Source organism: Pseudomonas sp. FP453, from assembly GCF_030687495.1.
Classification (GTDB): Bacteria; Pseudomonadota; Gammaproteobacteria; order Pseudomonadales; family Pseudomonadaceae; genus Aquipseudomonas.
The window spans coordinates 919,546-1,150,231 of the sequence record NZ_CP117435.1 but is presented as its reverse complement, the minus strand read 5'-3'; the positions used below and the strand labels follow the sequence as shown (position 1 = coordinate 1,150,231).

At 61.2% G+C, this 230,686-nt stretch carries 192 protein-coding genes, 5 tRNA genes, 1 other RNA gene, 17 pseudogenes and 1 riboswitch (2 of these 216 running past the window's edge); of the genes and pseudogenes, 93 read left to right on the top strand and 122 right to left on the bottom strand.

Going from position 1 to position 230,686, the window contains the following annotated elements; translation table 11 throughout:
* From PSH87_RS05145 to PSH87_RS05130, 4 genes are all read right to left on the bottom strand, one after another.
* Positions 1-674 carry the 5' portion of an amino acid ABC transporter ATP-binding protein gene (locus PSH87_RS05145; RefSeq protein ID WP_003171943.1) on the bottom strand. Its footprint begins 91 nt before the window's first position, so only the first 674 of its 765 coding nucleotides appear in the window; its start codon is at positions 672-674; its stop codon lies off the left edge, out of view.
* An 11-nt stretch (positions 675-685) separates the two neighbouring features.
* Positions 686-1,783, bottom strand: a complete 1,098-nt coding sequence (locus PSH87_RS05140) for an amino acid ABC transporter permease (RefSeq protein ID WP_207039986.1) — start codon at positions 1,781-1,783, stop codon at positions 686-688.
* Between the two features lie 10 nt (positions 1,784-1,793).
* Entirely contained in the window at positions 1,794-2,975 is a 1,182-nt protein-coding gene (locus PSH87_RS05135; RefSeq protein WP_305432794.1) for an amino acid ABC transporter permease, read from the bottom strand.
* Positions 2,976-3,047: 72 nt separating this feature from the next.
* Positions 3,048-4,079 (bottom strand): amino acid ABC transporter substrate-binding protein, encoded by a 1,032-nt coding sequence (locus PSH87_RS05130; RefSeq protein WP_017736735.1) that lies wholly within the window; start codon positions 4,077-4,079, stop codon positions 3,048-3,050.
* A 345-nt stretch (positions 4,080-4,424) separates the two neighbouring features.
* On the opposite strand from PSH87_RS05130, the gene PSH87_RS05125 reads away from it, so the two are divergent.
* Together PSH87_RS05125 and rhlB are read left to right on the top strand one after the other, a co-directional pair.
* Positions 4,425-5,081, top strand: a complete 657-nt coding sequence (locus PSH87_RS05125; protein WP_017736736.1) for an alpha/beta hydrolase — start codon at positions 4,425-4,427, stop codon at positions 5,079-5,081.
* Positions 5,082-5,183: 102 nt separating this feature from the next.
* Positions 5,184-6,632, top strand: coding sequence for an ATP-dependent RNA helicase RhlB (rhlB, locus tag PSH87_RS05120; protein WP_305432793.1), 1,449 nt, complete (start codon positions 5,184-5,186; stop codon positions 6,630-6,632).
* 160 nt (positions 6,633-6,792) lie between these two features.
* On the opposite strand, the gene moaE is transcribed toward rhlB, so the two are convergent.
* The 5 genes from moaE to PSH87_RS05095 form a co-directional block, all read right to left on the bottom strand.
* Entirely contained in the window at positions 6,793-7,242 is a 450-nt protein-coding gene (moaE, locus tag PSH87_RS05115; protein ID WP_017736738.1) for a molybdopterin synthase catalytic subunit MoaE, read from the bottom strand.
* A gap of 2 nt (positions 7,243-7,244) precedes the next feature.
* The gene (gene moaD / locus PSH87_RS05110; protein ID WP_017736739.1) at positions 7,245-7,487 is read right to left on the bottom strand and encodes a molybdopterin converting factor subunit 1; all 243 of its coding nucleotides are present in this window, start codon (positions 7,485-7,487) and stop codon (positions 7,245-7,247) included.
* Complete coding sequence (moaC, locus tag PSH87_RS05105; RefSeq protein WP_017736740.1) at positions 7,484-7,957, bottom strand: cyclic pyranopterin monophosphate synthase MoaC; 474 nt, start codon at positions 7,955-7,957, stop codon at positions 7,484-7,486. Before moaC ends, moaD begins: the two co-directional genes overlap by 4 nt.
* Positions 7,958-8,147: 190 nt before the next feature.
* On the bottom strand, positions 8,148-9,542 hold the full coding sequence (locus PSH87_RS05100) for a PhoH family protein (RefSeq protein WP_017734523.1): 1,395 nt from the start codon (positions 9,540-9,542) through the stop codon (positions 8,148-8,150).
* Positions 9,543-9,881: 339 nt separating this feature from the next.
* Entirely contained in the window at positions 9,882-11,006 is a 1,125-nt protein-coding gene (locus tag PSH87_RS05095) for a polysaccharide deacetylase family protein (RefSeq protein ID WP_305432792.1), read from the bottom strand.
* Between the two features lie 119 nt (positions 11,007-11,125).
* Here PSH87_RS05095 and yaaA point away from each other — a divergent pair, with 119 nt between their 5' ends.
* The 17 genes and pseudogenes from yaaA to PSH87_RS05010 all read left to right on the top strand — a co-directional run bounded on the left by yaaA (position 11,126) and on the right by PSH87_RS05010 (position 32,193).
* Positions 11,126-11,905, top strand: coding sequence for a peroxide stress protein YaaA (yaaA, locus tag PSH87_RS05090; RefSeq protein ID WP_017734521.1), 780 nt, complete (start codon positions 11,126-11,128; stop codon positions 11,903-11,905).
* A gap of 875 nt (positions 11,906-12,780) precedes the next feature.
* A complete protein-coding gene (locus tag PSH87_RS05085; protein ID WP_017738654.1) occupies positions 12,781-14,097 on the top strand; it encodes a nucleotide sugar dehydrogenase in 1,317 nt (438 codons plus the stop codon).
* Positions 14,098-14,180: 83 nt separating this feature from the next.
* Positions 14,181-15,662 carry a mannuronan synthase gene (gene alg8, locus PSH87_RS05080; RefSeq protein ID WP_017738655.1) on the top strand — a complete coding sequence of 494 codons (1,482 nt, stop codon included), beginning with the start codon at positions 14,181-14,183 and terminating at the stop codon, positions 15,660-15,662.
* A gap of 36 nt (positions 15,663-15,698) precedes the next feature.
* Complete coding sequence (locus PSH87_RS05075; RefSeq protein ID WP_257783050.1) at positions 15,699-16,865, top strand: alginate biosynthesis protein Alg44; 1,167 nt, start codon at positions 15,699-15,701, stop codon at positions 16,863-16,865.
* A gap of 96 nt (positions 16,866-16,961) precedes the next feature.
* Positions 16,962-18,383 carry an alginate biosynthesis TPR repeat lipoprotein AlgK gene (gene algK / locus PSH87_RS05070; protein WP_305434258.1) on the top strand — a complete coding sequence of 474 codons (1,422 nt, stop codon included), beginning with the start codon at positions 16,962-16,964 and terminating at the stop codon, positions 18,381-18,383.
* A pseudogene (locus PSH87_RS05065) lies at positions 18,380-19,863 on the top strand (alginate export family protein). The gene algK and the pseudogene PSH87_RS05065 overlap by 4 nt, the downstream one beginning before the upstream one ends.
* Positions 19,863-21,437, top strand: a complete 1,575-nt coding sequence (gene algG, locus PSH87_RS05060) for a mannuronan 5-epimerase AlgG (protein WP_305432791.1) — start codon at positions 19,863-19,865, stop codon at positions 21,435-21,437. Before PSH87_RS05065 ends, algG begins: the two are co-directional and overlap by 1 nt.
* 11 nt (positions 21,438-21,448) lie before the next feature.
* A complete protein-coding gene (locus PSH87_RS05055; protein ID WP_305434256.1) occupies positions 21,449-22,891 on the top strand; it encodes an alginate O-acetyltransferase in 1,443 nt (480 codons plus the stop codon).
* Positions 22,892-22,899: 8 nt separating this feature from the next.
* Complete coding sequence (locus PSH87_RS05050; RefSeq protein ID WP_017738661.1) at positions 22,900-24,009, top strand: mannuronate-specific alginate lyase; 1,110 nt, start codon at positions 22,900-22,902, stop codon at positions 24,007-24,009.
* A 205-nt stretch (positions 24,010-24,214) separates the two neighbouring features.
* The gene (locus tag PSH87_RS05045; RefSeq protein ID WP_017738662.1) at positions 24,215-25,639 is read left to right on the top strand and encodes an MBOAT family protein; all 1,425 of its coding nucleotides are present in this window, start codon (positions 24,215-24,217) and stop codon (positions 25,637-25,639) included.
* Positions 25,640-25,649: 10 nt separating this feature from the next.
* The gene (locus PSH87_RS05040) at positions 25,650-26,819 is read left to right on the top strand and encodes an alginate O-acetyltransferase (protein WP_305432790.1); all 1,170 of its coding nucleotides are present in this window, start codon (positions 25,650-25,652) and stop codon (positions 26,817-26,819) included.
* 16 nt (positions 26,820-26,835) lie between these two features.
* A complete protein-coding gene (locus PSH87_RS05035; RefSeq protein WP_305432789.1) occupies positions 26,836-27,489 on the top strand; it encodes an alginate O-acetyltransferase AlgF in 654 nt (217 codons plus the stop codon).
* 132 nt (positions 27,490-27,621) lie between these two features.
* Positions 27,622-29,073, top strand: a complete 1,452-nt coding sequence (locus tag PSH87_RS05030) for a mannose-1-phosphate guanylyltransferase/mannose-6-phosphate isomerase (RefSeq protein ID WP_017738665.1) — start codon at positions 27,622-27,624, stop codon at positions 29,071-29,073.
* 274 nt (positions 29,074-29,347) lie between these two features.
* Positions 29,348-29,812, top strand: a complete 465-nt coding sequence (locus tag PSH87_RS05025; protein WP_017738666.1) for a hypothetical protein — start codon at positions 29,348-29,350, stop codon at positions 29,810-29,812.
* Between the two features lie 14 nt (positions 29,813-29,826).
* Complete coding sequence (locus tag PSH87_RS05020; protein ID WP_305432788.1) at positions 29,827-30,639, top strand: SDR family oxidoreductase; 813 nt, start codon at positions 29,827-29,829, stop codon at positions 30,637-30,639.
* On the top strand, positions 30,639-31,040 hold the full coding sequence (locus tag PSH87_RS05015; protein ID WP_305432787.1) for a DUF4440 domain-containing protein: 402 nt from the start codon (positions 30,639-30,641) through the stop codon (positions 31,038-31,040). The genes PSH87_RS05020 and PSH87_RS05015 overlap by 1 nt, the downstream gene beginning before the upstream one ends.
* Before the next feature lie 220 nt (positions 31,041-31,260).
* Entirely contained in the window at positions 31,261-32,193 is a 933-nt protein-coding gene (locus PSH87_RS05010; RefSeq protein ID WP_017738670.1) for a hypothetical protein, read from the top strand.
* A 572-nt stretch (positions 32,194-32,765) separates the two neighbouring features.
* Here the strand turns inward: PSH87_RS05010 and PSH87_RS05005 are convergent.
* From PSH87_RS05005 to PSH87_RS04990, 4 genes and pseudogenes are all read right to left on the bottom strand, one after another.
* Positions 32,766-33,627, bottom strand: a pseudogene (locus tag PSH87_RS05005) (efflux RND transporter periplasmic adaptor subunit).
* A gap of 10 nt (positions 33,628-33,637) precedes the next feature.
* Positions 33,638-33,838 (bottom strand): DUF1656 domain-containing protein, encoded by a 201-nt coding sequence (locus tag PSH87_RS05000; protein ID WP_017738673.1) that lies wholly within the window; start codon positions 33,836-33,838, stop codon positions 33,638-33,640.
* Positions 33,828-36,005 (bottom strand): FUSC family protein, encoded by a 2,178-nt coding sequence (locus tag PSH87_RS04995; protein WP_305432786.1) that lies wholly within the window; start codon positions 36,003-36,005, stop codon positions 33,828-33,830. The genes PSH87_RS05000 and PSH87_RS04995 overlap by 11 nt, the downstream gene beginning before the upstream one ends.
* Before the next feature lie 10 nt (positions 36,006-36,015).
* Positions 36,016-37,527, bottom strand: coding sequence for an efflux transporter outer membrane subunit (locus PSH87_RS04990; RefSeq protein WP_305432785.1), 1,512 nt, complete (start codon positions 37,525-37,527; stop codon positions 36,016-36,018).
* A gap of 182 nt (positions 37,528-37,709) precedes the next feature.
* Between PSH87_RS04990 and PSH87_RS04985 the strand changes: the two genes are divergently transcribed.
* From PSH87_RS04985 to PSH87_RS04965, 5 genes and pseudogenes are all read left to right on the top strand, one after another.
* Positions 37,710-38,678: a LysR family transcriptional regulator gene (locus tag PSH87_RS04985; RefSeq protein WP_017738676.1), complete on the top strand. Its 969-nt coding sequence runs from the start codon at positions 37,710-37,712 to the stop codon at positions 38,676-38,678.
* 195 nt (positions 38,679-38,873) lie between these two features.
* The gene (locus PSH87_RS04980) at positions 38,874-39,848 is read left to right on the top strand and encodes a D-glycerate dehydrogenase (protein ID WP_305432784.1); all 975 of its coding nucleotides are present in this window, start codon (positions 38,874-38,876) and stop codon (positions 39,846-39,848) included.
* A 208-nt stretch (positions 39,849-40,056) separates the two neighbouring features.
* Positions 40,057-40,959: a chemotaxis protein CheV gene (locus PSH87_RS04975; RefSeq protein ID WP_017738678.1), complete on the top strand. Its 903-nt coding sequence runs from the start codon at positions 40,057-40,059 to the stop codon at positions 40,957-40,959.
* Positions 40,956-41,438, top strand: a pseudogene (locus PSH87_RS04970) (GNAT family N-acetyltransferase). The gene PSH87_RS04975 and the pseudogene PSH87_RS04970 overlap by 4 nt, the downstream one beginning before the upstream one ends.
* A gap of 108 nt (positions 41,439-41,546) precedes the next feature.
* A complete protein-coding gene (locus PSH87_RS04965) occupies positions 41,547-42,290 on the top strand; it encodes a YkgJ family cysteine cluster protein (protein WP_305432783.1) in 744 nt (247 codons plus the stop codon).
* Positions 42,291-42,398: 108 nt separating this feature from the next.
* Here PSH87_RS04965 and PSH87_RS04960 read toward each other — a convergent pair whose 3' ends face one another.
* The 3 genes from PSH87_RS04960 to PSH87_RS04950 all read right to left on the bottom strand — a co-directional run bounded on the left by PSH87_RS04960 (position 42,399) and on the right by PSH87_RS04950 (position 45,276).
* A complete protein-coding gene (locus tag PSH87_RS04960) occupies positions 42,399-43,973 on the bottom strand; it encodes a PAS domain-containing methyl-accepting chemotaxis protein (protein WP_305432782.1) in 1,575 nt (524 codons plus the stop codon).
* A gap of 108 nt (positions 43,974-44,081) precedes the next feature.
* The gene (locus PSH87_RS04955; protein WP_305432781.1) at positions 44,082-44,873 is read right to left on the bottom strand and encodes a transporter substrate-binding domain-containing protein; all 792 of its coding nucleotides are present in this window, start codon (positions 44,871-44,873) and stop codon (positions 44,082-44,084) included.
* Positions 44,874-45,042: 169 nt separating this feature from the next.
* The gene (locus PSH87_RS04950; RefSeq protein WP_305432780.1) at positions 45,043-45,276 is read right to left on the bottom strand and encodes a hypothetical protein; all 234 of its coding nucleotides are present in this window, start codon (positions 45,274-45,276) and stop codon (positions 45,043-45,045) included.
* A gap of 214 nt (positions 45,277-45,490) precedes the next feature.
* On the opposite strand from PSH87_RS04950, the gene PSH87_RS04945 reads away from it, so the two are divergent.
* The 6 genes from PSH87_RS04945 (at position 45,491) to PSH87_RS04920 (ending at position 55,120) form a co-directional block, all read left to right on the top strand.
* A complete protein-coding gene (locus PSH87_RS04945) occupies positions 45,491-46,660 on the top strand; it encodes an efflux RND transporter periplasmic adaptor subunit (protein ID WP_032865169.1) in 1,170 nt (389 codons plus the stop codon).
* Positions 46,657-49,752 (top strand): multidrug efflux RND transporter permease subunit, encoded by a 3,096-nt coding sequence (locus tag PSH87_RS04940; protein WP_017738685.1) that lies wholly within the window; start codon positions 46,657-46,659, stop codon positions 49,750-49,752. Before PSH87_RS04945 ends, PSH87_RS04940 begins: the two co-directional genes overlap by 4 nt.
* A 30-nt stretch (positions 49,753-49,782) precedes the next feature.
* Positions 49,783-50,460: a heavy metal response regulator transcription factor gene (locus PSH87_RS04935; RefSeq protein ID WP_017738686.1), complete on the top strand. Its 678-nt coding sequence runs from the start codon at positions 49,783-49,785 to the stop codon at positions 50,458-50,460.
* Positions 50,450-51,814, top strand: a complete 1,365-nt coding sequence (locus tag PSH87_RS04930) for a heavy metal sensor histidine kinase (RefSeq protein ID WP_305432779.1) — start codon at positions 50,450-50,452, stop codon at positions 51,812-51,814. Before PSH87_RS04935 ends, PSH87_RS04930 begins: the two co-directional genes overlap by 11 nt.
* 394 nt (positions 51,815-52,208) lie before the next feature.
* Positions 52,209-53,531 carry an OprD family porin gene (locus tag PSH87_RS04925; protein ID WP_305432778.1) on the top strand — a complete coding sequence of 441 codons (1,323 nt, stop codon included), beginning with the start codon at positions 52,209-52,211 and terminating at the stop codon, positions 53,529-53,531.
* An 86-nt stretch (positions 53,532-53,617) separates the two neighbouring features.
* Complete coding sequence (locus PSH87_RS04920; protein WP_305432777.1) at positions 53,618-55,120, top strand: sensor domain-containing diguanylate cyclase; 1,503 nt, start codon at positions 53,618-53,620, stop codon at positions 55,118-55,120.
* 187 nt (positions 55,121-55,307) lie between these two features.
* Here the strand turns inward: PSH87_RS04920 and lpxC are convergent.
* The 18 genes and pseudogenes from lpxC to rsmI form a co-directional block, all read right to left on the bottom strand.
* Positions 55,308-56,218: pseudogene (lpxC, locus tag PSH87_RS04915) on the bottom strand (UDP-3-O-acyl-N-acetylglucosamine deacetylase).
* Positions 56,219-56,332: 114 nt separating this feature from the next.
* A pseudogene (gene ftsZ, locus PSH87_RS04910) lies at positions 56,333-57,530 on the bottom strand (cell division protein FtsZ).
* Between the two features lie 66 nt (positions 57,531-57,596).
* Positions 57,597-58,859 carry a cell division protein FtsA gene (ftsA, locus tag PSH87_RS04905; RefSeq protein WP_017738691.1) on the bottom strand — a complete coding sequence of 421 codons (1,263 nt, stop codon included), beginning with the start codon at positions 58,857-58,859 and terminating at the stop codon, positions 57,597-57,599.
* Positions 58,860-58,874: 15 nt separating this feature from the next.
* Positions 58,875-59,746 (bottom strand): annotated as a pseudogene (locus tag PSH87_RS04900) (cell division protein FtsQ/DivIB).
* 5 nt (positions 59,747-59,751) lie between these two features.
* Positions 59,752-60,709 (bottom strand): annotated as a pseudogene (locus PSH87_RS04895) (D-alanine--D-alanine ligase).
* A complete protein-coding gene (murC, locus tag PSH87_RS04890) occupies positions 60,706-62,154 on the bottom strand; it encodes a UDP-N-acetylmuramate--L-alanine ligase (RefSeq protein WP_305432776.1) in 1,449 nt (482 codons plus the stop codon). The pseudogene PSH87_RS04895 and the gene murC overlap by 4 nt, the downstream one beginning before the upstream one ends.
* Complete coding sequence (gene murG, locus PSH87_RS04885) at positions 62,147-63,217, bottom strand: undecaprenyldiphospho-muramoylpentapeptide beta-N-acetylglucosaminyltransferase (protein ID WP_305432775.1); 1,071 nt, start codon at positions 63,215-63,217, stop codon at positions 62,147-62,149. Before murG ends, murC begins: the two co-directional genes overlap by 8 nt.
* A pseudogene (gene ftsW, locus PSH87_RS04880) lies at positions 63,207-64,432 on the bottom strand (putative lipid II flippase FtsW). Before ftsW ends, murG begins: the two are co-directional and overlap by 11 nt.
* On the bottom strand, positions 64,429-65,775 hold the full coding sequence (gene murD, locus PSH87_RS04875) for a UDP-N-acetylmuramoyl-L-alanine--D-glutamate ligase (protein ID WP_017738697.1): 1,347 nt from the start codon (positions 65,773-65,775) through the stop codon (positions 64,429-64,431). Before murD ends, ftsW begins: the two are co-directional and overlap by 4 nt.
* Positions 65,776-65,781: 6 nt before the next feature.
* Positions 65,782-66,864 carry a phospho-N-acetylmuramoyl-pentapeptide-transferase gene (mraY, locus tag PSH87_RS04870; protein ID WP_017738698.1) on the bottom strand — a complete coding sequence of 361 codons (1,083 nt, stop codon included), beginning with the start codon at positions 66,862-66,864 and terminating at the stop codon, positions 65,782-65,784.
* On the bottom strand, positions 66,864-68,234 hold the full coding sequence (gene murF, locus PSH87_RS04865) for a UDP-N-acetylmuramoyl-tripeptide--D-alanyl-D-alanine ligase (RefSeq protein ID WP_305432774.1): 1,371 nt from the start codon (positions 68,232-68,234) through the stop codon (positions 66,864-66,866). The genes mraY and murF overlap by 1 nt, the downstream gene beginning before the upstream one ends.
* Positions 68,227-69,690: a UDP-N-acetylmuramoyl-L-alanyl-D-glutamate--2,6-diaminopimelate ligase gene (locus PSH87_RS04860; protein ID WP_305432772.1), complete on the bottom strand. Its 1,464-nt coding sequence runs from the start codon at positions 69,688-69,690 to the stop codon at positions 68,227-68,229. Before PSH87_RS04860 ends, murF begins: the two co-directional genes overlap by 8 nt.
* A pseudogene (locus tag PSH87_RS04855) lies at positions 69,690-71,440 on the bottom strand (peptidoglycan D,D-transpeptidase FtsI family protein). Before PSH87_RS04855 ends, PSH87_RS04860 begins: the two are co-directional and overlap by 1 nt.
* Positions 71,440-71,733, bottom strand: a complete 294-nt coding sequence (gene ftsL / locus PSH87_RS04850) for a cell division protein FtsL (protein WP_305432771.1) — start codon at positions 71,731-71,733, stop codon at positions 71,440-71,442. The pseudogene PSH87_RS04855 and the gene ftsL overlap by 1 nt, the downstream one beginning before the upstream one ends.
* Positions 71,730-72,677: a 16S rRNA (cytosine(1402)-N(4))-methyltransferase RsmH gene (rsmH, locus tag PSH87_RS04845; protein ID WP_026137039.1), complete on the bottom strand. Its 948-nt coding sequence runs from the start codon at positions 72,675-72,677 to the stop codon at positions 71,730-71,732. The genes ftsL and rsmH overlap by 4 nt, the downstream gene beginning before the upstream one ends.
* Positions 72,674-73,129, bottom strand: a complete 456-nt coding sequence (mraZ, locus tag PSH87_RS04840; protein WP_003171868.1) for a division/cell wall cluster transcriptional repressor MraZ — start codon at positions 73,127-73,129, stop codon at positions 72,674-72,676. The genes rsmH and mraZ overlap by 4 nt, the downstream gene beginning before the upstream one ends.
* Before the next feature lie 355 nt (positions 73,130-73,484).
* Positions 73,485-73,838: RNase P RNA component class A (rnpB, locus tag PSH87_RS04835), an RNA gene on the bottom strand.
* A 96-nt stretch (positions 73,839-73,934) separates the two neighbouring features.
* Positions 73,935-74,841: pseudogene (rsmI, locus tag PSH87_RS04830) on the bottom strand (16S rRNA (cytidine(1402)-2'-O)-methyltransferase).
* A gap of 165 nt (positions 74,842-75,006) precedes the next feature.
* On the opposite strand from rsmI, the pseudogene PSH87_RS04825 reads away from it, so the two are divergent.
* The 4 genes and pseudogenes from PSH87_RS04825 to PSH87_RS04810 all read left to right on the top strand — a co-directional run bounded on the left by PSH87_RS04825 (position 75,007) and on the right by PSH87_RS04810 (position 78,452).
* A pseudogene (locus PSH87_RS04825) lies at positions 75,007-76,817 on the top strand (penicillin-binding protein activator).
* Positions 76,817-77,188, top strand: a complete 372-nt coding sequence (locus tag PSH87_RS04820) for a YraN family protein (protein WP_305432770.1) — start codon at positions 76,817-76,819, stop codon at positions 77,186-77,188. The pseudogene PSH87_RS04825 and the gene PSH87_RS04820 overlap by 1 nt, the downstream one beginning before the upstream one ends.
* Positions 77,189-77,280: 92 nt before the next feature.
* Positions 77,281-77,874, top strand: a complete 594-nt coding sequence (locus PSH87_RS04815) for a phosphoheptose isomerase (RefSeq protein ID WP_017738708.1) — start codon at positions 77,281-77,283, stop codon at positions 77,872-77,874.
* Positions 77,871-78,452: a BON domain-containing protein gene (locus PSH87_RS04810; RefSeq protein ID WP_124527438.1), complete on the top strand. Its 582-nt coding sequence runs from the start codon at positions 77,871-77,873 to the stop codon at positions 78,450-78,452. Before PSH87_RS04815 ends, PSH87_RS04810 begins: the two co-directional genes overlap by 4 nt.
* A gap of 68 nt (positions 78,453-78,520) precedes the next feature.
* On the opposite strand, the gene PSH87_RS04805 is transcribed toward PSH87_RS04810, so the two are convergent.
* The 7 genes from PSH87_RS04805 to PSH87_RS04775 all read right to left on the bottom strand — a co-directional run bounded on the left by PSH87_RS04805 (position 78,521) and on the right by PSH87_RS04775 (position 89,517).
* On the bottom strand, positions 78,521-79,288 hold the full coding sequence (locus PSH87_RS04805) for an OmpA family lipoprotein (RefSeq protein WP_026137042.1): 768 nt from the start codon (positions 79,286-79,288) through the stop codon (positions 78,521-78,523).
* Between the two features lie 231 nt (positions 79,289-79,519).
* Positions 79,520-80,164 carry an MBL fold metallo-hydrolase gene (locus PSH87_RS04800; protein ID WP_305432767.1) on the bottom strand — a complete coding sequence of 215 codons (645 nt, stop codon included), beginning with the start codon at positions 80,162-80,164 and terminating at the stop codon, positions 79,520-79,522.
* Positions 80,165-80,251: 87 nt separating this feature from the next.
* Positions 80,252-82,981, bottom strand: coding sequence for a LuxR C-terminal-related transcriptional regulator (locus tag PSH87_RS04795; protein WP_305432766.1), 2,730 nt, complete (start codon positions 82,979-82,981; stop codon positions 80,252-80,254).
* Between the two features lie 254 nt (positions 82,982-83,235).
* Entirely contained in the window at positions 83,236-84,600 is a 1,365-nt protein-coding gene (locus tag PSH87_RS04790; RefSeq protein ID WP_305432764.1) for a DUF1329 domain-containing protein, read from the bottom strand.
* A gap of 28 nt (positions 84,601-84,628) precedes the next feature.
* Positions 84,629-86,569, bottom strand: a complete 1,941-nt coding sequence (locus PSH87_RS04785; RefSeq protein WP_305432762.1) for a DUF1302 domain-containing protein — start codon at positions 86,567-86,569, stop codon at positions 84,629-84,631.
* A gap of 332 nt (positions 86,570-86,901) precedes the next feature.
* Entirely contained in the window at positions 86,902-88,584 is a 1,683-nt protein-coding gene (locus PSH87_RS04780; protein WP_305432761.1) for a fatty acid--CoA ligase, read from the bottom strand.
* A gap of 300 nt (positions 88,585-88,884) precedes the next feature.
* Positions 88,885-89,517, bottom strand: a complete 633-nt coding sequence (locus PSH87_RS04775; RefSeq protein ID WP_124527445.1) for a LysE family translocator — start codon at positions 89,515-89,517, stop codon at positions 88,885-88,887.
* Between the two features lie 86 nt (positions 89,518-89,603).
* Here PSH87_RS04775 and PSH87_RS04770 point away from each other — a divergent pair, with 86 nt between their 5' ends.
* From PSH87_RS04770 to PSH87_RS04760, 3 genes are all read left to right on the top strand, one after another.
* Positions 89,604-90,569, top strand: a complete 966-nt coding sequence (locus PSH87_RS04770; RefSeq protein WP_305432759.1) for a 2-hydroxyacid dehydrogenase — start codon at positions 89,604-89,606, stop codon at positions 90,567-90,569.
* 30 nt (positions 90,570-90,599) lie between these two features.
* Positions 90,600-91,598, top strand: coding sequence for a class I SAM-dependent methyltransferase (locus PSH87_RS04765; protein WP_305432758.1), 999 nt, complete (start codon positions 90,600-90,602; stop codon positions 91,596-91,598).
* A gap of 51 nt (positions 91,599-91,649) precedes the next feature.
* Positions 91,650-91,769: riboswitch (yybP-ykoY riboswitch) on the top strand.
* Between the two features lie 89 nt (positions 91,770-91,858).
* Entirely contained in the window at positions 91,859-92,443 is a 585-nt protein-coding gene (locus tag PSH87_RS04760) for a TMEM165/GDT1 family protein (RefSeq protein ID WP_016974259.1), read from the top strand.
* 134 nt (positions 92,444-92,577) lie between these two features.
* Here the strand turns inward: PSH87_RS04760 and PSH87_RS04755 are convergent, their stop codons facing one another.
* From PSH87_RS04755 to PSH87_RS04740, 4 genes are all read right to left on the bottom strand, one after another.
* The gene (locus PSH87_RS04755) at positions 92,578-93,396 is read right to left on the bottom strand and encodes a M48 family metallopeptidase (protein WP_305432757.1); all 819 of its coding nucleotides are present in this window, start codon (positions 93,394-93,396) and stop codon (positions 92,578-92,580) included.
* Between the two features lie 106 nt (positions 93,397-93,502).
* Entirely contained in the window at positions 93,503-94,123 is a 621-nt protein-coding gene (locus tag PSH87_RS04750) for an SOS response-associated peptidase (protein ID WP_305432756.1), read from the bottom strand.
* Positions 94,124-94,159: 36 nt separating this feature from the next.
* The gene (locus PSH87_RS04745) at positions 94,160-94,420 is read right to left on the bottom strand and encodes a putative signal transducing protein (protein WP_124527451.1); all 261 of its coding nucleotides are present in this window, start codon (positions 94,418-94,420) and stop codon (positions 94,160-94,162) included.
* 11 nt (positions 94,421-94,431) lie between these two features.
* On the bottom strand, positions 94,432-94,614 hold the full coding sequence (locus PSH87_RS04740; RefSeq protein WP_305432755.1) for a CPXCG motif-containing cysteine-rich protein: 183 nt from the start codon (positions 94,612-94,614) through the stop codon (positions 94,432-94,434).
* A gap of 132 nt (positions 94,615-94,746) precedes the next feature.
* On the opposite strand from PSH87_RS04740, the gene PSH87_RS04735 reads away from it, so the two are divergent.
* On the top strand, positions 94,747-95,910 hold the full coding sequence (locus PSH87_RS04735; RefSeq protein ID WP_305432754.1) for a 1-acyl-sn-glycerol-3-phosphate acyltransferase: 1,164 nt from the start codon (positions 94,747-94,749) through the stop codon (positions 95,908-95,910).
* A gap of 126 nt (positions 95,911-96,036) precedes the next feature.
* Here PSH87_RS04735 and PSH87_RS04730 read toward each other — a convergent pair whose 3' ends face one another.
* Positions 96,037-96,294 (bottom strand): hypothetical protein, encoded by a 258-nt coding sequence (locus tag PSH87_RS04730; protein ID WP_305432752.1) that lies wholly within the window; start codon positions 96,292-96,294, stop codon positions 96,037-96,039.
* 183 nt (positions 96,295-96,477) lie between these two features.
* Here PSH87_RS04730 and PSH87_RS04725 point away from each other — a divergent pair, with 183 nt between their 5' ends.
* Positions 96,478-96,687, top strand: a complete 210-nt coding sequence (locus tag PSH87_RS04725; RefSeq protein WP_017738736.1) for a hypothetical protein — start codon at positions 96,478-96,480, stop codon at positions 96,685-96,687.
* Positions 96,688-96,744: 57 nt separating this feature from the next.
* On the opposite strand, the gene PSH87_RS04720 is transcribed toward PSH87_RS04725, so the two are convergent.
* Complete coding sequence (locus PSH87_RS04720; protein ID WP_124527454.1) at positions 96,745-97,332, bottom strand: YajG family lipoprotein; 588 nt, start codon at positions 97,330-97,332, stop codon at positions 96,745-96,747.
* Between the two features lie 193 nt (positions 97,333-97,525).
* Here PSH87_RS04720 and PSH87_RS04715 point away from each other — a divergent pair.
* Positions 97,526-97,760: pseudogene (locus PSH87_RS04715) on the top strand (hypothetical protein).
* A gap of 727 nt (positions 97,761-98,487) precedes the next feature.
* Complete coding sequence (mqo, locus tag PSH87_RS04710) at positions 98,488-99,996, top strand: malate dehydrogenase (quinone) (protein WP_305432750.1); 1,509 nt, start codon at positions 98,488-98,490, stop codon at positions 99,994-99,996.
* Between the two features lie 102 nt (positions 99,997-100,098).
* On the opposite strand, the gene PSH87_RS04705 is transcribed toward mqo, so the two are convergent.
* The 3 genes from PSH87_RS04705 to PSH87_RS04695 all read right to left on the bottom strand — a co-directional run bounded on the left by PSH87_RS04705 (position 100,099) and on the right by PSH87_RS04695 (position 101,695).
* Positions 100,099-100,386: a PA4642 family protein gene (locus tag PSH87_RS04705; protein ID WP_017738740.1), complete on the bottom strand. Its 288-nt coding sequence runs from the start codon at positions 100,384-100,386 to the stop codon at positions 100,099-100,101.
* Between the two features lie 208 nt (positions 100,387-100,594).
* A complete protein-coding gene (locus PSH87_RS04700; protein WP_017738741.1) occupies positions 100,595-101,074 on the bottom strand; it encodes a hypothetical protein in 480 nt (159 codons plus the stop codon).
* Positions 101,075-101,137: 63 nt separating this feature from the next.
* Complete coding sequence (locus PSH87_RS04695; RefSeq protein WP_017738742.1) at positions 101,138-101,695, bottom strand: hypoxanthine-guanine phosphoribosyltransferase; 558 nt, start codon at positions 101,693-101,695, stop codon at positions 101,138-101,140.
* A gap of 164 nt (positions 101,696-101,859) precedes the next feature.
* Between PSH87_RS04695 and upp the strand changes: the two genes are divergently transcribed.
* Both upp and PSH87_RS04685 read left to right on the top strand, forming a co-directional pair.
* Positions 101,860-102,498, top strand: coding sequence for a uracil phosphoribosyltransferase (gene upp / locus PSH87_RS04690; RefSeq protein WP_017738743.1), 639 nt, complete (start codon positions 101,860-101,862; stop codon positions 102,496-102,498).
* A gap of 2 nt (positions 102,499-102,500) precedes the next feature.
* The gene (locus PSH87_RS04685; RefSeq protein ID WP_017738744.1) at positions 102,501-103,775 is read left to right on the top strand and encodes a uracil-xanthine permease family protein; all 1,275 of its coding nucleotides are present in this window, start codon (positions 102,501-102,503) and stop codon (positions 103,773-103,775) included.
* Between the two features lie 113 nt (positions 103,776-103,888).
* Here PSH87_RS04685 and hisC read toward each other — a convergent pair whose 3' ends face one another.
* The 10 genes from hisC to PSH87_RS04635 form a co-directional block, all read right to left on the bottom strand.
* Positions 103,889-104,941, bottom strand: a complete 1,053-nt coding sequence (hisC, locus tag PSH87_RS04680) for a histidinol-phosphate transaminase (RefSeq protein WP_305432748.1) — start codon at positions 104,939-104,941, stop codon at positions 103,889-103,891.
* Between the two features lie 3 nt (positions 104,942-104,944).
* Positions 104,945-106,261, bottom strand: a complete 1,317-nt coding sequence (hisD, locus tag PSH87_RS04675) for a histidinol dehydrogenase (RefSeq protein WP_305432747.1) — start codon at positions 106,259-106,261, stop codon at positions 104,945-104,947.
* A 128-nt stretch (positions 106,262-106,389) separates the two neighbouring features.
* Positions 106,390-107,025 (bottom strand): ATP phosphoribosyltransferase, encoded by a 636-nt coding sequence (gene hisG, locus PSH87_RS04670; RefSeq protein ID WP_010213102.1) that lies wholly within the window; start codon positions 107,023-107,025, stop codon positions 106,390-106,392.
* A gap of 142 nt (positions 107,026-107,167) precedes the next feature.
* Positions 107,168-108,433 carry a UDP-N-acetylglucosamine 1-carboxyvinyltransferase gene (gene murA, locus PSH87_RS04665; RefSeq protein WP_305432746.1) on the bottom strand — a complete coding sequence of 422 codons (1,266 nt, stop codon included), beginning with the start codon at positions 108,431-108,433 and terminating at the stop codon, positions 107,168-107,170.
* 23 nt (positions 108,434-108,456) lie between these two features.
* Positions 108,457-108,696: a BolA family protein gene (locus PSH87_RS04660; protein ID WP_003188597.1), complete on the bottom strand. Its 240-nt coding sequence runs from the start codon at positions 108,694-108,696 to the stop codon at positions 108,457-108,459.
* 114 nt (positions 108,697-108,810) lie between these two features.
* The gene (locus PSH87_RS04655; protein WP_017738748.1) at positions 108,811-109,116 is read right to left on the bottom strand and encodes a lipid asymmetry maintenance protein MlaB; all 306 of its coding nucleotides are present in this window, start codon (positions 109,114-109,116) and stop codon (positions 108,811-108,813) included.
* Positions 109,113-109,763, bottom strand: coding sequence for a phospholipid-binding protein MlaC (locus tag PSH87_RS04650; protein ID WP_017738749.1), 651 nt, complete (start codon positions 109,761-109,763; stop codon positions 109,113-109,115). Before PSH87_RS04650 ends, PSH87_RS04655 begins: the two co-directional genes overlap by 4 nt.
* An 11-nt stretch (positions 109,764-109,774) precedes the next feature.
* Positions 109,775-110,242: an outer membrane lipid asymmetry maintenance protein MlaD gene (gene mlaD, locus PSH87_RS04645; RefSeq protein WP_003171814.1), complete on the bottom strand. Its 468-nt coding sequence runs from the start codon at positions 110,240-110,242 to the stop codon at positions 109,775-109,777.
* Positions 110,242-111,039 (bottom strand): lipid asymmetry maintenance ABC transporter permease subunit MlaE, encoded by a 798-nt coding sequence (mlaE, locus tag PSH87_RS04640; protein ID WP_017738750.1) that lies wholly within the window; start codon positions 111,037-111,039, stop codon positions 110,242-110,244. The genes mlaD and mlaE overlap by 1 nt, the downstream gene beginning before the upstream one ends.
* Complete coding sequence (locus PSH87_RS04635) at positions 111,039-111,848, bottom strand: ATP-binding cassette domain-containing protein (protein WP_017738751.1); 810 nt, start codon at positions 111,846-111,848, stop codon at positions 111,039-111,041. Before PSH87_RS04635 ends, mlaE begins: the two co-directional genes overlap by 1 nt.
* 298 nt (positions 111,849-112,146) lie before the next feature.
* Here PSH87_RS04635 and PSH87_RS04630 point away from each other — a divergent pair, with 298 nt between their 5' ends.
* The 10 genes from PSH87_RS04630 (at position 112,147) to PSH87_RS04585 (ending at position 119,158) form a co-directional block, all read left to right on the top strand.
* Complete coding sequence (locus PSH87_RS04630; protein WP_305432745.1) at positions 112,147-113,121, top strand: KpsF/GutQ family sugar-phosphate isomerase; 975 nt, start codon at positions 112,147-112,149, stop codon at positions 113,119-113,121.
* Complete coding sequence (locus PSH87_RS04625; protein ID WP_034118123.1) at positions 113,122-113,646, top strand: HAD family hydrolase; 525 nt, start codon at positions 113,122-113,124, stop codon at positions 113,644-113,646. It begins immediately after the preceding gene.
* Between the two features lie 8 nt (positions 113,647-113,654).
* A complete protein-coding gene (gene lptC, locus PSH87_RS04620) occupies positions 113,655-114,227 on the top strand; it encodes an LPS export ABC transporter periplasmic protein LptC (protein ID WP_305432744.1) in 573 nt (190 codons plus the stop codon).
* The gene (gene lptA, locus PSH87_RS04615; protein WP_305432743.1) at positions 114,214-114,747 is read left to right on the top strand and encodes a lipopolysaccharide transport periplasmic protein LptA; all 534 of its coding nucleotides are present in this window, start codon (positions 114,214-114,216) and stop codon (positions 114,745-114,747) included. The genes lptC and lptA overlap by 14 nt, the downstream gene beginning before the upstream one ends.
* On the top strand, positions 114,747-115,472 hold the full coding sequence (lptB, locus tag PSH87_RS04610; RefSeq protein ID WP_004372092.1) for an LPS export ABC transporter ATP-binding protein: 726 nt from the start codon (positions 114,747-114,749) through the stop codon (positions 115,470-115,472). Before lptA ends, lptB begins: the two co-directional genes overlap by 1 nt.
* Positions 115,473-115,657: 185 nt before the next feature.
* Positions 115,658-117,151: an RNA polymerase factor sigma-54 gene (locus tag PSH87_RS04605; protein ID WP_026137049.1), complete on the top strand. Its 1,494-nt coding sequence runs from the start codon at positions 115,658-115,660 to the stop codon at positions 117,149-117,151.
* Positions 117,152-117,226: 75 nt separating this feature from the next.
* A complete protein-coding gene (gene hpf, locus PSH87_RS04600) occupies positions 117,227-117,532 on the top strand; it encodes a ribosome hibernation-promoting factor, HPF/YfiA family (RefSeq protein ID WP_010170586.1) in 306 nt (101 codons plus the stop codon).
* 12 nt (positions 117,533-117,544) lie between these two features.
* On the top strand, positions 117,545-118,009 hold the full coding sequence (ptsN, locus tag PSH87_RS04595; RefSeq protein WP_017738757.1) for a PTS IIA-like nitrogen regulatory protein PtsN: 465 nt from the start codon (positions 117,545-117,547) through the stop codon (positions 118,007-118,009).
* A 2-nt stretch (positions 118,010-118,011) separates the two neighbouring features.
* Positions 118,012-118,869 carry an RNase adapter RapZ gene (gene rapZ / locus PSH87_RS04590; protein ID WP_017738758.1) on the top strand — a complete coding sequence of 286 codons (858 nt, stop codon included), beginning with the start codon at positions 118,012-118,014 and terminating at the stop codon, positions 118,867-118,869.
* 16 nt (positions 118,870-118,885) lie between these two features.
* Positions 118,886-119,158: an HPr family phosphocarrier protein gene (locus PSH87_RS04585; protein ID WP_017738759.1), complete on the top strand. Its 273-nt coding sequence runs from the start codon at positions 118,886-118,888 to the stop codon at positions 119,156-119,158.
* Positions 119,159-119,195: 37 nt separating this feature from the next.
* Here the strand turns inward: PSH87_RS04585 and PSH87_RS04580 are convergent, their stop codons facing one another.
* The 6 genes and pseudogenes from PSH87_RS04580 to pmbA all read right to left on the bottom strand — a co-directional run bounded on the left by PSH87_RS04580 (position 119,196) and on the right by pmbA (position 124,469).
* Positions 119,196-120,089, bottom strand: coding sequence for a ZIP family metal transporter (locus PSH87_RS04580; protein ID WP_207040059.1), 894 nt, complete (start codon positions 120,087-120,089; stop codon positions 119,196-119,198).
* A gap of 33 nt (positions 120,090-120,122) precedes the next feature.
* Positions 120,123-120,734, bottom strand: a complete 612-nt coding sequence (locus tag PSH87_RS04575; RefSeq protein ID WP_017738761.1) for a superoxide dismutase — start codon at positions 120,732-120,734, stop codon at positions 120,123-120,125.
* Between the two features lies 1 nt (position 120,735).
* Entirely contained in the window at positions 120,736-121,179 is a 444-nt protein-coding gene (locus PSH87_RS04570; RefSeq protein ID WP_017738762.1) for a hypothetical protein, read from the bottom strand.
* A gap of 27 nt (positions 121,180-121,206) precedes the next feature.
* Positions 121,207-122,583 (bottom strand): aspartate ammonia-lyase, encoded by a 1,377-nt coding sequence (locus tag PSH87_RS04565; RefSeq protein ID WP_017738763.1) that lies wholly within the window; start codon positions 122,581-122,583, stop codon positions 121,207-121,209.
* The gene (locus PSH87_RS04560; RefSeq protein WP_017738764.1) at positions 122,576-122,971 is read right to left on the bottom strand and encodes a hypothetical protein; all 396 of its coding nucleotides are present in this window, start codon (positions 122,969-122,971) and stop codon (positions 122,576-122,578) included. The genes PSH87_RS04565 and PSH87_RS04560 overlap by 8 nt, the downstream gene beginning before the upstream one ends.
* A 150-nt stretch (positions 122,972-123,121) precedes the next feature.
* Positions 123,122-124,469 (bottom strand): annotated as a pseudogene (gene pmbA / locus PSH87_RS04555) (metalloprotease PmbA).
* Between the two features lie 108 nt (positions 124,470-124,577).
* On the opposite strand from pmbA, the gene yjgA reads away from it, so the two are divergent.
* Positions 124,578-125,099 carry a ribosome biogenesis factor YjgA gene (yjgA, locus tag PSH87_RS04550; RefSeq protein ID WP_017738766.1) on the top strand — a complete coding sequence of 174 codons (522 nt, stop codon included), beginning with the start codon at positions 124,578-124,580 and terminating at the stop codon, positions 125,097-125,099.
* Positions 125,100-125,146: 47 nt separating this feature from the next.
* Here the strand turns inward: yjgA and tldD are convergent, their stop codons facing one another.
* The 8 genes from tldD to mreB form a co-directional block, all read right to left on the bottom strand.
* The gene (gene tldD / locus PSH87_RS04545) at positions 125,147-126,589 is read right to left on the bottom strand and encodes a metalloprotease TldD (protein WP_257781298.1); all 1,443 of its coding nucleotides are present in this window, start codon (positions 126,587-126,589) and stop codon (positions 125,147-125,149) included.
* Positions 126,590-126,605: 16 nt separating this feature from the next.
* Positions 126,606-127,454, bottom strand: a complete 849-nt coding sequence (locus PSH87_RS04540) for a carbon-nitrogen hydrolase family protein (protein ID WP_017738768.1) — start codon at positions 127,452-127,454, stop codon at positions 126,606-126,608.
* Between the two features lie 48 nt (positions 127,455-127,502).
* A complete protein-coding gene (locus PSH87_RS04535; protein ID WP_305432735.1) occupies positions 127,503-131,318 on the bottom strand; it encodes a YhdP family protein in 3,816 nt (1,271 codons plus the stop codon).
* A gap of 42 nt (positions 131,319-131,360) precedes the next feature.
* Complete coding sequence (rng, locus tag PSH87_RS04530) at positions 131,361-132,818, bottom strand: ribonuclease G (RefSeq protein ID WP_017738770.1); 1,458 nt, start codon at positions 132,816-132,818, stop codon at positions 131,361-131,363.
* A gap of 70 nt (positions 132,819-132,888) precedes the next feature.
* The gene (locus tag PSH87_RS04525; protein WP_305432733.1) at positions 132,889-133,485 is read right to left on the bottom strand and encodes a nucleoside triphosphate pyrophosphatase; all 597 of its coding nucleotides are present in this window, start codon (positions 133,483-133,485) and stop codon (positions 132,889-132,891) included.
* Between the two features lie 50 nt (positions 133,486-133,535).
* Entirely contained in the window at positions 133,536-134,024 is a 489-nt protein-coding gene (gene mreD / locus PSH87_RS04520) for a rod shape-determining protein MreD (RefSeq protein ID WP_017738772.1), read from the bottom strand.
* Positions 134,024-135,124, bottom strand: coding sequence for a rod shape-determining protein MreC (gene mreC, locus PSH87_RS04515; protein ID WP_017738773.1), 1,101 nt, complete (start codon positions 135,122-135,124; stop codon positions 134,024-134,026). Before mreC ends, mreD begins: the two co-directional genes overlap by 1 nt.
* A 169-nt stretch (positions 135,125-135,293) precedes the next feature.
* A complete protein-coding gene (gene mreB / locus PSH87_RS04510) occupies positions 135,294-136,331 on the bottom strand; it encodes a rod shape-determining protein MreB (protein ID WP_002555108.1) in 1,038 nt (345 codons plus the stop codon).
* Positions 136,332-136,541: 210 nt separating this feature from the next.
* Here mreB and gatC point away from each other — a divergent pair, with 210 nt between their 5' ends.
* The 6 genes from gatC (at position 136,542) to PSH87_RS04480 (ending at position 141,740) form a co-directional block, all read left to right on the top strand.
* Complete coding sequence (gatC, locus tag PSH87_RS04505) at positions 136,542-136,829, top strand: Asp-tRNA(Asn)/Glu-tRNA(Gln) amidotransferase subunit GatC (RefSeq protein WP_017738774.1); 288 nt, start codon at positions 136,542-136,544, stop codon at positions 136,827-136,829.
* 16 nt (positions 136,830-136,845) lie between these two features.
* Positions 136,846-138,297 carry an Asp-tRNA(Asn)/Glu-tRNA(Gln) amidotransferase subunit GatA gene (gatA, locus tag PSH87_RS04500; RefSeq protein ID WP_257781294.1) on the top strand — a complete coding sequence of 484 codons (1,452 nt, stop codon included), beginning with the start codon at positions 136,846-136,848 and terminating at the stop codon, positions 138,295-138,297.
* A 10-nt stretch (positions 138,298-138,307) separates the two neighbouring features.
* Positions 138,308-139,753 carry an Asp-tRNA(Asn)/Glu-tRNA(Gln) amidotransferase subunit GatB gene (gene gatB / locus PSH87_RS04495; protein ID WP_305432731.1) on the top strand — a complete coding sequence of 482 codons (1,446 nt, stop codon included), beginning with the start codon at positions 138,308-138,310 and terminating at the stop codon, positions 139,751-139,753.
* A gap of 131 nt (positions 139,754-139,884) precedes the next feature.
* Positions 139,885-140,256, top strand: coding sequence for a septal ring lytic transglycosylase RlpA family protein (locus PSH87_RS04490; RefSeq protein WP_305432730.1), 372 nt, complete (start codon positions 139,885-139,887; stop codon positions 140,254-140,256).
* Positions 140,257-140,313: 57 nt separating this feature from the next.
* Entirely contained in the window at positions 140,314-141,360 is a 1,047-nt protein-coding gene (locus PSH87_RS04485) for a calcium/sodium antiporter (RefSeq protein WP_305434254.1), read from the top strand.
* Entirely contained in the window at positions 141,357-141,740 is a 384-nt protein-coding gene (locus PSH87_RS04480) for a carboxymuconolactone decarboxylase family protein (protein ID WP_017738779.1), read from the top strand. The genes PSH87_RS04485 and PSH87_RS04480 overlap by 4 nt, the downstream gene beginning before the upstream one ends.
* 109 nt (positions 141,741-141,849) lie before the next feature.
* On the opposite strand, the gene PSH87_RS04475 is transcribed toward PSH87_RS04480, so the two are convergent.
* From PSH87_RS04475 to kdgD, 5 genes and pseudogenes are all read right to left on the bottom strand, one after another.
* Positions 141,850-142,791, bottom strand: coding sequence for an AEC family transporter (locus tag PSH87_RS04475; RefSeq protein WP_305432728.1), 942 nt, complete (start codon positions 142,789-142,791; stop codon positions 141,850-141,852).
* A 169-nt stretch (positions 142,792-142,960) separates the two neighbouring features.
* Positions 142,961-144,515: pseudogene (gene garD, locus PSH87_RS04470) on the bottom strand (galactarate dehydratase).
* A gap of 11 nt (positions 144,516-144,526) precedes the next feature.
* A pseudogene (locus PSH87_RS04465) lies at positions 144,527-145,892 on the bottom strand (MFS transporter).
* Positions 145,893-146,058: 166 nt separating this feature from the next.
* On the bottom strand, positions 146,059-147,504 hold the full coding sequence (locus PSH87_RS04460) for an aldehyde dehydrogenase family protein (RefSeq protein ID WP_017738783.1): 1,446 nt from the start codon (positions 147,502-147,504) through the stop codon (positions 146,059-146,061).
* Positions 147,505-147,558: 54 nt separating this feature from the next.
* Positions 147,559-148,470 (bottom strand): 5-dehydro-4-deoxyglucarate dehydratase, encoded by a 912-nt coding sequence (gene kdgD / locus PSH87_RS04455; RefSeq protein WP_017738784.1) that lies wholly within the window; start codon positions 148,468-148,470, stop codon positions 147,559-147,561.
* A 235-nt stretch (positions 148,471-148,705) separates the two neighbouring features.
* On the opposite strand from kdgD, the gene PSH87_RS04450 reads away from it, so the two are divergent.
* Both PSH87_RS04450 and PSH87_RS04445 read left to right on the top strand, forming a co-directional pair.
* Positions 148,706-149,860, top strand: a complete 1,155-nt coding sequence (locus PSH87_RS04450; RefSeq protein ID WP_305432726.1) for a phospholipase — start codon at positions 148,706-148,708, stop codon at positions 149,858-149,860.
* Between the two features lie 291 nt (positions 149,861-150,151).
* Positions 150,152-150,355, top strand: a complete 204-nt coding sequence (locus PSH87_RS04445; RefSeq protein ID WP_305432725.1) for a hypothetical protein — start codon at positions 150,152-150,154, stop codon at positions 150,353-150,355.
* Between the two features lie 13 nt (positions 150,356-150,368).
* Here the strand turns inward: PSH87_RS04445 and PSH87_RS04440 are convergent, their stop codons facing one another.
* The 8 genes from PSH87_RS04440 to rplM form a co-directional block, all read right to left on the bottom strand.
* Complete coding sequence (locus tag PSH87_RS04440; protein ID WP_305432724.1) at positions 150,369-151,115, bottom strand: FadR/GntR family transcriptional regulator; 747 nt, start codon at positions 151,113-151,115, stop codon at positions 150,369-150,371.
* A gap of 158 nt (positions 151,116-151,273) precedes the next feature.
* Complete coding sequence (locus PSH87_RS04435; RefSeq protein ID WP_305432722.1) at positions 151,274-151,690, bottom strand: ClpXP protease specificity-enhancing factor; 417 nt, start codon at positions 151,688-151,690, stop codon at positions 151,274-151,276.
* A gap of 17 nt (positions 151,691-151,707) precedes the next feature.
* Entirely contained in the window at positions 151,708-152,325 is a 618-nt protein-coding gene (locus tag PSH87_RS04430; RefSeq protein ID WP_017734513.1) for a glutathione S-transferase N-terminal domain-containing protein, read from the bottom strand.
* A 149-nt stretch (positions 152,326-152,474) separates the two neighbouring features.
* Positions 152,475-153,257 carry a cytochrome c1 gene (locus PSH87_RS04425; RefSeq protein ID WP_017734512.1) on the bottom strand — a complete coding sequence of 261 codons (783 nt, stop codon included), beginning with the start codon at positions 153,255-153,257 and terminating at the stop codon, positions 152,475-152,477.
* The gene (locus tag PSH87_RS04420) at positions 153,257-154,468 is read right to left on the bottom strand and encodes a cytochrome bc complex cytochrome b subunit (protein ID WP_017734511.1); all 1,212 of its coding nucleotides are present in this window, start codon (positions 154,466-154,468) and stop codon (positions 153,257-153,259) included. Before PSH87_RS04420 ends, PSH87_RS04425 begins: the two co-directional genes overlap by 1 nt.
* Positions 154,468-155,061, bottom strand: coding sequence for a ubiquinol-cytochrome c reductase iron-sulfur subunit (petA, locus tag PSH87_RS04415; protein WP_026136492.1), 594 nt, complete (start codon positions 155,059-155,061; stop codon positions 154,468-154,470). The genes PSH87_RS04420 and petA overlap by 1 nt, the downstream gene beginning before the upstream one ends.
* A gap of 266 nt (positions 155,062-155,327) precedes the next feature.
* Positions 155,328-155,720, bottom strand: a complete 393-nt coding sequence (gene rpsI, locus PSH87_RS04410) for a 30S ribosomal protein S9 (protein ID WP_003216038.1) — start codon at positions 155,718-155,720, stop codon at positions 155,328-155,330.
* A gap of 14 nt (positions 155,721-155,734) precedes the next feature.
* Positions 155,735-156,163 (bottom strand): 50S ribosomal protein L13, encoded by a 429-nt coding sequence (gene rplM, locus PSH87_RS04405; protein WP_003171742.1) that lies wholly within the window; start codon positions 156,161-156,163, stop codon positions 155,735-155,737.
* Positions 156,164-156,411: 248 nt separating this feature from the next.
* Here rplM and PSH87_RS04400 point away from each other — a divergent pair, with 248 nt between their 5' ends.
* Positions 156,412-157,452, top strand: coding sequence for an NADP(H)-dependent aldo-keto reductase (locus PSH87_RS04400; RefSeq protein ID WP_017734509.1), 1,041 nt, complete (start codon positions 156,412-156,414; stop codon positions 157,450-157,452).
* Positions 157,453-157,565: 113 nt separating this feature from the next.
* Here the strand turns inward: PSH87_RS04400 and PSH87_RS04395 are convergent, their stop codons facing one another.
* A complete protein-coding gene (locus PSH87_RS04395) occupies positions 157,566-158,702 on the bottom strand; it encodes an acyl-CoA dehydrogenase family protein (RefSeq protein ID WP_305432717.1) in 1,137 nt (378 codons plus the stop codon).
* 221 nt (positions 158,703-158,923) lie between these two features.
* Between PSH87_RS04395 and PSH87_RS04390 the strand changes: the two genes are divergently transcribed.
* A complete protein-coding gene (locus tag PSH87_RS04390) occupies positions 158,924-159,844 on the top strand; it encodes a GlxA family transcriptional regulator (RefSeq protein WP_177325302.1) in 921 nt (306 codons plus the stop codon).
* A 130-nt stretch (positions 159,845-159,974) separates the two neighbouring features.
* Here PSH87_RS04390 and zapE read toward each other — a convergent pair.
* From zapE to PSH87_RS04375, 3 genes and pseudogenes are all read right to left on the bottom strand, one after another.
* Positions 159,975-161,070: pseudogene (zapE, locus tag PSH87_RS04385) on the bottom strand (cell division protein ZapE).
* Positions 161,071-161,149: 79 nt separating this feature from the next.
* Positions 161,150-162,508 carry a tryptophan--tRNA ligase gene (locus PSH87_RS04380; RefSeq protein WP_207040080.1) on the bottom strand — a complete coding sequence of 453 codons (1,359 nt, stop codon included), beginning with the start codon at positions 162,506-162,508 and terminating at the stop codon, positions 161,150-161,152.
* Positions 162,509-162,532: 24 nt separating this feature from the next.
* Positions 162,533-163,162, bottom strand: coding sequence for an alpha/beta hydrolase (locus PSH87_RS04375; RefSeq protein ID WP_257783907.1), 630 nt, complete (start codon positions 163,160-163,162; stop codon positions 162,533-162,535).
* A gap of 147 nt (positions 163,163-163,309) precedes the next feature.
* Between PSH87_RS04375 and PSH87_RS04370 the strand changes: the two genes are divergently transcribed.
* Positions 163,310-163,747 carry a YhcB family protein gene (locus PSH87_RS04370; protein ID WP_017138275.1) on the top strand — a complete coding sequence of 146 codons (438 nt, stop codon included), beginning with the start codon at positions 163,310-163,312 and terminating at the stop codon, positions 163,745-163,747.
* A gap of 208 nt (positions 163,748-163,955) precedes the next feature.
* Here PSH87_RS04370 and PSH87_RS04365 read toward each other — a convergent pair whose 3' ends face one another.
* The 3 genes from PSH87_RS04365 to PSH87_RS04355 all read right to left on the bottom strand — a co-directional run bounded on the left by PSH87_RS04365 (position 163,956) and on the right by PSH87_RS04355 (position 167,596).
* A complete protein-coding gene (locus PSH87_RS04365) occupies positions 163,956-165,680 on the bottom strand; it encodes an ABC transporter ATP-binding protein/permease (protein WP_305432714.1) in 1,725 nt (574 codons plus the stop codon).
* Between the two features lie 100 nt (positions 165,681-165,780).
* Entirely contained in the window at positions 165,781-166,341 is a 561-nt protein-coding gene (locus tag PSH87_RS04360) for a response regulator transcription factor (protein WP_003171731.1), read from the bottom strand.
* Positions 166,334-167,596 carry an ATP-binding protein gene (locus PSH87_RS04355; protein WP_017739479.1) on the bottom strand — a complete coding sequence of 421 codons (1,263 nt, stop codon included), beginning with the start codon at positions 167,594-167,596 and terminating at the stop codon, positions 166,334-166,336. Before PSH87_RS04355 ends, PSH87_RS04360 begins: the two co-directional genes overlap by 8 nt.
* A 205-nt stretch (positions 167,597-167,801) precedes the next feature.
* Here PSH87_RS04355 and PSH87_RS04350 point away from each other — a divergent pair, with 205 nt between their 5' ends.
* The 11 genes from PSH87_RS04350 (at position 167,802) to PSH87_RS04300 (ending at position 184,464) form a co-directional block, all read left to right on the top strand.
* The gene (locus PSH87_RS04350; RefSeq protein WP_017739478.1) at positions 167,802-168,512 is read left to right on the top strand and encodes an SIMPL domain-containing protein; all 711 of its coding nucleotides are present in this window, start codon (positions 167,802-167,804) and stop codon (positions 168,510-168,512) included.
* Positions 168,513-169,001: 489 nt separating this feature from the next.
* Positions 169,002-171,743, top strand: coding sequence for a hypothetical protein (locus tag PSH87_RS04345; RefSeq protein WP_305432712.1), 2,742 nt, complete (start codon positions 169,002-169,004; stop codon positions 171,741-171,743).
* Positions 171,744-171,841: 98 nt separating this feature from the next.
* Positions 171,842-173,443, top strand: a complete 1,602-nt coding sequence (locus PSH87_RS04340; protein ID WP_305432710.1) for an ABC transporter substrate-binding protein — start codon at positions 171,842-171,844, stop codon at positions 173,441-173,443.
* A 258-nt stretch (positions 173,444-173,701) separates the two neighbouring features.
* On the top strand, positions 173,702-175,330 hold the full coding sequence (locus PSH87_RS04335; protein ID WP_026137149.1) for an ABC transporter substrate-binding protein: 1,629 nt from the start codon (positions 173,702-173,704) through the stop codon (positions 175,328-175,330).
* Positions 175,331-175,633: 303 nt separating this feature from the next.
* The gene (locus PSH87_RS04330; RefSeq protein WP_305432707.1) at positions 175,634-177,238 is read left to right on the top strand and encodes an ABC transporter substrate-binding protein; all 1,605 of its coding nucleotides are present in this window, start codon (positions 175,634-175,636) and stop codon (positions 177,236-177,238) included.
* A gap of 171 nt (positions 177,239-177,409) precedes the next feature.
* On the top strand, positions 177,410-178,825 hold the full coding sequence (locus PSH87_RS04325; protein ID WP_305432706.1) for an OprD family outer membrane porin: 1,416 nt from the start codon (positions 177,410-177,412) through the stop codon (positions 178,823-178,825).
* A gap of 81 nt (positions 178,826-178,906) precedes the next feature.
* Positions 178,907-180,505: an ABC transporter substrate-binding protein gene (locus PSH87_RS04320; RefSeq protein WP_305432705.1), complete on the top strand. Its 1,599-nt coding sequence runs from the start codon at positions 178,907-178,909 to the stop codon at positions 180,503-180,505.
* 76 nt (positions 180,506-180,581) lie between these two features.
* Positions 180,582-181,592 (top strand): ABC transporter permease subunit, encoded by a 1,011-nt coding sequence (locus PSH87_RS04315; RefSeq protein WP_017739471.1) that lies wholly within the window; start codon positions 180,582-180,584, stop codon positions 181,590-181,592.
* A gap of 10 nt (positions 181,593-181,602) precedes the next feature.
* The gene (locus tag PSH87_RS04310) at positions 181,603-182,514 is read left to right on the top strand and encodes an ABC transporter permease subunit (protein ID WP_026137147.1); all 912 of its coding nucleotides are present in this window, start codon (positions 181,603-181,605) and stop codon (positions 182,512-182,514) included.
* A 10-nt stretch (positions 182,515-182,524) separates the two neighbouring features.
* Positions 182,525-183,493: an ABC transporter ATP-binding protein gene (locus PSH87_RS04305; RefSeq protein ID WP_017739469.1), complete on the top strand. Its 969-nt coding sequence runs from the start codon at positions 182,525-182,527 to the stop codon at positions 183,491-183,493.
* Positions 183,493-184,464 (top strand): peptide ABC transporter ATP-binding protein, encoded by a 972-nt coding sequence (locus tag PSH87_RS04300; RefSeq protein WP_017138288.1) that lies wholly within the window; start codon positions 183,493-183,495, stop codon positions 184,462-184,464. The genes PSH87_RS04305 and PSH87_RS04300 overlap by 1 nt, the downstream gene beginning before the upstream one ends.
* A gap of 112 nt (positions 184,465-184,576) precedes the next feature.
* Here PSH87_RS04300 and PSH87_RS04295 read toward each other — a convergent pair whose 3' ends face one another.
* The 3 genes from PSH87_RS04295 to PSH87_RS04285 all read right to left on the bottom strand — a co-directional run bounded on the left by PSH87_RS04295 (position 184,577) and on the right by PSH87_RS04285 (position 186,995).
* Entirely contained in the window at positions 184,577-184,825 is a 249-nt protein-coding gene (locus tag PSH87_RS04295) for a hypothetical protein (RefSeq protein ID WP_305432704.1), read from the bottom strand.
* Positions 184,826-184,922: 97 nt separating this feature from the next.
* Positions 184,923-185,168, bottom strand: coding sequence for a hypothetical protein (locus PSH87_RS04290; RefSeq protein WP_017739467.1), 246 nt, complete (start codon positions 185,166-185,168; stop codon positions 184,923-184,925).
* 243 nt (positions 185,169-185,411) lie between these two features.
* Positions 185,412-186,995, bottom strand: a complete 1,584-nt coding sequence (locus PSH87_RS04285; protein WP_017737735.1) for a peptide chain release factor 3 — start codon at positions 186,993-186,995, stop codon at positions 185,412-185,414.
* A 331-nt stretch (positions 186,996-187,326) separates the two neighbouring features.
* On the opposite strand from PSH87_RS04285, the gene PSH87_RS04280 reads away from it, so the two are divergent.
* The 5 genes from PSH87_RS04280 (at position 187,327) to PSH87_RS04260 (ending at position 192,388) form a co-directional block, all read left to right on the top strand.
* Positions 187,327-188,043, top strand: coding sequence for an ABC transporter permease (locus PSH87_RS04280; protein WP_017737736.1), 717 nt, complete (start codon positions 187,327-187,329; stop codon positions 188,041-188,043).
* Positions 188,044-188,063: 20 nt separating this feature from the next.
* A complete protein-coding gene (locus PSH87_RS04275) occupies positions 188,064-188,960 on the top strand; it encodes a glycine betaine ABC transporter substrate-binding protein (protein WP_305432701.1) in 897 nt (298 codons plus the stop codon).
* An 11-nt stretch (positions 188,961-188,971) separates the two neighbouring features.
* Positions 188,972-189,625, top strand: coding sequence for an ABC transporter permease (locus PSH87_RS04270; RefSeq protein WP_017737738.1), 654 nt, complete (start codon positions 188,972-188,974; stop codon positions 189,623-189,625).
* Positions 189,622-190,779 carry a betaine/proline/choline family ABC transporter ATP-binding protein gene (locus tag PSH87_RS04265; RefSeq protein WP_017737739.1) on the top strand — a complete coding sequence of 386 codons (1,158 nt, stop codon included), beginning with the start codon at positions 189,622-189,624 and terminating at the stop codon, positions 190,777-190,779. Before PSH87_RS04270 ends, PSH87_RS04265 begins: the two co-directional genes overlap by 4 nt.
* Before the next feature lie 445 nt (positions 190,780-191,224).
* Positions 191,225-192,388 (top strand): type III PLP-dependent enzyme, encoded by a 1,164-nt coding sequence (locus tag PSH87_RS04260; RefSeq protein WP_010213203.1) that lies wholly within the window; start codon positions 191,225-191,227, stop codon positions 192,386-192,388.
* Between the two features lie 115 nt (positions 192,389-192,503).
* Here PSH87_RS04260 and PSH87_RS04255 read toward each other — a convergent pair whose 3' ends face one another.
* Both PSH87_RS04255 and PSH87_RS04250 read right to left on the bottom strand, forming a co-directional pair.
* Positions 192,504-193,256, bottom strand: a complete 753-nt coding sequence (locus PSH87_RS04255; RefSeq protein ID WP_305432700.1) for a tetratricopeptide repeat protein — start codon at positions 193,254-193,256, stop codon at positions 192,504-192,506.
* Between the two features lies 1 nt (position 193,257).
* The gene (locus PSH87_RS04250) at positions 193,258-193,938 is read right to left on the bottom strand and encodes a Fe2+-dependent dioxygenase (protein WP_305432698.1); all 681 of its coding nucleotides are present in this window, start codon (positions 193,936-193,938) and stop codon (positions 193,258-193,260) included.
* 205 nt (positions 193,939-194,143) lie between these two features.
* Here PSH87_RS04250 and PSH87_RS04245 point away from each other — a divergent pair, with 205 nt between their 5' ends.
* Both PSH87_RS04245 and PSH87_RS04240 read left to right on the top strand, forming a co-directional pair.
* Complete coding sequence (locus tag PSH87_RS04245; RefSeq protein ID WP_305432697.1) at positions 194,144-196,432, top strand: TonB-dependent siderophore receptor; 2,289 nt, start codon at positions 194,144-194,146, stop codon at positions 196,430-196,432.
* Positions 196,433-196,565: 133 nt separating this feature from the next.
* Positions 196,566-199,096: pseudogene (locus tag PSH87_RS04240) on the top strand (PepSY domain-containing protein).
* A 134-nt stretch (positions 199,097-199,230) separates the two neighbouring features.
* Here the strand turns inward: PSH87_RS04240 and PSH87_RS04235 are convergent.
* The 4 genes from PSH87_RS04235 to ptsP all read right to left on the bottom strand — a co-directional run bounded on the left by PSH87_RS04235 (position 199,231) and on the right by ptsP (position 206,467).
* The gene (locus PSH87_RS04235) at positions 199,231-200,772 is read right to left on the bottom strand and encodes an alkaline phosphatase (RefSeq protein ID WP_305432696.1); all 1,542 of its coding nucleotides are present in this window, start codon (positions 200,770-200,772) and stop codon (positions 199,231-199,233) included.
* Positions 200,773-200,963: 191 nt separating this feature from the next.
* Positions 200,964-202,676, bottom strand: a complete 1,713-nt coding sequence (locus tag PSH87_RS04230) for a PTS fructose-like transporter subunit IIB (RefSeq protein ID WP_026136940.1) — start codon at positions 202,674-202,676, stop codon at positions 200,964-200,966.
* 11 nt (positions 202,677-202,687) lie between these two features.
* A complete protein-coding gene (pfkB, locus tag PSH87_RS04225; RefSeq protein ID WP_017737942.1) occupies positions 202,688-203,608 on the bottom strand; it encodes a 1-phosphofructokinase in 921 nt (306 codons plus the stop codon).
* The gene (ptsP, locus tag PSH87_RS04220; protein ID WP_305432692.1) at positions 203,609-206,467 is read right to left on the bottom strand and encodes a phosphoenolpyruvate--protein phosphotransferase; all 2,859 of its coding nucleotides are present in this window, start codon (positions 206,465-206,467) and stop codon (positions 203,609-203,611) included.
* A 293-nt stretch (positions 206,468-206,760) separates the two neighbouring features.
* Between ptsP and cra the strand changes: the two genes are divergently transcribed.
* Complete coding sequence (gene cra / locus PSH87_RS04215; RefSeq protein ID WP_017737940.1) at positions 206,761-207,756, top strand: catabolite repressor/activator; 996 nt, start codon at positions 206,761-206,763, stop codon at positions 207,754-207,756.
* 2 nt (positions 207,757-207,758) lie between these two features.
* Positions 207,759-208,535: a TatD family hydrolase gene (locus PSH87_RS04210; RefSeq protein WP_017737939.1), complete on the top strand. Its 777-nt coding sequence runs from the start codon at positions 207,759-207,761 to the stop codon at positions 208,533-208,535.
* Here PSH87_RS04210 and PSH87_RS04205 read toward each other — a convergent pair.
* From PSH87_RS04205 to PSH87_RS04185, 5 genes are all read right to left on the bottom strand, one after another.
* Positions 208,482-208,910: a hypothetical protein gene (locus PSH87_RS04205; protein WP_026136939.1), complete on the bottom strand. Its 429-nt coding sequence runs from the start codon at positions 208,908-208,910 to the stop codon at positions 208,482-208,484. The two genes, PSH87_RS04210 and PSH87_RS04205, sit on opposite strands and share 54 nt — an antisense overlap.
* 126 nt (positions 208,911-209,036) lie before the next feature.
* Positions 209,037-209,741 (bottom strand): methyl-accepting chemotaxis protein, encoded by a 705-nt coding sequence (locus PSH87_RS28765; protein ID WP_370695313.1) that lies wholly within the window; start codon positions 209,739-209,741, stop codon positions 209,037-209,039.
* Between the two features lie 1,474 nt (positions 209,742-211,215).
* Positions 211,216-212,052 carry a regulatory signaling modulator protein AmpE gene (gene ampE, locus PSH87_RS04195; protein ID WP_305432685.1) on the bottom strand — a complete coding sequence of 279 codons (837 nt, stop codon included), beginning with the start codon at positions 212,050-212,052 and terminating at the stop codon, positions 211,216-211,218.
* Complete coding sequence (gene ampD / locus PSH87_RS04190) at positions 212,049-212,612, bottom strand: 1,6-anhydro-N-acetylmuramyl-L-alanine amidase AmpD (protein ID WP_305432683.1); 564 nt, start codon at positions 212,610-212,612, stop codon at positions 212,049-212,051. Before ampD ends, ampE begins: the two co-directional genes overlap by 4 nt.
* A 43-nt stretch (positions 212,613-212,655) precedes the next feature.
* Positions 212,656-214,824, bottom strand: coding sequence for a DUF1631 domain-containing protein (locus PSH87_RS04185; RefSeq protein ID WP_305432681.1), 2,169 nt, complete (start codon positions 214,822-214,824; stop codon positions 212,656-212,658).
* A 234-nt stretch (positions 214,825-215,058) separates the two neighbouring features.
* Between PSH87_RS04185 and nadC the strand changes: the two genes are divergently transcribed.
* Positions 215,059-215,907, top strand: coding sequence for a carboxylating nicotinate-nucleotide diphosphorylase (nadC, locus tag PSH87_RS04180; RefSeq protein ID WP_017737934.1), 849 nt, complete (start codon positions 215,059-215,061; stop codon positions 215,905-215,907).
* A 73-nt stretch (positions 215,908-215,980) separates the two neighbouring features.
* Here nadC and PSH87_RS04175 read toward each other — a convergent pair whose 3' ends face one another.
* The 4 genes from PSH87_RS04175 to PSH87_RS04160 all read right to left on the bottom strand — a co-directional run bounded on the left by PSH87_RS04175 (position 215,981) and on the right by PSH87_RS04160 (position 218,390).
* The gene (locus tag PSH87_RS04175; protein WP_017737933.1) at positions 215,981-216,286 is read right to left on the bottom strand and encodes a DUF6388 family protein; all 306 of its coding nucleotides are present in this window, start codon (positions 216,284-216,286) and stop codon (positions 215,981-215,983) included.
* A 136-nt stretch (positions 216,287-216,422) separates the two neighbouring features.
* Positions 216,423-216,495 (bottom strand) — tRNA-Thr (locus PSH87_RS04170).
* A gap of 39 nt (positions 216,496-216,534) precedes the next feature.
* Positions 216,535-217,941, bottom strand: a complete 1,407-nt coding sequence (locus PSH87_RS04165) for an O-antigen ligase (protein ID WP_305432680.1) — start codon at positions 217,939-217,941, stop codon at positions 216,535-216,537.
* A 35-nt stretch (positions 217,942-217,976) separates the two neighbouring features.
* Positions 217,977-218,390, bottom strand: a complete 414-nt coding sequence (locus PSH87_RS04160) for a pilin (RefSeq protein WP_026136938.1) — start codon at positions 218,388-218,390, stop codon at positions 217,977-217,979.
* Between the two features lie 202 nt (positions 218,391-218,592).
* Here PSH87_RS04160 and PSH87_RS04155 point away from each other — a divergent pair, with 202 nt between their 5' ends.
* Genes PSH87_RS04155 through yacG form a run of 4 tightly spaced genes read left to right on the top strand, consistent with a single transcriptional unit; the run spans position 218,593 to position 221,481 of the window.
* A complete protein-coding gene (locus PSH87_RS04155; protein WP_305432678.1) occupies positions 218,593-219,801 on the top strand; it encodes a type II secretion system F family protein in 1,209 nt (402 codons plus the stop codon).
* Complete coding sequence (locus tag PSH87_RS04150; protein WP_305432676.1) at positions 219,798-220,664, top strand: A24 family peptidase; 867 nt, start codon at positions 219,798-219,800, stop codon at positions 220,662-220,664. Before PSH87_RS04155 ends, PSH87_RS04150 begins: the two co-directional genes overlap by 4 nt.
* Positions 220,661-221,284, top strand: coding sequence for a dephospho-CoA kinase (gene coaE, locus PSH87_RS04145; RefSeq protein ID WP_305432674.1), 624 nt, complete (start codon positions 220,661-220,663; stop codon positions 221,282-221,284). Before PSH87_RS04150 ends, coaE begins: the two co-directional genes overlap by 4 nt.
* Positions 221,281-221,481: a DNA gyrase inhibitor YacG gene (gene yacG, locus PSH87_RS04140; RefSeq protein WP_017737928.1), complete on the top strand. Its 201-nt coding sequence runs from the start codon at positions 221,281-221,283 to the stop codon at positions 221,479-221,481. The genes coaE and yacG overlap by 4 nt, the downstream gene beginning before the upstream one ends.
* Here yacG and PSH87_RS04135 read toward each other — a convergent pair.
* Both PSH87_RS04135 and PSH87_RS04130 read right to left on the bottom strand, forming a co-directional pair.
* A complete protein-coding gene (locus PSH87_RS04135; protein ID WP_003171680.1) occupies positions 221,478-221,693 on the bottom strand; it encodes a hypothetical protein in 216 nt (71 codons plus the stop codon). The two genes, yacG and PSH87_RS04135, sit on opposite strands and share 4 nt — an antisense overlap.
* Before the next feature lie 65 nt (positions 221,694-221,758).
* Entirely contained in the window at positions 221,759-222,448 is a 690-nt protein-coding gene (locus PSH87_RS04130; RefSeq protein WP_305432673.1) for an energy-coupling factor ABC transporter permease, read from the bottom strand.
* 98 nt (positions 222,449-222,546) lie between these two features.
* Between PSH87_RS04130 and PSH87_RS04125 the strand changes: the two genes are divergently transcribed.
* The 3 genes from PSH87_RS04125 to PSH87_RS04115 are packed head-to-tail and all read left to right on the top strand — an operon-like array spanning position 222,547 to position 224,763.
* Positions 222,547-223,176, top strand: a complete 630-nt coding sequence (locus tag PSH87_RS04125) for a DUF1780 domain-containing protein (RefSeq protein WP_016971624.1) — start codon at positions 222,547-222,549, stop codon at positions 223,174-223,176.
* A 54-nt stretch (positions 223,177-223,230) separates the two neighbouring features.
* A complete protein-coding gene (locus PSH87_RS04120) occupies positions 223,231-223,404 on the top strand; it encodes a DUF3094 family protein (protein WP_016976295.1) in 174 nt (57 codons plus the stop codon).
* A 60-nt stretch (positions 223,405-223,464) separates the two neighbouring features.
* Positions 223,465-224,763 carry an NAD(P)/FAD-dependent oxidoreductase gene (locus tag PSH87_RS04115; RefSeq protein ID WP_017737925.1) on the top strand — a complete coding sequence of 433 codons (1,299 nt, stop codon included), beginning with the start codon at positions 223,465-223,467 and terminating at the stop codon, positions 224,761-224,763.
* A gap of 51 nt (positions 224,764-224,814) precedes the next feature.
* On the opposite strand, the gene PSH87_RS04110 is transcribed toward PSH87_RS04115, so the two are convergent.
* From PSH87_RS04110 to pgeF, 8 genes are all read right to left on the bottom strand, one after another.
* Positions 224,815-225,702, bottom strand: coding sequence for a LysR family transcriptional regulator (locus tag PSH87_RS04110; RefSeq protein ID WP_305432670.1), 888 nt, complete (start codon positions 225,700-225,702; stop codon positions 224,815-224,817).
* Positions 225,703-225,733: 31 nt separating this feature from the next.
* Positions 225,734-226,477, bottom strand: a complete 744-nt coding sequence (locus tag PSH87_RS04105; protein WP_370695291.1) for a cysteine hydrolase family protein — start codon at positions 226,475-226,477, stop codon at positions 225,734-225,736.
* A 167-nt stretch (positions 226,478-226,644) separates the two neighbouring features.
* Positions 226,645-226,721 (bottom strand) — tRNA-Pro (locus PSH87_RS04100).
* A 94-nt stretch (positions 226,722-226,815) separates the two neighbouring features.
* Positions 226,816-226,891, bottom strand: a tRNA-Lys gene (locus tag PSH87_RS04095).
* A 5-nt stretch (positions 226,892-226,896) separates the two neighbouring features.
* A tRNA-Pro gene (locus PSH87_RS04090) sits at positions 226,897-226,973 on the bottom strand.
* 9 nt (positions 226,974-226,982) lie between these two features.
* A tRNA-Asn gene (locus PSH87_RS04085) sits at positions 226,983-227,058 on the bottom strand.
* Between the two features lie 302 nt (positions 227,059-227,360).
* Complete coding sequence (gene clpB / locus PSH87_RS04080; RefSeq protein WP_017737922.1) at positions 227,361-229,925, bottom strand: ATP-dependent chaperone ClpB; 2,565 nt, start codon at positions 229,923-229,925, stop codon at positions 227,361-227,363.
* A 130-nt stretch (positions 229,926-230,055) separates the two neighbouring features.
* Positions 230,056-230,686: the 3' portion of a peptidoglycan editing factor PgeF gene (gene pgeF, locus PSH87_RS04075; RefSeq protein ID WP_305432668.1), read on the bottom strand. It continues 95 nt past the right edge of the window; 631 of the gene's 726 nt are visible here — the last part of the coding sequence; the start codon falls outside the window, past its right edge; it ends in the stop codon at positions 230,056-230,058.

Sequence of the window (230,686 nt, the reverse complement as noted above, 5' to 3'; positions counted from 1 at the left end):
CCCTTGTCCATGAAGATCACGCGGTTGGCCACGGTACGCGCAAAGCCCATTTCGTGGGTCACGCACAACATGGTCATACCGTCTTCGGCCAGGCCGATCATGGTGTCCAAAACCTCTTTCACCATCTCCGGGTCGAGTGCCGAGGTCGGTTCGTCGAACAGCATGATTTTCGGCTTCATGCACAACGCACGGGCAATCGCCACACGCTGTTGCTGGCCGCCGGACAGTTGCCCCGGAAACTTGTGCGCCTGCTCCGGGATACGCACGCGCTCCAGGTAGTGCATGGCGATTTCCTCGGCCTTGCGCTTGGGCATCTTGCGTACCCACATCGGCGCCAGCGTGCAGTTCTGCAGGATGGTCAGGTGCGGGAACAGGTTGAAGTGCTGGAACACCATGCCGACTTCACGGCGGATCGCTTCGATCTGCTTGAGGTCGTTGGTCAGTTCCACGCCGTCCACTACGATGCGGCCCTGCTGGTGTTCTTCCAGGCGGTTGAGGCAACGGATGGTGGTGGACTTGCCCGAACCCGACGGGCCGCACAGCACGATACGCTCGCCCTGCTTGACGTTGAGGTTGATGTCTTTCAACACGTGGAACTGGCCGTACCACTTGTTGACGCCCTGCATCTGGATAATGCCTTCAGGGCTCACAGGCTGTTTGATCGCTTCGCTCATAACAACAACTCCTAACGCTTGTGGCCTGTGTCGAGCTTATGTTCCAAATGAATGGAATAGCGCGACATACCAAAACAGAAAATCCAGAACACCAGGGCGGCGAACACGTAGCCTTCAGTGGCCATGCCCAGCCATTTCGGGTCGGCGGCGGCTTGCTTGACGCTGTTGAGCAGGTCGAACAGGCCGATGATGATCACAAGGCTGGTGTCCTTGAACAACGCGATAAACGTGTTGACGATGCCCGGGATCACCATCTTCAGGGCTTGCGGCAGGATCACCAGGCCCATCGAACGCCAGTAGCCCAAGCCCATCGCGGCAGCGGCTTCGTACTGCCCCTTGGGAATCGCCTGCAAGCCACCGCGCACCACTTCGGCCACGTAGGCCGACTGGAACAGGATCACGCCGATCAACGCCCGCAGTAATTTGTCGATGCCCATGCCTTCGGGCAGGAACAACGGCAGCATCACCGAGGACATGAACAGCACGGTAATCAACGGCACGCCGCGCCAGAATTCGATGAAGGTCACGCAGACCACACGAATCGCCGGCATGTTCGAACGCCGCCCCAGTGCCAGCACAATGCCCAACGGCAAGGCGCCAGCGATGCCGACAGTGGCGATCACCAGGGTCAGCATCAGGCCGCCCCATTGGCTGGTGGCCACGTTGCTCAGGCCGAAGATGCCACCGTGCAACAGGAAGAACGCGATGATCGGGTACAACACCAGGAAGCCCAGGCCGTAGATCGCCTTGCGCGGGAAGCGCGAGATGAACAGCGGCGCCACGCCGACAATGGCCAGCCACACGGTCAGGTCCACGCGCCAGCGCAGGTCGCCGGGGTAGTAGCCGTACATGAACTGCCCGAAGCGCTGTTGGATAAACACCCAGCAGGCGCCCTCCTTGGTGCAATCGGCGCGCGTGGTGCCGACCCAGTTGGCGTCCAGAATGGCCCAATGCAGGATCGGCGGCACCACCAGGTAGACCAGGTAGAACGCCAGCAATGTCAGCAAGGTGTTGAGCCAACTGGAAAACAGGTTGGCGCGCATCCATGCCACCGGGCCGAAGACTTTGCTCGGCGGCGGCATATCAGGTTTGAAAGTATGCGTACTCATGCAGGTTTCCTCACCGCTCGATCAGCGCAATGCGCTTGTTGTACCAGTTCATCAGCAGCGAAATGCTGATGCTGATCGCCAGGTACACGCTCATGGTGATGGCAATGACTTCGATGGCCTGGCCGGTCTGGTTGAGCACCGTGCCGGCAAACAGCGAAACCATTTCCGGGTAACCGATACCGGCGGCCAGCGACGAGTTCTTCGCCAGGTTCAGGTATTGGCTGGTCAGCGGCGGAATAATCACCCGCAGGGCCTGGGGGATGATGACCTTGCGCAACGTCGGCCCGGGGCGCAGGCCCAGGGAGCGCGCGGCTTCGGTCTGGCCGTGGCTGACGGACTTGATGCCCGACCGCACGATCTCGGCGATAAACGCAGCCGTGTAGACAGTCAGTGCCAGGGTCAACGCCAGCAGTTCGGGGATCAATACCCAGCCGCCGACAAAGTTGAAGCCCTGCAACTTGGGGCTTTCCCAATGCAGCGGCGCGCCGAAGATCAGGGCGCACAACGCCGGGATCACGATGAGCAACGCTAGCCCGGCCCAGAATTTGTGGAACGGTACACCGGTCGCTTCAAAGCGTTTGTTGGCCCAACGCGCCATCAGCACCACGGCGATGATCGCCACGACGATGCTGGCCACGAACGGCCAGAACCCATCCGCCGCCAGCGCTGCAGGCATGTTCAGGCCACGGCTGCTGACAAAGAAGGTATCGCCGAAGTTATGGCTGTTACGCGGCCCCGGCATGGTGAGGAACACCGCGAAATACCAGAACAGGATTTGCAGCAGCGGCGGAATGTTGCGGAACACTTCCACATACACCGTCGCCAGCTTGTTTATCATCCAGTTCGGCGACAGCCGTGCCACGCCGATGATGAAACCCAGCAGGGTCGCCAGGATCACGCCGATCACGGTGACGAGCAAGGTGTTGAGCAGACCGATCACAAAGACGCGGGCATAACTGTCCGATTCGGTGTAGTCGATCAAATGCTGCGCGATGCCGAAGCCGGCACTGCGTTCAAGAAAGTCGAAACCCGAGGTAATGCCCCGGTGCTGAAGGTTGGTCTGGGTATTGTTGAAGAGGTACCAGCCCAGCGAGACCACCGCCACAATCGTGATGATCTGGAAGAGCCACGCACGCACTTTGGGATCGCTGAAGCTGAGCTTCTGCTTTGGTGCGCCGATTTGATTTTGCATGAAGTGCCCCGGAAATAATGGAACAGAACATCACCCGGCGGTTGGCCCACCGGGTGATAGAACCATCAGCGATCAGCGCACAGGTGGTGCGTATTGAATGCCGCCGGCGTTCCACAGCGCGTTCAGGCCACGGTCGATTTCCAACGGGGTGCTCTTGCCGAGGTTGCGCTCGAACACTTCGCCGTAGTTACCGACTTGCTTGACGATCTGTACCACCCAGTCTTTCTTCACTTTCAGGTCTTTGCCGTATTCGCCGTCGGCACCGAGCAGACGTGCAACGTCCGGGTTCTTGGTGGACTTGGCTTCAGCTTCTACGTTTTTCGAAGTGATACCGGCTTCTTCCGCGTTGAGCATGGCGTAGCCAACCCAGCGCACGATGGCCAGCCACTCGTCGTCGCCGTTACGCACGACCGGGCCCAGCGGCTCCTTGGAGATGGTTTCCGGCAGAACCACGTAGTCCTTCGGCGACGCCAGCTTGCTGCGCTGGGCGAAGAGTTGGGACTTGTCGGAGGTCAGCACGTCGCAACGCCCGGATTCCAGCGACTTGGCGCTTTCATCGGAGGTGTCGAAGGTGATCGGGGTGTATTTCAGGTTGTTGCCACGGAAGTAGTCGGAAACGTTCAGCTCGGTGGTAGTACCGGCCTGGATGCAGATGGTTGCACCGTCCAGTTCCTTGGCACTTTTCACGCCCAGCTTGTTGTTGACCAGGAAACCGATACCGTCGTAGTAGGTAATGAAGCCTGGGAATTTCAGACCCATGCCGGCATCGCGGGAGCTGGTCATGGTGGTGTTGCGGGAGAGGATGTCGACTTCGCCGGACTGAAGCGCGGTGAAACGCTCCTTGGCGTTCAACTGGCTGAACTTGACCTTGGTCGCGTCGCCGAACACGGCAGCGGCAACAGCACGGCACACGTCAGCGTCGATCCCGAGGATCTTGCCGCTGGCATCCGGCACCGAGAAACCCGGCAGGCCGTCACTCACGCCACATTGCACAAAGCCTTTCTTCTGCACGGCATCCAGGGTGGCGCCGGCTTGGGCGAAACCGCTGACACCCAATACAGCCGCCGCAGTCACGATGGCCAGGGTGGATTTCAATACCTTCATTCAAACCTCCAGTTGCTCTTGTTGTGTCGGAGCTCGAACCCCACCGCACCCTTATGAGGCGACATCGACCCGTGTTGGCTTTTTTTAGGGTCAAACGGCTAGAGGCTGTCGCTGTAAGTCCAGTTGCTATCCCAGAGGCGGCTGTCACTGATAGTGTTACCGCCAGGAGAGAGACCTGACATCGGTTTCTCCATAGCAAGCGCCGTACCAGACTGAGCGCTGAGTCGTTTCAGCCCACGGTCAATAGAAAAAGATTCAACCTTGCGACATTCTCTTAACAGATCACCCTGTCGCGCACCGTTCCGACGCACCCAATCGGAGCGCGCGCACATATATGGAGCAGACATGACCGACCCCTTGATTCTTCAGCCCGCCAAGCCCGCAGACGCCTGCGTAATCTGGTTGCATGGCCTGGGTGCCGATCGCTACGACTTCCTGCCGGTGGCCGAAGCGCTACAAGAAAGCCTGCTGAGTACCCGTTTCGTTTTGCCCCAGGCGCCGACCCGTCCGGTGACGATCAATGGTGGCTACGAGATGCCCAGTTGGTACGACATCAAGGCCATGAGCCCGGCCCGTTCCATCAGCCTGGAAGAGTTGGAAGAATCGGCCAAAATGGTTACCGACTTGATCAAGGAACAAAAAAGCAGCGGGATAGACGCTTCGCGGATTTTTCTCGCCGGTTTTTCCCAGGGTGGCGCGGTGGTTTTCCACACGGCATTTACTAAATGGCAGGGAGCCTTGGGTGGGGTGATTGCACTCTCCACCTATGCACCGACCTTCAGCGATGAGCTGGAGTTATCCGCCAGCCAGCAGCGAATTCCGACCCTGTGCCTGCACGGCCAGTACGATGACGTGGTGCAAAACGCCATGGGCCGCAGCGCCTATGAGCACTTGAAGAGCCGTGGTGTCACCGTGACATGGCAGGAATACCCAATGGGCCACGAAGTGTTACCCGAGGAAATCCGCGACATCGGCACCTGGTTAAGCACTCGCCTGGGCTGAAACCCCGGGTTTATGTAGCCGTATGACAGACGCACTACGCCGCGCCCGTTTCTTGCATTACACTGGCCGGCGTACATTCCTTAACCAATTAATGAGATCACCGTGCTCGAAGCACTCAAGAAGATGTTCGGCAAAAGCGAGGCCGAGCCGCTCGCGCCTGTTCCCAGTGCTCCTGTCCCGCCTGCCGGCAGCCGCAATGACGGCCAACAGCCTGCTCGGACTGCGCCTGTCGCCCAGCCGACGACGCCTACGGTGACCGCGCCTGAACCGGCAAAAGACGCTGCACCGGCCCCGAAACCGCGCCGTGAACGCGCGCCAAAACCGCCGGTGATTCCATGGAAACTCGAAGACTTCGTCGTCGAGCCCCAGGAAGGCAAGACCCGCTTCCACGATTTCAAACTGGCCCCGGAACTGATGCACGCCATCCAGGACCTGGGTTTCCCGTACTGCACGCCGATCCAGGCGCAGGTGCTGGGTTTCACCCTGGCCGGCAAAGACGCCATCGGCCGCGCCCAGACCGGCACCGGCAAGACCGCCGCGTTCCTGATCTCGATCATCACCCAGCTGCTGCAAACGCCGCCGCCGAAAGAGCGCTACATGGGTGAGCCGCGCGCACTGATCATCGCCCCGACCCGCGAGCTGGTGGTGCAGATCGCCAAGGACGCCGCCGACCTGACCAAGTACACCGGCCTCAACGTCATGACCTTTGTTGGCGGCATGGATTTCGACAAGCAGCTCAAGCACCTCGAAGCCCGCCACTGCGACATCCTGGTCGCCACGCCGGGCCGCCTGCTGGACTTCAACCAGCGCGGCGACGTGCACCTGGACATGGTCGAAGTGATGGTGCTGGACGAAGCCGACCGCATGCTCGACATGGGTTTCATCCCGCAAGTACGCCAGATCATTCGCCAGACTCCACCGAAATCCGAGCGTCAGACCCTGCTGTTCTCCGCGACCTTCACTGAAGACGTGATGAACCTCGCCAAGCAGTGGACCACCGACCCGTCCATCGTCGAGATCGAAGCGGAAAACGTCGCCAGCGAAAACGTCGAGCAACACATCTACGCCGTGGCCGGTGCCGACAAGTACAAACTGCTCTACAACCTGGTCAACGACAACGGTTGGGAACGGGTGATGGTGTTCGCCAACCGCAAGGACGAAGTGCGCCGCATCGAAGAGCGCCTGGTGCGGGATGGTGTGAACGCAGCGCAGTTGTCGGGTGATGTGCCGCAGCACAAGCGCATCAAGACGTTGGAAGGCTTCCGCGAAGGCAAGATCCGCGTGTTGGTGGCCACTGACGTGGCGGGCCGTGGCATTCACATTGATGGCATCAGCCATGTGATCAACTTCACCCTGCCGGAAGTGCCGGATGACTACGTGCACCGTATTGGCCGTACTGGCCGTGCGGGCGCGGCGGGTGTGTCGATCAGTTTTGCCGGGGAAGATGATTCGTATCAGTTGCCGTCGATCGAGACGTTGCTGGGGCGCAAGATCAGTTGTGAGACGCCGCCGACGCACCTGTTGCGCGCCGTGGAACGCAAACGCCCTTAACGCTGAAATGCGCTAAAAATGTGGGAGCTGGCTTTTGTGGGAGCTGGCTTGCCTGCGATGGCATCACCTCGGTTCAACTGACAAACCGAGGCGCCTGCATCGCGGGCAAGCCCGGCTCCCACAAAAGCCAGCTCCCACATTGGGTTCTGTGTTTAGCCTGTTACTTCCAGCGGTCAGCGGCGGCATGGTCGCTGCTACGCCCTTCCACCCAACGCGGGCCTTCACTGGTGTGCTCTTTCTTCCAGAACGGCGCCCGCGTCTTCAAGTAGTCCATCACAAAGGCACAGGCGTCAAACGCCGCCTGGCGATGGGCACTGGCGGCTCCGACAAACACTATCGGCTCACCCGGTTCCAGCGCGCCGATGCGATGCAGCACTTCCAGCTTGAGCAATGGCCAGCGCTGCTCAGCTTCCACGGCGATCTTGGCCAGGGCTTTTTCGGTCATGCCCGGATAGTGCTCCAGGAACATCCCCGCCACGTCCAGGCCATCGTTGAAGTCGCGCACGTAGCCGACAAAACTTACTACCGCGCCCACGCCTACATTGGCCGCGTGCATCGCGTTGACTTCAGCACCGGGATCAAACGCCTGGACCTGAACACGAATGGCCATGATCAGCCCCCAGTCACGGGTGGAAAGAACGCCACTTCGTCACCCGCCTGCACCGGTTCATCGAGGCTGCACAACTCTTCGTTGCGCGCGCACATCAGGCTGGTCTCGTTGAGCACCGCAAACTCCGGGTCACTGGCCAGCGCGAGGCGTACCGCATCGACGGTGGCGAAATCACCTTCCATCTCCAGCGAGTCAAAGCCCACCGCTTCCGCGTAACGCGCAAAAAACAATACGTTGATGCTCATGCCTGGTCCGCCTTGAAGTGTCCGCTCTTGCCGCCCAGCTTTTCCAGCAGGCGGATGCTTTCGATGGTCATGCCGCGGTCCACGGCCTTGCACATGTCGTAGATGGTCAATGCCGCGACGCTGGCGGCGGTGAGCGCTTCCATCTCCACGCCGGTCTGGCCGGAGAGTTTGCAGCGCGCCAGGATGTGCACCGAGTCTGCGCCATCGGCGCTCAGTTCGACCTTGACGCCCGTCAACATCAGCGGGTGGCACAGCGGGATCAGATCACTGGTTTTTTTCGCCGCCTGGATCCCGGCGATGCGGGCCACGGCAAACACGTCGCCCTTGGGGTGGGCGCCGTCGACAATCATTTGCAGGGTCTCGGGCAACATGCGCACCCGGGCTTCGGCCACCGCTTCACGGAACGTCACGGACTTGTCGGTGACGTCGACCATATGGGCGCGACCTTGGGAATCGAGATGAGTCAGCACAGGGATACTCCTGATCAGGAGCAGCGATTGTAAACCCGGCGGTCAGATTTGCGCATGCCTTTGTGGGAGCTGGCTTGTGTGGGAGCTGGCTTGCCTGCGATGCAGGCACCGCGGTGTATCAGCTACACCGCGGTGATGCTATCGCAGGCAAGCCAGCTCCCACAAAAAGCCAGCTCCCTATCGACCATGGTTAGAGGTGGGACTCGGCGTATTCAGCCAGAATCGAACGAGGCACACCCTGCAGCGCAATATGCACGCCGTTCGGGAAGTCCTTGAAGCGTTCCGTCAGGTAAGTCAGCCCGGAGCTGGTCGCGGACAGGTAAGGGGTGTCGATCTGTGCCAGGTTGCCCAGGCACACCACTTTGGAACCGGCGCCGGCACGGGTGATGATGGTTTTCATCTGGTGCGGCGTGAGGTTCTGGCATTCATCGATCAAGATCAGGCTTTGCTGGAAGCTGCGACCCCGGATGTAGTTGAGGGATTTGAACTGCAACGGCACTTTGCTGAGGATGTAGTCGACGCTGCCATGGGTGTTTTCGTCATCCATGTGCAAGGCTTCGAGGTTGTCGGTGATCGCCCCCAGCCACGGCTCCATTTTTTCCGCCTCGGTGCCGGGCAGGAAGCCGATTTCCTGGTCCAGGCCCTGCACGCTGCGGGTGGCGATGATGCGGCGATAGCGTTTGGTGACCATGGTCTGCTCGATCGCGGCAGCCAGGGCGAGGATGGTTTTGCCGGAACCGGCGGCGCCCGTCAGGTTGACCAGGTGGATGTCCGGGTCGAGCAGCGCGTACAGCGCCAGGCTCTGGTAGATGTCTCGCGGTTTCAGGCCCCAGGCTTCCTGATGCAACAGGGGTTCCTGATGCAGGTCGAGGATCAGCAGCTTGTCGACCTGGATCTCTTTGATCCAGCCCACGAAGCCCTGTTCATCGACGATGAATTCATTGATATGCACAGCCGGCAGGTTTTCGATCAGCTGCACCTGGTGCCAGGTGCGGCCATGGTCCTGGCGGGTTTCAACCTTGCTGACACGGTCCCAGAACGAGCCGGTAATCATGTGATAGCCACGGGACAGCATCGACACGTCATCGACCAGTTGGTCGGTGCTGTAGTCCTCGGCCGCGATCCCACACGCACGGGCCTTGAGGCGCATATTGATGTCTTTGGTCACCAGCACCACGCGCAGGTCCTTGTCACGCGCGTGCAGGTCGATCAACTGGTTGATGATCTTGTTGTCGTTGAGGTTTTCCGGCAGCACGCTGTTGGGCTCGCTGCGCTTGCTCATCAGGATCGACAGCAAGCCCTTGGGCCCGCTTTTGCCGCGCTGGATCGGTACGCCCACCTCGACGTCTTCCGGCGACGCTTCGCCCAGCGTCTTGTCGATCAGGCGGATCGCCTGGCGGCATTCGGCGGCCACGCTGTGGTGCCCGCTTTTGAGTTTGTCGAGTTCCTCAAGCACGATCATCGGGATGGCGACGTGGTGTTCTTCGAAGTTGAGCAGTGCGTTTGGATCGTGGATCAATACGTTGGTATCAAGCACATAAAGGATTGGCTGGTCGGAAGAAGGGGTGCGTCCATGATCATCCATACTCGGTCACCTTTTGTGGGAGCCAGTCGACGCAATACCTGGGCGGTGCTGCGCCTCGATTCGACCACCGAATGCACCTGAGGGACGTCAAGTGCATGCCCACATGAGGAGTCTGGAAAGACGCCACCTGTGTTGCAGGTTTCGGCGATCTGACTTCGTAATACCGCAAAACGTGTGACAGGAAAAAGCACTTTGACGCTTTTTTGAAGTTTATTTTTCAGGATGACGAATAGCACTAGCCGAGTGCCATGCACCCCGTTAAAGTCGGAAGTCCGCCTGCATCGATTTGTCGCACAAAATCACCCCAAAAAGGCCCCGCACCCAACAGGGCCGGGCACTTCAGCGAAACGCCTCACGGCAGTCCTGCCAACCCAATCCACTCTGTGCCGTCGCCTGCAGCAACTGCGGCAAAGCGACCCGCGCCTTGTCCTGGGTGTCGTGAAACACAATCACCCCTTTGCGCCACAGCAACATCAGCGTCAGCACCCGCTGCGCCGACTCATCGGCCTTGAGCTTGCCCGGTTCGTCCTGGGAATCGATGTCCCACAACGCCACCTGCAGGCCCTGGGACTGGAAGAAACCCTGGCTGTCGGCGCGCCGCTGGCCGTACGGCGGGCGGAACAGCGGCACATAGTTTTCCGGCATCAGGTTCTGCGCCAGCGAGGCGCTGCGGGTAATCGAACTTTGCCAATCGACCCAGTGGCTGTGGGAGCGGTACTGCCAGCCCTGGGTTCCCACGCACTGGCCTTGGTACAACGCCTGCACATCGGCGGCGGAACTGCGCTCCACCCGCGTTTGCAAGCTGCTGCCGAGAACAAAGAAGGTGGCGTTCATCTTTTGCTTGCGCAGGTAGTCGGCGAGCCAATCGGTGTTGCCACTGACGGGCGCGGGGCCACCGTCAAACGTCAGCAGGAACAGGCGGTCGTTGAATTCATCGCCATTGCGCTCATGGTCGCCGAAACGCGCGATTTCGCTGCTGATCTGCGGGAACAGCGCGGCCTTGCGCAGCAGTTCATCCAGATAACGTTCGTGAAACGCATGGCTGGGGGCCGCCCACCCTATATAGAAAGAATTTTCGCTGACCTCGAACTTGCCGGCCTGCTCGCGCAAGTCGTCCATGTTCTCCACCAGGTAGCAGAACGAGGCGTCCTCCTCGCAGCTCTGCTGGGCGAAGGTGTAGTTCTCCAGCAGGCGCTGCCAGAGCTGCCGGCGAAGGTCGTCGATGGCGGCCAGGTTGACGATCTTCAACCCCAGGCGCTGTTTGAGGGCTGCTTCATCCTGGGCTTCGCTGGCCAGCAGGCTGTGGGCGAACATGAGGATTTCTGCGCGCGAGGCCACGTCGAACAGCGCCGGGCTGCTGAGTTTTTCGGGCCAGGTGCCACGGTCCAGGCTGGCCACATCTGCCGGCGCCGCATGGACGTTCAGGCACAGCAGGCATGCCGACAATAAAAGCGCTATTCGCACGCAAGGTCTTCCTTTCCAGAGTTACCGCCCATCATAGCGGATCGTGCCTATCGCCATCATAGGTGGAGTCAAACCGCCCAAGCCCCTAGAATCCCCGCACGATTTAAGGAGACGACTTCATGCTGACGGTGATTTCCCCCGCCAAGACCCTCGATTTCGAGACCGCGCCTGCCACCGAGCGCTTTACCCAGCCGCAGTACCTGGACCATTCCCAGGTACTGATCGAGCAACTGCGCGAACTCAGCCCGGCGCAGATCAGCGAGCTGATGCATGTCTCCGACAAGATCGGCGGCCTCAACGCCGCCCGCTTCGGCAGCTGGACCCCAGCGTTCACCCCGGCCAACGCCAAGCAGGCGCTGCTGGCGTTCAAGGGTGACGTGTACACCGGCCTGAATGCCCAGACTTTCAGCGACGCCGACTTCAGCTACGCCCAGGACCACCTGCGCATGCTCTCCGGCCTCTACGGCCTGCTGCGCCCCCTGGACCTGATGATGCCGTACCGCCTGGAAATGGGCACCAAGCTGGCCAACGCCCGTGGCAAGGACCTCTACGCCTTCTGGGGCACCCGAATCAGCGAATGGCTGAACGAAGCCCTGGCCGAGCAAGGTGACGATGTGCTGCTGAACCTGGCGTCCAACGAGTACTTCTCGGCGGTCAAGCGCACGGCCCTGAACGCGCGGATCATCAACACCGAGTTCAAGGACTTGAAGAACGGCCAGTACAAGATCATCAGCTTCTACGCCAAGAAAGCCCGGGGCATGATGAGCCGCTTTGTGATTGAAGAACGTATCAGCGACCCGGCCAGGCTCAAGGAATTCGATGTGCAGGGTTATCGCTTCAATGCGGAGCAGTCCAAGCCGGACAAACTGGTGTTTTTGCGCGATCACGCACCGGAATAAAGCTCTCCAGAACACAGATGTTCAATTGTGGGAGCTGGCTTGCCTGCGATAGCGGTGTATCAGTAGTAGAAGTGCTGACTGACCCACCGCTATCGCAGGCAAGCCAGCTCCCACATTTTTTATTGCATTCCACTGCCAGAATCGCCATTTATTTGACGTCAAAAAACATTTTGACGTACTCCTAACAATTCTTTCACTCGACATTCGTCATTTTTTTTCGTAGTGGCACCACTTTTTTAAATCAGTAGTGGCACAAAACTATCCCCTCGCACCAACTCCCTGTAACTACTGGCCAAAATAGCAAGTGCTATCAATATAGTACCAGTGCCATCTTTTCTAATATTTCAGGAAATTTCTGGAAACAGGATGAGCGGGCTGGAACTTCGTCAAAATGGGCGGCTCATACCACCGGTAACGAAATTCTCTGTTTCTGTAGGAGATAACTTACACAGCGATCCAAGGAAGTAGCAAAGTTGCCCAACAACTTTGACTCATGGGTCACATCATCAACTGATAGTGAGTTGAGGGCAGCGATAAGGATCAATTGCTAACCCCTATAGGCCAAGGCAGCGCTTACCCAAATGTGTCGGTGATGACACCCAAGGCATTGATATTAAAGGGCTTAACGCCTCTATCAAGACCCTGCGGCACTGGCGCCGGGCCCTTCCCCCAGGAAGACCGGCTGCATTTGAGGGCAAGCCCCAATAACAAGGCCAAGTTGCGCACAACTTGAGTGCAATAGTTAGTCACTCGTTATTCAACATGCCTGTACACGGTAAGTCGGCGTCTATTCGCCCAACTTTCGTGGCATCAGTGACGCTTGCAAACATGAACTCCGGCCAATTATTGGCATGAATATTAAAGAGGTAAATGCGATGCGCATCAGCATATTTGGTCTCGGTTACGTTGGCGCAGTCTGTGCCGGTTGCCTGTCTGCCCGTGGCCACGAAGTGGTCGGCGTAGACATCTCCAAGGACAAGATCGACCTGATCAATGCAGGCAAATCGCCGATCGTTGAACCAGGTCTGGGTGAACTGTTGAGCCAGGGTATTGCAACCGGCCGACTGCGTGGCACCACCAACTTCGCCGACGCCATTCGCGACACCGACCTGTCGATGATCTGCGTCGGTACGCCGAGCAAGAAAAACGGCGACCTGGAACTCGACTACATCGAGGCCGTGTGCCGCGAGATCGGTTTTGTCCTGCGTGACAAGGCCACCCGCCACACCGTCGTGGTGCGCAGCACCGTGCTGCCCGGCACCGTGGCCAACGTGGTGATCCCGATCCTCGAAGACTGCTCCGGCAAGAAAGCCGGCGTCGACTTTGGCGTCGCGGTCAACCCGGAATTCCTGCGTGAATCCACCGCCATCGCCGACTACGACCTGCCACCGATGACCGTCATCGGCGAATTCGACAAAGCCTCCGGCGATGTCCTGCAGTCGCTGTACGAAGAACTCGACGCGCCGATCATCCGCAAGGACATCGCCGTCGCCGAAATGATCAAGTACACCTGCAACGTGTGGCACGCCACCAAGGTCACCTTCGCCAACGAAATCGGCAACATCGCCAAGGCCGTCGGCGTCGATGGCCGTGAAGTGATGGAAGTGGTGTGCCAGGACAAGACCCTCAACCTGTCCCAGTACTACATGCGCCCAGGCTTCGCCTTTGGCGGTTCGTGCCTGCCCAAAGACGTGCGCGCCCTCACCTACCGCGCCAGCTCCCTGGACGTGGAAGCGCCGCTGCTCAACTCGCTGATGCGCAGCAACGAGTCCCAGGTGCAAAACGCCTTTGACATCGTCAACAGCCACGACAAGCGCAAAGTCGCCCTGCTGGGCCTGAGCTTCAAGGCCGGCACCGATGACCTGCGCGAAAGCCCGCTGGTGGAACTGGCCGAAATGCTGATCGGCAAGGGCTTCGACCTGAGCATCTACGACAGCAACGTCGAGTACGCCCGTGTCCACGGCGCGAACAAGGACTACATCGAAGGCAAGATCCCTCACGTGTCGTCCCTGCTCAACTCGGACTTCGATGATGTGATCAACAACTCCGACGTGATCATCCTCGGCAACCGTGACGAGAAATTCCGCGCCCTGGCGCAGAACGCCCCGCACGGCAAGCAAGTGATCGACCTGGTGGGCTTCATGTCCAAGGCCACCTGCACCACCGGCCGTACCGAAGGCATTTGCTGGTAACAGCAACGGCAAGTTCCCGGCGGCGCGCGTTTCCATCCCCAGCGCGCGCCGCCTGGAGCCTTCATCACCTTCGGATGACGCTTATGTCCAAGTTAAAACACGTACTACTGCAATCTGCCGGTTGGCTGTTCTTTCTCAGCCTGCTGATGGGACTCGCCCTGCTCTTGCCGGCGAGTACGTTCGACTCGGAGTCGAAGAATTTTATTTTCCTGATTGGCGCCGTCGGCATCTGGCGCTACTCGATGGGTGCTACGCATTTCTTTCGCGGCATGCTGTTCCTGTACGTGGTCTACCCGCACCTGCGCCGCAAAGTGCGCAAGCTGGGCAAGGCCGCCGACCCGTCCCACGTGTTCCTGATGGTCACCAGTTTCCGTATCGATGCGCTGACCACCGCACAGGTCTACAGCTCGGTGATCCGCGAAGCCATCGAATGCGGCTTCCCCACCACCGTGGTCTGCTCGCTGGTGGAAATGTCCGATGAGCTGCTGGTGAAAAGCCTCTGGGAACGCATGAACCCGCCCGAGCACGTCAAGCTCGACTTCGTGCGCATCGCCGGTACCGGCAAGCGCGACGGCCTGGCCTTCGGCTTCCGTGCGATCTCCCGCCACTTGCCGGATGACCGCGCCGTGGTCGCCGTGATCGATGGCGACACCGTGCTCGCCGAAGGCGTCGTGCGCAAGACCGTGCCGTGGTTCCAGCTGTTCGGCAATGTCGGCGGCCTGACCACCAACGAATTCTGCGAAGTGCGCGGCGGCTACATCATGAGCGAGTGGCACAAGCTGCGCTTCGCCCAACGCCACATCAACATGTGCTCCATGGCCCTGTCCAAGCGCGTGCTGACCATGACCGGGCGCATGTCGGTGTTCCGCGCCAGTGTGGTGACCAACCCGGACTTCATCGCCGACGTCGAAAGCGACTCGCTGCAACACTGGCGCCTGGGCCGCTTCAAGTTCCTCACCGGCGACGACAAATCCAGCTGGTTCAGCCTGATGCGCCTCGGTTACGACACCTTCTACGTGCCCGACGCCGCGATCAACACCGTGGAACACCCGCCGGAAAAGAGCTTTATCAAGGCCAGCCGCAAGCTGATGTTCCGCTGGTACGGCAACAACCTGCGCCAGAACTCCCGCGCCCTCGGCCTGGGTGTGCGTCGCCTGGGCCTGTTCACCAGCGTGGTCTTGTTCGACCAGCGCGTATCGATGTGGACCTCCCTGCTTGGCCTGACCGTGGCAATCATCGCCACCTTCAAATACGGCGGCGCCTTCATCCTCGCGTACCTGCTGTGGATCGGCATCACCCGCCTGATCCTCACCCTGTTGCTGTCGTGCTCCGGCCACACCATCGGCCCGGCGTACCCGGTGATTCTCTATTACAACCAGATCATGGGCGCGCTGGTGAAGATCTACGTGTTCTTCCGCCTTGATCAACAGTCCTGGACCCGCCAGGACACCAAACTGACCCGCGATTTGGCCAGCTTTCAACGTTGGTTCAACACCTGGTCGTCTCGGACCATGACCTTCTCCGCCGGCAGCATTTTCGTCGCCGTGTTGCTGATGATGGTCTGACCCAGCCAAGCCTGAATTAACTAGGAACTACACACCATGAATAGCCAAGCAAACGTCAACGTTGTCCACGAATCCGAAGCCCAGCGCCAACATGCGCGGGTCAAAATCCCGGCCAAGCTGCGCTTCTTCGGCAATGACGGCAAACCCACCGAAGCGCGGGTAATCGACCTGTCTGCCGGCGGCCTGGCGTTCACCGCCACCCAGCCGCTGAACGTCGGTGAAGTGCACAAGGGCCGCCTGCAATTCGTGATCGATAACCTTGGCCTGGCGATGGACGTGGAGCTGCAGATCCGCTCCCACGACCGCCAGAGCGGCCGCACCGGTTGCCAGTTCCAGAACCTGGAGCAGCAGGATATTTCCACCCTGCGCCACCTGATCACTTCGCACCTGTCCGGTGACATCGTGTCGATGGGCGAAGTGTTGGCGACCCTGCAACGGGACAACTTCACCAAGGCGCGCAAGGTCAAGGACAGCGGCAGCGGCATGACCGCCTTCGGTCGCCTGCGGGCCGTGGTGTTCAGCGCGGGCATCTTCATCGTCGGCCTCGCCGCATTCGGCTTCGTCTTCAAGTCGGTGTACGGCATGTACTTCGTCAGCCATGCCCAGGCCGGTCTGGTCAGCGTGCCCGGCATGAACGTGACCATGCCCCGCGACGGCACCGTACAAAGCCTGCTCAAAGGTGACGGGATTGCGGCCAAAGGCGCGCCGCTGGCGACCTTCAGCACCAGCATGCTGGATGTGCTCAAGGGCCACCTGGACGAAGACCAACTGCAACCGGCCAAGGTTGAAGAGCTGTTCGGCAAGCAAATGACCGGCACCCTGACCTCGCCGTGCGACTGCGTAGTCGCCCAGCAAATGGTCGCCGATGGCCAATACGCCAACAAAGGCGACGTGATCTTCCAACTGGTGCCACGTGGCAGCCAGGCCAATGTGGAAGCGCGCTTCACCTATCGCCAGTTCGCCGACGTGCGTCCAGGCACCCAGGTGAGCTTCCAGGTCGCCGACGAAGAACAGACCCGCACCGGCACCATCGTCAGCAGCACCAGCCTGAACAGCGCCGACCTGTCCTCCGACATCCGCGTACAGATCAAGCCTGACGCGCCGCTGGACAGCACCTACGCCGGCCGCCCGGTGGAAGTGACCAGCGACCGTGGTCCGTCGCTGAACTGGCTGATCGACAAAGCCATGGCCAACGGTCTGTAAGCAGAGGACATGCCTGTGAACCCTATTTCAACAACAACACCGGCCAATGTGGGAGCCGGGCTTGCCCGCGATGGCGGTGGTGAATTCGACACCGCCATCGCAGGCAAGCCAGCTCCCACACAGAGCAGATCGCACTTCGCTTCGGCCTCTTGCGCGCTGGCGCTAGCCATCTCTTTAGCCGGCTGCGCCGGCCTGCCCGACCAACGCCTGGCCAACGAAGCCCTGAAACGCGGCGACACCGTCACCGCCCAGCAGAACTACCAGCAACTGGCCGACCTGGGTTACAGCGAGGCCCAAGTCGGCCTCGCCGATATCCAGGTGGGCACCCGCGACCCGGCGCAGATCAAACAGGCCGAAGCCACCTACCGCGCAGCCGCCGATACCTCGCCGCGCGCCCAGGCCCGTCTCGGTCGCCTGCTCGTGGCCAAGCCCGGCAGCACCGAAGCCGAACACCACGAAGCCGAAGGCCTGTTGAAAAAAGCCTTTGCCAATGGCGAAGGCAACACCCTGATTCCGCTGGCGATGCTCTATCTGCAATACCCGCATAGTTTCCCGAACGTAAACGCCCAGCAGCAGATCAGTAAATGGCAAGCCTCGGGTTACCCGGAAGCCGGTCTGGCCCAGGTGCTGCTGTATCGCACCCAAGGCACCTACGACCAGCATCTGGACGATGTTGAGCGCATCTGCAAAGCCGCGCTGAACACCACCGACATCTGCTACGTCGAGCTGGCCACGGTCTACCAGAAACAAGCCGCGCCCGAGAAACAGGCCGAGCTGCTCAAGCAGATGGAAGCCGGCTACAGCCGTGGCACCGTCACCGCCCAGCGTGTCGACAGTGTCGCCCGCGTACTCGGCGATGCCAGCCTCGGCACCCCGGACGAAAAAACCGCCCAGGCCCTGCTGGAAAAAATCGCCCCCGGCTACCCGGCGTCGTGGGTCAGCCTGGCGCAACTGCTCTACGACTTCCCCGAACTGGGCGACGTGGACCAGATGATGAAGTACCTGGACAACGGCCGCGCCGCCGACCAGCCGCGCGCCGAGCTGTTGCTGGGCAAGCTCTACTACGAAGGCAAGTGGGTGCCGGCCGACGCCAAGGCTGCCGAAGCGCACTTCCAGAAAGCCCAGGGCAAGGAAGTCGCCGCCGATTACTACCTCGGCCAGATCTACCGCCGTGGCTACCTCGGCCAGGTCTACTCGCAAAAGGCCCTGGACCACCTGCTGACCGCTGCGCGCAACGGCCAGAACAGCGCCGACTTCGCCATCGCCCAATTGTTTTCCCAAGGCAAGGGCACCAAGCCCGACCCATTGAACGCCTATGTCTTCAGCCAGTTGGCCAAAGCCCAGGACACGCCGGAAGCCAACGACCTGGCCACGCAACTTGAAGCGCCGCTGACAGCGGAGCAACGCGCCCAGGGCCAACGCCTGGTGCAACAAGAGCTGGCCACCCGCGGCACCCTGGCCCAGAGCACGTTGCAACTGCACGCCCTGGAAGAAGACGACGGCGAGGAATCCCTATGAAGCTCAACCCATTCGTCAAGGCCGGTATTGGCCTGACCTTCGCCCTGCTGTGGTCGTGTCCGACCCTGGCGGCGCTGACCGAAGCCAAGAACTTCGGCCTGGAAGTCAAAGCGACCGCCCAATCCGAAGACGACCGCGACCTGGGCACGCAAAAAGGCGGCGACGTCAACGGCATCGGCCTGGATGTGCGCCCATGGATCTACGGTGAAAGCGGCGCGTGGAGCGCCTATGCAATGGGGCAGGCGGTGGTGTCCAGCGACATCATCGAAACCGACACCCTGCAAGCGTCCGCCGATGATCAAAACCAGCAGACCACCAACAACGATCGCAAGGCCAAGAAAAACTACCTGGCCATGCGCGAGTTCTGGGTCGGCTACAGCGGCTTCACGCCCTACCCTGGCGAGATCCTCAAGCTCGGTCGCCAACGCCTGCGCAATGACGACGGCCAATGGCGCGACACCAATATCGAAGCGCTGAACTGGACGTTCGACACCACCCTGCTCAAAGCCAATGTGGGCGTCGCCGAACGCTTCAGCGAATACCGCACCGACCTCAAGGAACTGTCCCCGGTCGACAAAGACCGCCAGCACCTCTACGCCGACGCCGCCTACCAGTGGACGCCCGGCCAGTGGATCGGCCTGCGCGGCCACCACACCCATGACAACGGCAAGCTCGACTACCCAGAACCCGGTGTGGCCACCGACTCGCTGGACAAGCGCGAGAACGGCGACCTGACCTGGCTCGGCATCGAAGCCAACAGTGACGCCTATAACTGGCGCAACACCAACACTGTCAACTACTGGGCCAGCATCACCGGCATGCGCGGCGACCGTGACAAGGTCAACGCCCTGACCGCCGACGGTGAACGTCCGGCGCAAGCCAAGAACAGCGACGACCTCAGTGGCTGGGCCACCGACATCGGCGTGCGCCTGCGCCTCGACCCGCAGTGGCAAGTGGGTGCGGCCTATGCCCGCGCCAGCGCCGACTACGAGCAGAACGGCCTGCAAAGCAACCGCTCGAACTGGACCGGCACCCAGTCCCGCGTACACCGCTTCGGCGAAGCGTTTCGCGGCGAGATGAACAACATGCAGTCCATGAGCCTGTTCGGTTCGTGGCAGCTGCGCGAGGACTGACGCCAGCCTGGTGTACCACAAGTTCTGGCGCGTAGACGGCAACAAGCCGGTCAGCAGCAGCGGTATCGCGGTGCTGGACAACACCACCAACGCTGCTGGCGACATCGTATCGAGCACCTCGCTGCCACTGGCCGATGGCAAGAAAAGACCTGGGCCAGGAAATGGACCTGGTGGTCACCAAGTACTTCAAGAAAGGCTTGCTGCCAGCAGCCCTGAGCCAGTCCATTGACGAGCCTTCGGCCCTGGTGCGCTTCCGTGCCGGCGTGTTCAAGCCGGGCGACGCCTACGGCAGCAAGGTCGACTCGTACATGCACCGTGCGTTTGTCGACGTTGTGTGGAAATTCTGATGGGAGCCTGCGCGATGAAACCTCATACGTTGCTGGTCGCCGCGATGCTGATGGCCAACGCCACAGCCTTCGCCGACACCTCGCAGCCGGTCAAGGCGCCGACCATCGCCAAAGGGCTGCAACAGGCCAAGACCTACACCATTTCCAGCCCGCCGACGGCGCCGCTGGAAATGGCCAAGCCGGCCTTGCCTGACCTGTCGGGCTACACCGCGGCGGCGATGGAAAAGAAGATCGTGCGCAGCAAACAGGGCAAGGCCAGCATCCGCCGCATGATGCAGGAAGACGCCCTCAAGGACTTTATCGGCGGTGACAACAAGATGGCCGAATGGGTGGTGCGCCAACACGGCATTCCCCAGGCGATCTTTGTCGACGACGGCTACATGAACCTCAAGGACTTGCTGGGCAAGGTGCCCAAGCAGTACTTCAGCGAGACGTCGCCGGGTGTGTTCCTCGCCAAGCTGCCGATTGTGGTGGGGCGCAAGGGCATCCTCGACATCGACGGTAAGACCCAGGAGTTGCGCCTGTCCCAGGAAGCCGGTTCGTTCCTGATCAACGACGGCCAACTGTTTGTGCGTGATACGAAAGTCACCGGCTGGAGCGAAAAAGCCAACGGCCCGGCGCTGTTCAAGTCGCCCAAGGAGTTCCGCCCGTTCCTGCTGGCCTGGGGCGGCACCGAGACCTATATCTCCAAGACAGAGATGGCCAGCTTTGGCTACGCCAACAGCAAGTCCTACGGCGTGAGTATTTCCCAGTACACGCCGAACATGGCCAAGGTGCTCAAGCGTTCCGAGCCGACCGGCTGGATCATCGACTCCGAGTTCTCGGACATGTGGTACGGCTTCTACTGCTACGAGACCGAAGGCTTTGTCATCAAGGGCAACACCTACAAAGACAACATCGTCTACGGTATCGACCCCCACGACCGTTCCCACGGCCTGATAATCGCCGACAACACGGTCTACGGGACGAAGAAGAAGCACGGCATCATCATTTCCCGGGAAGTGAACGACAGCTTTATCTTCAACAACCGCAGCTACGACAACAAGCTCTCGGGCCTGGTGCTGGACCGTAACAGCGTCAACAACTTCGTGGCCGACAACGAGTTCTACCGCAACCACACCGACGGCATCACCCTCTATGAGAGCGGCGACAACCTGCTGTGGGGCAACAAGGTGATCGCCAACCGTCGCCACGGCATCCGCGTGCGCAACAGCGTGAACATCAAGCTGTACGAAAACACCTCGATGGCCAACGGCCTGACCGGCCTCTACGGCCATATCAAGGACTTGACCGACACCGACCGCGACATCGCCCTCGACCCGTTTGACGCGAAAGTCTCGCTGATCGTGGTCGGCGGCGAACTCGCGGGCAACGGTAGCGGGCCGCTGTCCATCGACTCGCCGTTGAGCGTGGAGCTGTACCGCGTGTCGATGCTGGCGCCGACCAAATCCAGCGGCATCAGCTTCAACGGTGTGCTGGGTGATCGCCAGGAAGAGATTCTCGACCTGCTGGTGCGCCAGCAGAAAGCCGTGCTGATCGACCCTGTCGAACGCCAGACCGAAATGCAGGACTGAGGATGACCCTTATGCACCCACACATGATCAAACTGCTGAGCCTCTCGGGTCTGACCCTCGGCCTGCTCGCGGCCAGCCAAGGCGTGCGCGCCGATGAAGTGCAGGCGCCGAGCTTCACTGCCGAACCGTGCTGCAGCCTGTGCCCGGCGGCCCATGACGCGAAGAACTACAACACGCGCTACCAGCAGAACTTCACCACCCTGGTGCAAGCCCAGGGCGACTGGCTGTTCCGTACCCAGGAAGACCTGCGTACCGAATTCGACACCACCCCGGCCGGCTACAAGCGCATGCAGCAACTGCACGATGCGTTCAAGGCCAAGGGCGTGGAACTGGTGGTGGTCTACCAGCCGACCCGTGGCCTGGTGAACCGCAACAAGCTCAACCCCGAAGAGAAAGCCAAGTTCGACTTCGACAAGGCCCTGGGTAACTACAAGACCATGCTCGGCCGTTTCGCCAAGATGGGCTACGTGGTGCCAGACCTGTCGCCGTTGACCAATGAGCAACTGCCGGATGAGTTGCCCGCCCACGATTTCTACTTCCGTGGCGACCAACACTGGACGCCATACGGCGCCCAGCGCACGGCAAAAATCGTCGGCGCCAAAGTGCGCGCCATGCCCGAGTTCGCCGATATTCCCAAGCGCGAATTCGAAACCACCCGCTCCGGGCGCATGGGCAAGACCGGCACCCTGCACAACATGGCCGGGCAACTGTGCGGCACCAGCTACGCGATCCAGTACATGGACCAGTTCACCACCGAGCCCAAGGGCGAAGCGGGCGACGGCGACCTGTTCGGCGATTCGGGCAACCCGCAGATCACCCTCGTCGGCACCAGCCACAGCGGCAAGAACTACAACTTTGCCGGCTTCCTCGAACAGGAAATCGGTGCCGACATCCTCAACGTCGCCTTCCCCGGCGGTGGCCTGGAAGGCTCGATGATCCAGTACCTGGGCAGCGATGAATTCCAGAAGAGCCCGCCGAAAATCCTTATCTGGGAATTCTCGCCGCTGTACCGCCTGGACCAGGAGACCATCTACCGCCAGATGATGTCGCTGCTGGACAACGGCTGCGAAGGCAAGCCGGCACAGATGAGCGCCAGCACGTCGTTGAAACCCGGCAAGAACGAATTGATGGTCAACAGTTCGAACAAAGACCTGCGTAACGCCAATCACCAGGTTGATATCCGCTTCGCCGACCCGTCGGTGAAAACCCTGCAAGCCACCCTCTGGTACATGAACGGGCGCCACGAGGACATCAAGATCGAAAAACCCGAGACATCCGACACAGACGGGCGTTTCGCCTTCGAACTGCGCACCGATGAAGACTGGGCCGCGCAGAACCTGCTGGCCGTGGAGGTGCAGGGTCCAGAAAAGGGCGCGCAGAAGGTTGAAGCGAAAATTTGCACACGCAACGTATTCCCTGCCGGTGGTCAACAGACCGCCTCAGCCGGGCAATGAGGTTACCTATGCAGAAGTTATTGATCCCCACGTTGCTGGGCCTGGCGATCTTCGCCGGCTCAGTCAACGCCGCCGCGCCACTGCGTCCGCCCCAAGGTTATTTCGCCCCGGTGGAAGCGTTCAAGACCGGCGACTTCAAGAATGACTGCGACGCCATGCCGGCGCCGTACACCGGCTCGCTGCAATTTCGCAGCAAGTACGAAGGCTCGGACAAGGCCCGTTCCACGCTGAACGTGCAATCGGAAAAAGCCTTCCGCGACAGCACCGCCGATATCACCAAGCTGGAAAAAGACACCAGCAAACGCGTGATGCAGTTCATGCGCGACGGGCGTCCGGAGCAGCTGGAATGCACCTTGAACTGGCTCACCAGCTGGGCCAAGGCCGATGCGTTGATGTCCAAGGACTTCAACCACACCGGCAAGTCCATGCGCAAATGGGCGCTGGGCAGCATGGCCTCGGCCTATGTGCGCTTGAAGTTTTCCGACTCGCACCCGCTGGCCAACCACCAGCAGGAATCGCAGTTGATCGAGGCGTGGTTCAACAAACTCGCCGACCAAGTGGTCAGCGACTGGGACAACCTGCCGCTGGAAAAAACCAACAATCATTCCTACTGGGCCGCGTGGTCGGTGATGGCAACGTCCATCGCCACCAACCGTCGCGACCTGTTTGATTGGGCGGTGAAGGAATACAAGGTCGGCGTGAACCAGGTCGATGACCAGGGCTTTTTGCCGAATGAATTGAAGCGCCAGCAACGCGCCTTGTCGTACCACAACTACGCCCTGCCGCCGCTGTCGATGATCGCCAGTTTCGCGCTGGTCAACGGTGTGGACCTGCGCCAGGAAAACAACAGCGCGCTCAAGCGCCTGGGTGAAAAAGTGCTGGCCGGGGTGAAAGACCCGGACATCTTCGAGCAGAAGAACGGCAAGGAACAGGACATGAAGGACCTCAAGGAAGACATGAAATATGCCTGGCTTGAACCCTTCTGCAACCTCTACACCTGTGCCCCGGATGTGCTCGAGCGCAAGCACGGCATGCAGCCGTTCAAGACCTTCCGCCTGGGGGGTGACCTGACCAAGGTCTACGACCCGGCGCATGAAAAAGGCAACAAAGGCAGCTGATTACACAGCTCCCGATTGGACTCGGTCCAATGTGGGAGCTGGCTTGCCTGCGATAGCGGTCTGACATTCAGCATTGATGTCGACTGACACACCGTCATCGCAGGCAAGCCAGCTCCCACACTGAATGCGTACACCCCTCCAGATTCGCCGGGGGGGTTTGGGGGGGCTCTGCCCTTGACTGTTGGTTAAACATGGAGAGATCGGGATGGTTTTCTCGTCCAATGTGTTCCTGTTTCTGTTCTTGCCGATCTTCCTCGGCTTGTACTACTTGAGCGGGCAACGCTATCGCAACCTGCTGCTGCTGATTGCCAGCTATGTGTTCTACGCCTGGTGGCGAGTGGACTTCCTGGCGCTGTTCGCCGCCGTCACGCTGTGGAACTACTGGATCGGCCTCAAAGTCGGTGCAGCGGGTGTGCGCACCAAGCCGGCCCAGCGCTGGCTGTTGCTCGGCGTGGCCGTCGACCTGTGCATCCTCGGCTACTTCAAGTACGCCAACTTCGGCGTCGACAGCATCAACCTGATGATGAAGTCGGCGGGCCTGGAGCCGTTTATCCTCACACACGTGCTGTTGCCGATCGGGATCTCGTTCTACATCTTCGAGTCCATCAGCTACATCATCGACGTGTATCGCGGCGACACCCCGGCCACCCGCAATCTCATCGACTTTGCAGCGTTCGTGGCGATCTTCCCGCACCTGATTGCCGGCCCGGTCCTGCGTTTTCGCGACCTGGCCGACCAGTTCAACAACCGCACCCACACCCTCGACAAGTTCTCCGAGGGCTGCACGCGATTCATGCAGGGTTTTATCAAGAAGGTCTTCATTGCCGACACCCTCGCGGTGGTGGCCGACCATTGCTTCGCCCTGCAAAACCCGACCACGGGCGATGCCTGGCTCGGCGCGCTGGCCTACACCGCACAGCTGTACTTCGACTTCTCCGGCTACAGCGACATGGCCATCGGTTTGGGCCTGATGATGGGTTTCCGCTTCATGGAAAACTTCAAGCAGCCGTACATCAGCCAGTCGATCACCGAGTTCTGGCGGCGCTGGCACATCAGCCTGTCCACCTGGCTGCGTGACTACCTGTACATCACGTTGGGCGGCAACCGTAAAGGCACGCTGACCACCTACCGCAACCTGTTCCTGACCATGCTCCTCGGTGGCCTGTGGCACGGCGCGAACATCACCTACATCCTCTGGGGTGCCTGGCACGGCATGTGGCTGGCGATTGAAAAAGCCATCGGCCTGAACACCTCGCCGCGCAGCTTCAACCCGGTGCGTTGGGCGTTCACCTTCCTGCTGGTGGTGGTCGGCTGGGTGATCTTCCGTGCCGAGAACCTGCACGTCGCCGGCCGCATGTATGGCGCGATGTTCAGCTTCAACGAGTGGTCGCTGTCGGAACTCAACCGCGCCAGCCTCACCGGCCTGCAAGTGGCGACCCTGGTGGTGGCGTACGCAACCCTGGCGTTCTTCGGCCTGCGGGACTTCTACCGCGACCATCCGGCCACGCCGAACCCGGCGCGCACCGTTCCGGGCTACGCCATGCGGGCCTGTGTGCTGCTGCTGTTCGCGGCGTCGATCCTGAAACTGTCGGCGCAGAGTTTCTCGCCGTTCCTTTACTTCCAATTCTGAGGGAGCCGACATGACCCGTTCATTCCGCGTGCTCTATATCGCCCTGTTCCTGGCCATGCTGTTGCTGCTGGGGCTGTGGTCGACCCGCAGTTTCCTGGGCTTCAGCACCAACGCCGACGCGACGGTGCTTAACGGTCGCTGGACCAAGGCCGTCGAGACCCACTACGACGACGAGTTCCCGATCAAGCGCATCGGCACCAACCTCTGGGCGGCGCTGGACTACAAGCTGTTCAACGAAGGCCGCCCCGGCGTGGTGCTGGGCCGCGATCACTGGTTGTACAGCGACGAAGAGTTCAACCCCATCGTCAACGAAGACCAGAACCTGCAAGGCAACTACGCGCTGGTCGAAGGCGTGCGCCAGAAGCTCAAGGCCCAAGGCATCCAGTTGGTCATGGCGATTGTGCCGGCCAAGGTGCGCCTGTACCCGGAGCATGTCGGTGACGTGAAACCGGCGAGCATCCACGCCAACCTGTACCAGGACTTCCACGCCCGCGTCGCCGCCGACAAGATCCCGGCCCCCGACCTGCTCGGCCCGCTGCAACAGGCCAAGCTGGCTGGCAAGCAAGTGTTCCTGCGCACCGACACCCACTGGACGCCGGACGGTGCCGAGATCGCGGCCAAGCAGTTGGCCAAGGGCATTGCCGAGAAAACCCCGCTGAGCGGCGAGCCACAGCGCTTTGTCACCGAGGCCGAAACCACCGCACCGCATAAAGGCGACCTGCGTCTGTTCCTGCCCCTGGACCCGCTGTTCGAAAACCTGATGCCCCCCAAAGAACCGCTGGAAAAACGCGTCACCCACCTGGCCGAAACCGGTGGCGACGACGCGCTGTTCAGCAACAGCGAAACCCCGGTGGCGCTGGTGGGCACCAGCTACAGCGCCAACCCCAACTGGAACTTCGTCGGCGCGCTCAAGCAAGCCCTGCACAGCGACGTCATCAACTATTCGGAAGACGGCCACGGCCCGATCCTGCCGATGCTCAGCTACCTGAAAAGCGACGACTTCAAGAACAACCCACCGCAAGTGCTGATCTGGGAATTTCCTGAACGTTATCTGCCTGTGAACAACGAAATCGGTGATGCCGACCCGACGTGGGTTGCGCAACTTAAACAAGCCGGTTCGCGCCAACAGAACATGGCTTTGAACACTAAATCCGAGACGCCCGACCGGGCGCAAAACTGAAAGAGAGGTAACTCACATGACTTTCACTACAACTCCTCGTCGTCTCGCTAAAACCCTGGCGCTCGCCGCCGGCCTGAGCGTGGTTTCCCTGTCGGCCTTTGCCGGTGATGCGGCCTTGTACGGTCCTGTTGCACCGAAAGGTTCCAGCTTCGTGCGGGTCTACAACGCCTCGAACCAGGAAGTCAGCGCGACGGTTGGCAGCACCAACCTGAGCGAAGTCGCGCCGCTGGCCAGCAGCGACTTCAGCTTTATGCCGGGCGGTGACTACAGCGCCAAGATCGGCAGCCAGACCGTGCCGGTCAAACTCGCGTCCGACCACTACTACACCCTGGTCAACAGCGGCAGCGGCCAGCCACAACTGATCGAAGAACCGCCGTTCAAGAACAAGCAGAAATCCCTGGTGCGTGTGCAAAACCTGAGTGACAAGGCCCTGACCTTGAAGACCGCCGATGGCAAGACCGATGTGGTCAAGTCGGTGGCCGCCAAGGGCCGTGGCGAGCGTGAAATCAACCCGGTGAAAGTGAGCCTGGCGTTGTATGACGGTGACAAGAAAGTCGGTGATGTGAAGCCGGTTGCACTTGAGCGCGGAGAAGCAGCAGTGCTTTACGTCACCGGTTCTGGGTCGAGCATCTCGCCAGTCTGGGTGAAACGCCCGGTATCGACCCGCTAATCAATTTTTCGAACTGACCTCAAGCCCGGCTCCCACAGGGACCGAGCAGGTCAGTTAGGACCGAGACAAAAACAAGAGTGAAACGACAAACCTTCGTAGCTCTGACCCAAATCGATTCAAGGAGAAACACCCATGATCCCAGTAATCCTTTCCGGTGGTAGCGGCTCACGTCTTTGGCCGCTTTCCCGCAAACAGTTTCCCAAACAGTTCCTGGCCCTGACCGGCGAGCACACGCTGTTCCAGCAAACCCTGGAGCGCCTGGTGTTCGAGGGCATGGACTCGCCGATTGTGGTCTGCAACAAGGACCACCGTTTCATCGTCAACGAACAACTGAGCAACCGCAAACTCGACTGCCAGCGCATCCTGATGGAACCGTTCGGCCGCAACACCGCGCCGGCCGTGGCCCTGACCGCGATGATGCTGGTCAACGAAGGCCGCGATGAGCTGATGCTGGTGCTGCCCGCCGACCACGTGATCGACGACCAGAAAGCCCTGCAACGTGCGCTGGCCCTGGCCACCGTGGCCGCCGAGCGCGGTGAGATGGTGCTGTTCGGCGTGCCGGCGACCCGCCCGGAAACCGGTTACGGCTATATCAAGTCGACCGCCGACTCGCTGCTGCCCGAGGGCGTGAGCCGCGTCGAGCAGTTCGTCGAAAAACCCAATGAAAAACGTGCGGTCGAGTTCGTCAAAAGCGGCGGTTATTTCTGGAACAGCGGCATGTTCCTGTTCCGCGCCAGCCGCTTCCTCGAAGAGCTGAAAAAGCACGACCCGGACATCTACGACACTTGCCTGCTGACCCTTGAGCGCAGCGAGCAGGACGCCGACACCGTGTCCTTCGACGAAGCCACCTTCGCCTGCTGCCCGGACAACTCCATCGACTACGCCGTAATGGAAAAAACCCAGCGCGCCTGCGTGGTACCGCTGAGCGCCGGTTGGAGCGACGTGGGTTGCTGGGCCTCGCTGTGGGCGGTCAACGATAAAGACGCCAACGGCAACGTGACCAAGGGCGACGTGGTGATCCAGGACAGCAAGAACTGCATGATCCACGGCAACGGCAAGCTGGTGTCGGTGATCGGCCTGGAAAACATCGTGGTGGTGGAAACCAAGGATGCGATGATGATTGCCCACAAGGACAAGGTCCAGGGCGTCAAGCAGATGGTCAACACCCTCAACGAACAGGGGCGCAGCGAGACCCAGAACCACTGCGAAGTCTATCGTCCGTGGGGCTCCTACGACTCGGTGGACATGGGCGGGCGGTTCCAGGTCAAGCACATCTCGGTCAAGCCGGGCGCGTGCCTGTCGCTGCAAATGCACCACCACCGGGCCGAGCACTGGATCGTGGTCAGCGGCACGGCCGAAGTGACCTGCGACGAGAACGTGTTCCTGCTGTGCGAGAACCAGTCGACCTACATCCCGATTGCCTCGGTGCACCGCCTGCGCAACCCGGGCAAGATCCCGTTGGAGATCATCGAAGTGCAATCGGGCAGCTACCTGGGCGAGGACGATATCGAGCGCTTTGAGGATATCTACGGGCGTTCGACGCCGGTGGAGCGTGGCGTGTCGGTGAAAACCATCGCGCAGTAATACCGCCGTACAAAAAGCCCTCGCCCAGCCCATTGCGTCCCCTATCCGCAGTGGGTTGGGTGGGGGCTTTTTCTTTGGGCGTTGTGGTGATGCCAAAGGCCTCATCGCAGGCAAGCCAGCTCCCACAGTCAACCGCGTACATCCTTTGGAATGCAGTCGAATGTGGGAGCTGGCTTGCCTGCGATGGCGCCCGCCCAAGCAACACTTGTCTCAAGCCACCCAATCCCACCTACGCTTAAGTTAGGATGCTCGTTCCCTATTCGAGGTGGTCTCCATGTTCTTCGGCGTTCTCCTGATCATCACCTGGCTGATCCTGCTGCTGCGCTACCCCGCCAAGGCCTTGCCGGTGTCCCTCGCCGCGGCTGTCGGCCTGGGTTTCGTCGCCATCTGGGTCGTCTGGCTGGACAACCGCGAAGCCTCGCAACTGGCACGCCTGGAACTGCGCATCACCTACGCGCCCGAGGAATGCCCGGCCGACCGCCCACTGAAACTGATCCTCAACAACGGCAACGACGTGCCCCTCACCGAACTGCGCTGGCGCGTCGCCGCCTATGCGCCAGGCGACACCGTCAACCTGGCCGACAACGTCTACGCCGCCCCGCGCTACCGCGGCCCCGGCGAGTTGCAGGCCGGCGCGACCTGGGACGATTGCCTGCCCGCCCCACCGCTGCGCCCCGGTTATCGCCCGCAAACCCTGGAATTTCGTGCCGAGCACCTGCAAGGCAGTTTCTCGGACTGACAAAGGACTGATCCATGCCCAACGTACTTATCACCGGCTGCTCCAGCGGCATCGGCCGCGCCCTGGCTGACGCCTTCAAGGCCGCCGGCTACAGCGTGTGGGCCAGCGCCCGCCGCCCGGAGGATGTCGCCGCCCTTGCCGCTGCGGGCTTCAATGCGGTCGAGCTGGACGTCAACGACAGCGCCGCCCTGCAGCACCTGGCTGAACAGCTGGGCGAGCTGGATGTGCTGGTCAACAACGCCGGTTACGGCGCCATGGGCCCGTTGCTCGATGGCGGCACCGAGGCCATGCAGCGCCAGTTCGAGACCAATGTGTTTTCCATCGTCGGCGTGACCCAGGCGCTGTTCCCGGCCCTGCGCCGCAGCAAGGGCCTGGTGGTGAACATCGGCAGTGTTTCTGGCGTATTGGTCACGCCATTTGCCGGTGCCTACTGCGCGTCGAAAGCCGCCGTGCATGCCCTGAGCGATGCCCTGCGCATGGAACTGGCACCGTTTGGCATTCGCGTGATGGAAGTACAGCCGGGGGCCATCGACACAAGCTTCGCGAAAAACGCCGGCGCCCAGGCCGAGCTGTTGATCAACGAACAATCCCCCTGGTGGCCGCTGCGCGAAGGCATCCGCGCGCGCTCCCAGGCTTCACAAAACAACCCGACGCCGGCCAGCCGGTTTGCCGCGCAGGTGCTCAAGGGCGTGCAACAACCCGCGCCACCGCGCCTACTGCGTGCAGGGAATGGCAGCCGCGCGTTGCCGATGATGGCGGCGCTGCTGCCCAAAGGTTTATTGGAGAGCGTCTTGAAGAAGCGCTTTGGCTTGGAACGGAGTTTGTAATGATCGACTACAGCGATTTTTTTGAAGAAGTGATCCAGACCCACGTCGAGATCGAACAATGGTTCGCCGGCGTCGCGCCGGAAGGCACCTTGCACAGCCTGCTCGCGCGCTTCTCCCCGGAGTTCAGCATGGTTGCCCCGGCCACCGGCACGCGCGTCAATGCGGCCGGGGTCAACGCGTTGTTCACGCGCCTGGGCGGGATGCGGCCGGGGTTGAAGATCACCTTGAGTGAAATGGCCGGGATTGACCGGCATGCACGCGGGGCAACGGTGACTTACCGTGAGCATCAGGTCGATGACAGCGGCACCCAGACCGATCGCCGCGCCACCGTCGTGTTCGAGAAACAGGCCAGCGGCGCGCTGCTGTGGCGCCATCTGCACGAGACCTTCATCAAGGCCTGATGCGGTTAAACATGTGGGAGCTGGCTTGCCTGCGATAGCGGTGGGTCAGCTGCTAATGCTTCGACTGATAGTCCGCTATCGCAGGCAAGCCAGCTCCCACAGGTTAGTTTTGTGTTTGGTCCATAGGGCCAGGTACTACAAGAAACAGCGAACGGCCTGACATCATTTCAAGGAACCAATCCTCAGGCTCTTTCACCTCTGTCTACCCACAGGTGAAAGGATGCCAAGGGATTTCCTGCAAAGCGGCGTGCCAACCGCGCACACCACCACGCGCCAGCGCCTGACCAGTCTGCTGGACCTGCCAAAACTCTATCAAACCATAGACGCCGACCCGGCCATCGTCGGGGCTGGGGTGGTGCATATCGGCAGTGATTATCAGGTGACGGTGCTGAGGGAGTTTGTACCGCTGTGCAGTGTCAGGCCCAAGCGCGTGATTTTGCGGGAAACAGTAGAGCAGGCAGTTACTACTGAAGACTATGCACAGCAGGTGGCAAGTTCACCTCGTGAGTCTCAGCTGTGGCGTGAGGCATCGGGAATGGCCCTTTCCTGCGGCGGGGCAGTGATTAGTTTCGTTGTCGCAAAGGCAGGCATAGCCGCAGCGCCGTTTAGTGGCGGCGCAAGCCTCGCCTTGACCTATGTGTCATACGCAGGCCTGGCCGCCAGCGGCGCACAGTGCTTTAACGGTGTATGGAGGACCCGTAACGAGTTAACTGACCCTGCCAAGAACGATTACTACGACACCCTGGCTTGGTATCAAGCAATGACCGTTGCTCTGGATGGTATTTCATTGGTCGGCGCAGGGGCCTCCACCGTTGCAACGGTCAGAACCGTGATGGCTATCAAACGTTCGACCGGGCGCGAGATGACGGACATATTGAGACCCATGAGCCGTCAAGAACGCGCCAAATTAACGGACGAAGTTCTTCGGCTGAGCAATCCCCGCCATCCCCGCGAAATAATTCGCCTGAAGCAGTTGGCTGGACAATTGCCCAGACGCTACAGCAACCCCGAGTTACGACTGCGCATAATCACGCAAATAAGGGATCAAGTTAGCGCGACTTTAGCTATCACAGGCAGCGTACTTTTCGGAAATATCAACGCGTTAGTTATCGCACTGTACGAGGAGTTCGACGACCATGAATTTCGGTATTGATCCCGTTCGGGAATATCTAATTTGGCGTCGTTATGCCTACCGTTTTTTACCCTCATTTGGAGGGGCGATGCTGCTTAGCCTAAGCAGTATCGCAATCAAACACGTCGACAAGTCTTTCGTATTACGCACAAATTTTAGGCCTGCCGGATGAAACCGCTTTCGGAACCGGAATGGTGCTGTGCCTGATTTATAACGTAGGCCAAATTGGTCTATGTGAAGGATTCCGGCATGCGCCTCGAATACTCATCCTCGTAGCAATCGCAAACCTCCTGCTCTCGGTAGCCTATCTTGGCAATTACTCTCCGACGCTGCTCAACTTGTCTGCGTTGCTGACATCCCTGCTCTACATCTTGGTTCTAAACTCCAAAAACCACCGTCGCTACACCAGCATGCTGAGGGTCAAGCGTCGACGAAAAACCAGAGCCGCCGAGTCGCTCATTCACTGAAATGACTGACTCATTATGGCGAGGGAGCTTGCTCCCGCTGGGGTGCGAAGCGCCCCAAAACCCGAAAGCCGGCGACTGCTGCGCAGCCGGCCGGGAGCAAGCTCCCTCGCCACACAAGCGCCACAGTTAGTACTGTGTTTGGTTCACGATAACGGTGCAGGTAAATACCGGCAGCCAACAGCACCCCTTCCGGCACTTCATCAATATGAATCCGCACCGGCACCCGCTGCGCCAACCGCACCCAGTTGAACGTCGGGTTCACATCCGCGACCAACTCGCGGCTCTCGGGGTTGTCGCGGTCGTAGATGCCCCGCGAGATGCTTTCCACATGGCCCTTCAAGGTTTCGCCGCTCATGAGCTGCATGTCGGCTTTATCGCCCACCTTCACATGGGGCAGCTTGGTTTCTTCAAAGAAGCCGTAGACCCAGAAGGAATTCATATCCACCACGGCCATCTTCGCCTCGCCGATGCGCGCATAGTCGCCGCGATGCACATTGAGGTTGGTGACGTAACCGTCCACCGCCGCCAGCACCTGGGTGCGCTTGAGGTTCAGTTCAGCCGCTTCCAGTTGCGCCAGCGCGTGCTGGTAATCGGCCAGGGCCGAGTCGGCGATGTTGCTGGCGTCGTCGCGGTTTTCCTTGGAGATCACCAGGGCGTCGAGGTCGGCGCGGCGGTGGGCGTTGACCTTGCGCATTTCCCAGGTGGCTTTGCGTGACGCCACCAGCGACTGCGCCTGTTTGACGGCGATGCGGTAGTGCTCGGGGTCGATCTGCATCAGCAGGTCGCCCTTCTTCACCAACTGGTTGTCGCGCACCGGCACGTCCACCACTTCGCCGGTGACGTCGGCGGCGACGTTGATGATGTCGGCGCGCACGCGGCCGTCGCGGGTCCACGGGGTTTGCATGTAGTGCACCCACAACGTGCGGCCAATCCACATCGCCAAGGCCAGTACCAGCAAGGTCGCAAGCAGGCTGAAAAACTTTTTCATCAGGGCATTCTCAACGGTAGACGGTCAGCGCCAGGGCGCCGAACAGGCAAACGAACAGGCTCAGGCGCAGCAACGCCGGGTGCCAGAAAAAACGGTACAGGTCGAACCCGGCCAGGAAGCGGTCCAGGGCCCAGGCCAGGACGGCCGCGATCAGGAACATCAGGGTCATGGTCGGCATGTAGATACCGTGGAACGCGATTTCACGCGGCATGCGCGGCTCCTTTCAAGGCAGCGAGGGGCGATTGCGGGTCCAGCAGCGAGGTGCGGATAAAGTGCAGGTAGCTTTTCACCCGGCGCAGGGCCGAGGTGTCGAAGTGCGGGGCGAAGGGTTCGTCGGTGGCCTGCACGCGGCTGATCGCATGGTCCACGGCGATCAGGTTGCGCTCCAGGTTGCTCGCGCTCGGTTGCAAAAACAGGCGCACCAGCGAGCGGCCCATCACGCGGATCGCCTGGCGCCATGGCTGTGATTCGGCGTAGGCCGGGTGCACCGGCAAAATCGCCTGTTCCTTGCGCAACTCGATGATCGCGTGGCCGACTTCCAGCACCACGAACATCCAGCGCAGCAGGTCGCGCTGCACTTGCGGCTGGCCGACGGCGAGGCCGTAGGCCTGGTGCAGCAGGTCACGGGTGCGGCTTTCGAAACTCGACGCCAGGCCCTTGAGCTTGCCGCTGATGGCATACACCACTTGCTCGCGCAGGTCCTGCTCCAGGCGGCGCCACAGCCAGCGGCTGTTGGGCGGCAGGATGATCGCCCCCGCCGCCGCGCAGACGAGCATGCCGATGATCATCGCGATGTAGTCGTTGATAAAGGTGTAGGGGTTGTAGACCGTGAGGTTGTCCGGCACCGAGCCGGTGCTGAAGAAGATCAGCAGGCCGACGCCCACCCCGGCGTATTGCGGACGTGAGGCGAGGAAGGCGCCAAGGATGATCACCGGTGCGAGCATCACGCACAGCAGCGGGAAGCCGTCGATCCAGGGGAACACGAAGAACATTTCGACAAAGCCCACCAGCGCACCGATCAAGGTGCCGCAGGCCATCTGGAACGCCATGCGCTTGGGGTTGGGCGTGGCGGCGGACAGGCCGACCGTGGCCGCAGCGATCAGGGTCATGGTCGCGCCGCTCGGCCAGGCGGTGGCCACCCAGTAGCTGCCGAGCACGACCAGGATGAACGACGCGCGAATCCCCGAGGCGGCGCAGGCCAGCCAGTTGGTTTTTGGCGTGAACGCTTCGTGCCAATCTTCCCGTTCATGACTGTGGTCGGCCAGGGACGCGTGGGTCAGCGCGTAGTTGTGCAGGTCGTCGACGAAGCGGTAAAGCAGCTCGTAGGCCGTATGGAAATCCAGCTGCTCGGCCTCGGTGGGCTCGCCTTCCTGGAATGCCGCCCGCAGGCTGCGCACCTTGGCGGGCAAGTCGTCCTTGTAGGCGGCGAGTTGCGCCACCAACCGAGCCGCATCCGGGCTGGTGAGGGCGCGGCCGGAGAAACCGTCGAGCACTTCGGCAAGGTCGTGCAGGCCCGGCTTGATCGCCGCGACCACGTGATCGGCCGCATCCGTGCGCAGCCGTTCGAGCAACTGGTGCAAGGCGTTGAAGCGCGTGGTGATGCTCATGAATTCGCTGTTGAGGCGACTGAGCCGACCGTTGCGCCGACGCATGTGCGGGTCTTCAAACACGGTGAGGCTGCGCAGCCCTTCCAGGCCCACGGCTTCGGCGATAAAGCGCACGTTGCTGGCCTCGAACCCGTCCCGCTGGCTGCGCCCACGCAAACCATCGGTGACAAACAGCGCGAACACGCCGAAGCGCTGGTACAAGGCGTTGCGCATGGCGGCGCTGGAGGTCTGCGGCAGGATCGCGGCGCTGACCAAGGTGGAGCACAGAATCCCCAGGGAGATTTCCAGCACCCGCCACACCGCCGCCATGAAGGCGCCGTCCGGGTGTGCCAGCGCGGGTAATCCCACCATCGCCGCGGTGTAGCCGGCCAACACAAAACCATAGGCGCGAAAGTTGCGGTTGCGGGTCGCGCCCGCCGTGCAGACGCCCACCCAGATCGCCAAGGCGCCGAGGAACAACTCGGTGTTCTGCGCAAACAAGGCGATCAACAACACCATCACCGCCGACCCTGCCAGGGTGCCGAGGAAGCGATAGAAGCTCTTGGCAAACACCTGGCCGCTCTGTGGTTGCATCACGATAAACACGGTGATCATCGCGGTGCGCGGTTGCGGCAGTTCCAGGCGCATGGCCAGCCACAGCGTGAGGAACGCGGCGATCAGCACCTTGAAGATATACACCCAGGTCACGCCGTCGCTGCGTGCCCAGTCGAAGAAACCGCGGCGCCACTCAAGGGCGTGCAACCAGCGCAGCGGTGCAGGCAAGGGAGTCATTCAATCCTACTCAGTGATCAAACACGGCGAGGGCCGCCGGGGTCTTGCTCGGGAGGGTCTTGGCATCCTCGGGCACATCGTCGCCGGCACCGAGGCCGCCACCCAAGGCAGTGACCAGTTCGGCATGGGCCGTCAGGCGCGCGGCCTGGACTTGTTGCGCGATCTGCTGCTGGTGAAACAGCAAGGTCTGCGCGTTGAGCACATTGAGGTAATCGGTAAGGCCGCGCTGGTAGGCGATCATCGCGATGTCGTAGGTTTTCTGCGCCGAGGCCACCGATTGCGCGGCGAAGCCTTGTTGCTTGTCCATGGACTCGCGGCGGATCAATTGGTCGCTGATGCCCTTGAGTGCATTGACCAGGGTCTGGTTGTACCGGGCCACGGCGATGTCGTAGCCCGCGCTGGCTTCGCCCAACTCGGCACGCAAACGCCCGCCATCGAAGATCGGCAAGGTGATCGCCGGGCCGACGTTGTAGTTGAATTTCTTGCCGGCGAGAAACTCCAGCATGCCGCCGCCGGTGGCCATGTAGCCGAGGCTACCGACCAGGTCGACGTTGGGGTAAAAGCCGGCGTGGGCCACATCAATGCCACGGGCCTGGGCCGCGACCTGCCAGCGACTGGCGACCACGTCCGGCCGCTGGCCGAGCAATTGCGCGGGCAGGCTCGATGGCAGTTTCAGCGGCGCGGCCAGGGCCAGGCTCGGCCGCTGCAACTGCGCGCCCTCCCCCGGGCCTTTGCCCGCCAAGGCCGCGAGCTGGTTGCGGCTCAGGGCGATTTCTTCGTCGAGGGCGTCCAGTTGGCGATGGGTTTCCGGCAACGGGGTTTCGGCCTGGCTGACGTCGAAGTGCGTGCCGATCCCGGCATCCAGGCGTTTGTTGGCCAGGTCCAGGATCTGCTGTTGCTGGGCCAGGGTGGCCGCAACGATGTCGCGGTTGGCGTAGTGCAACGACAGCTGGATATAGGCGCGGACCACGTTGTTTTGCAGTTCGAGCTGGGCCTGGCGGGCTTCGGCAGCACTCATGTGGGCCAGGTCCACGGCGCGTTCGCTGGTGTTGCTTTCGCGGCCCCACAGGTCGAGGGCATAGCTCAGGCCCAGGGATGAATTGTTGTCCCAGGTGTTGGCACCGCTCAACTCGCCGGGGCCGTAGAACTGATCCTTCGGCCAGTTGTGGCGCTTGAGGGTGGTGTCGCTGTTGATCTGCAACGACTCGGCCGATTCGGCAATCCCGGCCATGGCCCGTGCTTCACGCACACGCGCGGCGGCCATGGCCATGCTCGGGCTGTTGTGCGTGGCGAGGGCCACCCAATGGTTGAGTTGCGGGTCGCCGTAGGCTTGCCACCATTGGGCGGTGGGCCAATGGGCGTCCTGGGCGGCGCTCTGGATCGCTTCGTCGGTGGCCAGGGTATTGGCGCTGAGGGCCTGGCCTTGGGGGGCAATTCCTCCGGTTCCGATGCAGCCGCTGATTGCTAACGATAAAGCCCAAACACTGAGAGTCTTCAGCTCTCTGCTGATGCGACGCGGCACGGCGAACGAATTCCTGAGGTGGTGTTGCGGGGTAGGTGGCGCAATTCTAGGCGGCGGCATGAAGGACGATAAGCTGGCATTCCTGTGAATCTTTGTTACCGTTCAAGCGATAATCCGTTGGTAGGGATCACTGGACGGCGTAACTTTCTGTCACAATTTGCTATCTCCCTTGAGAACACCCCATGGACACTTTGCAAAACATGCGCGCGTTCAGTTGCGTGGCCGAAGCCGGCAGCTTCACCGCCGCCGCCGCGCAACTGGACACCACCACAGCCAACGTCTCGCGCGCGGTCTCGAACCTTGAGGCCCACCTGCAAACCCGCTTGCTCAACCGCACCACCCGCCGCATCGCGCTGACCGAAGCCGGTAAACGCTATTTGCTGCGCTGCGAACAGATCCTGGCCTACGTCGAAGAAGCTGAAGCCGAAGCCAGCGACGCCCACGCGCGCCCCGCCGGGCAGTTGAAAGTGCACACCATGACCGGCATCGGCCAGCACTTCGTGATTGACGCCATCGCCCGCTACCGCCGCACCCACCCGGACGTGACCTTCGACCTGACCCTGGCCAACCGCGTGCCGGACCTGCTCGACGAGGGCTACGACGTGTCCATCGTGCTGGCCAGCGAGCTGCCGGACTCGGGTTTCGTCTCCCAACGCCTGGGCATCACCTACAGCATCGCCTGCGCCTCGCCGGATTACGTCAAGGCCAAGGGCTGCGCGCAACGCCCCACTGACTTGCTCAACCACGCCTGCCTGCGCCTGGTCAGCCCGGTGATCCAGCTGGACAAGTGGACCTTCAACGGCCCCGAAGGCCAGGAAAGCGTGGCCATCAACAGCTCGCCGTTCCTGGTCAACTCGGCCGACGCGATGAAAACCGCGATCACCAGCGGCATGGGTGTCGGCCTGTTGCCGGTGTATGCCGCGATTGAAGGCCTGCGCAACGGCACCCTGGTGCGGGTGATGCCGACGTACCGCTCGCAGGAGCTGAACCTGTACGCCATCTACCCGTCACGCCAGTACCTGGATGCGAAGATCAAGACGTGGGTGGAATACCTGCGCGGGTCGTTGCCGGAGATTCTCGCGGCGCATCAGGCGGAGTTGGCGGCGTATGAATTGAGCGGAAGCGTTGGCGGCGTACGCCTGGCGAACTGATTCCTGCCAGCCACCCGAGATCAACTGTGGGAGCTGGCTTGCCTGCGATAGCGGTGTATCAGGCAAACCGCTATCGCAGGCAAGCCAGCTCCCACAGGGGTCCGCTGCTCACTTTAGCTGGGTGGTGTCCTGACAAGTCTGGGCAGGAATGTTAGCGTGCTTGGCATTCTCCCGTAGTCGATGAGCCCGCCTGCAATGAAAAAGACTGTCCTCGCCTTCAGCCGCATCACCCCGCCCATGATCGAACGCCTGCAAGAGGATTTCGAGGTGATCGCGCCCAACCCCAAGCTGGGTGATATCAACGCGCAGTTCAATGAAGCCCTGCCCCACGCCCATGGCCTGATCGGCGTGGGCCGCAAGCTGGGCCGCGAGCAGTTGCAAGGCGCGAGAGAGCTGGAAGTGGTGTCCAGTGTGTCGGTGGGCTACGACAACTACGACGTGCCCTACTTCACTGAGCGCGGGATCATGCTCACCAACACCCCTGACGTGCTCACCGAAAGCACCGCCGACCTGGCGTTCGCCCTGCTGATGAGCAGCGCCCGCCGCGTCGCCGAACTCGACGCCTGGACCAAGGCCGGCCAGTGGAAAGCCAGCGTCGGCGCGCCGTTGTTCGGTTGTGATGTACACGGCAAGACCCTGGGCATCGTCGGCATGGGCAATATCGGCGCGGCCGTGGCCCGCCGCGGGCGCCTGGGGTTCAACATGCCGATCCTCTACAGCGGCAACAGCCGCAAGCCGGCGCTGGAACAGGAGCTGGGCGCACAGTTCCGCAGCCTCGACCAATTGCTCGCCGAAGCAGACTTTGTGTGCCTGGTGGTGCCATTGAGCGACAAGACCCGCCACCTGATCAGCACCCGCGAGCTGGGCCTGATGAAATCCAGCGCGATCCTGATCAACATCTCCCGTGGCCCGGTGGTGGATGAACCGGCGCTGATCGAAGCGCTGCAAACCCAGCGGATTCGCGGGGCGGGGCTGGATGTGTATGAGCAGGAGCCGTTGGCGGAGTCGCCGCTGTTCCAGCTGAGCAATGCGGTGACCTTGCCGCATATCGGCTCGGCGACCCATGAAACCCGTGAGGCCATGGCCAATCGTGCCCTGGAGAACCTGCGCAGTGCCCTACTGGGCCAGCGTCCACAGGATCTGGTGAACCCGCAAGTCTGGAAGGGCTGAAATCTCACCACGGTGGGCTGGTGCTTCTGTGGGAGCTGGCTTGCCTGCGATGCAGGCGACTCGGTCTTACAGTTGCACCGAGGTGATGCCATCGCAGGCAAGCCAGCTCCCACATTAGACCGAGTCCGACACAAAACCCGGTTAAAGCCTGGCGTCCTCAAGTCGATAACCTTCCATAGATGTCATCCCTGATCCACAGAAGGTTTTTATGTCCACCACCAAAGCCCGCGCAGATTCACTCTCGCTTCTGCTCTTTACCTTGCGCAGTGGCAAGCTGATGGCGATCAACCTGCTGAAAGTCAGCGAAATCATCCCCTGCCCGCCGCTGACCAAGCTGCCGGAGTCGCACCCCCACGTCAAAGGCATCGCCATTCTGCGCGGTGCTTCGCTGTCGGTGATCGACCTCAGCCGTGCCCTCGGCGAAATGCCCCTGCAGGACCCGAACGGTGGCTGCCTGATCGTCACCGATGTGAGCCGTTCCAAGCAGGGCCTGCATGTGCAGGCGGTGAGCAAGATCGTGCATTGCCTGACCACCGACATCCGCCCGCCGCCCTATGGCTCTGGCGGCAACCGCGCGTTTATCACCGGGGTGACCGAGGTGGAAGGCGCCCTGGTGCAGGTGCTGGATATCGAGAAAGTCATCCACGGCATCGCCCCGGCGCCGATCGAAGCCGCGCCGACCGACCTGACCATGGAAGAAGCCGAAGTGCTGGGCAATGCGCGCATTCTGGTGGTGGACGACAGCCAGGTGGCGTTGCAGCAATCGGTGCATACCTTGCGCAACCTCGGCCTCACCTGCCACACCGCGCGCAGCGCCAAGGAAGCCATCGACGTGCTGCTGGAGCTGCAAGGCACGGCCGAGCAGATCAACGTGGTGGTGTCGGATATCGAGATGTCCGAGATGGACGGCTATGCCCTCACCCGCACCCTGCGCGAAACCCCGGACTTCAAGGACCTCTACGTGCTGCTGCACACCTCCCTGGACAGCGCGATGAACAGCGAAAAGGCCCGCCTGGCCGGTGCCGATTCGGTGCTGACGAAATTCTCGTCGCCCGAGTTGACCAAGTGCCTGGTGGTGGCCGCGCAAACGGTGGCGCAAAAAGGCCTGTGAGCGAATACTTCCAACTGCTGCGCCGCGATCTCACCGCCAGCCTGCCCGCGCCGCAATGGCCGGCGGGCACGCAGTTGGATCATTACCGCGACGAGCTGGCCCCGGCCATTCATGCGGTGTTGCGCATGACCCAGGACCAGGGCGGCGGCCGCGTGCCAAGCCTGGAGGAATGGCGCCAGTAGTTCGTCAGCGATGCCGAGTTCGACCCCACGCTGTGCCTGGTCGCCAGCAACGCCGAGGGTATTCTTGGCGTGGCGCAATGCTGGACCAGCGCCTTTATCAAGAACCTCTCCGTACACCCATGCGCCCAGGGCCAGGGGCTGGGCCGCGCGTTGTTGCTGCACAGCTTCCAGGTGTTCAAGCAGCGCGGCGAACCCTATGTGGACCTCAAGGTGCTGGAGAGCAACCTGCGCGCACGCAAGCTCTACGAAAGTGCAGACATGAAGTTTGTATTACGTGATGCAGTCGCAGAAGACTGACAGGCACTGGCGCACAACTTGCTTCCAGAGTGGCAATACGGTGAACAGAGGTAAAAACCCGTCACCGTTCAAGCGAGCCCTCTGACCTAGCCTGGTGACAGATCCGCCATGAACACCCACTTTTCCTGCGTCGGTTGCGGCAAGTGCTGCACCGACCACCACGTCCCCCTGACCCTCGACGAAGCCCGCATGTGGGCGGCGGACGGCGGCAATGTCATCGTTCTGGTAGAAGGTTTCCTGGCCAACGGCCTGGGCCTGCCCGTGCAACAACGCGAGCATGCCGAGCGCCGTTCGGTGGTGGTGCCCAGCGGCAACATCGAGGCGTTTGTGGCAATCACCTTTGCCGCCTACAACGCCGGGCGCTGCCGGAATCTTGACGAAGACAACCTGTGTCGCATCTACGAGCGGCGGCCGTTGGTGTGCCGGATCTATCCGATGGAAATCAACCCGCACATTCCCTTGAACCCTGGCGCCAAGGACTGCCCGCCCGAATCGTGGGAACAAGGCCCGGCGTTGATCGTCGGCGGCGAGCTGGCAGACCCGCAGCTGGCGGCGTTGATCAACCGCTCACGCCAGGCCGACCGCGACGACGTGCAGACCAAGGAAACCGTGTGTGCCTTGCTGGGTATCCGGACCACGGCGCTCAAGGGCGACGGGTTTACCGCGTACCTGCCGGACATGGGGGCATTTGCCCAGGCGATTGAATTGGCGGTCGAGCGGCCGTCGGTAGCCAATGAGTGGGTGTTTCATGTGTCTGGGGTGGATATTGCCGGACAGCTGTTGGACGCGGGGGCACAGATTGCCACTGAGGTGCCGGCGAATTATGCGTTTATTTCGTTGAGGGCGGCGTAGGCAATACCGGCCTCATCGCGGGCAAGCCCGCTCCCACAGTTGGAATGCGATTCCCTGTGGGAGCGGGCTTGCCCGCGATGAGGCCCGCCCATTCACTACACATCCCAGCTAGTGCCGCTTCCCCCAAAACTCCTGCGCCAACTGCCGCAAATCCTCCGCCAACGCCGCCACATCCCCGGAACTGAGCTGGCTCTGCTGCCCCGCACTGACAGTGGCCTCCCCGGCATTGCGAATGCCGACGATGTTGCGATTGATGTCTTCACTCACCGCGCTCTGTTCCTCCACCGCCGCCGCAATCTGCTGGCTCATGGCGGTGATCTGGCCAACACGCTGGCTGATCCCGTCCAGGGCCGCTGCCGCCCGCTGCGCCTGCTCGACACTGGCATCGACATGCTCGCTGCTTTGCGCCATGGCCTGCACCGCATCCCGTGCGCCACCTTGCAGGGTGCTGATCATGCGCTGGATTTCGTTGGTCGATTGCTGGGTGCGTTGCGCCAGGCCGCGCACTTCATCGGCGACCACGGCAAAACCACGGCCCTGCTCACCCGCCCGCGCCGCTTCGATGGCGGCGTTGAGGGCCAGCAGGTTGGTTTGTTCGGCAATGGTGCGGATCACCTCCAGCACACCGCTGATTTCCCCGCTGTGGCTTTCCAGTTGATGAATCACCTCGGTCGCCCGGGCCAGTTCCCGGGACAGGCGCAATACCGCGTCGCGACTTTCATCCACCCGCAGGTGGCCCTCACGGGTTTCATTGCCTGCCTGGTCCGCCGCCTTTGAAGCCTCGACGGCATGGTTGGCCACCTCGGCCACACTCGCCGCCATCTGGTGGATCGCCGCCGCGACCTGGTCGGTCTGGGTCTGCTGGCCCAGGCTGCTGGTGTGGCTGCTGCCCAAATGCTCGACCAGTTGCGCCGCATGCCCAGACAAACGTTGGGACGCGTCGCCGATCCGCCCGACCACTGCGCCCGCTTGGGCTTCGAGCATGTGCAGGGCGAATTCGATCTGTCCGCATTCATCCTCGCGCCCGGTGTAGATCGCCTGGCTCAAGGGGTTGTCGGCGATAGCGCGCGCGCGTTGATCCAATTGTGCCAAGGGCCGCAGGATGGCTTTGACCCCCACCGCGCCGACCGCGCAGCCGGCCACCAACGCCAGCAGTTGCCAGGCCAGCGAATAGGTGGCCAAGCCCAGCCCCAGGGCCCAGGTCACGCTGCTGGTGGTGGCCACCCAGGCCGTTAACTTTACCCCCAGGCCGAGCCTCGGCAAGCGCCGGCGCTTGCCCGCCCGCAGCCGCGCGTAGGCACGTTCTGCTGCTGCCACCCTGCGCGCATCGGGCTTGGTGCGCACCGATTGATACTCCACCGTCACGCCATCACGGGTCACCGGCGTGGCGTAGGCGCTGACCCAATAGTGGTCACCGTTCTTGCAGCGGTTTTTCACCATGCCCATCCATGAGCGCCCGCTTTTCAAGGTTTTCCACATATGCGCGAATGCAGCGGCCGGCATGTCGGGATGCCGCAGGAGGTTATGCGGCGTGCCGATCAGTTCCTCACGGCGGTAGCCGCTGACGTTGATAAAGTCCTCGTTGGCGTAGGTAATCGCGCTGGTCAGGTCGGTGGTCGAGAGGATATTGGCGTCAGGGGCAAAGTCCACACTTCGACCGGTGACCGGCAGATTGATTTTCATGGATAAGCGCGCTCGTGATTATTGAAGGAGTCGGCAGGGCGACCGACTCTAAGCGCACGGAGGGGGCAAATACTGATCCAGCGCATGTTCTGCGCAATTAGTTCGCCATCATTGTATGGCAGGAGGGCTGATATCCAGGCGATAGGGCTGGATGATCCGCTGGTACTCGCCGTTGTGCATCAGTTGCTCGAGGGCGCGATTGAGGTCGGTACGCAACGTCATATCGGACTTGCGCACCGCTATCGCCACGCCGTTGCCCAACAGCTGCGCCGAGACTTCGGGGCCGAGAAAGTCGAAATCCTCGCCATCGGCGGTGTCGAGCAGGGCCTCGCGGATTTCCACGGTGCCTTGCAACGTTGCATCTATCTCGCCTGCCACCAGGCTACGCACCAGTTCGTCGTTGAGCCAGAAACTCTTGACGATCACCCCCGCAGGCGCCCACTTCGACAGGGCAAAGGCCTCGCGATTACTCTTCAGCAACACCCCGACACGCTTGCCTTTGAGTGACTGCTTGGTCGGCAGCAAGCCGGATGCCTTGCGCGCCACCAGACGCGTGGTGAATGGATAGAGGTCTTCGGTAAAACTGACCCAGCGGCGCCGTCTGGACGTAGCGGCCATGCCCATGATCGCGTCGAACCGCCGGGCTTCAAGTGCCGGAAAATTCTCCATCAGGACCTGATCGACCCAGATGCAACGCACATTGAGCTGCTGGCACAACGCGTTGCCCAAGTCGATGTTCAACCCCACCATCTGCCCTTGCGGGTCACGGCTTTGGAAAGGAGGGAACTGCGCGACGACGGCGAAGCGGATTTCGTGCCGTGCCGGTTCATATGCTGCAACACTGGCGGACACAACCCACAACAGCAAGCCGAGGGAAACGCGTAGGGAGATGGGTGCCATGCGGAATATCCTTTTCCAGAAAGACCAGCGTCAACCGCCTCCAGCCCCCACTGGAACAGTGGGGCGAAGCAAGTGGCGTGAAAGCTTTCAAAAAAAGGACATGAACCCACAATCAGAAAAGTCAGCGCTCGCTGTAGGCATTAGCAACCACAGCACGTGATCTTTACTCTTAGCGTTTACCCATGGAGCGGCGAGTGCCAGGGGGTGCCATGCCTGGGGACTTGGTATGGCCGTTCTTCGCACCGTTTTTGTACCAAGGCTGGGCAGCATTCTTGGCCCCTGCGAGTTCGCCCGGTATAAACGGAAACTTGAATGCCGGAATCTCGGCTTTTTCAACGCCGTCGGCGCTGGTCGAATCGACGAGGTCAGCCGTCTCGGCGGGGGATTGTGTCGGGGAAGTCATGAGCGCTCCGAAGCATGCAGAAAATGTTGCGGACCCCAATTGCGAGCCACAGTGGTAGGAAGTATACCTGCGCGCCTCTGATCTTTGACCAGCGTCGTACGAATGGTCAGGAGCTAACTGTCGTGGCTGTCAGATAGCGGTCACTTTACTGACCGGGTCTGCAGGCTATAAATACCCTCCCTTCTCTCCATCCCCGGTACTGGCGCCTTACAGCATGAACATCATCAGAAGAAAAACTGTCGTGATCGTGGGAGTCCTCGTGGTGCTGGTTGTCGCAGCCTGGGCACTGACCCGACCGGCCAAGACCAGGCTGGTGGCCTCCGTCGCCGTGCCGGTACGGGTGATGAAAGTCGTGGAACAGGATTTGCCACGCTACGTCACGGGCCTGGGTTCGGTGCTGTCGCTGCACAGTGTGGTGATCCGCCCGCAGATCGACGGCATCCTCACGCAATTGCTGGTCAAGGAAGGTCAATGGGTGAAGGTGGGCGACCTGCTGGCGACTATCGACGACCGCTCGATCCGCGCCAGCCTCGACCAGGCGCGCGCGCAACTGGGGCAAAGCCAGGCGCAGCTGCAAGTGGCGCTGGTCAATCTCAAGCGCTACAAGGATCTGAGCGTCGATGACGGCGTGTCCAAGCAGACCTACGACCAGCAGCAAGCGCTGGTGAACCAATTGAAGGCGACGGTGCAAGGCAATCAGGCCGCAATCGATTCGGCTCAGGTACAACTCTCCTACACCCAGATACGCTCACCTGTCACGGGTCGCGTCGGTATTCGCACCGTCGATGAAGGTAATTTCCTGCGGATGAGCGATGCCCAAGGGCTGTTCTCGGTCACCCAGATCGACCCGATTGCCATCGAATTTTCCCTGCCGCAGCAGATGCTGCCGACACTGCAGGGCCTGATTGCCGCCAGCTACCCGGCCTTCGTCGGCGCCTACCTGGGCGCCAATACCGACGGTGAAAACAGCGAACTGCTCGGCCAGGGCCGACTGAGCCTGATCGACAACCAGATCAACAGTACCACCGGCACCATTCGCGCCAAGGCCGAGTTCCGCAATAGCACGCAAACACTCTGGCCAGGCCAATTGGTGACCGTCAAGATCCAGACCGCCCTCGACCGCAATGCCCTCGCCGTGCCGCCAAGCGTGGTGCAACGCGGCCTGGACTCGCACTTCGTGTACCGCGTCAACGACGCCAAGGTAGAAATCGTGCCGGTGCAGGTGGTGTACCAAGACAGCGACCGCACGATCCTCAAGGGCATCCAGGTCGGTGATGTGCTGGTCAGCGATGGCCAGTCGCGGCTCAAGGCTGGCGTCCAGGTCGAGATCCTCAAGGAGCCATCCCACGTGATCCAGACCGCTGACGCCAAGGTGCTGCCATGACGTCGCGGGGCTCTATCTCCGCCTGGTGCATCGATCGCCCGGTCGCCACCCTGTTGCTGACCTTCGCCATGGTGCTGCTCGGGCTGATCGCCTTCCCGAAACTGCCCATCGCCCCACTGCCGCAAGCGGAATTCCCTACGATCCAGGTCTCCGCGCAATTGCCCGGCGCCAGCCCGGACACCATGGCGTCATCGGTGGCCACCCCGCTGGAAGTGCAATTCAGCGCCATCCCCGGCATGTCCCAGATGACGTCCAGCAGTGCCCTTGGCACGAGCGTGTTGACCCTGCAATTCACCCTCGACAAAAGCATCGACACCGCCGCGCAGGAAGTACAGGCGGCGATCAACACCGCCTCCGGCAAGTTGCCCAGTGACATGCCAAGCCTGCCGACCTGGAGAAAGGTCAACCCGGCCGACAGCCCGGTGCTGGTCATCAGTATCAATTCCCACGACTTGCCGGGCACCCAGCTGAGCGACCTGGTCGAAACCCTGCTGGCCCGGCAAATCAGCCAGATCGACGGTGTTGGCCAAATCAATATCACCGGCCAGCAACGCCCGGCGATCCGTGTGCAGGCCTCGCCGGACAGGCTGGCAGCCATCGGCCTGACCCTGGCCGATATCCGCCTGGCGATCCAGCAGTCGAGCCTGAACCTGGCCAAAGGCGCGCTGTACGGCGCAAACAGCGTGTCCACCCTTTCGACCAACGATCAGCTGTTTCATGCCGAGGAATACGGTGACCTGATCATCACCTACAAGAACGGCGCCCCCGTGCAATTGCGCGACGTGGCCAAGGTGGTCGAAGCCTCGGAAAACGCCTACGTGCAGGCGTGGGCTGGCGATGTACCCGGTGTCAACCTGGTGATTACCCGCCAGCCCGGCGCGAACATCGTCGAGACCGTTGAACGGATCCAGGCCGAACTGCCTCGCCTGCAAGCGATGCTGCCGGCGTCGGTCGAGCTGAGCGTCCTGATCGACCGTACCACCACCATCCGTGCCTCCCTGCACGAAGTTGAACTGACCCTGCTGATCGCCGTACTGCTGGTGATCGGGGTCATGGCGATTTTCCTGCGCCAGTGGTCGGCGACGCTGATTGTGTCGAGCGTGCTGGGGGTGTCGCTGATCGCCAGCTTCGCCCTGATGTACGTGATGGGATTCAGCCTCAACAACCTCACCCTGGTGGCCATTGTGATCGCCGTGGGGTTTGTGGTGGACGATGCGATTGTGGTGGTGGAGAACATCCATCGTCACCTTGAGGCCGGACTGGACAAGCGCGACGCGGCAATCAAGGGTGCCAGCGAGATCGGCTTTACCGTGGTGTCCATCAGCGTATCCCTGGTGGCGGCGTTCATTCCGCTGTTGTTCATGGGCGGCGTCGTCGGGCGGCTGTTCAAGGAATTTGCGTTGACGGCCACCTCGACCATCCTCATTTCCGTGGTGGTCTCCCTGACACTTGCCCCCACCTTGGCGGCGCTGTTCATGAAAGCGCCGGCCCATCGCCCCCAGGAAAAACCCGGTTTTGGCGAGCGCCTGCTGGCGGGCTATGAAAAGTACCTGCGCAAGGCCCTCGCCCATCAGCGCACCATGCTTGGCATCTTCGGGCTGACGCTGGGCATGGCTGTCGCCGGGTACGTATTGATCCCCAAGGGCTTTTTCCCACTGCAGGACACCGGCTTTATCCTGGGTACCAGCGAAGCCGCTGCGGACGTGTCGTATCCGGACATGGTCGCCAAACACAAGGCCCTCGCGGAAATCCTCAAGGCCGATCCGGCGATCCAGGCCTTCTCCCACGCGGTGGGGGTGACCGGCAGCAACCAGACCATCGCCAATGGCCGTTTCTGGATTTCCCTCAAGGATCGTGGTGACCGCGACGTCTCCGCCAGCGAGTTCATCGACCGCATTCGGCCAAAGCTTGCCAGGGTACCGGGGATTGTCCTGTACCTGCGCGCCGGCCAGGACATCAACCTCAGTTCCGGCCCCAGCCGCAGCCAGTACCAGTACGTGCTCAAAAGCAACGACGGGGCCACGTTGAACACCTGGACCCAGCGCCTCACCGAGAAACTCCGTGGCATCCCGGCCTTTCGTGATGTCTCCAACGACCTGCAACTGGGCGGCAGCATCACCCACATCAGCATCGACCGCCGCGCCGCCGCGCGTTTCGGCCTGACGGCCACCGATATCGACCAGGCACTGTACGACGCCTTCGGCCAACGCCAGGTCAATGAGTTCCAGACCGAGATCAACCAGTACCAGGTGGTGCTGGAACTGGACACCCAGCAACGCGGCCGGGCCGAAAGCCTGAACTACTTCTATCTGCGCTCGCCGCTGACCAATGAAATGGTGCCGCTGTCAGCTGTGGCCACGGTGGATGCGCCGACGGTCGGGCCACTGTCCATCAGCCATGACGGCATGTTCCCGGCGGCCAACCTGTCGTTCAACCTGGCGCCCGGCGTGGCATTGGGGGATGCGGTGATCCTGCTCAACCAGGCGAAGAACGAGATCGGCATGCCCGCCTCGATCATCGGCAACTTCCAGGGTGCGGCACAGGCGTTCCAGAGCTCGCTGGCCAGCCAGCCGTGGCTGATCCTGGCAGCGCTGGTGGCGGTCTACATCATCCTCGGCGTGCTGTACGAAAGCTTTGTGCACCCGTTGACCATTATCTCGACGCTGCCCTCGGCGGGCCTGGGGGCGCTGGTCATGTTGTGGCTGCTGGGCCAGGACTTTTCGATCATGGCCCTGATCGGCCTGGTGCTGCTGATCGGCATCGTCAAGAAAAACGGCATCCTGCTGATCGACTTCGCCCTGGAGGCCCAGCGCACGCGCGGGTTATCGCCACAGGACGCGATCTTCGAAGCCTGCATTACACGCTTTCGTCCCATCATCATGACGACCCTGGCCGCCCTGCTCGGCGCCTTGCCGCTGATGCTAGGCTACGGCGCCGGTGCCGAGCTGCGCCAGCCCCTGGGTATCGCGGTGGTCGGCGGCCTGCTGGTGAGCCAGGCGCTGACGCTGTTTACCACTCCGGTCATATACTTGTACCTCGAGAAGCTCTTCCACAGGCCCAAACCAGCGCTTGAGCTGGCGACCACACATTAAGGCCTAGGCCCCGTCCTGGAACAAAGGCTCATGCGCGTCCTGATTATTGAAGATGAAGAAAAAACCGCGGACTACCTGCATCGCGGCCTGACGGAGCAAGGCTACACCGTCGATGTGGCACGCGAAGGCGTCGAGGGTCTGCACCTGGCGCTGGAAAACGACTACGCGGTGATCGTGCTCGATGTGATGCTGCCAGGCCTGGACGGTTTTGGCGTCTTGCGGGCGTTGCGCGCCCGCAAGCAGACGCCGGTGATCATGCTCACCGCCCGCGAACGCGTGGAAGACCGCATTCGCGGCCTGCGTGAAGGCGCCGATGATTACCTGGGCAAGCCGTTTTCCTTCCTGGAGCTGGTGGCGCGCCTGCAAGCCCTGACCCGCCGCAGCGGCGGCCATGAACCGGTGCAGGTGACGGTCGCCGACTTGTGGATCGACCTGATCAGCCGCAAGGCCAGTCGCAACGGCCTGCGCCTGGACCTGACTGCCAAGGAATTCTCGCTGCTCAGCGTGCTCGCGCGGCGCCAGGGCGAGATCCTGTCCAAGACGGCGATTGCGGAGATGGTCTGGGACATCAATTTCGACAGCGACGCCAATGTGGTGGAGGTCGCGATCAAGCGCCTGCGTGCCAAGCTCGACGGGCCGTTCGAGCAAAAACTGCTGCACACCATCCGTGGCATGGGTTATGTGCTGGAGAGTCGCAGTGTCGGCTAACTCCATCGCCTTGCGCCTGAGTGGCATGTTCACCCTGGTGGCGCTGCTGATTTTCATGTTGATCGGCGGTGCGCTGTACCAACAGGTAGACCGAGGCCTGGGCCTGTTGCCAGAGGCGGAACTGGATGCGCGCTACAGCGTGCTGGAGTCGTCGGTGGGCCGCTTCGGCACGCCCGACCACTGGGCCAAGATCACCACCAAGCTCAAGCTGCTCAGTGAAGAAGACAAGCGCATCCGATTCTGGGTGGTGAGCAGCGATCCGGCTTACGAATATGGCAACCCGGATGCGCAGGTCCGCGCCTTTGCCGAGGGCAGTAGCGGAAAGCGCGATTTGCTGATGCCGGGGCACGACCATCCCTTCAAGGCCCTGTTGAGCCAGTTCCCGGCCAAGGACCAGCGGCCACCCTTGCGCTTCATCATTGCCATCGACACGGAGAACTTCCACGCCACCCAGCATCATTTGCTGATGGCCCTGATCGGCCTGGCATTTGTAGGCGTGGTGCTGGCCGCGCTGCTGGGGTTCTGGGTGTCGCGAATCGGCCTCAAGCCACTGGGCAAACTCTCGGATGAAGCGCAAAAACTGGCACCGCCCAAACTCTCCGGGCGTCTGCAGTTGTCACCGCTGCCACCGGAGCTGAGCCAGTTCGTCAACTCGTTCAACGCCACGCTGGATCGTGTGGAGCTCGCCTATTCGCGCCTGGAATCGTTCAACGCCGATGTGGCCCATGAACTGCGCTCGCCGCTGACCAACCTGATCGGCCAGACCCAGGTGGCGCTGACGCGCGGGCGCTCGGCGGAGCATTACTTCGAAGTCCTGCAATCCAACCTCGAAGAGCTGGAGCGCCTGCGTTCGATCATCAACGACATGCTGTTCCTCGCCAGCGCCGACCAGGGCAGCAAGGCCACCACGTTGATTGAAAGCTCACTGGCCAATGAAGTGGCAACCACCCTCGACTACCTGGACTTCATCCTGGAAGACGCCCAGGTGCAGGTGCGCGTACGCGGTGACGCCACGGTACACATCGAACGGGCCCACCTGCGCCGGGCCTTGATCAACTTGCTGAGCAATGCGGTGCAGCACACCGCGCCGGGGCAGGTGATCGACGTGAAAATAGACGTGCAGGCGAACCGGGTAGCAATCGCGGTGACCAACCCGGGGGAGGTGATCGCCAGCGAGCACTTGCCACGGCTGTTCGAGCGCTTCTATCGAGTGGACGCCTCGCGCAGCAACAGCGGCGGCAATCACGGCCTGGGGCTGGCCATCGTCAAGGCGATTGCGTTGATGCATGGCGGTGATGTGTTTGTGCGCAGCGACGATGGCGGCAATACCTTTGGCATCACCCTGCCCGTCTGAACACCTCGGTTAACATGTGGGAGCTGGCTTGCCTGCGATGGCGGTGCGTCAGTTGACCCATTTATCACTGACCCACCGCTATCGCAGGCAAGCCAGCTCCCACATTGGATCTCCATTGCGATGACTGTTGCGCTAACTGTTGCGATTTGGGCAACAGTCATTATCTTGTTACACTCTGTATCGCACCGCTCGCCTGCGTTAATTTGACGCACCGATGAGCGCGACGGCAAAGACAGTTATCCGCTTACCCGAATTTCCCTCGACTTATTTCCAGGGCTCTACACTGGGAATCTGTTTTAAAGCCGCTGACTTCAGCGGCTTTTTTTTGCCGTAAAAAAGGCCAGGAACACCCCCACGACATGGCCGCTTTCGATTGACCAAAGGAGCTCCACCGGTGAAGAACTCGCTGACGTTCACCCCGCTATTCCTGGCGATTGCAGCAACGATCGCCCCTCTCGCCCACGCGGCAGACACCACCCCCGCCGACGGTTTCGTCGAAGGCGCCCACCTCACGATCACCACCCGCAACTACTACATGAACCGCGACCGTCGCGATATTCACACCGATGACAGCAAGGAATGGGGCCAAGGCTTTCTCGGCATCTTTGAATCCGGCTACACCCAAGGCACCGTCGGCTTTGGCCTGGACGCCCACGCCATGCTCGGCCTCAAGCTCGACGGCGGTGGCGGCACCGACGGCTCCAGCATCCTTCCCTACGGCGGTGGCAACGGCAAGGCGCCCGGCTTGTTCTCGACCGCTGGCGGCACCTTGAAGATGCGCGCATTCGACACTGAGCTGAAGGCCGGCGACCTGTTCCTCAACAACCCGGTGATCGCCGGCGGCATGACACGCATGCTGCCGCAGACCTTTCGCGGCGTCAGCCTGAACAACCACAGCTTCGACGGCTGGATGTTCGAAGGCGGCCAAGCCAGCTTCACCAAGCTCTACAACCAGAGCGGCCACCAGCGCATCGGCACCAGCTACGGCACCCTGCCCAGCCATACCGACGCCCAGCACATCAACTGGGCCGGTGTATCGTTCAGCGGTATCCCCGGGCTGACCAGCAACCTCTACGCCTCCGAACTCAAGGATGTGTGGAACCAGTACTACTATGACCTTGACTACACCTACGCCCTGAACGACCTGGTCAGCCTCAACCCGGGCCTGCACTACTACCACACCCAGGACACCGGCCAGTCGCTGCTGGGGGATATCGACAACAACACCTACAGCCTGCACTTCACCGTCGGCGTGGGTCATCACAGCGTTACCGCCGCCTACCAGCGAGTCAACGGCAACACCCCATTTGACTACATCACCCAGGGCGACAGCGTGTACCTGGACAACTCCCAGCAATACTCGGACTTCAACGGCCCCAACGAACGCTCGTGGAAGCTCAAGTACGCCTATGACTTCGCCGGCCTCGGCCTGCCTGGCCTGACCTCGGCCGTGTCCTACATCAGCGGCAAGACCGACCTGACCAAGGTCGATCCGCAAAGCCGTGGCTACAGCCGCTGGTACAGCGCCGATGGCAAGGACGCCAAGCATTGGGAACGGGACATCGACCTCAAATACGTGGTGCAAGGCGGCAAGGCCAAGGACTTGGCCGTGCGCCTGCAATGGGCGACCAACCGTGGCAGCAACGGTTATTCGGCGGTGGACAATGACGTGGACGAATACCGCGTGATCGTCGACTACCCGATCAACGTGTTCTAAGCCGCGAACTTTCTTTCTTAACCAACTATTTAATTTTCATCGGGTAGCACTAAACTGCCAGCATCCCAAGTGCTGAAGTCTGCCCGATGAGCCAAGACCGTGGTCGTACCCTGCCTTTACGCCCAGAGCTATTGCTGCTGCTGGGCAGTGGCCTCACGGTCGTGCTTATCATGGTCATCGTCGCGGCACTGCTGATCCGCGAACACGCCAGCACCCTGCAGGCCGCCAAGCGCGCCACCACCAACATCACCCAACTGATCAATGCCGACGTGCTGCGTAACGTCGAACTCTACGACCTGGCACTGCAAGGGCTGATCGCTGCCACCACGCGCAAGGACCTCGCGCAAGTGCCCGCGGATATCCAGCACCTGGTGCAGTTTGATCAATCCACGGCGGCGCCCTTCAAAGGCGAAGTGTTGTTGCTGGACGCCAACGGCGCGGTGGTTGCCGACTCTTCGACGCTGTGGCCGTCGCCGCGCAACTTCGCCCACCGCGATTACTTTCAGGTTCATCAGAACAACGCCCAGGCAGGCCTGTTTATCAGCCGCCCGTTCAAGATCCGCTGCGCCTGCGATCAAGTCTGGCGTATCGCGTTCAGCCGGCGGGTATCGGGACCGGACGGGGAATTTGCCGGTGTAGCCGTGGCAACCATGCGCCTCGCTTATTTCGACCAATTGTTCAATCGCCTGACCATCGGCAATGGCAGCACCGTGAACCTGATGAATACCCAAGGCATTCTCCTCGCCCAGCAGCCGTTGCTGGAACGCGAAATGATCGACAAGGACCTCAGCGATCGGCCCAACTTCAAACGCATGCTGCGTGAAGGTGAAGGCAGTTTCCGGGCGATCTCCTCCATGAGCGGTAAAGAACGCTTGTACACCTTCAGCAACGTCGGTGAATTGCCGCTGATCGTGGTGGTGGCCCTGTCCAGCGAAGACGTGTTCGCACCCTGGGAACGCGCCGCGCTGCTGACCGCCGGTGCCACCGGCGTGCTGTGCATTGGTTTGTTGTGGCTGACCTGGATGCTGCGCCGGGAACTGCGCCGCCGTTATCGCACCGAGCGGGTGCTGTCAGAACTGGCAGCCACCGACGCCCTCACCGGCCTGGCCAACCGCCGTATCCTCGATGAGCGCCTGCGCCTGGAATGGGACCGGGCGCAACGCTCGGCCGAGCCGCTGACGCTGCTGATGATCGACGTGGACCACTTCAAGGCCTTCAACGACCGCCACGGCCATCACGGTGGCGACGAAGCGTTGCGCACCGTGGCCCAGGTGATCGGCACCAATATCCGCCGCCCTGCCGACCTGGCGGCACGTTATGGCGGCGAAGAGTTTGCGGTGGTGCTGCCGCACACCGATGCCAGGGGCGCCGAGGTGATCGCCGAACACATCCGCAGCAGCATCGAACATTTGCCGCGGGTGGCGGGGGACGAGCGGCCGATCACGGTGAGCATTGGGCTGAGCACGTGGGACAAGCGCAGCCGCTTGTCGCTGGAGGCGCTGTTGTTGAGTGCGGACCAGGCGCTGTATGAAGCCAAGCACACCGGGCGCAACCGGATCGTGGATGCGTCGGCGCTACAGGATCTGTGAACCCGATCAATGTGGGAGCTGGCTTGCCTGCGATGCAGGCACCTGGGTGTGTCAGTCACACTGCGGTGATGCAATCGCAGGCAAGCCAGCTCCCACAGATTTGAGCAATGCCGTTATCGGAAACCGCAGGCATAAAAAAAGGCCACCCGAAGGCAGCCTTTCAAAACTAAAGAAAGAGAGTTGTTACTTACACCGCCGCAACGGGACGCATGTAAGAGATCGGTGCGGTGCTGGCATCTTCGAAGGTCACGACTTCCCAAGCGTCTGTCTGCTCAATCAACTTGCGCAGCAGCTGGTTGTTAAGGGCGTGGCCCGACTTGAAGCCTTTGAACTCGCCTATCAGGCTATTGCCCAGCAGGTAGAGGTCACCGATTGCATCGAGGATCTTGTGCTTCACGAATTCGTCTTCATAGCGAAGGCCGTCTTCGTTCAGTACACCATCCGCGTCGACCACAATGGCGTTTTCAACGCTGCCGCCGAGTGCGAGGTTGTGCTTGCGCAGGTACTCGATGTCACTCATGAAACCAAAGGTACGGGCGCGGCTGACTTCTTTTACGAACGAAGTGCTGGAAAAATCCACGCTTGCACTTTGGGTGCGGTCACGGAATACCGGGTGATCGAAATCGATCTCAAAGCTCACTTTAAAGCCTTCGAACGGGACGAAGGTGGCGCGCTTGTCGCCGTCTTCTACTGTCACTTCCCGCAGAATGCGAATGAACTTCTTGGCTGCGTCCTGTTCTTCCAGGCCGGCAGATTGAATCAGGAATACGAAAGGTCCAGCGCTACCATCCATGATCGGGACTTCAGACGCGGAGAGCTCGACGTAGGCGTTATCGATGCCCAGGCCAGCCATGGCCGAGAGCAAGTGCTCCACCGTGTCCACTTTGACGTCACCGTTGACCAATGTGGTCGACATGGTGGTTTCGCCAACGTTTTCCGCGCGACAGGAATCTGCACCACAGGGTCCAGGTCGGCACGAACAAACACGATGCCGGTGTCGACAGGTGCAGGTTTGAGGGTCAGGTATACCTTCTCCCCGGAGTGCAGACCTACACCTGTGGCACGGATAATATTCTTCAGGGTGCGTTGTTTAATCATGGCTTGGACCGCTTGAGCGCAAATTGCGAACTGGTATCAACAAAGGCTGGCGATAATAGCAGACCAGACCTTTGCTGAACACCAATCACCTTCATAGCCCTGATACACATTCCATCAATCGGCCTGACGACGCAGGAATGCCGGGATGTCCAGGTAGTCCAGATCATCTTGCGGATTCGGGCTACGGGACGCCGCAGCACCGGCCTGAGCCTGGTTGCGCATCACGGTCGGACGGTCAAGGTCACGGTAGTTCACCGACGGCAGTTCCTGGCGCGAAGGCGCTGGAGCAGCAGCCGCCTGACTCACCTGGCTGGTGTGCAGGGTGTTGTCGATGACCTTCACAGGCTTCTCGATCTTGGCACCCAGGCCGGTGGCAACCACGGTCACGTGCAGCTCGTCGCGCATGTCCGGATCGATAACGGTACCGACCTTGACCATGGCGTGCTCGGACGCGAAGGCTTCGATGATGCTACCCACGTCGGAGTACTCACCCAGGGACAGGTCAGGACCGGCAGTGATGTTCACCAGGATGCCGCGTGCGCCTTGCAGGTTCACGTCTTCCAGCAACGGGTTGCGGATGGCCGCTTCAGTGGCTTCACGCGCACGGTTCGGACCGCTGGCGCAGCCAGTGCCCATCATCGCCATGCCCATTTCGCTCATCACGGTACGGACGTCGGCAAAGTCGACGTTGATCATGCCCGGGCGCTTGATGATGTCGGAGATACCGCGAACGGCACCGGCCAGTACATCGTCAGCCTTGGCGAAAGCGGACAGCAGGCTCGCGTCCTTGCCCAGGATGGTCAGCAGCTTCTCGTTGGGAATGGTGATCAACGAGTCGACGCTTTCAGACAGCAGACGGATGCCTTCGTCGGCGATCTGCATGCGCTTGCGGCCTTCGAACGGGAACGGACGGGTCACGACAGCAACCGTCAGAATGCCCATTTCCTTGGCCACTTCGGCAATGATCGGTGCAGCACCGGTACCGGTACCGCCGCCCATGCCCGTGGTGATGAACACCATGTTGGTGCCTTGCAGCACTTCGGCAATACGCTCGCGGTCTTCCAGGGCGGCTTGACGGCCGACTTCCGGGTTGGCGCCAGCGCCGAGGCCTTTGGTCACCGCGGTGCCCCAATTGCAGGATGGTCCGCGCGCCGATGCTTTTCAGCGCCTGGGCATCAGTGTTGGCGCAGATGAATTCAACGCCTTCAATGTTGCTCTTGACCATATGGTTGACAGCGTTGCCGCCGCCACCGCCGACACCGATCACTTTGATGACCGGGCTTGCGGGGATGTTGTCTACGAGTTCGAACATGTTCCCTCTCCTTTCGTTTTCTCTAGTTTTTTCGCCTACTGCTTCCAGCGGTGTTGCGGTAAAGCTTTAAAAATTGCCTTTGACCCACGCTTGCAACCGCTCGAACAACGGCGCTTTCGCCTCGTCGTCACTGCGGTAGCTGTCGCGGATGCTCGGACCCGACAGGGAAATGCCGTCAGTCTGCTTTTGCAGGCCGTACAACAGCAAGCCCACGCCAGTCGAATAAATCGGGTTGCGCACTACGTCGCCGAGACCTTTGACGCCATGGGGCACGCCCAGGCGTACCGGCATGTGGAAGATTTCCTCGGCCAGTTCGACCGCGCCTTCCATCTTCGAGGTGCCACCGGTCAGCACGATGCCGGCCGGGATCAAATCTTCGTAGCCGCTGCGACGCAGTTCCGCCTGGATCAGGGTGAACAGCTCGTCGTAGCGCGGTTCGACCACTTCGGCCAGGGCCTGGCGCGACAGTTCGCGCGGTGGACGGTCGCCCACGCTTGGCACCTTGATGGTCTCGCCGGCGCCCGCCAGCTTGGCCAGGGCGCAGGCGTAGCGGATCTTGATTTCTTCGGCGTACTGGGTCGGTGTGCGCAGCGCCATGGCGATGTCGTTGGTCACCTGGTCACCGGCAATCGGGATCACGGCGGTGTGACGGATCGCACCTTCGGTGAAGATCGCGATGTCGGTGGTGCCGCCGCCGATGTCCACCAGGCACACGCCCAGTTCTTTTTCGTCGTCGGTCAACACGGAGTAAGCCGATGCCAGCTGCTCCAGAATGATGTCGTCGATTTCCAGGCCGCAGCGGCGCACGCATTTTTCAATGTTCTGTGCGGCGTTGACGGCGCAGGTCACCACGTGAACCTTGGCTTCCAGACGTACGCCCGACATGCCCAGGGGCTCGCGAACACCTTCCTGGTTATCGATCACGTAGTCCTGCGGCAGGGTGTGCAGCACGCGCTGGTCAGCCGGGATCGCCACGGCCTGGGCGGCATCGAGTACACGCTCAAGGTCGGCGGCGCTGACTTCACGGTCGCGGATCGCCACGATGCCGTGGGAGTTCAGGCTGCGGATATGGTTGCCCGCCACGCCGACGAACGCCGAGTGGATCCGGCAACCGGCCATCAGCTGCGCTTCTTCGATGGCGCGCTGGATCGACTGCACGGTGGACTCGATGTTCACCACCACGCCCTTCTTCAGGCCCCGGGACGGATGCGTGCCGATACCGACGATCTCGATTACGCCGTCTTCTCCGACCTCGCCAACCAGCGCCACCACCTTGGAGGTGCCGATATCGAGACCGACGATCATTTTGCCGCTTTGCACGTTTGCCATGGGTCCTGCCTCTTCTTAATTCTTCGCGACAGCGGGTTGCGCTGCCGTGGGCGCAGCCGGTTCACGCCAGCCGACGGCAAGGCCGTTGGCGTAACGCAGGTCGACGCTCGCAATGTTCGTAATCTGTTCTTTCAAGGTCTTGTCATAGATGGCAATAAAGCGGCGCATCTTTTCCACCAAGCGGTCGCGTCCCAGCAACAACTGGATGCCCGGGCCGGAACTGCCGGCCCCGGTGGTCAAAAACCAGCTGCCCCGCTCACGCAATTCCAGGCGTGCAATGGAGAAGCCCATGGGCCGCAGCATCTGGCTCAAGGCCTGGTACTGCTGCATCACTTGCTGCTGCGCCCGCTGCGGCCCGAACAACTGCGGCAGGTGCTCGTAGTTGGCCAGTTCACGCGGCGTAAACGCCTGCCCCTGGTTGTTCAACAGCGCTTCGTCACCCCAACGGGCCACGGGCAGTTGTTCTTCCAGGCGGATCGTCACCTGGTCCGGCCACACGCGGGCGGACTTCGGCGTGGGCGATCCACGGCATCTGTTCCAGCTCGCCACGCATACCGGCCAGGTCGATGGTAAAGAAGCTCGCCGCCAGGTACGGGCCGATGCGCTGCTGTACCGCCTGCTGGCTGATGTAGCTCAAGTCGCCCTGCACGCTGATCTTGGTGATCGGCCGGTCGGCATACGGCAACAGACGCTGTGCGCCTTCATAAGTGCCGAAGCCCAGCACCACCAGCAACACCGGCCAGAACAGCGCCTTGAGAAAACCAAAGTTGGCTTTCGGCAGGCGCGCCGACATCGGCTCTTTAGCCACCATGCGGCTGGCACCCCGTGGCACCGGCTTGCGGCCGGGTTGCTGGGGGTTGCTGATGTCGAAGCGATGCGCCGTTCATGTCCGTTAGCCTCTAGGCTCAATGCTTGCTGCAAGGATCGCCAGCACCAACTGCTGGAAGTCCAGGCCCGCTGCACGAGCAGCCATGGGTACCAGGCTGTGATCGGTCATGCCCGGTGCGGTGTTGACTTCCAGGAACCAGAAATTCCCTTGATCATCCTGCATCACGTCTGCCCGCGCCCAACCGGCGATACCCAGCGCCTCACAGGCATTCGCCGTGAGGTCCATCAATTCCTGTTCCTTTGGTTGCGTCGAGGCCGCACGGGATCCGGTACTGGGTATCGGAAGCCACGTACTTGGCGTCGTAGTCGTAAAAGGTGTGGGGCGTGCCCAATGCGATAGGCGGCAACACCTGGCCACGCAGGGTGGCGATGGTGAACTCGGGACCCTGGATCCACTGTTCCACCAACACTTGTGAGTCGTAGGTACTTGCCGCTTTCCATGCGTCGATCAATTCGGCGGCCGAGTTCACTTTGGCCATGCCGATACTGGAGCCTTCATGGGCAGGTTTGACGATCAAAGGCAGGCCCAGTTCCTTGGCTGCGGAAATACAATCGTCTTCGCTGCACAAAACGCTGTGACGCGGGGTTGGAATGCCCAGGCTGTGCCACACCTGCTTGGTGCGCAGCTTGTCCATGGCCAGCGCGGAAGCAAGGATGCCGCTGCCGGTGTACGGGATGCCGGCGCATTCCAGCAGGCCTTGCATGCTGCCGTCTTCACCGCCACGACCGTGGAGGATGATGAAGGCGCGGTCGATCTTCTCGGCCTGCAAGCGGGCGAGGAAGTCATCGCCCACGTCGATGCCGAACGCGTTCACGCCAGCACTTTGCAGGGCTTCGAGCACGGCATTGCCGGACTTGAGCGAGACTTCACGCTCGGCGCTTTTGCCGCCGAACAATACGGCTACACGACCGAAGTCGGCCGGTGCGATTTTGGAAAACAGGGAGGCGTAGTCAGTGATCATTTCGACTTCCCCTTCGCGGCGGCGGCAAACAACGGGCTCGCCAGCAATTTCGGGGCAAGGCCACCAATGTCACCGGCGCCCTGGCACAGCAGGATGTCACCGGCACGCAGCAGCGGCTTGACGATTGGCGCCAGGTCCACGCCACGCTCGATGTAGATCGGGTCCAGTTGACCGCGCTGACGGATGCTGTTGCACAGCTTGCGGCTGTCGGCGCCCGGGATCGGTTCTTCACCGGCCGGGTACACCTCCATCAGCAGCAGCACGTTGGCATCGGCCAATACATTGACGAAGTCGTCGTACAGATCGCGGGTACGGCTGTAGCGGTGCGGCTGGTAGACCATCACCAGGCGGCGCTCCGGCCAGCCACCGCGTACGGCCTTGATCACGGCCGCGACTTCGGTCGGGTGGTGACCGTAGTCGTCCACCAGCATCACGTCGCCGCCTTCAACCGGCAGTTGGCCGTACACCTGGAAGCGTCGGCCCACGCCGGCAAAACGCGACAGGCCTTCGACGATGGCTTCATCGCTGACGCCCTCGTCGCTGGCGATGCAGATGGTCGCCAGGGAGTTCAATACGTTGTGGTTGCCCGGCATGTTCACCGACACATCCAGCGGTTCGCGATCAGGACGCAGCACGGTGAAGAAGGTTTGCATGCCTTCCTGACGCACATTGATCGCACGCACGTCGGCGTCTTCGCTGAAACCGTAGGTCACGGTCGGGCGCTTGACCTGCGGCAGGATCTCACGCACCACCGGATCGTCCAGGCACACCACCGCCAAACCGTAGAACGGCAGGTTGTGCAGGAACTCGACGAAGGTTTTCTTCAACTTGTTGAAGTCACCGTCGTAGGTGGCCATGTGGTCTTCGTCGATGTTGGTAACGACGGCGACCAGCGGCTGCAGGTGCAGGAAGCTCGCGTCACTTTCATCGGCTTCGGCGATCAGGTAACGGCTGGTGCCCAGTTGTGCATTGGTGCCGGCTGCATTCAGGCGGCCACCGATGACGAAGGTCGGGTCCAGGCCACCGGCGGCGAACACCGAGGCGATCAGGCTGGTGGTGGTGGTCTTGCCGTGGGTACCGGCGACGGCGATGCCGTGGCGATAACGCATCAGCTCGGCCAGCATCTCGGCACGTGGCACCACCGGAATGCGGCGTTCAAGGGCGGTGGCCACTTCCGGGTTGGAGGTGTTCACGGCGCTGGACACCACCAGCACATCGGCTTCGGCGGCGTTCTCGGCACGGTGGCCGATAAAGATCTGGGCGCCGAAGCTTTTCAGGCGATCGGTGACCGGCGACTCTTTCAAGTCCGAGCCGGACACCTGGTAGCCCAGGTTCAGCAACACTTCGGCAATGCCGCACATGCCCACGCCGCCGATACCGACGAAGTGGATGCGACGGATGCGGCGCATTTCCGGTTGTGGCATGGCTTTCTGATTCTCAACCATGGGCCACCTCCAGGCAGATATCGACCACGGTGCGGGTTGCGTCAGGTTTGGCCAGGCGGCTTGCGGTGCTCGCCATGCTGTTGAGTCGTTCCGGTTGCATCAAAACCTCGGTCAGGCGTGCGGCCAAATCGGCGGCGCCAGTCGTTCTTTGCGGCAGCAGGAAGGCAGCGCCCTCCCCGGCCAAATATTCGGCGTTGCGGGTCTGGTGATCGTCGATGGCGTGGGGCAAAGGCACCAGCAAGGACGGCAGACCGGCAGCGGCCAGTTCACTGACGGTCAACGCGCCGGAGCGGCAGACCACCAGGTCGGCCCAGCCATAGGCTTGGGCCATGTCTTTGATGAAGGGCTGCACGTTCGCCTCGACACCGGCTTCGCGATAGCGCGTGGCGGTGACTTCACCGTGATCTTTGCCAGCCTGATGGAAGACCTCGGGACGCAATTCCACAGGGAGTTGCGCCAGGGCTTCTGGCAGGAGTTTGTTCAAGGGCTCGGAGCCCAGGCTGCCGCCCATGATCAGCAGGTGCGCCTTGCGCCCGCTCAGTGCTTCGCGAGCAATGTCCATGAACAGTTCGGTGCGCACCGGGTTGCCGGTGGTGCGCAGTTTGGCCGATGCATCGAACGTCTTCGGAAAGGCCTCGCACACCCGTGCGGCCAAAGGCACCAACAGGCGGTTGGCAGTCCCGGCCACGGCGTTCTGCTCGTGCACGATCACCGGCACGCCGGCGAGCCTGGCGGCGACGCCACCCGGGCCGGTCACATAACCACCAAAGCCCAGCACACACACCGGCTGCAATTCGCGAATCACCTTGCGCGCCTGCCACACCGCCTTGAGCAACACGAACGGCGCCTTGAGCAGGGACAACTTGCCCTTGCCACGCAGGCCGGTGACGTTGATCAGGTGCAGCGGCAAACCGGCATTCGGCACCAGGTCGTTTTCAATACCGCGCGGCGTACCCAACCAATGCACGGTGTAGCCACGGGCCTGGAATTCACGCGCACAGGCCAAGGCCGGGAACACATGGCCCCCGGTGCCGCCCGCCATGATCAGCACGTTAGCGCCCATGGGTTGGCTCCTCGGCAAAATCGCTCTCACTGAATTCCATCTCTTCGCTGCCCAAGTGGGTTCGACTCTCCCACTCGATGCGCAGCAACAAGCCCAGACAAGCGCAGCAGATCACCAACGAACTGCCGCCGTAACTGAGGAACGGCAAGGTCAGGCCCTTGGTCGGCAGCAGGCCGACGTTCACGCCGATGTTGATCAGGAACTGGCCGATCCACAGGAACGACAAGCCGTACGCCACATACGCGGCGAAATACTGTTTGGCCTTCTCGGCCCACAAGCCGATGTACATGCCGCGTACACACACGAACACGAACAGCGCGACGGTGCACAGCGAACCGACTACGCCGAGTTCTTCGGCGAGTACCGAGAACACGAAGTCGGTGTGCGCTTCCGGCAGGTAGAACTGCTTCTGCACGCTGTTGCCCAGGCCCACGCCCAGCCACTCGCCGCGACCAAAGGCAATCAGCGCCTGGGTCAACTGGTAGCCGGAGCCGAACTGGTCGGACCACGGGTCGGTAAAGGTAATCAGACGGGCCATCCGGTAGGGTTGCGCCTGCACCAGGATGGTCACGGCCGCGACGGCCAGTACCACCATCAAGGTGAAGCGGAACAGGCCGACGCCGCCGAGGAATAGCATCGCCGCTGCGGCGCCCATCATCACGACGGTGGCACCGAAGTCGGGCTCCATCAGCAACAGGCCGGCCATGGGCAGCAGCACGATGAACGGCTTGAAGAAGCCCCATCCAGCTTTCACGCACTTCTTTCTGGCGACGCACCAGGTAACCGGCGAGGTAAATCACCACGAACCACCTTGGCGATTTCCGACGGCTGCACGTTGAACGCACCGAAGCCGATCCAGCGCATCGAACCGTTCACCTCGCGGCCGATGCCGGGCAGGATCACCATGATCAGCAAGCCAAACGCGCCGATCAGCATCAGCCAACCCAGGCGCTGCCAGGTGGCGATGGGAATCATCATAGTGACGATGCAGGCGCCGAGGCCGAGCAGCAGATACACCAGGTGACGGATCATCATGTACAGGGTGTTGCCCGACTGCACGGCGGCCACTTCGGACGACGCCGACGTGATCATCACCAGGCCCAGGCCCAGCAGCGCGAGGCAACCGGCGAGCATCGGGAAATCAAGGTCGATGCCGCGCCCGGTGATGATCGGCGACGGGTACGGCTTGATGATGTTTCTCAGACCGAGGCTCATACCAACGCCTCCACGGCGCGGGCGAACAACTGGCCGCGCTCTTCGTAGTTCTTGAACATGTCGAAGCTGGCGCACGCCGGCGACAGCAACACCGCATCGCCCGGCTGGGCCAGGGCCTTGCACTGGGCAATCGCGTCGTCCAGGGACGTGGCGCGCACTTGCGGCACCGCGTCACCGAGGGCGGCGGCGATCAGGTCGGAGTCGCGGCCCATCAGCACCACGGCGCGGCAATGTGCGGCGACCGGGCCCTTGAGGTCCTTGAAGTCGGCGCCCTTGCCATCGCCACCGGCGATCAGCAGCAGCTTGCCGTCGATATCGGCACCCAGGCCCTCGATGGCAGCCAATGCGGCGCCGACGTTGGTGGCCTTGGAATCGTTGTAGTAGTTGACGCCGTCGAGCTCGCGCACCCATTGGCAGCGATGCTCAAGGCCGCCGAAGCTGCGCAGGGCCGACAACATGGCATCGAACGGCAAGCCCACGGCATGCCCGAGTGCCAACGCCGCGAGGGCGTTGGATTGGTTATGGGCGCCACGGATCTTCAGCTCGCGCACCGGCATCAGGTTCTGGAATTCGAAGGCCAGGTATTTCTCGCCGTTCTCTTCACGAATGCCGAAGGCTTTGAAGTCGGGTTTGCCGAGGCCGAAGGTCCAGCAAGGCATGCCCTCGCCCATCAGCGGACGGCTCAGGGCGTCCTGGCGGTTGACCACAAACTGCTTGGCGCCACGGAAGATCCGGTGCTTGGCCAGGTGATAGGCCGGCAGGCCGCTGTAGCGGTCCATGTGGTCTTCACTCACGTTCAACACGGTAGCCACTTCGGCGCCGAGGTCGTGAGTGGTTTCCAGTTGGAAGCTCGACAGTTCCATCACGTACAACTCGACGTCGTCGCTGAGCAGGTCCAGCGCCGGCACACCGAGGTTGCCGCCCACGGCGACGCGCTTGCCGGCCGCAGCCGCCATCTCGCCGACCAGGGTGGTCACGGTGCTTTTCGCATTGGAGCCGCTGATAGCCACGATCGGCGCCTTCGCGTGACGCGCGAACAGGTCGATGTCGCCGGACAGCTTCACGCCACGGGCGGCGGCGGCTTGCAGGGCCGGTGTCGCCAGGGCCAGGCCGGGGCTCACGTAGAGCTCGTCGGCGCGGCACAGAAACTCGACATCCAACTCGCCACAACGCACTTCCACGTGCGGGTAGTCACGGCGCAGCGTGACCAGCTCCGGTGGATTTTCCCGCGTGTCGGCCACGGCAAACGACGTGCCCCGGTTCGCCAGGAAGCGAACCAGGGACATGCCGCTCTTGCCGAGGCCGACAACGATGCGGAAGTGGTCTGAAGCGATCAGGGACACTCGTTTCTACCTCAGTTTCAGGGTGGCAAGGCCGACCAGCACGAGAATCACGGTGATGATCCAGAAACGGACGATCACACGCGGCTCAGGCCAGCCCTTGAGTTCAAAGTGGTGGTGAATCGGCGCCATGCGGAACACGCGGCGCCCGGTCAACTTGAAGGAAGCCACCTGGATGACCACCGACAGGGTTTCCATCACGAACACACCGCCCATGATGAACAGCACGATTTCCTGGCGCACGATCACGGCGATGGTGCCCAGGGCGGCGCCGAGCGCCAGCGCGCCGACGTCGCCCATGAACACTTGCGCCGGGTAGGTGTTGAACCACAGGAAACCCAAGCCGGCACCGATCAGCGCGCCGCAGAACACGATCAGTTCACCTGCGCCCGGTACATAAGGGATCAGCAGGTATTCAGCGAATTTCACGTTACCCGACAGGTAGCAGAAGATACCGAGCGCGCCGCCCACCATCACCGTCGGCATGATCGCCAGGCCGTCGAGGCCGTCGGTGAGGTTCACCGCGTTGCTGGAGCCGACGATCACGAAATAGGTCAGCACCACGAAGCCCACGCCCAAGGGAATGCTGGCGTCCTTGAGCATCGGGATGATCAGGGTGGTTTCCACCGCACTTGGCGCGGTCATGAACAGGAAAATCGCTGCGCCCAGGCCGAACACCGACTGCCAGAAATACTTCCAGCGGCTTGGCAGCCCCTTGGAGTTCTTCTCGATCACTTTGCGGTAGTCATCGACCCAGCCGATGGCGCCGAACAACAGGGTCACCAGCAACACCGTCCACACGTAGCGGTTGTGCAGGTCGGCCCAGAGCAAGGTGCTGATGCCGATGGACGACAGGATCAGCGCGCCGCCCATGGTCGGGGTGCCGGATTTGGACAGGTGCGACTGCGGGCCGTCATTACGAACCGATTGACCAATTTGCAGGTTCTGCAGGGTGCGGATCATCCACGGTCCCAAAAACAGCGACAGCGACAGCGCGGTCAGCACACCCAGGATCCCGCGCAGGGTCAGGTACTGAAAGACCGCGAAGCCTTTGTGGAACTGTTGCAGATACTCAGCCAGCAGCAGCAGCATTAATGTTTCTCCGTACTTGAGCCACACAAGGCCGCGACGACGTTTTCCATCACCGCGCTGCGCGATCCCTTGATCAAAATAGTGGTTTGTTTGTCTTGTTCGGCCGCCGCCAGCGCCTGGATCAGCTCGGCCTGGGTGGCGAAATGCCGCGCGCCCGGGCCGAAGGCGTTGACCGCGTGGGCCATGTTCGTCCCCACGGCGTACAGTGCGTCGACCTTGCCAGCGGCATAGGCGCCGACTTCACGATGGGCTTGCTCAGCCCAGTCGCCCAGCTCGCCGATATCGCCCAGCACCAGCACCTTGCGCCCGGCAAAGCCCTTCAGCAGATCGACCGCGGCATTAATGGAGGACGGGTTGGCGTTGTAGGTGTCATCGATCACACGCATGCCATTGGTCGCCAACTGCGCCACGGTGCGGCCCTTGACCGGCTGCACCGCACCCAGGCCGGTGGCGATACCAAACAGCGACACGCCCAGGGCGTGAGCGGCGGCGGCAGCGGCCAGTGCATTGGCGACGTTGTGATTGCCCAGCAGGTTCAACTGCACCTGCTCGCTGCCTTGTGGCGTGTGCAAGGTGAAGGACGGGCAACCACGGGCATCAACGGTGATGTTGGAAGCATGGAAATCAGCCGCGGCATTCAGCACGGCAAACGTCAGCACCTTGCGACCGGCGGCGCGTACACGCCAGGTCTCGAAGGCCTTGTCGTCCAGATTCAGTACAGCGGTGCCCGATGCATCGAGGCCTTCAAGGATTTCGCCCTTGGCTTCGACGATTTTCTCCGGGCCGCCGAACTCGCCGACGTGGGCGGTACCGGCGTTGTTGATGATCGCCACGTGGGGCTTGGTCAGCGCCACGGTGTAGGCGATCTCGCCAATGCGCGACGCGCCCAGCTCGATGACGGCCGCTGTGTGTTCCGGGGCCAGTTCGAGCAGGGTCAGCGGTGCGCCGAAATCATTGTTCAGGTTGCCGCGGGTGGCGAGCACCGGGCCGCGCGTGCGCAGAATGCCGGCCAGCAACTCCTTGACCGTGGTCTTGCCGCTGGAGCCGGTGATGGCGGCAACGGGCTTATCAAATGCGGCACGGTTCAGCGCGCCCAACTGGCCGAGGGCCAGGCGGGTATCGGCGACCAGCAATTGCGGCAAGCTGGAATCGGCCACTTCGCGTTGCACCAAGGCGCCCACGGCACCTTTGGCCGCGACGTCATTCAGGTAGTCGTGACCATCGAAACGCGGGCCCGCCAAGGCGACGAACAATTGGCCCGGTTTAATGTTGCGGCTGTCGATACTGACACCGTCGAAGCGGCAATCGCTCGACAGCACACGGGCCGCCAGGGCCTGGGTCAGTTCGCTGAATGTCATCGCCTTAAGCATGGGCGACCTCCCAGGCGGTCAAGGCGTGATCGGCCTCGACCAGATCGGAGAAGGCATGGCGTTCGCCGTTGATTTCCTGGTAGTCCTCGTGGCCTTTGCCGGCCAGCACCACCACATCGTCAGCACTGGCGCTGGCAATCAACTGGGCAATGGCGGCGCCACGGCCGGCGACAAACTCCGCCTTGGATGCGTCTTTGAAGCCGGCACGGATGTCGTCGAAAATCTGGAGCGGGTCTTCGCTGCGCGGGTTGTCGTCGGTGACGAGCACGCCATCAGCCAGACGTTCGACGATCTCGGCCATCAACGGACGCTTGCCGCGATCACGGTCGCCGCCGCAGCCGAACAGGCAGAGCAATTTGCCCTTGGCATGGGGACGCAGGGCAACCAGGACTTTTTCCAGGGCATCCGGGGTGTGGGCATAGTCGACCACCACCAGCGGCTGCGAGCCGCCACCCAAGCGCTGCATGCGCCCGACCGGGCCTTCCAGCTTGGGCAGCACCCGCAGGATTTCGTCGAGGGCGTAATCCAGGCCGAGCAACGCGCCGACAGCGGCGAGGACGTTGCTCAGGTTGAAGCGACCGAGCAGGCTGCTACGCAAGTGGTGCTCGCCTTGTGGCGTCACCAGCGTGGCGCGCACACCCTCGTCATTAAATTGCGCATCGCGGCAATACAGGTACGCACTGGAATCTTCCAGGCTGTAGCTGATCAGGCGCGACTCATGCTCTTGCGCCGCCAACTGGCGACCGAATTCGTCGTCCAGGTTCACCACCCGGCACTTCAGGTCATTCCAGGCAAAGAGCTTGGCCTTTTCGGCGGCGTAGGCCTCCATGGTGCCGTGGTAGTCCAGGTGATCGCGGGACAGGTTGGTCATCACCGCCACGTCAAAGGCCAGCGCAGCAACGCGGCCCTGATGCAAACCGTGGGACGAGACTTCCATGGCAACCGCCTTGGCGCCGGCCTTTTTCAGGTCGGCCAGGGTCGCTTGCACGGCGATAGGGTTCGGCGTGGTGTGCAGGCCACTGTGCAGCGCGCCATAAAAACCGGTGCCGAGGGTGCCGATAATGCCGCAGTGCTGGCCGAGCAGGTCCAAGGCCTGGGCGACCAACTGGGTCACGCTGGTCTTGCCGTTGGTGCCGGTGACCCCCACCAGATTGACGTGGCGGCTCGGGTCGCCATAAAAACGCCCGGCGATGTCCGACAGCTGTTTGGCCAGCCCCTTGACCGGGATCAACGGCACGTCGGTGATCGGCAGCACGGTGGCGCCTTCCACTTCATACGCCACTGCCGCCGCACCGCGTTGCAAGGCATCGGCGATATGGTCACGACCATCGACCTTGCCACCCGGCACGGCCAGGAACAGGTCACCGGCACGCACATTGCGGCTGTCCAGGCTCAGCTCGCGGATCAGCAGATCGCGGCCAGCGTGGGCAAAAATCTTGTTCAGGCTCAGAGACATCAGCCGCGCCCTCCATTGGCTTTTACGGCAGCGGCCGGTGGTCCGGCGTTCGCTTGTTGGGTCGGCGGCAGGTTGTCCGGCGTGATGTTCATCAGGCGCAGGGTGCCGGACATCACTTTGCTGAACACCGGCGCCGATACCAGGCCACCGAAGTAGCCTGCTTTACTTGGTTCATCGATCACTACGACGATGGCGTAGCGCGGGTCGCTCATCGGGCCAAAGCCGGCGAACAGCGAGCGGTAGGAGTTTTCGGCATAGCCCTTGGGTGCCCACCGACGTTTTCCGCGCGGTACCGGACTTGCCTGCCACGTGGTACGCCGGCACTTGCGCACGGAACACACCGCGTGGGGCTTCGATCACTTGTTGCAGCATGCCTTGCATGGTCCATGGTCTTGGCGACGTTTTCCGGGATCACCTGGGTGGCTTTCGGCGCTTCGTCGACATGGATCAGGCTCAGCGGAACCATGCGGCCATTGTTGGCCAATACAGAGAAAGCGTGGGCCAGTTGAATCGCGGTCACCGACAGGCCGTAGCCGTAGGACAGCGTGGCGGTCTCGGCTTTTTTCCAGTCGCGGTAGTTCGGCAGGTTGCCCACGCGCTCGCCCGGGAAGTCGAGGCCGGTGGGTTGGCCCAGGCCGATTTTCTGCGCCAGGTGGTAGATGGTTTCGCCGCCGATATCGAAGGCGACCTTGCTCATGCCCACGTTACTGGAGTTGATCAGGATACCTGTCAGATCCAGCACCGGACCTTCGGTGCGGGACACGTCACGAATGGTGTATTTGCCCAACTGCAAGGTACCCGGATACACCTCGACCTTGTCGCTGGGCTTCCAGCGTCCGGTTTCGAGGGCGGCACTCATGGAGATGGCTTTCATGGTCGAACCGGGTTCGAACACGTCGATCATCGCGCGGTTACGCATCATCGCCGGCTGCAGGTTGCGACGGTTGTTCGGGTTGTAGGTCGGCTGGTTGACCATGGCGAGGATCTCGCCGGTCTTCACGTCCATGATCACCAGGCTGCCGGCCTTGGCGCCGTTCTCGATGATCGCGTTACGCAGCTCGCGGTTGGCCAGGTATTGCAGGCGCAGGTCAATCGACAACGCCAAGGGCTTACCGGCCTTGGCGTTTTTGGTGACCTGGACATCCTTGATCAGTCTGCCGCGCCGATCCTTGATGACTTGTCGTTTGCCGGGAACCCCGGCCAGCCATTCATCGTAGGCCAGTTCCACGCCTTCGCGACCGTGGTCGTCGATGTCGGTAAAGCCGACCATATGGGCGGTGGTTTCACCGGCGGGATAGAAACGACGGAATTCCTCGATGCCATAGACACCGGGGACTTTAAGGTCGAGCACTTGCTGGCCCTGTTCAGGGGTGAGACCGCGAACAAGGTAGATGAATTCTTTGTTGGCCTGGGCTTCGAGGCGCTCGGCCAGGGCTTTCGGGTCTTGGCCAAGAGCACTGGCCAGTGCTGGCCAGCGATCCTTGGCCACCTGCAATTCCTTGGCGTTGGCCCACAGGGTGGTCACCGGGGTACTGACGGCCAGGGGCTCGCCGTTACGGTCGGTGATCAGGCCGCGGTGCGCAGGAATCGGGATATGACGCAGGCTGCGGGCGTTGCCCTCGCCGATCAGGAAGTCGCGATCGACCACTTGCAGGTCGATGATCCGCCAGGCAATTGCGCCCACCATCAATGCCAGCAAGCCGAGCATCAGGCGGAAGCGCCATGGGTAGAGTGCGCCTTCGAGTTTCATCATGGCGCCACCATGCGGACTTCGGCCGCGCCAGGAATGTGCATTTTCAGCTGTTCGGTGGCCAGCACTTCGATGCGGCTATGGGCCGTCCAGGTGCTTTGTTCCAGGATCAGCCGGCCCCATTCCGCTTGCGCCTTGTCGCGCACACTCAACTCCCCATACAGGGTGTTGAGCAATTGGCGGTTGTAGTGGGCGCAGTAGGACACCGCAATCGCGGACACCAGCACGCCGACGTACAGCAGCATCATGAAGAAGCTGCCGCCCGGGAGGGGCTTGGCAAAAAGCTTGCTCACCGCAGCTTCTCGGCAACGCGCATGACAGCGCTGCGGGAGCGTGGGTTGGCCTTGAGTTCGGCTTCGGAAGCGAACTGCGCTTTGCCATGGATTTTGATTTTCGGCACAAAGGCTTCGAAACGTACCGGCAGGTTGCGCGGCAGGTTGTCGGACTCACCCTTGACCAGGCGACGCATGAACAGCTTGACGATACGGTCTTCGAGGGAGTGGAAGCTGATCACCACCAGGCGACCGCCCACTTCCAAGGCATCCAGCGCGGCTTCGAGGCCCGCTTCCAGATCGCCCAATTCGTTGTTGACGTGAATGCGCAGGCCCTGGAACGCACGGGTTGCCGGGTTCTTGCCCTTTTCCCACGCCGGGTTGGCGACTTTCAGCACTTCCGCCAGGTCGGCGGTGCGCTCGAACGGCTGGATTTCACGACGCTCGACCACGGCACGGGCCATGCGGCCGGCGAAGCGCTCTTCACCGTATTCCTTGAATACGCGGGTGATTTCTTCATGGGGCGCGGTGGCGATGAACTGCGCAGCGCTGATGCCCCGGGTCGGGTCCATGCGCATGTCGAGGGGGCCATCGTTCATGAAACTGAAGCCGCGCTCCGGGTCGTCAAGCTGTGGCGAAGACACGCCCAGGTCGAGCAAGACCCCGGCCACCTTGCCTGCCATGCCGCGCTCGGCCACTTCGGCACCCAGCTCGGCAAAGCTGCGCTGCACAACGACAAAGCGGCCGTCTTCGGCCGCTAGCGCTTGCCCGGTGGCAATCGCTTGGGGGTCTTTGTCGAACCCGAGGAGCTTGCCGTCGGACCCGAGCTGGCTGAGTATCAACCGGCTATGCCCGCCTCTGCCGAATGTGCCATCCAGATAGCAACCATCCGCGCGCACGGCGAGAGCCTCAACGGCTTCGTCAAGCAATACGGTGATGTGGTTAAAGCCGCTATCAATAGTCACAGGATCAAATCACGCAGTTCATCAGGCATGGCGCCCGGTTGTTGAATAGCAGCCAGGTCAGCTGCAGAAACAGCATCCCAGGCATCTTCGTCCCACAATTGGAACTTGTTCAGTTGGCCCACCAGCATTGCGCGCTTGTCCAGCTTGGCGTACTCGCGCAAACGCGGTGGCACCAGGAAACGACCGCTGCCATCGAGCTCAAGGTCGACGGCGTTGCCAATCAGCAAACGCTGCAGGCGACGGTTTTCTTCACGCAATGAAGGCAGGGCACGCAACTTGGTTTCAATCAGCTCCCACTCGTCGAGGGGGTAAACACATAAACAAGGGTCAACGGCATCGATGGTGATGATCAACTGCCCGGAACTACGCGAAATCAGCTCGTCACGATACCGGCTCGGCATAGCGAGACGGCCTTTTGCATCGAGACTGATAGCGTTAGCTCCGCGAAACACAGATGCGTTTCTCCAAATTTTAGCGTTTTACGTTCAAAAAACCCACTTTGTGCCACTTTCCGCCACTTGCGCACACTATAGGAATGCGCCCACCACACCGTCAAGGCGCGGATTCAAGGAAAAGCCTTACAGAACGGAGATTTAGGAGCGTAAAGGGAGGAGAAACGAGAGTTTGGCGTTGTTTTTGACCCGACAAGCACAAACAGCTCAAAGAGCTATGGCTCGAAGTTAAAGTAATTTATTAAGAGTAAGATTTTTTTGGTATTACGAAGATGCATCTGCCAATGATTCGGCAGGGAGGGATTCTTGCGTTACTACCGGGTTTCTGCCCGAGATTCGGACAGAAGGAAAAAAGGTGGAGAGTCGATCTGTAAGCCGGGTTCTGTCTTGAACAGTCATTCGTCTACGATGGCCATCACTGGACACCTTTAGCAACCTACCCGGTCCCAGCGCGGGCCACGCCTTGGGACCCTATTTGGTCTTGCTCCAAGTGGGGTTTACCTAGCCACGAACTGTTGCCAGTCGTGCGGTGCGCTCTTACCGCACCTTTTCACCCTTACCGGCACCGAAGCGCTTAGGCGGTTATTTTCTGTGGCACTTTCCGTAGGCTCACGCCTCCCAGGCATTACCTGGCACTTCGCCCTATGGAGCCCGGACTTTCCTCCCCCCCCTAATTTTCATAGAGGGCAGCGACTGTCCAATCGACTCTCCGCCGCGCAGGTTAACGGCACGGCGGACTTAGGACAAGTAATAAAAGTTCAGAATTGCCATCACGTTCAGACGAAATACAGCTTTGGCCCCTGAACTATTCGCCTTTCTGTTTATCCAGCGCAACTTGATACCAACACGTTCTTGCGCAGACCGGTAATTTCCGCAGCCAACGCAGCGGCACGCTTGAGGGGCATCTCCTTGAGCAACAGGTCGAGGATGCGCATGGCTTCGCTGCCCACGGCGTCTTCACTCTCCGGCGCCGTCCAGCCAGCGACCAGCACCACACACTCGCCGCGCTGCTGGTTGCTGTCACCCTCGACAAACGCCCGCAACTCTTCCAAAGGCAGGCCCTTGAGGGTCTCGAAGGTCTTGGTCAGCTCGCGGGCCAGCAGCGCCAGGCGCTCGCCGCCGAAGACCAGCGCCATATCCTGCAAGCATTCAAGGATGCGATGGGGTGCTTCATAGAAGATCAATGTGCGCGGCTCTTCCTTTACCGCCTCAAGGCGCGCACGCCGCCCCACCGCCTTGGCCGGCAGGAAACCTTCGAAAATAAAGCGGTCCGACGGCAGACCCGCCGCCGACAATGCGGCAATCAGCGCGCACGCCCCCGGAACAGGCACTACATTGATACCAGCGGCACGCGCCTGGCGCACCAGGTGATAACCCGGGTCCGAGATCAACGGCGTGCCCGCATCGGAGATCAGCGCCACATCGTCGCCCGCCAGCAGGCGCACGATAAAACGGCTGCCTTCCTCACGTTCATTGTGTTCGTGGCAGGCCGCCAGTGGCGTGCTGATACCAAAATGCTGCATCAGGCGTTGGGAGTGCCGCGTGTCTTCGGCCGCGATCAATTTAACGTCGCGCAACACTTTCAGCGCCCGGGCACTGATGTCGTCCAGGTTGCCAATGGGCGTCGCCACGACAAAAAGCGAGCCTGCAGTGGAATTCAAAGGACCTGGAGCAGTCAAAACGCACACCTCGATGGTTGGGAAAAGTCGCATTGTAGCGCGTAGGCGCCTCGATAATATGCCCTCACCCTCAGCCGCAGATGACTGCTGGCAACATTTGCACGACCTAATTCGACGGTTTCACGCCAGTAACATCGCGCCTGGGCCAGTGCTTGGGTACAATTCCACGCTAATTTGATCGGTATCAGGAACACTTACATGATCGCTTGCCTGCGGCTGCTCTCCGCCCTCTGCCTCGCTGCCCTCCTGGCGGCCTGCGCCAGCTCGCCCTCGTCCAGCCTTGGCGACCTTCCACGGACCCCGGACGCCAGTATCGAGCAATTGCTCGAACAGGCCACCACCGCCAAGACGCCAGAAAAGGCCGCATTGCTGCGCCTGAGTGCGGCAGACATGGCCTATAAGCAGAACAACCCTGGCCGCTCGTCGCAGATTCTTGCGCAAGTGTCCCTGGATGTCCTCAAGCCCGCCGCGCAAGTCTTTGCCAGCACCCTGGCCGCCGAACTGGCCATGGCGCGCAACCAGCCCAAGGCCGCACTGACGGCGCTCAGCCATCCCAGCCTGCTCAGCCTGAAGGACCTGCCGACCGAGCAGCAGCTGCGCACCGGCAGCGTGCATGCCCGCGCCTATGAAGCAGACGGCCAGACACTCGCCGCTGCCCGCGAGCGCGTGGCCATGGCTCCGCTGCTCAGCGGCGATGCCGCCAAAAGCAATCACGAAGCCACCTGGGCCCTGATTGCCGCAGTGCCTGCCGACCAGCTGCAAGCCAGCGGCAACCCGACGCTCGACGGCTGGATCTCCCTGGCCCAGGCGGTCAAGGGCGCCGGTACCCTGGAGCAACAACAAGCTGCCATCGATACCTGGCGCGCGCAGAACCCGGGCCATCCGGCAGCTCTGCAACTGCCGACACCGCTGACCAAGCTCAAGGAGCTGGCCAGCCAGCCCCTGACCAAGATCGCCCTGCTGTTGCCACAGGAGGGCCCGCTGGCTTCCGTGGGCAAGGCACTGCGCGAAGGCTTCATGGCCGCGCACTACCAGGCTGAGCAAGCCGGGCAGAAGCCGCCGGTCATCGAGTTCTTTGACAGCTCGCGCCTGACCTCCATCGATGACTTCTACGCCAAGGCCCAGGCGGCCGGCGTGCAACTGGTGGTCGGCCCGCTGGAAAAACCACTGGTCAAACAGCTGAGCGCCCGCCCGCAATTGCCGATCACCACTCTCGCCCTGAACTACAGCGAGGCCGACCAGAACCCGGCGCAGCTGTTCCAGTTCGGCCTCGCGGCTGAAGACGAAGCCCGCGAAGTCTCGCGCCGTGCCCGGGCCGACGGCCTGCATCGCGCTGCCGCCATGGTCCCGCGTGGCGAGTGGGGCGAGCGTGTCTACAAAGCCTTCCGTCAGGATTGGGAAGCCAATGGCGGCACCGTTGTCGGCGTCGAATACGTCGATCAACCCGTCGCCCTCGCCCAGCAGATCGCCGACCTGTTCCAGCTGCGCAAAAGCGAAGGTCGCGCCAAGAGCCTGCAAAGCACCGTCGGCACCGACGTTGCCGCACAACCTTCGCCGCCAGGACATCGAGTTCATCTTCCTGGCCGTGACCCCGCAACTGGCCCAGCAGATCAAGCCGACCCTGAACTTCCAATACGCCGGTGACGTACCGGTGTATGCGACGTCCCACGTATTCAGCGCCAGTGGCGACAAGAACCAGTACCTGGACATGACCAAACGTGATGTTCTGCGAAACCCCTTGGCTGCTCAACAGCACCGACCCGCTGCGCAACCAGGTTGCCGCACAATGGCCGCAAGCCAATGGCAGCCTGGGTCGCCTGTACGCGATGGGCGTTGACGCCTATCGCCTGGCGCCGCGCCTGGGTCAGCTCAAGGCATTGCCGGACACCCGCATCGACGGCCTCTCTGGCAACCTGGGCATCAGCGCCAGCCAACGTGTTGACCGCCAGATGCCATGGGCCAAGTTCGTCGGCGGTGACATCCAGCGCCTGCCCGACACGCCGCGCTGATGCCCGAGCGGTCCAGCGCACAAAGCGGCAAGGATGCCGAACTGCAAGCTCTGAAACATTTGCAACAGCAGGGTCTGCGCCTTCTGGCGCAGAACTGGTTATGTAAACGCGGTGAGCTTGATCTGGTCATGCTTGACGGCGATACAGTAGTATTCGTCGAAGTCCGCTACAGAAAACACGCACAATGGGGTGGCGCGCTCGCCAGTATCGACGAGCGCAAGCGTCAGAAGCTGATACTCGCCGCGCAGTTTTTCCTGCAAAAAGAGCATCGCTGGGCCGACGCCCCCTGCCGTTTCGATGTGGTTGCCATAGAACGCACACCGTCTGGTCAGGCTGATCTGAACTGGCTCAAAGATGCCTTCGACAGCTGATTCGCCGGACATCTTCACCACACACTTTTGCTCTTTGCTTTGCGGGCTGCACATTCCTGTGCCAAACAGCCGCGCTACTTAAGGTCACACAGATGGACATGCAATCCCGAATTCGCCAGCTTTTCCAGGCCAGCATCGACACCAAGCAACAGGCGATGGACGTACTTGCACCGCACATCGAGCAAGCCAGTCAGGTCATGGTCAACGCCTTGCTCAACGAGGGCAAAATGCTTTCGTGCGGCAACGGCGGTTCGGCGGGTGATGCCCAGCACTTCTCGTCCGAGCTGCTCAACCGCTTCGAACGCGAACGCCCGAGCCTGCCAGCCATCGCCCTGACCACCGATTCGTCGACGATCACCTCGATCGCCAACGACTACAGCTACAACGAAATCTTTTCCAAGCAGATCCGCGCCCTGGGCCAACCCGGCGACGTGCTGCTGGCGATTTCCACCAGCGGCAACTCGGCAAACATTATTCAAGCGATCCAGGCCGCACATGATCGCGAAATGGTTGTCGTAGCATTGACTGGTCGCGACGGCGGCGGCATGGCTTCGCTGCTATTGCCAGAGGACGTGGAGATTCGCGTCCCGGCCAATGTCACCGCACGTATCCAGGAAGTCCATCTGCTGGCGATCCACTGCCTGTGCGATCTGATCGACAGCCAATTGTTTGGGAGTGAAGAATGACCGTTAACCGCCTCAGCCTATTGGCCATCACGCTGTGCCTTGCTATCACCGGTTGCAGCACCGCCATCACCGCAACACGTGACACCCCGATCCAGGACGACAAGGGCACTCGCACCTTCGGCAGCAAGATCGACGACTCGTTGATCGAAACCAAGGTCGAGGTCAACGTCGCCAAAGCCGCTACCGACCTGGGCAACGGCGCCTCGCGCATCGTCGTCACCAGCTTCAACGGCGTAGTCCTGCTGGCCGGCCAAACCCCGCGTGCCGACCTCAAGGCCCAGGCTGAACAAGCCGCCTCGGCCGTGCAGCGTGTGAAAAAGGTCCACAACGAACTGCAGGTCATGGACCCGATCACCCTGCTGGCCATCAGCAATGATGCGCTGCTGACCACCAAGATCAAGGCCCAGATGCTGACCGACAACGCCATTCCCGGCTCCCGGATCAAAGTTGTCACCGACAACGGCATCGTCTACCTGATGGGCCTGTTGACCCAGGCGGAAGCCACCCGCGCGGCCAACCTGGTGCAGGGCGTGTCCGGCGTGCAGAAGATCGTCAAGGTGTTCGAGTACATCGACTGATGTAACCGACGGCCACAAAAAAGGGCGCCGTGCATTGACTGCACGGCGCCCTTTTTATTGCTGCGGCGTTACTGGTACTGCGAGTACGGATTGCCCTGGAACTGGTTGTTCTGCTGCGGCGCCTGAGCGCCTGGCTGGCCGTACTGCTGGCCAGGGATAGGGCCGAGGTTCACTTCTACGCGACGGTTCTGGGCACGGCCGTTGACGTCGGCGTTGCTGGCAATCGGGTTATCCGGGCCGGCACCCCGCACACTCAGGTTGGCCGAACTCACACCCTGGGAGGTCAGGTAGTTGGCCACGCTCTGCGCACGGCGCTGGGACAGGTCCATGTTCAACTGGCGGCTGCCGGTGCTGTCGGTGTAGCCGACGATCTGGATGGTGTTCTGGTTGAACTGCTTGAGGGAGTTGGCCAGGTTGTTCAGCGGCTGGTAGAAGCTGCTGGAGATCGCATCCGAGTTGGTGGCAAAGGTGATGTTGCCCGGCATGATCAGCTTGATCTGGTCGCCCTGGCGTTGCACTTCAACCCCGGTATTGGCCATGCTTTCACGCAGCTTCTTCTCTTGCTGGTCGGCGTAGTAGCCGTAACCCGCAGCACCCGCGCCGGCCACCACGGCACCAATCAACGCGCCCTTGCCACGGTTGTTATGGTCGATGGCCGCACCGGCCAATGCACCGGCCAGGGCACCCAGGCCACCGTATTTGGCGGTCTTGCTCATTCCGCCGGATTCATTACTTGCCTGCCCCTGGCTGCTGCCGTCATAAGGGTTAGGCGTAGCGCAGCCGGATAACAGGGCTACGACGGTAGCGACAACAAGCAGACGACGGGAAGTGAACATGAAGGAAGCTCCTACTTTTGCATTCTGTGATGCAGAGGACATTGGCAATGGACCTGTGCCGAGCTTGGAACACGAGAAAGGGCAAAAATTCCATGGGCGGCAGGCACCCGCGCTACAACAGGTGAGCACACTAAAACCCTAGCAGACACTGGCTGAACGGGAATTGTCTTTTTCTCTGTAAGTTTCGTCGGAGAGTGGCCACGGGGTTTCCAGAAAAATACCGAGGGGCTCTCAAGCCCTGACAAATGGATTCTCACGCATCTCGTCACCCAGTCGCGTGTCCCGCCCATGCCCGGTCACGACCGTCGCGTCTTCGTCCAGGGTATACAGGCGTTGCTTGATCGAACGCACGATGGTCGCCTGGTCGCCGCCCCACAAATCCGTACGCCCCACGCCGCGCCGAAACAAGGTGTCACCGGCAATCAGCAGCTTGGCATCGGCAAACCAGAAGCTCATCGAACCCGGTGTATGCCCCGGGGTATGCAGCGCTACGCCACAACCGCAGGCCAGTTCCTCATCATCTTCCAGCCAGCGATCCGGCGATGGCACCGGGGTGTAGGGCACGCGAAACATCTGGCACTGCATCTCAAGGTTGTCCCACAGGAATTGGTCTTCCTTGTGCAGGTGCAAGGTGGCGCCAGTCTTCTCTTTCAACTGGCCGGAAGCCAGGAAGTGGTCCAGATGGGCATGGGTATGGATGATGCTCACCACCTTGAGGCCCAGCGCATCCAGGCGCGCGAGGATCAATTCGTGGTTGCCGCCCGGGTCGACCACGATGGCTTTTTTGGTGATGGGGTCGCCGATGATGGTGCAGTTGCACTGCAAGGGGCCAACGGGGAAGGTTTCGCGGATAAGTGTCGGGGTCAGGGTTTCCATGAACGGTCCTCTAGTGCAAATCACATGGCGTTGTCGGGCGACTATCGCCGGAACAATTGCACTATTAAACCAGACTGGCCTCAGGCGTCAGCCAATCAACCGCAACTCCTGCGCCCGCGCCACGGCCTGGGTGCGCCGCTCCACGCCCAGCTTACTGTTGATATGGCTCGCGTGAGTCTTGACCGTGTGCAGGGAGATAAACAACCGGTTGCTGATCTCCTGGTTCGAACAACCCTCGGCGATCAATTGCAGCACTGCCATCTCCCGCGCGCTCAGGGTTTCCTGCATCGGCAAGGCGTCCGCCACTACGACCGCCGGTAACAGCGCCAGCAGCGCCTGGTTCAATAGGCCATGGGGATCCTTGCCCAGTTGTTCGCGCATCCACTCGGGGTGGTTCTCCAGCAGGCGCTGGAACGGTTGCAAAGCGCCACCGGCGCCCGACTCGAGGGCTTGAGCCACGATCAGGCGCGCCCTGGCGTCTTGACCGCTCTCCAGCAGCAACTGCGCCTGCTGGGTCAGGGCCATGAGGGCGATCATCTGCCGGCCGCTGTTATGTGCCTGTTGCGCCAGCTCTTCAAGGCGATGCAGGGCGGCAGCAGATTGATGGCGCGTGGCATCCAGCGCGGCCTGCTGCAAACCGATATGCTGCGGCAGGTGTGGATGAAATTCCGGCGCGGCCGCAGCGTGTTCACCGTTGTAGGTTTGCCCCAGCCGGGTCAACCAGGCATCGGCCAGGTCGGTGCGACCCTGTGCCAGCCACAGTTCGCATTTGATCAGGGTGATCATCGCCAGGTAGTAGATCGGCGGCACGTCCCAGATATGCATCAAGCGCTCGGCCTCGGCCAGTTCAGCGAATGCCTTGGGGAACTCGCCACGCCGCCCTTCGTAGTTGGCGATCACGCAATGCCCGATGAGCACGCTGATATCACGGCAAGCGCGGGCTTCGGCCAGGCCCGCACGCAAACGCACGATCCCGGCTTCGGGCTGGCAGCGCATCAGCAACAAGTAGCCTTCGTACAGCGCCAGGCGTGCGCGCACCGCGTACAGCCGCTGCGGTGCCAGCCCTTGCAAACGCTGCAAACCCTGGCGGACTTCGTCCAAAGAACGCAGGATTTCGCCCCGAGCCTGTAGGACGCGTGCGCGATCGTAGTGGGCCAAGGCTTCAAACAGTGGATTGCCGACACGCTGCGCCAGCTCCAGGGATTCGCGGTTCAGGCCCCGCGCGCGCCACAGGTCGGCATCGACGATGGCCAGGTTGGAGAGCGTCGACAGACACATCAACCGCTGGCCGTAACGGCGCTGCGGCAGGCTTTCCAGCGCTTCAGTGCAATAACGCTGGGTCAGTTCGCGATCACCCCGGCCGCGCGCGATGATCCCGCTCAGCGCCAGCCACTGGGCCAGCATCGATTTTTGCGCGGTGGCCGACGGCGCCGGCAGGAAGCGGCTGAGGTAGCCGGACAATTCTTCCGCCGCATCCAATTGGCACGCCAGGCCCAGGGCCCAGCTGTAGAGCACGATCAAGCGCGGCGTGCTGATCAGCAGGCTGTCAGGCAAATCCATCTTCCAGCGCAGCAGCATGCCGACATTCTGCTCGGCCAGCAGTTGCTCTTCGGACAGGTTCTGCACCAGGTTGGCCGCCACATCCAGGTGACCGGCGCGTAACGCCTGCTCCACCGCTTCGTCGATCAAGCCCTGGGCATTGAACCAGCGGCAGGCGCGCAAATGCAGGCTGGCGGGCGGCAACACGTTGCTGCTGGCGCGGCGGGTGCGCAGCAAGTCGGAGAACAGATGGTGATAACGGTACCAGTGGCCTTGGTCGTCCAGCGGTACCAGGAACACTTGGTGGGCTTGCAGGTAGCGCAGGATTTCGGCGCTGTCGTGGGCTTCGCGGACGGCGTCGCACAATTCGCTGCAAAACCGCTCTTGCGGCGCGGTGTCGTACAGGAACGCCTGCACTTCCGGGGGCAGGCAGTCGATGACCTCTTCCAGCAGGTAATCGCGGATCAGCCCTTCGCCACCATGCAGGCTTTGCGGCAACGCGCCGTCGCTGCCGGCTTCGGAAGCCGCCAGCACCCAGAAGCGCAGGCCAGCCACCCAGCCTTCGCTGCGGCGGATCAGGTTGTCGAGGGCTTCGCCGCGCAATGAGCTGCTGTGGCGGTCCAGTACGGCCAGGGACTCGGCATGGGTCAGGCGCAGGTCTTGCTCATGCAGCTCCAGCAAGTGCCGTGACAAACGCAGCCGCGCCAGGTGCCAATCGGGACGCTGGCGGCTGGTGACCAATACCACCAGGCCATCGGGTAAATGATTGAGGAAAAATTGCAGGCAGCGGTCGAGCACCGGGCCCTGGGCCAGATGATAGTCATCCAGCACCAGCAACAGCGGCGCACGGGTGGACAGGTGGACGGTCAACTCGTCGAGCAGGCCATCGAGCCATTCTTCAAAGGCGAACGGTTGATGACGCTGGCGCATCTTCAACAGGCCCAGGGATTGGGCGCCAAGTTGCGGAAAATAGTGCTGCAAGCCATCGAGCAGGCGCTCCAGGAAGCGGCCGGGATCATTGTCCCGTGGGCTCAGGCCCAGCCACAGGCTTTGCCAGTGCGCGGGCAGGCTCTGGCAGAACTCCACCGCCAGCGAACTCTTGCCGAACCCCGCCGGCGCGCTGACCAGCAACAGACGCCCGTCCAGCCCGGCAGCCAGCCGTTCGCACAGCCGCGGTCGCAGCACGTAGCCGTCAGGCAGGGGGGGCCTGTAGAAGCGACCTTCCAGGGTCGGAATCACCGCACTGGCAGGCCCTTGGATTCGGGACAGATCAGTCATCGCCGGGCTCTTGTAGAAGGCTGTTGTCGGCATTGCAGATGTCCGCAGACTAGCGGTAAAAGCAGCAGGTTTGTAGATCTTTGCAACATTTGCCTGAAAAAGAACTGCGACAAAAAAATTCGACACAAGCAAATGTGGGAGCTGGCTTGCCTGCGATAGCATCACTTCGGTCTATCAGACATACCGAGGTGATGTTATCGCAGGCAAGCCAGCTCCCACACAAGCCAGCTCCCACATGGGTGAGTTATCGCGGTTTAGCGAACGCCATCCTGGCGCAGGGCCGCTGGGGTGAAGTCGCTGGTGGTAGCGGTGAAGCCGAAGTCATACGCCTTCTTCTCTTCGTTCTTCATGCCCAGGGCCAGGTAGCGACCGGATTGCAGGTCGTAGATGGCTTCCAGGGCGTACCACGGCACTTGCTTGTCGTAGTAGTTCTCGGCATGGGCTTCAGACACGCGCCACAGCTGGTTGCGACCGTCGTACTGGTCGATCACCGCTGCCTGCCAGGTGTCTTCGTCAATGTAGAAGTCACGCTTGGCGTAGATGTGACGCTGGCCTTCCTTCAAGGTGGCGACCACGTGCCAGACGCGACGCAGCTCGTAACGGGCCAGGTCCTGGTTGATGTGGCCGGCCTTGATGATGTCGGCATACTTGAGTTTCGGGTCGTCAAGCTTGTAGCTGTTGGAGGCGATGTACATCTCTTTCTTGCCTTCCAGCTTCCAGTCGTAGCGATCCGGCGCGCCGTTGTACATGTCGAGGTTGTCGGAGGTGCGCAGGCCGTCGGCGGCGGTACCCGGGCCGTCATAGGACACTTGCGGGGCCCGGCGCACACGGCGCTGGCCAGCGTTGTAGACCCACGCCGAACGTGGCTCCTTCACCTGGTCCAGGGTTTCATGCACCAGCAACACGGTACCCGCCAGGCGTGCTGGCGCGGTTACTTCCTGCTTGAAGTAGAACAGGATGTTTCCCGGATTTTTCGGATCGTAGTCCTTCATCTTGTCGCGGAAAACGAACTGATCGCGGAAATACACCAGGCTGTAGGAACCGTTCGTTTGCGGAGTAGCCTGGGTCACCAGGCGCGTCACACTGCCGCCGCGATAGCGGGTGATGTGGTTCCAGATGACTTCGACGCCGCTTTTCGGAATAGGGAACGGAATGGCGGACTCGAAGTTTTCCAGGCCGTTGCCGCCAGACACCAGGTTGGTGCTGGTGGCGTTCTTCTTGATCGAGGCAAACACATCAGCCGGCACCGTGGCGCCACGATGGGTCGGGTAGACCGGCATCTTGAACGTGTCCGGGTAGCGCTTGAACATCGCGTACTGCCCAGGTGACAACGCGTCCTTGTACTGATCGACGTTCTGCGCGGTGATAACGAACTTGGGCTGCTCGCTGGCGTAAGGGTTGGCCAGGAAACCACGGGCATCAACGCCGCCGGCGTTGGTCGCCAAGGGTTGCCAGGCGGTGATGGTGCCCGCAGCGTTGGCGCCGCGTTCAGCGCCCATCGGGGTCAGGGTTGTGTCGAGCTTGGCGGCCTCGCTCGCCGAGACTGCCGCCATGACGTTGCTCGCCAGGATCGACAGCCCAAGCACACCCACGTGCAACAGACTTTTGGTTATTTTCATATGCTGGTTCTTCCTGAAATACGGTCGCTTAGAAGTTCATGCCGAAGCTGAGCGCAACAAAATCCCGGTCATCCACCGTGGTGTACTTGCCATCAAAGAAGTTGGTGTACGACAGGCCGGCGGTGTAGGTGTTCTGGTATTCCGCATCCAACCCAAGGCTGACAGCCTTGCGGCCTTCTTCGAAGTTGCCACCAGGGCCTGGCGAATAGCCGCTCACGTCATGGGACCAAGCCACGCTCGGTCTGAGGTTGATACCCGCAAACACGCTGTTGTAATCCCAGATGGCGCGAGCGCGGTAACCCCAGGAGTTGGCCGTGGTGAAGCCGTCGTTTTCGCAGTAGCGCGACAGGTTGTTCTGTGCGGCCCCAGTCAAGGTTCCGCTGTTCAAGGTCTGGCACGTGTTGTTTGGCAGCGGGCCAGGGCCGTAGCTAGGGTCGCGGCCGTAGCGGGCCTTGGAGGTTTTTTCCAGGCCGCCCACGTGGGTGAAGCCGACTTCACCGACAACCGTCAGTCGTTCAGCGCCCATCACCTGGTCGAAGAAGTGGGTAAAGGTGGTTTGCAGCTGGGTGACTTCTTTACGGCGATAGCCCGGTTGATCCTGATCCGCCTTGCCTTGCAGTACCGAATAGTTGGCGGCTGCCGGGTTTACGGCGGCCAGAGGCGTCAGCCCCGAATACAGAATGTCCGTGGTGTTCAGCTGCACAGGCGCATTCGGGCGGTAGCTGATCTCACCGCTCCACGCGGTGCCGGTAGGCAATGTGGTGGAGAAGCTGAGGCCGTACAGACGGATGTCCTCAGGGTATTCAACGTAGTAACTCGAATTGCCCGCAACCACGAACGGCAACAGCGATGGTGCGATCGCGCTGGCTTGCCCCTGGGACAAACCCTGCCCCATCAATGATCTAACCAGGTTGGCAGGGCTGTACTTGCTCGCCGCCGCCCCGCGCCCGCTGAAGATCGGCGCGCGGCTGTGGTAGTTCATGAAGTAAGCGCCGAACTCGGTGTCCAACGGCTCGAACATGTAGTGGGCGGCGAAACCAAACTGACCGCTGTCCCGTGCATCACGATCAGGACCACGACGCACGATGGCGCCTTCATCCGGTGAGCCGAAGTTCACGCCCTGGGCCGCCAGTGCGCCAAATGCCGCATTCCGGAACGGCGCCGGCAAGGCATTGGACAAGCCTTGCTTGGTTCGCAGCACTGCCAGGTTATTGTCGCAACCGTCGGCAATCACGTCAGGCTGCGAGAAGAATGTCCCGCAGTTATCGACAACGGTCTGGTCCCATTCCAACTGGTAGAAACCATCCACCGACAGGTTGTCCGTCACGCTTTGCGACAGGTAGAACATGTTGACCGGAATCAAGCCTTCCTTGATCTCGGCCCCCGGACGACGGAACGCGGACACGTCGATCGGGTTGATGGAGTTGATACCGCCGCCGATGAAGGTACTTTCACCCCAGCTGACAACTTGCTTGCCGAAGCGCACCGAACCCGGCAGGTCGGCAATGTTGTAGTTGTGATAGATGAAGGCGTCGAGGATCTGCGCGCCCGAGGACTTGGCGCCCTCTTTGCGGTTGCTGTCGCTGATGTCCTTGAACGGACGGCTTTCATCCTTGAGTTCGAAGTCGTACCAGTACTTGCCACGCACAAATACACCGGTGTCGCCGTACTTCAGTTCCAGGTCGTGGATACCCTTGAAGATCTTCGAGAACGTTTCGCCGCGCTTGAAGTTCAAGTGCCCGTCGTCGGAAGTCTGCGAGAGACCAAGCCCGCCGTTGTTGGAGCCGATGAGGTTCTTGTTGGCTTTTTCTGTAGACCAACTGGCACCCACGGAAAGCGACGAGTCAAAACTCCCTTCGATTTCACCGACGTTGAAACTGACGCCGAATGCGGGCCCGGCGAGCGTAGAAGCGAGACTGACGGCCAGGGGCAGTCTTGCCCGGCGCCAGAACTGGTTTACTGAGGTCATCGACGCTACTCCATGTGCATTATTGTTATGGCAGTGAGTTCAATCTTCTGGATGCATGTAACGGCCGGAATACAACGATTCCAATGCCGGACGGCAACTGAGCCCCCATGGCCCGAAGCGCAACATCCTTGAAAAACTCAGGGGGGACTATAGCCAGCAGGGGGTAGTGCTTGATCCCTCTAAAGTGTGATTTGCATCACCGACCCGTCTGCCTCAACCCTTTCGCCACGTCGGCGAGGGCCGACGCGGCAAGGATGGCTGAAAATCGGCAAATCACAAGTAAAGGTGCCAGATAGAGCGCTGCCGTGCCCGAACGGGCACGGCGAGGGGCGTCAGAGGGTGGACAGGAACGTGCTGTTGTTGGCCTGCCATTCAATGATGTCGATGCGGATACGCTTTTTGTCGAGCTTGCCGACACTGGTCTTGGGAATTTCCGTAACAACGGCAATCTGGCTCGGGATCGCCCACTTGCTCAAATGGCCCAATTCCACAAACGGCTTGAGGTGCTCCTTGAGCTCACGGGCCCCTATCACATGGCCATCACGCACCACCAGCAAGGCAAACGGACGCTCGCCCCACTGCGGATCGGCAATGCCCACCACCGCTACTTCGCGTACCGCCGGGTGACGGCTGACCAGGTCTTCGAGGGCCAGGGACGACACCCACTCGCCGCCGGTCTTGATCACGTCCTTGATGCGGTCACGGATATCGATCACCCCAAACGCATCCAGCGTGGCCACGTCGCCGGTGTGCATCCAGCCGCCAGCCCACAGTTCGGCGCCCTTCTGTGGCTCGTTGTAATAGCCTTCGGTCAGCCACGGCGCGCGCAGTACCAGTTCGCCCTGGGACTCGCCATCGGCGGGCAGGAAATTGCCGTCACCGTCGACAATCGCCGCCTCCACCAACGGCCCGGGCACACCGGCCTTGATGCGGTAGGTGGTGCGCTCGTCTTCGCTGCCGGCCATCAACTCTTCGTTGAGGTGCGCGCACGACACCAGCGGCCCGGTCTCGGACATGCCGTACGCAGCCGTCAGCTGAATCCCACGCGCCTTGGACGCTTCGTACAGCGTGCGGTTAAGCGCACTGCCGCCAATGACGATTTTCCAACCGCCAAAGTCCACGCCCTGCGCCGCCTTGGCGTTGAGCAGCATTTGCAGGATGGTCGGCACGCAGTGGGAGAAGGTGACCTTCTCCTTGCGCCACAGCTCCACCAGGTATTCCGGGTCGTAGCGCCCGGGATAGACCTGCTTGAGGCCGAGCATCGTCGCCACATACGGCAGGCCCCAGGCATGCACGTGGAACATCGGCGTGATCGGCATGTACACGTCGTTGGTGCCCAGCAGGCGCACGCTGTCGACGCTGCCCATGATGGTCGCCACACCGATGGTGTGCAGCACCAGTTGGCGATGGGTGAAGTACACGCCCTTGGGATTGCCGGTGGTGCCGGTGGTGTAGAAGGTGGTCGCGACGGAATGCTCGTCGAAGTCCTGGAAATCGTAGGTCGGGCTGGCGGCGGCCAGCAGGGTTTCGTACTCGCCGACGAGGTCTGGCAGCTCGGCGGTTTTCGCCTCCCCATCGGTCAGCAGCAGGGTCTTGTCGACGGTGGTGAGCTGCCCGGCAATCGCCTGGTAGAGACCCACGAACTCACTATTGACCAGCACGAAGCGGTCCTCGGCGTGGTTCATGGTGTAGAGGATCTGTTCCGGCGACAGGCGCACGTTGATGGTGTGGATCACCGCGCCAATCATCGGGATGGCAAACATGCACTCCAGGTAGCGATGGCTGTCCCAATCCATCACCGCCACGGTATCACCGGCCTTGACCCCGGCTTCGGTCAACACATTGGCCAGCCGCGCGACGCGCTCGATCAGGGTCGGGTAGGTGTAGCGCAGCTTGTCGCGGTACACGATTTCGCGGGTTTTCTCGTAGCGGGCCCCGGACATCAGCAGGCGCTTGATCAACAACGGGTATTGGTACGCGCCTTCGGCGGGCGGGATAACACGGGTCTGCAACATACGAATCCCTTTTTATGACTGCACGGTCTTGGCTGAAAGATCTGCACTGTAGAGCGCTTATGTTTCAGCCAAATCAGCCAAAGGAATGATTTGCAGAGGGCGGTGAATGCTAGCTTTGCGCCATCAGCGTGGGCCGATGAAGGTCAAATGTGGGAGCGGGCTTGCTGTGGCGAGGGAGCTTGCTCCCGTTCGACAGCGAAGCTGGAGCCGGCTTTTTTTAGGGGCGCTTCGCACCCCAGCGCAAGCAAGCTTGCTCGCCACAGCAAGCCCGCTCCCACAGGTGCTGTGTTCACTCAACCCTTATTTCATGCTGGTGAAGGCGAGCTTTACGCCGATAGCAATCAACACCGCGCCCATCGTCCGATCAAACCAATGCCCCATCCGCGCAAACCCCGCACGCACGCGTTGCTGGCTGAACAGCATCGCCACCAGGCAGAACCACACCGCCGTCGCCACCGCCAGGTACAAGCCGTAACCGGCCTGGATCGCCAACGGCGTGTGCGGGTTGATCACCACGGTAAACAACGACAAGAAGAACAGCGTCGCCTTGGGGTTCAAGCCATTGGTCACGAACCCTGCGGTAAACGCCCCGCGTGGGGTGCGCTCGCCGGCTTCGCGGTGCAACTCGCCTTCGGCGGCGGGCTTGGCTGGCTGCGCACGCAGGGCCTTGAAGCCGATGTACAGCAGGTACGCGGCGGCGGCCCATTTCAGCGCGTTGAACAGCACGATGGACTGGGACACGATCAAGCCAATCCCCAACAACGAATACCCTACGTGCAGGAAAATCGCCGAGCCGACGCCCAGCGCGGTCCAGGTCCCGGCACGGCGGCCGTGGGTAACACTTTCACGGACCACCACGGCGAAATCCGGGCCCGGGCTGGCCACCGCCAACAAGTGAATCAAGGCCACGGTCAAAAACTCGGCGACGTACATGCGCGCTCCAATTCAAGTAACTGATTATTTCATCTGATAGGCTCGGGAGATTACGCCTTCGAACCCTGTCGCAAAAGGTACAGTTGATGACGAACAATCGCCGCGCGGTCTTCCTCGATCACCCCTCCCTGGACCTGGGAGACCTCGATCTCAGCGAGCTGCGAGACAGCTTCAGCGACCTGCAATTATTCGAGCAGACCACGCCGCAGACTGTGATCGAACGCCTGCAGGGCGCCCAGGTGGCGATCAGTAACAAAATCGCGATCAACGCCGAAACCCTGGCGGCCTGCCCGGACCTCAAGCTGATCCTGGTGTCAGCCACCGGCACCAACAATATCGATCTGCAAGCCGCCCGCGCCCATGGCATCACGGTGAGCAACTGCCAGGGCTACGGCACGCCGTCAGTGGCGCAGCATACGATCATGCTGTTGCTGAACCTGGCGACACGCTTGCAGGACTATCAACGGGACGTCAGCGCCGGCCAGTGGCAGCAAGCCAAGCAGTTCTGCCTGCTGGACCACCCGATTGTCGAGCTGGAAGGCAAGACCCTCGGCCTGCTCGGCCACGGTGAGTTGGGCAGCGCCGTGGCGCGCCTGGCCGAAGCCTTTGGCATGCGCGTGCTGCTCGGGGCGATTCCCGGGCGCCCTGCCCGCGCCGATCGCGTGCCGCTGGATGAGTTGCTGGCCCAGGTGGATGCCCTGACCTTGCATTGCCCGCTCAACGAACACACCCGTGACTTTATCGGCGCCCGCGAACTGGCGCTGCTCAAGCCGGGCGCGTTTATCGTCAATACCGCACGCGGTGGCTTGATCAACGAACAGGCCCTGGCCGATGCGTTGCGCAACGGCCATCTGGGCGGCGCGGCGACCGACGTGCTGAGCGTGGAGCCGCCGGTCAACGGCAATCCGCTGCTGGCCGGTGACATCCCGCGGCTGATCGTTACCCCCCACAACGCCTGGGGCAGCCGCGAAGCGCGCCAGCGCATCGTCGGCCAGCTGGCGGAAAACGCCCGGGGCTTTTTCAGCGGCGCCCCGCTACGTGTCGTCAGTTGATAAACTGCGCTCCTTTTCAAGGAGCAGACCATGGATCCGCGCAGTGAAGTACTGCTTCGTCAGGCCGAACTTTTTCAAGGCAACCTGCTGCTGGTAGGGTTGCCCGCCGACGACCTGCTCGGTCGCCTGCCCAACGCCCACGGCTGGTGCTGGCACGCCGGCGACCAGGCGGCACTCGACGCACGCTTCCCCGAGCGCAGCCAGTTCGGGGTCAATGTGCCCGAGCGCGCATTTGATGCGGCGGTGATTTTCCTGCCCAAATCCAAGGACCTCACCGACTACCTGCTCAATGCCGTGGCCGCACGTTTGCCCGGCGCCGAACTGTTTCTGGTGGGCGAGAAAAAAGGCGGTATCGAAAGTGCTGCCAAGCAGATGATCCCCTTCGGCAAGCCGCGCAAGCTGGACAACGCGCGGCATTGCCAACTGTGGCAAGTCACCGTGGCCAACGCGCCGCAAGCGGTCGAACTGGAAAGCCTGGCCCAAGTCTTCGATGTGCCGCTGCCTGAAGGTCCGCTCAAGGTCGTGAGCTTGCCGGGGGTGTTCAGCCACGGTCGCCTGGATCGCGGCACTGAACTGCTGCTGGAGCATCTGGACAAACTGCCCAGCGGTCACCTGCTGGACTTCGGTTGCGGCGCGGGCGTGTTGGGGGCAGCGGTCAAACGTCGCTACCCGCACAACACAGTGACGATGCTCGACGTGGATGCGTTCGCCGCCGCCAGCAGCCGCCTGACCTTGGCGGCCAACGGTCTGGAAGCCGACGTGCTGACCGGCGACGGGATCGACGCCGCACCGATGAGTTTGAACACGATTCTGAGCAACCCGCCGTTCCATGTCGGCGTACACACGGATTATTTCGCTACGGAGAATCTGCTGCGAAAAGCGGCGAAACACCTGGCAAAAGGCGGCGAACTGCGTTTGGTCGCCAACAGTTTCCTGAAGTACCAACCGCTGATCGAAGAGCATCTGGGCGTGTGCGCAATCAAGGCCGAAGGCAATGGTTTCCGCATCTACCGCGCCAAGCGCGGCTGACGGGCGTTTGAAAAAGAAGGCTTGCCGAATGGGTTTTGCCTAGGCAGAATCCGCTCCGTCCTAGGGGAGTAGTCTCCCACGAGCGCCACGCTCGTCCGGCATACGTCAACATACTTGGTCAACAGACCATGGCGTATGCGACCCAGGTGTCCGCACAGACGGACCGGGGTTTGACAAGACCTATGACACGCACACCTTACCCGGGGCGGGAAGGCTGTACGTGTCATAGCCGTGTCGACCCGCCCCTGGAAACCTACCTGATGCTGGATTCATTACTCGTTCCTACCGCAATCGTTGCCTTGGCCGAAATCGGCGACAAGACGCAACTGCTCGCGCTCATCCTGGCCGCACGCTTTCGCAAACCCTGGCCGATCATCGCCGGCATCGTCGCCGCGACCCTGGCCAACCATGCGGCAGCCGGTGCCGTGGGCGCATGGTTTGGCAGCTTCTTCTCGGATGCGGTGTTGCACTGGATCCTCGCGGCGAGCTTCTGCGCCACCGCGTTGTGGACTTTGGTGCCGGACAAACTCGATGACGACGAAGCCAGCACCACCCGCAAATTCGGGCCGTTCCTGACCACGCTGATCGCGTTCTTCCTTGCCGAAATCGGTGACAAGACCCAGATCGCCACGGTGATGCTGGCGGCACAGTATCCCGAGTTGTGGCTGGTGATTATCGGCACCACCCTGGGCATGTTGATTGCCAACGTACCGGTGGTTCTGGCGGGGAATTTTGCGGCGGAGAAGCTGCCGCTGACCTTGATTCGTCGACTGGCGGCTACGGCGTTCTTCGTGCTGGCGGTGGTTGCGGTCTACAAGGCGATGCAGAGCAGCGGTTGGATCTAGATTTGTAAACCCAATCCCATGTGGGAGCGGGCTTGCCCGCGATTGCGGTGGGCCAGCTAGGGATGTGCAAGCTGACATACCGCTATCGCAGGCAAGCCAGCTCCCACATTTGGATCTTCACCAGACCTTTAGTATCAGGACTTCTTGGCCTGCTGGTACAACGGCATCACCTTCGGAATCGCCGCCTGCAAAGACGCAATCCGGCTATCCGACGCCGGGTGAGTGCTCATGAACTCAGGCGGTGCCCCTTCCGAAGCCTTGGCCATCTTGTTCCACAGGGTGATCGCCGCATTCGGGTTGTAGCCGGCGCGAGCCGACAGCTCCAGGCCGATCAGGTCTGCTTCGTTTTCATTGGCCCGGCTGTTGGGCAAAGTCATGCCGTAGTTGGCCACGGTATCGGCCAATGCCAGGCTGTCCTGGCCCAGGCCGAACAGCGCGCCCGCGCCCTGCTTCGCCATCTGGATACCGTAGGCCTTGGACATGGCTTCGCGCCCGTGCTCGCGCAAGGCGTGGGCGATTTCATGGCCCATCACCGCGGCCAGTTCGTCATCCGTCAGCTTGAGGTTGTCGATCAACGCGCTGTACACAAAGATCTTGCCGCCAGGCCCGCAGTTGGCGTTCATCTCGTCGCTTTTGATCAGGTTCACTTCCCACTTCCACTGCGCCGCATCGGGGCGGAAGGTCGGTGCCTGGGCGATCAAGCGGTTGGCGATGGCCTGCACACGCTTGGCATTGGCGCTGGTCTTGTCCAGTTGGCCCTTGCTGCTGGCCTCGCCCAACGTCTGCTGGTAGGACTGGGCATACATCTGGTCGACTTCCTGGCTCGACAGCATGCTGAACATGTACTGCTTGCGCTCCACGCCAACGGCGCCGCCGGTGGTGGTGTTGACCGACTGGCAACCAGCCAGCAGCAGCGCGGCTGCCAAAACGTTTATCGCCAATGATTTCTTCATGACACTCTCCCTGAAAACATGGCGCGTATCCTAGGCGCTCATGTGTATCGGCGCCAGATACAACAGACGTGTAACCGCAGAATTTCAGATACATCTCACGCGCAGCTCAACCCGGCGTCAAACATTCCGGTCCGTTCAGCTTGGGATCATTGACCATGTTGGCCAACACACGCTCACGCAACGCAGCCGGCTCGCTGGCCAACAGCGCCTGGAGCGTGTGCAAAGGCGTCTCGGGATTGAGCCAGGCCTCCTGCCCTGCGGCATCCAGAATCAAAGGCCGGCGCTGGCTTTGCGCGGGTTGGGTGACCACGGCCGTGCTCAGCCACACTTGTTCCTGCACCGGATAGGCCTCCCAGATCGCCGCAAAAAACAGCGTGGAGCCCTCCCCCGGCGTCAACCAGTACGGGCGCTTGCGCTGGGTGCCGCGCCATTCGTAAAAGCCATTGGCCGGCAGCAGGCAACGGCGCTGGCGAAACGCTTCGCGAAACATCGGTTGCTCGGCCAGGGTTTCGGCGCGGGCGTGGGCGGGCGTGCGCGAAAGGTCGGTCAGCCAGGGCGGCGTCAGGCCCCAGCGCGCTCGGGCCAGGGTGCGCTGGCCGGCGTCGGCGCGCTGGATCAGCACCGAGTCATTCGGGGAGATGTTCCACTGGGCCTGCTGGTCGGCCGGAAAGCCCGGCAAGGCAGCAAAGGAGGGATTCCAGCGAAACAGGGCATAACGTCCACACATGGGGCAACACGACTCTTGGGTAAACCGACCGACAGCCTAACAGACCAACACGTCGGGGAAGCTGTCGGGTTCATCGCCGGGCATGGGTTGCGCGCCGATATAGGCAGTAATCAACTCACGGGCACACGCGGCCTGGTCGTTGTCCACCTCCAGGCCCAGCAGGCCGAATATCGGCAGCTCGCCGGTGCCACCGAGCAGATGGCGCCCCACCAGGTGCGCCTCGATACCCTCGCTGGCGAGCATCTGCTGCAGCAACTCGCCTTCCATCAGGTTTTCCGGTTCATAGATTCGCTGCATGGGCGGTCCTGTCATTCGTTTTCACTGCGGGTTTCAAGCATCCACTCGTCGCCATGGACCTGTAGATCGAAAGTGATCGGGCGGCAACACACCTGGCAGTCCTCTATATAGTTCTGGTCACCGCCAGACAAATCCACCGTTGTCTCAACCTCTTCCCCACAATAAGGACAATCGTACGTCGCGGTTTCCAGCATCGCAGCCTCCAGAGTGACTTGTGCGTATAATCGCCGGTCTATTTACAGGGCTATTTCCGGCCGGGCCCATTTCCCGGACCGCTCCCTGGCATTTCCTTTACTTACCCTAGCCGTTTCTAACAAGAGAGCATGATGGGCCAATTCGATACCATCCGACCTTACAACGACAGCGAAGTCCCGGCAGTGCTGGACCGACTGTTCAGTGACAAGGCCTTTCTGGACATCCTGACCCACTTCCGCTTTCCGCGCTTCGCCGGCGCCCTGGGCTGGCTGCTCAAGCCGATGATCGCCCGCAAGCTGCGCCGTGAATTCGCCGGCGTCACCACCGTGGCGACGCTGCAGGACAAAGTCGAGTACTACGTCGACCACACCATCGACCGCGCGACCGACGGCGTGACCTACACCGGCGTCGAGCAGCTCAAGTCCGGCACCGCCTACCTGTTCCTGGCCAACCACCGCGACATCGTGATGGACCCGGCCTTCGTCAACTACGCCGTGTACCACGCCGGCCTGCCGACGCCGCGCATCGCCATCGGCGACAATTTGCTGCAAAAGCCGTTTGTCAGCGACCTGATGCGCCTGAACAAGAGCTTTATCGTGCACCGCTCGATCACCGGGCGAAAAGAAAAGATGGCCGCCTTCAACTTGCTGTCGGCCTATATCAACCATTCGATCCGCAACGACTGCGAGTCGATCTGGATCGCCCAGGCCGAAGGCCGCGCCAAGGACGGGGATGACCGCACCGAGTCGGCGATCCTCAAGATGTTCCACGTCAGCCGCAAGGATGAGCCGTTTGCCGAGGTGATCCAGTCGCTGAACCTGACGCCGGTGTCCATCAGCTACGAATACGACCCCTGCGATTCGGCCAAGGCGCGCGAGCTGTATATCCGCGCCACCACCGGCACCTACTGCAAGGCGCCGGGCGAAGATGACGTGAGCATCGCCCTGGGCATCACCGGCTACAAGGGCCGGGTGCATGTGAACTTCGCCCCGCCGATCACCGAGCGCTTTGAAGACACCAAAGTGCTGGCGACGGAAATGGACCGGCAGATTCTCGGCGGTTACCGGTTGTTTCCGGTGCATTACCTGGCGTACGCGCAGTGGAGCGAGGCAGACCCGCAATTGCAGGTGCCGACGGCAGCCGAGGTGTTCCCGGCGGATGAACTGGCCAAGGCGAAGGCGGAGTGGGAACGGCGCTTGAACGAATGCCCGGTTGAGCATCGGCCGTTTCTGGTGGTGCAGTATGCGACGCCGGTGCGCAATCAGTACCGCGTCAAGGCGGGCATCCCGCTGTAAAAAATGTGGGCGAGAGCTTGTGTGGGAGCGGGCTTGCCCGCGATTGCAGTGTGTCAGCCTATGCATCTGGCTCAGACAGACCGCTATCGCAGGCAAGCCAGCTCCCACATTTGTTTTAGGGTGTTTCTAAAGGCAGGTGCTGATCCAGGAAGTCAGCAGCGCCAACCCCAGGCAGGCGAACCCGATACGGTATGCCAAGCGATGCGCCCGTTCGGTGCGCACATCCAGAAACAGCATCGGCTGGTCAATCGCGCGCTGTTCGCTTTGCGCGGTCAGGTCAGCCATCGCGCGTTGCTCGCGCAGGCGGGTGATCGCCAGCAACGCCGCCCCCGGGAAGGCCATCGTTAAAGCCACAGCATTGATCAATAGTGCGGGCAGCGCCATCGCAAACCTCGGTAACACAGTGGCTGGGTATCAGTTCTGATACATGGCTGGACGTAGCAGCCTCATCAGCCACCAATATTGCATCCCAACATGAACGGCTAATGTATCCAGTAATTTACGGCGTCACCTGAACGTCACCTTAACAAGCCACTCTGTTGCCCTTCGAACGTTCGGGAGCTTGTCATGCTGCACGCGCACAACCAGGATCGGCTGTATCTGATCGCCCCCAGCGATGAACAAGAGGCGCTGGTCGGCGGCCTTGCGTTCAATGTGCAGGATCGCCACTGGCTGGTGTATTGCGCCCTCGGCGGGCACCAGCATGCCGACTTGCCGGAAGCGGATTTGTTGACCGGCGTGAGCCTGCTGGACTTCTGTATCGACACCGCCGCGTGAAACTCAAGGCACAAAAAAACCGGGCTCATCACTGAGCCCGGTTTTTTTATGCAGCGGTTATTGCGAGCTGAGCAACGAACCGATGCTTGGGTCCTTGAACAGGCGGGTCAAGGCGTCGCTCAACACGTCGCTGACCAGCTTGGTGTTGGTTTCCTGGTTCGGCGACATGCCAAAGCGCTGGTTCAGCGATGCGCCGTAGCGGCCACTGTAGCGACGGGTGCCCGCCGTGACGTCGGACTTGAACGTCGCGCCGATCGAGGCTTCGGTTACATACAGGCCTTCCTTGGGCGACTGGTATTTCAGTTCAGCCAAAGTGATGGTCAACTGCGGTGCGCCCGGCGCATTCGGGCTTGGGGTAAAGCCCAGCAGGCGCACGGCGGCTTCGGCCTGGGCTTGCAGCTTGGGCAGCACGTCCTGGCCGGTGACCGAAATCAGCGCGGTCTCCGGGTACAGGCCACCACGGGAACCCAGGGTTGGCGACGGACGGCCGTCCACCACACGCACCGACACCGGCTGGCCGTGACCCACTGGCGCCAGCTGCGTGGTGAGTTTTGGTTGCGGGCTGAGTTGCTGCGGGCTGTTGGCGCAGCCAACCAGGGCCAAACTGGTCACAGTGATCAAACCGAACAACAGGCGTTGCAACATGCGCTTCTCTCCAGAAATCAGGTACCGACAGGCGGGCAGTATAGCGGTGCGCCACTGCCGGGAACTAGCATCAGTTACATCCTGTGACCGGCGCCGGTCGCTGGGGTTCGATGTCACCGAGATGTCACAGCCGATACATGCGCTCGTCATCCCGGGCTGGCAAGCTTTGCCTCAATCTCAGGAGGCTATCACCATGAATTTTCTCTGGTCGCTGTTCATGCGCAAACCCGCCCTGCGTCAGTTCGCCCTGCTCGATGCACAAGGCCGCTGCCAGGCCTTTAAAGAGTGCAGCCAGCCGCCCCGTGGGCAATGGCTGGGTGGAAATCGACGAGATTCGCCTGAGCTGGATGCACCGCCCGCTGCCGGCCCGTGCCCGCGTAAGCCCACGTGCAGCGCAGTCGTCCCGGCACCAGCCGTTGGCCGCCTGACCGAACACCTAATAAAAGTCATAAAACACGCCCATTTCCTTGGCGTTCTTCGCTACAATCTCCCCCCGATTATAAGGACGTCTCCTGATCGGGCCCCGCAGCATCGTTAATGCCTCGGTATTAACCCCCCAATCGCCCACAGAGAGCCGCCCACACAGATCGAATAGAGCTGGCGTGCTTGCTGTTTTCGTTGCAAACCACCCCTCTTTATATCGCATCTGCCAGAGCTGCCATTGCGCTCGGCCACTTGAGTTGTTTGCCCGTTTTGCCGCGTGTCGGCAAGGTATCCGGGCCAGGTGCCAGGCTGAGGCAGCCCTTTTTTGAGGTTCACGTCTTCAAAAGAGCGTGAAAAAAACGGGTTTTCACAACTTCACAAGAGTGTGGCGAGCAAATGAATAGTTTGGCGTTTGTACAAGCACCATCAGCGTCTTTAACAGCCCAACCACACAGGACCGAGCACTCCTCAAAAACCGGAGCTTGAGCCTGTCCGCTACGGATTGGTTGCACGAATCGCACGCTTTGACCATAAGTCGAATTGCCACAGGCGCCCATGAATGCGTTCATAGGCAGATTAGCCCGGCAGGAAGCGTGTGCTGAAGTTGCAAAGAATTGCGAAACGGACATGGCGATCCTGGCCATGGGTAACCTGGGGCAACACGTGAACCGCCCCGTCACTCCTGGCAGCCATGCCGTCAATTTGGTGCTGCAGATTTTGGAGACGCGTTAAATGGCGCATAACGAAGCAGTCGACGTAGTACTGGTAGGGGCCGGCATCATGAGTGCCACCCTGGCTGTGCTGCTCAAAGAGCTCGACCCCGGCCTCAAGCTGGAAGTCGTTGAGCTGATGGATTCGGGTGCCGCGGAAAGTTCCAACCCGTGGAACAACGCCGGTACCGGCCACGCCGGGCTGTGCGAGCTGAACTACACGCCGCAGGCCGCCGATGGCTCCATCGACATCAAGAAAGCCGTGCACATCAACACCCAGTTCGAGGTGTCGAAGCAGTTCTGGGCGTACCTGACCAAAAAAGGCACCTTTGGCTCGTCCAAGTCCTTTATCAGCCCGGTGCCGCACCTGAGCTTCGTGCAGGGCGAAAAAGGCGTGGACTTCCTCAAGAAGCGCTTTGAATCCCTCAGCCAGCACCACGCGTTTTCGGACATGCACTACACCGAAGACCGCAGTGAGATGGCCGAGTGGATGCCGCTGATGATGCCGGGCCGCCCGCTCGACGAAAAAATCGCCGCCACCCGCGTGCTCAACGGCACCGACGTCAACTTCGGCGCCCTGACCAACCAGCTGCTGGGTCACCTGACCAGTTCGCCGGATGCCCAGGTCAAGTACTGCAAGCGCGTCACCGGCCTCAAGCGCAACGGCGCCGGTTGGACCGTGAGCATCAAGGACGTCAACAGCGGCAACAGCCGTGAAGTGGACGCCAAGTTCGTCTTCCTTGGCGCCGGTGGCGCGGCCCTGCCGCTGCTGCAAGCCTCGGGCATCGAAGAAAGCAAAGGTTTCGGTGGTTTCCCGGTCAGCGGCCAGTGGCTGCGTTGCGACAACCCGGACGTGGTCAAGCACCACCAGGCCAAGGTCTACAGCCAGGCCGCCGTGGGTTCGCCGCCGATGTCCGTGCCGCACTTGGACACCCGTGTGGTGGATGGCAAGAAATCCCTGCTGTTCGGGCCATACGCCGGCTTCACCACCAAGTTCCTCAAGCACGGCTCGTTCCTCGACCTGCCGCTGTCGATCCGCGCCGGCAACATCGGCCCGATGCTGGCCGTGGCCCGCGACAACATGGACCTGACCAAATACCTGGTCAGCGAAGTGCGCCAGTCCATGGAACAGCGCCTCGAATCCCTGCGTCGCTTCTACCCTGAAGCCAAAGCCGAAGACTGGCGCCTGGAAGTGGCCGGCCAACGGGTGCAGATCATCAAGAAAGACCCGAAGAAAGGCGGCGTGCTGCAGTTCGGCACCGAGCTGGTCGCGGCTAAAGATGGTTCGCTGGCTGCGCTGCTGGGTGCGTCTCCGGGGGCTTCGGTGACGGTGTCGATCATGCTGGAGCTGATCGAGAAGTGCTTCCCGCAGAAAGCGGCGGGTGAATGGGCAGCCAAGCTGCACGAGATCTTCCCGGCACGGGAAAAGGTTCTGGAGACGGATGCCGACCTGTACCGCAAGATCAACACGCAGAACAACATCAGCCTGGAACTGGTTGAGCCTGCCGCCGAGACCGAGAGCTACGCTTGAGGTTGTGACGCATAGCGTCACCGGATGCATTCCCACGCAGAGCGTGGGAACGAGCGCCCCGCTCTCGTGATGAGAGCGGGGCGTTTTTTTATGCCTTGGAAATCAGCCGCGGGCTTTTTCGATCAGCTCGATGTACTCGTCCGCGTTGCGCTGGTCCTTGATCAGGTCGACGAAGGTCTGGCCATGCTCGTCCTTGCCGTCGAGGTCCAGGCCGGCTTCCTTGAAAAAGCCCAGGAAACGTTCGAAGTCGTCGATACGCAGGCCACGGTAGGCCTTGATCAGTTTGTGCAGGGACGGGGAAGTCGCGTCGACCGGCTCGAAGTCCAGGAACAACTTGATTTGATCGTCGCCGATCTCGTCACCAATCACCTGTTTCTTATCTTTACGCATTACCGACTCCAGCCTGCAGACATTTACACGGGACTGGAAGTCTACCTGCCGGACACCACCTTCGAAAACAACCAAACACGCCTGTGGGAGCTGGCTTGCCTGCGATAGCGGCCTGTCAGTTGAAAACTATTGCGCTGACACACCGCTATCGCAGGCAAGCCAGCTCCCACATTGATTGGGTTCACATAGCGGTATCGGTGTCGTTTGGTTATTTGGTGCGAACGGCGCCGGTGTGCAGATCCGCCCAGATATGGCCGTTGGCGTAGCTGAGGAATTGCACATACAGGGTGTCGTTGCGCAGCAAGTCGACGATGACGCGGTACTGCGCCACCGGATACGACAAGGTCAGGGTCTTGCTCTTGTCGTCATACGCCGGTTTTTTCAGGCTTTTGCTTTCCGCATCGAAATTGAGCACCACTTGATTGATGGTCGCGCCCTTGTTCAGGGACTTGCCCTTGAGGCGGATCATCAGCGGCGACGTCACCGGAATCGGTTGCTGGCTGGATTGACGCTGATTGCCCACCACCACCGAGTACTCGGTGACTTGCAGCAATTGCTGCTGGTCGGGCGCTTCGGCGCGCAGGGTCAGGTCGTCGGGCGGCAGGAATTGGCTGTGCAGGGGGGCTGCAGCCAGGGGCAAACTGAGGGTCAGCGCCAGGGCGGCGCACGTGCGGATCAACAGGCTCATGACAGGCTCCAGACGCAGGGCCAGGCACTCTAGCATGCCGGCCCCACACCTGATGACGCGCGTTTACATGCCTTTGACGGCGTAGATGCCATTGGCGTTGCGCCAGTAGCCTTTGTAGTCCATGCCGTAACCGAAGATGTAGCGGTCAACGCACGGCAGGCCGACGAAATCGGCTTTCAGCTCAGGCCGCGCCTTGCGGTCGTGGTCTTTGTCGATCAGCACCGCGGTGTGCACTTTGCGCGCGCCGGCGTGTTTGCAGAAATCGATGATCGCGCCCAGGGTGTGACCTTCGTCGAGGATGTCGTCGATGATCAGCACGTCGCGGTCGATGAACGAGACTTCCGGCTTGGCTTTCCAGAACAGGTCGCCGCCGCTGGTTTCGTTGCGATAACGGGTGGCGTGCAGGTAAGAAGCTTCCAGCGGGAATTGCAGGTGCGTGAGCAATTTGCCGGCGAAAATCAGGCCGCCGTTCATCACACAGAACACCACCGGGTTGGTGTCGGCCATTTCGCGGCTGATATGGGCGCCGACCTTGGCGATCGCCTCTTCGACTTGCGCTTCGGTGTACAGGCAGTCAGCCTCGCGCATGATTTGACGGATATGCTCGAGATCAGCGGACATGGCGCTCTCCAAGGGGGTGCTGTGGCAAGAAAAGCGGGCGAAGGTACGCCTCTAGCGCGCTCCGATCAAGCCTTAATGGACTAACGTACTAGATGTCTATAGGACAACACCCTCGGATAGATTAATCTAGGCCGGTTTTTTTGCCCGCCGCCGGAGCCTTTCCCATGCCCACTCGCGAGATCCGCCACCCGCTGATCCAACATAAACTCGGCCTTATGCGCCGCGCCGACATCAGCACGAAGAATTTCCGTGAGCTTGCTCAGGAAGTCGGAGCGTTGCTCACTTACGAAGCCACCAAGGATCTGCCCCTGGAGACCTACGAGATCCCGGGTTGGGCCGGTCCCGTGCAGGTCGAGAAAATCGCCGGCAAGAAGATCACCGTGGTGCCGATCCTGCGCGCCGGTATCGGCATGCTCGAAGGCGTGCTCAGCCTGATCCCGGGCGCCAAGGTCAGCGCTGTGGGCGTCGCCCGCAACGAGGAAACCCTGGAAGCCCACACCTACCTGGAAAAACTCGTCCCGGAAATCGACGAGCGCCTGGCCATGATCATCGACCCGATGCTCGCCACCGGCAGCTCCATGGTTGCCACCATCGACCTGCTGAAAAAAGCCGGCTGCAAGGACATCCGCGCCATGGTGCTGGTGGCCGCTCCCGAAGGCATCGCCGCCGTCGAGAAAGCCCACCCGGACGTGCAGATCTATACCGCATCCATCGATCAGTGCCTGAACGAACACGGCTACATCATCCCCGGCCTGGGCGATGCCGGTGACAAGATCTTCGGCACCAAGCAGAAGGACGCGTGAGCATGCAGGATGAATTCAACGACCCGCTTTGGCGCCAGATCCTGTCTGGCGCACAAATGCTCTTCGTGGCATTTGGCGCGCTGGTGTTGATGCCGCTGATCACAGGTCTTGATCCAAACGTTGCACTGTTTACCGCAGGCTTGGGCACGTTGTTGTTCCAGGTCGTGACGGGGCGGCAGGTGCCGGTGTTCCTGGCATCGAGCTTTGCCTTTATCACGCCGATCATTCTCGCCAAGCAGCAATTCGGCCTCGCGGCGACCATGGGCGGAGTGATGGCCGCCGGTTTCGTCTACACCTTCCTCGGCGCTGCCGTGAAGATCAAGGGCACCGGCTTCATCGACCGCTTGCTGCCACCCGTGGTGATCGGTCCGGTGATCATCTCCATCGGCCTGGCCATGGCGCCGATTGCCGCCAATATGGCCATGGGCAAAGCCGGTGATGGCAGCGAACTGATTCACTACCAGACGGCGATGATGATCTCGATGCCGGCGCTGCTGACCACGTTGATCGTGGCGGTGTTCGGCAAGGGCATTTTCCGCCTGGTGCCGATCATCTCCGGCGTGCTGGTGGGCTTTGCGATGGCGTTCTACTTTGACGTGGTCGACACGGCGAAGATCGCCGCCGCGCCCTGGTTCGCCCTGCCCCATTTCACCGCGCCGGAGTTCAACTGGCAGGCGATCCTGTTCATCGTCCCCGTGGCCCTGGCCCCGGCGATCGAACATATCGGTGGTGTGATTGCGGTGGGCAGCGTGACCGGTCGCGACTACCTGAAGAAGCCGGGCCTGCATCGCACCCTGCTGGGTGACGGCATCGCCACCACGGCCGCCGGCATGTTTGGCGGCCCGCCGAACACCACCTACGCCGAAGTGACTGGCGCGGTGATGCTGACCAAGAACTACAACCCGAAGATCATGACCTGGGCGGCGGTGTTTGCCATCAGCCTGGCGTTTATCGGCAAGTTCGGCGCACTGCTGCAAAGCATCCCGGTGCCGGTGATGGGCGGGATCCTGTGCCTGCTGTTCGGCTCGATTGCTGCGGTGGGGATGAACACGCTGATTCGCCACAAGATCGACCTGGGCGAGGCGCGCAACCTGGTGATTGTCTCGGTGACCCTGGTGTTCGGGATTGGCGGTGTGCTGGTCGGCACCGGTACGGGCCCGAATGATTTCGGCCTGAAGGGCATCGCCCTGTGTGCGGTGGTGGCGATTGCCTTGAACCTGCTGCTGCCGGGCAATGATGGCTGGAAGAACAAGAAGCCTGACGAGCCACTGCTGTAACTATGCGGTGTCGCTGATGGCCCCATCGCGGGCAAGCCCGCTCCCACAGGGAAATGCATTCCAAATGTGGGAGCGGGCTTGCCCGCGATGGGGCCAGCCAAGCCAATAAAGATTTAAAGCTCGCCGAGCCCATCGATCAACGCCTGGTTCTGCTCCGGCGTACCAATGCTGATCCGCAGGAACTGGGCAATCCGCTCCTGCTTGAAGTGCCGCACGATCACACCCTGCTCACGCAACTTGGCCGCCAGGCCGGCAGCGTCGTGCTTGGGGTGACGGGCAAAGATGAAGTTGGCCGCCGACGGCAACACTTCAAAGCCCTTCCCTTCCAACTGTGCAACCACCGCGTTGCGGCTGTCGATCACCAACTGACACGTCTTCTCGAAGTACTCACGGTCTTCAAACGCCGCCGCCGCGCCGACAATCGCCAGGCGATCCAGCGGATAGGAGTTGAAGCTGTTCTTGACGCGCTCCAGCGCCTCGATCAGGTCCGGGTGGCCCACGGCCAGGCCCACGCGCAAACCGGCCAGTGAGCGCGATTTGGACAGGGTCTGCGTCACCAGCAGGTTCGGGTAGCGGTCCACCAGGCTGATGGCGGTTTCGCCGCCGAAGTCGATATAGGCTTCATCGACCACCACCACCGAATCCGGGCTGGCCTTGAGGATCTGCTCCACCGCATCCAGCGCCAGCACGCAGCCGGTCGGCGCGTTCGGGTTGGGGAAGATGATCCCGCCGTTCGGCTTGGCGTAGTCCGCCACGCGGATCTGGAATTGCTCGTCCAGCGGCACCGGATCGGACTGGATGCCGTACAGGCCGCAGTACACGGGATAGAAGCTGTAGCTGATGTCCGGGAACAGCAGCGGCAAATCGTGCTGGAACAGGCCGTGGAAGATGTGCGCGAGGACTTCGTCGGAACCGTTGCCGAGGAACACTTTGCCCGCATCCACCCCGTAATACTTGGCCACCGCCTGCTTGAGCAGGTCGCTGTTGGGGTCCGGGTACAGGCGCAGGTTGTCGTTCAACTCGGCCTGCATCGCCGCCAACGCCTTGGGCGATGGGCCGTAGGGGTTTTCATTGGTGTTGAGCTTGACCAGCTTGGTCAGCTTCGGTTGTTCACCCGGCACGTAAGGCACGAGGTCCTTGACGAAAGGGCTCCAGAATTTGCTCATGCCTCACTCTCCCTTGACGATGCGGTATTCGGCGCTACGTGCGTGTGCGCTCAGCGATTCACCACGGGCCAGCACCGAGGCGGTCTTGCCCAGCTCGGACGCGCCTTGTGGCGAGCAGAAGATGATCGACGAACGCTTCTGGAAGTCATACACCCCCAGCGGCGACGAGAAGCGTGCGGTGCCAGAGGTCGGCAACACGTGGTTGGGGCCTGCGCAGTAGTCACCCAGGGCTTCGCTGGTGTGGCGGCCCATGAAGATCGCGCCGGCGTGGCGAATCGATGGCAGCCAGGCTTGTGGGTCGGCGACCGACAGCTCCAAGTGCTCCGGCGCGATGCGGTTGGCCACTTCGATGGCCTGCTCCATGTCACGCACCAGGATCAGCGCGCCACGGCCGTTGATCGACTTCTCGATGATCTCGGCGCGGTCCATGGTCGGCAGCAGCTTGTCGATGCTCGCGGCGACCTTGTCGAGGAACGCGGCGTCAGGGCTGACCAGGATCGCCTGGGCGTCTTCGTCGTGCTCGGCCTGGGAGAACAGGTCCATGGCGATCCAGTCCGGATCGGTCTGGCCGTCACACACCACGAGGATTTCCGAGGGGCCGGCGATCATGTCGATACCGACCTGGCCAAACACGTGGCGCTTGGCAGTGGCGACATAGATGTTGCCGGGGCCGACCACCTTGTCCACTTTCGGCACGCTTTCGGTGCCATAGGCCAGGGCGGCAACCGCTTGGGCGCCGCCGATGGTGAACACGCGGTCGACACCGGCGATGCACGCAGCGGCCAGCACCAGCTCGTTGATTTCACCGCGCGGGGTCGGCACGACCATGACCACTTCGGTCACGCCCGCCACTTTGGCCGGAATCGCGTTCATCAGCACCGACGACGGGTATGACGCCTTGCCGCCCGGCACGTACAGGCCGGCACGGTCCAGCGGTGTGACCTTCTGGCCCAGCACAGTGCCGTCGGCCTCGGTGTAGCTCCAGGAATCCTGCTTCTGCTTTTCGTGGTAGCTGCGTACTCGCGTTGCCGCCACTTCCAACGCTTCGCGCTGCGGGGCAGTGATGCGCGTGAGCGCCAGTTCCAGGCGTTCGCGGGGCAGGATCAGGTCGGACATCGACGCCACATCGAGGCCGTCGAACTGGCGGGTGAAATCCACCAGCGCCGCATCACCGCGCTCGCGCACGGCCTTGATGATGTCGAGTACTCGCCCGTTGACCGACTCGTCGGACACACTTTCCCAGCTCAGCAGATGATCCAGATGATGGGCGAAATCCGGGTCGGCAGCGTTGAGTCGGGCAATTGCAGTGGACGTGGTCATAGCGAGGGCCTCAATAGAATTGGCAAAAACTCAGGCGCCCTAAACTAGCAGTCGTTTCCGCTTGGGCACCTGAGAATTCTGGCTATGAGGCGGATAGACGGGCGCAGCCTTGCGGCTACGCAGGTAAGTCAACCGCGGTGTCGCGACTCCACTGCCTTGCGCAGGGTGTCGATCAACGCCTGGATACGGGCGTGCTGCATCTTCATCGAAGCCTTGTTGACGATCAGGCGGGAGCTGATGTCGGCAATGAATTCTTGCGGTTCAAGACCGTTGGCACGCAGGGTGTTGCCGGTGTCGACCACGTCGATGATCTTGTCGGCCAGGCCGATCAGCGGCGCCAGTTCCATCGAACCATAGAGCTTGATGATATCGACCTGACGACCTTGCTCGGCGTAGTAACGCTTGGCGACATTGACGAACTTGGTGGCCACGCGCAGGCGGCCCTTGGGCTCGACGTCACCGACACGGCCGGCGGTCATCAGCTTGCACAGGGCGATACGCAGGTCCAGGGGCTCGTACAGGCCCTGGCCGCCGTATTCCATCAGCACATCTTTACCGGCGACACCGAGGTCGGCTGCGCCATGTTCAACGTAGGTCGGCACGTCGGTAGCCCGCACGATCAACAGGCGAACGTCGTCCTGGGTCGTGGGGATGATCAGCTTGCGGCTCTTGTCCGGATTCTCGGTCGGCACGATGCCCGCTTCAGCCAGAAGCGGCAAAGTGTCGTCAAGGATGCGGCCCTTGGACAGTGCGATGGTCAACATGGGAAACGTCAGTCCTTCATCAGGCTATTGCGGTCCGGTCGCAAACGGCGCCGGACACAGATCGAGGCCATGACAGCCTCGACTTGAAACAAATCCTGTGGTGAGAGAGCACGCTCCCTCACCAGCATTGCAGCCTCGGGAACTAGCCCGGTACGCGGCGGATTTTCGCGCCGAGCATCTGCAGTTTCTCTTCGATGCACTCGTAGCCACGGTCGATGTGGTAGATGCGGTCGATCAGGGTGTCGCCTTCGGCGCACAGTGCCGAAATCACCAGGCTGGCCGAAGCACGCAGGTCGGTGGCCATGACTGGCGCGCCCTTGAGCTTTTCGATACCGGTGACGATGGCCGTGTTGCCCTCGACCTGGATCTTCGCGCCCATGCGGTGCAGTTCGTACACGTGCATGAAGCGGTTTTCGAAGATGGTCTCGATCACGGCACCGGTGCCTTCGGCAATCGCGTTCAGGGAGATGAACTGCGCTTGCATGTCGGTCGGGAAGGCCGGGTACGGAGCGGTACGCACGTTCACGGCTTTTGGCCGCTTGCCGTGCATGTTCAGCTCGATCCAGTCTTCGCCGGTGGTGATGTCTGCGCCAGCTTCACGCAGTTTTTCGAGGACGGCTTCCAGGATGGTCGGATCGGTGTCCTTGACCTTGACGCGGCCACCGGTGACGGCAGCGGCAACCAGGTAGGTGCCGGTCTCGATACGGTCGGGCATGACCTTGTAGGTCGCGGTGTGCAGACGCTCGACACCATCGATGGTGATGGTGTCGGTGCCAGCGCCGGAAACCTTGGCGCCCATGGCGTTCAGGAAGTTGGCCAGGTCGACCACTTCCGGCTCGCGCGCGGCGTTCTGCAGGACGCTGCGGCCCTTGGCCAGGGCAGCGGCCATCATGATGTTCTCGGTACCGGTCACGCTGACGGTATCAAAGAAGAAGTTGGCGCCACGCAGGCCGCCTTCCGGCGCCTTGGCCTTGATGTAGCCGCCTTCGACGTCGATCACTGCGCCCATGGCTTCAAGGCCACGGATGTGCAGGTCCACCGGACGCGAGCCAATGGCGCAACCGCCAGGCAGTGCGACTTCGGCTTCGCCGAAACGGGCAACCATCGGGCCCAGTACCAGGATCGACGCACGCATGGTTTTCACCAGTTCGTACGGGGCGATCAGGGTCTTGATGGTGCGCGGGTCGATTTCGACCGAGAGTTTCTCGTCGATCACAGGCTCGATGCCCATGCGACCGAACAGCTCGATCATGGTGGTGATGTCGTGCAGGTGCGGCAGGTTGGCCACAGTCACCGGGCCATCGCACAGCAGGGTCGCTGCCAGGATCGGCAAGGCGGAGTTTTTCGCGCCGGAGATGCGGATCTCGCCATCAAGGCGGGCACCACCGGTAATAATCAATTTATCCATAAGAATCTCGACGCCTTGGGGGCTCAGGTGCGCTCGGCCCAGGCCGCGCGGCTGAAAAATTTCATAGTGACCGCATGGATGCTGCCATCGGTGATCCACGGGTTCAAATGGGCATAGATCTGCTGCTGACGCTTGACTGGGCTCAGTGCCGCCAGTTCATCGCTAATCACGTTCAGCTGGAAGTTGCAGCCTTCGCCTTCAACTTCTACGGTCGTTTCCGGCAGCTTTCCTTCAAGAAAGCTCTTAACTTCTAGGGCCTGCATGCTCAACCTCTATCGGCGCCCAGTGCGCACGGGTCGCACATCATACAAAAAAGCCCCGCGCCTGCGAACCCCGCATAGCAGGACTCTGACGGGGGGCTTCTCCAATAATGTGTATTAAGGATGTGCCAACAGTTCGGTCAGGCCGGAAACTTCGGCAATTTCGCGCATGTCTTCGGGCATGGCACGGATGCTGACCGTTTTATCAGCCGCCTCGGCATCACGCATGAAGCACAACAGCAAGGACAAACCCACGCTGCTGGATTTGGTCACTTGCGAGCAATCCACCACCAGCGCGGACGCGCTGCTGCTATTGATCAGTGCCTGGCCCTGCTTGCGCAGGCCCGGCCCGGAGCGATAGTCCAGCACGCCACTGATGAACAACTCGCCGGCATCGCCGAGACGAACGGCCGATTCGGTCATTGCGCTGGCTTCCCGGCAGCTTGCTTGTCGGTTTCTTCCTTGGCCTTGGCGACTTCACCGGCCCAACCATTGATGGTCTTGTCCAGGTCGTTGCCATTGCGCTGCATGGCGTCGGCGAACTGGTCACGGAACAGCTTGCCGATGTTGATGCCGTTGATGATCACGTTGCGCAGTTTCCACTCGCCGTTGATCTTCTCCAGGGTGTACTGCACGGGGTAGACCGCGCCGTTGGTGCCCTTGACGGTCATGTTGACGCTGGTGCGATCGCCCGACTCATCGCCTGGCGGCGCCACGGTAATGCCCTGGTTGTTGTACTCAAGCAGCGCGTTGCCGTAGAACTGGAACAGGCCCTTCTTGAAGTTTTCCTGGAAGGTCTGCATCTGTGCAGGCGTGGCCTTGCGCGAGTACTTGACCGTCATGATGCTGCGGGAGATGCCTTCGGCATCGACCACCGGGCCGACAATGGTGTTCAGCGCGTCGTAGAACCTGGTCGGGTCTTGCTTGTACTGTTCTTTGTTGGCCGTCAGGTCAGCCAACATCTTGTTGGTCGTGTCCTGCACCAGCTCGTGCGCAGAACCTGCCGCGTTGGCCATCAGCGGCAGCGCTGCAAGCAGTACCAGCAGGCCACGTCGCAAGGTAGAGATCATGAACAGATTCCTCATTTGGCGTCTTTATTGACCGTATTGAGCAGGAATTTACCGATCAGGTCCTCAAGCACCAGCGACGACTGCGTGTCGTGGATGGTCGAGCCATCCTTGAGCAGGGCTGTCTCCCCACCCACGCTGACACCGATGTACTTCTCGCCCAGCAGACCCGCAGTGAGGATAGATGCCGTGGAGTCAGTCGGCAGATTATCTACCTTCTTGTCCAACTGCATCGTCACTCGACCGGTGAAGCTGTCGCGATCCAGATCGATTGCCGTGACCTTGCCGATGGTGACACCGGCCATGGTCACTTTAGCTCTGACAGTCAAACCGGCGATATTGTCGAAGTACGCGTAAAGTTTATAAGTATCGGCGGTGGGGCTGGCCGAAAGGCCGCTGACTCGCAGGGCCAGCAACAGTAAAGCCAGGATGCCAGCCAGCAAGAAAAGGCCGACACCGATTTCCACAGTGCGGTTTTGCATCAGAAATCTCCAAACATCAAGGCGGTCAAAATGAAGTCAAGGCCCAGTACCGCCAGCGAGGCGTACACAACGGTCTTGGTGGTGGCGCGACTGATCCCTTCTGAGGTGGGCTCACAGTCGTAGCCTTGGAATACGGCGATCCAGGTCACTACAAAGGCGAAGACGATGCTCTTTATGATGCCATTGAGCACGTCACCGCTGAAGGTCACGCTGTTTTGCATGTTGGCCCAGTAGGAGCCGTCGTAGACCCCCAGCCAGTCCACCGCCACCCACGAACCGCCCCAGATACCCACCACGCTGAAGATCATCGCCAGCAGAGGCAGGGAAATGAAGCCGGCCCACAGGCGCGGGGCAACAATGTACTTGAGTGGGTCCACGCCGATCATTTCCAGGCTGGACAACTGCTCGGTGGACTTCATGTTGCCGATCTCGGCGGTCAGCGCAGAACCTGCGCGCCCGGCAAACAGCAAGGCGGTGACCACCGGCCCCAGCTCACGCAGCAGCGTCAGGGCAACCATCTGCCCTACCGCCTGCTCCGAACCGTAGCTGGAGAGAATATTGAAGCCCTGCAACGCCAGCACCATGCCGATAAAGACCCCGGAGACCACGATGATCACCAGGGACATCACGCCCACGGCATGCAGTTGCTTGATCAGCAGGCCAAACCCGCCGCCAATGCCGCCGCGACCGAGCAAGGCGTGGAAGAGGAAAATCGTCGAACGGCCGAGCACTTCGATGATGTCGATGCCGGAGCGACCGAAAAGGCGGACCTTCTCGATAAGTGAAGTCTTGCGCATCAACGCTTCCCCAGAAGATCTGAGCGGTAGTCCGCTGCCGGAAAATGAAAAGGCACCGGGCCATCGGGGTCGCCCGTCATGAATTGGCGAATGCGCGGGTTGTCGGCGTTCATCAGCTCTTCAGGCGTGCCCTGCCCCAGCACCTGGCCATCGCCGACTACATAAAGGTAGTCTGCAATGCTCGCGGTTTCTGCCAGGTCGTGGGACACCACGATACTGGTAATGCCCAGCGCATCGTTGAGCAGGCGGATCAGGCGCACCAGCACGCCCATGGCGATCGGGTCCTGGCCCACGAAAGGCTCGTCGTACATGAGGATCTGTGGGTCGAGGGCGATGGCGCGGGCCAGGGCCACCCGACGCTTCATGCCGCCGGACAGCTCGTCGGGCATCAGGTCGATGGCACCACGCAGCCCTACGGCCTGCAGTTTCAGCAACACGATGTCACGAATCATTTCATCGGACAGCTGGGTATGCACCCGCAGCGGGAACGCTACGTTTTCGAAAACATCGAGGTCGGTGAACAACGCACCGCTCTGAAACAGCACACCCATGTGCTTGCGTGCATCGAACAGATCGCTGCGCGACAACGTCGGCAGGTTCTGGCCGTTGACCCACACTTCGCCGGCAGTCGGGCGCAATTGCATGCCCATCAGGCGCAGCAGGGTGGTCTTGCCGCAACCGGAAGGCCCCATGATGCCCGTGACCTTGCCGCGGGGAATGCGGATATCGACGTTATTGAAGATGCTGCGCGTCCCGCGCTTGAAGGTAAGACCCTTCAGCTCGACCGCGTAGGCGTTATCGGCACTCATCTAAACTCCTTGGGATGCAGCCTCTCACTCAGACACCACGTTTGCGACAAACGTTTGCAACGTTCGCGCAATAGTTAGCCCCATGGGCTGGGCGGACCGAACTGGCGGCGAACTATATCACCGCTGGTACAACGCGCCCAAGGCCGGAACCGCGCTTGTTCAGACAGAGGACAGGGAAAAAGGGTTGCTTAAGATGAATCTCACGGGCATTGCGAATAAACCCTGACGAACTTGCGTGAGGGAATTGCGCATTGCCGCTATAATCGCCGACTTTTCGTCAGGCTATACGATTTCAGACATGAGCCAATCCAGCGACCTTATTCAATCCGCACAACGTACCATCCGCCTTGAGCTTGAAGCCGTAGAAGGCTTGCTGGCCCATATCGACGCGGATTTCGTACGCGCCTGCGAGATGATTCTGGCCAGCAAAGGCCGCGTTGTCGTGGTCGGCATGGGCAAATCCGGCCATGTCGGCAACAAGATTGCCGCCACCCTGGCCAGCACCGGAACCACCGCCTTTTTCGTACACCCGGCCGAAGCCAGCCACGGCGACATGGGCATGATCACCAAGGATGACATCATCCTGGCATTGTCCAATTCGGGCACCACCAACGAGATCGTCACCCTGCTGCCGCTGATCAAGCGCCTGGGCATCAAGATGATCAGCATCACCGGCAACCCCGATTCGACGCTGGCCAAGGCTGCCGAAGTGAACCTCAATGTTCACGTGGCCCACGAAGCCTGCCCGCTGAACCTGGCGCCGACCTCGTCCACCACCGCCGCACTGGTCATGGGCGACGCCTTGGCGGTAGCGTTGCTGGAAGCTCGCGGCTTTACTGCAGAAGACTTCGCGTTTTCCCACCCGGGCGGTGCCCTGGGCCGTCGCCTGCTGCTGAAAGTGGAAAACGTCATGCATTCGGGCGACGAATTGCCCCACGTTCAGCGCGGCACGCTGCTGAAGGACGCGCTGATGGAAATGACCCGCAAGGGCCTGGGCATGACCGTGATCCTGGAAGCCGACGGCAAACTGGCCGGCGTCTTCACGGACGGCGACCTGCGCCGCACCCTGGACCGCACCATCGACATCCACACGGCCACCATCGACGCCGTGATGACACCCCACGGCAAGACCGCGCGCCCCGAGATGCTGGCGGCCGAAGCCTTGAAAATCATGGAAGACCACAAGATCGGTGCGCTGGTGGTCGTTGACAGCAACGACTGCCCGATCGGCGCCTTGAACATGCACGACTTGCTGCGTGCGGGAGTGATGTAAATGACCAGCGACCTGCTGCAACGCGGTAAAAACATCAAATTGGCGATTTTCGACGTGGACGGCGTGCTGACTGACGGCCGCCTGTACTTCCTCGAAGATGGCAGCGAATTCAAGACCTTCAACACCCTCGACGGCCAAGGCATCAAGATGCTGATGGCGGCGGGCGTGCAAACGGCAATTATCAGCGGCCGGAAAACCCCGGTTGTGGAACGCCGCGCACAAAACCTGGGGATTCCTCACCTGTATCAGGGCCGCGAGGATAAACTGGTGGTCCTGGACGAGCTTCTTGGCCAACTCAACCTAAGCTATGAGCAGGTCGCCTACTTGGGCGACGACTTGCCTGACCTGCCGGTGATCCGTCGGGTCGGCCTGGGCATGGCCGTCGCCAATGCGGCGGCGTTTGTTCGCGAGCACGCCCACGGCATCACCACCGCCCGCGGCGGTGAAGGTGCCGCCCGCGAGTTCTGCGAGCTGATCCTGCGTGCCCAAGGCAGCCTTGAAGCGGCCCACGCCGCCTACCTATAGAGCGTTTTATGCTGAGCAAAAAGATTCGCAACTTCCTGTTATTCGGGGTCATCGCCGCGCTGTTCCTGGCGGTGGGCTACTGGAATATCAGCCCGGAGCGCTTTCTCGACCAGCCTGTCGCGCAGGTTGATCAAGGCGCTATCGACTATTACGCCACCAATGCGTACAGCATCCAGTACCTGCCGGACGGCAAGGTGCAGTACGAGATCACCTCGGACAAGGTCGAGCACGTGAAGACCAGCGAAGTGACCCTGCTGACCAACCCGGACATGAACATCTACCGCAGCACCGAGTTTCCGTGGCACGTCACCAGCAAGCGTGGCGAGGTCAACCCGGACGGCACCGAAGTGGAACTGATCGATTCGGTACGCGTTGCGCGCACCGATGATAAAAACCGTGACACCGTGATTACCAGCAGTCGCATGACCGTATTCCCGCAGAAGCAATATGCGCAGACCGAGCAAGACGTTAGAATCGACGGCGCTGGCGGGGTATCGACTGGCAAGGGAATGAAAGCGTATTTGAAAGAAAGCAGGATACACCTGCTATCGAACGTAAGAGGACAGTATGAGGCTCGTTAAAACTCTCCCTATTTTGCTCAGTCTGGGCGCAGCACTGGGAAGCGTGAGCGCCTGGGCTCTGCCGAACGATAGCCAGCAACCGATCCACATTTCGGCTGACGATGCGCAACTGGACGACAAGCAAGGCGTCGCCACCTACACCGGCGGCGTGATCATTACCCAGGGCTCGATGAAGATCACCGGCAATACGGTGACACTGACTCGCACCCAGTCCGGCGACATCGACGTGGTGACTTCGGTGGGCAACCTGGCCTACTTCGAACAGAAGCAGTCGCCTACCGACACCGGCCCGATGAAGGGCTACGGCAAGACCATCCAGTACCACGCCCAGCAGAACCGCATTGTCCTGATCGACCAGGCCAAGGTGCTCAGCCCGGACGGCAACTCCACGGAAGGCGAGAAAATCACCTACGACACCGTGAAGCAGATCGCCAACGCCGGCCGCGCCAATGGCTCCAAGGTGACCGCACCACGTCCGCGCATCGACATGGTTATCCAGCCGAAGAAGAAGGCCGAGTAATGGCAACCCTGAAAGCCCAGCATCTGGCCAAGGCCTACAAAAGCCGTCAGGTCGTGCGTGACGTCAGTCTGTCGATCGACAGCGGCCAGATCGTCGGCTTGCTCGGCCCCAACGGCGCCGGCAAGACGACCTGCTTCTATATGATCGTCGGCCTGGTCCAGGCGGATCAGGGTCGTGTACTGATCGACGACCTGGACGTGAGCCACCAGCCGATGCACGGTCGTGCACGGGCCGGTATCGGCTATCTCCCACAGGAGGCGTCGATCTTCCGCAAACTGTCGGTAGCCGACAACATCATGGCGATCCTCGAGACCCGCAAGGAACTCGACCGTGACGGCCGTCGCCAGGAGCTGGAAAGCCTGTTGCAGGAATTCCACATCAACCACATCCGCGACAACCTCGGCATGAGCTTGTCCGGTGGTGAGCGTCGTCGTGTGGAAATCGCCCGCGCCCTGGCCACCGCGCCGAAGTTCATCCTGCTGGACGAACCGTTTGCCGGCGTCGACCCGATTTCGGTCGGCGATATCAAGCAGATCATCCACCACCTCAAGGCGAAGGGCATCGGCGTACTGATCACCGACCACAACGTGCGTGAAACCCTCGATATCTGCGAAACCGCGTATATCGTCAACGATGGCCAACTGATCGCCGAAGGCGATTCAGCCACTATCCTGGCCAACGAACTGGTGAAGGAAGTGTACCTGGGTCACGAGTTCCGCCTGTAAACACCGTGGTGTCACGGCCGTTTGCCAAGGTGCGCGGAAATCAATAGGAACTTCCGGATTTTTATTGTTACCGCGCTCTAGGCAAAGCCCGCGATATCAGGCATATAATTTGCTTATGTTTGGCGCTCACGCGCCCTGTCGTGGATGGCGCATTGCGCCGGCGAATAAGGTGTTAAGCCCCTGCCATGAAACCATCGCTAGTCCTGAGAATGGGCCAGCAGCTGACGATGACACCGCAGCTGCAACAGGCCATCCGCCTGCTCCAATTGTCGACCCTGGACCTGCAACAGGAAATCCAGGAGGCCCTGGAGTCCAATCCGATGCTCGAACGCCAGGAAGAAGGCGACGACTTCGATAATGCAGACCCGCTGGCCGACAACATCGAGCAAAAACCCAACTCCGACGTGCAGGAACCCTCCTACCAGGAAACCGCCCCGACGGTGGACAACCTGGAAGAAGGCGAATGGAACGAACGCATTCCCAACGAGCTTCCCGTGGACACCGCCTGGGAAGACGTCTACCAGACCAGCGCCAGCAGCCTGCCCAGCAACGATGACGACGAGTGGGACTTCACCACCCGCACCTCCGCCGGCGAGAGCCTGCAGAGCCATCTGCTGTGGCAACTGAACCTGGCGCCGATGTCGGACACCGATCGCCTGATCGCCGTGACCCTGATCGATTGCATCAACAACCAGGGCTACCTGGACGAGACGCTGGAGGAGATCCTCGAAGCGTTCGACCCGGAGCTGGACATCGAACTGGACGAGATCGAAGCCGTCCTGCACCGCATCCAGCAGTTCGAGCCCGCCGGTATTGGCGCCCGCACCCTCAGCGAATGCCTGCTGCTGCAATTGCGCCAACTGCCCGCCAAGACCCTTTGGCTCGCTGAAGCCCAGCGCCTGGTCACTGACTACATCGACCTGCTGGGCAGCCGCGACTACAGCCAGTTGATGCGCCGCATGAAGCTCAAGGAAGACGACCTGCGCCAGGTCATCGAGCTGGTGCAGAGCCTCAACCCGCGTCCGGGCTCGCAGATCGAGTCCAGCGAAGCTGAGTACGTGGTCCCTGACGTGATCGTGCGCAAGGACAACGAGCGCTGGCTGGTGGAGCTGAACCAGGAATCGGTTCCACGCCTGCGGGTCAACCCGCAATACGCCGGCTTCGTGCGCCGCGCCGACACCAGCGCCGACAACACCTTCATGCGCAACCAGTTGCAGGAGGCCCGCTGGTTCATCAAGAGCCTGCAGAGCCGCAACGAAACCCTGATGAAAGTCGCCACCCAGATCGTCGAGCACCAGCGCGGCTTCCTGGAATATGGCGATGAAGCGATGAAACCGCTGGTGCTGCATGACATCGCCGAAGCGGTCGGCATGCACGAATCGACGATTTCCCGGGTGACCACGCAAAAATTCATGCATACCCCACGGGGTATTTATGAGCTGAAATACTTTTTCTCCAGCCACGTCAGCACCTCCGAAGGCGGCGAATGCTCGTCCACGGCGATTCGCGCGATCATCAAAAAACTGGTTGCCGCGGAAAATCAGAAAAAGCCATTGAGTGACAGTAAGATCGCTGGTTTACTGGAGGCACAAGGCATTCAGGTCGCCCGTCGAACCGTCGCCAAGTACCGCGAGTCCCTCGGGATCGCGCCTTCCAGCGAGCGTAAGCGTTTGATGTGACGGGCGGGCCACAGCGTTCCAGTGGTGGGTATTCCTGCCCACCGCTTTATGCACTGGCAACGAAGGAGAAGCTGTATGCAAGTCAACATCAGTGGACACCAACTGGAAGTGACCGAACCGCTGCGCGCCTATATCGGCGAAAAACTCAAAAGAATTGAGGGGCATTTCGACAAGATCACCAACGTGCAAGTCATCATGACTGTCGAAAAGCTGAAGCAGAAAATCGAAGCCACCTTGCGTATACCCGGCGGGGAAGTCGTCGCCAATGCCGAGCATTCAGATATGTATGCCGCCATTGACGACCTGACCGACAAGCTGGATCGCCAAATCAAAAAGCATAAGGAAAAGCAGCAGAGCCTTCTCCAGGGCACAGGCCGCTAACACTCCCCACCCATGATTCGACTTGAAACCATCCTGACCCCCGGCCGTTCCCTCGTGAACGCGCCGGGCGGCAGCAAAAAGAAAGCCCTCGAACAAATTGCCAACCTGATCAGCCGCGAAGTGCCTGACCTGGAGATGCAAGATGTGTACGAGGCTCTGATTGCCCGTGAAAAACTCGGTTCCACCGGTTTTGGCAACGGCATCGCCATTCCCCATTGCCGCCTCAAAAGCTGTGAGGCACCTGTCAGCGCCCTGTTGCACCTGGACGCCCCCATCGATTTCGACGCCATCGACGGCGCACCGGTTGACCTGCTGTTCGTTCTGCTGGTCCCGCAAGCCGCCACCGATGCACACCTGGAACTGCTCCGTCAGATCGCCAGCATGCTCGACCGCAAGGAAGTACGCGACAAACTGCGCAGTGCCAGCAGCAACGAGGCGCTGTACCAGGTTGTCCTGGATGAACAGAACGGGCAGTAATCATGCGTTTGATCATCGTCAGCGGCCGCTCCGGCTCGGGTAAAAGCACCGCCCTCAACGTGCTTGAGGACAACGGTTTCTACTGCATCGACAACCTGCCCGCCGGCTTGCTGCCGGAGCTGGCCGAACGTGCCCTGATCCATACCGAACTGGCGCAACCCCTGGTGGCCGTGTCGATCGATGCCCGCAACCTGCCCAGCCACCTTGAGCGGTTCCCGCAATTGCTTGAGGAAGTTCGCGCCAAGCACATACATTGCGATGTGTTGTACCTGGACGCCGACGAAGAGACGCTACTCAAGCGTTTTTCCGAAACCCGCCGGCGCCACCCCCTCAGCAGCCCGCATCGTTCCCTGGCGGAAGCCATCGAAGACGAAACCAAGTTGCTGGGGCCGATCATCGACCTCGCCGACCTCAAGATCAACACCACCAGCCTCAACCTGTACCAGCTGCGCGACGCCATCAAGCTGCGCCTGCTGAATCAGCCGGAGCCTGGCACCGCGTTTCTCGTCGAGTCGTTTGGCTTCAAGCGCGGCATGCCGGTGGATGCCGACCTGGTGTTCGATGTGCGTTGCCTGCCGAACCCCTATTGGAAACCCGAGCTGCGTGAGCAGTCCGGGCTGGACCAGCCCGTGGCCGAGTACCTGGCAGCGCAGCCGGATGTCGAAGAGATGTTCCAGGATATCTCCAGCTACCTGCTCAAATGGCTGCCGCGCTTTGCCGCAAGCAACCGGGCCTATGTCACCATTGCCATTGGCTGCACTGGCGGCCACCACCGCTCGGTCTACCTGACCGAACGCCTGGGCCAGGTACTGCAACAAACCCTCAAGAACGTCCAGGTTCGCCACCGCGACCTTAGCTGAAAGGATCACCCCCGCGATGCCCGCTCTGGAAATTGAAATCATCAACAAGCTGGGCTTGCATGCCCGGGCTTCTGCGAAGTTCGTCGGCGTTGCCGGGCAGTTCCCCTGCCAGATCCGTGCGGGGCGCACCCCGGAATCCATGGTCGATGGCAAAAGCATCATGGCCATGATGATGCTGGCCGCCGGCAAGGGCACCAGGATTCACCTGAAGACAGAGGGCGAGCAAGAGCAGGAAGCGATGGACGCCCTGGTGGCGTTGATCAACAATTTCTTTGATGAGGGTGAGTAAACTCACCCTTTGAGATGGGCGTGAAGTCGCAACGACTTCAGCCCAATGCGGTATCCATCACCATCATCAAGCAAAAACCGATGCACAACCCCAGGCTGGCAAGCTTTTCGTGACCGTTGCGCCGCGATTCGGGGATCACCTCGTGAGTCACCACCAGCAACATCGCCCCTGCCGCCAGCGCCAGCCCGAGTGGCAACAGCACTTCTGCCAGACTCACCAACCAGGCACACAGCACGGCAAATACCGGCTCGACCAAACCTGAGGCCGCACCGATCAGGAACGCCTTGACCCGCGACATCCCTGCCCCGGCCAACACCAAGGCAATCACCAGGCCTTCGGGCACATCCTGCAAGGCGATGCCCATGGCCAGGCTGTCGGCATCCGGCATACCGCCGCCTGCCGAAACCCCCACCGCCATGCCTTCCGGGATGTTATGGGCAATGATGGCAAACACGAACAGCCAGATGCGCGGCGGTATCACCGGGTGATCCGGTGTGCCCACCAACATTTCCGGGCTCGCCCCGGAGACCTTGCGATCAACCAGATACAGCCCGAACGCGCCCAGCATGATGCCAAAGCTGATCAACCCACTGGCGCCCCAGGGCGTGAGCCCCAGGCTTTCAGCGGCGGCGATCCCTGGCACGATCAGCGAAAAGGCGGTCGCCGCCAGCATCACCCCGGCGCCAAAACCCAGCAACGTGTCGCTCAGCGCCACCGGCATCCGGCGAATGACCAGTACCGGCACCGCGCCAAGCGCCGTACCCAGCGCGCAAATCGATCCACCTTGCAGGGCACGCAGGATGCGCGGCTCCAGGTTCAGCCAGTCGAGCCCGTGGGCCACCAGCAATGCAGTACCTGCCAATAGCAGCAGCGAGCCAAACGCATAACGAAACATCCGCCCGCTGCTGATCGCCAGTGTTTCAGTGCCCATAGTCGGCCTTAGATCTTGTTATGGTGGTCAATGTCAGGCCAAGGCGGCCTGATAGCGTGCAGCGACTTCCGGCCAGTTGATCACGCTGTAGAAGGCGTTGATGTATTCCGGGCGACGGTTCTGATAGAGCAGGTAATAAGCGTGCTCCCAGACGTCCAGGCCGAGGATCGGCGTATTGCCGCTCATCAGCGGGCTGTCCTGGTTACCGCTGCTTTCCACGACCAGGGTCTTTTGCGGGGTCACGCTGAGCCAGGCCCAACCGCTGCCGAAACGGGTCAACGCGGCCTTGGTGAAGGCTTCCTTGAAGCTGTCGAAACCACCCACTTGCTCATCGATAGCCTTGGCCAGCGCACCTTCAGGCTTGCCGCCACCTTTGGGCGACATCACCGCCCAGAACAACGAGTGGTTGGCATGGCCGCCACCTTGGTTGATCACGGCGGCACGCAGTTTTTCCGGCAGTTGCTGCACGCTGGCCACCAGTTTCTCGACCGGCCAGCCCGCAAACTCGGTGCCCTCGACAGCGGCGTTGAGGTTGTTGATGTAGGTCTGGTGATGCTTGGTGTAGTGAATCTCCATGGTTTGCGCATCGATGTGCGGTTCCAGGGCGTCGTAGGCGTAAGGCAAGGCAGGCAAGGTGTAGGACATTTCAATGTGCTCCGTAATAAGGACTGTTGCGAGTCGACGCATCCGGTTGCGCCGCAGTGCTGCCCAGCAGGCGATGGGTACGCGGGTACTCGCCGTGATCGCTGATGAAGTTCAACAGTTCGACGTAGGTCTTGCTGCTCTGGCGCAGCGCCGCCTCACGCAATTGCGGGGTCAGGCGCGGGTCCTGCATGGTCTGCAGCAGGCGCTGGTGGATAGCGCAGAGGTATTCCGCGCTTTCCTCCGGCTGGTTCAGGCGCAGATGCAGGTCCGCCAGGTTGTGATGGGAAATGACGCAAGCCGCCACTGCTTCGTCGGCATCCGCCCAGCGTTCGAACAACACTTGGGCCAGGGCCAGGGCTTGCAAATAGGCCTCGCGAGCGTCAACCAGTTCGCCCTGCATAAAGCAGCGATTGGCCCGTTCGATCGTGCGTTTCCAGTGCTCCATGGTGAGCCTCCAAAGCAGGGTCGGTGATTACACGCCGCCGGCCGTGAGCTTTTCCGGGTCCAGCAGGACTTCCAGTTGGCTGCGGGGCAAGTCGGTGTGCTCAAGCGCCACATCAATCACCGGACGGCCTTGTTGATAGGCTTTCTTGGCGATTTCAGCGGCCTTCTGGTAGCCAATGATCGGGTTGAGTGCCGTGACCAGGATCGGATTGCGCGACAGCGCTTCCTTGAGCTTGGCTTCGTTGACCTTGAAGGTGGCGATGGCCTTGTCCGCCAGCAAACGGCTGGAATTGGCCAGCAGTTCGAGGCTGCTGAGCAGGTTCTGGGCAATGATCGGCAGCATCACGTTCAGCTCGAAGTTGCCGGATTGGCCCGCGACGGTAATCACCGTGTCATTGCCGATCACTTGGGCGGCGACCATGGCGGTGGCTTCCGGGATCACCGGATTGACCTTGCCCGGCATGATCGAAGAGCCCGGCTGCAGGCCTTCCAGCTCGATTTCACCGAGGCCGGCGAGTGGGCCGGAGTTCATCCAGCGCAGATCGTTGGCGATTTTCATCAGCGACACGGCGGTGGCTTTCAACTGGCCAGAGACGGCGACGGCGGTATCCTGGGAGCCAATCAGCGCAAACAGGTTCTTGCCCGGCGTGAAGGTCACGTCGGTCAGGCTGCTCAACTGCTGGCTGAAACGTGCGGCGAATTCCGGGTGGGCGTTGATCCCGGTGCCGACCGCCGTGCCGCCCTGGGCCAGGGCCTGCAAGCTCGGGAGCAAATCCTGCAAGTGACCGATGTTGGCCTTGAGTTGTTGTGCCCAGCCATTGAGCACCTGGCTCATGCGCACCGGCATGGCGTCCATCAGGTGCGTGCGGCCGGTCTTGATGAACGGATGGACTTCCTCGGCCTTGCGCTCGATCACCTGCACCAGGTGCAGCAACGCCGGCAGGGTTTGTTCATGCAGGACCAGCGCAGCGCTGACGTGGATGGTGGTCGGAATGATGTCGTTGCTGCTTTGGCCGCAGTTCACGTGGTCATTGGGGTTGACCGCCTCGCCCAGCAAACGGCTGGCCAGGGTCGCGATCACTTCGTTGGCGTTCATGTTGGAACTGGTGCCGGAGCCGGTCTGGAAAATATCCACCGGGAAGTGCTGCATGAAGTCGCCTTCGAGCAAGCCCTGGGCGGCATCGACGATAGCCTTGCCCTGCCCTTCGGTGATTTGCTTGAGATCGACGTTGGCCTTGGCCGCGGCGGCCTTGGCGAGGATCAGGGCGCGAATGAATTGCGCGGGCATACGCTGATGGCTGATCGGGAAGTTGTTCACCGCGCGCTGGGTTTGTGCGCCATACAAGGCCTCGGCCGGCACTTGCAGTTCGCCCATGCTGTCGCGTTCGATACGGGTGTTACTCATCGTTAGATCCTTGCACCAGGTCGGAGTGAGAAATAGACGGCAGCAATTCGCAAGTCGCCAATCGCCACGCAAAGCTCTGCCAACGCTTGAGGCGGCAGGCACAGTGAGAGAGTTTTTCCAGGTCACGCAGGGGGCGCCAGGCCTGGTCCAGGCACATGGAGCGCCAATGCCAGGGCAGCGCGATATCGCTGGCGGTGTCGAGCAGCAGGCGGAATGAGGTTTCAGCGATCGTCCACGGATGGGTCGCGGTGCAGCACGCCAGGTAGCGACCCTCGTTGAGGTAATGCTCGATCAGGCGCGGCTCGTTGGGGTTGAGGCCGCAACGGATCTGGCGACTCATCCAGCGCCAGCTCTCCAGGTAAGGATCCTCATGCAGGACTGAACTCATGATCCACACTCATCCGGTAATGATATTTATTATTAAATGATATTGAGAATCAAAACAAGAGTGGCCGATTAATCTGCCTGTAACGCAGCCACAAAAAAAGGCGCGCCATCGTTGAGATGGCGCGCCTTTTTAGATGAAGCGTCGGGAGGATCAGCTGCCGGCGACCGTCATCCGCTCGATCAATACCGAGCCTGTGCGAATGTTGCTGCGTAGCTCCAGATCGTTACCCACCGCGACAATTTGCTTGAACATGTCGCGCATATTGCCGGCGATGGTCACTTCCTGGACGGCGAACTGGATCTCGCCGTTTTCCACCCCAGAAGCCCGCCGCACCCCGGGAGTAATCGCCGGTCACCATGTTCAGGCCATGGCCCATCAACTCCGTCACCAGCAGGCCACGCCCCATGCGACGCAGCAACGCCGCCTGGTCTTCATCGCCATGGGTGACAAACAGGTTGTGCACGCCACCGGAGTTGGCCGTGCTTGGCAGGCCGAGCTTGCGACCGGAGTAAGTCCCCAGCACATAGGACACCAACTCGCCGTTTTCGACGAACGGCTTGGCATAGGTCGCCAGGCCATCGCCATCGAACGCCGAGCTGCCCATGGCGCGCATCAGGTGCGGACGCTCATCGAGGGTCAGCCACTCCGGGAACAGCTTTTGCCCGATTGCACCCTCAAGGAACGACGACTTGCGGTACAGGTTGCCGCCAGAAATCGCGCTAAGGAAACTGCCGAACAAACCACCGGCCAATTCCGCCGAAAACAGCACCGGCACTTCGCACGTTGGCACCGGGCGCGCGCCCAAGCGGCTGGCGGCACGTTGCGCGGCACGCTGGCCGATGCTGGCCGGGTCCGCCAGCAACTCGCCCTGGCGGCTCACGTCGTACCAGTAGTCGCGCTGCATCTGGCCGTTGGCTTCGGCGATCATCACGCAGCTCAAGCTATGGCGGGTGGAGGCATAACCGCCGACAAAACCGTGGCTGTTGCCGTACACGCGGCACCCTTGATGCGTGCTCAACGTGGTGCCATCGGCGTTCTTGATGCGGGGATCTGCATCGAACGCAGCGGCTTCGCAGGTCAGCGCCAACTCAATGGCCTGCTCCGGGGTGATGTCCCATTCATGGAACAGATCGAAGTCCTTCAAATCCTTGGCCATCAGCGCTTTGTCAGCCAAGCCCGAGCTTTCGTCCTCGGAAGTATGCTTGGCAATCGCCAACGCGGCCGCGACGGTCTCGCGAATCGCTTCCGGGCCGCTGGCCGAGGTGCTGGCCGAGCCTTTGCGCTGCCCCACGTAAAGGGTGATGCCAAAGCCCTGGTCACGGTTGAACTCAACGGTTTCCACTTCGCGCTGACGTACCGACGTCGACAGCCCCTGCTCCAGCGACACCGCCACTTCACAGGCACTGGCCCCCTGGCGCTTGGCCTCGGCAAGGATCTGCTCGACTTGTTCCTGCAGTGCCGGTAACGCTTGCGGACCGACGCTTTGGGCTGCACTCATGGTTTTCTCCACTCAAATTCTGCTTTCGGTTAAGGCCATCGAGCGACCGGGCCGGACAAGCGGCCCCCGACTGGTTATCATGGCGGCGTTTCTTTGCGGACTGCCACCATGGTTGATTCTTACGACGACTCCCTCGATGGGGAGAAAAGCAAAACCCAGGTCAAACGTGAGCTGCATGCTCTGGTTGACCTTGGCGAGCGCCTTACAACGCTCAAGAAAGACTTGATTGCAAAACTGCCCCTGACCGACGAAATGCGCCGGGCGCTGGCGGATGCACCCAAGCACACCGCGAATATCGCGCGTAAACGGCACATCATGTTTATCGGCAAGCTGATGCGCGATCAGGACACTGACGCCATTCTCGCCTTGCTCGATCAAACCGATGCCTCCACTCGCCAGTACAACGAACGTTTCCATAACCTGGAACGGTGGCGTGACCGCCTGATCGCGGGCGATGACGCCGTGCTGGAGAAATTCGTGCTGGACTACCCGGATGCGGACCGCCAGCAATTGCGCTCCCTGATCCGTCAGGCCCAGCACGAGCAGGCGCATAACAAGGCGCCGGCCACCAGCCGTAAAATCTTCAAGTACATCCGAGAGCTGGACGAGACTCAACGCGGTCTGCGCTGATCCTCTTCCCCGGGTGGCGATCTTCGCCACCCGAAGCTCCACCTTTCCTACGAGCCCGTGCCACCCACGGTGATCGCATCAATTTTCAGCGTTGGCTGGCCGACACCCACCGGCACCGACTGCCCATCCTTGCCGCACGTGCCCACGCCGCTGTCCAGCGACAGGTCGTTACCGACCATCGACACCTTGCTCATGGCTTCCGGTCCGTTACCGATCAACGTGGCCCCTTTGACCGGCGCGGTAATCTTGCCGTCTTCGATCAGGTACGCCTCGCTGGTGGAGAACACGAACTTGCCGCTGGTGATATCCACCTGGCCGCCGCCAAGGTTCGCGCAGTAGATCCCGCGTTTCACCGAAGCGATGATCTCCGCCGGGTCGCTTTCGCCGGCGAGCATGTAGGTGTTGGTCATGCGTGGCATCGGCAGGTGCGCGTAGGACTCGCGACGGCCGTTGCCGGTGCGCGCAACGCCCATCAGGCGTGCGTTGAGCTTGTCTTGCATATAACCCTTGAGCACGCCGTTTTCGATCAGCGTGGTGCACTCGGTCGGCGTACCTTCGTCATCAACGCTCAGCGAGCCACGACGCCCGGCCAACGTGCCGTCATCGACAATGGTGCACAGCTTGGACGCAACCCTCTCGCCCATGCGCCCGCTGTAGGCGGAGCTGCCCTTGCGGTTGAAGTCGCCTTCCAGGCCATGGCCCACGGCTTCGTGCAACAGCACGCCGGACCAACCCGACCCCAACACCACCGGCAACGTACCGGCCGGCGCCGGAATGGCTTCCAGGTTGACCAGGGCCTGGCGCAGCGCTTCACGGGCATACCCCATGGCGCGGTCATCGCTGAGGAAATAACGGTAGTCGGTACGCCCGCCGCCGCCATGTCCGCCGCGCTCACGGCGGCCGTTCTGCTCGACGATCACACTGACATTGAAACGCACCAGCGGCCGCACATCTGCCGCCAGGCTGCCGTCGGTGGACGCCACCAGGATGCGTTCCCACACACCGGCCATGCTCACGGTGACTTGCTGGATACGTGGATCAAGGGCGCGGGTTGCAGCGTCGACACGCTTGAGCAACTCGACCTTCTCCGCACGGCTGATGACTTCCAGCGGGTTATCCGGCCCATACAACTGCGCCACGTCCTGGGTGGTAAACGCCTGCACCGTGCCGTTCTGGCCAGCACGGGAGATCGAACGCGCCGCACGCGCCGCCAGCCCCAGGGCTTCCAGCGTGATGGCATTGCTGTAGGCAAAACCGGTTTTTTCACCGGATTGGGCACGCACGCCTACACCCTGGTCCAGGTTGAAGCTGCCTTCCTTGACGATGCCGTCTTCGAGGGCCCACGACTCGGAAATCTGCCCCTGGAAATACAGGTCGGCCGCGTCGATACCCGGCCCGGCCAGATCGCCGAGTACGGTTTGTAAGCTTTCGATGGTCACGCCACCGGGTGCCAGGAGGTGTTCACTGACTGAGGACAACAACTCGCTCATAGGTTTGGCCTTAAATTCATCGTTCCGAAGCAGGCCGCTGTGCGCCCTGCGAGAAAAAGCGCCGATGGTTGACCACCGGCATGCGCGCCCGTATCGACGCTTGTTCACTGCTGTCGCGTTCGGCCAACAACACCGCTTCGCCTTGATCCTGTTGTGTCAGCACACGCCCCCACGGGTCGACAATCGCCGCATGACCATGGGTCTCCCGCGGTCCCGGGTGCACGCCGCCCTGGGCCGCCGCCAGCAGATAGCACTGGGTTTCGATGGCGCGCGCGCGAATCAGCACGTCCCAATGCGCGGCGCCAGTCACCGCCGTAAAAGCCGACGGCGCGGTAATCAATTCAGCCCCCGCCGCCCGTAATTCACTGTACAGCTCGGGGAAGCGCAGGTCGTAACACACGGTCAGGCCCAAGCGCCCCACCGGCGTATCCGCCACCACCACATTGCTCCCGAAAGCATAGTCGTCGGATTCGCGATAACGACCTCGCGCATCGGCAACATCCACATCGAACAGGTGCAGCTTGTCGTAACGGGCAACGATTTCGCCCCGGTCATCGACCAGCAGCGAGCAGGCGTTGGACTTGGCGTTCGGCTGATCCTTGGGCGGCAACGGCAAGGTGCCGGCCACTATCCATAAGGTGAGGTCGCGGGCGGTCTGTTTCAACCACGGCAGGATCGGCCCTTCGCCCAACGCCTCGGCGCGGCCGATATCGGCCACATCACGGCGGCCCATGGCGGCGAAGTTTTCCGGCAGCACGGCCAGCTTCGCACCGCCCGCCGCCGCTTGCTCCAGCAGGCGCCGGGCCTGGGCCAGATTGGCCAGCACATCGCTCTGGCTGACCATTTGAATTACCGCAAAGGACATGGGCCGACTCTCCGTAATGGGCGTGCGGCCATGCTACTCCACAGCCTCTCAGTTTGGCTTTTCAAATGGCTTGTCGAAGGTGATTTTAGGGTCCTTCCAGGGCCCTTCCACTTTGTATTGCACGCTGGCAAAACGCGACACACGGTCACCGATCAGCTTGTCGATCAGGAACAACGCGCCGCCAATCGCCGGCGCGCCCACGATCAGCGCGGCAATCGGCAGGTTGTTGGTGACCGGCAACGTCACCAGCAGCTTGGCGTCGACACGGTCAGCCACCAGGTCCAGGGTGCCGTTAAGCTCCAGGTTGGTCGATGGTCCGGTCATGGTGATCGGCTCGCGGGTGACAAACACGCCGTTACTCGCCGCCAGCAAACCCTTGACCTTGTCGTAACTCAAGCCCTTGCCGAGCAAGTCGGAAAAGTCCAGACGCAGCCGGCGCCCGATGGAGTTGAAATTGAGCAGGCCAAATACACGCAGCGCCTGAGCACCGCCTTCCACTTCAACAAACTGGCCGCTGCGGAATGTCGCATCCAGGCTGCCGGAGAAACGCTTAGGCCCCACATAGGCCGGCGAACCTGGCCAGCGGCCGTCCACGTCCAGATGGAAGTCCTTGCTCGTCACGGTCGGCGCGTAACCCCAGCCTTTGAGCACATCGCCGATATTCTTGCCGTCCAGACGCCCCTTGTACCAACTGCTGCTGCTCCCCGGTGCGCCTTCCCAGCCGCCGTCGCCCTTGAGCTGCATGCCCTTGAGGCCCAGGTCCAGGTTGTTGAAGGTCAGGCCCTTGGTCGTCGGGCGGATCTTCAGCGACCAGGCACCGATCAGGTCCGGCCCCTGGAACAGTTGATCAATGGCGATATCCAGCGCGGGAATGTCCTTGGGGTCGATGTCGGCCAAGGGATCCGGCGCGTTTTCGTCGGCCTGGACGCTCGGGTCCACCGCCGGCAATTTCACGTATTGCAGGTTGATCGCAATCGGCGCGGCCTTGGCATCCGGCAGGTTGACGCTGCCCTTGGCCTGCTGGCTGTCGAGCTGCAAGGCCCAGGCGGCGGGCTTGCGGTCCAGCTGCAATTTGACCTGGTCGAACCGGGTGCCGAAACCCGTCAGCTTGCCGACCTTGAAGTCGGCGCCACTGAGCAACTGTTTGGCGCTACCGCCCGGGTCATTGCCGGCATAACGGTCGACGAGTTTTTTCCACGGGTCGATGTCGAGTTCCGACAAGACCCCGCGAATACGCAAGCCTTTGACCGTGGGCAACAGCGCATCACCATCACCGAGAAACAACTCGCCACGGCCTTCGTTGAACTTGTCCGGCGGGGCGGCAAAGGTGAAATTCGCCAACTCGCCATAATCGAACCAATACCGCCGCTCGTTACCCTGCAAGGTCATCCGGAACACGCTGTCACGCCCCTGGCTGGCGGGCATGCCGAAAGGGGCCGGCAAGTCCACTGCCACACCCTTGAGGTTGGAGCTGACCATCAACTGGCTGTCGGCCCCATCCAGGTTCAGTTGCAACTGGTAGGGAATGTCGCCGGACACTGGCAACGGCTGGCCGACTTTCAACCAGTCCGTCAGCCGCTTGACCGTGACCTGGCCCTTGGCAGTCACGCGCGTGCTGATATTGCCCGGCTTGCCGTCGGCAAAAATCTGCGCGGTGATGGGCCGGTCAAACGCCTGGGCCGTGATGTTCTGGCCGCTGAGGCCCTTGGCACTGTCGAAACGGAAATCGCCCTTGAGCTGGGTCAGGTCCAGCGTCGGCTCGGCCAGTTGCAGGCGTGCCTTGTCGGTCTTGAAGTCCACCACGATTTTCGGCTCGGTGCCCTTGGCCAGCGGCACATCCAGGTCCAGGCTGCCTTGCAGGTCGCCCTCGCCCTTCCAGCCGGCAAAGGTTGCAGCCGTACCAATCGGCGCTTCCTGCAGGATCTTCAGGCCATCACCCAAGCCACCGGCGAAACCACCGGTGAGCAGCAGATGGCTGTCCTTGCCAGCCGGCGCATGGGGAATATTGACGTAGATATCCTTGACCTTGGTGTCGAGCAACTGGCCCTTGCTGGCGAGGATGCGCACGCCGCTTTCCTCGACAAACACCTCACCCTTGACCTTGCTCACGTGGGGCCAGCCTGGCTGGAACGCCAGCTCGGCGTCATGCACCTTGAAGAACAGGCTGATATTGCGCGAGGCCGGCAATGCATCGTGGTTCAGTGAACCCTGGTATTGGAAGAAGCCCTCGTCGACCGCGCCCTTGAGAATCGCCGTGCGCAGCCATTCATCCAGCGCCGGGCTCAACACCGCCGGCAGGTATTTGGGGGTGAAGCGCCCATCACCATCGACCATGCCGACCCGCAGGTCCATGTAGTCTTCCTGGCTGTGGTCAAAATGCAGGCGGATCAGGAAATCGGCGGCGACCTTGCCTTCTTCGCCCAGCACCTTGATATACGGCGCGATCAGGGTGAAGCCTTCTTTATCCAGTTTCCATGTCAGGCGCGCATTGGCCTGGATGTACTGCCAGGGCTTGGCGAAAATCGGATCGAGGTGCAGGGAGAAGTCCTTGCTGTCCATGCGCAGTTCGCCATGGCCCAGATCACCGCTGATGCTGCCGGACACGTTGCGCGCGGCCGGCGCACCGAAGTAAGCGTCAAAACCGACGCGCTCCAGGTTGGCGGCAAAACTGACTTTTTGATCCGTGGTGTCCTGGGGACGGAAATCCACCAGCACATTGCGCAGCAGCCCCGTGGCCTTCAGGTGTTCGATGGTCTTGGCAAACCCCTCCGGTAACGGTGCCAGGGCATTCAACAGCGGCGTGATGGGGGTCAGGTCCAGGCGGTCGGCTTGCAGCTTCCAGGTTTCCTGATCCTTGTCGGTCGCCAGGCTCTGCTGCAATTGCAGGCGTGATTCCCAGCGGGTCTCCCCGAGGTTCATCGCCAGCGAATCGAACACCACCTTGAGGCCCGTATCACTGCGTTGCAGGTAGGCGTTGAGCGCAAGGTTTTCAATGTGCACCGGCTTGCGCTCGGCATAGCTGCCCTTCACCTGTGGCGAGTTGAGGCGCACCACCGCGTTTTGCACCGCGCCCTTGGCCCAGGTCAGCCAGAATTCGCCGCCGGCTTTGAATTGGCTGAGTTTCCACTGCTGCGTCAACCGGGCCGGAATCCACTTGGCCCAGTCGCTCTGCGGCAGGCTCAAGTAAGCCTGGACTTCACCGTCCTGCCATTGGCTGGCGCGAATGCGTGTACGCAAGCTCAACGCCAGGGGTTGGCCGTCGGGCAGGGTCAGGCGCGCGTCGAGGCGCTGGCGGGTGATGCCGGTGTGCAGGCTCAGGCCGACGTAGGTCAGGGTCAACGGTGGCTGGTCGAAAGGTTGCAGGGTGACCTGGCTGTCGAGCAACGACACGCGCTTGACCATCTGCATGCGCTGCAGCACTTGCTGCGGGTCCAGCGGTTGCTCATCCTGCACCGGCAGGCCTTGCAGCGCCCAGTGGCCGTCCTTGTCTTCCTTGACGCTCAGTTGCAGGCCGCTGACTTCCAGGTGGGCAATGCGCACTTCACGGGCCATCAGGCTGGCCCAGACATCCGGCACCACTTCGACCTGGTCCAGGCGCAAGGCACTGCTGCCCTCGCCCACCATCACGTCGTGGGCCAACAGCACAGGGGCAAAGCCGCTCCAGCGGCCTTCAAGGCTGCCAATGTGCAGGGGCATATCCACCGCGGCCTGGGCCTTGGCTTCGACTTCGGCACGGTATTCGGCCACCAGCGGGGTCAATTCGCGACCCAGGCTCACATACACCGCCGCCAGGACCAGCAACAGCGCACAGAGGCCCAGGCCCCAACGGGTCAAAGCGGCAAAAAAGCGTATCAGACGCTCCATGTCAGGCGACCCTCAAGGCAGTAAAAAGAAAGCGAATGGGGATCAGAGCAGCACCACGTCGTATTGTTCCTGGGAATACATGGTTTCAACCTGGAAACGAATCGTGCGCCCGATAAACCCCTCCAATTCCGCGACGTTGCCGGACTCTTCATCCAACAGTCGGTCGACCACTTTCTGGTTGGCAAGCACTCTATAACCTTCAGCCTGGTAGGCTCGCGCCTCTCGTAAGATTTCCCGGAAAATCTCGTAGCAAACCGTTTCCGGGGTCTTCAACTTGCCGCGCCCCTGGCAACTGCTGCACGGCTCGCACAGCACTTGCTCAAGGCTTTCACGGGTGCGCTTGCGGGTCATCTGCACCAGGCCCAGTTCGGTGATGCCGATGATATTGGTCTTGGCGTGATCACGCTCCAGCTGCTTCTCCAGGGTGCGCAGCACCTGGCGCTGGTGCTCTTCATCTTCCATGTCGATGAAGTCGATGATGATGATGCCGCCCAGGTTGCGCAGGCGCAGCTGGCGGGCAATCGCGGTGGCGGCTTCGAGGTTGGTCTTGAAGATGGTTTCTTCGAGGTTGCGATGCCCGACGAACGCGCCGGTGTTGACGTCGATAGTGGTCATGGCTTCTGCCGGGTCGACCACCAGGTAACCACCGGACTTGAGTGGCACCTTGCGCTCCAGGGCTTTCTGGATTTCATCTTCGACGCCATACAGGTCGAAGATCGGCCGCTCACCAGGGTAGTGTTCCAGGCGATCAGCAATTTCCGGCATCAGCTCGGCAACAAATTGCGTGGTGCGCTGGAAGGTTTCCCGCGAGTCGATGCGAATTTTCTCAATCTTCGGGCTGACGAGGTCACGCAGCGTACGCAGGGCCAGGCCGAGGTCTTCATAGATCACACTCGGCGCGCCGATGGTCTTGATCTGGGCGCCGATCTGGTCCCACAGGCGTCGCAGGTAGCGAATGTCCATGAGGATTTCATCGCCGCCGGCACCTTCGGCTGCCGTGCGCAGGATAAAACCGCCGGCTTCCTTGATGCCTTCGGCGGCCACGCAGTCGCTGACCACCTTCTTCAGGCGCTCACGCTCGCCTTCGTCTTCGATCTTCAGGGAAATGCCGACATGGGCGGTACGCGGCATGTACACCAGGTAACGCGATGGAATCGACAGCTGCGTGGTCAGGCGTGCGCCTTTGGAGCCGATGGGGTCCTTGGTGACTTGCACCACCAGGCTCTGCCCTTCATGCACCAACGCGCTGATGCTTTCCACCGCAGGGCCTTCGCGCAGGGAAATTTCCGAGGCATGGATAAACGCAGCGCGATCCAGGCCGATATCGACGAATGCCGCCTGCATCCCCGGCAGTACGCGTACCACCTTGCCCTTGTAGATATTGCCGACGATCCCGCGCTTCTGGGTGCGCTCGACGTGCACTTCTTGCAGAACACCGTTCTCTACCACCGCCACGCGCGATTCCATCGGCGTGATATTGATCAGAATCTCTTCACTCATGGCTGGGTCTCGTTCAGGCGTTTTCACAATAGTGACCGATCGCTTATGGCTGGGCGCTGGAGTCGGGCGTTCAGCGCGCGGTAAGGTTTTGCCAACAGGGTATGCCGAATTGGTCGAGCAGTTGCGCGGTTTCGCACACCGGCAGGCCTACCACGGCGGAATAGCTGCCATTGAGCCCGGCGACAAACACCGATCCAAGCCCTTGAATAGCATAGCCGCCCGCCTTGTCCTGGGGTTCGCCACTGTGCCAGTAGGTTGTAGCTTCCTCGACAGTAATAGCGCGAAAACGTACACGACTGCTTACACAAACGGTTTCACAACGCGCGCCGTCGGTGAGCGCAATGGCGGTGAGGACTTCATGTTCGCGCCCCGCCAGGGCCATCAACATCGCCAGGGCGTCCGCCTGATCCACCGGTTTGCCGAGGATATTGCCGTCCACGATCACCGCCGTGTCGGCGCCCAGCACGCAGGCACCGGTGGTAGTTTCGAGCGCAGCCAAACCCGCCGCTGCCTTGCCGCGCGCAAGGCGCTCGACGTAGGAAACGGCGGATTCATTTATAAGAGGGGTTTCATCGATGGCGGCGCTGACAGGGGTGAAAGGCACCCCGATCTGGCTCAGCAGTTCACGCCGCCTCGGAGAGCCCGAGGCCAGATATAGCGAATTCATGCAGACGCTCCCTGTAGGGCTCGATAACCAGGCAGAGCCTCGCAATCCATTCAATTGATTTTATAGCGACGACGTAACCCACGCAGGCCAAAACTGATCCATGGCCACAGCAGGGCACTCACCAACGCCGGCAACACCAGCGCCAGGGTTGGCTGGCGATTGCCGGTCAAGGCACTGAGCCACAGCTGAACAAGCTGCGCCAGGCCGAAGATCACCAGGATCACCAGGCACTGCTGCCACATCGGGAACATCCGCAAACGCTGCTGCAACGACAGCACCAGGAACGTGATCAGCGTGAGGATCAACGCGTTCTGGCCCAGCAAGGTGCCATACAGCACATCTTCCGCCAAGCCCAGAAACAGCGCGGTGACCATGCCGATCTTATGCGGCAGGTTCAACGCCCAGAAGGCCAGCAGCAATGCCAGCCACAACGGGCGCAGGATTTCCATGAATTGCGGCAAGGGTGAAACGCTGAGCAGCAAGCCGACCGCGAAGGTCAGCCAGACGATCCAGCCATTGCGCGAATGAGTACCGGCCATTATTCCTCCCTCTGCCGCGTGGTTGCCGGGGCCGTTGCCGCTGGGCGGGCAACCGGGGCAGCAGCAGGCGGTTTAGTCGCCGGTGTTGCTGTGGCAGGCGTTGAAGCCGGTGGCTTGGTGGCCGCTGGTTTGACCGGATGCGCAGCCGGCTTGACTGGCGTCGCAACAGGCGCGGGAACGGGCGCAGGTGTGGCTGGTGTGGCAGCGGCAGGCTTGGGCACGGTTGCCGGGACAATCGGCGCGGCGCCGTTCTGCTTGTCTTCTGCTTCCTGGGCCTGGGCGGCCTCATTGGCGCGCTCTTCCGGCGTGCGATTGTCGCTGAACACCAGCAGCAGGTAGCGGCTGCGGTTCAGGGCGGCCGTCGGCACGGCGCGAACGATGGCAAACGGCTGGCCGGAATCGTGGATCACTTCCTTGACCGTCGCGACCGGATAACCCGCCGGGAACCGCTGACCCAGGCCGGAGCTGACCAGCAGGTCGCCCTCCTTGATATCCGCGGTATCGGCCACATGGCGCAATTCCAGGCGCTCAGGGTTGCCGGTACCACTGGCAATCGCACGCAAGCCGTTACGGTTGACCTGCACCGGAATGCTGTGGGTCGTGTCCGTCAGCAACAATACCCGCGACGTGTAGGGCATCAACTCGACCACCTGGCCCATAAGGCCGCGGGCGTCGAGCACCGGCTGGCCAAGGACCACACCGTCGCGCTCACCCTTGTTGATGATGATGCGATGGGTGAAGGGGTTGGGGTCCATGCCGATCAACTCGGCGACTTCGACCTTCTCGTTGACCAGCGCAGAAGAGTTGAGCAACTCGCGCAGCCGAACGTTCTGCTCGGTGAGGGCCGCAAGCTTTTGCATGCGCCCCTGCAACAGCAGGTTTTCAGTCTTGAGTTTTTCGTTCTCGGCGACCAGTTCGGTGCGGCTGCCAAATTGGCTGGCCACGCCCTGGTAGAGACGTTGCGGCAGGTCGGTGATCCAGTAGGTCTGCATCAACACCAGCGACATCTGGCTGCGCACGGGCTTGAGCAGTGCAAAGCGGGCATCGACCACCATCAGCGCGACCGAAAGCACGACCAGCACCAGCAGGCGCACGCCCAATGAGGGGCCTTTGGCAAAAAGCGGTTTAATAAGCCGCTCCTCCCAGGCAAATGTTTTCTTTATTCATACGGCTTCTAACCGGCCTGGATGCAGATTGAAGAAGATAAACGCCAACAGGCAGCACTGCAAAGTGCTGCCTGTTGGCCAAGCCTGTACCGCTCAACCCAGCTTATTCGCTGGAGAGCAGGTCCATGGTGTGTTTATCCATCATTTCCAGTGCACGACCACCGCCACGGGCTACGCAGGTCAGCGGGTCTTCGGCGACGATCACCGGCAGGCCAGTCTCTTGGGCCAGCAGCTTGTCGAGGTCGCGCAGCAAGGCGCCACCACCGGTCAGCACCAGGCCACGCTCGGCGATGTCGGACGCCAGTTCCGGCGGCGATTGCTCCAGGGCGCTTTTCACTGCCTGAACGATGGTGGCCAGGGACTCTTGCAGAGCTTCCAGCACTTCATTGGAGTTCAGGGTGAAGGCACGTGGAACGCCTTCGGCCAGGTTGCGACCGCGCACATCGACTTCGCGCACTTCGCCGCCCGGGTAAGCGGTACCGATTTCCTGCTTGATGCGCTCCGCGGTGGATTCACCGATCAGGCTGCCGTAGTTGCGGCGCACATAAGTGATGATCGCTTCGTCGAAACGGTCGCCGCCCACACGTACGGATTCGGCATACACCACACCGTTCAGGGAGATCAGGGCGATTTCAGTGGTACCGCCACCGATATCCACCACCATCGAACCGCGGGCTTCTTCAACCGGCAGACCGGCACCGATCGCAGCAGCCATTGGCTCTTCGATCAGGAACACTTCACGGGCACCGGCGCCAAGGGCCGATTCACGGATGGCACGACGCTCCACCTGGGTGGACTTGCACGGAACGCAGATCAGCACACGAGGGCTGGGCTGCAGGAAACTGTTTTCGTGAACCTTGTTGATGAAGTACTGCAGCATCTTCTCGCAGACGCTGAAGTCGGCGATCACGCCGTCTTTCATCGGACGAATGGCAGCAATATTGCCTGGTGTACGGCCGAGCATGCGCTTGGCCTCGGTGCCGACGGCAACGACACTTTTCTGATTACCATGGGTCCGAATGGCCACAACCGATGGCTCATTCAGGACGATACCGCGCTCGCGCACGTAAATAAGGGTGTTGGCAGTGCCCAGGTCAATGGAAAGATCGCTGGAAAACATGCCACGCAGTTTCTTGAACATGGGGAAAGGACCCTAGGCAACGCGTGGGTAAAAAAGTGCGGCAAACTCTAACAACGACAGGGATTTTGGGCAAGGCGCCAATGTGCTAAATTGGCCGACTTTCTACGCACCAACCCCCACAATCGCGGCCATATGACCGTAGAAATGCGGTAGTGTTCCGACAATCTAACACACGGACGCCCTCCGTTCTGTTTTCCACTGGAGAATCCCATGGCGCTTGACCGCTCCGACGTGGAAAAAATCGCTCACCTCGCCCACCTGGGCCTGGCTGAAGCCGATCTTCCACCGATTACCGCAGCCCTGAACAGCATTCTCGGGCTGGTTGACCAAATGCAGGCCGTGAATACCGACGGCATCGAGCCCCTGGCGCACCCGCTGGAAGCCAGCCAGCGCCTGCGCGCAGACGTCGTAACAGAAAGTAATAATCGCGAGGCCTACCAGTCCATCGCGCCAGCGGTCGAAAACGGCCTGTACCTGGTTCCGAAAGTCATCGACTAAAGGGAAAGAGCCTTTCATGCATCACATGACTCTGGCCGAGATCGCCCGCGGTCTCGCCGACAAAAAGTTTTCTTCCGAAGAGCTGACCAAGACCTTGCTGGCGCGTATCGCCGAGCACGATCCCAAGGTCAACAGCTTCATCAGCCTCACCGAAGAGCTGGCCCTGAGCCAGGCCAAGGCCGCCGACGCACGTCGCGCCAACGGTGAAAATGGCGCGTTGCTGGGTGCTCCCATCGGCCACAAGGACTTGTTCTGCACCCAGGGCATTCGCACCAGCTGCGGCTCGAAGATGCTCGACAACTTCAAGGCGCCCTACGACGCCACCGTGGTGTCCAAGCTGGCTGCCGCCGGGGCCGTGACCCTGGGCAAGACCAACATGGACGAATTCGCCATGGGTTCGGCCAACGAATCGAGCTACTACGGCGCGGTGAAAAACCCGTGGAACCTGGAGCACGTGCCGGGCGGTTCGTCCGGCGGCTCGGCTGCAGCCGTGGCGGCGCGCTTCCTGCCGGCGGCCACCGCCACCGACACCGGCGGCTCGATCCGCCAGCCAGCGGCGTTCACCAACCTCACCGGGCTGAAGCCGACCTACGGTCGCGTTTCCCGCTGGGGCATGATCGCCTACGCGTCCAGCCTCGATCAGGGCGGCCCGTTGGCACGCACTGCCGAAGACTGCGCGATTTTGTTACAAGGCATGGCCGGGTTCGATAAACAGGACTCCACCAGCATCGACGAGCCGGTGCCGGACTACAGCGCCAGCCTCAACACCTCGATCAAGGGCCTGCGCATCGGCGTGCCGAAGGAATACTTCAGCGCCGGTCTCGACCCACGCATCGCCGAACGGGTGCACAACAGCGTCAAGGAGCTGGAAAAGCTCGGCGCCGTGATCAAGGAAATCAGCCTGCCGAACAATCAGCACGCGATTCCGGCCTACTACGTGATCGCGCCGGCAGAGGCCTCCTCCAACCTGTCGCGTTTCGACGGCGTGCGCTTCGGCTACCGCTGCGAAAACCCGAAAGACCTCACCGACCTGTACAAACGTTCCCGTGGCGAAGGCTTCGGTGCCGAAGTACAACGCCGCATCATGGTCGGTGCCTACGCCCTGTCGGCCGGCTACTACGACGCGTACTACCTCAAGGCGCAAAAAATCCGTCGCCTGGTGAAGAACGACTTCATGGCGGCCTTTGAAGAAGTCGACGTGATCCTCGGCCCAACCACGCCAAACCCGGCCTGGAAGCTTGGCGCCAAGAATGGCGACCCGGTGGCTGCGTACCTCGAAGACCTGTACACCATCACCGCCAACCTCGCGGGCCTGCCGGGCTTGTCCATGCCTGCCGGTTTCGTCGATGGCCTGCCGGTGGGCGTGCAATTGCTCGCCCCGTATTTCCAGGAAGGCCGCCTGCTCAATGTGGCGCACCAGTACCAGTTGCACACCGACTGGCACACCCGCACCCCTACCGGCTTCTGAGGAGAACACTATGCAATGGGAAGTCGTGATCGGGCTGGAGATTCATACCCAGCTCGCCACCCAATCGAAGATTTTCTCCGGTAGCGCCACCACGTTCGGCTCCGAGCCCAACACCCAGGCCAGCCTGGTCGACCTGGGCATGCCCGGCGTCTTGCCGGTGCTGAACCAGGAAGCGGTGCGCATGGCGGTGATGTTCGGCCTGGCGATTGACGCCGAGATCGGCCAGCACAACGTGTTCGCGCGCAAGAACTACTTCTACCCGGACCTGCCCAAGGGCTACCAGATCAGCCAGATGGAACTGCCGATCGTCGGCAAGGGCCACCTGGACATCCCCCTGGAAGACGGCACCATCAAGCGCGTCGGCGTGACCCGCGCGCACCTGGAAGAAGATGCCGGCAAGAGCCTGCATGAAGAATTCCCGGGCGCCACCGGTATCGACCTCAACCGTGCCGGCACGCCGCTGCTGGAAATCGTTTCCGAGCCGGACATGCGCAGCGCCAAGGAAGCCGTGGCCTACGTCAAGACCATCCACGCGCTGGTGCGCTACCTGGGCATCTGCGACGGCAACATGGCCGAAGGTTCGCTGCGTTGCGACTGCAACGTGTCGATCCGTCCAAAGGGCCAGGCCGAGTACGGCACCCGCTGCGAGATCAAGAACGTCAACTCGTTCCGCTTCATCGAGAAGGCGATCAACAGCGAAGTGCGTCGCCAGATCGAGCTGATCGAAGACGGCGGCAAGGTCATCCAGCAGACCCGCCTGTACGACCCGAACAAAGACGAAACCCGCGCCATGCGCAGCAAGGAGGAAGCCAACGACTACCGTTACTTCCCCGACCCGGACCTGTTGCCGGTGGTTATCGAGGACTCGTTCCTCAATGACGTGCGCGCCACCCTGCCGGAATTGCCGCAGCAGAAACGCGAGCGCTTCCAGGAGCAGTTCGGCCTGTCGGTCTACGATGCCAGCGTCCTGGCCTCCAGCCGCGAACAAGCCAACTACTTCGAAAAAGTCGTGAGCATTGCCGGTGACGCCAAGCTGGCGGCCAACTGGGTGATGGTTGAGCTGGGCAGCCTGTTGAACAAACAGGGCCTGGAAATCGACGAAGCCCCGGTCACGGCCGAGCAACTGGGCGGCATGCTGCTGCGTATCAAGGACAACACCATCTCCGGCAAGATCGCCAAGACCGTGTTCGAAGCCATGGCCGCAGGCGAAGGCAACGCTGACGAGATCATCGAGAAGCGCGGCCTCAAGCAAGTCACCGACAGCGGCGCGATCTCGGCCGTGCTGGATGAAATGCTCGCGGCCAACGCCGAGCAGGTCGAGCAATACCGCGCGGCCGACGAAGCCAAGCGCGGCAAGATGTTCGGCTTCTTTGTGGGCCAGGCGATGAAAGCCTCCAAAGGCAAGGCCAACCCGCAACAGGTGAACGAATTGCTGAAAAGCAAGCTCGAAGGCTGAGCACATGTAGGACCCGGCTTCTGTGGGAGCCGGGCTTGCCCGCGATAGCGGTGTGTCAGCCACCACCGCCATCGCAGGCAAGCCAGCTCCCACATTAGCCAGTTCCCACATTTGATACGGGGATACCTTGCATGAAGCGTCTACTCGGCCTCCTGGCTCTTTTTTCCCTGCTGGCCGGCTGCGCCAGCGGCCTCGTCAACCCCAACGGCTACGACGAAACCGGCACCGCCTCCTACTACGGCGCCAAGCACCACGGCAAAAAAACCGCCAGCGGTGAACCCTTCAACCAGAACGCCCTGACCGCCGCCCACCGGCAATTGCCGTTCGGCACCCAGGTCAAGGTGACCAATCTCAACAACGACAAATCCGTGGTGGTGCGCATCAATGATCGCGGCCCGCATACCCGTGGGCGCTTGATCGACCTTTCCCGCAAGGCTGCCGAGCAGCTCGGCATGCTCAGCAGCGGCACCGCGCGGGTGCGCGTGCAAGCCCTGAGCAACTGACACGGAGCCCTGGCCATTTTCGGATTAACTGCCCTCTCGCCCTGGAGCCTGCTGGAACTGGTCAGCGGCTTGCTTTTACTGATTACCGGCGCGGAAATCCTGGTGCGTGCCGCCGTGCGCCTGGCCGCCAGCCTCAAGGTGCGGCCGCTTATCATCGGCTTGACCATCGTCGCCTTTGGCAGCAGCGCGCCGCAAATGACCGTCAGCCTGCAAGCGACCCTGGCCGGCAATACCGATATCGCCGTGGGCAGCGTGATCGGCAGCAGCATCTTCAACATCCTGGTGACCCTGGGCCTGTCGGCGCTGATTATTCCGCTGCGCGTCTCGCGCCAGCTGGTGCGCCTGGATATCCCGGTGATGATCATCGCGGGCTTGCTGGTGTTTACCCTGGCCGCCAATGAAACGCTCACGCCCGCCGACGGCTTGCTGCTGCTGGTGGCCCTGCTCGCCTACCTCGGCGTGTTGCACTACCAGACCCGCCACTCCCGCCGCCCGCGCACCCTGGACACGGTGGCCAAGGCGCCCTGGCTGAGCAGTGTGTTGCTGTTGCTGGGTGGGTTCATGGTGCTGGTGCTGGCCGGGCACTTGCTGCTGGGCGCGGCGGTGGATGTGGCCGGCGATCTGGGGCTGTCGGAGCGCGTGATCGGCCTGACGCTGATCGGCGTCGGCACTTCCCTGCCGTGCCTGGCCACCTCGCTGATCGCCGCCCTGCGCGGCGAACGGGACATCGCCGTGGGCAACGTGATCGGCAGCAACCTGTTCAACCTGCTCGGCGTGCTGGGATTTACCGCGCTGGTGGCGCCGACGCCGCTGTCGGTCTCGCCCAATGCCCTGGACTTCGACCTGCCGGTGATGCTCGCCGCCTTGGTGTTGTGCCTGCCGGTGTTCTACACCGGCTACCGCGTGACCCGCGCCGAAGGCCTGGTGCTGCTGGGACTTTATCTGGCGTACGGGCTGCATGTGATGTCATTCACCACCGGCATGCCCCTGGCCACCAAGCTTGAACACCTGATGCTCTATTACGTCCTGCCAGTGCTGGTGGCTTTTCTGTTGTTCAGCACGCTGCGAGCCTGGCGCCGCCAACAGAAGAGGGAATCGCAATGACCGATCAGAAGAAGTCCGGGGTTGAGATGCGTCGCCAGGTCATGGGCGATGTGTTCGTTGACCGCGCCCTGGGCAATGCCACCGCGTTCACCCAGCCGTTGCAGGATTTCGTCAATGAACACGCGTGGGGCGGTGTATGGAACCGCGAAGGTTTGCCGCTGAAGACCCGCAGCCTGATCACCCTCGCCGCCCTCACTGCACTCAAGTGCCCGCAGGAACTCAAGGGCCACGTGCGCGGCGCGTTGAACAATGGCTGTACCGTGGAGGAAATTCGCGAGGCGCTGCTGCATTGTGCGGTGTATGCCGGTGTGCCGGCGGCGATTGATGCGTTTCGCGCGGCGCAGGAAGTGATTGAGGCGTATCAGGCGGATCAGCAGTGACTGTCAGATAGCTATCGCAGGCAAGCCAGCTCCCACACTTGAATTGTGAACACTTTCAAAATGTGGGAGCTGGCTTGCCTGCGATTGGCCCTCACAGACACCACAAAACTCAGATCCATCCCCCCGCCTGCAACACAAAAATCCCGATATTCGTGGTCACCGCCGCCAACAACGTCGTGATCACAATAATCGCCGCCGCCAGCTCATGATTACCCTCGGCCGCCCTGGCCATCACAAAACTCGCCGCCGCCGTCGGTGCGCCGAAGTACAGGAACAGAATCCCCAACTCCGGCCCGCGGAACCCCAGCAGCCAGGCGCCCAGCGTGGCCACCAGGGGCAACCCGATCATCTTCACCAGGCTCGCACTCAAGGCCATGCCGCCGCTTTTGCGCAATGCCGCCAGCGACAAGGTGCCACCAATGCAGATCAGCGCCAGCGGCAAGGTCATGTCCGCCAGGTAGCGCCCCGACGACTCCAGCCAACCGGGCAAGCCGATCTGGAACACCGCGAACGGCGTGGCGACAATCACGCTGATGATCAACGGGTTGGCCACCACGCTTTTGCAGATGCTCCACGGATCGGACTTGATCACCGGGCTGTACACCGCCAGCACAATGGTCGAGAGGGTGTTGTAGAACAGGATCACCAGCGCGGCGAGGATCGCGCCGAGGGAGATGCCGTAATCACCGTACATGCTCGCCGCCAGTGCCAGGCCGATCACGCCGTTGTTGCCGCGAAACGCGCCTTGGGTGTAGATGCCGCGGTCTTCACGCGGGCAACGCCAGATCGCCCAGCCCCAGGCCAACGCGAAGCTGAGCAAGGTGGCGACGGCGAAGTAGATCAGCAAGCCTGGCTTGAGCGCCGAGTGCAGGTCGGCATGCAGGATGCCCAGGAACAGCAGCGCCGGCATGGTGACGTTGAACACCAGGGACGACGCCGTGTGGATGAAGTTGTCGTTGATCCAATCGATGCGCTTGAGCAGCACACCAAGAAACAGCATGGCAAACACCGGCGCGGTGATGGACAGGGTGGTGAGGAAGATTGCCAGCATGCCGGGGAGAACCTTGGTGAGCGTCGTTAGGTGGCTAATGATAAGCCATGCTGACCTGTAGCGCCTGTCAAGACGCCTTCGCGGGCAAGCCCGCTCCCACATTTTTGATTTGTGAATGCCTTCAAATGTGGGAGCTGGCTTGCCTGCTCCCACAGAGTCCGCGTCCACTTCAGGTGATGGGCGCCGGGTTGAACAGGGTGATGTCGTTATGCAGCTTATGCCGCTCCGCCCAGGTCTGCTTCTTGCCACTGGCCACATCCAGGTAGAAGTGGAACAACTCCCACCCCAACTCCTCAATGCTCGCACGCCCGGTAGCGATGCGTCCGGCGTCGATATCAATGAGATCAGGCCAGCGCTGCGCCAACTCCGTACGCGTCGACACCTTCACCACCGGCGCCATCGCCAGCCCATACGGCGTGCCACGCCCGGTGGTGAACACATGCAGGTTCATCCCCGCCGCCAACTGCAAGGTGCCGCACACAAAGTCACTGGCCGGCGTGGCGCAAAAGATCAGGCCCTTGCCCTTGAAACGCTCGCCCGGGCCGAGCACGCCGTTGATCGCGCTGCTGCCGGACTTGACGATGGAGCCCAAGGACTTCTCGACAATGTTCGACAACCCGCCCTTCTTGTTGCCCGGCGTAGTGTTGGCACTGCGATCGGCCTCGCCCTTGGCCAGGTAACGGTCGTACCAGTCCATTTCCCTGACAAGCTCCTGGGCGACTTCCTTGCTCTCGGCGCGTGAAGTCAGCAGGTAGATCGCATCGCGGACTTCAGTCACTTCGGAAAACATCACCGTCGCCCCGGCCCGCAGCAGCAAATCCGAGGCATAACCCAGCGCCGGGTTGGCGGTGATGCCGGAAAACGCATCACTGCCGCCGCACTGCATGCCCAGGATCAGCTCCGACGCCGGCACGGTTTCGCGACGGCGCTGGTCGAGCTTCTTCAAGCGCGTCTCGGCCAGTTCCATGATCTGTTCGATCATCTCGGTGAAGCCGTGGCTGGAGTCCTGCAATCGATACAACCACGGCTCGCTCAGGTCCACCGAGCTGTCGTTGTCGTGCATCACCTGCCCGGCCTGCAATTTCTCGCAGCCCAGGCTGATCACCAGGGCTTCGCCGCCCAGGTTCGGGTTGCGTGCCAGGTTGCGCACCGTGCGGATCGGGATGTAGGCATCCGTCGCGGTAATGGCCACGCCGCAGCCGTAACTGTGGGTCAGCGCCACCACGTCATCGACATGGGGGTACTTGGGCAGCAGTTCGTCCTTGATACGCTTGACGGCATGGTCCAGCACCCCCGTGACGCACTGCACCGTGGTGGTGATGCCGAGGATATTGCGCGTGCCCACGGTGCCGTCGGCATTGCGATAACCCTCGAAGGTAAACCCCTCCAACGGCGCCTGGGTTTGCGGCACCTCGGTGGACAGCGGCAAGCTGTCCAGCGGTGGCGCAGTGGGCATGCGCAGTTGATCTTCCTGGACCCAACTGCCGCGCGGAATCGGCGCCAAGGCGTAACCGATGGTCTGGCCGTAGCGAATAATCTGACCGCCCTCGGGGATATCTTCGAGGGTCACCTTTGTGGCTCTGGGGGATGAAATCCACGGTCACCAGGCCGTCCGGGAACTCGGTCCCGGCCGGAACGCCCTGGTCGTTCACCACGATCACTACGTTGTCGCGCTCGTGCAAACGAATGGAGCGCGGCGAGTCGGCATGTTCAATCAACTGCATTACATCGCCCCTCAGGAGTGCGCTTCGGTAAGTTGGGTCAGCTCTGGGCCCTTGGTTGGCGGCTCTTTGAGCACCACGCGCTTGATCGGGCCAACGATGACCAGGTAGCTGAACACCGCCACCAAGCGCGTTGGCGCCGACGAACACCAAGGCCCATTTGAACGAGCCGGTGGTGCTGATGATGTAGCCGATGACGATCGGCGTGGTGATCGACGCGAGGTTACCGAAGGTGTTGAACAAGCCGCCACTGAGGCCGGCGATTTGTTTCGGCGACGTGTCGGACACCACCGCCCAACCCAGTGCGCCAACGCCTTTACCGAAGAAGGCCAGGGCCATGAAGCCCACTACCATCCATTCGATATCCACGTAGTTGCAGGCCACGATGCTGCTGGAAATCAGCAGGCCACCGATGATCGGCGCCTTGCGGGCGAAGGTCAGCGAATGGCCCTTGCGCAGCAGGTAGTCGGAAATCACCCCGCCGAGCACGCCGCCGATAAAGCCGCAGATCGCCGGCAACGAGGCGATGAAACCGGCCTTGAGGATGGTCATGCCACGGTCCTGCACCAGGTACACCGGGAACCAGGTCAGGAAGAAGTAGGTGATGCCATTGATGCAGTACTGGCCCAGGTACACGCCGAGCATCATGCGGTTGGTCAGCAACTGACGGATGTAATCCCACTTCGGACCGTCAGTTTTTTTACCTTTGCCCTTGTCCTGGTCCATATCCACCATCGCGCCATTGGCGGCAATGTGGTTGAACTCGGCTTCGTTGATCAGCGGGTGCTGGCGCGGGCTGTGGATAACTTTCAGCCAGATCAGCGAGAAGATGATGCCGATCACGCCCATCACGATAAACACGTGCTGCCAGCCGAAGCTGTAGACGATCCAGCCCATCAGCGGTGCAAACAACACCGTGGCGAAGTATTGCGCCGAGTTGAAGATCGCCGAAGCCGTGCCGCGCTCGGCCGTAGGAAACCACGCCGCGACAATACGGGCGTTTCCGGGAAACGACGGCGCTTCGGCCAGGCCCACCATGAAGCGCAGCATAAACAGCGCAACGACAGCGGTGGAGACACCGAACTCACCGACATAGCCTTGCAGCACGGTGAACAGTGACCAGGTGAAGATGCTCAGGGCATAGACTTTTTTCGAGCCGAACCGGTCCAGCAACCAGCCGCCGGGAATTTGCCCGGCCACGTAGGCCCAACCGAATGCAGAGAAGATGTAACCGAGGGTGACCGCGTCGATGCCGAGGTCTTTTTGCAGGCTGGAGCCCGCGATGGCGATGGTGGCCCGGTCGGCGTAGTTGATCGTGGTCACCAGGAACAGCATGAGCAATATCAAATAGCGGACGTGGGTCGGCTTGGTCGCTTGCATAAAGAAGTACTCCCACTAATTATTTTTTTTGCGGGTAATTATTTGTTGTTGCCACTGAGGACCGCTCTATGTGAGAGCTGGCTTGCCTGCGATAGCATCACCGAGGTGCTTGCATCGCAGGCAAGCCAGCTCCCACACAGGAACCGGTGCCTACAGGTGTTGCGTGTTACGAACCGATGTAGCTGGTCTTCACCACGGTGTAGAACTCTTGCGCATAGCGACCTTGCTCACGCGAACCATAGGATGAGCCCTTACGGCCACCGAATGGAACGTGATAATCCACACCGGCGGTCGGCAGATTGACCATCACCATCCCGGCCTGGGAGTGGCGCTTGAAGTGGTTGGCGTATTTCAGCGACGTAGTGGCAATGCCCGCCGACAAACCGAACTCGGTGTCGTTGGCCATGGCCAGTGCCGCTTCGTAGTCCGCCACGCGCACCACGTTGGCCACCGGCCCGAAGATCTCCTCGCGGCTGATGCGCATGGCGGCTTCGCTGTCGGCAAACAGCGTCGGCGCCAGGAAGTAACCTTCGGTGTCGCAGGTCACCAGGCCACCACCGCTCACCAGCCGCGCGCCTTCGCTTTGGCCGATGTCGATGTACTTCAAGTCCTGATCCAACTGGGCCTGGGAAACCACCGGGCCGATGTCGGTGCCGCTGTGCAACGCATGGCCGACCTTGATCGATTTCATGCGCTCAGCCATCGCCGCGACGAACTGGTCGTGAATCCCGGCGGTGACGATCAGGCGACTGGAGGCGGTGCAACGCTGGCCGGTGGAGTAGAACGCGCTCTGCACCGACAGCTCGACGGCCTGCTTGAGGTCGGCGTCGTCGAGGATGATCTGCGGGTTCTTGCCACCCATTTCCAACTGCACTTTGGCCTGGCGCGACACGCAGCTGACGGCGATCTGACGACCGACGCCAACGGAGCCGGTGAAGCTGATGCCATCGACTTTCGGGCTGTTGACCAGCACATCGCCGACCACACGACCGCTGCCCATCACCAGGTTGAACACGCCAGCCGGGAAGCCGGCGCGGGAGATGATTTCCGCCAGCGCCCAGGCACAGCCCGGCACCAGTTCGGCCGGTTTGATCACCACACAGTTGCCGTAGGCCAGGGCCGGGGCGATCTTCCACGCGGGGATCGCAATCGGGAAGTTCCACGGGGTGATCAGGCCGACCACGCCGAGGGCTTCGCGGGTCACTTCCACATTGACGCCGGGGCGCACCGACGGCACGTAGTCGCCGGACAAGCGCAGGCATTCACCGGCAAAGAACTTGAAGATATTGCCGGCGCGGGTCACTTCGCCGATGGCTTCGGGCAGGGTCTTGCCCTCTTCCCGGGCCAGCAAGGTGCCGAGCTCTTCGCGGCGGGCGAGGATTTCGCTGCCGACTTTATCCAGGGCATCGTGGCGCGCCTGAATCCCGGAGGTGGACCAGGCCGGGAACGCGGCGCGTGCCGCCTCGATGGCGGCGTTGACTTGGCCGACATCGGCCTTGGCGTATTCGCCAATCACATCGGACAAGTCCGACGGATTGAGGTTGACGCAATAGTCGGCACCGGCCACCCATTGGCCGTTGATGTAGTTTTCAAAACGCTGGGCTTGGGACACGAATCTTCTCCTGACGCAAAAGGCCGCTGATCTCTCAGCGGCCTTGTAGATAAGTTATTGCGCGCCTTGCTTGTCGATCAGCGCGGCCAGGGCTTCGTATTCTTCCGGCAGCAGGTCGGTCAGCGGAGTGCGCACCGGGCCTGCGTCGTAGCCGACGATTTTGGCACCCGCCTTGACGATGCTCACGGCATAGCCGGCCTTGCGGTTGCGGATGTCCAGGTACGGCAGGAAGAAGTCGTCGATGATCTTGTCGACGGTGGCGTGATCTTCGCGGGCAATGGCGTGGTAGAAATCCATCGCGGTTTTCGGGATGAAGTTGAACACCGCCGAGGAGTACACCGGCACACCCAGGGCCTTGTAGGCAGCGGCGTAAACCTCTGCAGTCGGCAGGCCGCCGAGGTAGCTGAAACGGTCACCGAGGCGACGGCGGATCGAGACCATCAGCTCGATATCGCCCAAGCCATCCTTGTAGCCGATCAGGTTCGGGCAGCGCTCGGCCAGGCGTTCCAGCAGTGGCGCGGTGAGGCGGCAGACGTTGCGGTTGTACACCACCACACCGATCTTCACCGATTTGCACACCGCTTCAACGTGGGCGGCAACCCCGTCCTGGCTGGCTTCGGTGAGGTAGTGCGGCAGCAGCAACAGGCCTTTGGCACCCAGGCGCTCGGCCTCTTGGGCGTACTCGATGGCCTGGCGGGTCGAACCGCCCACACCGGCGAGGATGGGCACGCTGGTGGCGCAGGTATCAACAGCGGTCTTCACCACTTGGGAGTATTCGCTGGCGGCGAGGGAGAAAAACTCACCGGTCCCGCCGGCGGCGAACAAGGCGCTGGCGCCGTAAGGAGCCAGCCATTCCAGGCGCTTGATGTAGCCCGCCTGGTGGAAGTCACCCTGCGCATTGAAATCGGTCACGGGGAAAGACAGCAAACCGTGGGAGAGGATGGACTTCAGTTCTTGTGGATTCATTATTCGAACACCCTGGGCGAAGACTTTCTGTCGAAAGGTTGTTGTTGGTTTTGGTGATGTCGTACGTCATCGTACAACTATAAAAAGATTCGTCAACTGCAATTCGTCGAGGTGCGTCCAGGGTTCGCTGTATGACCTGGCTTCTTGACGTAGGAAATTATTCCTCTATGCTGGCAATAACTGTATAAACATACAGTCATTAAGGAAGATTCCTACGACATAGCAAGGAGCTAACATGTCAGGTCTTGAACTCGCAGCACCCGCAAAAAACCAACCGATCCTGCGCTTCGAAGGCGGCGAGCACACCGCCATCGGCGACGACACCCTGTTGCGTTTCGCCAACGACGCCCCCGCAATCCCCGCCCGCCAAGTCGAGCTGCACCTGCCCAACGGCCTGGCGCTGACCTACGGCCAGGTGATTGCCCTGGGCGGCGACTTCTACGGCGTTCCCGGCCAACCCATCAGCGATGGCGCGTCGCCTGCCGACCGTGTGCAACGTTTTACTGCCGCGTTCAATTCGCTGGCGGTTCTGCCGGCGTCGCGGGAAGAAGCGCGCAAGATCCTCGCGGTGATGCAAAAGGAGATCAACGCGGTCAACCAGGCGATCAGGGACGGCAAGCAAGCCCATGAAGCCTACGACGCGCTGGGTGATACGTTGTCCGAGGAGTGGAACCGCATCACCGGTGGCGGCAGTGCAGTTTCGGCGCTGGTGCCATTGGGGCGCTACTTGAAACTGGCGGCGGACAATGCCGACCACTTTGGTGAATGGGCACTGTCGGCGTATCTGGCCGGGCATACGGCGGCCCTGCAACAGGCCGTGGTGGCGCATCAAACCGGTACCGACCAGGCGCTGGAACTGGCGTATGCCATGAATAGCTTTGCTGATCACTTTTTGACCGACCTGTTTTCCGCCGGACACTTGCGGGTGCCACGCAAACAGTTGGCAGCGGTGGTGACGCCGGGGGAACTGGGCTCGCTGATCAGCCGCTTCATGCACGATGAGGACAGCAAGTTCGGGCTCAAGGTGCGCAACGCCCTGGGGGATCAATGGCATGTCTATGGGGATAAACGCTACTTCGATGCCATCGATGCGGACAATCGGGTGCAGGTCAAGCGTGCGGTACAGGCTTCGGCGGATGAAATCTTCGAAACCTTTATCAGCGGCGTGGCGCCCTCCCCGGCCAACTTCAAGGCACCGCTGCATGTGCCGGACTTGAATGCCGCGCAAAACCCGGCGAACAACTTTTCGCCGCTGTTCAAGATGGACGGAGACAAGGTGCTGCGGCGCAAGGAAGTGAATGACTTGAACGACAAGCGCTGGACGGATGATTGGTGGGGGTGGAGTACGTATCTGCTGCTCAAGGACTACAAGCCGAACCAGCCAGCCTGACCCTGATGATGATCGTTCCCACGCTCTGCGTGGGAACGCATCCAACGACGCTCCGCGTCACCTTGCGCTATCAGGACGCGGAGCGTCCGGGGCGGCGTTACCACGCAGAGCGTGGGAGCGATCAAAAGGCACCCGGGGAGCCACTCGTCGATACTGTCAATTCTGACAGTATCGCCCAATTTCAGATCGTCCTAACGTTGCCACGGGCTCTCCAGTGTTCAGCCAAGTATGGCTAAGCCGCGTAAGCATCTGGAGAGGCAGCATTGTTTTAACAATCAATGAGGTGCAACGATGGCGAGCAAAGTAAAACTCACTTTTAAGGTCGACGGCATCAACCAGCCCCAAACCCAAGAGGGTTGCGTTGACGTCAGCGAAATCATCGCGGTAGGCGACATTGTCGATCAGAACGGCACTCTCTTCCGTGTAAAAAGCAAAACGTTCGTCATGGAGGATGACGTCGTAGTCGGTATTGTGTACGACATGGAACACGCCTGAAATCCCCTCGTTACTATCGCTGCGATTCTGCCTCTTCATGGGCATGGCGCAGCCGCTCGCGGCTGTTGGTCAGGTGCAGGCGCATGGCTGCCCGTGCCGCATCCGAATCCTTACGGGCAATCGCCTCGTAGATCTCTTCATGCTCACGGCTCAAGCGCCCCATGTAGTGCTGCTGGTCATCATGGGCCAGGCGTGCCGAATTCAGGCGCGTGCGCGGAATGATGCTGGTGCCCAGGTGGGTCATGATGTCGGTGAAGTAGCGGTTGCCGGTGGACAGGGCGATTTCCAGGTGAAAGGCAAAGTCGGACGCCACCGCATCGCCGGCATGGGCTGCGCTTTCATTCAGGGCGTCGAGGGCGGCGCGCATGGTCGCCAGTTGTTCGTCGGTGCGGCGCAGTGCAGCCAACCCTGCGGACTCGACTTCCAGGCTGATGCGCAATTCGAGGATCGCCAACACATCCCGCAACGTGACCACGGTGGCCGGGTCGATACGGAAGCCGCTCGGGCTTGGTGTATCCAGCACAAAGGTGCCGATGCCGTGACGAGTCTCCACCTGGCCTGCCGCCTGCAAGCGCGAGATGGCCTCACGTACGACGGTGCGGCTGACCCCATGGGCTTCCATGATCGCCGACTCGGTGGGCAGCTTGTCACCGCGCTTGAGTTCGCCGTCGCGGATCTGCTCGGACAACACCGTGACCAATTCCTGGGCAAGGCTGCGGCGCTTGCGGGGAAGACGAGGGGCGGTGTTGGTGTTTTCCATGATGAATCATCTTTCTCGGCGAACTTGAGCAGGCATCATAGCCCATGGCGGTTGTACGATCACCGTCCGTAGGCGACTTTCATCCATATCCTCGGCGCAAAAAAATGCCCCGGCACAGGCCGAGGCATTTTTCAGGCGCGCCCGAGGGCAACCGCCGTTTACTTCACCACTTTCAGGCTCGGCCGGCCGCTAGGGCGCGGTGGCTCGGCATCCGGTGGCAGATCACCGTCGTCATCGCCGTCGATCGATTCGTCACCGTCGAACGGCGACTCCAGATCAAACACCATGCCTTGGCCGTTCTCCCGGGCGTAGATCCCGAGAATGGCGCCAATCGGCACGAACAGCGTATGCGGCACACCGCCGAAACGCCCTTCGAAGCTCACCGCTTCGTTGTCCATGTGCAGGTGGCGCACGGCACTGGGCGATACGTTCAACACAATCTGCCCGTCACTGGCAAAACCCTGCGGTACCTGAACCGCAGGAAATTCGGAATTGACCAGCATGTGCGGGGTGCAATCGTTGTCCACAATCCACTCATAGAGCGCGCGGACCAGGTAAGGTCGACTGGAGTTCATCAGCGGCTCCTTAAGCCTTAGCGCATATCGCGTTCGACACCAGACAGACTCGCCTGGAAAGCCTCACGCGCAAACTGGCGCTCCATGTAATCAAGCAGCGGCTTGGCTGGCCGCGGCAGTTCAATACCGAGAATCGGCAAGCGCCAGAGTATCGGTAATAGGCAGCAATCCACCAAGCTTTGTTCCTCACTGAGGAAAAAAGGTTTATCGGCGAACAACGGCGAAACACCGGTCAGGCTCTCGCGCAATTCCTTACGCGCCACGACACGGGCCGCCTCTTTGCTACGCGAATCCAGAATCACATCCACCAGCCCGCACCAGTCACGCTGGATCCGATGGATCAGCAGGCGGCTGTTGGCACGCGCCACCGGATACACCGGCAGCAAAGGTGGATGCGGATAACGCTCATCCAGGTATTCCATCACCACGGTCGACTCCCACAACGCCAGGTCACGATCGACCAGGGTGGGCAAGCTGCCGTAGGGGTTCACTTCGATCAGTTTCGGCGGCTGACGGCCCGCCTCCACACTGATGATCTCGGCGCTGACACCCTTCTCTGCGAGCACGATACGTACTCGGTGGGAATAGTGGTCGGCGGGGTCGGAGTAACAGGCCAACCGATTGGTCACGCCCATGGCGGTCCTCCTCGCTTGTTGAAATTATCGAAAGCTCAAAAACGAGCGCGCCCAGGGAGCATCTCTGTAACGACCGGTTCAAACAGGTCGCTACGTATTCAGAGATGCCGCTGGGCGCGCAAGATTAACAGCAATTGCTTACGGTTGGATCAATGCACATCCTTCCAGTATTCGCGTTTGAGCAGATAGGCGAATACAAAGAAGAAAGCCAGGTACAGCAAGACGTAGGTACCGATGCGCTGGTGCTGCAGTTTGACCGGGTTGGCCGAGTAGGCCAGGAAGGTCACGAGATTTTTCACTTTCTCGTCGAACTGCTCTTCGTTCAGCGCGCCGGTCTTGGGCACGATGGTCAGTTGATCGCACGCTTCGTGAGTCAAAGGCGTACCGGTCAACGGGTCATATTGCTTCTTGCCGTCTTCGACGACCTGAACCTGCTTGCATCCTACCACTTGGCGACCCTGCAGGCCGACCAGAACGTTAGGCATGCCGACGTTCGGGAAGACCTTGTTGTTCACGCCGTAAGGGCGCGCCGGGTCTTCGTAGAAGGATTTCAGGTAGCCGTAGAGCCAGTCGGTGCCACGTACGCGTGCCACCAGGGTCAGGTCGGGCGGTGCAGCACCGAACCAGGCCTTGGCGTCGGCAGGCTTCATGCCGATGTTCATGTGGTCGCCGATCTTGGCGCCGGTGAACACCAGTTTCTCCAGCATCACTTCGTGAGGGATACCGAGGTCATCGGCAACCCGCTCATAACGCTGGAACTTGGCACTGTGGCAGCCCATGCAGTAGTTGGCGAACGTCCGCGCGCCGTCTTGCAGGGCGGCTTTGTCCGACACGTCGATATCGACTTTTTCCAGCTCCGGGCCGCCGTGTTCGGCAGCGAAGGACAGCAGCGGCAGGGCCGCAAGCATCAATGCAACGAATAATTTTTTCATCAGCCAGTCACCCTTTCCGGTACCGGTTTGGTCTTCTCGAGCCGGGTGTAGAACGGCATCAGAATGAAGTAGGCGAAATACAGGAAGGTGCACACCTGCGACAGCAACGTACGCTCAGGGGTTGGCGCCAATACGCCCAACACGCCCAGGATCACGAAGGCAATGCAGAACACCCACAGCCAGATCTTGCTCAGCCAGCCCTTGTAGCGCATGGACTTGACCGGGCTACGGTCGAGCCACGGCAACACGAACAGCACGGCGATGGCCGCACCCATGGCGATCACGCCCATGAGCTTGTCGGGGATCGCGCGCAAGATCGCGTAGAACGGCGTGAAGTACCAGACCGGGGCAATGTGCTCTGGTGTCTTGAAGGCGTTGGCCTGTTCGAAGTTAGGTTTCTCGAGGAAATACCCCCCCATCTCCGGGAAAAAGAACACGATCGAGCAGAACACGAACAGGAACACGACCACGCCGACAATGTCCTTGACGGTGTAGTACGGGTGGAACGGAATGCCATCCAGCGGGATGCCGTTCTCGTCCTTGTGCTTCTTGATGTCCACGCCATCCGGGTTGTTCGAACCCACTTCGTGCAGCGCCAGGATGTGCAGCACCACCAGGCCGAGGATCACGATGGGCAAGGCCACCACGTGCAACGCAAAGAAGCGGTTCAGGGTGATGCCGGAGATCAGGTAGTCACCACGGATCCACTGGGTCAGGTCGTTGCCGATCACCGGGATCGCACCAAACAGCGAGATGATCACCTGGGCGCCCCAGTACGACATCTGGCCCCACGGCAGCAGGTAACCCATGAAGGCTTCGGCCATCAGCGCCAGGTAGATCAGCATGCCGAACACCCACACCAGCTCACGAGGCTTCTGGTACGAGCCGTAGAGCAGGCCGCGGAACATGTGCATGTAGACGACGATAAAGAACGCGGAGGCGCCGGTGGAGTGCAGCAGGCGCAGGATCGAGCCGTACTCGACGTCACGCATGATGTATTCGACGGAGGCGAACGCTTCTTCTGCCGACGGCGTGTAGCTCATGGTCAGCCAGACGCCGGTGACGATCTGGTTGACCAGCACCAGCAGTGCCAGCGAACCGAAGAAGTAGAAGAAGTTGAAGTTTTTTGGTGCGTAATATTTGCTGAGATGGTCTTCCCACATTTTGGTGGCGGGGAAGCGCGCATCCACCCAATCCATGAACTTGCTCATCACGCGTTCTCCTTATCGAGGCCAATGACAATGAGGTCGTCAGTTTCGTAGGTATGCGGAGGCACGGGCAGGTTCAGGGGAGCAGGTTGGGACTTGTAGACGCGACCGGCGAGGTCGTAGTGCGAGCCGTGGCAAGGGCAGAAATAACCACCGACCCAATCCTTGCCCAGATCGACCGGAGCAACTTCCGGGCGGAAGGTAGGCGAGCAACCCAGGTGGGTACAAAGACCGACCAGCAGCAGAATTTCTGGCTTGATCGAACGCGCTTCGTTTTTGGCGTAGGCGGGTTGGTCGGACTTCTCAGACATAGGGTCAGATAACTGGCCTTCGATCTTTTTGAGATTCCCCAGGATTTCCTCGGTACGACGAACAATGAAGACCGGCTGGCCGCGCCACTCAGCAATCATCTGCTGGCCTGGCTCGATCTTGCTGATATTCACCTTCACCGGTGCACCTGCGGCTTTCGCCTTGGCACTGGGAAACCATGACCCCACGAACGGGACCGCAGCCCCCACCGCTCCTGCAGCACCCACCACGGATGTGGCTGCTACCAAGAAGCGACGCCGGCCTGCATTCACGCCGTCATTGCTCATTCAGTCCTCTCCCATCAGCTTTTTGGCCTGTTAAATCAGGCGTCTACTAAGTGTTGAATCTTTACTTATAAAAATTTTGCCGAATGGTAATGAAAAGCCCCACGGTTGACAAGGTAATTGCCCAGGGCTCAGCCTCCAGGCCTTGTAGTATAGGGGGTCTACGGATGTGGCAAGTTGTCACGCACAAATTTGTGCATAAATCGCAGGCAATAAAAAACGCCCAGCTCCGTGAGGAGACTGGGCGTTTTTGTGGAACGTAAAGCGAATTAACGCTTCGAGTACTGCGGACGCTTACGCGCTTTACGCAGACCGACTTTCTTACGTTCAACTTCACGGGCATCGCGAGTCACGAAGCCGGCTTTGCGCAGAGCGCCACGCAGGGTTTCGTCGTACTGCATCAGAGCGCGAGTGATACCGTGGCGGATTGCGCCAGCTTGACCACTTACACCGCCACCGATAACGGTGACGTAGATGTCGAACTTCTCAACGGTCTCGGTCAGTTCCAGCGGCTGACGAACTACCATGCGGGCAGTTTCGCGACCGAAGAAGTTTTCCAGAGTGCGGTTGTTGATCGAGATGTTACCAGTGCCCGGACGCAGGAAAACGCGTGCGGTTGCGGTTTTGCGACGGCCAGTGCCGTAATTTTGAGTCGCCGACATAATGAACTATTCCGTTAAAACTTCAGTTCTTGGGGCTGCTGAGCAGCATGAGGGTGTACAGCGCCCGCATAGACTTTCAGCTTGCGAAACATATCGCGACCCAGTGGGCCCTTAGGCAGCATACCTTTGACCGCGATTTCGATCGGGGCTTCAGGCTTCTTGGAGATCAGGCCTTCGAAGTTCGAAGACTTGATACCGCCTGGGAAACCGGAGTGACGGTAGTACATTTTGTCTTGCGCTTTGTTGCCGGTAACACGTACCTGCTCAGCGTTGATGATCACGATGTAGTCACCGGTGTCAACGTGAGGGGTGTACTCAGGCTTGTGCTTGCCACGCAGACGGCTGGCGACTTCAGTGGCCAGACGACCCAGGGTCTGACCAGCGGCGTCGACGACAAACCAGTCGCGCTGAACTGTTTCCGGTTTTGCAGTAAAAGTTGTCATTCTTTAATAGCCTCAGGGGCCGCCCTGTAAATTAGACGGCGGATCTTACTGAATAGTGCGTACTTTGACAAGTCAAAGGCAGCCGGATACAGACGCTATCGGGGGCTCGGGTCGGCGCGTCCGTTCAACGGCAAGATTCTTCGGCAGGCGGCGCATCACTTCCACTGCAGAAAGAGGTGGGCAATTATGCAGATTGCGAAAAAAAATTCAACCTGCTTTTATGATTGTTTTCCCTGAAGGAGTACCCGATGGATTATCGACAGCTGGGCCGTACGGATCTGAACGTGAGCGCGATAGCCTTGGGCACCATGACCTGGGGCGAGCAGAACAGCGAGGCAGAGGCCTTCGCCCAGATCGAACGGGCCAAGGCCGCGGGGATCAACTTCCTCGACACGGCGGAAATGTACCCGGTGCCGCCCAAGGCCGACACCTATGCCACCACCGAGCGTTACATCGGTAATTACTTCAAAAGCCGTGGCGATCGCGCCGACTGGGTCCTCGCCAGCAAGATCGCCGGCCCCGGCAACACCATCGACTACATCCGCGACGGCCACCTGCGTCACAACCGCAAACACATCGGCCAAGCCCTGGATGCCAGCCTCAAGCGCTTGCAGACCGACTGGATCGACCTCTACCAACTGCACTGGCCGGAGCGCAGCACCAACTTCTTCGGCCAACTGAGCTACAAGCACAAGGACGAAGACAACCTCACCCCGCTGGAGGAAACCCTCGAAGCCCTGGACGAACAGGTAAAGGCCGGCAAGATCCGCCACATCGGCCTGTCCAACGAAACCCCGTGGGGCACCATGAAGTTCCTCGCCCTGGCCGAAGCCCGTGGCTGGCCCCGCGCGGTGTCGATCCAGAACCCGTACAACCTGCTCAACCGCAGCTTTGAAGTGGGCCTGGCGGAAATCGCCATTCGCGAGCAATGCGGCCTGCTGGCCTACTCGCCCCTGGCGTTCGGCATGCTCAGTGGCAAGTACGAAGGCGGCGCACGCCCGGCCAAGGCGCGCCTGACGGAGTACAGCCGCTTCAGCCGCTACTTCAACCCGCAGTCGGAAGCGGCGTGCAGCCGTTACGTGGCACTGGCGCGCGAGCATGGTTTGGACCCGGCGCAGATGGCGTTGGCGTTTGTGACGCAACAGCCGTTTGTGACCAGCAATATCATTGGTGCCACGTCGCTGGAGCAACTGGACAGCAACATTGCCAGTGCCGACCTGAAGCTGTCGAAAGAGGTGTTGGAGGGGATTGAGGCGATTCAGAAGGATCATCCGAATCCTGCGCCTTGATTGATCGGTAGACCGCCATCGCAGGCAAGCCAGCTCCCACATTTTGATGTGTGAACACCGTCAAATGTGGGAGCTGGCTTGCCTGCGATGGGGCCCTCAACAACACCACAAGATCAGAGCGCCCGCGCAATGATCTCCTTCATGATCTCATTGGTCCCCGCATAAATCCGCTGCACCCGCGCATCCGCCCAGGCCCGCGCAATCGGGTATTCCCACATGAAGCCGTAGCCGCCGTGCAGCTGCACGCACTCGTCGAGCACCTTGCATTGCAGGTCCGTGGCCCAGTACTTGGCCATCGCGGCGGTGGGCACATCCAGCTTGCCCTCAAGGTGCAACGCCATGCACTTGTCGACGAACACGCGGCCGATCTGAATCTCGGTGGCCATCTCCGCCAGCTTGAACCGAGTGTTCTGGAAATCCGCAATCGCCTTGCCAAACGCCTTGCGCTCGCGGGTGTATTCGAGGGTCCATTCCAGTGCCGCCTCGGCCGATGACACGGCACCGATGGCCACGGTCAAACGCTCCTGCGGCAGCTCCTGCATCAGGTACGCGAAGCCAGCGCCGGCCTGGCCCAACAGGTTTTCCTTGGGCACGCGCACATCCTGGAAGAATAGCTCGGAAGTGTCCTGCGCCTTCATGCCGACCTTCTCCAGGCGCTTGCCCTTGGCGAAGCCCGGCGTGTCGGCTTCCACCAGAAACAGGCTGGTGCCCTTGGCGCCGGCCTTGGGATCGGTCTTGGCGACAACGATCACCAAGTCGGCCAGGTAACCGTTGGTGATAAAGGTCTTGGAGCCGTTGATCACGTACTCGTCACCCTCCAGCACGGCGCTGGTCTTGACCCCTTGCAGGTCGGAACCGGCACCCGGTTCGGTCATCGCAATGGCCGTGACCATCTCGCCGGAGATCAACTTGGGCAGGTACTTGTGCTTCAGCGCTTCACTGCCGTAATGCAGGATGTACGGCGCCACGATGTCCGAATGCAGGGAAAAGCCGATGCCGGTCAAGCCCAGGCGGCTGACCTCTTCGATCACCACCGCGCTGTAGAGAAAGTCCGCGCCCAGGCCGCCGTATGCCTCCGGCAGATGGGAACACAACATCCCCGCCTCCCCCGCCTTGCGCCACAAGTCGCGGTCGATATAACCCTGTTTCTCCCATTGCCCGTGGAACGGCGCGGCGTGTTTTTCAAGGAAGGTGCGCACGCTCTCGCGAAAGAGTTCGTGTTCCGGGCTGTACAAGGTTCTGGGGATCATGGCTCACCTGCGGGGGATTGTCGGACAAAAACAAGCCCACAGAGACTATGCCGCGAAGGCAGCACAGGACACTGGACACATGCGACAAAAAATAAGACGATCCAGCCGTCTGGTGACCACTTTCCCCTATAAGAATAAATGAAATTATGTCTAACCAAATCTCCACGCCCTTGCGGCGCGTCAGCATTTTGGCCATTGATCGGGTATTTGCTTCCACCCTCATGCAAGCCAAGGATTTCTTCCACCTCGCGAGCCTGCGTTACGGCAAGCAACAAGGCCTGGGCCTGACCCCGGCGTTCGAAACGCGCCTGGTCAGCCCCGACGGGCAATCGGTGCGCAGCTTCAGCGATGTGATCATGCCGGTGGACGGCGGCCTCGAAGACGCCGACATCATCGTGCTACCCGCCTTCTGGGACGACTTCGACGCCCTCTGCACCCGCTACCCGCAAGTGCTGCCATGGCTGCGCGCCCAACACGCACGCGGCGCCGTGCTCTGCGGCGAAGCAACCGGGGTGTTCTGGCTGGCCGAAGCCGGCTTGCTTGACGGCAAGGAGGCGACCACCTACTGGCGCTTCTTCAACGCCTTCAGCGAACGCTTCCCGCGGGTCCAGCTCAACCAGGACAAGCACCTCACCGACGCCGACAACCTGTACTGCGCCGGCGGCACCACCTCGGCGTGCGACCTCTACATCTACCTGATCGAACGCTTCTGCGGCGCCAACATCGCCCAGGCCGTGGCCCGCGACATTCTTTACGAAGTGCAACGCAGCTACGCGCCGGGACGCATCGGTTTTGGTGGGCAAAAGCTGCACCAGGACGTGATCATCCTGCAGATCCAGCATTGGCTCGAAGAGCACTTCGCCGACAAGTTCCGCTTCGAAGACGTCGCCCGCGAACACGGCATGAGCATCCGCAATTTCATGCGGCGCTTCCAGACGGCGACCGGTGACAAGCCGCTGCACTATCTGCAACGCCTGCGTATCGAGACGGCCAAGGGCCTGCTCTCGGGCAGCCGCAAGAGCATCAAGACCATCAGTTATGAGGTGGGGTATGACGATGCGAGTTTCTTTGCGCGGTTGTTCAGGCAGCACACCGAGCTGTCGCCGAACCAGTATCGCCAGCAGTTCCAGCAAGCCGCATAACCCGAGACAAACACAAACCTAATGTGGGAGCTGGCTTGCCTGCGATAGCGGTGTACCAGCCAGCAGATGAGCTGGCTGACAGACCGCTATCGCAGGCAAGCCAGCTCCCACATTTTGATCTACTTCGTCTTTAAGGTTTGTGCCCGCGCGCGAGGAACTCGTGGGACTGCATTTCCAGCAAACGGCTGAGGGTGCGCTGGAATTCGAAGGTCAATCGCCCCCCGGTATACAGATCCTTCAGCTCCACTTCCGCCGAGATGATCAGCTTCACGTTACGGTCGTAGAACTCATCGACCATGTTGATAAACCGCCGCGCGATGTCGTCGGTGGTCACGCTCATCTGCTCCACGCCGCTCAAGATCACCGCATGGAAAATCTTGCCCAGCTCGATGTAGTCGTTCTGGCTGCGCGGGCCGTCGCACAGGGCGCGGAAGTCGAACCACGCCACGTCATCGCAGGTACGCAGCGCAATGATTTCGCGGTTTTCGATCATCAGCTTGTCGTTTTCCACCGCCTGGGTGCATTCCGGCGTGAGGGCACGGAAGCTCTTGCGCAGGCTTTCGTGCGCCGCTTCGTTGAGCGGGAAGTGGAACAGCTCCGCTTGCTCCAGGTGACGCAGGCGGTAGTCGACGCCGCTGTCGACGTTGACGATCTCGGTGTTCTGCTTGATCAGCGCGATGGCCGGCAGGAAGCGCGCGCGTTGCAGGCCGTCCTTGTACAGGCCGTCGGGCACGATGTTCGAAGTGGCCACCAGGGTCACGCCGTTCTTGAACAGCTCTTCCATCAGGGTGCCGAGGATCATGGCGTCGGTGATGTCGGAGACGAAGAATTCATCGAAACAGATCACCCGCGCTTCGTCGGAGAAACGCTTGGCGATGATGGTCAGCGGGTTTTTCTCGCCCGGCAGGGTCTTCATCTCTTCGTGCACGCGCTTCATGAAGCGGTGGAAGTGGGTGCGGACCTTTTCCTTGAACGGCAGCGCTTCAAAGAAGGTGTTCTACCAGGTAAGTCTTGCCGCGGCCGACGCCGCCCCAGAAGTACAGGCCTTTGACCGGCGTGTGGTCTTTCTTGCCAAACAGCTTGCTGAACATCCCCGGCTTGCTTTGCGAGGCGGCGACGAGGTCGTCGTACAGGCGCTGCAAGTGACGCACCGCCGTTTCCTGGGCAGCGTCATGAAAGAATTCAGGGCGTTTCAGATCAGCTTGATATCGTTCTAGGGGCGTCATAATTTCGTTAGCAAGGCAACAAAAACGGGCCGTCACTGTAACGACGGCCCTGATTAATGGCAATCAACCCTTGGTCGGGTCAATCTTCGATTGGCGTCAACGCAACGCGCAGGGCGGCGATTCCAGCGTCGCGCTCGGCGGCATCTGCGTAGATTGCCGTGCTCTCGGCGACGCATTCGCCGTCGAGCCAGACATTGAAGCCATACGCTTCGCTACGAATGTCCAAAGTTTGACCCGATTGCAATTGCTTGGTCACGGCACCGGCGGCCTTGCCGTCAGCGAAGTTGCGCGACAGCAGCAGTTGCTCGCCATCGGCAGCCAGCAGGCGGAAGCGGAAGCTGCCGTCGTCTTCGCGAAAGCTCACAAAACGTGCGGCCTTCGCAGCTTTTTTCTTGGCCGCAACCGGCGCAGCAGCCTGCTCGACGAACGAACGCAAGCCAACCGCCTCACGCAGCTCGGCGAGGAATGGCGCCGCCACGGCGCGGGCCTTCTTGGCGCCGATCAGCAGCAGGTCTTCCATGTCCGACGGGCGCGACATCAGTTGATGGTAACGCTCGCGGGCTTCGCCCAATTGACCGTCCAGCAGCTGGAACAGACGGTTCTTCGCCTCGCCCCAGCCCAGGCCTTGCAGCAGCTCGGCACGGAACTCTTCTTCCTGGGCCTTGCTGGCGAATGCCTGGAACAAGGTAAACAGGTGGGAATTGTCCGGGTCCTTGGCTTCGCCCGGCGCGCGGGAATCGGTGACGATGCGCGAGATCGCGTCCTTCATGTCCTTGGCGCTGGTGAACAACGGGATGGTGTTGTCGTAGCTCTTGGACATCTTGCGGCCATCCAGGCCCGGCAAGGTGGCGACGCTTTCTTCGATCAGCGCTTCGGGCATGGTGAAGAACTCTTTACCGTTGCCAAACAGGTGGTTGAAACGCTGGCCGATGTCGCGGGCCATTTCCACGTGCTGGATCTGGTCGCGACCCACCGGCACCTTGTGCGCGTTGAACATCAGGATGTCCGCCGCCATCAGCACCGGGTAGCTGTACAGGCCCATGGTGATGCCCGCATCCGGGTCTTCGCCGGTTTCCACGTTCTTGTCCACCGACGCCTTGTACGCATGGGCGCGGTTGAGCAGGCCCTTGGCGGCAACGCAGGTGAGCAGCCAGGTCAGCTCGGGGATTTCCGGGATGTCCGACTGGCGATAGAACGTCACCCGGTTCACATCCAGGCCACCGGCCAGCCAGGTCGCGGCGATTTCCATGCGCGAGCGCTGGATGCGCTGCGGGTCATCGCACTTGATCAGGGCGTGGTAGTCGGCCAGGAAGTAGAAGGAGTCGGCATTGGCGTCCTGGCTGGCGAGGATCGCCGGGCGGATCGCACCGGCGTAGTTGCCCAGGTGCGGCGTGCCGGTGGTGGTGATGCCGGTGAGGATACGGGTACGAGTCGTCATGGGTAATCGCTTATCAGACTGCTATCAATTCGAGAGGCGCGGCAGCACCAGATCCTTGAGATCGGTGAGCTTGCCATGAAAAAAGTGCCCGCATTCTGCCACTTTCAGCAGCTCATGGGGGCGATTCAGGGCGGCGGACCAGTCGTAGACGGTCTGCGGGTCGACCACTTCGTCGGTTTCCGGCTGGATCAGGGTCAGCGGGCAGCCCAACGGCAGCAGGTCGGTGTCGCGCAGGCGCATCACCGCCGCGGCGACCATGAACAGGTGCGCGAGCTGCTCGCCCTTGGCTTCCAGGCGGCCGCCGAGGCTGGCGGCCACGTAGCCACCAAAGGAGAAACCGAGCAGGGTCATCGGCAGGTCGGGGTGTTTTTCCCGCAGCCAGGTGGCGGCCGCTTCGGCGTCGTCCACTTCACCGGTGCTCATGTCGTGGGTGCCGGCACTCGCGCCGACGCCACGGTAATTGAAGCGCAACGTAATCAAACCAGCATCGCGGGCGGTGCGTTGCAGGGTCGAGACGACTTTATTGAGCATGGTGCCACCCTGCACCGGGTTGGGGTGGCAGATCAGCGCCAGGCCCCGTGGTTCGGGGTGATCCAGGTACAGGGCTTCCAGTTGGCCCACCGGGCCTTCGATCAAAACGGGGGTTTCACGCATGAGCAAGAGATGAACTCCGTGACCTCTCAATGGGTCGACTCGTCTAGCTAAAAGTCTGTGCTTGGCATCATTGCGAGCTTAATCGCGGTATACAGCGCAGGTTTGAGCCGTTAACGTAAAGCAAAGCCGTTTATAGAGGAAGGACTCGTGGAACACTCGCTCTTAGTTTGGTTGTTGCCGACTCTTGCCCTGGTTGCCGGTGTCGCCATTGGATTCCTGGTTGCTCGCCTGCTGCCGAATGCCGCGCCTAACCGCACGCAGCGTCAGCTGGATGACATTCAGGAACGTTTTGACAGTTATCAGAACGAGGTTGTTACCCACTTCAACAGCACCGCGACCCTGGTCAAGAAGCTCACCCAGAGCTACCAGGAAGTACAAGACCACCTCGCCGATGGCGCCAACCGCCTGGCTCTCGACGACATCACCCGTCAGCGCCTGCTGGCCGCGCTGCATTCCGATGCACCGCAAGCACCACGTGAGCGCCTGACCCCACCCCGGGAAAACCAGGAGCCGCCACGGGACTACGCGCCAAAAACGCCGAACGCCCCAGGCATGCTGGATGAGCATTACGGTTTGAAGAAGTAGGTTTTCTTCAGGCACTAAAAAGCCCGGCTGATCGATGATCAGCCGGGCTTTTTGTTGCCTGCTCATTCTCAAGAACACCGGAGACCCCATGTGGGAGCGGGCTTGTGTGGGAGCTGGCTTGCCTGCGATGCAGGCGCCTCGGTCTGTCAGTTAAACCGCGGCGATGCCATCGCAGGCAAGCCAGCTCCCACATTAATCGAGTACACCCTTAGGCGGGTTGTTGCTCCTGGAGACGCCCGCCCTCGATCCGCACATGCCGCCCATGGAAGCGCTTCAGGCTGCTGCGATGCCCCACGCTGACAATGCTCAATCCCGGCAACTCATCGATCAACGCCTGGTACAACGTCGCCTCATCCTCTTCATCCATCGCCGATGTCGCTTCGTCCATGTACAGCCATTGCGGCGCGAACAACAACGCACGGGCAAACGCCAAACGTTGCTGCTCACCCGGCGAGAGCATGCGTTGCCAGTGGTTCGCTTCATCCAGACGGCCAACCAGATGCGGCAAGCGGCAAGTCTCCAGCACCTGTGCATAACGTTCGGCCGGGTAGGCGCTGTCGTCTTGTGGATAACTCAACACCGCCTTCAACGTACCGATCGGCAGGTAAGGCTTCTGCGGCAAAAACAAATATCGCGCAGCCGGCAAACGAATGCTGCCGTGCCCCGCTGGCCACAGTTGGCCCATCGCACGCAGCAAGGTACTTTTACCGCTGCCGGAACGCCCGCTGAGCATCACGCGCTGGCCGGGCTCTACGCTCATGTCCGCATCGGTCAGCAAGTGGCGACCATCGGCCAGGTCCATGCCGAGGTTTTGCACCACAAGGCGTTCGCCTTCAGGGCGCACGTCAATCGCTGGCGGGCGCTGCTCGTTATCCGTCATGGCCTGCTGAAAACTCAGCAGACGATCACTGGTGGCACGCCACGACGCCAGGTCGGAATACGCGCTGATAAACCAGCTGAAGTTCTCCTGCACGTTGCCGAACGCCGAGTTGATTTGCATCAGCTCGCCCAATTCGATCTTGCCAGTGAAGTAACGCGGCGCGGCGACGATGAACGGGAAGATGATCGCGATCTGGCTGTAACCGGCGGTGAAGAAGGTCAGGCGCTTGGACACTTTCATGATGTCCCAGAAGTTGTGCCAGACCTTGCCGAAGCGCGTGCTCAGGCGCTGTTGTTCATTCGGCTCGCCGTTGTACAGCGCGATGCTCTCGGCGTTCTCACGCACGCGCACCATGGAGAAACGCAGGTCCGCTTCGAAACGTTGCTGTTGGTTGCTCAGGCCGATCAGGCGACGGCCGATCAAATGCGTCAGCCAACTGCCCACGGCGGCGTACAGCAGCGCGCACCAGAACATGTAGCCGGGAATGGTGATGCCAAACACTTCGATACTGCCCGACACGCCCCACAGGATGATCGAGAACGACACCAGGCTGACCACATTGCGCAGCAAGCCAAGGCCGAGGCTCAAGGTGTTGGCGGTAAAGTTGTTGAGGTCTTCGGAAATCCGCTGGTCCGGGTTATCGGTGTAACCGCCCTGCTCCAGCTGGTAGTAGTTCTTGTGGGCGAGCCAGCGGGCGAAGTGCTTTTCGGTGAGCCAGGCACGCCAGCGGATGGTCAACATCTGGGTCAGGTACAGGCGGTACACCGCGCCAAGAATGGCCACGGCGGCGATCCCGCCGAAGTAGCCGATCAGTTGCCAGAACGCAGCCGTGTCCTTGTGTTCAAGGGCGTTGTAGAAGTCCTTGTACCAGTGGTTGATCCACACGGAGATCGCCACGCTGAACAACGACAGGCCGATCACCGCCGCCAGCAACAACCAGGCCTTGCCCTTCTCTTCACTGCGCCAATACGGTGTGATCATCGCCCAGGTTCGGCGGAAGAATTGCCCACGCACCGCGTCGTTGACCGCGGAGTACTCAGCGTTCTGATTCATCGTTCAGGCTCGGTAGGGAAAAGATCACAGGCGTTTGAACCGATCATAGACGATCGGTTCAGGGCGCCGTGGAGCCTGAAGCAGGTTGTTCAGACTTCGTTCAGCGGCGTACCGGACGCTTTTGCAGTTTGCGCTGCAAGGTGCGGCGGTGCATGCCCAGGGCGCGGGCAGTGGCGGAGATGTTGCCTTCGTGTTCGGTGAGCACGCGCTGGATGTGTTCCCACTGCAGGCGGTCCACCGACATCGGGTTTTCCGGCACCAGGGTGTCGAGGTCGGCGTGCTCGGAGAGCAAGGCGGCCAGCACGTCATCTGCATCGGCCGGTTTGCACAGGTAGTTGCAGGCGCCACGCTTGATCGCCTCGACGGCAGTGGCAATGCTGGAGTAACCGGTAAGGATCACCACGCGCATTTCCGGGTCGAGTTCCAGCAGCTTGGGCAGCAGCACCAGGCCGGAGTCGCCGTCCATTTTCAGGTCGAGCGCGGCGTAGTCCGGCAGGTCGGCCTGGGCGATGGTCAGGCCTTCTTCGGCGGAACCGGCGGTGCTCACGCGGAAACCGCGACGGCTCATGGCGCGTGCCATCACGCGGGTAAAGGTCGCGTCGTCATCTACCAGCAACAGGTGCGGCAGTTCTTCGCCTTCGACTTGGATCTCGTCACTCATCGATATCTCCTCGTGCGACACGGGGCAGGCGCAGCTCGGTGAGCGTGCCACCTTCCTCATGACTATAGAGCTTCACTGAGCCGCCCGCGCGGGTCACGCTGGCCTTGCTCAAAAACAGGCCGAGGCCGAAGCCTTTGCCCTTGGTGGTAAAGAACGGTTTGCCGATCTGCTCGGCAATGGCCAGCGGCACGCCGGCGCCGTGGTCGCGAATGCTGATGGTCACGTCTTCCGCATCCCAGTCCAGCTGCACGCCCAGGCCTTCGGGGCAGGCGTCGGCAGCGTTGTTCAGCAGGTTGAGCAACGCCTGGGTCAGGTCGGGCGGCGGCGCCATGCGCGGGACGGTGCCTTGCCCGAGCAGGTGGAAGCGGTAGCTGGCTTCAGGGCGCATCAGGTGCCAGCGGTTCAGGGCTTCGTCGAGCCACTGGGTCACGTCCTGCATCTCCACCGCCAGGCGGCGGTTGGCTTCGGCGGCACGCACCAGTTGCTGCAAGGTCTGTTTGCACTGCTTGACCTGTTCCTGCAACACGCCGAGGTCTTCCTGCAGCGCCGGGTCGTGGTGGTCCTGGATGATTTCCTTGAGCAGTACGCTCATGGTCGCCAACGGCGTGCCCAACTCATGGGCAGCGCCGGCGGCCTGGGTGGCGACGGCCAGCAATTGCTGGTCGCGCAGGCCTTCTTCACGACGGATGGCGCGCAGTTCTTCCTGGCGGCGCAGCTCTTCGGCCATGCGCGCGGCGAAAAAGGTAATGACGGCAGCGGACAAGGCGAAGCTCAGCCACATCCCGTAGATCTGCAGGTTTTCCCGGGCGATGGGGAACGTTTGCAGCGGATAGAACCGCGCCAGCAACAAGGTGTAGAGGGTCAGGGCGATACCCGACAACGCCACCGAATAGCGCCACGGCAAGGTCACCGCTGCGATGGTCAACGGCACCAGGTAATACGACACGAACGGGTTGGTGGAGCCACCGGAAAAATACAGCAACACACTGTGGATAAACAGGTCGCACGCCAATTGCAGGGCGTATTCCAACTCGGTCACCGGCCAGGTGGTGCGCAAGCGGATCGCGGTAAACACACACAGCACGGTGGAGAAACCCAGGGTCACGCCCAATTGCAGCCACGGCAGCGGCAGCAGGTCGAACCAATAGGCGAGCCCGACGGAGCCAGCCTGTGCGGCAAGGACCAGGGTGCGAATGAACGTCAGGCGCCAGAGGTTCTGGCGGGTGGCGGAAGTCAGTTTTACGGCGGCGAGCATGAGCTCTCCCGTTGAGCGCTGCAGGCGGATCGGCAGGAGTATAAACGAAGCCGACCGGCTGGCACGGCGCGTGTGGCTCTTTGCCGCAGGCCGGGGAAAATACCGTTCGTCGGCATCGGCAAAACTTGTAGGTAATGTGTAAACCCGAAGAACCCGATGCCACCGTCTACAGTCTTACCGAACACGAACACCCTAAGGAGCTCTCATGTCTCGTTTCACTCGTAGTGCAGCTGTTATCACCCTCGGCGTCGCCACCCTTGCCAGCCTTCCTGCCCTGGCCGCCGAAGGCCTGAACTACAACCAGATTTCCCTGCGCGCCGAGGCCAGCCAGGAGGTGGCCCGCGACAAGATGATCGTGACCCTCTACACCGAGTCCCAGAACAGCGACCCGGCCAAGCTTGCCGCCGAAATCACCACCACCATGAACAAGGCGCTGGCCCAGTCTCGCGAAGTCAAGGGCGTGACCCTGCGCCAGGGCAGCCGCAACAGCTACCCGATCTACGACAACAAGAACCAGAAGATCACCGGCTGGCGCGAGCGCGCCGAACTGCGCCTGGAAAGTGCGGACTTCCCGGCGCTGTCCAAGCTCACCGGCGAACTGCTCAACACCCTGAAAATGGACAGCATGGACTTCGCCATCGCCGACGCCACCCGCAAGGCCAGTGAAGATGCGTTGCTCAAGGATGCCGTGGCCGCGTTCAAGGCCCGTGCACAACTGGCGACCGATGCGCTGGGCGGCAAGGGCTACAAGATCGTCAACCTGAACTTCAACACCAACGGTTATCCACAACCCTACGCCCGTGGCGGCATGATGATGAAGGCCGCTGCCATGGATTCGGCGCCGACGCCGGAAGTGGAAGCCGGTACCAGCCAGGTCACCATGAGCGCTGACGGTGTGATTGAAGTGCTGCAATAAACTATTCGTTATGACAAAACGGCACAGCCCATAAAGGCTTGTGCCGTTTTTTTTGCTCACCCCCCTCAGCAATCGCACGCAAGGCGTTCTCGGATGCTATTGACTCAGCGCAAAACGGCCGAGCATCGGCAATGTTTAGTAGGCATTGAAGTGGAACGCCCCATACACACTCAGCCACTCAATGCTGCCATCAGATCAACCCGGACAGAGCAAAGCCACTACAACACTTAACTTAAAACAACCAGACACTTAGTTGCACTTTTAATGCGGCGCTAGTCAGCAATTCAACCCGCTATTTTATCCAGGGATCGGCGAGCCGATATCGGCCATAGTTCGTGCAGTATGGGCTTTACCCAGGCACCTCTCGATTGGCGAATTGTTATTTGTCCCCCACGATAAAGCGAGTTAATTATGAGTATAACGTCGGCCACCTCATCGAATTTCATAACAACAATGACCCCCCTTGCACCGGCGAATGACGCGAGTGAAATGGCGAACGCCGAAAACAAGAAAACCGACCAAAAACCCACGACCGAAGTCCCTTCTTCCAATAACAGCGCCAGTACCTACACGACGACAATCTACGGAACACCTACCGCTCCGGCGCCCGGCACGGGCTATACCAAAGAAGAACGAGAACAACATATCGACGCCTATGCCAATCGCGTCAAGACGCTGATCGGAGACATAGAGAGTGATCGAGAGGGCAAACGAAATATCAAGTTCCAGAACGCGCGCCAGTTCATGGAGCCCGCGGGTTATTTTAGCGGTGGATTATTGGCGGCCGGCCATGACCCGCACGAACAATTCAAAGTAAAGTTCAGCACGTACACCGGCATGGGAAAACCCGATGTACTGACCGGCACCGAGATTCGTACCTACTTTGCATGGGAAATAGCAGCGGGAGCCCTTGAGCACGACAAGGTGCAGCGAGGTGGCCCGATCAATTTCCAATCCATGAGCATCGAAAAAAAGAGCCGTGGAAAAATCAACGAGCTGGAGTCGCTTGGCCATAAACTCCAGGATCACTGGGAAAAAGATATAGCCACGCCGATGCGGGATGCGTCAGGTGAAGTGGCGCAACGTTCAGGAAAAGCAGATGCCTACGTTACTCGAGGCACCCTGCAAAGTCTCTTCAACAACAAAGACAGCTTTGAAAAACTGAGTGGTGAAGCCAAAGAAGCGATCAAACGCACATTGGAACATAATGGCCAGGTCATTATCCCCAACATCTATGGCTACCCACTCTCAGGGTATGCATTCATCCCCTACACCCCCTACGACGGCAACTATGAAAACCGCCCGAATCAAGGGTTGATGATTGATTTAAGAAATGGCGCGGCCCATGAGATAAAAGGTGACGACGACTTTGCCAACTGGGCAAAGAACAACCAGAACACTTTACACACGCGCTTCAACGCCAGCGACCGACAAGGCGGAAAAGACGCGCATTGGCCGAAGGCGGGAGATGTTCTAGACACCCTGATCAGAGGCAAGAATGCCACTTACCCTGGGTATCAAAACCTCTTCAAAGATCAAGCCATCCCCGTCAGGGAGACATTTAATTACACCAGGGCACGCGGCGATCATTATCAGTTGAAGTTTGGCAACCTGGACAACGGCATTGCCTCCAAATATCAGGAGCAGAACGCCACCAACGCAGTATGGGCCGATCAGACCGAAGTATTTGGTTCCTCACAACAAAACTGGAAGGCCGCGAAAGACTTCTGGGGCAATACCTTCGGTTACGTGCCCGTGGTGGGCAACGCGGGCAACATTGTCTTCGGCATACACGATGGGATTTATGGAAAAACCGCAGAGGATCGTATTGGCGGCAGTTCCGGGGCGGTGATATCAGCGCTGCAATTGGCGCACGAACTAGCAACCGCCGGAGGAGCAGGAACGGAGGAACCGCCCGCCGCCGCGCTCGCCCCTGATCTCAGAGACGTCAGTTGGCGGTACAACTCGCCATCCAGTGACTTTGAGTTGGTACGGGCACCCAAAGCGCCACCCGCCAGTGAGGAGGTTCCCACCATCACCGAAGAATCCCAGCCAGGAACATCCAGGGGCACATACCCTGCCAATACAGACGTATCACAACCCTTGCCGAGGTCGCCGTCACTCATTCCCATGGCGCAATATGCGGTTGCCGACGGTGAGGAGCTGATACGGAACGCTACCCGAAATGCATCGGGGGTCTATCGAATGACCGATAGCAAGGGAGTATTTCGCCAGTTCGTGCGCGTGACCGATGAGACGGGCACCCACAAGGTCTTTGAAATATCCGGCAGCTACCGATCGGGCAACTCATTTGCCAAGATCATCGATCCAAATACCGGCAAGGGAGTGATGGTGGTAACGCCTGGACGTGATGGCGAATGGACACGTGCGCCGGGCGATGGCGGTGCATGGTGGAACCGGGCATCACCTTCAACAGCAGACGTTGAACTCACAAGGCCGCGACAACTTTCAGATGAGTTCCTTGATGTCGATGGCAAAAAAATGAAGGGCGCTGAAATACTGGATAAATACCTCAAGACTGATGGCTACGATTACACATACGGTGTCACGCTGAACGAAGAAGGTGAAATCGCACCGCAAGTTTCCTGGACGTTTGAAGAAAACCCTGCCGACGCCACGCCGCCACCACCGGCTAACGTTTCGACATTCGGCACCAGCGAATACAGCAGCCAGTTTATCGATGACCTGCATCGCGACAAGTTCACAATAGAAGGTCCTGGGAACGCCAAGCTGGCGCTCGACATCGGCAGCCAGATAATCGAACTTCAGCAAAAAAAAGGCGCTCTGTTATCAAACGAAGAGCTTCGTCAGCTGAAACAAAAAAGTATCGAGGAAATTGAGAAAATCATTCCTGAACCGGAGTTGAGAGCTCGAATTTCCGAACTTGCCAACCAATGGGCGCTTGGTCCCGCTGCGGGTGAGTTTGCGACACCCCGCTTTAAGGGAACGGTCCTTGGCAGCGGACGCAATACACACTACTACATCAAATATGACCCAGCAGATGCCGCGACCACTGTCACGGCCAAGATCGACTTTATAGCGAGCAAACTGTCCGAAGACCGCCTTGATCTTGAACCCGTTACCGACATAAAGGTGAATGCATCAAGAACATTTACCATACGCGAAAGTAACGAGTTGGACGGCGCCGGTTATACCGTTGACCCCTCTACGCCAACGCGCATGGAAATCAAGCCTACACCGGATGAATAAGCGCTAACCCTCTATCTGCCCTCAATGAACGGCGGTACCCTCGGTACCGCCGTTTTCGTTTGCGTAGCCTGCGCAGGGCTGCCATTTCAGGGGTCTCCATGGAAAGAATCACCTTCAAACCGCTGCTCCTCGCCGCCAGCCTCCTCGCTTGCATGCCGATGGCCCAAGCCACCACCACCCTGGTCTACTGCTCCGAAGCCAGCCCCGCCGGTTTCGACCCCAGCCAGTACACCAGCGGTACCGATTTCGATGCCTCGGCCGAAACCGTGTTCAACCGCCTGACGCAATTCAAGCGCGGCGGCACCGAAGTGGAGCCCGGCCTGGCGACTAGCTGGGACGTATCCAAAGACGGCCTGATCTACACCTTCCATCTGCGCGACGGCGTCAAATTCCACACCACCGACTTCTTCACGCCTACCCGCGATTTCAACGCGGATGATGTGCTGTTCACCTTCAACCGCCTGCTGGATGCCGACAGCCCGTTTCGCAAGGCCTACCCGTCCGAGTCGCCGTACTTCACCGACATGGGCCTGAACACCACGATCAAGGGCGTCGAAAAACTCGACGAGCACACCGTGCGTTTCAACCTGAACAATGTCGATGCGTCATTTGTGCAGAACCTGGCCATGAGCTTTGCCTCGGTGCAGTCCGCCGAGTACGCCGCCCAATTGCTGAAGCAGGGCAAAGCCGAAGAGATCAACCAGAAGCCGGTCGGCACCGGGCCGTTCGTGTTCAAGCGCTACCAGAAAGACTCGCAGATTCGCTACGTGGCCAATAAGCAGTATTGGAAGCCCGACGATGTGAAACTCGACAACCTGGTGTTCGCCATCACCCCGGACGCCGCGTCGCGCCTGCAAAAGCTCAAGGCCGGCGAGTGCCAGGTCAGCGGTTACCCGCGCCCGTCCGACATCGAAGTGATGAAGCAGGACCCCAACCTGCGCGTGCTGCAACAGGCGGGTTTCAACCTGGGCTTTCTGGCCTACAACGTGACCCATCCGCCGCTGGACCAACTCAAGGTGCGCCAGGCCCTGGACATGGCCATCGACAAGCCTGCGATCATCAAGGCCGTGTACCAGAGTGCCGGGCAATTGGCGCAGAACGCGTTGCCGCCAGCGCAGTGGTCTTATGACCCGAATATCAAGGATGCACCCTACGATCCCGCCAAGGCCAAGGCGCTACTAAAAGAAGCAGGCGTCGCACCAGGTACCACGATCAACCTGTGGGCCATGACGGTCCAGCGTGCGTCCAATCCGAATGCGCGAATGTCGGCACAAATGATTCAGCAGGATTGGGCAAAAGTCGGCATCAAGGCCAACATCGTCAGCTATGAATGGGGCGAATACATCAAGCGCGCCAAAAATGGCGAGCACGACGCGATGATTTACGGCTGGACCGGTGATAACGGCGACCCGGATAACTGGCTCGGCGTGCTCTACAGTTGTGCTGCGGTCAAGGGCAGCAACTACGCCAAATGGTGTAACCCTGACTACGACAAACTGGTGCAGCAGGCCAAGGTCAGCAGTGACCGCGAGCAACGTATCAAGTGGTATCAACAGGCGCAGAAAATCCTTAAGGAACAAGTACCTATAACGCCTATTGCGAACTCGACGGTTTTCCAGCCCCTGCGCAAAGAAGTCCACGACTTCAAGATCAGCCCGTTCGGGCTCACGCCCTTCTACGGCGTCAGTCTAGATAAGTAACAGCACCGCCCCAACCGAGTGCGCTAGACGCCTCGGTTGGTCATTTTTGGTGCGCCTGATGCACCGAAAAAACCCTCAAAATGTACTCAATTGTGTAGAAACTTTCATAATTGCGACATTCCTGTACGTTCGTACCACTGTTTAAGCCTCCTAACGGTTCTGCATCTTGCAATGGGTATGGCCCCTGCATAAGTATCCGCAGGCCGACTCACGAGGTCGCCCTCACCACCAAAAATGACAACAAATCATGAGGCCAACATGCTTAAACACGCAGTCATTCCGTTAATTGTTAGCGCTGGCCTTATGGCCGCAGCCCCTTTCGCCCAAGCGGCGACTAACCTGGTGTTCTGCTCCGAAGGGAGCCCGGCCGGTTTTGATCCAGGCCAGTACACCACCGGAACAGACTTCGATGCTTCGGCAGAGACCATGTTCAACCGTCTTACCCAGTTCGAGCGCGGCGGCACCGCTGTGATTCCTGGGCTGGCCACCAAGTGGGACGTGTCCCCGGACGGCCTCACGTACACCTTCACCCTGCGCGACGGCGTCAAGTTCCACACCACCTCGTACTTCAAGCCGACCCGTACCTTCAATGCCGATGACGTGCTGTTCACGTTCAACCGCATGATCAACAAGGACGATCCGTTCCGCAAAGCCTACCCCACCGAGTTCCCGTACTTCACGGACATGGGGATGGACACCAACATCAAGAACATCGAGAAAGTCGATGACCACACCGTCAAGTTCACCCTTGGCACCGTGGACGCGGCGTTCATCCAGAACCTGGCCATGAGCTTCGCCTCTATCCAGTCGGCGGAATACGCCGCCCAGCTGTTGAAAGAAGGCAAGGCCCAGGACATCAACCAGAAGCCGATCGGCACTGGCCCGTTCGTGTTCAAGAGCTACCAGAAAGATTCGAACATCCGCTACACCGGCAACAAGGATTACTGGAAACCTGAGGACGTGAAGATCGACAACCTGATCTTCGCTATCACCACCGACCCGTCGGTGCGTATCCAGAAGCTGAAGAAAAACGAATGCCAGGTCACCCTGTTCCCACGTCCGGCCGACCTCAAGGCGCTGGGCGAAGACAAGGACCTGAAACTGCCGCACCAGGCCGGTTTCAACCTGGGCTACATCGCCTACAACGTGATGCCAGTGCTCAAGGGCCAGACCGCCGCCAACCCACTGTCCGACCTGCGCGTACGTGAAGCGTTGGACATGTCGGTAAACAAACAGCAGATCATCGACTCCGTCTACCAGGGCGCCGGCCAACTGGCCGTCAACGCCATGCCGCCGACCCAGTGGTCCTACGACACCACCATCAAGGATGTCCCGCATGACGTGACCAAAGCCAAGGCTTTGCTCAAGGAAGCAGGCGTCAAGGAAGGCACCGAGATCACCCTGTGGGCGATGCCGGTCCAGCGTCCGTATAACCCCAACGCCAAGCTGATGGCCGAGATGCTGCAGAACGACTGGAAACAGATCGGCCTGAAGGTCAACATCGTCAGCTACGAGTGGGGCGAGTACATCAAGCGTTCCAAAGGCGGCGAGAACCAGGCCATGATCATTGGCTGGAGCGGCGACAATGGTGACCCGGACAACTGGCTGAACGTGCTGTTCGGCTGCGATTCGCTGGCCGGCAACAACTTCTCCAAATGGTGTGACAAGAAATTCGACGACACCGTGAAAGAAGCCAAGGCTACTTCGGATGTCGCCAAACGCACCGAGCTGTACAAGCAGGCGCAACATATCCTCAAAGATGCTGTCCCGATGACACCTATCGCGCACTCGACGGTGTATCAACCCATGCGCAACACCGTGCAGGACTTCAAGATCAGCCCGTTTGGCTTGAACTCCTTCTACGGCGTGAGCGTCAGCGGCAAATAAGGGTCATTGGCGGCGACGTTTCATAACGTCGCCGTTATTGCATCCGCCCAAGATGTAGGAAACAGACCACAGCCGAAGCCGTTGCCGTCCTACAGCAACAAACTTCGACCTGCGCCTCCGTTACCTACAACGACAGTCAGATTTCGTGCATTTACTGCGAAGTCCGCGACCCATAACGTCGCAGGGCCGCAGAAGCCTCAATCTGACAGGGCACTTGCCGTGTGGGGTCAGCGATGCATCCCGGTCCTGAAAGACCGGGTGATTGCTCGCTGACGACAACAACAAACAAGGATCGGGATCGTCATGCGCCATACCACTGTTCTATCCGCACTATTTGCCACCAGCCTGCTGGCGGTGGCCACGATGGGCCACGCCGCCGACAAGAAGAGCCTGGTGTTCTGCTCCGAAGGCAGCCCGGCTGGTTTTGACACCGCGCAATACACCACCGCCACCGACAACGATGCAGCCGAACCGCTGTACAACCGCCTGGTCGAGTTTGAAAAAGGTGAGACCAACGTAGTACCGGCTCTGGCAACCAAGTGGGATATTTCGCCAGACGGCCTGACCTACACCTTTCACCTGCGTGAAGGGGTGAAGTTCCACAGCAACAAGGAATTCAAGCCGACGCGCGACTTCAATGCCGACGACGTGCTGTTCACCTTCAACCGCATGCTTGACCCCGAACACCCGTTCCGTAAGGCCTACCCCACCGAGTTTCCGTACTTCAACGGGATGAGCCTGAACAAGAACATCGCCAAGGTCGAGAAAACCGGCCCGCACACCGTGGTGATGACCTTGAACACGGTGGACGCCGCGTTCGTGCAAAACATCGCCATGAGCTTCGCCGCGATCCTGTCGGCCGAGTACGCCGACCAATTGCTCAAGAGCGGCAAGCCCAGCGACATCAACCAGAAGCCGATCGGCACTGGCCCGTTCGTGTTCCAGCGCTACCAGAAAGACTCGCAGATCCGCTACGCGCCGAACAAACAGTACTGGGACCCGAGCAAGGTCCAGCTGGACCAACTGATCTTCGCCATCAACACCGACGCTTCGGTGCGTGTGCAAAAGCTCAAGGCCGGCGAATGCCAAGTAACCCTGCACCCGCGCCCAGCCGACGTTGACGCCCTCAAGGCCGACCCGAACCTGCAACTGCTGACCAAGCCGGGCTTCAACCTCGGCTATATCGCCTACAACGTGCGCCACAAGCCCTTCGACCAGCTCGAAGTGCGCCAGGCGCTGGACATGGCGGTGAACAAGCAAAGCATCCTGAACGCGGTGTACCAGGGCGCCGGGCAACTGGCAGTCAACGCCATGCCACCGACGCAATGGTCCTACGACGACACCATCAAGGATGCCGCCTACAACCCGGAAAAAGCCAAGGAACTGCTCAAGGCTGCCGGCGTGAAAGAAGGCACCGAAATCACCCTGTGGGCGATGCCCGTACAACGCCCCTACAACCCCAACGCCAAGCTGATGGCAGAAATGCTGCAGAACGATTGGGCCAAGATCGGCCTGAAAGTGAAGATCGTCAGCTACGAGTGGGGCGAATACATCAAGCGCACCAAGAACGGTGAGCACGATGTGAGCTTGATCGGCTGGACCGGCGACAACGGTGACCCGGACAACTGGCTGGGCACCCTCTATAGCTGCGACGCCATCGGCGGGAACAACTACTCCATGTGGTGTGACCCGACGTACGACAAGCTGATCAAGCAAGCCAAGGTCGTCACCGACCGCGAACAACGGACTGTTCTGTACAAACAGGCGCAGCAACTGCTCAAGCAGCAGGTGCCGATCACGCCAGTCGCCCACTCGACGGTCAACCAGCCGTTAAGCGCCAAAGTCGAAGGTTTCAAAGTGAGCCCCTTCGGCCGCAACGTGTTCTCGGGCGTCAGTATCACCCCATAAAAAGATAACCGGATGGCGCAGAGCGAAATTGGCTCTGCGGAAAACGTGCAGCCTTATTTCGGCAATTCCCTTAAGGCAAACGTTTGCAAAGGCTTGAACGAGTTACAACCCAAATAGCCGGATCACCTAATAAGACCGGCAAAAAAAAAGAGAACCAAAGGAGCTTCACCCATGAAACTGAGCAGCAAAGCGCTTCTGGCCCTGGCCATCAGCACCATCACGGCAACCGCCTACGCTGAAACCCAAAGCCAGGACTTCGTTCCCACTACCCTGGCCGGCACCAGCGCCCAAAGCGAGGCCAAAGGCTTTATCGACGGCCAAAGCCTGGGCGGCACCACGCGTAACTGGTACTCCAACGAAATGTTCCGTCGCGACACGCGCATCGGCTACTTCAAGAACGAAGGCGACATCAACAAGACCCGCGTTTCCCGCCGTTACAACTGGGACCAGGGCACCATCCTCAACTACACCTCGGGCTTTACCCAAGGCACCGTTGGCGTGAGCACCGAAGTTGCGGCCTACAACGTGATCTCACTGATCCGTAACCGGGACGACATCGCCGGCGGCTCCAACCGCACCCTGGCCCACTCCTACGGTGACGCCGTAGACCAGTGGAGCAAACTGGGCCTGGCCAACGTCAAGTTCCGCGTGTCCAACACCACCCTGACCGCCGGTCGCCAGAACTTCAGCAGCGGCATCGTCGATACCATCGGCAACCGTGCCCTGCCGTCGAGCTTTGAAGGTGTGAGCTTCAACAGCGAAGAATTCACCAACCTGTCGTTCCAGGGCGGCGTGTTTGACCGCGTTTCGCCACGTACCGAGCAGAGCCTGTCGAAGTTCCGCAGCGAGTACAACAGCAAAGGCGCCGATGGCGTCGAGACCGACAAGGTCTACACCCTGGGTGCCAACTACCAGCCGTTCAAGAGCCTGAAAACAAGCTTCTTCGGCGCGAACGTCAAGGACTTCTGGAACCAGTACTACTTCGGCGCCACCCACGAGCTGGGCGACAGCTCGGTGCTGGGCCTGACCACCGGCTTCAACTACTACAAAACCGTCGATGAAGGCAAAAAGCTGATGGGGGATATCGACAACGATACCTTCTCCCTGTCCCTGGGCCTGACTCACCAGGCTCACAGCCTGACCTTCTCCTACCAGCAAGTGAACGGTAACGAGTACTTCGACTACCTGCACGAAACCAACGGTATCTACCTGGCCAACTCCCTGACGTCGGACTTCAACGGCCCGAACGAGAAGTCCTTCCAGGTTGCCTACGGTATCAACATGGCCGAATACGGCGTGCCGGGCCTGAAGTTCAACATCTACTCGGCTCGCGGCTGGGGCATCGACGGTACGCACTACACCGGCAACCGTGGCGTAGAAGGCAAAGGCTATGACGGTGTCCAGTCGCAGGACGGCGAACACCACTACGAGTACGGTATCGGCACGTCCTACGCGGTACAGAGTGGTCCATTGAAGGCCACCACCATCCGCGCGACCTATGTCGCTCACCGCGCGACCAAGGAACAGTCTGACGGCAACCTGAACGAATTCCGTCTGGTTACCACCATCCCGTTCAACATTCTTTAATCCGCGCCAGGTAGACGGCGGGCTCAGGACGAGCCCGCCGTCTACGCTTGTCTGGTCTCATAGATTGTTCGAGGTCTGCGAATGAAAATGCTCCCGCTACAAGCTGCTATCGCCGCTGCGCTGTTGAGCGTGGCCGTCGGCATTTCGGCCAAACCGCTGGTGGTCTGCACCGAAGCCAGCCCGGAAGGCTTCGATCCGGTCCTGTACACCACGGCCGTCACCGCCGACGCCGCAGCAGAAACCCTGTTCAACCGCCTGGTGGACTTCAAGCCCGGCACCACCGAAGTGGTTCCGGCACTGGCCAAGGACCTGCCTGAAATCAGCGCAGACGGCCTGACCTACACTTTCCACCTGCGTGATGACATCAAGTTCCACACCACCGACTACTTCAAACCCACGCGCAACCTGAATGCCGACGACGTGCTTTGGAGCTTCCAGCGCCAGCTGGACCCGAACCACCCGTGGCATAAAAAATCCGTCGTGGGCTACCCGTACTTCGAAAGCATGGGCTTCAAGGAACTGCTCAAGAGCGTAGAGAAAACCGACGATCACACCGTCGTCTTTACCCTGACCCGTCCTGAAGCGCCCTTCCTGGCCGATCTGGCCATGGCGTTTTCCTCGATCCACTCCGCCGAATACGCCGACCAGTTGCTCAAGTCCGGCAAGACCGATGACCTGAACGCCAAGCCGATCGGCACCGGGCCGTTTATCTTCACGCGCTACGCCAAGGACGCCCAGGTGCGTTACAAGGCCAACCCGGAGTACTTCCGTGGCAAGCCGCCGGCCGATCCGCTGATCCTGGCGATTACCACCGACAACAACGTGCGCCTGCAAAAGCTCAAGGCCAACGAGTGCCAGATCGCGCTGTATCCGAAACCGGATGACGTGCCGAGCATGCAAGCCGACCCGAACCTGAAGGTCGACGGGTTGGCGGCGATGACCACCAGCTACATCGCCATGAACACCACCCACAAGTACATGAGCGACGCGCGGGTACGCCACGCGATCAACATCGCGTTCGACAAGGCCGGGTATACCGACGCACTGTTCGGCAAAGGCAACGCAGTGGTGGGCACCGGCCCGTATCCACCGACCTTGCTGGGCTTCAATGACAAATTGAAAAACCCGCCACGGGACCTGGACAAAGCCCGCGCCCTGCTCAAGGAAGCCGGCGTACCGGAAGGCACCGAATTTACCTTGTTTACCCGTAACGGCGGCGGGCCGACCAACCCCAACCCCATGTTGGGCGCCCAGCGCATGCAGGCCGACCTGGCGCAGATCGGCCTGAAGATCAATATCAAAGTCATGGAATGGGGCGAAATGCTCAAGCGCGCCAAAGGTGGCGAGCACGACATGGTGTCGGCCGGCTGGGTGGGCGATAACGGCGACCCGGATAACTTCCTAACGCCGAACCTGAGTTGCGATGCAGCGAAAAACGGCGAAAACTACGCGCGCTGGTGTAACAAGGAGTTTCAGGACTTGATCGACAAGGCCCGTGCCGCCAAGGAACCCGCCACACGCGCGGCGCTCTATGAACAAGCACAGGACGTTTTCGAACAAGACCAGCCATGGCTTCCCATGGCTTACCCGAAACTGTTCACCGCCATGCGCAAAAACGTAGAGGGCTACACACTCAGCCCTCTCGGCACCAATAACTTCGCCACTACCCAGGCGAAGTAAATAAGAAAAACGCTCGGCACCGCCCACCAGGGTGGTGCCGGACCTGCCTAACCGGCTGATTGAGGTACACCACACGATGTTTAGTTTTATTGCCCGCCGACTGGGGTTATTGATCCCCACGTTCTTCGGCATCACGTTGCTCACGTTTGCGTTGATTCGCATGATCCCTGGCGACCCCGTCGAAGTGATGATGGGTGAAAGGCGCGTCGACCCCGAGATGCACGCACAGGCAATGGAACGCCTTGGCCTCAACAAGCCGTTGTATGCGCAATACCTGGACTACGTCGGCAAGCTCGCCCAGGGCGACCTTGGCGAATCCCTGCGTACCCGCACCAGCGTGTGGACCGAGTTCACCGCCCTCTTCCCCGCGACCCTGGAACTGTCCATGGCCGCCCTGTTGTTCGCCGGTATCCTGGGCCTCCTGGCCGGGGTGATCGCGGCCTTGAAGCGAGGATCGCTGTTCGACCACGGGGTGATGGGCATCTCCCTCGCGGGTTATTCGATGCCGATCTTCTGGTGGGGCCTGATCCTGATCATGTTCTTCTCCGTGAGCCTGGGCTGGACCCCGGTGTCCGGGCGCATCGACCTGCTCTACGACATCGAGCCGCGCACCGGCTTCATGCTGATCGACACCCTGCTGGCTGACGAGCCAGACGCCTTCTTCGACGCCCTGCACCACCTGATCCTGCCGGCCATCGTGCTCGGCACCATCCCGCTGGCGGTGATCGCGCGGATGACCCGCTCGTCGATGCTCGAAGTGCTGCGCGAAGACTACATCCGTACCGCCAAGGCCAAGGGCCTGTCGCCGGCGCGCGTGGTATTCGTCCACGGCCTGCGCAACGCGTTGATCCCGGTACTCACCGTGGTCGGCCTGCAAGTCGGCACGCTGCTGGCCGGTGCGGTCCTGACCGAAACCATCTTCTCGTGGCCCGGCATCGGCAAGTGGCTGATCGAAGCCATTGGCGCACGGGACTACCCGGTGGTGCAAAACGGCATCCTGTTGATCGCCTGCCTGGTGATCCTGGTGAACTTCGTGGTGGATATCCTCTACGGCTTCGCCAACCCACGCATCCGTCACCAGCGCTGAGATCATGACCATGACCACACCTACTCCCGTGTCAGCAGTCGATCAAAGCCTGCTGTATCCGTCCCCGTACAAAGAATTCTGGCAAGCCTTCTCCAAGAACAAAGGCGCGGTGGCCGGCCTGGCCTTCATGCTGCTGATCGTGTTCTGCGCGCTGTTCGCCCCTTGGGTGGCGCCGCATAACCCGAGCGAGCAATACCGCGACTTCCTGCTGACCCCGCCAGCCTGGCTGGAAGGTGGGCAGATCCAGTTCCTGCTGGGCACCGACGAACTGGGCCGTGACTTGCTCTCGCGCCTGATCCAGGGCTCGCGCCTGTCGCTGCTGATCGGTTTGTCATCGGTGGTGATGTCGCTGATCCCGGGCATCCTGTTGGGCCTGTTCGCTGGGTTCTTCCCGCGCCTGCTTGGCCCGACCATCATGCGCCTGATGGACATCATGCTGGCCCTGCCGTCGCTGCTGCTGGCCGTAGCCATCGTCGCGATCCTCGGCCCTGGCCTGATCAACACCGTGATCGCCATCGCCATCGTCTCGCTGCCGTCCTATGTGCGCCTGACCCGCGCCGCCGTGATGGGCGAACTGAACCGTGACTACGTGACCGCTGCCCGCCTCGCCGGCGCCGGCCTGCCACGCCTGATGTTCATCACCGTGCTGCCCAACTGCATGGCACCGCTGATCGTGCAGGCCACCTTGAGCTTCTCGTCGGCGATCCTCGACGCGGCCGCCCTGGGCTTCCTTGGCCTGGGCGTACAACCGCCGACGCCTGAGTGGGGCACCATGCTGGCTTCGGCCCGTGACTACATCGAACGCGCCTGGTGGGTGGTGAGCTTGCCTGGTTTGACCATTTTGCTCAGCGTGCTGGCAATCAACTTGATGGGTGACGGCCTGCGCGATGCGCTGGACCCGAAACTCAAGAACGCCGCCTGAGGAGATTCCCATGTCACTGTTAGAAATCAAGAATCTCAACGTCCGCTTCGGCGACAAGACCGCCGTGCCGGTGGTCGATGGCCTCGACATCTCCGTCGACAAAGGCGAAGTACTGGCGATCGTTGGCGAGTCGGGCTCGGGTAAATCCGTGACCATGATGGCGCTGATGGGCCTGATCGAGCACCCCGGCATCGTCACCGCCGACGCCCTGAACTTCGACGGCAAGGACATGCTCAAGCTGAGCAACCGCCAGCGCCGCCAGATCGTCGGCAAAGACCTGGCGATGGTGTTCCAGGACCCGATGACCGCGCTGAACCCCAGCTACACCGTGGGTTTCCAGATTGAAGAAGTGCTGCGCCTGCACCTGAAAATGTCCGGCAAGCAAGCACGCAAGCGCGCCATCGAACTGTTGGAAAAGGTCGAAATCCCCGGCGCTGCCAGCCGTATGGATGCCTACCCGCACCAACTGTCCGGCGGTATGAGCCAGCGTGTCGCCATCGCCATGGCGATTGCCGGCGAGCCGAAACTGCTGATCGCCGATGAGCCGACCACGGCACTGGACGTAACCATCCAGGCGCAGATCATGGAACTGCTGCTGGCCCTGCAAAAAGAGCAGAACATGGGCCTGGTGCTGATCACCCACGACCTCGCGGTCGTGGCTGAAACCGCCCAGCGCGTGTGCGTGATGTACGCCGGCCAAGCCGTGGAAGTCGGCCAGGTGCCGCAGTTGTTCGACATCCCCGCGCATCCGTACAGCGAAGCGCTGCTCAAGGCGATTCCCGAGCACAGCCTGGGCGCCACGCGCCTGGCGACCTTGCCAGGCATCGTTCCGGGCCGTTACGACCGCCCGCAGGGTTGCCTGCTGTCGCCGCGCTGCCCGTACGTGCAGGAATCCTGCCGTGCCCAACGCCCGGGCCTTGATCCGAAAACCAACAGCCTCGCGCGCTGCTTCTACCCCTTGAACCAGGAGGTGGCGTAATGGCCGTCGTTCTTACCGCCCGCGACCTGACCCGTCACTACGAAGTGTCCCGTGGCCTGTTCAAGGGCCATGCGCTGGTACGCGCGCTTAATGGTGTGTCCTTCGAGCTGGAAGCTGGCAAGACCCTCGCGGTTGTAGGCGAGTCGGGCTGCGGCAAGTCCACCCTGGCCCGCGCACTGACGCTGATTGAAGAGCCGTCTTCGGGTTCGCTGAAAATCGCCGGCCAGGAAGTCGCCGGCGCCGACAAGGCCCAGCGCAAGCAATTGCGCAAAGACGTGCAGATGGTGTTCCAGAGCCCGTACGCGTCGTTGAACCCGCGGCAGAAAGTCGGTGATCAACTCGGCGAGCCGCTGTTGATCAACACCAACCTGTCCGCCGCCGAACGCCGCGAGAAAGTGCAGGCGATGATGAAGCAAGTGGGCCTGCGCCCCGAGCATTATCAGCGCTACCCGCACATGTTCTCCGGTGGCCAGCGCCAGCGTATCGCCCTGGCCCGCGCCATGATGCTGCAACCGAAAGTGCTGGTGGCGGATGAACCGACCTCGGCGCTGGACGTGTCGATCCAGGCCCAGGTGCTCAACCTGTTCATGGATTTGCAGCAGGAATTCAACACGGCCTACGTGTTCATTTCCCACAACCTCGCGGTGGTGCAACACGTTGCCGATGACGTGATGGTGATGTACCTCGGCCGCCCGGTGGAAGTCGGTCCCAAGGAAGACATCTACGCGCGCCCGCTGCACCCGTACACCCAGGCGCTGCTGTCGGCCACCCCGACCATCCACCCGGACCCGAACAAGCCGAAGATCAAGATCGTCGGCGAACTGCCCAACCCGCTGAACCCGCCGCCTGGCTGCGCCTTCCACAAGCGCTGCCCGTATGCGACCGCGCGGTGCAGCAGCGAAGAGCCGCAACTGCGCGCCTTGGATAACCGTCAGGTGGCTTGCCACTACGCGGAGCAATTCGTGGCGTAATCGCGCAAAAAAATGCCCTGGGTGATCAAGCCCAGGGCATTACAGGAGTTCTACCGCCCCACCCGTCGGATTGCGCATCAGTCCGGCAGGTGGGGCTTTTTTTCGTCTCGACTCAGGTATCGCTGTCGCCTTCGCTGTCGTCATCCTCTGGCGGCGGCGCTTGTTGGTCGTCGTCATCCTCGGAGCCGCCTTGGCCTTTGTCACCGGCTTCGGATTCGCTCTTGGCCAGCTGCAAGTGCTTCGCCGCCACAAACCCAGGCGCCTGGCTTTGCACGGCGCTATTGGCCCATGCGGTGGTGGTACCCAGCGTTAACAGCACCAACACTTTCAGCAACAGCACAACACGTTGAAAGATAGTCATGGTTGGTTTCCGTCCAGTCAGTGAACTACGTGCCCCGGCGTTCGACCGAGACTCCCAATCAAGCTAGTTCCGATCCGGGGTTTGCGCCACTCGCCCGTCAGGTGTCGCCGTCGTCATAGGTTTCGCTGTCTTCCCCTTCGTTGTAGGGGTTTTCCGCATCTTCCTTGGGCGCGGGCTGGGCCTGGGGTTGCCAGCTGCCGGAGTTGACCTCCTGCTGCTTGCGCTTGGTGACGGGGCCGGTGTCTTTCCATTGGGGCGTGCCGGCGTCGGCCAGGGCGGGTGCGGTGGGTAGCGCCAGGCCAGCGAGTAGAACCAGGTGGATAACGCGTTGAATACTAAACACAGCGGTCTCCTTTACGGTCAGTGGGTAAAAACTAGACCCGATATACGGTTCTCGCCAATCCCAAGTCTTGTGAAGATCAAACTGTGGGAGCTGGCTTGCCTGCGATAGCGGTGGATCAGCTTGCACATTGGCGACTGATACACCGCCATCGCAGGCAAGCCAGCTCCCACAGTTTTGATTTGTGTTGGGCATAAAAAAAGGGTGAAGCCATCACAGCCTCACCCTTCTTTTACCGCTCAGCCCTTAGTGGTGCTCGCGGGTCGCACGGAATTTCACATCCGGCCAGCGCTCTTCCATCAGCGCCAGGTTCACCCGCGTCGGCGCCAGGTAGGTCAAGTGACCACCGCCGTCGACCGCGAGGTTTTCCACAGCCTTGTTGCAGAACTCTTCCAACTTCTTCTTATCGCTGCAATCGATCCAGCGCGCGGAGTACACGGTGATGGGCTCGTAGGAGCATTCGACCTTGTATTCCTCTTTCAAGCGGCTGGCCACCACATCGAACTGCAGCACACCGACGGCGCCGAGGATGATGTCGTTGCTGCGCTCCGGGAAGAACACCTGGGTGGCGCCCTCTTCCGCGAGTTGCTGCAGGCCCTGGCGCAGTTGCTTGGATTTCAGCGGGTCGCGCAGGCGTACGCGGCGGAACAGTTCCGGGGCGAAGTGCGGGATACCGGTGAAGCCTAGCGCTTCGCCTTCGGTGAAGGTGTCACCGATCTGGATGGTGCCGTGGTTGTGCAGGCCGATGATGTCGCCGGCGTAGGCTTCTTCCAGCTGTTCACGCTCGGAGGAGAAGAACGTCAGGGCGTCGCCGATGCGCACGTCCTTGCCGGTGCGCACGTGGCGCATCTTCATGCCTTTTTCGTATTTGCCGGAGCAGATGCGCATGAAGGCGATGCGGTCGCGGTGTTTCGGGTCCATGTTCGCCTGGATCTTGAACACGAAACCGGTGAATTTCTCTTCCACAGGCTCCACGGTGCGCTCGTTGGCGACACGGGCCAGCGGCTTCGGCGCCCAATCCACAACGGCGTCGAGTACGTGGTCGACACCGAAGTTGCCCAACGCCGTACCGAAGAACACCGGGGTCAGCTGGCCGTCGAGGAATTCCTGCTGGTTGAACGCATGGCAGGCACCCTGCACCAGTTCCAGCTGGTCGACAAAGCGGTCGTACTCGTCACCCAGGTGGGCGCGGGCTTCGTCCGAGTCGAGCTTCTCGATGATCTTGGTTTCGGTGCGCTCGTGACCGTGGCCGGCGGTGTAGACAATGATGTAGTCGTCGGCCAGGTGGTACACGCCCTTGAAGTCACGGTAGCAACCAATCGGCCAGGTGATCGGCGCGGCCTTGATCTTCAGGACGGCTTCGATCTCATCCAACAGCTCGATCGGGTCGCGGATGTCGCGGTCGAGTTTGTTGATGAAGCTGACGATGGGCGTGTCACGCAGACGGCACACGTCCATCAGCGCGATGGTGCGTGGCTCGACGCCTTTACCGCCGTCGAGGACCATCAGCGCCGAGTCCACCGCAGTCAGGGTGCGGTAGGTGTCTTCGGAGAAGTCTTCGTGGCCCGGGGTGTCGAGCAGGTTGACCATGTGGTCGCGATACGGGAACTGCATGACCGACGTGGTAATGGAGATACCCCGTTGTTTTTCCATTTCCATCCAGTCGGAGGTGGCATGGCGGTCGGATTTGCGGGATTTCACCGTGCCGGCCACAGCGATTGCCTTGCCCATCAGCAAGAGTTTCTCGGTGATGGTGGTTTTACCGGCATCGGGGTGGGAAATAATGGCGAAAGTGCGGCGTTTCGCGACTTCGGCGGCCTGGTGGGTCATGGGAAATCGCCTGGCAGGTGAGTCAAAAAAGGGCGGTGAGTATAGCGCAAACCCCGGGCGCCGGACCACCGTTCACCCGATGGGGGGTGGCTAAATGCTGCCAAGTGTGGAACCTTTTAAAAGGTCGAGACGTCCACTCCCCTGCTACCGCACTCGGAACAGGGGCTGATAAATCAGCAAGTTAGCCTGACGAGGCTGCGCTCATGGCTTGATCTCATGCCGTCTTATCGACATGACCAAGCTGCTTTTCGCGAACTCATTCGCCGACAGCCAGGAATGGCATTGCCGCTCGGAAATGTGTTCGCCGACAAAAGAAAAAAGGAGTCCGCCTGTGGCTATTCGCTATGGCAAAGGGCTGATAGGAGGAGCGGTTGTCGTCGCTCTCCTGGCCCTGCTGGTCCACTGGATCGGCATCAACACGATCGAACTGTACCGCGACGATTTGTTGTTTTACCTGCAAGCACACCTGATCCTCGTTCTAGTCTCCATGCTGGCCGCCCTTGTCGTGGGCATCCCCGCCGGTATCCTGCTCAGCCGACCGCACATGGTCGGGCGCGCAGAACGCTTCATGCAGATCTTCAACATCGGCAACACCGTCCCTCCCCTGGCCGTACTGGCCATCGCCCTCGGCGTCCTCGGCATCGGCAGCGGCCCGGCGATCTTCGCACTGTTCCTCGCCTCCCTCCTGCCCATCGTGCGCAACACCTACGAAGGCCTGAAAAACGTCCAGGGCTCCCTGAAAGAAGCCGCCACCGGCATCGGCATGACGCCGCGCCAGATCCTGCTGCGCGTGGAATTGCCCAACGCCGTGCCGATCATCATCGGTGGCGTGCGCGTGGCCCTGGCGATCAACGTCGGCACCGCGCCCCTGGCGTTCCTGATTGGCGCCAACAGCCTGGGCAGCCTGATCTTTCCCGGCATCGCCCTGAACAACCAGCCGCAATTGCTGCTCGGCGCCGCGTGTACCGCGTTGCTGGCTTTGCTGCTTGACGGTCTGGTGACCCTGGCCAGCCGCCTCTGGCTGGAACGCGGGTTACGCGCGTCTTAAGGCTTGGTAAAGGAATCGACATGAAAAAACTTAGCTTGATATTAGGCTGCGTCCTGCTGTTCGCAGGTATTGCGCAAGCCGCTGAAAAACCGGTCATCCGCATCGGCGCCCGGGTGTTCACCGAACAGACCCTGCTTGCCGAAATCACCTCCCAGTACCTGCGCACCAAGGGCTATGACACCCGCGTGACCGGCGGCCTGGGCAGCAACCTGGCGCGCAGTGCCCAGGAAAGCGGGCAACTGGACCTGATCTGGGAATACACCGGCGTGTCGCTGGTGGCCTACAACCACGTGGACGAGAAGCTCGACAGCGAACAGTCCTACGCCCGAGTAAAAGAACTCGACGCGAAAAAAGGCCTGGTCTGGCTCGCCCCGTCGCGGTTCAGCAACACCTACGCCCTGGCGCTGCCGGAGAAGGTGGCCGCTGAGCATCCCGAGATCAACAGCATCAGCGACCTGACCAAAGCGGTAGCTCTGGGCACCAACCCCAATCGCCTGGTGGCCCTGGACACCGAGTTCGCCAACCGCTCCGACGGCCTGGCCGGCATGGTCAAGCTGTACGACATGAACCTCACACGCAAAAACACCCGGCAGATGGACGCCGGACTGGTCTACACGGCCCTGCGTAACGGCCAGGTGTTTGCCGGTTTGGTCTACACCACCGACGGTCGCCTCAACGCCTTCAAATTGAAGCTGCTGGCAGACGACAAGCACTACTTCCCGGACTACACCGCCGCGCCCGTGGTGCGTCAGGTTTATCTCGACGCCCACCCGCAACTGGCCGACGAGCTCAAGCCACTGGCCGCGCTGTTCGACGACGAAACCATGCGCCAGCTGAATGCGCGGGTCGATGTCGATCACGAGAGCCCTTCCGCCGTTGCCGCAGATTTCCTGCGCCAGCATCCGATCAATCAATAAGAGGAGAAGACATGGAATTCCTGAACGCCTTTTCCCATCTTGATTGGGCCCAAGTCCTGCACCTGACCTGGCAGCACATCACCCTGGTGGGTATCGCCGTGATCCTCGCGATCTTCATCGGCGTGCCCCTGGGCATCCTGATGACGCGCTTCCCGAGCCTGGCCGGCCCACTGCAAGCCAGCGCCACGGTACTGCTGACCGTGCCATCCATCGCCCTGTTCGGCCTGCTGCTGCCGTTCTACTCCAAATTCGGCCAGGGCCTGGGGCCGATGCCGGCGATCACCGCCGTGTTCCTCTACTCCCTGTTGCCGATCATGCGAAACACCTACCTGGCCCTGACCGGCGTGGAACCGGGCATTCGCGAGGCTGCACGCGGCATCGGCATGACCTTCGGCCAGCGCCTGCGCATGGTCGAGCTGCCCATCGCCGTACCGGTGATCCTCGCCGGTGTGCGCACCGCCGTGGTGATGAACATCGGTGTAATGACCATTGCCGCCACCATCGGCGCCGGTGGCCTGGGTGTACTGATTCTGGCTGCCATCAGCCGCAGCGACATGTCGATGCTGATCGTCGGCGCCGTACTGGTCAGTCTCCTGGCCATCTTCGCCGACCTGCTCCTGCAATGGCTGCAACGCTCGCTGACTCCAAAAGGATTGCTCAAATGATCGAACTTCAAAACCTGTCCAAGACCTTCCAAAGCAACGGCAAGACTGTCACCGCCGTGAACGATGTAAGCCTGACCGTCAATGAAGGCGAAATTTGTGTATTCCTCGGCCCTTCTGGCTGTGGGAAAAGCACCACGCTGAAAATGATCAACCGCCTGATCAAGCCGACCTCGGGCAAGATTTTGATCAACGGCGAAGACACCACCGACCTCGACGCCGTGACCCTGCGCCGCAACATCGGGTATGTGATCCAGCAGATCGGCCTGTTCCCCAACATGACCATCGAGGAAAACATCGTGGTCGTGCCCAAGCTGCTGGGCTGGGACAAGCAGAAATGCCACGACCGCGCCCGCGAGTTGATGAGCATGATCAAGCTGGAGCCCAAGCAGTACCTGCATCGCTATCCGCGTGAATTGTCCGGCGGCCAGCAGCAGCGGATCGGCGTGATCCGCGCACTGGCGGCCGATGCGCCGCTGCTGTTGATGGATGAGCCGTTCGGCGCGGTCGACCCGATCAACCGCGAGATGATCCAGAACGAATTCTTCGAGATGCAGCGCGCGCTGAACAAGACCGTGATCATGGTCAGCCACGACATCGACGAAGCGATCAAGCTGGGGGACAAGATCGCCATCTTCCGTGCAGGAAAACTGTTGCAGATCGACCACCCGGACACGCTGCTGGCCCATCCAGCCGACGAGTTCGTCAGCAATTTCGTCGGCCAGGACAGCACGCTCAAGCGCCTGTTGCTGGTGAAGGCCGAAGATGCGGCGGACAACGCGCCGTCGGTCAGCCCGGAAACCCCGGTGGCCGATGCGCTGGAACTGATGGACGAACTTGACCGCCGCTATGTGGTGGTGACCTGTGCCGAGAACAAGGCGCTGGGTTATGTACGACGTCGCGACCTGCACCGTCAGAGCGGCACCTGTGGCCAGTACCTGCGCGAGTTCAACGCCACGGCGGCGTATGACGAGCATTTGCGCATCCTGTTGTCGCGCATGTACGAGTTCAACCGCTCGTGGTTGCCGGTGATGGATGCGGAGCGGGTGTTCCTGGGGGAAGTGACCCAGGAGTCGATTGCCGAGTACCTGAGTTCCGGTAAGTCCCGGGGTGGCAAGACCAGTATCGTTTCGCCTGCCGAAACCGCGTTGGCCTGATAGACCGCTATCGCAGGCAAGCCAGCTCCCACATGGGACCGCGTTGTCATGAATGACACCGATCCCTGTGGGAGCTGGCTTGCCTGCGATGAATACACCACAAATCCCCCTGATTTGCCCCCTCCGGGGAACATCATTCCGTCACACCGGTCGGTTACATAAGTAGCTGCACGGGTCCTCGCGACGAACGCGTGCAAAAACGCGACATTTTTAGTTGATCTCAAGCCCCTCACGCCCTAAAGTTCGCGCCGAACGTCCATGCTGGAAACGATCCATCCGGCTCAAGTACTGACGACGAGACAGCAAGGCCAAGGGCAGCGTTTATTCCCGTGGCCTTTTTGCTTTCGGCGACATGCCTTGGGAAGTAGGCGAACCAAAGTGGGGATACGGAGGACGTTCATTTGCACCCATTGTTTAAATCAGTTTGCCCTTAGGAGTTCCCAGCATGTCGATCAACGTCGAAGACTATTTCGCGCGCGCCACTTTTGACAAAATGAAGGCGTTCGCCGACAAGCAAGAAACCCCGTTCGTGGTGATCGACACCGCGATGATCAGCCAGGCCTACGACGACCTGCGCGCCGGTTTCGAATTCGCCAAGGTGTACTACGCCGTCAAGGCCAACCCGGCCGTCGAGATCATCGACCTGCTCAAAGAGAAAGGTTCGAGCTTCGACATCGCCTCGATCTACGAGCTGGACAAGGTCATGGACCGCGGCGTCAGCGCCGACCGTATCAGCTACGGCAACACCATCAAGAAATCCAAGGACATCCGCTACTTCTACGAGAAGGGCGTGCGCCTGTTCTCCACCGACTCCGAAGCCGACCTGCGCAACATCGCCAAGGCCGCACCGGGTTCGAAAGTGTATGTACGCATCCTCACCGAAGGCTCGACCACGGCTGACTGGCCTTTGTCGCGCAAATTCGGCTGCCAGACCGACATGGCCATGGACCTGCTGATCCTCGCCCGCGACCTGGGCCTGGTGCCGTACGGCATCTCCTTCCACGTCGGCTCGCAACAGCGCGACATCAGCGTGTGGGACGCGGCGATCGCCAAGGTCAAAGTGATCTTCGAGCGCCTGAAAGAAGAAGACGGCATCCACCTCAAGCTGATCAACATGGGCGGCGGCTTCCCGGCCAACTACATCACCCGCACCAACAGCCTGGAAACCTACGCTGAAGAAATCATCCGCTTCCTCAAGGAAGACTTCGGCGACGACCTGCCGGAAATCATCCTGGAGCCGGGCCGTTCGTTGATCGCCAACGCCGGTATCCTGGTCAGCGAAGTGGTATTGGTCGCGCGTAAATCCCGCACCGCCGTCGAGCGTTGGGTGTACACGGATGTGGGCAAATTCTCCGGCCTGATCGAAACCATGGACGAAGCCATCAAGTTCCCGATCTGGACCGAGAAGAAAGGCGAGATGGAAGAAGTGGTCATCGCCGGTCCTACCTGCGACAGCGCCGATATCATGTACGAAAACTACAAGTACGGCCTGCCGCTGAACCTGGCGATTGGTGATCGTTTGTACTGGTTGTCGACGGGTGCGTACACCACCAGCTACAGCGCGGTTGAGTTCAATGGCTTTCCGCCACTGAAATCCTTCTACGTCTGACCCTGTAGAAACCGGCTCTCTGTGGCGAGGGAGCTTGCTCCCGCTGGGCTGCGCAGCGGCCCCGACGATGTTGGGAGTGCTTCGCACTCCAGCGGGAGCAAGCTCCCTCGCCACATTACAGAGTTAGCTGTGTCGCACGCGCCTCGTAAGCCTCGGCCATCGCCCGAATCTGCGGATCATTCGCCGCTGCCAACGCCTTTTGCGCCGTTCTCAAGAACTTCAAATTCCCCCCCGCCAACGCCTCGCGCAACCACTCCAGCGCCACATCGACTTGACCTCGATCTGCCAGCACCGCCGCGTAGCTGAACTGCCCGCGAAAATCCCCGCCTTCAGCAGAGCGACGATACCAATCCACGGCCGCGTCCAGGTCCTGCCCACAGAACCGCCCGTCTTCCAGATAACGCCCCAGCAGATTCATCGACTTGGCATGGCCCTGTTCCGCTGCCTGGCGATAGAGGCTCAACGCTTGTTGCTGGTCTTCGGCAACACCCCGCCCGGTAGCCAGCAGATTGGCATAGTTGTACTGCGCCCAATCCAAACCCGCTTCAGCCGCCAAACGGTATGCCTTCGCCGCCGCAACCTCATCAGCCGCACACCCCCAACCATGCTCCAGACACCGCCCGGCCATATTGCGCGCCATCAGGTGCCCGCCCTGGGCCGCGATCTGGAACCAGCGCAACCCCAGCGCTTCATCCCGCGCAATGCCACGGCCTTCCAACAGGATTTGCCCGAGCAGCGCCTGCGCATCCACCACGCCCTCCTTCGCCGCCATCAGGATCGCCTGGGCGGCGCGCACCGGGGAGTCGTCGAGCATGGCTTGCAGTTGCTCGACGTTGAGCACTTCTTCACGGCGCAGCAAGAAGCCCATGTCAGACCTCGACCCAGCGGCGCAACAGGTTGTGGTAGGTGCCGGTGAGCTGGATCAGCGCCGGATGGTCGGGCATATCGGCGGTCAGTTGCTGGATCGCGCCGTCCATTTCGAACAGCAGGGTGCGCTGGCTGTCTTCGCGCACCAGGCTTTGGGTCCAGAAGAACGAGGCGTAGCGCGCGCCACGGGTCACGGCGTTGACTTTGTGCAGGCTGGAGCCGGGGTACAGCACCATGTCGCCGGCCGGCAACTTGACCCGTTGCAGGCCGAAGGTGTCCTGGATCTCCAGCTCGCCGCCGTCGTATTCCTCCGGATCGCTGAAGAACAAGGTGGACGACAAGTCCGTGCGCACCCGCTCAATGCTGCCCCGCGCCTGGCGCACGGCGTTGTCGATATGGAAGTCGAAACTGCCGCCGCTGGTGTAGCAGTTGAACAGCGGCGGGAACACCTTGTGCGGTAACGCCGCTGACATAAACAGCGGATTTTTCCACAGCCGCTCCAACATCGCCGCACCGATTTCCTTGGCCAACGGGTGGCCTTCGGGCAGCTGCAGGTTGTGCTTGGCTTTGGCGGACTGGTGCCCGGCGGTGATTTTGCCGTCGGCCCAATCGGTGCTTTCCAGGGCTTGGCGGATGCGCTGCACTTCCTCACGAGAGAACAGGCCGGGAATGTGCAGCAACATGGGCAATACCTGAATGCAGAGAGGCGCCAATGGTATTGATTCTTATCAAGCCTGTAAAACGCCGTGGACGGATGACATCGTAAAAACCGTAAGCAAAAAGTGTAAAGAATGTAAATTCAACGCAATTAGCAATGTATCGCAATTGATAGAAAGTCGTGTTCGCCCTATATTCCGCCGCCTCACATCCTTGGGGAAAGGACACGTCATGTCGCGCACTTCAATAAAAACACCTGCCAGTTCACCACGTCTGTTGGCTTCGGCCATCGGCGTCGCCCTGACCGCCAGCTCTGCTGCCCACTTGGCGCAAGCGGCCGACGACACTGAACAAAAAGGCGAGCGCAACAGCATCTCCCTGGGCGCTACCAGCATCACCGGCCAGGAACAGGACCAGACTTCCTACCAGGTGGAAAAAGCGTCCTCGCAAAAGTACACCGCACCGCTGGTGGACACGCCGCGCTCGGTCACCGTGGTGCCGCAACAAGTCCTCAAGGACACCGCCGCCACCTCGCTGCAAGATGCCTTGCGCACCGTACCGGGGATCACCTTCGGCGCCGGCGAAGGCGGCAACCCACAGGGCGACCGTCCGTTCATCCGTGGTTTTGACGCCCAGGGCGACACCTACCTCGACGGCGTGCGCGACACCGGCGGCCAGAGCCGCGAGATCTTCGACATCGAATCCATCGAAGTCAGCAAAGGCCCGAACTCGTCCTTCGGCGGTCGCGGCTCGGCCGGTGGCAGCCTCAACCTGGTGAGCAAGACCCCACAAGCGCGGGACTTCACCAACGGCGGCTTCACCTACGGTTCCGACCAGACCCGCCGCTACGTGCTCGACGTGAACCGCCAGTTCCTCGACGACAGCGCCGCGTTCCGCCTGAACCTGATGAGCCACGAACAAAACGTCGCCGGCCGCGACGCCGTCAATTACGACCGTTGGGGCGTGGCCCCGTCGCTGACCTTTGGCCTGGGCACCCCGACCCGCGTCAACCTCAGCTACTACCACATGGAAAGCAACGACCTGCCGGATTCGGGCATTCCGTACGGCTACGGCTCGGCCACGACCACCACCCACGTCCACGACAAACCCACCGACGGCGGCGACAGCAGCAACTTCTACGGCCTCAAGGATCGCGACTTCCGCAAGACCCGTGCGGACATCAGCACGATCTCCGTCGAGCACGACCTGAACGACAGCATGACGCTGAAAAACACCCTGCGTCATGGCAGCACCGGCCAGGACTACGTCCTCACCCAGCCGGACGACAGCAAAGGCAACGTCAACAAATACGGCACCGTGTGGCGTCGTGCCAATGCCCGCGTCTCCACCACGACCACGACCACCAACCAGACCGATCTGTTTGGCAGTTTCCAGGCCCTGGGCTTCAAGCACAGCTACTCCACCGGCCTGGAATTCACCGGTGAAGAAACCCGCGTCAGCGGCTACACGATCAGCCCGAATACCAACCCCAACTGCACCGTGGCTGCCGGCAGCCAGGGCGGCCAGTGCACCTCCCTGGGCAACCCGAACCCGGACGACGCCTGGACCGGCAGCGTCGCACGCAACTACATGGGCACCAACACCAAGGCCACCAGCCGCGCCGCCTATGTGTTCGACACCATCGAGCTGGACCCGAAATGGCTGCTGAACGTCGGCGTGCGCTACGACACCTTCGACACCGAAGCCAACACCAATGCCACCACCGGGCGCACCAAGGTCAAGGACGACAGCCAGTTCTTCAACTGGCAGGCCGGTCTGGTCTGGAAGCCGCTGGAAAACGGCAGCATCTACACCTCCTACGCCACCTCGGCGTCGCCCGCCGGCGGCCTGGTGGGTGAAGGCGTGGACAACAACGCCATCCCGACCGGCATCAACACCAGCGACCTGAAACCGGAAGAAACCGTCAACTACGAGCTGGGCACCAAGTGGGACCTGTTCCACAACCGCCTGTCGCTGTCGGCTGCGGTGTTCCGTACCGAGAAGAAAAACACCCGCATCCTGGTGGATTCCAACACCTACGAAACCGCCGGCGAGTCCCGCGTCGACGGCCTGGAATTGTCCGCCAGCGGCAAGATCACCGAGCAATGGCAAGTGTTCGCCGGCTACAGCTACCTGAAAAGCGAGCTGGTTGATCCAGGCAGAAACGGCACCCGCCTGGGCATCGTCACGACCGGTTCGAACAAAGGCAACCAGATGCCGAACACCCCGGAAAACTCGTTCAGCCTGTGGACCACTTACAACGTGACGCCAAAGCTGACCATCGGTGGCGGCGCGTTCTATGTCGACCAGGTTTACGGCGATGCGGCCAACACCGTGTATGTACCGTCCTACACCCGCTACGACGCCATGGCCAGCTACAAGCTGACCAAGAACGTCGACCTGCAATTGAACGTGCAGAACCTGACCGACAAGACCTACTACGACAAAGCCTACGCCTCGCACTTCGCCAACCAGGCGGCGGGTCGCACGGCGTTGCTGTCCACCAGCTTCCACTTCTAAAAGCGGCAGCAAAGCGCAAAAGCCCCACGCATCGGATGCGTGGGGCTTTTGCGTGTAAAACAGAATACTTCTCGATAACCCACGGCATAATGCGCGCCGTGCATTTACAACCAGATAGACGAGGCGGTCAGACGTGTTGAAGAAAACCCTGTTCCAGTTGCACTGGTTCTTCGGCATTACGGCCGGGCTGGTGCTGGCCTTGATGGGGATCACCGGGGCAGCGGTTTCGTTTCAGGATGAAATCCTGCGGGCGCTCAACCCCAGCGTACTGACGGTGGAAAAACGCGACGCCGGCGTGCTGCCGCCCGCCGAGCTGGTGCGCAAGCTGGAGGCCACCGAAGGCCAGACCGTGGCCATGCTCTTCGTCGAAAGCGACAGCGGCAATGCCGCGCGCGTGTTCTTCACCCCGCCACCCGGCGAGCGCCGTGGCCAGTTGCGCTATTTCGACCCGTACACCGGCGACTACATGGGCGACGTGGTCGGCCAGGACGTGTTCGGCTTCCTCCTGCAATTTCACCGCTTCCTGGTGATGGGCGACACCGGGCGCAACATCACCGGCGCGTGCACGCTGATCCTGGTGTTCTTCTGCCTGTCCGGCCTGTACCTGCGCTGGCCGCGCCAGGTCGCCAGCTGGCGCGTGTGGCTGACCCTGGACTGGCGCAAGAAAGGTCGCAGTTTCAACTGGGACCTGCACTCGGTGTTCGGCACCTGGTGCCTGCTGGCCTACCTGCTGGCGGCGCTGACCGGGCTGTATTGGTCCTACGACTGGTACAACCAGGGCGTGACCAAGCTGCTGTCCGACGCGCCGCAAAACGAGCGCATGCGCAAGCGCGGCCCGCCGCCGCAAGGCCCGGCGCCCGTGGCCAACTACGACGCGATGTGGAGCAGCATCTACAGCAGCGCCGGCCCTGGCTTGAGCGCCTACAACATCCGCATGCCCGCCGTCGCCGGGCAACCGGCCACGGTCTACTACCTGCTGCAAGACTCGCCCCACGACCGCGCGCTGAACCAGCTCAACCTCGACACCGCCACCGGCGAGGTCAAATCCCACGACCGCTACGCCAGCAAGACCCTCGGCTCGCAGCTGCTGACCAGCGTCTACGCGCTGCACACCGGCAGCTATTTCGGCCTGGCGGGGCGCGCATTATCCTCACCGTCAGTTCGCTGCTGATGCCGTTGTTCTTTATCACCGGCTGGTTGCTGTACCTCGACCGTCGCCGCAAAAAACGCCAGGTGCGCGATGCACGCAAGGGCCTTGGCGCCAACAACAGCGATGCCCCGGCGTGGCTGATCGGCTTCGCCAGCCAGAGCGGTTTCGCCGAACAACTGGCCTGGCAAACCGCCGGGCAATTGCAGGCGGCCGGCTTGCCAGTGAAGGTGCAACCCCTGGGCAGCGTCAGCCAGGATGACCTGCGCCAGTCCGAAAACGCCCTGTTCGTGGTCAGCACCTTCGGCGACGGCGAAGCGCCCGACAGCGCCCGTGGTTTTGAACGCAGCGTGCTCGGCCAGGACCTGTCCCTCAAAGGCTTGAACTACTACTCGGTATTGGCCCTGGGCGATCGGCAGTACGAACACTTCTGCGGTTTCGCCCGGCGCCTGCATTTCTGGCTGACCAACCAGGGCGGCAACCCGCTGTTCGCCCCCGTGGAAGTGGACAGCGGCGACACCACTGCCCTGCTGCACTGGCAACAACAACTTGGGCAACTGACCGGTCAGGCCCCCACTGCGGCATGGCCGACCGCCCAGTACGAAAACTGGACCCTGGCCCAACGCACCCTGCTCAACCGCGACAGCAGCGGCTCCGACGTCTACCTGCTGGGCCTGACCCCGTCTGCGCCGCAGACCTGGCAAGCCGGCGACCTGGTGGAAATCCTCCCGCGCAATTGCCCCTGGGCCATCGAGCACTTCCTCGAAGGCCTCGGGCTGGCCGGCAGCGACGGCGTATTGATCGACGACTTGGCGCACACCCTCGACCAGGCCCTGGCCACCCGCCAACTGCCGACCCATCGCGCCCACTTGGTGGGCCTGCACGCCCAGGCGCTGGTGAATGCGCTGGTGCCGCTGGGCATGCGCGAATACTCCATCGCCTCGATTGCCAGCGACGGCGTGCTGGAGCTGATCGTACGCCAGGAACGCCACCCCGATGGCAGCCTGGGCCTGGGTTCCGGTTGGCTCACCGAACACGCCGCCCTTGGCTCGGCCATCAGCCTGCGCCTGCGGCGCAACAGTGGCTTCCACCTGCCCGACGCGCCGGTGCCGATGATCCTGCTGGGCAACGGCACCGGCCTGGCCGGCCTGCGCAGCTTGCTCAAGGCACGCATTGCCGATGGCCAGCAGCGCAACTGGCTGCTGTTTGGCGAACGCAATATCGCCCACGACTTCCTCTGCCAGGACGAGCTGCAAGGCTGGCTGGCCAGCGGCGACCTGGCGTTGCTGGACCTGGCGTTTTCCCGCGACCAGGAGGAAAAAATCTACGTGCAGGACCGCCTGCGTGAGTCGGCGGATGTGCTGCGCAAGTGGCTGGCCGAGGGTGCGGCGATTTATGTGTGCGGCAGTTTGCAGGGGATGGCGGCCGGGGTGGATCAGGCGTTGGTGGATATTCTGGGCAGTGAAGCGGTAGAGCGCCTGATTGAACAGGGCCGCTACCGTCGCGACGTGTACTGACCCTCCAAAGCCAATGGAGATCAAAATGTGGGAGCTGGCTTGCCTGCGATAGCGGTGTATCAGTAGCAAATGTGCAAGCTGACACACCGCTATCGCAGGCAAGCCAGCTCCCACAGTTTTAATTGCATTCCAAGTCAGACAGGTTGGAGTTTTTGCTGGAACACCGACACGCCATCCAGATCCCGCAAGATCACCGTCAACTCCGCCGTCTGCCCATCAATCTGCACCTCACCAAAAAACTGGAACCCGGCAAACGGCGAGGTGTTCTGTGCCGGTGGCGCTTTCTCGAACACCACCTCAGGCCCAAACGTCTTATCCAACGGATTCGGCCCGAAACTCCCCGCATTCAACGGCCCCGCGACAAACTCCCAGAACGGCTCGAAATCCTGGAACGCCGCCCGATCCGGGTGATAGTGATGCGCCGCGCAGTAATGCACATCAGCAGTCAGCCAGACATGGTTGCGCACCTTCTGCGCACGCAGAAACCCCAGCAGCTCGGCAATCTCCAACTCTCGGCCTTGGGGCGCGCCCGGGTCATTGTTGGCAATCGCCTCCCAACGCGGCACGCCGGGGCTCACCTCGCCATCCGGCACGCCAAGGCCGATGGGCATGTCGGCGGCAATCACTTTCCACTGCGCCTGCGAGCCCTTGAGCTCACGTTTGAGCCAGTCCAGTTGCTCACGGCCAAGGAAGGGCTTTTCGCCGCCCAGGTTGTCATCGTTGGGCCCGCGATAACTGCGCATATCCAGCACAAACACATCGAGCAACGGCCCGTAGCTGAGCTTGCGATAGATCCGTCCGCCACCGTCGGCGGCCTGGCGGCGCATCGGTGAATATTCCAGCCAGGCCTGGCGCGCGCGGCCGACCAGGGTGTGGATGTCCTTGGTCTGGTAACGCTCATCGAGCTGCTTGCTCGGCGACCAGTTATTGACCACTTCGTGATCGTCCCACTGCCAGATCTGCGGCACCTCGGCATTGAAGCGGCGCACGTTTTCATCCAGCAGGTTGTAGCGGTAATTGCCGCGATATTCGTCGAGGGTTTCCGCGACTTTGCTCTTGGCTTCGGTGGTGATGTTGCGCCACACGCGCCCGCCTTCGGTGACCAGCTGTGCGGGCACCGGGCCGTCGGCGTAGATGGTGTCGCCGCTGTGGATAAAGAAGTCCGGCAGGCGCAGGCGCATGGCTTCGTAGATGCGCATGCCGCCGATGTCCGGGTTGATGCCGAAGCCCTGGCCGACGGTGTCGCCGCTCCACACAAAACGGATGTCGCGGCGCTGTTGCGGCACGCTGCGCAGGTGGCCGAACCAGGGCTCACTGGCAACGCCGCTCTGGGCGTCTTCGAAGTGCACACGGTAGAAAATCGCCTGGTCGGCGGGCAGGCCGGTGAGCTCGACGCGGGCGGTGAAATCCGTGCGGTTGTCGGCCAGGGGCGAGATGAACTTGCGCGGGTTGCTGAACGTGCTGCGGGTGTCCCACTCCACCACCATGCGTGCGGGGCGGTCGCTGCGGCTCCAGATCATCGCGCGGTCGCCGAGCAAGTCGCCGGACTGCACGCCATCGGTGAGTTGCGGCCGGTCCTTGACCGAAGCGATCACCGCCGGCGCCAGGCCCGGCAGCAACAGCCCGGCGCCAACGGCTTGCATCACACGGCGACGGCCGAGATCGAAGTGGCTCATGCGAGGTGCCCTCTTGAGGATCAAAAGGACAACTTAAACACGGGCAGATGACACTAATCTTGCGACCAATGAAGATCTAAATGTGGGAGCTGGCTTGCCTGCGATGGCGGTGTATCAGTAGCAGATGTGCAAGCTGACCCACCGCTATCGCAGGCAAGCCAGCTCCCACAGTTTTTTCACTGCATTCCAAGTCAGGCTTTGGCGGGGGCGACCGACAGTTCGACCACTTCCGGGCGCTTGATCACTGCGTACACCAACCCCGTCAGCAAGCTACCGGCCACAATTGCCAGCAAATACAGCAACGCATGGTTCATCGCATTCGGGATCACCAGCACCGCCAGGCCACCGTGGGGCGCCGCCAGCTTGCAACCGAAGTACATCGACAAGGCACCGGCCAACGCGCCGCCGGCGATGCTGGACGGGATCACGCGCAGCGGGTCCTTGGCGGCGAAGGGAATCGCACCTTCGGAGATAAACACCATCCCCAGGATGATCGCGGCCTTGCCCGCCTCGCGCTCCGTCTGCGCAAACTTGCGCCGTGCGAGGAAGGTGGCGATGCCCATGCCAATCGGTGGCACCATGCCGGCCGCCATGGTCGCCGCAATCGGGCCACCGCTGTGCGCCGCCAACATGCCGACAGAGAATGCATACGCCGCCTTGTTGATCGGCCCACCCAGATCGACGCACATCATGCCGCCCAACAGGATGCCCAACAGCACCGCGTTGGTCGTGCCCATGGAGTTGAGGTATTCCGTCAGGCCCGCCAGCATGCGCGCCACCGGCGGCCCGATCAGGTAGATCATTGCCAGCCCCGTGACCAGGCTCGCCAGCAACGGGATGATCAGGATCGGTTTCAGCGCATCCAGGCTTTGTGGCAAGGGGATCGCCCGGGTGATCAACTTGACGCAGTAACCCGCCAGGAACCCGGCGAACAGCCCGCCGATAAAGCCCGCGCCCAACGTCGTCGCCAGCAGCCCGCCGATCATGCCGGGGGCCAGGGCCGGACGGTCGGCGATCGAGTAGGCGACGTAGCCTGCCAGCAGCGGCACCATCAAGGTGAACGCGTGATCGCCCACGGTTTTCAACGCGGCAGCGAGGGTGCCTTTCTCTTCAAACGCGGTGATGCCGAACATAAATGACAGTGCAATCAACAAACCGCCCGCCACCACCATCGGCAGCATGAACGACACACCCGTAAGCAGGTGTTTGTACACGCCGGTCTTTTCCGCCTTGGCCACCGCCGCGCTGCCGGTGCTTTCTACCGCGCCTTCGGCCAGGGCCTTGTTGAGGGTCGCCTCGGATTGCTTGAGGGCAATGCCGGTGCCGCAACGGTAGATCTTCTTGCCGGCGAAGCGCTCGGTGGCGACTTCGATGTCCGCCGCCAACAACACCACGTCGGCATCGGCGATGGCTTGCGGGCTCAACGGCGTACGCGCGCCGACCGAACCCTGGGTCTCGACCTGCAAGTCGTAGCCCAGGCGCTTGGCGGTCTGCTGCAAGGCTTCGGCGGCCATGAAGGTGTGGGCCACGCCGGTCGGGCAGGCGGTGACGGCGACGATACGCGGCGCGTGCTTGGCGGCGCCTGCAGGGGCGACAAACACCGCCGCCTCTTCGGCGCCACGGCGCAGCACCGCTTCGACATCTGCCAGCGCCTGGGCCGGCGTGCTCTGGAACACGCGCTTGCCGACAAACCGCTGCATGTCCACCGGCGTGCTGCTGACCAGCAACACCCACTCGGCGTCGTCGATGGTCCCTTGGGACAACTGACGTTCCGGGCGCTGCACGTCGACCACTTCGACGCTGGTGCTCCAGCCCTGGCGTTGCGCGGCGGCGTCCAAAAGACGGGCGCACAGCACACTGGTGACCATACCGTTCGGGCAGGCAGTAACAATGGCTAACTTCATCACAAACCCTCTTATTGTTCTGTCAGCGTGCGTACGTCGACGCCGCTTTCGAGGCGCGCCAACTGCGCGTCATCGCTGATGCCAAAACCGATCTGCGTCACCGCCATCGCGGCAATCGCCGTGGCGCGGCGCAGGGTCTGCTCGGGTGTGTCGCCACTGAGCAAACCGTGGAGCATGCCGGCGAGCAGCGAGTCGCCCGCGCCCACCGTACTGGCCACCGTGACCTCTGGCGGCGTGGCATGCAACGCAGCGCCGGGGCGGTACCAGTTCACGCCGGCAGCGCCGTCGGACACCACCACATGCTCCACGCCCAATTGGTGCAATTGGCTGATGGCATCGGGGGCATTGCCCAGGGCATCGGCCAGCTCTTCGGTGTTGGGTTTGACCAACCACGGGCCCGCCTGCAAACCGGCGCGCAACGCTGCGCCGCTGGTGTCGAGGGCGACTTTCAAGCCGAGGTTTTTCAGGGTTTCCAGCAAGCCTTGAAACCACTGCGAGCTGACACCGCGGGGCAAGCTGCCTGCAACGACGACCGCGTCAAAACCGGGTGCCATCTGCGCCAGCTTTTCGAGCAAAGCGTGCTGCGCCTGTTCACTCACGTGCGGCCCCGGCGCATTGATGTCGGTGACCCGGCCGTCCTGTTCGGCGATCTTGATATTGCTGCGGGTTTCGCCGGGCACGCGGATGAACGCGTCGGCAAACCCACGGCGGGCGATCAGCGCGTCAAATGCCTGTGGATTGTCTTCGCCCAGGAAGCCACCCACGCTCACTTGATGGCCGAGGTCAGCCAACACCTGCGCCACATTCACGCCTTTGCCGGCGGCATGGGTGAGCATGGTTTCGCTGCGGTTAACCTCACCCGCCTCCAGGCGCGCCAGGCGAATGGTCAGGTCCAACGCCGGGTTCAGCGTCAGGGTCAGAATCCTTGCCATCTACACGGCCTCCACAAGGGCACGCACTTCGGCGGGCGAACCCACCGCAAGGGCTTTTTGCGCCAGGCCCTGGGCCTCGCTCAGACTGAATTCACGCACCCGCGCCTTGACTTCGGGAATGCTGCGGGCCGACACGCTCAACTCGTCCACCCCCAGGCCGATCAGCACCGGCACCGCCAGCGGATCGGCCGCCAGCTCGCCGCACACGCCGACCCATTTGCCATGGGCATGGGCCGCGCGCACGGTGATGTCGATCAGTTGCAACACCGCCGGGTGCAGGCCGTCGGCCTGGGCGGACAGGGTCGGATGGCCACGGTCGATGGCCAGGGTGTATTGGGTCAGGTCGTTGGTGCCGACGCTGAAGAAGTCCACTTCCTTGGCCAGCACCGGGGCGAGCAAGGCCGCCGACGGCACTTCGATCATGATCCCCAGTTGCAGGTCGGCCACCGGGATTTCCAGACGCAGGCGCTCGGTCATGTCGCGGGCAGCGCGCCACTCATCCACGCTGCCGACCATGGGGAACATGATGCGCAGCGGGCGGCTATCCGCGGAACGTAGTAGCGCGCGCAATTGCGCTTCCATGATCTGCGGGCGTTGCAAGGTGAGACGGATGCCACGCACGCCGAGGAAAGGGTTTTCTTCCTCGGCAATCGGCCAATACGGCAGCGGTTTGTCGCCGCCCACATCAAGGGTGCGCACCACCAGCGGACGCCCGCCGAGGCCATCGAGGACGCGGCGGTATTCGGCTTCCTGGGTGGCTTCGTCCGGCGCTTGCGGGTGGGCCATGAAAATCAGTTCGGTGCGCAGCAGGCCAATGCCTTCGGCGCCCTGCTCCACCGCGCTGGCCACACCGGCGCTTTCGCCGATATTGGCGAACACTTCCACGGCATGACCGTCACGGGTCAGCGCCGGCTCATGGCGCTGGGCTGAGGCGGCTTGCAGGCGTTGTTCGCGGGTGTCGCGCTCGACGGTGGCCCGTTGCAGGGTGGCCGCGTCGGCGTCCACATGCAGGCGGCCGCGCTGGCCGTCCAGCAGCAAGGGCGTGCCGGCGGCCAGCAGCAATACGGCGGGGCCGGCGCCCACCAGCGCCGGAATGCCGAGGGCGCGGGCGACGATGGCACTGTGGGCCGTGGCGCCGCCACGGGCGGTGAGGATGCCGGCGACGCGGGCCGGATCAAGGCGCGCCACGTCGGACGGGCCGACTTCGTCCATCACCAGGATGTACGGCTCGCTCGGCTCGCGGGCGGTTTCGACGCCGCACAATTGCGCCAGCACCCGGCGGCCAATGTCCCGCAGGTCGGCGGCGCGCTCGGCGAGCAAGGCGTCCTGCAACGATTCCTGCTGCTTGGCGGCGGCTTCGATCACGCTCATCCACGCGGCTTCGGCGCTTTCGCCTTGCTTGAGGCGGGTGTCGACTTCGTCGCTGAGTTCCGGGTCGTCGAGCATTTCCTGGTGGGTGATGAAAATCTCGCGGATCGCCTTGGCCTGGCTGCGTTCAATCAGGCCCTGGATATCACGGCGCACATCGGCCAGGGCGGCTTGCAGGCGTTGGCGCTCGATGGCCGAGGACTCGCCGCGCAGCGGGTAGTCGAACACCTGTTGAATCTGGATATGTGCCGGGCCGATGGCGATGCCCGGCGCGGCGGCGATGGCCTGGAGTTGGCTGCCACTGAGCGGCGCGCTGATCTGCGGCTCGATATCGACGCTGGTCGGTTGCGCGCTGACGGTGGGCAGCGGCTCGATCTCTTCACCCAGGCCTTCGGTCACGGCGGCCAACAGCGCTGGCAGCGCATCGCCGGCAATCGTCGGTTCGGCGACAAATTCCAGCACCTGGCCACGGCGCGCGCCAAGGCTCAACAGTTTGCTCAGGCTCTTGACCGAGACGGCGCCCACCGGGCCATCGACGATGCGTACGCGCAAGTCGCCGTCAAAACTTTTTGCCAATTGCGCGAGGATCTTCGCCGGCCGCGCGTGCAGGCCGTGGGCGTTGGCCAGGGTAATGCGCGCGCTGGGCCAGTCGGGCGGCAGTTCGCCGCCGAGCACTTCGAGTACGGCGCGGCTGCTGGTGGCGCGGCCCAGTTCCTGGCCACGGCCTTCGATCAGCAAGGCACACAGGCGTTCCAGCAAGGTTTGGTGGGCTTCGCCAAGGCTGGCCAGGCAGAACAGGCCGTTGAGCGGCTGGCCGAGGTAGCGCATGGGTTTGTCCGGGGTGACAAACGCCAGGCCCGGGCGCTTGACCGTTTGCTCGCTGTGCAGCCACCACAGGCCATCGCCCAGGGGCAGCGCGTCGACCTGCTGCAACACGGCGGCGAAACCGTTGCTCACACAATCGGCCTGGCGCAACAGGCGCGCACCTCTCCAGACAAGCTCTTCGAAATCATCGGCCGACACGCCCAGGCTGATCATCTGTGCATCCAGCGCCAGTTCTTGCGGCGCGCCTTGCAACAGTTTGAGCAAGGCTTCGGCACTACCGGCGCGGCGCAGTGCCTGGCCGAGGTCGGTCTCACCGAGGGCGCGGGTCAGCAGTTGCAGCAGGCGCAGGTGTTCATCGGATTTGGCGGCAATGCCAATCGCCAGGTAGACGATCTGGCCGTCGCCCCAGTCCACCCCTTCGGGGAACTGCAGCAGGCGCACGCCGGTGGCAAACACCTGGTCGCGGGTTTCAGGGGTGCCGTGGGGGATCGCAATACCTTGGCCGAGAAAGGTCGAACCTTGGGCTTCACGGGCTTGCAAACCGCTGAGGTAACCCTCGGCGACCAGGCCGTCGGCCACCAGTTTTTCAGCGAGCAGGTGCAAGGCAGCAGACTTATCCACAGCCACCTGGCCCATGGAAATCTGCTCGTGGGTGAGCTCAAGCATGCCGTTCTCCTAGTTAGTGCGATGGGCGCACTAGGTATTGTTTTGAATAAACAGTGTAATGGCGTCTCGTAATAGCTGACTGAGTAGTCAATTGGCAGTGGCCACTCAGTAGCGAAGATCGTAAAAATACGCCTGCTGAAACGTTTAATCTAGAATTTATGGCAGATTACGCGTTAATTGAGCATCCTTGAAGGACCGCTCGGCACTTGAGCTTGGACATTGGTCGTGTGCAGTAATCGGTTACGATTGGACAAAATGTCGGGGCAAGCTCTAGAAAACAAGGAAATCCCGGTTTGAAACTCAGTGATATTGCACGCTTGGCCGGTGTGTCCGTAACCACCGCCAGCTACGTCATCAATGGCAAGGCCGAACAACAACGCATCAGCAGCGCTACCGTCGAGCGCGTGCGTGCCGTGGTTGAAGCCCATGGGTTTACACCCAACCCCCAAGCCGCCGGGCTGCGCAGTCGGCACACGCGCACCTTGGGTTTTATCCTGCCTGACCTGGAAAACCCCAGTTACGCACGTATCGCCAAACTGCTGGAGCAAGGCGCACGGGCACGCGGCTATCAGTTGCTGATCGCCAGCTCCGACGACGACGCCAACAGCGAGCGCCAGTTGCTGCAACTGTTTCGCGCGCGGCGCTGCGATGCGCTGTTTGTCGCCAGTTGCCTGCCGGCCAGCGACGACAGCTACCGCGAACTGCAAGCCAAGGGCCTGCCGATCATTGCCATCGACCGGGTGATGGAAACCGCGCAGTTCTGCTCGGTGGTCAGCGACGACCGCCAGGCCTGCCAGCAACTGACCGCCAGCCTGCTGCAACCGCTGCCCAAGCAGATCGTGCTGATCGGTGCACGGCCGGAGCTGAGCATCAGCCAGGAGCGCGCGGCGGGTTTCCGTGACGCGCTGCAGGGGTTCAGCGGCGAGGTGATCGTCGAACAAGGCGACGCCTTCAGCCGCGACTGTGGCCGACAACTGATGGAGCAACTTCTACAGCAACTGGGGCATTTGCCTGACGCACTGGTGACGACGTCCTACGTGCTGCTGCAAGGCGTGTTTGATGCACTGCATGACTTCCCGCTCAAATCGCGGCCCCTGCGCCTGGGCACCTTCGGTGACACCCAGTTGCTGGATTTCCTGCCGCTGCCGGTCAACGCCATGGCCCAGCAACATCAGTTGATCGCCGACACTGCGCTGAAACTGGCCCTGGCGGCCATCGAAGAACAGCATTACCAGCCGGGCGTGCATGCCATCGGCCGGACCTTCAAGCAGCGTATCCGCGAGGCCTGAACGTGGAGCTGATCGACACCCACACCCACCTGGACTTCGCGGACTTCGACAGCGACCGCCGCGAAGTCCTCGCCCACAGCCGCGCACTCGGCGTGCGGCGCATGGTGGTGCTGGGGGTGTATCAGCAGAATTGGCAGCGGTTGTGGGATCTGGTGCAAGGGGATGAAGGTTTGTTCGCAGCCTTTGGCCTGCACCCGGTGTATCTCGATGACCATCGCCCCGCCGACCTGGTGGAACTGGGGGATTGGCTGACCCGCCTAAACGGCCACCGGCAACTGTGTGCGGTGGGCGAGATCGGCCTGGATTACTTTCTCGAACACCTGGACCGCGAGCGCCAGCAAAGCCTGTTCGACGCCCAGCTGAAACTGGCCGTGGACTTCCAACTGCCAGCGCTGCTGCATGTGCGCCGCAGCCACGCGGCGGTGATCGCCACCCTCAAGCGCATCCGCCTGCCACGGGGCGGCATCATCCATGCCTTCGCCGGCAGCACGGAGGAAGCCCGCGAATATATCAAGCTGGGTTTCAAACTCGGCCTGGGCGGAGCGGCCACTTGGCCCCAGGCGTTGCGCATGCACAAGGTGCTGGCGCAGTTGCCGCTGGACAGCGTGGTGCTGGAGACCGACTCACCGGACATGGCTCCCGCCATGTACCCCGGCCAGCGCAACAGCCCCCAGCACCTGCCGGACATTTGCCGCGCCCTGGCCGAGCGCATGGGCATCGAACCGCTATTGCTCGCGCAGGCGAGTACACGCAATGCGTGCGAGCTGTTCGAGTGGTAGCCGGCTGACGCTGTGCAGGTTGAGGGTCATGCGTTGCCGGTAGCGGGCATAACGCAACACCAGGAAATGAATCAGCACCGTCACCAGCGAGATATTGAACTGCCCGATCACGCTGATCAGCCCCACCCACTCGGCCACCAACGCCACCAGCAAGGCCGCGCAAGTCAGGATGATCATGCTCGGGCGCACCAATGCCCACTGGTTCAAGGCGCGAAACTGACACAGCTGTTTATGGCTACCGAGCTTGAGACACGTCTGGCAATACGTGCATTCAAAGGGTTCGTCGATGGCGATGGCATTCAACTGCCAGGGCTTGAGTTCAAACGTCATATCGCATTGGGCGCAATGCCCCCGAATGCCGATTATTGCGGTCATCGCCGAGTCTCCTGGAGACCGTGATTAGGTGAAACAAATTCTCACCTATTCCGTTGGCAATAAAAGATCCGCAGCAAAATCAGGACAAACGCCACACCATTGAATGCTTAGTCCTACTCTCGTCTCCTACACCCGAAAGGCGCCGATCAATTGCTTCAACTCAATCACCTGCATCGACAACTGCCGGCTGGCCGCTTCGGTCTGATGGGCCCCGTGGGCCGCATGCTCGCCGGCGCGATTGATTTCGACGATATTCTGATCGATATCGTGGGCGACCGCCGTTTGCTGCTCCACGGCGGCGGCAATCTGCTGGTTCTGATCGACGATCATGCCTACAGCACCGAGGATGTTCTCCAGGGCCTGCTGGACTTTTTCTGACTGCCCCACGGTACCATTCGCCATTTCATGGCTGCTGCCCATGGCCTTCACCGCCGCCGCCACACCGCTGTGCAAGCGGCTGATCATCTGCTCGATTTCTTCGGTGGAGTGTTGCGTGCGCCGGGCCAGGGTGCGCACCTCATCAGCCACCACCGCAAAGCCACGCCCCTGCTCGCCGGCACGTGCGGCCTCGATGGCGGCATTGAGCGCCAGCAGGTTGGTTTGCTCAGCAATGCTTTTGATCACTTCCAACACGCTGCTGATGGACTGGCTGTCGGTGGCCAACTGGTTGATCACCCGCACCGACTGGTCGATCTCCGAGGCCAGCCGCGCAATGCTGCCCTGCTGGGATTGCACCAGGCTGCGCCCACTGACGGTTTCATCGTTGACGCTGTGTGCGCTGCTCACCGCCGCCGCCGCGCTGCGCGCCACTTCCTGGGCGGTGGACGACATCTGGTTCATCGCCGTCGCCACCTGTTCGATCTGGCTGCGCTGGCCGGACACCGCGTGATTGCTCTGGGCCGATACCGTTTCCACCTGGCCGGCCTGGAGTTCGACCTGGCTGACGGTGTGGCCGACGCGTTCGATCAAGTCATGGATTTTCGCCACGGTGCCGTTGAACACCTGGCCCAACTCGCCCAGTTCATCGCGGCTATGGGCGACGAAGGTGACGGTCATATCGCCCGCCGCGACCTTGTCCATCATCGCGCCCAGGCGGCGCAGGGTGGTGCGGGTGGAGGCGTAGAAGCCGGCGTACAGATAGAAAATCAGCAAAAACACCGCCGAGAGGGCGCAGACCAGTCCGACCATGTGCGTGCGGTTTTGCGCCAGCCGCTGCTGCAACTGCTGGCCAAGGAAGGTCAGGGTCGCCTCGTCGAGTTGGTAGGTCTTGGCCATCAGTTGGCTGACGTTGTCGTAGAAGCCTTGCCAAGGCGCGTCGAGGGTTTCGGCCATGACCACCTGTTCTTCAAACAGCTCGCTGCCTTGCTTGAGGCTGGCATTGCTGGCCTTGGCCAGGCCATCAAGCGCTGCGTGAGCGGGCTTGCTGGCGCCCAAGGCATCCTGCAGTTTCAGGGCGTATTCGCCGTGGAGTTTTTCCAACTGCTGCAGGAGTTCGTCAAAGCGTGTGCTGGAGGATGAGTTGAGAAAACCCTGGCCCAGGGAATACGCGCCCATCGCCCGGCCTTCGCCGAGGGTCTGGGTGACTTGCGGAGTGATGCTGGTGATCAGCTCGGTAAGTTGGCGCAAATCGCCCTGGGGGTCGCGGCTCAGGCCGGACTGGCTGGCAATCACCTGGCTGAGCATGTGCGCCTTGTTGAGCAACTTGCCGATCAGCGCGCTTTTGCTCAGCAGCGAGGTTTCCTGCTGCTGGGCCTTGAAGGCGGCGATCAACTCATCGCGCTTGGCGTCAAATGCAGCGATTTGCTCGGGGTCGGTGGCCATCGCAGTGAGGCTTTGCAGGCGGCTCAACACTGCCTGTTCCAAGGCGTTGATCTTGCCCTCCAGGTCACCGGCCTTGCCGGACTGGCCAAGGGTCGCGTTGATCTGCACCTGGTTGTTCAGGGTTTCGAGGTCGCGGCGCAGGGCCAGGCTGCTGCCGAGCAAATCCAGGCTTTGCAATTCGATGCGCGTGCCCTGGAATTCGCGCCAGGAATCGCGCACGAGGTAATAGTTGGTGGCCAGCATCGGCAGCAGGAATAACACGCTGATCAGGCTGAATTTCATGCCGAAGCTCAAGCGATTCATCAGCGCGACGGCGGGATAGAGCAAGCTCTTCACAGGTGAACTCCCTTTCTTTTATTTTTATTGAGGCGCAGGGTAGCGGCAGAACGCCACCCTCTATATAGCTCAATTTGAAAGGGAGTTTTGTAACGTAAGGTTAACAACAAACAAATGTGGGAGCGGGCAAGCCCGCTCCCACAAGGGTTTAGGGCAACACGGTCCAGATCGCGAAGCCGGCATACCACAGCACCGCCGCGCGCAGCAGCAGTTCCCACAGTCGGTCGAGGCTGTTGATGCCGTCTGCGCCGACCACCGGTGGTGGGATTTCAGCGGCGACCAGGCCGACTTTCTCCACCAACTGAGCGGCGCTGATGTCCCAACTCAGCAGTTCGTGGAGCATCACGCGGCTGACCGCGACGAAGTTGCCCACCAGGGCAAAGCTGGCCGCCAGCAAGCGCACCGGCAGCCAGTCAAACGCATGGCGCAACTGCCCGGCGCGCTCGGCGACCAGAGGGTTCTGGCTGTGTTCGCTGGCCAAGGCCAACAGGCGATAAGCCAGTGCCGCGACCGGGCCCAGCAGGAAGTACCAGAAAATCACCGCGAAAAAGCTCTGGTACGCCTGCCACAGCAGATGCCCCTGCACGCGTTCGAGCAGTTGCTCGCCACTGTCGGCGCCCAGCTTCAGGTCGCGCTCGGCCACGTGCTCGGCGGCTTGCAGGTCGCCACGCCGCCAGGCGTCCCGAAACGGCCCGAGCCCGGCCAGTAGATCGCCGCGCCCCAGGCTGTAGATCACCACCAACAGGTGCACCGGCAGGGCCAGTAGGCCGTAGGCCACGGGTTCCAGCACCAGCAGCAACAGCGCCAGCAACGCCACGGGCAGCAACACCAGCAGCACCAGGATCAGCCAAGGCTGCTTGCCCATGCGCGGGTTCGATTCCAGCTTGGCCAGCTCGCGCAGCCATCCACCGTCGCGCTGCAACCGCTGGCGCAAGGCCGAGAATTTCTCGATCCACACTGCCAGCACCAATACCAGGAAACTCATTGTGCGTGTCCTCCATCCTGCAGGGCGCCCCGAAAACGCGCCCAATCAAAAGCCGGGCCGGGGTCGGTCTTGCGCCCCGGGGCGATATCGCTGTGACCACAAATGCGCTGGTGGGTAATGCCTGGGTAAGCCGCCAGCAATTGCCGGGTCAGGTCGGTCAGCGCCGTGTATTGGGCGTCGGTGAATGGCAAATCATCCGTGCCTTCCAGCTCGATACCCAGGGAAAAGTCATTGCACGTCTCACGCCCCTCGAAACACGAGACCCCGGCATGCCACGCTCGGTCGATGCAGGACACAAACTGCGTTACGGCGCCGTCGCGCTCAATCAGAAAATGCGCGGACACGCGTAGGTCGGCGATCCCTTCAAAGTAAGGGTGTTCCGTGACATCCAGGCGGTTCTGGAAAAATTCCTGCACCTTGCCGGTGGCAAACTGCGCCGGTGGCAGGCTGATGTTATGCACCACCAACAGCGAGATTTCGCCAGCGGGGCGCTCGTTGAAGTTGGGCGAAGGGCAATGACGGATGCCCTTGCACCAACCGCTGAGGGGGTCCAACTGCATACAGGGTCCTTGAGCGTGACAAAGTGTGACCAGTATGCCGCGTTCAGCCCTGTGGTTGCGATGGTTTGCCGCGATTGAGTTGGCGCAAATTGCCCAGCACCGTGGCCAGCGCCCGGTCGAACAGCAGCCCGTCGTCAAGCCTGCGCAGGTCGCCGCGCTTGAATGCCTGGGCCAGTTCGCCGAGGTTTTGCTCCAGCACCTTGAGGCCGGTGTGGTTGATAAAAATGTAACGGTTGGCCGGCGCAACAATCGCCGTCAACTTGCAGCGCAGTGCCGCGTCGTTGCCTTGCTGGAACTCGACCCAGTCACCGATGCGCATCTGCAGGGCACTGATCAGGTCGGGGTCATCTCCCGGCAAGTCCTGGGCCGTGTCGGGCACCTCGGCGCCAAAGGTAAAGGGCTCACGGACGACGCTCAACACTTCGACGCCCGTCAGGGGCTGAACGTGCAATACCTGCAAGCGCACAAAGAATTCACGGGTGCTGAACGGGTCGAACGCGGCGCTGGTCAAGCCGTCGCGCAACGCTTTGAGCAGGCCCGGCAGGCGTTCCAGCAGATGCCGACCAGCCTCGGTGTCGCTTTGCAGGCCGACGCTCCAGATCAACTCGTCCAGGGTGCGCAGCGCCGACTGCCACTGCACCGACTGCTCGCCATGCTTGAGGCTGGCCAGCAACAGCACCTGGCTCCACGCCTGTTGTACAAACTGCACCACGGCGGGCGGTAATGCCTTGCCCAGCAGCCGTTGATTCAGCACCTGGGCAACCCGCTCGCGGGCCGCGTCGCTCAACACGCGCGCCTGTTCGGCGTCACGGGTGTGCTGCTCGACCAGTGCGCTGCGGCGCTGCTCATCGGCAATAAACGCCGTGAACTCCACGAGCAACTGGGAAAAAATCGCCGGATCTTCGACAAACTCATTCAGCAGACGCTGCACAACTTGCTCGATACGCAGGTACAAGGCGTCGCGCTGATAATCCTCCCGTGGGCTCCACTGCACAGCGGCACAACCGACTTCATTGAGCAGCCGACGTACCGGATGGCTGGGGCGACTGAAAAAACTCTTGTCCAGCACCGCAACTTTCAGCAACGGAATCTGCAGCCGGGCGATCAACGCCCTGAGCGCGCCAGGCAAGTTGCGGTCCTTGCGGATGAACTCGAACAGCAGGGCCATCAGGTTGATCACGTCTTCGTCCGCGACCTCGACCACCCGGGATTTGCCGCTCTTGACGCTGACCCGGGTCAGCAACTGGCCAAGCTGGTTGCGCAGATCGACATCGTCTTCGGTGTCTGGCGTGGGCACATACTGCTGCAAATGGGACAGCAGCCGCAGCAGGTCGCGCGTGGCGATCGGCTGAAGTTCGGCGCTGGCTTCCAGGGTGGGCGCCACGCTGCCACGCACGGCCTTGAGCCGTTCCTGCAAGGCGGCAAACGCTTGCTGGCCGTTTTCGTCCAGCGGTGCATCGGTGGCCGGCAAGCTGTCTTTACGCAAGTGTTCACGGGCCGCCCGCCCGCCGGGGCGCCGCGAGGGCGCCGCCTTGAGTTCGGGCAACACGCCGGTGGCGACCAACAGCTGATTGGCTTCGCCATACAGTTGGTCGGCGTCGCTGAGCACGTACTTTTCAAACAGCTTGAGCATGATCAGCTTGACGCGGATTTCCACCCCCAGGCTGCGCCCGGCCCGCAGGAAAAACTCACACAACAGGGCCGGCCCCAATGGGTTCTCGCGCTCGTCCAGGCCCTTGACCAGCACGGCACTCAAGCGCGCCGTCAGTTGCCCCAGGGCCAGGCCGTCGCGATGTCGCACCCGCCCCAGCATGGCCTCCAGCGCCACGGCTTTCTCCAGCTCGTCGCGGGATGTGCCTGGCACCGCGTCGTAGGACACCACCGGCACGAGCTGCCGCTCACCCGGCCCCGCCAGGCCCAGGTTGGCGAAGGCGGCGAACAGCTGCTCCATGAACACGCGCTCGAAATTCTTGCGCTTGAGGCGCAGGTCGCGCATGGCTTCAAAGAAAATATGGTGATCGAGGTTGTTACGCGCCTTGTCGGCCATTTCGAAGAGGGTGTCGTCGGCGTTATCGAACAGCTCCTGCAGACCTTGCTGCAACTGCTGGGCAGCCTTGTCACGGACCTGCAGCAACACCACCGGCAAGCGCGCGAGCGGCGATGGCATAGCCTGTGCCTTGTTGATCGGCACCACCTTTCCGTCATTGTGCATCCTGGCCTCCTGATACGGCGGTGTCTGTTGGGGAATGATGGCGCGGGCGCTGCGCGATTCCAGTCATCACCAGGACGTCAAAGCTATGACGCCAATTGCAAGGCGCGAGATTATCTTGCAAATGGGGGTAGTTGCGCCAGCAAACTCTGTCATTCGGCTGTAATTGAGCGGTGGGTTATGGGTTCGAACGCACACTGCCCCTATAATCCAGGCACTTTGTTTGTGGAGCCTGTTATGCCGAATCTCCGTCTTGCCGACCTCACCGCCGAAATCGAAGCCAACGTGCGCCGCGCGCTGCTCGAAGACATCGGCAGCGGCGATATCACCGCGCAATTGATCCCGGCCGAGCGGCTGGCCAAGGCCACGATCATTACCCGCGATGCGGCGGTGATTGCCGGCACCGCCTGGGTGGATGCGGTATTCCGCCAGTTGGACCCACGCGTCGCCGTGCATTGGCAGGTGGCCGACGGTGAGCGCGTCAGCCCCAACCAGGCGCTGTTCCACCTCGAAGGCCCGGCCCGCTCGCTGCTCAGTGGCGAGCGCAGCGCCCTGAACTTCCTGCAACTGCTGTCTGGTGTGGCGACGCGCGCCCAATTCCTGGCGGACTTTGTCGCCAGCACCCAGGTCAAGCTGCTGGACACCCGCAAGACATTGCCGGGCCTGCGCCTGGCGCAGAAATATGCGGTCACCTGCGGCGGCTGTCACAACCACCGCATCGGTTTGTATGACGCGTTCCTGATCAAGGAAAACCATATTGCCGCCTGCGGTGGCATTGCCCAGGCCATTACGGCCGCCCACAAGATCGCGCCGGGAAAACCGGTGGAAATCGAAGTGGAGAGCCTGGAAGAATTGCGTGAAGCGCTGGCGGCCGGCGCCGACATCATCATGCTCGACGAACTGAGCCTGGACGATATGCGTGAAGCGGTTCGCCTGAATGCCGGCAAGGCCAAGCTGGAAGCCAGCGGCGGGATCAATGAAAGCACGCTGCTGCCGATCGCGGAAACCGGCGTGGACTACATCTCCATTGGCGCGATGACCAAGGATGTGAAGGCGGTGGATTTGTCGATGCGGCTCAGTATCTGAGGAGCTGCAAGCTGCAAGCTGCAAGAGGCTGCGCGACAACTTGCAGCTTGCAGCTTGAAACTTGTAGCAGCTCTTAAACTACAAGATTATTCATCTCGCAATACTCTTCCCACTCAACACCCAGCACTTCAGCCGCCTCCTTGTGCAAGGCCAGCCGTGCGGTGTCGAATTCGTCCGCTGTCGAGGTGTACTTGAGGGTCAGCTCCCAAGGCTGCAAGCCCTGGCTCTCTGCCTCATCCTCGAATGCCCACTGGATCTGGTCACGCTGATCATCAGCGCTCAAGTCCTTGATCTCTTCTTTAAGCTGCGGCGTGCCCTCGAGGTATTTCTTGAGGGCTTCTGCGTGCCGAACTTCCTGGGTCATTTCAGTCGTGGTCATGTCGTTCTCTTAGATCGAGGAATGGGGATGCATCTGGGTCATCAAGGTTGCGCAGATACAAAAGAGCGGGCGTGAATACCGACTCGTCTGGCCTTCAGAACCATTCTGGGATCATCTGAAAACAGTGCTGCCTTTTTGCCCGAGACAGGAATCGAACCTGCGACCTTCGCGTTACGAGTGCGCTGCTCTACCAACTGAGCTACACGGGCGGTGGGCTAAAGCTAGCACCGCATCGGGTGTCCGGCAACTCACGACCCTGGCAGCGCAATCACCCCCTGGGCCCAGAAGCGCGGCTGGAGGCGCTTGTGGGTGTCGCCGACATAACGTTGCTGGGCCTGTGTGATGTGAGGCACATCACGAACGGCAACAACGATCAGCAGACCAACGGCCAACACACTCAACAGTTTCCACAGGTGACTGACCGGTACCGGCAAGGCCGTTGGCGCCACCGCCCAGATGTGCAGCGCCATCAGCCAACCCACCACCAACGCCAACCACAGCTGCGAAACGGGCATCACGATCACGCCATCGACCATGGACTGCGTCAGTGCGCCGACCAACGCGGCAAACAGGCACAGGCGCAGCAAGTCCGAACGCTGCGCCGACAACGCCCGCTCACGCAACAAGCTGACTGTGGCCCAACCGCCGCGCCAGGCCAATGCGACGACGCAAATCGTCGAAGGCACGCCCCACTCACTGGCCCATTGCAGGATCGCCTGATGAGGATGGGTCGCCACGTCGTTGGGGATGTCGGCAAACTGCATCGGCCCGAAACCCAGCCACGGGCGCTCGACGATCATATGCCAGGCCTGCCACCAGATCTCGGCACGCCCCGACAGTGAAGTGGTAAGGCGATCGCTGGCACCGCTTGAGGTTTCGATGCCCAAATAGCCCGCCAGTACCGAGAACAACAGCCCGTACAGCAACAGGCCAAGGCTCACCGCGGCCAATTGCCAGGCCAACCAACGTCGCCCGAACGGCCCCAACACCATCAGCAAGACACCCGCCGCGCCCATGCCGAGCCATGTGCCCCGCGTGCCCCCGCTGATGGCGATCAACCACCACACCGACAGCAGGGCAAACACAGCAACGCGCAAGGAACGCGGGAGCTTGGGCATCAGCAGGGGCAGCGCCAGCAATGGCAGGGTGAAGGTCTGGAATTGACCGTAGAAACGCTTGTTGGAGAAGCCCGACAGCAACAGATCGAGGTCCAGCACGCGCTGGCCACTGGTAAATGCCAGCATCACCGCATGCAGGTATTGGCTCGCCTTGATCAGGCACAACAGCATGACAACCAGCAACAGGACGCGATCCAGCGGCTCGCCGCCATGCCGGCGAAGCATGGCGAACGCCAGCGCAATCACGCCACAACTGACCAGCAACGCCACCTCGGTGAATGCCCAGAGCGGCCGGTGGGCCAGGGCCGAAGACAGCAGGCCCAGGGCGATCACCAGCCCCAGGCCGAACGCGGTGGGCCGGTCCACCCACGCCGTGTTGGGGGCCGCCAGCCCATACAGCAGCGCGCCCAGTGCCAGGGCAATCTGTAGCGTGCGTTGCAGGTCGTGCCCACTGAAAGGGGCACAAACCCCCAGCACCAGCAGGCACACCGCCAACACCAGGAACACATTACCGCGCTGCTGGATGGAAAACGCCATCAGCCACCTCTACGTCCGTGTGGATGGTTGGGTCGTTACGCGCCGTTGGCGCCGCAGCCCTTGGCGACGTATTTTTCTTCGGCGCTGGTCACACACTTCCAGCCCTTGGTCGCGTCGCGGGTCAAGGTGATGGTCTTGCCCAGCACCGGCGCCGGCGCGTCGAGGATTTCGCAGCTGATGGAACCGACGCCCGTGGCCACATCCCCTGCCACGTCGATCTTGCAGTTGGCGGTCGGGGTGGTGCCACCGATCAAGGCCACGGTGGGCACTGTGCCTTGGTTGAAAACGTCCTCGTAACCGGCCTTCAACGCCGTGATTTCAGCCAGCCCTGCCGTGAACTTGGCCTTGGCCTGGTGCGTGGTGTACATCGGCAAGCCGATGGTGGCCAAGATGCCGATGATTGCCACGACGATCAGCAACTCGATCAAGGTAAAACCTTTCTGACGTATCACATTCACTCTCCAGAATAGAACCCATGACAAGGCGCGTCCTGCGCCCCGTAGTGTGCAGCGGCGCCAGTGTACTCATCCGCAACGGGGCAAGCGCCTGCAAGACGCACATTCTGACATTTTATCGCGCGCGGCCAATCCGTCCGAATCCGTCACCTGACTAAGCTATAAATCTTCCACTCCCCGCATGCGGAACCGTGACATGGACAACGCTTCAACGATCTACGCCTGGGAAGGCACCAACCGCAAAGGGCGCAGGGTGTGCGGGCAAACCGCAGGCCACAACCCCGCACTGATCAAGGCGCAGCTGCGCCAGCAAGGGATCTGCCCTGGGCGTGTGCGCAAGCGCGCCAGTGTCTTGCCGAGCCTCACAGCACCGATCAAAGCGCTGGATATCGTCCTCTTCACCCGCCAGTTGGCCACACTGTTGAAAGCGGGAATCCCTCTGCTGCAAGCCCTCGATATTGTCAGTGAAGGCTTCGAAAACCCGCACATGCAAGCACTGGTAAATGGGTTGAAACAAGAGATCGCCGCCGGCACCAACCTGGCAACCGCGCTGCGTAAACAGCCACGCTATTTCGATGAGTTGTACTGCAACCTGATTGCGGCCGGCGAACAAGCCGGCGCCCTGGAAGCACTGCTGGAACGCGTTGCGATACACCTGGAGAAAACCCAGCAACTCAAGGCGCGGGTCAAGAAGGCCATGACCTATCCCGCGGCGGTGCTGGTGGTCGCCAGCGTGGTCTGTACGCTGCTGCTGATGCATGTGGTGCCGCAATTCCAGAGCCTGTTCGCCGGCGTCGATGGCGAATTGCCCGGTTTTACCCTGGGGGTTATTGCCCTGTCCGAATTCCTGCAACGTGCCTGGTGGATTGTCGCAGCTTGCCTGGGTGTGTCGATTGCCGCGTTGCGCCAGGCTTATCGTGTGTCCCCGGGGTTTCGCCACGGGTTGCAAGCCGCTTTATTGAAAGCGCCCCTGGCAGGCACATTGATGAAAAAATCCGCCGTGGCCCGCTACGCTCGCACACTCTCGACTACGTTTAGCGCAGGCGTTCCCCTGGTGCAGGCCCTGGACTCAGTGGCTGGCGCAGTCGGCAACGGGCCATTCAGGCGGGCCATCGAGCGCATGCGCCATGATGTCGCCAGCGGGATTCAGTTGAATCAAGCCATGACCGGCAGCGGCCTGTTTCCCCGCATGGCGATCCAGATGACGATCATCGGCGAAGAGTCCGGTACGCTGGACCGCATGCTGGAAAAGGTCGCCAGCCACTATGAGGCTGACGTAGACAGCCTGGTGGATAGACTCACAAGTTTGATGGAGCCGCTGATCATGGTCGTGCTGGGGAGCATTGTCGGGGGACTGGTGATTGCGATGTATTTGCCGGTGTTTCAATTGGGGAGCGCATTTTGAGCCTGCTGCTGAGTGAACAACCCTGGCTTTTTGTCGGCATGGCACTGGTGCTGGGCCTGATCGTCGGCAGCTTTCTCAACGTGCTGGTGTGGCGCCTGCCGAAAATGCTCGAACGCGAATGGCGCGCCCAGGCCCAGGAAGTCCTCGGCCTGCCGAGCGACCCCGCTGGGCCGACCTACAACCTGATGTTTCCCAACTCCTGCTGCCCCCATTGCAGCCAGCCGATTCGCCCCTGGGAAAATATCCCCGTGCTCAGCTACCTGATGCTCCGGGGGCGCTGCGCCCACTGCCGTGGGCCGATCAGTGCGCGCTACCCCTTCACAGAACTGGCCTGTGCGCTGATTTCAGCGGTGGTCGCCTGGCATTTCGGTGTTGGCTGGCAAGCGGCAGCGATCCTGCTGCTGAGTTGGGGACTGCTGGCGATGAGCCTGATCGATGCCGATCACCAACTGTTGCCGGATGTACTGGTGCTGCCGCTGTTGTGGCTGGGGCTGATCCTCAACAGCTTCGACGTGCAGGTGACGCTGGCCGATGCGGTATGGGGCGCAGTGGTCGGCTACATGAGCCTGTGGTCGGTGTTCTGGCTGTTCAAGCTGGCCACCGGCAAGGACGGCATGGGCCATGGCGACTTCAAGTTGCTGGCCCTGCTCGGCGCCTGGGGCGGCTGGCAAATCCTGCCGATGACCTTGCTGATGTCATCGCTGCTCGGGGTGATGGGCGGGCTGATCCTGATGCGCCTGCGCAAGACCCAGGCGTCGGCGCCCATGCCGTTCGGCCCCTATCTGGCAATTGCCGGCTGGATTGCATTGCTCTGGGGTGGTCAAATAACCGACTTCTATTTGCAGTCTGTCGGTTTCAGATGACCACTTCTGTTGCAACACCCTGGATTCTTGGCCTCACCGGCGGCATCGGCAGCGGCAAAAGCGCGGCGGCCCAGCACTTTATCGACCTGGGTATCGACCTGGTGGACGCCGATCACGCCGCCCGCTGGGTCGTCGAACCCGGCCGGCCGGCACTGGCGCGTATCGCCGAGCACTTTGGCGCGGGCGTGCTGCAACCTGACGGCCAACTGGACCGCGCCGCGTTGCGCAAGCTGATCTTTGAAGTCCCCGAACAGCGGCGCTGGCTGGAAGCCTTGCTGCACCCGTTGATCGGCGAAGAGATTCGCAGCCATCTGGCGCGCGCGCAGTCGCCCTACGCGATCCTGGTGTCGCCGTTGCTGATCGAGTCCGGCCAGCACAGCATGACCCAGCGCATCCTGGTGATCGACGTGCCGCAATCCGTGCAGATTCAGCGTACCCTGCAGCGCGACGGCATCAGCGAACAGCAGGTGCAGGCGATCCTCAAGGCGCAGTCCAGCCGCGAAGAGCGCCTGAAACATGCCGATGATGTGCTGGTCAATGACAAGGACCTCGCCTGGCTGCACAGCGAAGTCGAGCGACTGCACCACTTTTACCTTACTTTGCGTGGAGGCCGATCATGAGCCAACCCTTGACCGTCGATTGCCCAACCTGCGGCGCCCCCGTGGAATGGACAGCGACCAACCTCAACCGGCCGTTCTGCTCGGACCGTTGCAAACTCATCGACCTGGGTGCCTGGGCCGCTGAAGAACACAAGATCCCCGTGGCCCCGGATGCCGAGGATGAGCTGTTTTCCGAAGACCTGACGCCGCGCCACTAAGGCCGCATAAAGGCGTATTCCTGCTGGTCGTCGAGGTTCTCTGCAAGGTATTGCAGCTCGTCGGCCAGGTCTTCGAAACTGCGCACGCCCTTGCTCTGCTGCACCACCGCGCTGAGCATGGCGCGCAGGGTCAAGCCTGGGTCAAAGCCGATTTCCTGTGCCGCGTCCTGACTTCTGCGCAACTCCTGCCGTGCCCACTCGTACACACTCATGATCCGTGCTCCTGGAAAATTTGGCAGAGCATGGGCCTGCGCGTGGGCGCGGGATTTGATCTGGATCAACGCGGCGAATCGTCGTCGTTCCAGGGTGCCGAGAGGTAGCGGGTGCGGTTGAAGGTCTCCAGCCATTCCGGGCAGAACACCACCAACGCGCTGATGACCATGCCGTTGATAAAGGCTTCGGGAAAGATGATCAGCCACAGGTAGCCGACGAAATCTTCCAGCCATTCCGGCATGGCGAAGCGCCCGTCGAACCACAGCAGGCCCAGCCCCAGCAACAGGCAGAGCAAGGCCGACAGCGCGGCGGCGAAAAAGCCCGAGCAGAAGATATACACAAAGGGATTGCGTGGTTGCGCGCGCTCCACCAACAGCGCGCAGGTTTCGGTGACCAGCACCGGCAGCACGATCAGCAGCAGGCCGTTAACGCCGAGCGCCGCCAGGTCCTGACGCCCCAACACCATCAAACCAAGCTGGGCGGCAAAACCGCCGACGATTGCCAGAGGCCAATCCAGCAACAGGGTCACGGCGGTCATGCCGATAAAATGGTAGGAGACCCCGGTATCAAAATCCCGCCGCACCAGCCACAACATAAACAGCGCGAACACGGTGCCGAACAGCAAATGCTGGCGCCGTCGGTCGGCAAACACCTCGACCCAGGGTGAGCGCAGAATCGCCCACAGCACCACGGGCACAAACAGCAACCAGCCGAGACCCAGGGTTTGTGGTGCGAGCACTGCAGCACTGATCACGACGGCCCCCAACTTGAATAACAATCGAGTGAGCAGTCTACACCGACCTTTTGCAGCGGGACTTCCTGCGGTCATCATTTGGACGCTAAGCTGCAAGCATGGATGACTCAGATTACTTGCGCCTGCTCACCGTAGCGGCCGAACAAGCCAATGCGTTCTTGTCCAATGCCCGCAAATGGGAGCGTGAGCGTTGGGTCTGCCAGCGCCTGCTGCAAGGCTTGAACGTGCCCTACCGGGCCGAAGAGTTTCACGCCGCCGGGCAAGAACCGCCGGACGTACTGTTTCGCGATGCCAGTTTCGAGGTGTTTTTTGTCCTGGACGAGGGCCGGCGACTGAACGACGAATGGCGCGACGAGTTGCTGCGCCGACGCAGCGCCTTCTCCCTCAGCCAGTTGGTGCGGCGCGAAGCCAAGCCGCGACGCATCCCCGCCCATGAGTTTTTGCTGCGCCTGGCGCCGACGCTGCGCAAGAAGGCGCACAACTATAAAGAACGCGGGATAGAACTGGGTGAGCTGGACCTCATCGCCTTCACCAGCCTCAAGCGTGAAGTACTCGACCTCAACAGCCACTTCCCGCCGCCGACGGAATACCTGCGCCAGGGCTGGCGCTCGCTGTCACTGGTGGGGCCGACCTTTGCCCGCGTGCTGTTTGCCCACCCCGACGCACCGGATTTCTTGCGCAACAACCTGGGCCGCAGCATAGTGTTCGACGTGGGTATCAGCCTGTGAGCCCCCGGACTGTAACGTGGCGCCCTTTTGCAACGTCTACCTGACGAGGCCTTTATGACCAGCCGCCTGAACCCCGATGACCAACAGCATGTCGAAGAGTACCTGCAACTTTCCCAAAACCGAGTCGAGCGCAAGCCTTTCCGGCCGTGGCTGCTCCTCGGTGTGGTGCTGGTTGTGGTGATCGGCCTCGGTCTGCTGAGCCGCCTTTTGAGTTACCTGACGCTATGAGCTGCCTGGCGCTCGCGGGGGTAACTGCTCCGATTTCTTTTAGCCTTGCGAGATATCCCCATGACCCATCGTATTATTATCGTCGGCGGCGGCGCCGGCGGCCTGGAGTTGGCTACCCGCCTGGGTAAGACTCTGGGCAAGCGCGGCACCGCCAGCATCACGCTGGTGGACGCCAACCTGACCCATATCTGGAAGCCCTTGCTGCACGAAGTCGCTGCCGGTTCGCTGAATTCTTCGGAAGACGAACTCAATTATGTTGCCCAAGCCAAATGGAACCACTTCGAGTTTCAGCTGGGGCGCATGAGCGGGTTGGATCGTGAACAGAAGAAAATCCAGCTGGCCGCCACCCTCGACGAAGAAGGCCGCGAGCTGGTGCCCGCGCGCGTGCTGGGTTATGACAGCCTGGTGATCGCCGTCGGCAGCACCACCAACGACTTCGGCACCGAGGGCGCGGCGCAGCACTGCCTGTTCCTCGACACCCGCAAGCAGGCCGAGCGCTTCCACCAGCAGTTGCTCAACCACTATCTGCGCGCCCATGCCGGGCAAACCGATGCGGTCGAGCAGATCAGCGTCGCCATCGTCGGCGCCGGTGCCACGGGCGTCGAATTGGCCGCCGAGCTGCATAACGCCGCCCATGAACTGGCGGCCTATGGCCTGGACCGCATCAAGCCGGAAAACATGCACATCACCCTGATCGAAGCCGGCCCACGGGTATTGCCTGCCCTGCCGGAGCGGATTGGCGGGCCGGTGCATAAAACCCTGGAGAAGCTCGGTGTGACCGTGCTGACAAACTCGGCGGTCAGCGAAGTGACGGCCGACGCGCTGATCACCAGCAGCGGCCAGGTGATTCCCGCCAGCCTGAAGGTGTGGGCGGCCGGGATTCGCGCACCGGGTTTCCTCAAGGACATCGATGGCCTGGAAACCAACCGCATCAACCAATTGCAGGTGTTGCCGACGCTGCAAACCACCCGTGACGAGAACATCTTCGCCTTCGGCGACTGCGCCGCCTGCCCGCAACCGGGCACCGACCGCAACGTGCCGCCACGGGCCCAGGCCGCTCACCAGCAGGCTTCGCTGTTGGCCAAGTCGCTCAAGCTGCGCATCGAAGGCAAGGACCTGCCGAGCTACAAATACACCGACTACGGCTCGTTGATCTCGCTGTCGCGGTTCTCGGCGGTGGGCAACCTGATGGGCAACCTGACCGGCAGCGTGATGCTGGAAGGCTGGCTGGCGCGGATGTTCTATGTGTCGCTGTACCGCATGCACCAGATGGCCCTGTACGGCTTTTTCCGCACGGCGATGCTGATGCTCGGCAGCAAGATCGGGCGCGGGACTGAGCCAAGGCTCAAGCTGCACTGATCGACGCCGCAGCCACAAAAAAATCCCCCTATCAAACGATAGGGGGATTTTTTATTGGGCCGAATAAAACTCCGCCATATGGTCGACAAACGCCCGCACCTTCGGCGCCAGGTGCCGGGACTGCGGATAGAGGGCGTAGTAATGGCGCTCGCCTAATGAATAGTTGGGCAGGATCGGCACAAGCAGGCCCTGCGCCAACTCATTACGCACCGTGGCCTGGGTGAAACACGCAATGCCCGCCCCCGCCAATGTCGCCGCGTGCAGCGCACTGATGGTATTGCTCCTGAACCGCCCCGCCGGGGTGACGTTGACCGAGCCCCCGCGCGCCGCACTCAGCTGCCAATCCGACGAAGCCCCGATAAACGTCAGCAAGCGATGTTTGTCGAGTTCCTGCGCCGAACGGGGCAAGCCGTGACGGCCGATATAGCCCGGCGAGGCCACCAGAACCTGCCTGGAGACTGCCAACGTGCGTGCCATCAAGGTGGTGTCCGCCAACGCGCTGGCGATGCGTATCGCCACGTCGAACCCAGCGGCGACCAGGTCGACAAATTGATCGTCGCAGTGCAGCTCAAGCTCGATATCGGGGTAGCGCCGCTGAAAGCCCGGCAGCCAGTGCGGCAAGTCCAGCGTGCCCACCACCAGCGGGACACTGACCCTGAGCAAGCCTTCCGGGCGCTGGTGGCCCTGGGCGATGGCCTGGGAAGCCGCCTCGATGCGATCGAGGATATCGACGCAGGCGGCGTAGTATTGCTCCCCGGCCGAGGTCAGGCTGAAACGCCGGGTATTGCGGTTGATCAGTTGGGCGCCCAGTTCAATTTCCAGCTGTTGCAACTGCCGGGAAATCGTCGAATGCGTGGTGTCCAGGCGTTCTGCGGCGGCAGAAAAACCCTTGGCCTCAACGATGCACCGAAAGGCGCGCATGGCGGATAGCTGGTTCATGAAGCAGGCGATCCCTGGCTGGTCGGGAGAATCAGTTCACCGGCAAGGCAATGATCTGCGACGTGCTCAGCACCGAGCCGAACGTGTCTTCGATCTCAGCCAGCGCCGAGTTGTGCAGCTCGTCCTTGCTCACCGAACGGCCATCGATACGGGTAATCGCCCGAGTGGCGGTGGCATCGGATGCTACCACAACGTCATAACCCAACGGCGCGGCGTCACGGGCGGCGCCGGCGACACAGGCGTGGGTCATCAGGCCGGTGATGATCAGGGTCTTGACGCCGGCTTTCTTCAACTGCGCATCCAGGTCGGTGCTGGCAAACACGCTGACGGAGGTTTTCTGCACGAGCTTGTCTTGAGAGCGCGGCTTCATCAGCGGGTGGAAGTCGACGGTCTTGCCATCGGTGGCAAATACGGCGGCGCCGGCTGGGGCGATGTGCTGCACGTGGATGACCTGGATATGTTCCTTGTCGGCAAACTTGATCAGGCGCTGGGTGTTTTCCAGGGCTTTCATGCCATCGGGGATCGGCATGCGCCCGGTGAAGTATTCATTCTGGAAGTCGATCACCAGCAAGGCGGTGGTTTTCGGGTCCAGACGACCGATGGCTTCGGCGCCCGACATGGCGCGAATGGTCGGGTGGGGGGTTGCAGCGGTTTCGGCGGCGGTGGCAAATTGACCAAGGCCCATCAGCATGCCCAAGCCCACAAGCGTGGACTTGACCAGCGCAGGCAATGAGCGGGTTGGCTGAACAGCAAGGAAAGGAACGGTAAGGGTCATGGTGCGAATTCCTGTTGGGTTGATTGACTGACGTGGCCCAGTCTAGGGGGACAAGCTCGCCGCACCAACGCACCAATCAGCACAATATCTGTTTGGAATTTGCACAAGTGTCGCTGAAAAAAATGCAAAAAAAATCCCCGTATCTTTCGATACGAGGATTTTTAATATGGTCGGGGTAAGGGGATTCGAACTCCTGACATCCTGCTCCCAAAGCAGGCGCGCTACCGGACTGCGCTATACCCCGGTAAAAAAAAGGCGACCTTTCAGTCGCCTTCTTCGATCAGTGCTTTTGGCCTCTGATCTTAAGATCTGATCCCAGCGTTAACTGGTTTCAAAAATGGTGGGTCGTGTGGGATTCGAACCTACGACCAATTGGTTAAAAGCCAACTGCTCTACCAACTGAGCTAACGACCCAAAAATGGTCGGGGTAGGGGGATTCGAACTCCCGACATCCTGCTCCCAAAGCAGGCGCGCTACCGGACTGCGCTATACCCCGGTTTGAAATTGGCTCCGTGACCAGGACTCGAACCTGGGACCCAATGATTAACAGTCATTTGCTCTACCGACTGAGCTATCACGGAACTACATATTTCAAAGTACAACTTCTACTGCGGTGTAACCTTCTCTTCGAGTCTTCCGTATCGCTACGTTGTCATGTCTGAGGCGCGCTATTCTACAATCTTAAAAACCCCTGTCAACCCTTTAAATTGCTTTTAAGACAATGATTTGCGCTTGTTTCTGATTTCTTCTTGGGGAGAAGAAACCCGTGGGCTGACGTTGTTGCGGGGCGCACTTTACTAGCCTTTTCCTTACAGTTCAACGCCCTATCGAAAAAAAAGGCCCCGCGATGCGGGGCCTCCTTTTATTGCGCCAGTGACTGGGCTCAATGGAAGACGATTTCATCGTTCTCCACCGTCGCCGCGACGCTGGTGCCAGGCATAAAGCTGCCCGACAGGATCAGCTGCGCCAGCGGGTTTTCGATCCAGCGCTGGATCGCACGTTTCAGAGGCCGTGCGCCATACACCGGGTCGTAGCCAACCGCGATCAGCTTGTCCAACGCCTCGCTGCTCAGCTCCAGGGCCAGCTCGCGCTCGGCCAGGCGGCTGCGCAGGCGACCCAGTTGGATCTCGGTGATGCCTGCGATCTGATCCCGTGCCAAAGGCTCGAAGATCACCACTTCATCGACCCGGTTGATAAATTCCGGGCGGAAGTGGCTGGTCAGCGCATCCATCACTGCAGCACGCTGGCCTTCACGATCACCGACCAACTCCTGGATCTGCGCCGAGCCCAGGTTGGAGGTCATCACGATCACCGTGTTGCGGAAGTCCACGGTACGTCCGTGGCTGTCCGTCAGCCGGCCATCTTCCAACACTTGCAGCAACACGTTGAACACATCCGGGTGAGCCTTCTCGACCTCATCCAGCAGGATCACCGAGTAAGGCTTACGCCGCACGGCTTCGGTCAGGTAGCCACCTTCCTCGTAGCCCACATAGCCTGGTGGTGCGCCGATCAAGCGAGCCACCGAGTGTTTCTCCATGAATTCGGACATATCGATCCGCACCATGGCCTCTTCAGTATCAAAGAGGAACTCGGCCAAGGCCTTGCACAGCTCGGTCTTGCCCACGCCGGTCGGGCCGAGGAACATAAACGAGCCGCTCGGACGGTTCGGGTCGGACAACCCGGCCCGCGAACGCCGCACCGCGTTGGACACGGCCACCACGGCTTCTTCCTGGCCAATCACACGCTGGTGCAACAGGCTTTCCATCTTCAGCAGCTTGTCGCGCTCGCCTTCGAGCATTTTCGACACCGGAATGCCGGTCCACTTCGAGACGACTTCGGCAATTTCTTCCTCGGTCACCTTGCTGCGCAGCAACTGGTTCTCGGCCTTGCCGTGCTGGTCGACCATTTGCAGGCTGCGTTCCAGGTCGGGGATCACCCCGTACTGCAACTCGGCCATGCGGTTCAGGTCGCCTTTACGGCGTGCGGCTTCCAGTTCCTGGCGGGACTGCTCGATCTTTTGCTGGATCTGCGCAGAGCCCTGCACTTCGGCTTTTTCCGAGGTCCAGATTTCTTCCAGGTCCGAATACTCGCGTTCCAGACGGACGATTTCTTCCTGGAGTTTTTCCAGGCGTTTCTTCGCCGCGTCGTCTTCTTCTTTCTTCAGGGCCTGGGATTCAACTTTCAGCTGAATCAGGCGCCGATCCAGGCGGTCGAGCACTTCCGGCTTGGAGTCGATCTCCATGCGAATGCGGCTGGCCGCTTCGTCGATCAAGTCGATGGCCTTGTCGGGCAACTGACGATCGGTGATATAGCGATGGCTCAATTTCGCCGCCGCAATGATCGCGCCGTCAGTGATCGCCACCTTATGGTGGACCTCATAACGCTCTTTCAGGCCACGCAGGATCGCGATGGTGTCCTCTTCGCTCGGCTCTTCCACCAGCACTTTCTGGAAGCGACGTTCAAGGGCCGCATCCTTTTCAATGTACTGGCGATACTCGTTGAGCGTCGTGGCACCGACGCAGTGCAACTCACCCCGCGCCAACGCTGGCTTGAGCATGTTGCCCGCATCCATGGAGCCTTCGCCTTTACCGGCGCCGACCATGGTGTGCAGTTCGTCGATAAACAGAATGATCTGCCCTTCCTGCTTCGACAGTTCATTGAGCAGGGATTTCAGGCGCTCTTCGAACTCGCCACGGAACTTGGCACCGGCAATCAACGCCCCCATGTCCAGGGACAGCAGGCGCTTGCCTTTCAGGCCGTCCGGCACTTCACCGTTGATGATGCGCTGGGCCAGACCTTCGGCAATCGCGGTTTTACCCACGCCAGGCTCACCGATCAGCACCGGGTTGTTCTTGGTGCGACGTTGCAACACCTGGATGGTGCGACGGATTTCATCGTCACGCCCGATCACCGGGTCAAGCTTGCCGTCTTCGGCGCGCTTGGTCAGGTCGACGGTGTATTTATCCAGGGCCTGACGCGACTCCTCATGGTTGGGGTCGTTCACCGCGTCGCCGCCACGCAGGTTGTTGATGGCATTTTCCAGGGCTTTCTTGCTCACGCCCTGGCCCAGCAACAACTTGCCGAGCTTGCTGTTTTCGTCCATGGCGGCGAGCAGCACCAGTTCGCTGGAGATGAACTGGTCGCCCTTTTGCTGGGCCAGGCGGTCCGCTTGGTTAAGCAGGCGCGCCAAGTCCTGGGACATGTTCACGTCGCCGGTCGGATTTTGGATTTTCGGCAGTTGGTCGAGCTCTTTGCTCAACTCCTTGCGCAGGCTGTTGACGTCGAAGCCCACCTGCATCAGCAAGGGTTTGATAGAACCACCTTGCTGCTCCAGGAGCGCCTGCATCAGGTGCGCAGGCTCAATGGCCGGGTGGTCGAGGCCCACCGCCAGGGATTGAGAGTCAGATAATGCCAACTGCAATTTGCTGGTTAAACGATCAATACGCATTAGTCACCTTCCTTTTGAGCAGGCCGGAGATATAAAACATCCTGAATGAAGAAACCTGCCAGATACCCTTATAGATGGGGTGGATTCTGGGAGTTTCAAGCGTCGGGCAGTTGACCTAAGTCAGAAGAGTCTAGCGCTCAAGCCAGACAAGGGAGGCAAACCGACCGGTACGAGGACTGCGGCGGTAAGAAAAGAAGCGCGGATCGGTCACGGTACAGAAACCGCCACCATAAACAGCGGTGACACCGCATGCGGCAAGGCGCAGGCGCGCGAGCTGATAGATGTCCGCCATGTACTTGCCGGGGTTGCGGCTGGGCACGAAAGCTTCGGCGGTGATCGGCAATTGCTGCATGAAGGCTTCCCGCACTTCCGGGCCGACTTCAAAGGCTTGCGGGCCAATGGCCGGGCCGAGCCACACCAGAACCTCGCCGGGCTCCGTATCCAGGCTTTCAACAGCCGCTTCCAGCACACCCGCCGCCAGGCCACGCCAACCGGCATGGGCGGCGGCGACGCGAGTGCCCGCACGGTTGCAGAACAACGCGGGCAGGCAATCGGCAGTCATTGAAGTGCAAGCGATGCCTGGGGTGCTGGTCCAACTGCCATCGGCTTCAGCGGTGCGATCTGGATCAGCTTCGACCACGGTCACACCATGAACCTGACGCAGCCAGGCCGGCTGGATAGCAAAGGCATCACTCAGACGACGGCGATTCTCAAGGACGGCCTCCAGGCTGTCCTCGACGTGATCGCCCAGGTTGAGGCTG

Excerpts from the sequence above, each read along its gene's own strand:
- PSH87_RS05140 (WP_207039986.1), bottom strand. The coding sequence starts at position 1,783 with ATGAGTACGCATACTTTCAAACCTGATATGCCGCCGCCGAGCAAAGTC.
- PSH87_RS05135 (WP_305432794.1), bottom strand. The coding sequence starts at position 2,975 with ATGCAAAATCAAATCGGCGCACCAAAGCAGAAGCTCAGCTTCAGCGAT.
- PSH87_RS05130 (WP_017736735.1), bottom strand. The coding sequence starts at position 4,079 with ATGAAGGTATTGAAATCCACCCTGGCCATCGTGACTGCGGCGGCTGTA.
- PSH87_RS05125 (WP_017736736.1), top strand. The coding sequence starts at position 4,425 with ATGACCGACCCCTTGATTCTTCAGCCCGCCAAGCCCGCAGACGCCTGC.
- moaE (WP_017736738.1), bottom strand. The coding sequence starts at position 7,242 with ATGGCCATTCGTGTTCAGGTCCAGGCGTTTGATCCCGGTGCTGAAGTC.
- moaD (WP_017736739.1), bottom strand. The coding sequence starts at position 7,487 with ATGAGCATCAACGTATTGTTTTTTGCGCGTTACGCGGAAGCGGTGGGC.
- PSH87_RS05100 (WP_017734523.1), bottom strand. The coding sequence starts at position 9,542 with ATGGATGATCATGGACGCACCCCTTCTTCCGACCAGCCAATCCTTTAT.
- yaaA (WP_017734521.1), top strand. The coding sequence starts at position 11,126 with ATGCTGACGGTGATTTCCCCCGCCAAGACCCTCGATTTCGAGACCGCG.
- PSH87_RS05085 (WP_017738654.1), top strand. The coding sequence starts at position 12,781 with ATGCGCATCAGCATATTTGGTCTCGGTTACGTTGGCGCAGTCTGTGCC.
- alg8 (WP_017738655.1), top strand. The coding sequence starts at position 14,181 with ATGTCCAAGTTAAAACACGTACTACTGCAATCTGCCGGTTGGCTGTTC.
- PSH87_RS05075 (WP_257783050.1), top strand. The coding sequence starts at position 15,699 with ATGAATAGCCAAGCAAACGTCAACGTTGTCCACGAATCCGAAGCCCAG.
- algG (WP_305432791.1), top strand. The coding sequence starts at position 19,863 with ATGGGAGCCTGCGCGATGAAACCTCATACGTTGCTGGTCGCCGCGATG.
- PSH87_RS05055 (WP_305434256.1), top strand. The coding sequence starts at position 21,449 with ATGCACCCACACATGATCAAACTGCTGAGCCTCTCGGGTCTGACCCTC.
- PSH87_RS05050 (WP_017738661.1), top strand. The coding sequence starts at position 22,900 with ATGCAGAAGTTATTGATCCCCACGTTGCTGGGCCTGGCGATCTTCGCC.
- PSH87_RS05045 (WP_017738662.1), top strand. The coding sequence starts at position 24,215 with ATGGTTTTCTCGTCCAATGTGTTCCTGTTTCTGTTCTTGCCGATCTTC.
- PSH87_RS05040 (WP_305432790.1), top strand. The coding sequence starts at position 25,650 with ATGACCCGTTCATTCCGCGTGCTCTATATCGCCCTGTTCCTGGCCATG.
- PSH87_RS05035 (WP_305432789.1), top strand. The coding sequence starts at position 26,836 with ATGACTTTCACTACAACTCCTCGTCGTCTCGCTAAAACCCTGGCGCTC.
- PSH87_RS05030 (WP_017738665.1), top strand. The coding sequence starts at position 27,622 with ATGATCCCAGTAATCCTTTCCGGTGGTAGCGGCTCACGTCTTTGGCCG.
- PSH87_RS05025 (WP_017738666.1), top strand. The coding sequence starts at position 29,348 with ATGTTCTTCGGCGTTCTCCTGATCATCACCTGGCTGATCCTGCTGCTG.
- PSH87_RS05020 (WP_305432788.1), top strand. The coding sequence starts at position 29,827 with ATGCCCAACGTACTTATCACCGGCTGCTCCAGCGGCATCGGCCGCGCC.
- PSH87_RS05015 (WP_305432787.1), top strand. The coding sequence starts at position 30,639 with ATGATCGACTACAGCGATTTTTTTGAAGAAGTGATCCAGACCCACGTC.
- PSH87_RS05010 (WP_017738670.1), top strand. The coding sequence starts at position 31,261 with ATGCCAAGGGATTTCCTGCAAAGCGGCGTGCCAACCGCGCACACCACC.
- PSH87_RS05000 (WP_017738673.1), bottom strand. The coding sequence starts at position 33,838 with ATGCCGCGTGAAATCGCGTTCCACGGTATCTACATGCCGACCATGACC.
- PSH87_RS04995 (WP_305432786.1), bottom strand. The coding sequence starts at position 36,005 with ATGACTCCCTTGCCTGCACCGCTGCGCTGGTTGCACGCCCTTGAGTGG.
- PSH87_RS04985 (WP_017738676.1), top strand. The coding sequence starts at position 37,710 with ATGGACACTTTGCAAAACATGCGCGCGTTCAGTTGCGTGGCCGAAGCC.
- PSH87_RS04980 (WP_305432784.1), top strand. The coding sequence starts at position 38,874 with ATGAAAAAGACTGTCCTCGCCTTCAGCCGCATCACCCCGCCCATGATC.
- PSH87_RS04975 (WP_017738678.1), top strand. The coding sequence starts at position 40,057 with ATGTCCACCACCAAAGCCCGCGCAGATTCACTCTCGCTTCTGCTCTTT.
- PSH87_RS04965 (WP_305432783.1), top strand. The coding sequence starts at position 41,547 with ATGAACACCCACTTTTCCTGCGTCGGTTGCGGCAAGTGCTGCACCGAC.
- PSH87_RS04960 (WP_305432782.1), bottom strand. The coding sequence starts at position 43,973 with ATGAAAATCAATCTGCCGGTCACCGGTCGAAGTGTGGACTTTGCCCCT.
- PSH87_RS04955 (WP_305432781.1), bottom strand. The coding sequence starts at position 44,873 with ATGGCACCCATCTCCCTACGCGTTTCCCTCGGCTTGCTGTTGTGGGTT.
- PSH87_RS04950 (WP_305432780.1), bottom strand. The coding sequence starts at position 45,276 with ATGACTTCCCCGACACAATCCCCCGCCGAGACGGCTGACCTCGTCGAT.
- PSH87_RS04945 (WP_032865169.1), top strand. The coding sequence starts at position 45,491 with ATGAACATCATCAGAAGAAAAACTGTCGTGATCGTGGGAGTCCTCGTG.
- PSH87_RS04940 (WP_017738685.1), top strand. The coding sequence starts at position 46,657 with ATGACGTCGCGGGGCTCTATCTCCGCCTGGTGCATCGATCGCCCGGTC.
- PSH87_RS04935 (WP_017738686.1), top strand. The coding sequence starts at position 49,783 with ATGCGCGTCCTGATTATTGAAGATGAAGAAAAAACCGCGGACTACCTG.
- PSH87_RS04920 (WP_305432777.1), top strand. The coding sequence starts at position 53,618 with ATGAGCCAAGACCGTGGTCGTACCCTGCCTTTACGCCCAGAGCTATTG.
- ftsA (WP_017738691.1), bottom strand. The coding sequence starts at position 58,859 with ATGGCAAACGTGCAAAGCGGCAAAATGATCGTCGGTCTCGATATCGGC.
- murC (WP_305432776.1), bottom strand. The coding sequence starts at position 62,154 with ATGGTTGAGAATCAGAAAGCCATGCCACAACCGGAAATGCGCCGCATC.
- murG (WP_305432775.1), bottom strand. The coding sequence starts at position 63,217 with ATGGGCGCTAACGTGCTGATCATGGCGGGCGGCACCGGGGGCCATGTG.
- mraY (WP_017738698.1), bottom strand. The coding sequence starts at position 66,864 with ATGCTGCTGCTGCTGGCTGAGTATCTGCAACAGTTCCACAAAGGCTTC.
- murF (WP_305432774.1), bottom strand. The coding sequence starts at position 68,234 with ATGCTTAAGGCGATGACATTCAGCGAACTGACCCAGGCCCTGGCGGCC.
- PSH87_RS04860 (WP_305432772.1), bottom strand. The coding sequence starts at position 69,690 with ATGTCTCTGAGCCTGAACAAGATTTTTGCCCACGCTGGCCGCGATCTG.
- PSH87_RS04820 (WP_305432770.1), top strand. The coding sequence starts at position 76,817 with ATGCCCGAGCGGTCCAGCGCACAAAGCGGCAAGGATGCCGAACTGCAA.
- PSH87_RS04815 (WP_017738708.1), top strand. The coding sequence starts at position 77,281 with ATGGACATGCAATCCCGAATTCGCCAGCTTTTCCAGGCCAGCATCGAC.
- PSH87_RS04810 (WP_124527438.1), top strand. The coding sequence starts at position 77,871 with ATGACCGTTAACCGCCTCAGCCTATTGGCCATCACGCTGTGCCTTGCT.
- PSH87_RS04805 (WP_026137042.1), bottom strand. The coding sequence starts at position 79,288 with ATGTTCACTTCCCGTCGTCTGCTTGTTGTCGCTACCGTCGTAGCCCTG.
- PSH87_RS04800 (WP_305432767.1), bottom strand. The coding sequence starts at position 80,164 with ATGGAAACCCTGACCCCGACACTTATCCGCGAAACCTTCCCCGTTGGC.
- PSH87_RS04795 (WP_305432766.1), bottom strand. The coding sequence starts at position 82,981 with ATGACTGATCTGTCCCGAATCCAAGGGCCTGCCAGTGCGGTGATTCCG.
- PSH87_RS04790 (WP_305432764.1), bottom strand. The coding sequence starts at position 84,600 with ATGAAAATAACCAAAAGTCTGTTGCACGTGGGTGTGCTTGGGCTGTCG.
- PSH87_RS04785 (WP_305432762.1), bottom strand. The coding sequence starts at position 86,569 with ATGACCTCAGTAAACCAGTTCTGGCGCCGGGCAAGACTGCCCCTGGCC.
- PSH87_RS04780 (WP_305432761.1), bottom strand. The coding sequence starts at position 88,584 with ATGTTGCAGACCCGTGTTATCCCGCCCGCCGAAGGCGCGTACCAATAC.
- PSH87_RS04775 (WP_124527445.1), bottom strand. The coding sequence starts at position 89,517 with ATGTACGTCGCCGAGTTTTTGACCGTGGCCTTGATTCACTTGTTGGCG.
- PSH87_RS04770 (WP_305432759.1), top strand. The coding sequence starts at position 89,604 with ATGACGAACAATCGCCGCGCGGTCTTCCTCGATCACCCCTCCCTGGAC.
- PSH87_RS04765 (WP_305432758.1), top strand. The coding sequence starts at position 90,600 with ATGGATCCGCGCAGTGAAGTACTGCTTCGTCAGGCCGAACTTTTTCAA.
- PSH87_RS04760 (WP_016974259.1), top strand. The coding sequence starts at position 91,859 with ATGCTGGATTCATTACTCGTTCCTACCGCAATCGTTGCCTTGGCCGAA.
- PSH87_RS04755 (WP_305432757.1), bottom strand. The coding sequence starts at position 93,396 with ATGAAGAAATCATTGGCGATAAACGTTTTGGCAGCCGCGCTGCTGCTG.
- PSH87_RS04750 (WP_305432756.1), bottom strand. The coding sequence starts at position 94,123 with ATGTGTGGACGTTATGCCCTGTTTCGCTGGAATCCCTCCTTTGCTGCC.
- PSH87_RS04745 (WP_124527451.1), bottom strand. The coding sequence starts at position 94,420 with ATGCAGCGAATCTATGAACCGGAAAACCTGATGGAAGGCGAGTTGCTG.
- PSH87_RS04740 (WP_305432755.1), bottom strand. The coding sequence starts at position 94,614 with ATGCTGGAAACCGCGACGTACGATTGTCCTTATTGTGGGGAAGAGGTT.
- PSH87_RS04735 (WP_305432754.1), top strand. The coding sequence starts at position 94,747 with ATGGGCCAATTCGATACCATCCGACCTTACAACGACAGCGAAGTCCCG.
- PSH87_RS04730 (WP_305432752.1), bottom strand. The coding sequence starts at position 96,294 with ATGGCGCTGCCCGCACTATTGATCAATGCTGTGGCTTTAACGATGGCC.
- PSH87_RS04725 (WP_017738736.1), top strand. The coding sequence starts at position 96,478 with ATGCTGCACGCGCACAACCAGGATCGGCTGTATCTGATCGCCCCCAGC.
- PSH87_RS04720 (WP_124527454.1), bottom strand. The coding sequence starts at position 97,332 with ATGTTGCAACGCCTGTTGTTCGGTTTGATCACTGTGACCAGTTTGGCC.
- mqo (WP_305432750.1), top strand. The coding sequence starts at position 98,488 with ATGGCGCATAACGAAGCAGTCGACGTAGTACTGGTAGGGGCCGGCATC.
- PSH87_RS04705 (WP_017738740.1), bottom strand. The coding sequence starts at position 100,386 with ATGCGTAAAGATAAGAAACAGGTGATTGGTGACGAGATCGGCGACGAT.
- PSH87_RS04700 (WP_017738741.1), bottom strand. The coding sequence starts at position 101,074 with ATGAGCCTGTTGATCCGCACGTGCGCCGCCCTGGCGCTGACCCTCAGT.
- PSH87_RS04695 (WP_017738742.1), bottom strand. The coding sequence starts at position 101,695 with ATGTCCGCTGATCTCGAGCATATCCGTCAAATCATGCGCGAGGCTGAC.
- upp (WP_017738743.1), top strand. The coding sequence starts at position 101,860 with ATGCCCACTCGCGAGATCCGCCACCCGCTGATCCAACATAAACTCGGC.
- PSH87_RS04685 (WP_017738744.1), top strand. The coding sequence starts at position 102,501 with ATGCAGGATGAATTCAACGACCCGCTTTGGCGCCAGATCCTGTCTGGC.
- hisC (WP_305432748.1), bottom strand. The coding sequence starts at position 104,941 with ATGAGCAAATTCTGGAGCCCTTTCGTCAAGGACCTCGTGCCTTACGTG.
- hisD (WP_305432747.1), bottom strand. The coding sequence starts at position 106,261 with ATGACCACGTCCACTGCAATTGCCCGACTCAACGCTGCCGACCCGGAT.
- hisG (WP_010213102.1), bottom strand. The coding sequence starts at position 107,025 with ATGTTGACCATCGCACTGTCCAAGGGCCGCATCCTTGACGACACTTTG.
- murA (WP_305432746.1), bottom strand. The coding sequence starts at position 108,433 with ATGGATAAATTGATTATTACCGGTGGTGCCCGCCTTGATGGCGAGATC.
- PSH87_RS04660 (WP_003188597.1), bottom strand. The coding sequence starts at position 108,696 with ATGCAGGCCCTAGAAGTTAAGAGCTTTCTTGAAGGAAAGCTGCCGGAA.
- PSH87_RS04655 (WP_017738748.1), bottom strand. The coding sequence starts at position 109,116 with ATGACCGAATCGGCCGTTCGTCTCGGCGATGCCGGCGAGTTGTTCATC.
- PSH87_RS04650 (WP_017738749.1), bottom strand. The coding sequence starts at position 109,763 with ATGATCTCTACCTTGCGACGTGGCCTGCTGGTACTGCTTGCAGCGCTG.
- mlaD (WP_003171814.1), bottom strand. The coding sequence starts at position 110,242 with ATGCAAAACCGCACTGTGGAAATCGGTGTCGGCCTTTTCTTGCTGGCT.
- mlaE (WP_017738750.1), bottom strand. The coding sequence starts at position 111,039 with ATGCGCAAGACTTCACTTATCGAGAAGGTCCGCCTTTTCGGTCGCTCC.
- PSH87_RS04635 (WP_017738751.1), bottom strand. The coding sequence starts at position 111,848 with ATGAGTGCCGATAACGCCTACGCGGTCGAGCTGAAGGGTCTTACCTTC.
- PSH87_RS04630 (WP_305432745.1), top strand. The coding sequence starts at position 112,147 with ATGAGCCAATCCAGCGACCTTATTCAATCCGCACAACGTACCATCCGC.
- PSH87_RS04625 (WP_034118123.1), top strand. The coding sequence starts at position 113,122 with ATGACCAGCGACCTGCTGCAACGCGGTAAAAACATCAAATTGGCGATT.
- lptC (WP_305432744.1), top strand. The coding sequence starts at position 113,655 with ATGCTGAGCAAAAAGATTCGCAACTTCCTGTTATTCGGGGTCATCGCC.
- lptA (WP_305432743.1), top strand. The coding sequence starts at position 114,214 with ATGAGGCTCGTTAAAACTCTCCCTATTTTGCTCAGTCTGGGCGCAGCA.
- lptB (WP_004372092.1), top strand. The coding sequence starts at position 114,747 with ATGGCAACCCTGAAAGCCCAGCATCTGGCCAAGGCCTACAAAAGCCGT.
- PSH87_RS04605 (WP_026137049.1), top strand. The coding sequence starts at position 115,658 with ATGAAACCATCGCTAGTCCTGAGAATGGGCCAGCAGCTGACGATGACA.
- hpf (WP_010170586.1), top strand. The coding sequence starts at position 117,227 with ATGCAAGTCAACATCAGTGGACACCAACTGGAAGTGACCGAACCGCTG.
- ptsN (WP_017738757.1), top strand. The coding sequence starts at position 117,545 with ATGATTCGACTTGAAACCATCCTGACCCCCGGCCGTTCCCTCGTGAAC.
- rapZ (WP_017738758.1), top strand. The coding sequence starts at position 118,012 with ATGCGTTTGATCATCGTCAGCGGCCGCTCCGGCTCGGGTAAAAGCACC.
- PSH87_RS04585 (WP_017738759.1), top strand. The coding sequence starts at position 118,886 with ATGCCCGCTCTGGAAATTGAAATCATCAACAAGCTGGGCTTGCATGCC.
- PSH87_RS04580 (WP_207040059.1), bottom strand. The coding sequence starts at position 120,089 with ATGGGCACTGAAACACTGGCGATCAGCAGCGGGCGGATGTTTCGTTAT.
- PSH87_RS04575 (WP_017738761.1), bottom strand. The coding sequence starts at position 120,734 with ATGTCCTACACCTTGCCTGCCTTGCCTTACGCCTACGACGCCCTGGAA.
- PSH87_RS04570 (WP_017738762.1), bottom strand. The coding sequence starts at position 121,179 with ATGGAGCACTGGAAACGCACGATCGAACGGGCCAATCGCTGCTTTATG.
- PSH87_RS04565 (WP_017738763.1), bottom strand. The coding sequence starts at position 122,583 with ATGAGTAACACCCGTATCGAACGCGACAGCATGGGCGAACTGCAAGTG.
- PSH87_RS04560 (WP_017738764.1), bottom strand. The coding sequence starts at position 122,971 with ATGAGTTCAGTCCTGCATGAGGATCCTTACCTGGAGAGCTGGCGCTGG.
- yjgA (WP_017738766.1), top strand. The coding sequence starts at position 124,578 with ATGGTTGATTCTTACGACGACTCCCTCGATGGGGAGAAAAGCAAAACC.
- tldD (WP_257781298.1), bottom strand. The coding sequence starts at position 126,589 with ATGAGCGAGTTGTTGTCCTCAGTCAGTGAACACCTCCTGGCACCCGGT.
- PSH87_RS04540 (WP_017738768.1), bottom strand. The coding sequence starts at position 127,454 with ATGTCCTTTGCGGTAATTCAAATGGTCAGCCAGAGCGATGTGCTGGCC.
- PSH87_RS04535 (WP_305432735.1), bottom strand. The coding sequence starts at position 131,318 with ATGGAGCGTCTGATACGCTTTTTTGCCGCTTTGACCCGTTGGGGCCTG.
- rng (WP_017738770.1), bottom strand. The coding sequence starts at position 132,818 with ATGAGTGAAGAGATTCTGATCAATATCACGCCGATGGAATCGCGCGTG.
- PSH87_RS04525 (WP_305432733.1), bottom strand. The coding sequence starts at position 133,485 with ATGAATTCGCTATATCTGGCCTCGGGCTCTCCGAGGCGGCGTGAACTG.
- mreD (WP_017738772.1), bottom strand. The coding sequence starts at position 134,024 with ATGGCCGGTACTCATTCGCGCAATGGCTGGATCGTCTGGCTGACCTTC.
- mreB (WP_002555108.1), bottom strand. The coding sequence starts at position 136,331 with ATGTTCAAGAAACTGCGTGGCATGTTTTCCAGCGATCTTTCCATTGAC.
- gatC (WP_017738774.1), top strand. The coding sequence starts at position 136,542 with ATGGCGCTTGACCGCTCCGACGTGGAAAAAATCGCTCACCTCGCCCAC.
- gatA (WP_257781294.1), top strand. The coding sequence starts at position 136,846 with ATGCATCACATGACTCTGGCCGAGATCGCCCGCGGTCTCGCCGACAAA.
- gatB (WP_305432731.1), top strand. The coding sequence starts at position 138,308 with ATGCAATGGGAAGTCGTGATCGGGCTGGAGATTCATACCCAGCTCGCC.
- PSH87_RS04490 (WP_305432730.1), top strand. The coding sequence starts at position 139,885 with ATGAAGCGTCTACTCGGCCTCCTGGCTCTTTTTTCCCTGCTGGCCGGC.
- PSH87_RS04480 (WP_017738779.1), top strand. The coding sequence starts at position 141,357 with ATGACCGATCAGAAGAAGTCCGGGGTTGAGATGCGTCGCCAGGTCATG.
- PSH87_RS04475 (WP_305432728.1), bottom strand. The coding sequence starts at position 142,791 with ATGCTGGCAATCTTCCTCACCACCCTGTCCATCACCGCGCCGGTGTTT.
- kdgD (WP_017738784.1), bottom strand. The coding sequence starts at position 148,470 with ATGAATCCACAAGAACTGAAGTCCATCCTCTCCCACGGTTTGCTGTCT.
- PSH87_RS04450 (WP_305432726.1), top strand. The coding sequence starts at position 148,706 with ATGTCAGGTCTTGAACTCGCAGCACCCGCAAAAAACCAACCGATCCTG.
- PSH87_RS04445 (WP_305432725.1), top strand. The coding sequence starts at position 150,152 with ATGGCGAGCAAAGTAAAACTCACTTTTAAGGTCGACGGCATCAACCAG.
- PSH87_RS04440 (WP_305432724.1), bottom strand. The coding sequence starts at position 151,115 with ATGGAAAACACCAACACCGCCCCTCGTCTTCCCCGCAAGCGCCGCAGC.
- PSH87_RS04435 (WP_305432722.1), bottom strand. The coding sequence starts at position 151,690 with ATGAACTCCAGTCGACCTTACCTGGTCCGCGCGCTCTATGAGTGGATT.
- PSH87_RS04430 (WP_017734513.1), bottom strand. The coding sequence starts at position 152,325 with ATGGGCGTGACCAATCGGTTGGCCTGTTACTCCGACCCCGCCGACCAC.
- PSH87_RS04425 (WP_017734512.1), bottom strand. The coding sequence starts at position 153,257 with ATGAAAAAATTATTCGTTGCATTGATGCTTGCGGCCCTGCCGCTGCTG.
- PSH87_RS04420 (WP_017734511.1), bottom strand. The coding sequence starts at position 154,468 with ATGAGCAAGTTCATGGATTGGGTGGATGCGCGCTTCCCCGCCACCAAA.
- petA (WP_026136492.1), bottom strand. The coding sequence starts at position 155,061 with ATGAGCAATGACGGCGTGAATGCAGGCCGGCGTCGCTTCTTGGTAGCA.
- rpsI (WP_003216038.1), bottom strand. The coding sequence starts at position 155,720 with ATGTCGGCGACTCAAAATTACGGCACTGGCCGTCGCAAAACCGCAACC.
- rplM (WP_003171742.1), bottom strand. The coding sequence starts at position 156,163 with ATGACAACTTTTACTGCAAAACCGGAAACAGTTCAGCGCGACTGGTTT.
- PSH87_RS04400 (WP_017734509.1), top strand. The coding sequence starts at position 156,412 with ATGGATTATCGACAGCTGGGCCGTACGGATCTGAACGTGAGCGCGATA.
- PSH87_RS04395 (WP_305432717.1), bottom strand. The coding sequence starts at position 158,702 with ATGATCCCCAGAACCTTGTACAGCCCGGAACACGAACTCTTTCGCGAG.
- PSH87_RS04390 (WP_177325302.1), top strand. The coding sequence starts at position 158,924 with ATGCAAGCCAAGGATTTCTTCCACCTCGCGAGCCTGCGTTACGGCAAG.
- PSH87_RS04380 (WP_207040080.1), bottom strand. The coding sequence starts at position 162,508 with ATGACGACTCGTACCCGTATCCTCACCGGCATCACCACCACCGGCACG.
- PSH87_RS04375 (WP_257783907.1), bottom strand. The coding sequence starts at position 163,162 with ATGCGTGAAACCCCCGTTTTGATCGAAGGCCCGGTGGGCCAACTGGAA.
- PSH87_RS04365 (WP_305432714.1), bottom strand. The coding sequence starts at position 165,680 with ATGAATCAGAACGCTGAGTACTCCGCGGTCAACGACGCGGTGCGTGGG.
- PSH87_RS04360 (WP_003171731.1), bottom strand. The coding sequence starts at position 166,341 with ATGAGTGACGAGATCCAAGTCGAAGGCGAAGAACTGCCGCACCTGTTG.
- PSH87_RS04355 (WP_017739479.1), bottom strand. The coding sequence starts at position 167,596 with ATGCTCGCCGCCGTAAAACTGACTTCCGCCACCCGCCAGAACCTCTGG.
- PSH87_RS04350 (WP_017739478.1), top strand. The coding sequence starts at position 167,802 with ATGTCTCGTTTCACTCGTAGTGCAGCTGTTATCACCCTCGGCGTCGCC.
- PSH87_RS04345 (WP_305432712.1), top strand. The coding sequence starts at position 169,002 with ATGGCGAACGCCGAAAACAAGAAAACCGACCAAAAACCCACGACCGAA.
- PSH87_RS04340 (WP_305432710.1), top strand. The coding sequence starts at position 171,842 with ATGGAAAGAATCACCTTCAAACCGCTGCTCCTCGCCGCCAGCCTCCTC.
- PSH87_RS04335 (WP_026137149.1), top strand. The coding sequence starts at position 173,702 with ATGCTTAAACACGCAGTCATTCCGTTAATTGTTAGCGCTGGCCTTATG.
- PSH87_RS04330 (WP_305432707.1), top strand. The coding sequence starts at position 175,634 with ATGCGCCATACCACTGTTCTATCCGCACTATTTGCCACCAGCCTGCTG.
- PSH87_RS04325 (WP_305432706.1), top strand. The coding sequence starts at position 177,410 with ATGAAACTGAGCAGCAAAGCGCTTCTGGCCCTGGCCATCAGCACCATC.
- PSH87_RS04320 (WP_305432705.1), top strand. The coding sequence starts at position 178,907 with ATGAAAATGCTCCCGCTACAAGCTGCTATCGCCGCTGCGCTGTTGAGC.
- PSH87_RS04315 (WP_017739471.1), top strand. The coding sequence starts at position 180,582 with ATGTTTAGTTTTATTGCCCGCCGACTGGGGTTATTGATCCCCACGTTC.
- PSH87_RS04310 (WP_026137147.1), top strand. The coding sequence starts at position 181,603 with ATGACCACACCTACTCCCGTGTCAGCAGTCGATCAAAGCCTGCTGTAT.
- PSH87_RS04305 (WP_017739469.1), top strand. The coding sequence starts at position 182,525 with ATGTCACTGTTAGAAATCAAGAATCTCAACGTCCGCTTCGGCGACAAG.
- PSH87_RS04300 (WP_017138288.1), top strand. The coding sequence starts at position 183,493 with ATGGCCGTCGTTCTTACCGCCCGCGACCTGACCCGTCACTACGAAGTG.
- PSH87_RS04295 (WP_305432704.1), bottom strand. The coding sequence starts at position 184,825 with ATGACTATCTTTCAACGTGTTGTGCTGTTGCTGAAAGTGTTGGTGCTG.
- PSH87_RS04285 (WP_017737735.1), bottom strand. The coding sequence starts at position 186,995 with ATGACCCACCAGGCCGCCGAAGTCGCGAAACGCCGCACTTTCGCCATT.
- PSH87_RS04275 (WP_305432701.1), top strand. The coding sequence starts at position 188,064 with ATGAAAAAACTTAGCTTGATATTAGGCTGCGTCCTGCTGTTCGCAGGT.
- PSH87_RS04270 (WP_017737738.1), top strand. The coding sequence starts at position 188,972 with ATGGAATTCCTGAACGCCTTTTCCCATCTTGATTGGGCCCAAGTCCTG.
- PSH87_RS04265 (WP_017737739.1), top strand. The coding sequence starts at position 189,622 with ATGATCGAACTTCAAAACCTGTCCAAGACCTTCCAAAGCAACGGCAAG.
- PSH87_RS04260 (WP_010213203.1), top strand. The coding sequence starts at position 191,225 with ATGTCGATCAACGTCGAAGACTATTTCGCGCGCGCCACTTTTGACAAA.
- PSH87_RS04255 (WP_305432700.1), bottom strand. The coding sequence starts at position 193,256 with ATGGGCTTCTTGCTGCGCCGTGAAGAAGTGCTCAACGTCGAGCAACTG.
- PSH87_RS04250 (WP_305432698.1), bottom strand. The coding sequence starts at position 193,938 with ATGTTGCTGCACATTCCCGGCCTGTTCTCTCGTGAGGAAGTGCAGCGC.
- PSH87_RS04245 (WP_305432697.1), top strand. The coding sequence starts at position 194,144 with ATGTCGCGCACTTCAATAAAAACACCTGCCAGTTCACCACGTCTGTTG.
- PSH87_RS04235 (WP_305432696.1), bottom strand. The coding sequence starts at position 200,772 with ATGAGCCACTTCGATCTCGGCCGTCGCCGTGTGATGCAAGCCGTTGGC.
- PSH87_RS04230 (WP_026136940.1), bottom strand. The coding sequence starts at position 202,676 with ATGAAGTTAGCCATTGTTACTGCCTGCCCGAACGGTATGGTCACCAGT.
- pfkB (WP_017737942.1), bottom strand. The coding sequence starts at position 203,608 with ATGGCAAGGATTCTGACCCTGACGCTGAACCCGGCGTTGGACCTGACC.
- ptsP (WP_305432692.1), bottom strand. The coding sequence starts at position 206,467 with ATGCTTGAGCTCACCCACGAGCAGATTTCCATGGGCCAGGTGGCTGTG.
- PSH87_RS04205 (WP_026136939.1), bottom strand. The coding sequence starts at position 208,910 with ATGACCGCAATAATCGGCATTCGGGGGCATTGCGCCCAATGCGATATG.
- PSH87_RS28765 (WP_370695313.1), bottom strand. The coding sequence starts at position 209,741 with ATGTCGTCCACCGCCCAGGAAGTGGCGCGCAGCGCGGCGGCGGCGGTG.
- ampE (WP_305432685.1), bottom strand. The coding sequence starts at position 212,052 with ATGAGTTTCCTGGTATTGGTGCTGGCAGTGTGGATCGAGAAATTCTCG.
- ampD (WP_305432683.1), bottom strand. The coding sequence starts at position 212,612 with ATGCAGTTGGACCCCCTCAGCGGTTGGTGCAAGGGCATCCGTCATTGC.
- PSH87_RS04185 (WP_305432681.1), bottom strand. The coding sequence starts at position 214,824 with ATGCACAATGACGGAAAGGTGGTGCCGATCAACAAGGCACAGGCTATG.
- nadC (WP_017737934.1), top strand. The coding sequence starts at position 215,059 with ATGCCGAATCTCCGTCTTGCCGACCTCACCGCCGAAATCGAAGCCAAC.
- PSH87_RS04175 (WP_017737933.1), bottom strand. The coding sequence starts at position 216,286 with ATGACCACGACTGAAATGACCCAGGAAGTTCGGCACGCAGAAGCCCTC.
- PSH87_RS04165 (WP_305432680.1), bottom strand. The coding sequence starts at position 217,941 with ATGGCGTTTTCCATCCAGCAGCGCGGTAATGTGTTCCTGGTGTTGGCG.
- PSH87_RS04155 (WP_305432678.1), top strand. The coding sequence starts at position 218,593 with ATGGACAACGCTTCAACGATCTACGCCTGGGAAGGCACCAACCGCAAA.
- coaE (WP_305432674.1), top strand. The coding sequence starts at position 220,661 with ATGACCACTTCTGTTGCAACACCCTGGATTCTTGGCCTCACCGGCGGC.
- yacG (WP_017737928.1), top strand. The coding sequence starts at position 221,281 with ATGAGCCAACCCTTGACCGTCGATTGCCCAACCTGCGGCGCCCCCGTG.
- PSH87_RS04135 (WP_003171680.1), bottom strand. The coding sequence starts at position 221,693 with ATGAGTGTGTACGAGTGGGCACGGCAGGAGTTGCGCAGAAGTCAGGAC.
- PSH87_RS04125 (WP_016971624.1), top strand. The coding sequence starts at position 222,547 with ATGGATGACTCAGATTACTTGCGCCTGCTCACCGTAGCGGCCGAACAA.
- PSH87_RS04120 (WP_016976295.1), top strand. The coding sequence starts at position 223,231 with ATGACCAGCCGCCTGAACCCCGATGACCAACAGCATGTCGAAGAGTAC.
- PSH87_RS04115 (WP_017737925.1), top strand. The coding sequence starts at position 223,465 with ATGACCCATCGTATTATTATCGTCGGCGGCGGCGCCGGCGGCCTGGAG.
- PSH87_RS04110 (WP_305432670.1), bottom strand. The coding sequence starts at position 225,702 with ATGAACCAGCTATCCGCCATGCGCGCCTTTCGGTGCATCGTTGAGGCC.
- PSH87_RS04105 (WP_370695291.1), bottom strand. The coding sequence starts at position 226,477 with ATGACCCTTACCGTTCCTTTCCTTGCTGTTCAGCCAACCCGCTCATTG.
- clpB (WP_017737922.1), bottom strand. The coding sequence starts at position 229,925 with ATGCGTATTGATCGTTTAACCAGCAAATTGCAGTTGGCATTATCTGAC.